Source organism: Allobranchiibius huperziae, from assembly GCF_013410455.1.
GTDB lineage: Bacteria > Actinomycetota > Actinomycetes > Actinomycetales > Dermatophilaceae > Allobranchiibius > Allobranchiibius huperziae.
In genome coordinates, this window is the sequence record NZ_JACCFW010000001.1 from 680,886 (window position 1) to 907,238 (window position 226,353).

206 protein-coding genes, 3 tRNA genes and 3 rRNA genes (2 of these 212 running past the window's edge) are annotated in these 226,353 nt (G+C 70.5%); 139 read left to right on the forward strand and 73 right to left on the reverse strand.

Going from position 1 to position 226,353, the window contains the following annotated elements; all coding sequences use genetic code 11:
* Positions 1-84: the start of a MarR family winged helix-turn-helix transcriptional regulator gene (locus HNR15_RS03265; protein ID WP_179479086.1), read on the reverse strand. It extends 459 nt beyond the left edge of the window; only the first 84 of its 543 coding nucleotides appear in the window; the start codon lies at positions 82-84; its stop codon lies beyond the left edge, outside the window.
* A gap of 89 nt (positions 85-173) precedes the next feature.
* Here HNR15_RS03265 and HNR15_RS03270 point away from each other — a divergent pair, with 89 nt between their 5' ends.
* Positions 174-974: a methyltransferase domain-containing protein gene (locus tag HNR15_RS03270; RefSeq protein ID WP_179479087.1), complete on the forward strand. Its 801-nt coding sequence runs from the start codon at positions 174-176 to the stop codon at positions 972-974.
* Entirely contained in the window at positions 971-1,330 is a 360-nt protein-coding gene (locus HNR15_RS03275) for a VOC family protein (RefSeq protein WP_179479088.1), read from the forward strand. The genes HNR15_RS03270 and HNR15_RS03275 overlap by 4 nt, the downstream gene beginning before the upstream one ends.
* Positions 1,331-1,731: 401 nt before the next feature.
* Here HNR15_RS03275 and HNR15_RS03280 read toward each other — a convergent pair whose 3' ends face one another.
* Positions 1,732-2,382 carry a TetR/AcrR family transcriptional regulator gene (locus HNR15_RS03280; RefSeq protein ID WP_246305881.1) on the reverse strand — a complete coding sequence of 217 codons (651 nt, stop codon included), beginning with the start codon at positions 2,380-2,382 and terminating at the stop codon, positions 1,732-1,734.
* A gap of 104 nt (positions 2,383-2,486) precedes the next feature.
* Between HNR15_RS03280 and HNR15_RS03290 the strand changes: the two genes are divergently transcribed.
* From HNR15_RS03290 to HNR15_RS03300, 3 genes are all read left to right on the forward strand, one after another.
* A tRNA-Gln gene (locus HNR15_RS03290) sits at positions 2,487-2,565 on the forward strand.
* A 97-nt stretch (positions 2,566-2,662) separates the two neighbouring features.
* Positions 2,663-4,132, forward strand: a complete 1,470-nt coding sequence (glmU, locus tag HNR15_RS03295) for a bifunctional UDP-N-acetylglucosamine diphosphorylase/glucosamine-1-phosphate N-acetyltransferase GlmU (protein WP_179479089.1) — start codon at positions 2,663-2,665, stop codon at positions 4,130-4,132.
* Positions 4,129-5,109, forward strand: a complete 981-nt coding sequence (locus HNR15_RS03300; protein ID WP_179479090.1) for a ribose-phosphate diphosphokinase — start codon at positions 4,129-4,131, stop codon at positions 5,107-5,109. Before glmU ends, HNR15_RS03300 begins: the two co-directional genes overlap by 4 nt.
* A gap of 103 nt (positions 5,110-5,212) precedes the next feature.
* Here HNR15_RS03300 and HNR15_RS03305 read toward each other — a convergent pair whose 3' ends face one another.
* Entirely contained in the window at positions 5,213-5,398 is a 186-nt protein-coding gene (locus HNR15_RS03305; RefSeq protein WP_179479091.1) for a hypothetical protein, read from the reverse strand.
* Between HNR15_RS03305 and HNR15_RS03310 the strand changes: the two genes are divergently transcribed.
* Together HNR15_RS03310 and pth are read left to right on the forward strand one after the other, a co-directional pair.
* Entirely contained in the window at positions 5,397-6,083 is a 687-nt protein-coding gene (locus HNR15_RS03310) for a 50S ribosomal protein L25/general stress protein Ctc (RefSeq protein ID WP_179479093.1), read from the forward strand. The genes HNR15_RS03305 and HNR15_RS03310 overlap by 2 nt on opposite strands.
* 137 nt (positions 6,084-6,220) lie before the next feature.
* Complete coding sequence (pth, locus tag HNR15_RS03315) at positions 6,221-6,811, forward strand: aminoacyl-tRNA hydrolase (RefSeq protein WP_425484504.1); 591 nt, start codon at positions 6,221-6,223, stop codon at positions 6,809-6,811.
* A gap of 73 nt (positions 6,812-6,884) precedes the next feature.
* Here pth and HNR15_RS03320 read toward each other — a convergent pair whose 3' ends face one another.
* A complete protein-coding gene (locus HNR15_RS03320) occupies positions 6,885-7,394 on the reverse strand; it encodes an SRPBCC family protein (RefSeq protein ID WP_179479095.1) in 510 nt (169 codons plus the stop codon).
* A gap of 165 nt (positions 7,395-7,559) precedes the next feature.
* On the opposite strand from HNR15_RS03320, the gene mfd reads away from it, so the two are divergent.
* From mfd to HNR15_RS03360, 8 genes are all read left to right on the forward strand, one after another.
* Positions 7,560-11,147: a transcription-repair coupling factor gene (mfd, locus tag HNR15_RS03325; protein ID WP_343048401.1), complete on the forward strand. Its 3,588-nt coding sequence runs from the start codon at positions 7,560-7,562 to the stop codon at positions 11,145-11,147.
* A 49-nt stretch (positions 11,148-11,196) separates the two neighbouring features.
* The gene (locus HNR15_RS03330) at positions 11,197-11,727 is read left to right on the forward strand and encodes a hypothetical protein (RefSeq protein ID WP_179479097.1); all 531 of its coding nucleotides are present in this window, start codon (positions 11,197-11,199) and stop codon (positions 11,725-11,727) included.
* Complete coding sequence (locus tag HNR15_RS03335; protein ID WP_343048402.1) at positions 11,694-12,710, forward strand: MazG family protein; 1,017 nt, start codon at positions 11,694-11,696, stop codon at positions 12,708-12,710. Before HNR15_RS03330 ends, HNR15_RS03335 begins: the two co-directional genes overlap by 34 nt.
* 152 nt (positions 12,711-12,862) lie before the next feature.
* A complete protein-coding gene (gene eno, locus HNR15_RS03340; RefSeq protein WP_179479101.1) occupies positions 12,863-14,143 on the forward strand; it encodes a phosphopyruvate hydratase in 1,281 nt (426 codons plus the stop codon).
* A gap of 183 nt (positions 14,144-14,326) precedes the next feature.
* Positions 14,327-14,698 (forward strand): FtsB family cell division protein, encoded by a 372-nt coding sequence (locus HNR15_RS03345; protein ID WP_179479103.1) that lies wholly within the window; start codon positions 14,327-14,329, stop codon positions 14,696-14,698.
* Between the two features lie 8 nt (positions 14,699-14,706).
* Positions 14,707-15,210, forward strand: a complete 504-nt coding sequence (locus tag HNR15_RS03350; protein WP_179479105.1) for a DUF501 domain-containing protein — start codon at positions 14,707-14,709, stop codon at positions 15,208-15,210.
* The gene (locus HNR15_RS03355) at positions 15,207-16,157 is read left to right on the forward strand and encodes a Ppx/GppA phosphatase family protein (RefSeq protein WP_179479107.1); all 951 of its coding nucleotides are present in this window, start codon (positions 15,207-15,209) and stop codon (positions 16,155-16,157) included. Before HNR15_RS03350 ends, HNR15_RS03355 begins: the two co-directional genes overlap by 4 nt.
* Before the next feature lie 64 nt (positions 16,158-16,221).
* A tRNA-Leu gene (locus HNR15_RS03360) sits at positions 16,222-16,295 on the forward strand.
* 90 nt (positions 16,296-16,385) lie between these two features.
* Here the strand turns inward: HNR15_RS03360 and HNR15_RS03365 are convergent.
* Positions 16,386-17,195: an ABC transporter permease gene (locus HNR15_RS03365; RefSeq protein WP_179479109.1), complete on the reverse strand. Its 810-nt coding sequence runs from the start codon at positions 17,193-17,195 to the stop codon at positions 16,386-16,388.
* Positions 17,192-18,088, reverse strand: coding sequence for an ATP-binding cassette domain-containing protein (locus tag HNR15_RS03370; protein WP_179479111.1), 897 nt, complete (start codon positions 18,086-18,088; stop codon positions 17,192-17,194). Before HNR15_RS03370 ends, HNR15_RS03365 begins: the two co-directional genes overlap by 4 nt.
* Positions 18,089-18,236: 148 nt before the next feature.
* Here HNR15_RS03370 and HNR15_RS18570 point away from each other — a divergent pair, with 148 nt between their 5' ends.
* The 4 genes from HNR15_RS18570 to HNR15_RS03390 all read left to right on the forward strand — a co-directional run bounded on the left by HNR15_RS18570 (position 18,237) and on the right by HNR15_RS03390 (position 21,852).
* Complete coding sequence (locus tag HNR15_RS18570) at positions 18,237-19,436, forward strand: histidine kinase (RefSeq protein WP_179479113.1); 1,200 nt, start codon at positions 18,237-18,239, stop codon at positions 19,434-19,436.
* Positions 19,429-20,106, forward strand: coding sequence for a response regulator transcription factor (locus HNR15_RS03380; protein WP_179479115.1), 678 nt, complete (start codon positions 19,429-19,431; stop codon positions 20,104-20,106). Before HNR15_RS18570 ends, HNR15_RS03380 begins: the two co-directional genes overlap by 8 nt.
* A gap of 120 nt (positions 20,107-20,226) precedes the next feature.
* Positions 20,227-21,141 carry a Bax inhibitor-1/YccA family protein gene (locus tag HNR15_RS03385; RefSeq protein ID WP_179479117.1) on the forward strand — a complete coding sequence of 305 codons (915 nt, stop codon included), beginning with the start codon at positions 20,227-20,229 and terminating at the stop codon, positions 21,139-21,141.
* 99 nt (positions 21,142-21,240) lie between these two features.
* Positions 21,241-21,852, forward strand: a complete 612-nt coding sequence (locus tag HNR15_RS03390; RefSeq protein WP_179479119.1) for a DUF1684 domain-containing protein — start codon at positions 21,241-21,243, stop codon at positions 21,850-21,852.
* A gap of 12 nt (positions 21,853-21,864) precedes the next feature.
* Here the strand turns inward: HNR15_RS03390 and HNR15_RS03395 are convergent, their stop codons facing one another.
* The 3 genes from HNR15_RS03395 to HNR15_RS03405 all read right to left on the reverse strand — a co-directional run bounded on the left by HNR15_RS03395 (position 21,865) and on the right by HNR15_RS03405 (position 24,658).
* The gene (locus HNR15_RS03395; protein WP_179479121.1) at positions 21,865-22,164 is read right to left on the reverse strand and encodes a hypothetical protein; all 300 of its coding nucleotides are present in this window, start codon (positions 22,162-22,164) and stop codon (positions 21,865-21,867) included.
* 32 nt (positions 22,165-22,196) lie between these two features.
* Complete coding sequence (locus HNR15_RS03400) at positions 22,197-23,420, reverse strand: acetyl-CoA C-acetyltransferase (protein WP_179479123.1); 1,224 nt, start codon at positions 23,418-23,420, stop codon at positions 22,197-22,199.
* 146 nt (positions 23,421-23,566) lie between these two features.
* Positions 23,567-24,658, reverse strand: coding sequence for an SGNH/GDSL hydrolase family protein (locus HNR15_RS03405; protein ID WP_179479125.1), 1,092 nt, complete (start codon positions 24,656-24,658; stop codon positions 23,567-23,569).
* 119 nt (positions 24,659-24,777) lie between these two features.
* Here HNR15_RS03405 and HNR15_RS03410 point away from each other — a divergent pair, with 119 nt between their 5' ends.
* The 6 genes from HNR15_RS03410 to HNR15_RS03435 all read left to right on the forward strand — a co-directional run bounded on the left by HNR15_RS03410 (position 24,778) and on the right by HNR15_RS03435 (position 36,279).
* Positions 24,778-26,154: a cystathionine beta-synthase gene (locus HNR15_RS03410; RefSeq protein ID WP_179479127.1), complete on the forward strand. Its 1,377-nt coding sequence runs from the start codon at positions 24,778-24,780 to the stop codon at positions 26,152-26,154.
* A gap of 386 nt (positions 26,155-26,540) precedes the next feature.
* Positions 26,541-28,075: ribosomal RNA gene (locus HNR15_RS03415) — 16S ribosomal RNA — on the forward strand.
* 328 nt (positions 28,076-28,403) lie between these two features.
* Positions 28,404-31,545 (forward strand): 23S ribosomal RNA (locus tag HNR15_RS03420).
* Between the two features lie 123 nt (positions 31,546-31,668).
* Positions 31,669-31,786 (forward strand): 5S ribosomal RNA (rrf, locus tag HNR15_RS03425).
* Together the 16S, 23S and 5S rRNA genes form the textbook arrangement of a ribosomal RNA operon.
* 125 nt (positions 31,787-31,911) lie before the next feature.
* Positions 31,912-35,361, forward strand: coding sequence for a bifunctional lysylphosphatidylglycerol synthetase/lysine--tRNA ligase LysX (gene lysX / locus HNR15_RS03430; RefSeq protein ID WP_179479129.1), 3,450 nt, complete (start codon positions 31,912-31,914; stop codon positions 35,359-35,361).
* A 24-nt stretch (positions 35,362-35,385) separates the two neighbouring features.
* Positions 35,386-36,279 (forward strand): amidohydrolase family protein, encoded by an 894-nt coding sequence (locus HNR15_RS03435; protein ID WP_179479131.1) that lies wholly within the window; start codon positions 35,386-35,388, stop codon positions 36,277-36,279.
* Here HNR15_RS03435 and HNR15_RS03440 read toward each other — a convergent pair.
* Positions 36,262-38,280 (reverse strand): thioredoxin domain-containing protein, encoded by a 2,019-nt coding sequence (locus tag HNR15_RS03440; protein WP_179479132.1) that lies wholly within the window; start codon positions 38,278-38,280, stop codon positions 36,262-36,264. The genes HNR15_RS03435 and HNR15_RS03440 overlap by 18 nt on opposite strands.
* Positions 38,281-38,365: 85 nt before the next feature.
* Here HNR15_RS03440 and HNR15_RS03445 point away from each other — a divergent pair, with 85 nt between their 5' ends.
* The 3 genes from HNR15_RS03445 (at position 38,366) to HNR15_RS03455 (ending at position 43,817) form a co-directional block, all read left to right on the forward strand.
* Positions 38,366-39,790: a 3' terminal RNA ribose 2'-O-methyltransferase Hen1 gene (locus tag HNR15_RS03445; RefSeq protein WP_218883534.1), complete on the forward strand. Its 1,425-nt coding sequence runs from the start codon at positions 38,366-38,368 to the stop codon at positions 39,788-39,790.
* Positions 39,787-42,342, forward strand: coding sequence for a polynucleotide kinase-phosphatase (locus HNR15_RS03450; protein ID WP_179479136.1), 2,556 nt, complete (start codon positions 39,787-39,789; stop codon positions 42,340-42,342). Before HNR15_RS03445 ends, HNR15_RS03450 begins: the two co-directional genes overlap by 4 nt.
* Before the next feature lie 122 nt (positions 42,343-42,464).
* Complete coding sequence (locus tag HNR15_RS03455) at positions 42,465-43,817, forward strand: FAD-binding oxidoreductase (protein ID WP_179479138.1); 1,353 nt, start codon at positions 42,465-42,467, stop codon at positions 43,815-43,817.
* Positions 43,818-43,833: 16 nt separating this feature from the next.
* Here HNR15_RS03455 and HNR15_RS03460 read toward each other — a convergent pair whose 3' ends face one another.
* Complete coding sequence (locus tag HNR15_RS03460; RefSeq protein WP_179479141.1) at positions 43,834-45,390, reverse strand: amino acid permease; 1,557 nt, start codon at positions 45,388-45,390, stop codon at positions 43,834-43,836.
* Positions 45,391-45,521: 131 nt separating this feature from the next.
* On the opposite strand from HNR15_RS03460, the gene HNR15_RS03465 reads away from it, so the two are divergent.
* From HNR15_RS03465 to HNR15_RS03485, 5 genes are read left to right on the forward strand one after another with little or no spacing between them, the layout of a single operon-like run.
* On the forward strand, positions 45,522-46,250 hold the full coding sequence (locus HNR15_RS03465; RefSeq protein WP_343048404.1) for a FadR/GntR family transcriptional regulator: 729 nt from the start codon (positions 45,522-45,524) through the stop codon (positions 46,248-46,250).
* 39 nt (positions 46,251-46,289) lie between these two features.
* Complete coding sequence (locus HNR15_RS03470) at positions 46,290-47,654, forward strand: glutamine synthetase family protein (RefSeq protein ID WP_179479143.1); 1,365 nt, start codon at positions 46,290-46,292, stop codon at positions 47,652-47,654.
* Positions 47,651-49,030: an aldehyde dehydrogenase family protein gene (locus tag HNR15_RS03475; RefSeq protein ID WP_179479145.1), complete on the forward strand. Its 1,380-nt coding sequence runs from the start codon at positions 47,651-47,653 to the stop codon at positions 49,028-49,030. Before HNR15_RS03470 ends, HNR15_RS03475 begins: the two co-directional genes overlap by 4 nt.
* A gap of 21 nt (positions 49,031-49,051) precedes the next feature.
* A complete protein-coding gene (locus tag HNR15_RS03480; protein ID WP_179479146.1) occupies positions 49,052-49,819 on the forward strand; it encodes a 3-oxoacyl-ACP reductase in 768 nt (255 codons plus the stop codon).
* Positions 49,816-50,520 (forward strand): gamma-glutamyl-gamma-aminobutyrate hydrolase family protein, encoded by a 705-nt coding sequence (locus tag HNR15_RS03485; protein WP_179479147.1) that lies wholly within the window; start codon positions 49,816-49,818, stop codon positions 50,518-50,520. The genes HNR15_RS03480 and HNR15_RS03485 overlap by 4 nt, the downstream gene beginning before the upstream one ends.
* 50 nt (positions 50,521-50,570) lie before the next feature.
* Here the strand turns inward: HNR15_RS03485 and HNR15_RS03490 are convergent, their stop codons facing one another.
* The 3 genes from HNR15_RS03490 to HNR15_RS03500 are packed head-to-tail and all read right to left on the reverse strand — an operon-like array spanning position 50,571 to position 56,277.
* Positions 50,571-53,993 (reverse strand): error-prone DNA polymerase, encoded by a 3,423-nt coding sequence (locus HNR15_RS03490; protein ID WP_179479148.1) that lies wholly within the window; start codon positions 53,991-53,993, stop codon positions 50,571-50,573.
* A gap of 14 nt (positions 53,994-54,007) precedes the next feature.
* Complete coding sequence (locus HNR15_RS03495; RefSeq protein ID WP_179479149.1) at positions 54,008-55,588, reverse strand: DNA polymerase Y family protein; 1,581 nt, start codon at positions 55,586-55,588, stop codon at positions 54,008-54,010.
* Positions 55,585-56,277, reverse strand: coding sequence for a hypothetical protein (locus HNR15_RS03500; RefSeq protein WP_179479150.1), 693 nt, complete (start codon positions 56,275-56,277; stop codon positions 55,585-55,587). Before HNR15_RS03500 ends, HNR15_RS03495 begins: the two co-directional genes overlap by 4 nt.
* Before the next feature lie 61 nt (positions 56,278-56,338).
* Between HNR15_RS03500 and HNR15_RS03505 the strand changes: the two genes are divergently transcribed.
* A complete protein-coding gene (locus HNR15_RS03505) occupies positions 56,339-56,887 on the forward strand; it encodes a dihydrofolate reductase family protein (protein WP_179479151.1) in 549 nt (182 codons plus the stop codon).
* Between the two features lie 5 nt (positions 56,888-56,892).
* On the opposite strand, the gene HNR15_RS03510 is transcribed toward HNR15_RS03505, so the two are convergent.
* Entirely contained in the window at positions 56,893-57,405 is a 513-nt protein-coding gene (locus HNR15_RS03510) for a ferritin (protein ID WP_179479153.1), read from the reverse strand.
* Between the two features lie 72 nt (positions 57,406-57,477).
* Positions 57,478-58,878, reverse strand: a complete 1,401-nt coding sequence (locus HNR15_RS03515) for an MFS transporter (protein WP_179479155.1) — start codon at positions 58,876-58,878, stop codon at positions 57,478-57,480.
* 114 nt (positions 58,879-58,992) lie between these two features.
* Here HNR15_RS03515 and HNR15_RS03520 point away from each other — a divergent pair, with 114 nt between their 5' ends.
* Positions 58,993-59,883 (forward strand): aminoglycoside phosphotransferase family protein, encoded by an 891-nt coding sequence (locus HNR15_RS03520; RefSeq protein ID WP_246306040.1) that lies wholly within the window; start codon positions 58,993-58,995, stop codon positions 59,881-59,883.
* Between the two features lie 75 nt (positions 59,884-59,958).
* Here the strand turns inward: HNR15_RS03520 and msrA are convergent, their stop codons facing one another.
* Positions 59,959-60,627: a peptide-methionine (S)-S-oxide reductase MsrA gene (gene msrA, locus HNR15_RS03525; protein WP_179479157.1), complete on the reverse strand. Its 669-nt coding sequence runs from the start codon at positions 60,625-60,627 to the stop codon at positions 59,959-59,961.
* 195 nt (positions 60,628-60,822) lie between these two features.
* Here msrA and HNR15_RS03530 point away from each other — a divergent pair, with 195 nt between their 5' ends.
* The 5 genes from HNR15_RS03530 to HNR15_RS03550 all read left to right on the forward strand — a co-directional run bounded on the left by HNR15_RS03530 (position 60,823) and on the right by HNR15_RS03550 (position 67,460).
* Positions 60,823-63,846 carry a glycine--tRNA ligase gene (locus HNR15_RS03530; protein WP_179479158.1) on the forward strand — a complete coding sequence of 1,008 codons (3,024 nt, stop codon included), beginning with the start codon at positions 60,823-60,825 and terminating at the stop codon, positions 63,844-63,846.
* A gap of 53 nt (positions 63,847-63,899) precedes the next feature.
* Positions 63,900-64,280, forward strand: a complete 381-nt coding sequence (locus tag HNR15_RS03535) for a VOC family protein (protein ID WP_179479159.1) — start codon at positions 63,900-63,902, stop codon at positions 64,278-64,280.
* Positions 64,281-64,316: 36 nt separating this feature from the next.
* Positions 64,317-65,489: a cystathionine gamma-synthase gene (locus HNR15_RS03540; RefSeq protein ID WP_179479160.1), complete on the forward strand. Its 1,173-nt coding sequence runs from the start codon at positions 64,317-64,319 to the stop codon at positions 65,487-65,489.
* 145 nt (positions 65,490-65,634) lie between these two features.
* On the forward strand, positions 65,635-66,636 hold the full coding sequence (locus tag HNR15_RS03545) for an ATP-binding cassette domain-containing protein (protein ID WP_179479161.1): 1,002 nt from the start codon (positions 65,635-65,637) through the stop codon (positions 66,634-66,636).
* Positions 66,633-67,460: an ABC transporter permease gene (locus HNR15_RS03550; protein ID WP_179479164.1), complete on the forward strand. Its 828-nt coding sequence runs from the start codon at positions 66,633-66,635 to the stop codon at positions 67,458-67,460. The genes HNR15_RS03545 and HNR15_RS03550 overlap by 4 nt, the downstream gene beginning before the upstream one ends.
* A gap of 78 nt (positions 67,461-67,538) precedes the next feature.
* On the opposite strand, the gene greA is transcribed toward HNR15_RS03550, so the two are convergent.
* On the reverse strand, positions 67,539-68,027 hold the full coding sequence (gene greA / locus HNR15_RS03555; protein ID WP_208053765.1) for a transcription elongation factor GreA: 489 nt from the start codon (positions 68,025-68,027) through the stop codon (positions 67,539-67,541).
* 237 nt (positions 68,028-68,264) lie between these two features.
* Complete coding sequence (locus tag HNR15_RS03560) at positions 68,265-68,627, reverse strand: DUF4307 domain-containing protein (protein ID WP_179479168.1); 363 nt, start codon at positions 68,625-68,627, stop codon at positions 68,265-68,267.
* Between the two features lie 59 nt (positions 68,628-68,686).
* Here HNR15_RS03560 and mca point away from each other — a divergent pair, with 59 nt between their 5' ends.
* Both mca and HNR15_RS03570 read left to right on the forward strand, forming a co-directional pair.
* Positions 68,687-69,643, forward strand: a complete 957-nt coding sequence (gene mca, locus HNR15_RS03565; RefSeq protein ID WP_179479171.1) for a mycothiol conjugate amidase Mca — start codon at positions 68,687-68,689, stop codon at positions 69,641-69,643.
* Positions 69,636-69,863 carry a hypothetical protein gene (locus tag HNR15_RS03570; protein WP_179479173.1) on the forward strand — a complete coding sequence of 76 codons (228 nt, stop codon included), beginning with the start codon at positions 69,636-69,638 and terminating at the stop codon, positions 69,861-69,863. The genes mca and HNR15_RS03570 overlap by 8 nt, the downstream gene beginning before the upstream one ends.
* A 5-nt stretch (positions 69,864-69,868) precedes the next feature.
* Here HNR15_RS03570 and trhA read toward each other — a convergent pair whose 3' ends face one another.
* Positions 69,869-70,585: a PAQR family membrane homeostasis protein TrhA gene (gene trhA / locus HNR15_RS03575; protein WP_179479176.1), complete on the reverse strand. Its 717-nt coding sequence runs from the start codon at positions 70,583-70,585 to the stop codon at positions 69,869-69,871.
* A gap of 193 nt (positions 70,586-70,778) precedes the next feature.
* On the opposite strand from trhA, the gene HNR15_RS03580 reads away from it, so the two are divergent.
* From HNR15_RS03580 to HNR15_RS03600, 5 genes are all read left to right on the forward strand, one after another.
* On the forward strand, positions 70,779-71,543 hold the full coding sequence (locus HNR15_RS03580; RefSeq protein WP_179479178.1) for an isoprenyl transferase: 765 nt from the start codon (positions 70,779-70,781) through the stop codon (positions 71,541-71,543).
* Positions 71,544-71,872: 329 nt separating this feature from the next.
* Positions 71,873-73,180: an RNA 5'-3' helicase PhoH2 gene (gene phoH2, locus HNR15_RS03585; RefSeq protein ID WP_179479181.1), complete on the forward strand. Its 1,308-nt coding sequence runs from the start codon at positions 71,873-71,875 to the stop codon at positions 73,178-73,180.
* 297 nt (positions 73,181-73,477) lie between these two features.
* Positions 73,478-74,254 carry an aggregation-promoting factor C-terminal-like domain-containing protein gene (locus tag HNR15_RS03590; RefSeq protein WP_179479183.1) on the forward strand — a complete coding sequence of 259 codons (777 nt, stop codon included), beginning with the start codon at positions 73,478-73,480 and terminating at the stop codon, positions 74,252-74,254.
* 97 nt (positions 74,255-74,351) lie between these two features.
* On the forward strand, positions 74,352-75,755 hold the full coding sequence (locus HNR15_RS03595; protein ID WP_179479185.1) for a GntP family permease: 1,404 nt from the start codon (positions 74,352-74,354) through the stop codon (positions 75,753-75,755).
* A 34-nt stretch (positions 75,756-75,789) separates the two neighbouring features.
* Complete coding sequence (locus tag HNR15_RS03600; RefSeq protein ID WP_179479187.1) at positions 75,790-76,224, forward strand: hypothetical protein; 435 nt, start codon at positions 75,790-75,792, stop codon at positions 76,222-76,224.
* 364 nt (positions 76,225-76,588) lie between these two features.
* Here HNR15_RS03600 and coaA read toward each other — a convergent pair whose 3' ends face one another.
* Positions 76,589-77,539, reverse strand: coding sequence for a type I pantothenate kinase (coaA, locus tag HNR15_RS03605; RefSeq protein WP_233763398.1), 951 nt, complete (start codon positions 77,537-77,539; stop codon positions 76,589-76,591).
* 121 nt (positions 77,540-77,660) lie between these two features.
* On the opposite strand from coaA, the gene glmS reads away from it, so the two are divergent.
* The 4 genes from glmS to HNR15_RS03625 are packed head-to-tail and all read left to right on the forward strand — an operon-like array spanning position 77,661 to position 82,855.
* Positions 77,661-79,526, forward strand: a complete 1,866-nt coding sequence (gene glmS / locus HNR15_RS03610; protein ID WP_179479191.1) for a glutamine--fructose-6-phosphate transaminase (isomerizing) — start codon at positions 77,661-77,663, stop codon at positions 79,524-79,526.
* A 10-nt stretch (positions 79,527-79,536) separates the two neighbouring features.
* Positions 79,537-79,887 (forward strand): holo-ACP synthase, encoded by a 351-nt coding sequence (locus tag HNR15_RS03615; protein ID WP_179479194.1) that lies wholly within the window; start codon positions 79,537-79,539, stop codon positions 79,885-79,887.
* An 11-nt stretch (positions 79,888-79,898) separates the two neighbouring features.
* Complete coding sequence (locus tag HNR15_RS03620; RefSeq protein WP_179479196.1) at positions 79,899-81,410, forward strand: bifunctional ADP-dependent NAD(P)H-hydrate dehydratase/NAD(P)H-hydrate epimerase; 1,512 nt, start codon at positions 79,899-79,901, stop codon at positions 81,408-81,410.
* Positions 81,407-82,855 carry a hypothetical protein gene (locus HNR15_RS03625; RefSeq protein WP_179479198.1) on the forward strand — a complete coding sequence of 483 codons (1,449 nt, stop codon included), beginning with the start codon at positions 81,407-81,409 and terminating at the stop codon, positions 82,853-82,855. Before HNR15_RS03620 ends, HNR15_RS03625 begins: the two co-directional genes overlap by 4 nt.
* Before the next feature lie 159 nt (positions 82,856-83,014).
* Here the strand turns inward: HNR15_RS03625 and HNR15_RS03630 are convergent, their stop codons facing one another.
* Complete coding sequence (locus HNR15_RS03630) at positions 83,015-83,806, reverse strand: COG4705 family protein (RefSeq protein WP_179479200.1); 792 nt, start codon at positions 83,804-83,806, stop codon at positions 83,015-83,017.
* 110 nt (positions 83,807-83,916) lie between these two features.
* Here HNR15_RS03630 and alr point away from each other — a divergent pair, with 110 nt between their 5' ends.
* Genes alr through tsaD form a run of 6 tightly spaced genes read left to right on the forward strand, consistent with a single transcriptional unit; the run spans position 83,917 to position 88,860 of the window.
* Positions 83,917-85,068 (forward strand): alanine racemase, encoded by a 1,152-nt coding sequence (gene alr / locus HNR15_RS03635; RefSeq protein ID WP_179479202.1) that lies wholly within the window; start codon positions 83,917-83,919, stop codon positions 85,066-85,068.
* Positions 85,065-86,222 carry an alpha/beta fold hydrolase gene (locus tag HNR15_RS03640; RefSeq protein ID WP_179479204.1) on the forward strand — a complete coding sequence of 386 codons (1,158 nt, stop codon included), beginning with the start codon at positions 85,065-85,067 and terminating at the stop codon, positions 86,220-86,222. The genes alr and HNR15_RS03640 overlap by 4 nt, the downstream gene beginning before the upstream one ends.
* Complete coding sequence (gene tsaE / locus HNR15_RS03645; RefSeq protein WP_179479206.1) at positions 86,219-86,671, forward strand: tRNA (adenosine(37)-N6)-threonylcarbamoyltransferase complex ATPase subunit type 1 TsaE; 453 nt, start codon at positions 86,219-86,221, stop codon at positions 86,669-86,671. The genes HNR15_RS03640 and tsaE overlap by 4 nt, the downstream gene beginning before the upstream one ends.
* Before the next feature lie 5 nt (positions 86,672-86,676).
* Positions 86,677-87,351, forward strand: coding sequence for a tRNA (adenosine(37)-N6)-threonylcarbamoyltransferase complex dimerization subunit type 1 TsaB (tsaB, locus tag HNR15_RS03650; protein WP_343048406.1), 675 nt, complete (start codon positions 86,677-86,679; stop codon positions 87,349-87,351).
* A gap of 17 nt (positions 87,352-87,368) precedes the next feature.
* Positions 87,369-87,818: a ribosomal protein S18-alanine N-acetyltransferase gene (gene rimI / locus HNR15_RS03655; RefSeq protein WP_179479209.1), complete on the forward strand. Its 450-nt coding sequence runs from the start codon at positions 87,369-87,371 to the stop codon at positions 87,816-87,818.
* Entirely contained in the window at positions 87,808-88,860 is a 1,053-nt protein-coding gene (gene tsaD / locus HNR15_RS03660; RefSeq protein WP_179479211.1) for a tRNA (adenosine(37)-N6)-threonylcarbamoyltransferase complex transferase subunit TsaD, read from the forward strand. Before rimI ends, tsaD begins: the two co-directional genes overlap by 11 nt.
* 21 nt (positions 88,861-88,881) lie before the next feature.
* Here the strand turns inward: tsaD and HNR15_RS03665 are convergent, their stop codons facing one another.
* The gene (locus HNR15_RS03665; RefSeq protein WP_179479213.1) at positions 88,882-89,892 is read right to left on the reverse strand and encodes a glycoside hydrolase family 3 protein; all 1,011 of its coding nucleotides are present in this window, start codon (positions 89,890-89,892) and stop codon (positions 88,882-88,884) included.
* A 19-nt stretch (positions 89,893-89,911) separates the two neighbouring features.
* Between HNR15_RS03665 and HNR15_RS03670 the strand changes: the two genes are divergently transcribed.
* A complete protein-coding gene (locus HNR15_RS03670) occupies positions 89,912-90,061 on the forward strand; it encodes a hypothetical protein (protein ID WP_179479215.1) in 150 nt (49 codons plus the stop codon).
* A 136-nt stretch (positions 90,062-90,197) separates the two neighbouring features.
* Here HNR15_RS03670 and HNR15_RS03675 read toward each other — a convergent pair whose 3' ends face one another.
* Positions 90,198-91,421 (reverse strand): class I SAM-dependent methyltransferase, encoded by a 1,224-nt coding sequence (locus tag HNR15_RS03675; protein ID WP_179479217.1) that lies wholly within the window; start codon positions 91,419-91,421, stop codon positions 90,198-90,200.
* A gap of 247 nt (positions 91,422-91,668) precedes the next feature.
* Here HNR15_RS03675 and groES point away from each other — a divergent pair, with 247 nt between their 5' ends.
* Positions 91,669-91,962, forward strand: coding sequence for a co-chaperone GroES (gene groES, locus HNR15_RS03680; protein WP_179479219.1), 294 nt, complete (start codon positions 91,669-91,671; stop codon positions 91,960-91,962).
* Positions 91,963-92,111: 149 nt separating this feature from the next.
* Positions 92,112-93,731 (forward strand): chaperonin GroEL, encoded by a 1,620-nt coding sequence (gene groL / locus HNR15_RS03685; protein WP_179479221.1) that lies wholly within the window; start codon positions 92,112-92,114, stop codon positions 93,729-93,731.
* A gap of 83 nt (positions 93,732-93,814) precedes the next feature.
* On the opposite strand, the gene HNR15_RS03690 is transcribed toward groL, so the two are convergent.
* Complete coding sequence (locus HNR15_RS03690; protein ID WP_218883536.1) at positions 93,815-94,039, reverse strand: RNA-binding S4 domain-containing protein; 225 nt, start codon at positions 94,037-94,039, stop codon at positions 93,815-93,817.
* Positions 94,040-94,254: 215 nt separating this feature from the next.
* Between HNR15_RS03690 and shbA the strand changes: the two genes are divergently transcribed.
* The 5 genes from shbA to HNR15_RS03715 all read left to right on the forward strand — a co-directional run bounded on the left by shbA (position 94,255) and on the right by HNR15_RS03715 (position 100,259).
* On the forward strand, positions 94,255-94,833 hold the full coding sequence (shbA, locus tag HNR15_RS03695) for an RNA polymerase sigma factor ShbA (protein ID WP_179483568.1): 579 nt from the start codon (positions 94,255-94,257) through the stop codon (positions 94,831-94,833).
* Complete coding sequence (locus HNR15_RS03700) at positions 94,830-95,678, forward strand: hypothetical protein (RefSeq protein ID WP_179479225.1); 849 nt, start codon at positions 94,830-94,832, stop codon at positions 95,676-95,678. Before shbA ends, HNR15_RS03700 begins: the two co-directional genes overlap by 4 nt.
* Before the next feature lie 48 nt (positions 95,679-95,726).
* Positions 95,727-97,253: an IMP dehydrogenase gene (guaB, locus tag HNR15_RS03705; protein ID WP_179479227.1), complete on the forward strand. Its 1,527-nt coding sequence runs from the start codon at positions 95,727-95,729 to the stop codon at positions 97,251-97,253.
* Positions 97,254-97,310: 57 nt separating this feature from the next.
* Positions 97,311-98,432: a GuaB3 family IMP dehydrogenase-related protein gene (locus tag HNR15_RS03710; RefSeq protein WP_179479229.1), complete on the forward strand. Its 1,122-nt coding sequence runs from the start codon at positions 97,311-97,313 to the stop codon at positions 98,430-98,432.
* Positions 98,433-98,534: 102 nt separating this feature from the next.
* Positions 98,535-100,259, forward strand: coding sequence for a GMC oxidoreductase (locus HNR15_RS03715; RefSeq protein WP_179483569.1), 1,725 nt, complete (start codon positions 98,535-98,537; stop codon positions 100,257-100,259).
* Between the two features lie 12 nt (positions 100,260-100,271).
* Here the strand turns inward: HNR15_RS03715 and HNR15_RS03720 are convergent, their stop codons facing one another.
* Both HNR15_RS03720 and HNR15_RS03725 read right to left on the reverse strand, forming a co-directional pair.
* On the reverse strand, positions 100,272-102,038 hold the full coding sequence (locus HNR15_RS03720; protein ID WP_179479231.1) for an ABC transporter ATP-binding protein: 1,767 nt from the start codon (positions 102,036-102,038) through the stop codon (positions 100,272-100,274).
* Positions 102,019-103,752 carry an ABC transporter transmembrane domain-containing protein gene (locus HNR15_RS03725; protein WP_179479233.1) on the reverse strand — a complete coding sequence of 578 codons (1,734 nt, stop codon included), beginning with the start codon at positions 103,750-103,752 and terminating at the stop codon, positions 102,019-102,021. The genes HNR15_RS03720 and HNR15_RS03725 overlap by 20 nt, the downstream gene beginning before the upstream one ends.
* 102 nt (positions 103,753-103,854) lie before the next feature.
* Here HNR15_RS03725 and HNR15_RS03730 point away from each other — a divergent pair, with 102 nt between their 5' ends.
* The 7 genes from HNR15_RS03730 to HNR15_RS03760 all read left to right on the forward strand — a co-directional run bounded on the left by HNR15_RS03730 (position 103,855) and on the right by HNR15_RS03760 (position 111,200).
* Positions 103,855-104,685 (forward strand): SURF1 family protein, encoded by an 831-nt coding sequence (locus tag HNR15_RS03730; protein WP_179479235.1) that lies wholly within the window; start codon positions 103,855-103,857, stop codon positions 104,683-104,685.
* Positions 104,682-105,068 carry a DUF3817 domain-containing protein gene (locus HNR15_RS03735; RefSeq protein ID WP_343048408.1) on the forward strand — a complete coding sequence of 129 codons (387 nt, stop codon included), beginning with the start codon at positions 104,682-104,684 and terminating at the stop codon, positions 105,066-105,068. Before HNR15_RS03730 ends, HNR15_RS03735 begins: the two co-directional genes overlap by 4 nt.
* A gap of 43 nt (positions 105,069-105,111) precedes the next feature.
* Positions 105,112-106,689: a glutamine-hydrolyzing GMP synthase gene (guaA, locus tag HNR15_RS03740; RefSeq protein WP_179479237.1), complete on the forward strand. Its 1,578-nt coding sequence runs from the start codon at positions 105,112-105,114 to the stop codon at positions 106,687-106,689.
* A gap of 75 nt (positions 106,690-106,764) precedes the next feature.
* Positions 106,765-107,556: an SDR family NAD(P)-dependent oxidoreductase gene (locus HNR15_RS03745; protein ID WP_179479239.1), complete on the forward strand. Its 792-nt coding sequence runs from the start codon at positions 106,765-106,767 to the stop codon at positions 107,554-107,556.
* Positions 107,553-108,467 carry a DMT family transporter gene (locus tag HNR15_RS03750; RefSeq protein WP_179479241.1) on the forward strand — a complete coding sequence of 305 codons (915 nt, stop codon included), beginning with the start codon at positions 107,553-107,555 and terminating at the stop codon, positions 108,465-108,467. Before HNR15_RS03745 ends, HNR15_RS03750 begins: the two co-directional genes overlap by 4 nt.
* Before the next feature lies 1 nt (position 108,468).
* Positions 108,469-109,143 carry a DUF3159 domain-containing protein gene (locus tag HNR15_RS03755; RefSeq protein WP_179479243.1) on the forward strand — a complete coding sequence of 225 codons (675 nt, stop codon included), beginning with the start codon at positions 108,469-108,471 and terminating at the stop codon, positions 109,141-109,143.
* A gap of 44 nt (positions 109,144-109,187) precedes the next feature.
* Complete coding sequence (locus tag HNR15_RS03760) at positions 109,188-111,200, forward strand: phosphatase PAP2 family protein (protein ID WP_179479245.1); 2,013 nt, start codon at positions 109,188-109,190, stop codon at positions 111,198-111,200.
* Here HNR15_RS03760 and HNR15_RS03765 read toward each other — a convergent pair.
* Positions 111,132-112,349 carry a PucR family transcriptional regulator gene (locus tag HNR15_RS03765; RefSeq protein WP_179479247.1) on the reverse strand — a complete coding sequence of 406 codons (1,218 nt, stop codon included), beginning with the start codon at positions 112,347-112,349 and terminating at the stop codon, positions 111,132-111,134. The genes HNR15_RS03760 and HNR15_RS03765 overlap by 69 nt on opposite strands.
* A 112-nt stretch (positions 112,350-112,461) precedes the next feature.
* On the opposite strand from HNR15_RS03765, the gene hpnC reads away from it, so the two are divergent.
* Genes hpnC through HNR15_RS03810 form a run of 9 tightly spaced genes read left to right on the forward strand, consistent with a single transcriptional unit; the run spans position 112,462 to position 123,716 of the window.
* Complete coding sequence (gene hpnC / locus HNR15_RS03770) at positions 112,462-113,328, forward strand: squalene synthase HpnC (protein ID WP_179479249.1); 867 nt, start codon at positions 112,462-112,464, stop codon at positions 113,326-113,328.
* Positions 113,325-114,191 (forward strand): presqualene diphosphate synthase HpnD, encoded by an 867-nt coding sequence (hpnD, locus tag HNR15_RS03775; protein ID WP_179479252.1) that lies wholly within the window; start codon positions 113,325-113,327, stop codon positions 114,189-114,191. Before hpnC ends, hpnD begins: the two co-directional genes overlap by 4 nt.
* Positions 114,188-115,537 carry a hydroxysqualene dehydroxylase HpnE gene (gene hpnE, locus HNR15_RS03780; protein ID WP_179479254.1) on the forward strand — a complete coding sequence of 450 codons (1,350 nt, stop codon included), beginning with the start codon at positions 114,188-114,190 and terminating at the stop codon, positions 115,535-115,537. The genes hpnD and hpnE overlap by 4 nt, the downstream gene beginning before the upstream one ends.
* Positions 115,537-116,559 (forward strand): polyprenyl synthetase family protein, encoded by a 1,023-nt coding sequence (locus tag HNR15_RS03785; RefSeq protein ID WP_179483571.1) that lies wholly within the window; start codon positions 115,537-115,539, stop codon positions 116,557-116,559. Before hpnE ends, HNR15_RS03785 begins: the two co-directional genes overlap by 1 nt.
* 4 nt (positions 116,560-116,563) lie before the next feature.
* Complete coding sequence (gene shc, locus HNR15_RS03790) at positions 116,564-118,501, forward strand: squalene--hopene cyclase (RefSeq protein ID WP_179479255.1); 1,938 nt, start codon at positions 116,564-116,566, stop codon at positions 118,499-118,501.
* Entirely contained in the window at positions 118,498-119,967 is a 1,470-nt protein-coding gene (gene ispH, locus HNR15_RS03795; protein WP_179479256.1) for a 4-hydroxy-3-methylbut-2-enyl diphosphate reductase, read from the forward strand. Before shc ends, ispH begins: the two co-directional genes overlap by 4 nt.
* Positions 119,967-120,971: an adenosyl-hopene transferase HpnH gene (gene hpnH, locus HNR15_RS03800; RefSeq protein ID WP_179479257.1), complete on the forward strand. Its 1,005-nt coding sequence runs from the start codon at positions 119,967-119,969 to the stop codon at positions 120,969-120,971. Before ispH ends, hpnH begins: the two co-directional genes overlap by 1 nt.
* Positions 120,971-122,782, forward strand: coding sequence for a 1-deoxy-D-xylulose-5-phosphate synthase (locus HNR15_RS03805; RefSeq protein ID WP_179479258.1), 1,812 nt, complete (start codon positions 120,971-120,973; stop codon positions 122,780-122,782). The genes hpnH and HNR15_RS03805 overlap by 1 nt, the downstream gene beginning before the upstream one ends.
* 52 nt (positions 122,783-122,834) lie before the next feature.
* On the forward strand, positions 122,835-123,716 hold the full coding sequence (locus HNR15_RS03810; protein WP_179479259.1) for a phosphatase PAP2 family protein: 882 nt from the start codon (positions 122,835-122,837) through the stop codon (positions 123,714-123,716).
* A gap of 4 nt (positions 123,717-123,720) precedes the next feature.
* On the opposite strand, the gene HNR15_RS03815 is transcribed toward HNR15_RS03810, so the two are convergent.
* The 3 genes from HNR15_RS03815 to HNR15_RS03825 all read right to left on the reverse strand — a co-directional run bounded on the left by HNR15_RS03815 (position 123,721) and on the right by HNR15_RS03825 (position 127,119).
* Positions 123,721-124,821: a lysylphosphatidylglycerol synthase transmembrane domain-containing protein gene (locus HNR15_RS03815; protein ID WP_233763357.1), complete on the reverse strand. Its 1,101-nt coding sequence runs from the start codon at positions 124,819-124,821 to the stop codon at positions 123,721-123,723.
* The gene (locus tag HNR15_RS03820; RefSeq protein WP_179479261.1) at positions 124,818-125,645 is read right to left on the reverse strand and encodes a PIG-L deacetylase family protein; all 828 of its coding nucleotides are present in this window, start codon (positions 125,643-125,645) and stop codon (positions 124,818-124,820) included. Before HNR15_RS03820 ends, HNR15_RS03815 begins: the two co-directional genes overlap by 4 nt.
* A gap of 64 nt (positions 125,646-125,709) precedes the next feature.
* A complete protein-coding gene (locus HNR15_RS03825; protein ID WP_179479263.1) occupies positions 125,710-127,119 on the reverse strand; it encodes an HNH endonuclease signature motif containing protein in 1,410 nt (469 codons plus the stop codon).
* 250 nt (positions 127,120-127,369) lie between these two features.
* On the opposite strand from HNR15_RS03825, the gene HNR15_RS03830 reads away from it, so the two are divergent.
* Positions 127,370-128,518 carry a glycosyltransferase family 4 protein gene (locus tag HNR15_RS03830; RefSeq protein WP_343048409.1) on the forward strand — a complete coding sequence of 383 codons (1,149 nt, stop codon included), beginning with the start codon at positions 127,370-127,372 and terminating at the stop codon, positions 128,516-128,518.
* Between the two features lie 121 nt (positions 128,519-128,639).
* On the opposite strand, the gene HNR15_RS03835 is transcribed toward HNR15_RS03830, so the two are convergent.
* Complete coding sequence (locus tag HNR15_RS03835) at positions 128,640-128,900, reverse strand: hypothetical protein (RefSeq protein WP_179479267.1); 261 nt, start codon at positions 128,898-128,900, stop codon at positions 128,640-128,642.
* Here HNR15_RS03835 and HNR15_RS03840 point away from each other — a divergent pair.
* Positions 128,890-129,228: a hypothetical protein gene (locus tag HNR15_RS03840; RefSeq protein WP_179479270.1), complete on the forward strand. Its 339-nt coding sequence runs from the start codon at positions 128,890-128,892 to the stop codon at positions 129,226-129,228. The two genes, HNR15_RS03835 and HNR15_RS03840, sit on opposite strands and share 11 nt — an antisense overlap.
* Position 129,229: 1 nt before the next feature.
* Here the strand turns inward: HNR15_RS03840 and HNR15_RS03845 are convergent, their stop codons facing one another.
* Positions 129,230-129,907, reverse strand: a complete 678-nt coding sequence (locus tag HNR15_RS03845) for a 4a-hydroxytetrahydrobiopterin dehydratase (protein ID WP_218883537.1) — start codon at positions 129,905-129,907, stop codon at positions 129,230-129,232.
* Between the two features lie 461 nt (positions 129,908-130,368).
* Here HNR15_RS03845 and HNR15_RS03850 point away from each other — a divergent pair, with 461 nt between their 5' ends.
* A complete protein-coding gene (locus HNR15_RS03850; RefSeq protein WP_179479271.1) occupies positions 130,369-132,249 on the forward strand; it encodes a hypothetical protein in 1,881 nt (626 codons plus the stop codon).
* Positions 132,250-132,271: 22 nt separating this feature from the next.
* Here the strand turns inward: HNR15_RS03850 and HNR15_RS03855 are convergent, their stop codons facing one another.
* Genes HNR15_RS03855 through HNR15_RS03880 form a run of 6 tightly spaced genes read right to left on the reverse strand, consistent with a single transcriptional unit; the run spans position 132,272 to position 137,315 of the window.
* Positions 132,272-132,721: an 8-oxo-dGTP diphosphatase gene (locus tag HNR15_RS03855; protein ID WP_246305882.1), complete on the reverse strand. Its 450-nt coding sequence runs from the start codon at positions 132,719-132,721 to the stop codon at positions 132,272-132,274.
* 28 nt (positions 132,722-132,749) lie between these two features.
* Positions 132,750-133,385 carry a VTT domain-containing protein gene (locus HNR15_RS03860; RefSeq protein ID WP_179479272.1) on the reverse strand — a complete coding sequence of 212 codons (636 nt, stop codon included), beginning with the start codon at positions 133,383-133,385 and terminating at the stop codon, positions 132,750-132,752.
* 9 nt (positions 133,386-133,394) lie between these two features.
* A complete protein-coding gene (locus HNR15_RS03865; RefSeq protein ID WP_218883538.1) occupies positions 133,395-134,768 on the reverse strand; it encodes a serine hydrolase in 1,374 nt (457 codons plus the stop codon).
* Positions 134,765-135,289: a GNAT family N-acetyltransferase gene (locus HNR15_RS03870; protein ID WP_179479273.1), complete on the reverse strand. Its 525-nt coding sequence runs from the start codon at positions 135,287-135,289 to the stop codon at positions 134,765-134,767. The genes HNR15_RS03865 and HNR15_RS03870 overlap by 4 nt, the downstream gene beginning before the upstream one ends.
* Positions 135,286-136,044 carry a cysteate racemase gene (cuyB, locus tag HNR15_RS03875; RefSeq protein WP_179479274.1) on the reverse strand — a complete coding sequence of 253 codons (759 nt, stop codon included), beginning with the start codon at positions 136,042-136,044 and terminating at the stop codon, positions 135,286-135,288. Before cuyB ends, HNR15_RS03870 begins: the two co-directional genes overlap by 4 nt.
* On the reverse strand, positions 136,041-137,315 hold the full coding sequence (locus HNR15_RS03880) for a carboxylate--amine ligase (protein WP_179479275.1): 1,275 nt from the start codon (positions 137,313-137,315) through the stop codon (positions 136,041-136,043). Before HNR15_RS03880 ends, cuyB begins: the two co-directional genes overlap by 4 nt.
* A 63-nt stretch (positions 137,316-137,378) precedes the next feature.
* On the opposite strand from HNR15_RS03880, the gene pcrA reads away from it, so the two are divergent.
* Positions 137,379-139,793, forward strand: coding sequence for a DNA helicase PcrA (gene pcrA / locus HNR15_RS03885; RefSeq protein WP_179479276.1), 2,415 nt, complete (start codon positions 137,379-137,381; stop codon positions 139,791-139,793).
* On the opposite strand, the gene HNR15_RS03890 is transcribed toward pcrA, so the two are convergent.
* Positions 139,794-140,501 (reverse strand): peptidoglycan DD-metalloendopeptidase family protein, encoded by a 708-nt coding sequence (locus tag HNR15_RS03890; protein ID WP_179479278.1) that lies wholly within the window; start codon positions 140,499-140,501, stop codon positions 139,794-139,796. It abuts the gene before it with no gap.
* A gap of 330 nt (positions 140,502-140,831) precedes the next feature.
* On the opposite strand from HNR15_RS03890, the gene icmB reads away from it, so the two are divergent.
* The 3 genes from icmB (at position 140,832) to sucD (ending at position 143,415) form a co-directional block, all read left to right on the forward strand.
* Positions 140,832-141,242 carry a coenzyme B12-dependent isobutyryl CoA mutase small subunit gene (gene icmB / locus HNR15_RS03895; protein WP_179479280.1) on the forward strand — a complete coding sequence of 137 codons (411 nt, stop codon included), beginning with the start codon at positions 140,832-140,834 and terminating at the stop codon, positions 141,240-141,242.
* 68 nt (positions 141,243-141,310) lie between these two features.
* Positions 141,311-142,495 carry an ADP-forming succinate--CoA ligase subunit beta gene (gene sucC, locus HNR15_RS03900; RefSeq protein WP_179479282.1) on the forward strand — a complete coding sequence of 395 codons (1,185 nt, stop codon included), beginning with the start codon at positions 141,311-141,313 and terminating at the stop codon, positions 142,493-142,495.
* A gap of 26 nt (positions 142,496-142,521) precedes the next feature.
* Complete coding sequence (gene sucD, locus HNR15_RS03905) at positions 142,522-143,415, forward strand: succinate--CoA ligase subunit alpha (protein ID WP_179479284.1); 894 nt, start codon at positions 142,522-142,524, stop codon at positions 143,413-143,415.
* A gap of 276 nt (positions 143,416-143,691) precedes the next feature.
* Here sucD and HNR15_RS03910 read toward each other — a convergent pair whose 3' ends face one another.
* Positions 143,692-144,711, reverse strand: a complete 1,020-nt coding sequence (locus tag HNR15_RS03910) for a hypothetical protein (RefSeq protein ID WP_179479287.1) — start codon at positions 144,709-144,711, stop codon at positions 143,692-143,694.
* Between the two features lie 19 nt (positions 144,712-144,730).
* A complete protein-coding gene (gene dapD, locus HNR15_RS03915) occupies positions 144,731-145,660 on the reverse strand; it encodes a 2,3,4,5-tetrahydropyridine-2,6-dicarboxylate N-succinyltransferase (RefSeq protein WP_179479288.1) in 930 nt (309 codons plus the stop codon).
* Between the two features lie 112 nt (positions 145,661-145,772).
* Between dapD and HNR15_RS03920 the strand changes: the two genes are divergently transcribed.
* From HNR15_RS03920 to HNR15_RS03955, 8 genes are read left to right on the forward strand one after another with little or no spacing between them, the layout of a single operon-like run.
* On the forward strand, positions 145,773-146,744 hold the full coding sequence (locus tag HNR15_RS03920) for an aldo/keto reductase (RefSeq protein ID WP_179479289.1): 972 nt from the start codon (positions 145,773-145,775) through the stop codon (positions 146,742-146,744).
* A gap of 18 nt (positions 146,745-146,762) precedes the next feature.
* Positions 146,763-147,935: a hypothetical protein gene (locus tag HNR15_RS03925; RefSeq protein WP_179479290.1), complete on the forward strand. Its 1,173-nt coding sequence runs from the start codon at positions 146,763-146,765 to the stop codon at positions 147,933-147,935.
* Between the two features lie 22 nt (positions 147,936-147,957).
* Positions 147,958-149,028 carry a succinyl-diaminopimelate desuccinylase gene (gene dapE / locus HNR15_RS03930; RefSeq protein ID WP_179479291.1) on the forward strand — a complete coding sequence of 357 codons (1,071 nt, stop codon included), beginning with the start codon at positions 147,958-147,960 and terminating at the stop codon, positions 149,026-149,028.
* A gap of 35 nt (positions 149,029-149,063) precedes the next feature.
* Positions 149,064-149,777, forward strand: a complete 714-nt coding sequence (locus HNR15_RS03935; RefSeq protein ID WP_179479292.1) for an LOG family protein — start codon at positions 149,064-149,066, stop codon at positions 149,775-149,777.
* Between the two features lie 45 nt (positions 149,778-149,822).
* Complete coding sequence (locus HNR15_RS03940) at positions 149,823-150,125, forward strand: DivIVA domain-containing protein (protein ID WP_218883539.1); 303 nt, start codon at positions 149,823-149,825, stop codon at positions 150,123-150,125.
* Positions 150,126-150,130: 5 nt separating this feature from the next.
* On the forward strand, positions 150,131-150,580 hold the full coding sequence (locus tag HNR15_RS03945) for an SRPBCC family protein (protein WP_179479293.1): 450 nt from the start codon (positions 150,131-150,133) through the stop codon (positions 150,578-150,580).
* Positions 150,577-151,161 carry a DNA-3-methyladenine glycosylase I gene (locus tag HNR15_RS03950; protein WP_179479295.1) on the forward strand — a complete coding sequence of 195 codons (585 nt, stop codon included), beginning with the start codon at positions 150,577-150,579 and terminating at the stop codon, positions 151,159-151,161. Before HNR15_RS03945 ends, HNR15_RS03950 begins: the two co-directional genes overlap by 4 nt.
* A complete protein-coding gene (locus HNR15_RS03955; protein WP_179479297.1) occupies positions 151,158-152,402 on the forward strand; it encodes a hypothetical protein in 1,245 nt (414 codons plus the stop codon). Before HNR15_RS03950 ends, HNR15_RS03955 begins: the two co-directional genes overlap by 4 nt.
* Before the next feature lie 3 nt (positions 152,403-152,405).
* On the opposite strand, the gene HNR15_RS03960 is transcribed toward HNR15_RS03955, so the two are convergent.
* Entirely contained in the window at positions 152,406-153,212 is an 807-nt protein-coding gene (locus HNR15_RS03960) for an enoyl-CoA hydratase/isomerase family protein (protein ID WP_179479299.1), read from the reverse strand.
* A gap of 167 nt (positions 153,213-153,379) precedes the next feature.
* Between HNR15_RS03960 and HNR15_RS03965 the strand changes: the two genes are divergently transcribed.
* The gene (locus tag HNR15_RS03965) at positions 153,380-153,547 is read left to right on the forward strand and encodes a DUF3117 domain-containing protein (RefSeq protein ID WP_083450321.1); all 168 of its coding nucleotides are present in this window, start codon (positions 153,380-153,382) and stop codon (positions 153,545-153,547) included.
* 67 nt (positions 153,548-153,614) lie between these two features.
* Here HNR15_RS03965 and HNR15_RS03970 read toward each other — a convergent pair whose 3' ends face one another.
* Positions 153,615-154,241 carry an O-methyltransferase gene (locus tag HNR15_RS03970; RefSeq protein WP_179483577.1) on the reverse strand — a complete coding sequence of 209 codons (627 nt, stop codon included), beginning with the start codon at positions 154,239-154,241 and terminating at the stop codon, positions 153,615-153,617.
* Between the two features lie 172 nt (positions 154,242-154,413).
* Here HNR15_RS03970 and sigE point away from each other — a divergent pair, with 172 nt between their 5' ends.
* Genes sigE through HNR15_RS03990 form a run of 4 tightly spaced genes read left to right on the forward strand, consistent with a single transcriptional unit; the run spans position 154,414 to position 157,161 of the window.
* Positions 154,414-155,058 carry an RNA polymerase sigma factor SigE gene (sigE, locus tag HNR15_RS03975; RefSeq protein ID WP_179479301.1) on the forward strand — a complete coding sequence of 215 codons (645 nt, stop codon included), beginning with the start codon at positions 154,414-154,416 and terminating at the stop codon, positions 155,056-155,058.
* A 23-nt stretch (positions 155,059-155,081) separates the two neighbouring features.
* Positions 155,082-155,597 carry an anti-sigma factor family protein gene (locus HNR15_RS03980; RefSeq protein ID WP_179479303.1) on the forward strand — a complete coding sequence of 172 codons (516 nt, stop codon included), beginning with the start codon at positions 155,082-155,084 and terminating at the stop codon, positions 155,595-155,597.
* Between the two features lie 27 nt (positions 155,598-155,624).
* Positions 155,625-156,764 carry a S1C family serine protease gene (locus tag HNR15_RS03985; protein ID WP_179479305.1) on the forward strand — a complete coding sequence of 380 codons (1,140 nt, stop codon included), beginning with the start codon at positions 155,625-155,627 and terminating at the stop codon, positions 156,762-156,764.
* Positions 156,765-156,786: 22 nt separating this feature from the next.
* Positions 156,787-157,161 carry a twin-arginine translocase TatA/TatE family subunit gene (locus HNR15_RS03990; RefSeq protein ID WP_179479307.1) on the forward strand — a complete coding sequence of 125 codons (375 nt, stop codon included), beginning with the start codon at positions 156,787-156,789 and terminating at the stop codon, positions 157,159-157,161.
* 4 nt (positions 157,162-157,165) lie between these two features.
* Here HNR15_RS03990 and gndA read toward each other — a convergent pair whose 3' ends face one another.
* Both gndA and HNR15_RS04000 read right to left on the reverse strand, forming a co-directional pair.
* On the reverse strand, positions 157,166-158,623 hold the full coding sequence (gene gndA, locus HNR15_RS03995; RefSeq protein WP_179479308.1) for an NADP-dependent phosphogluconate dehydrogenase: 1,458 nt from the start codon (positions 158,621-158,623) through the stop codon (positions 157,166-157,168).
* Positions 158,624-158,684: 61 nt separating this feature from the next.
* The gene (locus HNR15_RS04000) at positions 158,685-160,238 is read right to left on the reverse strand and encodes an MFS transporter (protein ID WP_179479309.1); all 1,554 of its coding nucleotides are present in this window, start codon (positions 160,236-160,238) and stop codon (positions 158,685-158,687) included.
* An 86-nt stretch (positions 160,239-160,324) separates the two neighbouring features.
* Between HNR15_RS04000 and HNR15_RS04005 the strand changes: the two genes are divergently transcribed.
* Positions 160,325-160,897 carry a TetR family transcriptional regulator gene (locus tag HNR15_RS04005; RefSeq protein ID WP_218883540.1) on the forward strand — a complete coding sequence of 191 codons (573 nt, stop codon included), beginning with the start codon at positions 160,325-160,327 and terminating at the stop codon, positions 160,895-160,897.
* Here the strand turns inward: HNR15_RS04005 and HNR15_RS04010 are convergent, their stop codons facing one another.
* The 4 genes from HNR15_RS04010 to HNR15_RS04025 are packed head-to-tail and all read right to left on the reverse strand — an operon-like array spanning position 160,898 to position 164,501.
* Complete coding sequence (locus tag HNR15_RS04010; RefSeq protein WP_179479311.1) at positions 160,898-162,031, reverse strand: Mrp/NBP35 family ATP-binding protein; 1,134 nt, start codon at positions 162,029-162,031, stop codon at positions 160,898-160,900.
* Positions 162,032-162,059: 28 nt separating this feature from the next.
* The gene (locus tag HNR15_RS04015) at positions 162,060-162,662 is read right to left on the reverse strand and encodes a DUF1003 domain-containing protein (protein WP_179479312.1); all 603 of its coding nucleotides are present in this window, start codon (positions 162,660-162,662) and stop codon (positions 162,060-162,062) included.
* Positions 162,659-163,981 (reverse strand): magnesium transporter MgtE N-terminal domain-containing protein, encoded by a 1,323-nt coding sequence (locus HNR15_RS04020; RefSeq protein ID WP_179479313.1) that lies wholly within the window; start codon positions 163,979-163,981, stop codon positions 162,659-162,661. The genes HNR15_RS04015 and HNR15_RS04020 overlap by 4 nt, the downstream gene beginning before the upstream one ends.
* 10 nt (positions 163,982-163,991) lie before the next feature.
* Positions 163,992-164,501 (reverse strand): hypothetical protein, encoded by a 510-nt coding sequence (locus tag HNR15_RS04025; protein WP_179479315.1) that lies wholly within the window; start codon positions 164,499-164,501, stop codon positions 163,992-163,994.
* Positions 164,502-164,551: 50 nt separating this feature from the next.
* On the opposite strand from HNR15_RS04025, the gene HNR15_RS04030 reads away from it, so the two are divergent.
* Entirely contained in the window at positions 164,552-164,749 is a 198-nt protein-coding gene (locus tag HNR15_RS04030; protein ID WP_179479317.1) for a hypothetical protein, read from the forward strand.
* A 4-nt stretch (positions 164,750-164,753) separates the two neighbouring features.
* On the opposite strand, the gene HNR15_RS04035 is transcribed toward HNR15_RS04030, so the two are convergent.
* From HNR15_RS04035 to HNR15_RS04045, 3 genes are read right to left on the reverse strand one after another with little or no spacing between them, the layout of a single operon-like run.
* A complete protein-coding gene (locus tag HNR15_RS04035) occupies positions 164,754-166,274 on the reverse strand; it encodes an aminopeptidase P family protein (protein WP_179479319.1) in 1,521 nt (506 codons plus the stop codon).
* 19 nt (positions 166,275-166,293) lie between these two features.
* Positions 166,294-166,905, reverse strand: coding sequence for a DcrB-related protein (locus HNR15_RS04040; RefSeq protein WP_179479321.1), 612 nt, complete (start codon positions 166,903-166,905; stop codon positions 166,294-166,296).
* A gap of 5 nt (positions 166,906-166,910) precedes the next feature.
* Positions 166,911-167,447 carry a hypothetical protein gene (locus HNR15_RS04045; protein WP_179479324.1) on the reverse strand — a complete coding sequence of 179 codons (537 nt, stop codon included), beginning with the start codon at positions 167,445-167,447 and terminating at the stop codon, positions 166,911-166,913.
* Between the two features lie 79 nt (positions 167,448-167,526).
* Between HNR15_RS04045 and HNR15_RS04050 the strand changes: the two genes are divergently transcribed.
* The 3 genes from HNR15_RS04050 to HNR15_RS04060 are packed head-to-tail and all read left to right on the forward strand — an operon-like array spanning position 167,527 to position 170,325.
* Positions 167,527-168,375 (forward strand): PHP domain-containing protein, encoded by an 849-nt coding sequence (locus HNR15_RS04050; protein ID WP_179479326.1) that lies wholly within the window; start codon positions 167,527-167,529, stop codon positions 168,373-168,375.
* Entirely contained in the window at positions 168,372-169,226 is an 855-nt protein-coding gene (locus HNR15_RS04055) for a RecB family exonuclease (RefSeq protein ID WP_179479328.1), read from the forward strand. The genes HNR15_RS04050 and HNR15_RS04055 overlap by 4 nt, the downstream gene beginning before the upstream one ends.
* Positions 169,227-169,278: 52 nt before the next feature.
* Positions 169,279-170,325 (forward strand): NAD(P)-dependent alcohol dehydrogenase, encoded by a 1,047-nt coding sequence (locus HNR15_RS04060; RefSeq protein ID WP_179479330.1) that lies wholly within the window; start codon positions 169,279-169,281, stop codon positions 170,323-170,325.
* A gap of 80 nt (positions 170,326-170,405) precedes the next feature.
* Here HNR15_RS04060 and HNR15_RS04065 read toward each other — a convergent pair whose 3' ends face one another.
* Together HNR15_RS04065 and HNR15_RS04070 are read right to left on the reverse strand one after the other, a co-directional pair.
* On the reverse strand, positions 170,406-171,353 hold the full coding sequence (locus HNR15_RS04065; RefSeq protein WP_179479332.1) for an SDR family NAD(P)-dependent oxidoreductase: 948 nt from the start codon (positions 171,351-171,353) through the stop codon (positions 170,406-170,408).
* A 34-nt stretch (positions 171,354-171,387) separates the two neighbouring features.
* Positions 171,388-172,944, reverse strand: coding sequence for a DEAD/DEAH box helicase (locus HNR15_RS04070; RefSeq protein WP_179479334.1), 1,557 nt, complete (start codon positions 172,942-172,944; stop codon positions 171,388-171,390).
* Positions 172,945-173,153: 209 nt separating this feature from the next.
* Here HNR15_RS04070 and HNR15_RS04075 point away from each other — a divergent pair, with 209 nt between their 5' ends.
* The gene (locus tag HNR15_RS04075) at positions 173,154-173,870 is read left to right on the forward strand and encodes a ferritin-like fold-containing protein (RefSeq protein WP_179479335.1); all 717 of its coding nucleotides are present in this window, start codon (positions 173,154-173,156) and stop codon (positions 173,868-173,870) included.
* On the opposite strand, the gene HNR15_RS04080 is transcribed toward HNR15_RS04075, so the two are convergent.
* The 3 genes from HNR15_RS04080 to HNR15_RS04090 form a co-directional block, all read right to left on the reverse strand.
* A complete protein-coding gene (locus HNR15_RS04080; RefSeq protein ID WP_179479336.1) occupies positions 173,860-175,161 on the reverse strand; it encodes an HNH endonuclease signature motif containing protein in 1,302 nt (433 codons plus the stop codon). The two genes, HNR15_RS04075 and HNR15_RS04080, sit on opposite strands and share 11 nt — an antisense overlap.
* 378 nt (positions 175,162-175,539) lie before the next feature.
* Entirely contained in the window at positions 175,540-175,761 is a 222-nt protein-coding gene (locus HNR15_RS04085) for a DUF3107 domain-containing protein (RefSeq protein WP_179479337.1), read from the reverse strand.
* 120 nt (positions 175,762-175,881) lie between these two features.
* Positions 175,882-176,511, reverse strand: coding sequence for a TetR/AcrR family transcriptional regulator (locus HNR15_RS04090; protein WP_179479338.1), 630 nt, complete (start codon positions 176,509-176,511; stop codon positions 175,882-175,884).
* A gap of 111 nt (positions 176,512-176,622) precedes the next feature.
* On the opposite strand from HNR15_RS04090, the gene moeB reads away from it, so the two are divergent.
* The 3 genes from moeB to HNR15_RS04105 all read left to right on the forward strand — a co-directional run bounded on the left by moeB (position 176,623) and on the right by HNR15_RS04105 (position 184,294).
* On the forward strand, positions 176,623-177,762 hold the full coding sequence (gene moeB, locus HNR15_RS04095) for a molybdopterin-synthase adenylyltransferase MoeB (RefSeq protein ID WP_343048411.1): 1,140 nt from the start codon (positions 176,623-176,625) through the stop codon (positions 177,760-177,762).
* Between the two features lie 65 nt (positions 177,763-177,827).
* Complete coding sequence (locus HNR15_RS04100) at positions 177,828-180,974, forward strand: ATP-dependent helicase (RefSeq protein WP_179479339.1); 3,147 nt, start codon at positions 177,828-177,830, stop codon at positions 180,972-180,974.
* Positions 180,971-184,294 carry a UvrD-helicase domain-containing protein gene (locus HNR15_RS04105; RefSeq protein WP_179479340.1) on the forward strand — a complete coding sequence of 1,108 codons (3,324 nt, stop codon included), beginning with the start codon at positions 180,971-180,973 and terminating at the stop codon, positions 184,292-184,294. Before HNR15_RS04100 ends, HNR15_RS04105 begins: the two co-directional genes overlap by 4 nt.
* Before the next feature lie 21 nt (positions 184,295-184,315).
* Here HNR15_RS04105 and HNR15_RS04110 read toward each other — a convergent pair whose 3' ends face one another.
* Positions 184,316-185,488 (reverse strand): phosphotransferase, encoded by a 1,173-nt coding sequence (locus HNR15_RS04110; protein ID WP_179479342.1) that lies wholly within the window; start codon positions 185,486-185,488, stop codon positions 184,316-184,318.
* 41 nt (positions 185,489-185,529) lie between these two features.
* On the opposite strand from HNR15_RS04110, the gene nudC reads away from it, so the two are divergent.
* From nudC to HNR15_RS04135, 5 genes are all read left to right on the forward strand, one after another.
* Positions 185,530-186,444, forward strand: a complete 915-nt coding sequence (nudC, locus tag HNR15_RS04115) for an NAD(+) diphosphatase (RefSeq protein ID WP_179479344.1) — start codon at positions 185,530-185,532, stop codon at positions 186,442-186,444.
* A gap of 16 nt (positions 186,445-186,460) precedes the next feature.
* Positions 186,461-188,584 carry an ATP-dependent DNA helicase UvrD2 gene (locus HNR15_RS04120; RefSeq protein ID WP_281373827.1) on the forward strand — a complete coding sequence of 708 codons (2,124 nt, stop codon included), beginning with the start codon at positions 186,461-186,463 and terminating at the stop codon, positions 188,582-188,584.
* Positions 188,585-188,712: 128 nt separating this feature from the next.
* On the forward strand, positions 188,713-188,925 hold the full coding sequence (locus tag HNR15_RS04125; RefSeq protein WP_179479346.1) for a hypothetical protein: 213 nt from the start codon (positions 188,713-188,715) through the stop codon (positions 188,923-188,925).
* Between the two features lie 165 nt (positions 188,926-189,090).
* Positions 189,091-189,378 (forward strand): WhiB family transcriptional regulator, encoded by a 288-nt coding sequence (locus tag HNR15_RS04130; protein WP_179479348.1) that lies wholly within the window; start codon positions 189,091-189,093, stop codon positions 189,376-189,378.
* 275 nt (positions 189,379-189,653) lie between these two features.
* Positions 189,654-190,487: a VOC family protein gene (locus HNR15_RS04135; RefSeq protein ID WP_179479350.1), complete on the forward strand. Its 834-nt coding sequence runs from the start codon at positions 189,654-189,656 to the stop codon at positions 190,485-190,487.
* Here the strand turns inward: HNR15_RS04135 and HNR15_RS04140 are convergent, their stop codons facing one another.
* Both HNR15_RS04140 and HNR15_RS04145 read right to left on the reverse strand, forming a co-directional pair.
* Positions 190,488-191,810, reverse strand: coding sequence for an ABC1 kinase family protein (locus HNR15_RS04140; RefSeq protein ID WP_179479352.1), 1,323 nt, complete (start codon positions 191,808-191,810; stop codon positions 190,488-190,490). It lies immediately after the preceding gene.
* A gap of 18 nt (positions 191,811-191,828) precedes the next feature.
* A complete protein-coding gene (locus HNR15_RS04145) occupies positions 191,829-192,638 on the reverse strand; it encodes a hypothetical protein (protein WP_179479354.1) in 810 nt (269 codons plus the stop codon).
* Between the two features lie 122 nt (positions 192,639-192,760).
* On the opposite strand from HNR15_RS04145, the gene HNR15_RS04150 reads away from it, so the two are divergent.
* On the forward strand, positions 192,761-193,351 hold the full coding sequence (locus HNR15_RS04150) for a M48 metallopeptidase family protein (protein ID WP_179479356.1): 591 nt from the start codon (positions 192,761-192,763) through the stop codon (positions 193,349-193,351).
* On the opposite strand, the gene HNR15_RS04155 is transcribed toward HNR15_RS04150, so the two are convergent.
* Both HNR15_RS04155 and HNR15_RS04160 read right to left on the reverse strand, forming a co-directional pair.
* Positions 193,344-193,904 carry an NUDIX domain-containing protein gene (locus HNR15_RS04155; protein ID WP_218883542.1) on the reverse strand — a complete coding sequence of 187 codons (561 nt, stop codon included), beginning with the start codon at positions 193,902-193,904 and terminating at the stop codon, positions 193,344-193,346. The two genes, HNR15_RS04150 and HNR15_RS04155, sit on opposite strands and share 8 nt — an antisense overlap.
* Complete coding sequence (locus HNR15_RS04160; RefSeq protein WP_343048413.1) at positions 193,901-195,394, reverse strand: zinc-dependent metalloprotease; 1,494 nt, start codon at positions 195,392-195,394, stop codon at positions 193,901-193,903. Before HNR15_RS04160 ends, HNR15_RS04155 begins: the two co-directional genes overlap by 4 nt.
* Before the next feature lie 69 nt (positions 195,395-195,463).
* Here HNR15_RS04160 and HNR15_RS18100 point away from each other — a divergent pair, with 69 nt between their 5' ends.
* The 3 genes from HNR15_RS18100 to HNR15_RS18760 are packed head-to-tail and all read left to right on the forward strand — an operon-like array spanning position 195,464 to position 198,037.
* Complete coding sequence (locus tag HNR15_RS18100) at positions 195,464-196,507, forward strand: NAD-dependent epimerase/dehydratase family protein (RefSeq protein ID WP_243757532.1); 1,044 nt, start codon at positions 195,464-195,466, stop codon at positions 196,505-196,507.
* A gap of 4 nt (positions 196,508-196,511) precedes the next feature.
* A complete protein-coding gene (locus HNR15_RS04165) occupies positions 196,512-196,937 on the forward strand; it encodes a molybdenum cofactor biosynthesis protein MoaE (RefSeq protein WP_343048414.1) in 426 nt (141 codons plus the stop codon).
* Positions 196,934-198,037 carry a PDZ domain-containing protein gene (locus tag HNR15_RS18760; RefSeq protein WP_179479362.1) on the forward strand — a complete coding sequence of 368 codons (1,104 nt, stop codon included), beginning with the start codon at positions 196,934-196,936 and terminating at the stop codon, positions 198,035-198,037. Before HNR15_RS04165 ends, HNR15_RS18760 begins: the two co-directional genes overlap by 4 nt.
* A 12-nt stretch (positions 198,038-198,049) precedes the next feature.
* On the opposite strand, the gene HNR15_RS04175 is transcribed toward HNR15_RS18760, so the two are convergent.
* Positions 198,050-198,580: a PPA1309 family protein gene (locus HNR15_RS04175; RefSeq protein WP_179479364.1), complete on the reverse strand. Its 531-nt coding sequence runs from the start codon at positions 198,578-198,580 to the stop codon at positions 198,050-198,052.
* A gap of 77 nt (positions 198,581-198,657) precedes the next feature.
* On the opposite strand from HNR15_RS04175, the gene HNR15_RS04180 reads away from it, so the two are divergent.
* A complete protein-coding gene (locus tag HNR15_RS04180; protein WP_179479366.1) occupies positions 198,658-201,264 on the forward strand; it encodes a UPF0182 family protein in 2,607 nt (868 codons plus the stop codon).
* A gap of 51 nt (positions 201,265-201,315) precedes the next feature.
* Positions 201,316-201,392: transfer RNA gene (locus HNR15_RS04185), tRNA-Met, on the forward strand.
* Positions 201,393-201,485: 93 nt separating this feature from the next.
* Here the strand turns inward: HNR15_RS04185 and HNR15_RS04190 are convergent.
* Together HNR15_RS04190 and HNR15_RS04195 are read right to left on the reverse strand one after the other, a co-directional pair.
* Complete coding sequence (locus tag HNR15_RS04190; protein ID WP_218883543.1) at positions 201,486-201,773, reverse strand: hypothetical protein; 288 nt, start codon at positions 201,771-201,773, stop codon at positions 201,486-201,488.
* Positions 201,770-202,297 (reverse strand): hypothetical protein, encoded by a 528-nt coding sequence (locus HNR15_RS04195; RefSeq protein WP_179479368.1) that lies wholly within the window; start codon positions 202,295-202,297, stop codon positions 201,770-201,772. Before HNR15_RS04195 ends, HNR15_RS04190 begins: the two co-directional genes overlap by 4 nt.
* A gap of 69 nt (positions 202,298-202,366) precedes the next feature.
* Here HNR15_RS04195 and HNR15_RS04200 point away from each other — a divergent pair, with 69 nt between their 5' ends.
* Together HNR15_RS04200 and HNR15_RS04205 are read left to right on the forward strand one after the other, a co-directional pair.
* Entirely contained in the window at positions 202,367-202,861 is a 495-nt protein-coding gene (locus HNR15_RS04200) for a MarR family winged helix-turn-helix transcriptional regulator (protein ID WP_179479370.1), read from the forward strand.
* A gap of 255 nt (positions 202,862-203,116) precedes the next feature.
* Positions 203,117-203,725 carry a dihydrofolate reductase family protein gene (locus tag HNR15_RS04205; protein WP_179479372.1) on the forward strand — a complete coding sequence of 203 codons (609 nt, stop codon included), beginning with the start codon at positions 203,117-203,119 and terminating at the stop codon, positions 203,723-203,725.
* A 6-nt stretch (positions 203,726-203,731) separates the two neighbouring features.
* On the opposite strand, the gene HNR15_RS04210 is transcribed toward HNR15_RS04205, so the two are convergent.
* Complete coding sequence (locus tag HNR15_RS04210) at positions 203,732-204,748, reverse strand: LLM class flavin-dependent oxidoreductase (protein ID WP_179479374.1); 1,017 nt, start codon at positions 204,746-204,748, stop codon at positions 203,732-203,734.
* Positions 204,749-204,902: 154 nt separating this feature from the next.
* Between HNR15_RS04210 and HNR15_RS04215 the strand changes: the two genes are divergently transcribed.
* Complete coding sequence (locus tag HNR15_RS04215) at positions 204,903-205,514, forward strand: TMEM175 family protein (protein WP_179479376.1); 612 nt, start codon at positions 204,903-204,905, stop codon at positions 205,512-205,514.
* Here the strand turns inward: HNR15_RS04215 and HNR15_RS04220 are convergent, their stop codons facing one another.
* On the reverse strand, positions 205,515-205,856 hold the full coding sequence (locus tag HNR15_RS04220; protein ID WP_179479378.1) for a TraR/DksA family transcriptional regulator: 342 nt from the start codon (positions 205,854-205,856) through the stop codon (positions 205,515-205,517).
* A 138-nt stretch (positions 205,857-205,994) separates the two neighbouring features.
* Here HNR15_RS04220 and HNR15_RS04225 point away from each other — a divergent pair, with 138 nt between their 5' ends.
* Positions 205,995-206,471, forward strand: coding sequence for an SRPBCC family protein (locus HNR15_RS04225; protein WP_179479380.1), 477 nt, complete (start codon positions 205,995-205,997; stop codon positions 206,469-206,471).
* A gap of 5 nt (positions 206,472-206,476) precedes the next feature.
* Here the strand turns inward: HNR15_RS04225 and HNR15_RS04230 are convergent, their stop codons facing one another.
* A complete protein-coding gene (locus HNR15_RS04230; protein ID WP_179479382.1) occupies positions 206,477-210,595 on the reverse strand; it encodes a type VII secretion EssC family protein in 4,119 nt (1,372 codons plus the stop codon).
* Positions 210,596-210,849: 254 nt separating this feature from the next.
* On the opposite strand from HNR15_RS04230, the gene HNR15_RS04235 reads away from it, so the two are divergent.
* From HNR15_RS04235 to prfB, 8 genes are read left to right on the forward strand one after another with little or no spacing between them, the layout of a single operon-like run.
* Positions 210,850-212,076, forward strand: coding sequence for a TadA family conjugal transfer-associated ATPase (locus HNR15_RS04235; RefSeq protein WP_179479384.1), 1,227 nt, complete (start codon positions 210,850-210,852; stop codon positions 212,074-212,076).
* Positions 212,073-212,936 (forward strand): type II secretion system F family protein, encoded by an 864-nt coding sequence (locus tag HNR15_RS04240; protein WP_179479386.1) that lies wholly within the window; start codon positions 212,073-212,075, stop codon positions 212,934-212,936. Before HNR15_RS04235 ends, HNR15_RS04240 begins: the two co-directional genes overlap by 4 nt.
* Positions 212,933-213,859 carry a type II secretion system F family protein gene (locus tag HNR15_RS04245; RefSeq protein WP_179479388.1) on the forward strand — a complete coding sequence of 309 codons (927 nt, stop codon included), beginning with the start codon at positions 212,933-212,935 and terminating at the stop codon, positions 213,857-213,859. The genes HNR15_RS04240 and HNR15_RS04245 overlap by 4 nt, the downstream gene beginning before the upstream one ends.
* Positions 213,860-213,889: 30 nt before the next feature.
* A complete protein-coding gene (locus HNR15_RS04250) occupies positions 213,890-214,099 on the forward strand; it encodes a hypothetical protein (RefSeq protein ID WP_179478012.1) in 210 nt (69 codons plus the stop codon).
* Entirely contained in the window at positions 214,099-214,512 is a 414-nt protein-coding gene (locus HNR15_RS04255) for a TadE/TadG family type IV pilus assembly protein (RefSeq protein ID WP_179479390.1), read from the forward strand. The genes HNR15_RS04250 and HNR15_RS04255 overlap by 1 nt, the downstream gene beginning before the upstream one ends.
* Positions 214,509-214,985, forward strand: a complete 477-nt coding sequence (locus HNR15_RS04260) for a pilus assembly protein (protein ID WP_179479392.1) — start codon at positions 214,509-214,511, stop codon at positions 214,983-214,985. The genes HNR15_RS04255 and HNR15_RS04260 overlap by 4 nt, the downstream gene beginning before the upstream one ends.
* Positions 214,982-215,467 (forward strand): pilus assembly protein TadG-related protein, encoded by a 486-nt coding sequence (locus tag HNR15_RS04265; RefSeq protein ID WP_179479394.1) that lies wholly within the window; start codon positions 214,982-214,984, stop codon positions 215,465-215,467. The genes HNR15_RS04260 and HNR15_RS04265 overlap by 4 nt, the downstream gene beginning before the upstream one ends.
* A 57-nt stretch (positions 215,468-215,524) precedes the next feature.
* Positions 215,525-216,652 carry a peptide chain release factor 2 gene (gene prfB / locus HNR15_RS04270; RefSeq protein WP_179479396.1) on the forward strand — a complete coding sequence of 376 codons (1,128 nt, stop codon included), beginning with the start codon at positions 215,525-215,527 and terminating at the stop codon, positions 216,650-216,652.
* 3 nt (positions 216,653-216,655) lie between these two features.
* Here prfB and HNR15_RS04275 read toward each other — a convergent pair whose 3' ends face one another.
* Both HNR15_RS04275 and HNR15_RS04280 read right to left on the reverse strand, forming a co-directional pair.
* Positions 216,656-217,186, reverse strand: a complete 531-nt coding sequence (locus tag HNR15_RS04275; protein ID WP_179479398.1) for a GNAT family N-acetyltransferase — start codon at positions 217,184-217,186, stop codon at positions 216,656-216,658.
* Positions 217,176-217,484: a thiamine-binding protein gene (locus HNR15_RS04280; RefSeq protein ID WP_179479400.1), complete on the reverse strand. Its 309-nt coding sequence runs from the start codon at positions 217,482-217,484 to the stop codon at positions 217,176-217,178. The genes HNR15_RS04275 and HNR15_RS04280 overlap by 11 nt, the downstream gene beginning before the upstream one ends.
* Positions 217,485-217,627: 143 nt before the next feature.
* Between HNR15_RS04280 and ftsE the strand changes: the two genes are divergently transcribed.
* The 4 genes from ftsE to smpB are packed head-to-tail and all read left to right on the forward strand — an operon-like array spanning position 217,628 to position 221,166.
* On the forward strand, positions 217,628-218,431 hold the full coding sequence (gene ftsE / locus HNR15_RS04285) for a cell division ATP-binding protein FtsE (protein WP_179479402.1): 804 nt from the start codon (positions 217,628-217,630) through the stop codon (positions 218,429-218,431).
* 11 nt (positions 218,432-218,442) lie between these two features.
* Positions 218,443-219,363 carry a permease-like cell division protein FtsX gene (ftsX, locus tag HNR15_RS04290; RefSeq protein ID WP_179479404.1) on the forward strand — a complete coding sequence of 307 codons (921 nt, stop codon included), beginning with the start codon at positions 218,443-218,445 and terminating at the stop codon, positions 219,361-219,363.
* 9 nt (positions 219,364-219,372) lie between these two features.
* Positions 219,373-220,665, forward strand: a complete 1,293-nt coding sequence (locus HNR15_RS04295) for a M23 family metallopeptidase (protein ID WP_179479406.1) — start codon at positions 219,373-219,375, stop codon at positions 220,663-220,665.
* Between the two features lie 30 nt (positions 220,666-220,695).
* A complete protein-coding gene (gene smpB / locus HNR15_RS04300; RefSeq protein ID WP_179479408.1) occupies positions 220,696-221,166 on the forward strand; it encodes an SsrA-binding protein SmpB in 471 nt (156 codons plus the stop codon).
* A 3-nt stretch (positions 221,167-221,169) separates the two neighbouring features.
* On the opposite strand, the gene HNR15_RS04305 is transcribed toward smpB, so the two are convergent.
* Together HNR15_RS04305 and HNR15_RS04310 are read right to left on the reverse strand one after the other, a co-directional pair.
* Positions 221,170-223,677: an ATP-binding cassette domain-containing protein gene (locus HNR15_RS04305; protein WP_179479410.1), complete on the reverse strand. Its 2,508-nt coding sequence runs from the start codon at positions 223,675-223,677 to the stop codon at positions 221,170-221,172.
* Positions 223,678-223,689: 12 nt separating this feature from the next.
* Positions 223,690-224,460 (reverse strand): FHA domain-containing protein, encoded by a 771-nt coding sequence (locus HNR15_RS04310; protein WP_179479412.1) that lies wholly within the window; start codon positions 224,458-224,460, stop codon positions 223,690-223,692.
* Positions 224,461-224,583: 123 nt separating this feature from the next.
* On the opposite strand from HNR15_RS04310, the gene HNR15_RS04315 reads away from it, so the two are divergent.
* Together HNR15_RS04315 and HNR15_RS04320 are read left to right on the forward strand one after the other, a co-directional pair.
* Positions 224,584-226,011, forward strand: coding sequence for an NAD(P)/FAD-dependent oxidoreductase (locus HNR15_RS04315; protein ID WP_179479414.1), 1,428 nt, complete (start codon positions 224,584-224,586; stop codon positions 226,009-226,011).
* A gap of 36 nt (positions 226,012-226,047) precedes the next feature.
* Positions 226,048-226,353 carry the start of a M16 family metallopeptidase gene (locus HNR15_RS04320; protein WP_179479416.1) on the forward strand. 981 nt of this gene lie beyond the right edge of the window, so the window shows 306 of its 1,287 coding nt (coding positions 1-306); the start codon lies at positions 226,048-226,050; the stop codon falls past the right edge of the window.

The following is a 226,353-nucleotide window of genomic DNA, read 5'->3' on the forward strand; positions in this document are numbered from 1 at the left end:
GTCGACGATGGCATCGACGTCGTCCTGCGGAGCTGGCCGATCGGGTCGATCGGGTCGATCGGGTCGATCGGGTCGATCAAGCATGGACCGACTATAGCCAGCATCAAGCTTCTTGACATCAAGACATCGCGGAGTATCTTGATATCAAGATACTTCTACGTGGGAGGCGACGCATGGCGACCTGGGATCCGATGCAGTACGAGCGCTACGCCGACCTGCGCACCCGACCGTTCCTCGACCTGCTGGCGCGCGTCCCGCACCACGATCCGAAGGTCGTCCTCGACCTGGGCTGCGGCAACGGGATCGCCACGCTGATCGCCGCCGAACGCTGGCCCGACGCGACGGTGGTCGGCGTCGACGACTCGGTCGACATGCTGCGCAAGGCCGCCGACCGCGACACTGCCGGGCGGGTGCGCTGGGTGGAGGCCGACGTCGCGACCGTCGACGTCGGCGCGTACGGCCGGCCCGACGTGATCCTGACGAACGCGACGCTGCAGTGGGTGCCCGGCCACCTCGACCTGATTCCGCGCTGGCTCGAATCGCTCGCCGAGTCAGGTGTCTTCGCCATGCAGGTGCCGGGCAACTTCGACGCGCCCTCGCACCGGATCATCCGGGAGACGGCGCGCGAGCAGCCGAGGGGGGCGGAGCTGGTGGGGCTCCTGCGCGCGGACCCGGTCTCCGAGCCGCGGGGGTACGCCGACGTCCTGGCCGCTGCCGGCGCGCGCCTCGACGTGTGGGAGACCACCTACCTGCAGGTGCTCGACGCCGCGGGGGAGCAGGACCATCCGGTGCTGGAATGGGTGAAGGGCACCGCGCTGCGGCCGCTGCTCGACGTACTGGATCCGGCTGAGACCCGGGCGTTCCTCGCCGATCTTGCGACCCGGCTCGACGCCGCCTACCCCCGCGCGGCGTATGGCGTCCCGTTCCCCTTCCGGCGGATCTTCGCGGTCGGTGTTCTCGAGGCGCGACCGTGACGGCGCTCGGGCTGCACCACGTGCAACTCACCTGCCCGTCCGGGTCGGAGGAGGCGTTGCGAGGCTTCTACTCCGGTGTCCTCGGGCTGGCGGAGATCGAGAAGCCGGAGAGGTTGCGCACGCGGGGAGGGTGCTGGTTCCAGGTCGGACCGCAGGAGTTGCACCTCGGCGTCCAGGAGATGTTCACCCCGGCGAAGAAGGCCCACCCCTGCGTGCTGGTGGACGACCTGGATGCGGTCGCGGCCGCCGTGCGAGCGGCAGGCGGCGAGGTCAGGCCGAGTGACGACATCCCGGGTGTCCGCCGCTTCCACACCGACGACCCGGTCGGCAACCGCGTGGAGATCCAGCAGGCCTGAGAGCGGGGTGCCGTCCGCAATCGTGGGGCCCCGCTCGGCCCGGAACGAGCGGTCAGCGCGCGATGCGCAGTCAGTCGGCAGGTGTCGGGGGCGCCGCGCGGGACGGCAGGACCGGGTTCTTCTTCAGATCGTGCAGCCCGTTCCACATCAGGTTGATGATGTGCGCGGCGACGAACTCCTTGCCCGGCCGGTCCTGGCGGCGGTCGTTGTGGCCCGCTCGGTCCGAAACGTGCGCACGAGCGGCTCCGCGGCCGCCGTTGTGGCCCGCTCGGTCCGAAACGAGCGGAAAGGTGGCCCTGCGGCGCTCGTTGTGGCCCGCTCGGTCCGAAACGAGCGGAAAGGTGGCCCTGCGGCGCTCGTTCTGGCCCGCTCGGTCTCAAACCAGCGGGGGGAACGCCGGGTCAGTCGGCAGGTGTCGGGGGCGCCGCGCGGGACGGCAGGACCGGGTTCTTCTGCAGGTCGTGCAGCCCGTTCCACATCAGGTTGATGATGTGCGCGGCGACGAACTCCTTGTCCGGCCGGTCCTCGTGGTGGATCCACCACACACCGGTGAGCGCGATGCTCCCGATCAGCGTCTGTGCGTAGACCGGCGCGGGGGTGGGGTCGAAACCGTGACTCTCGAACGTCGCCTCGAAGAGCTCCTCGACCCGTACGGCGATCGCGGACATCAGGCTCGCGGCCGACCCGTCGCCGTGCCAGGAGGGCGAACTGCGCACCAGCACCTCGAACGACGAGGGCGAGGATTCCATGAAGTCCAGCAGTGCCAGGACCGCCCGCTCGAGCAGGACGCGGATTCCCGCCGGCTCGGAGAGGGCGTCGGTGATGGCGGTGAGGATGTCCTGGATCGCCCGGTCGACGACGACCGCGTAGAGGCCTTCCTTGCCGCCGAAGTGCTCGTACACGACCGGCTTGGTGACGCCGGCGCGGGTCGCGATCTCCTCGACGGTGGCGCCCTGCACACCGTCGGAGGCGAAGATGTCGCGGCCGACGACGATGAGCTGCTCCCGTCGCTGGGTGGCGGTCATACGGGTGCGCGGCTGAGGTGGGGCCATCCGCCCATTGTGGGGTAGGCCCGCGTCGTTGCGGTCCAGGCACGCGCGCGACGTCCTCTACCCTTGTCGGCGTTCGGCGTCTCTCGAGGGAGACGGCCGGGCGTTCCCCGGTTGCTCTGCTGGTAGGGGCCGCCTGACTTTGAATCAGGATTAGCGACGTTGGTTCGATTCCAACCCGGGGAGCCGCCGGCCCCGAGCCTGCGTCCGGGTCCGACCGGTAGCATCGCGTCCGAAACCGGCCGCCTAACTGCGCTGTCCGCAGCCTCGAGGAGCCCTACGAGTGAGCCCCACCCCCGCCGCCGTGATCGTCCTGTCTGCTGGGGACGGCACGCGGATGCGATCGTCGATCAACAAGGCGCTGCATCGGATCGGCGGCCGTCCCCTCGTCGCTCATGCGCTGTACGCGGCAACCGGCACCGGAGCCGCGCACGTCTCGGTCGTCGTACGCGCCCAACGTGACGCCGTCGCCGAGGCGGCGCGAGCGGTCGACCCGGACGTCCTGATCGCCGACCAGGACGAGGTCTACGGCACCGGTCGCGCTGTCGAGTGCGCGCTGGCCGTGCTGCCGAGCGACCTGCAGGGCACCGTGCTCGTCATCACCGGCGACACCCCGCTGCTCACGGCGCAGACGCTCTCGGACCTCACGCGGCACCACGAGTCGACCGACGCCGTCGCCACCGTCGTGACCGGGATCGTGCCGGACGCGGCCGGCTACGGGCGCATCGTCCGCGGTGCCGACGGCACCGTGCAGGCCATCGTCGAGCACAAGCACGCCACTCCCGAGCAGCGCGAGATCGGTGAGTTCAACTCCGGTCTCTTCGCCTTCGACGCCGGCCACCTGCGCGACACGATCGGCCAGATCGAGGTGCACGGCGAGGGCGGCGAGAAGTACCTGACCGACGTCGTCGGGGCCGTCGTGGGGCAGGGGCACAGCGTCTCGGCCTACGTCCTGGACGACCTGTGGCAGACCGAGGGCGTCAACGACAAGGCGCAGCTCGCGCGGCTCGGCAAGGAGCTCAACCGGCGCATCGTGGACCGGCTGATGACGGAGAGCGGCGCCGTCGTGATCGACCCCGACACCACCTGGGTCGACATGGACGTCAGCGTCGGACGCGACACCGTGATCGAGCCGGGCACCCAGCTGCGCGGCGCCACGACCATCGGCGCCGACTGCACGATCGGACCTGACTCGACCTTGACCGACATGGAGATCGGCGACGGCGCGAAGGTCGTCCGCACGCACGCCGAGCTCTCGGTCGTCGGGCCCGGCGCGTCCGTCGGCCCGTTCGCCTACCTGCGCCCGGGCACCGAGCTCGGTGCGGACTCCAAGATCGGCACCTTCGTGGAGGCCAAGAACTCCACTATTGGCAAGGGCAGCAAGGTGCCGCACCTCTCGTACGTCGGCGACGCCACCATCGGCGAACGCAGCAACATCGGTGCCGCCAGCGTCTTCGTGAACTACGACGGGGTGACCAAGCACCGCTCCTACGTCGGCAACGACTGCCGGATGGGCAGCGACAACATGTACGTCGCCCCGGTCACCGTCGGCGACGGCGCGGGATCGGGTGCGGGCGCGGTGATCCGCAAGGACGTGCCGCCGGGCGCGCTCGCGATCTCGGTCGCCGCCCAGCGCAACATCGAGGGCTGGGCCCTGCAGAAACGACCGGGCACCGCGCAGGCCGAGGCCGCAGAAGCGGCGCTGCGAGATCGCGGCGACGCCGCCCCTGCGACCAAGGACGAGGCACTGTGAGCGGCCTGACCAAGACCACCGAGAAGAAGCTCATCATCGTCAGCGGCCGGGCCCACCCGGACCTGGCCGAGCAGGTCGCCGCCGGGATCGGCACCTCGCTGGTGCCCACCGCGGCGTACGACTTCGCCAACAGCGAGATCTACGTGCGCTACGAGGAGTCGGTGCGCGGCTGCGACGCCTTCGTGATCCAGAGTCACACTGCCTCGGTCAACAACTGGATCATGGAGCAGCTGATCATGGTCGACGCGCTCAAACGCGCCTCGGCCAAGCGGATCACCGTGGTCACGCCGTTCTACGGCTACGCCCGCCAGGACAAGAAGTCCCGCGGCCGCGAGCCCATCAGCGCCCGCCTGATGGCCGACCTGTTCAAGACCGCCGGCGCCGACCGACTGATGGCGCTGGACCTGCACACCGATCAGATCCAGGGCTTCTTCGACGGCCCCGTGGACCACCTGCAGGCGCTGCCGATCCTGGCCGACTACGTGTCGGGCAAGTACGGCGACCGCGAGCTGGCCGTGGTCTCACCGGACGCCGGCCGGATCAAGGTCGCCGAGTCCTGGTCCAAGCGCCTCGGCGGGGTGCCGCTGGCCTTCATCCACAAGACGCGCGACGTCACACAGCCCAACAAGAGCGTCGCGAACCGGGTCATCGGCCAGGTGCGCGGGCGCTTGTGCATCCTCGTCGACGACATGATCGACAGCGGCGGCACCATCTGCAACGCCGCCGACGCCCTCATGAACGACGGCGCCGCAGGCGTGGTCATCGCGGCGACCCACCCGATCTTTTCCGGGCCGGCCATCGAGCGGATGCGCGACTCCGTCGCCTCCGAGGTGATCGTCACCGACACCTTGCCGGTGCCTGCCGACAAGCAGTTCGACAAGCTCACCGTGCTGTCGATCGCACCGCTGCTCAGCCAGGCCATCCGCGAGGTCTTCGAGGACGGCTCGGTCACCAGCATGTTCGACGGTCAGTCCTGACCTTTCCGGCGACGATGAGGTCGCTGCGCGCTCCATAGGGCGCGCGGCGACCCCACCACCGGCCGGCGCTCGATTTGGGCGTCGGCGCGCGCTCGGCATACGATCAGCGACGTTGCCTCGGCGAGGGACGGTGCGCGAACGCACCGGTGATCCGTGATCGACGATGCTCCGCCCGCGAGGCGTTCTCCTCGTGGTGGTGCGCGTCGAGCATGAGCTCCGCGATCTTCACGCCCTGTCCCGCGTCGAGGCCCATCTTCTGAACACCCTGCTGATCAAAGGATTTCGTCATGGCCACGACCGAGAACAAGCTTCACGCCGAGTCGCGCACCGAGTTCGGTAAGGGCGCGGCCCGCCGCATCCGCCGCGCGCACAAGATCCCCGCGGTGCTCTACGGGCACGGCAGCGACCCTGTCCACATGACCCTGCCGGGCCACGAGACCATGCTGCTGCTGAAGAACGCGAACGCGATCCTCACCATCGACCTGGAGGGCACCGAGCACCTGGCCCTGGCCAAGGACGTGCAGCGCGACGCGATCAAGCCGGTCATCGAGCACATCGACCTGGTCATCGTCCGCCGCGGCGAGAAGGTCGTCGTCGACGTCCCCGTGCACATCGAGGGCGAGGCCGGCATCGAGACCGTCGTCACCGTCGAGAACAGCACGCTGTCCGTGCTGGCCGACGCCTTCAAGATCCCCGAGTCGGTCACCGTCTCCGTCGAGGGCCTCGAGGCCGGCAGCCAGATCCTGGCCAAGGACGTCACGCTGCCCGCCGGCGCCGAGCTGGAGGCCGACGAGGAGCTGCTCATCGTCAACATCGTGCAGCAGCAGTCGGTCGAGGAGCTGGAGAGCGAGCTCGCCGAGGCCGAGGCCGAGGCCGGCATCGAGCGCGAGGAGTCCGACGAGGACGAGGCCGCCGAGGCCGAGGCTGCCGAGGGCGAGTCCGACGACGCCGAGAAGGGCGACGACTCCGAGTAAGCATCTCCCTGAGACGTCGAGTGCGCGTTTCGCCCCCGGAAGCTGTCGGTCCGGGCGTGCGAAGCGCGCATTCGGCGTTGATGGGGGTGATCGGCCGTTGCGCGGCGGCCGTGTCCGTCCGGGCATACTGACTGCCCGTGGACCCTTGGCTGATCGTCGGACTCGGCAACCCGGGCACGTCGTACGCCGGCAACCGGCACAACGTGGGTGCGATGGTGGCCGAGCTGCTGGCCGACCGCGCGGAGGCGACCCTGAAGGCCCACAAGGCGCGTGCCCGCGGGGCGCAGATCCGCCTCGGTACCGCCGGGGGAGGGCTCCCGGGCCCGTCGGCGGTGGTTGCGGTGCCATCCACCTACATGAACGAGTCGGGCGGCCCGGTCGCCGCGCTGATGAGCTTCTTCAAGATCCCGCCCGAGCGGTTGATCGTGGTGCACGACGAACTCGACATCGACTTCGGCGCGGTCCGGCTCAAGCGCGGTGGCGGCGAGGGCGGCCACAACGGGCTGCGCTCGATCACCAAGTCACTGGGCACCAAGGACTACCTGCGGGTGCGGGTGGGCATCGGGCGCCCGCCGGGCCGGATGGACGCGGCGTCGTACGTGCTGAAGGACTTCAACGCCACGGAGCGCAAGGAGCTGGACTTCCTCCTGCCGTCGGCGGTCGACGCGATCGACCTGCTGGTGCAGAAGGACCTTCCTGACGCCCAGAACGTCGTCCACGCCTGGTGACGGCCCCCCGGTTGTCAGCGGATTCGTGACGCCGGCGCCACAGAACCGCTGACAACCGGCGAGTTCCGGGGCGTCAGGCCGAGGTGCGCTCGAGGTCCTTCTTGAGGTTGGCCAGGGTGCGGGCGATGTTGCCGCGCTGCCAGTCGGCGAACGTCGACCCGCGGGTCACGACCTTGTCGAAACCCTTCGCCGCGAACGCCGGCCACCCGCTGCGTCCGTCGGTCCACACCTCGGTGACGCTCGTGCCGTCGGTCGACGGCTCCAGGCGGTACTCCCAGGTGGCGATGCGGGCCTTGAGGCCGGGCTTGCGCAGACCGATCGCCTTGACGTCGAACGCGAACCGGCGGCCCGGGTCCGAGGCGGTCACGACGCATCGTGTGTGCCACTTCGCGCCGAACCGGCTGTTGGCGCCGACGAACGACGTGCCGACCGGAGCGGGCCCGCCGGCGGTCTCGATGACGGCGCCGGTGTTCTCCGGGCTCCACCGCCCCATCCGGGACGGGTCGCTGATGGCCTCGAAGACCTCCTGCGGGCTGACGCCGGCGATGGTGACGGTGTCCTGGACGCTCATCTCACGGGGCATCACTCGATCGTAGGTGCCCGGCCGTCGACGTTTGTCCGCCGCGAGGGACCGGGCGATGCCGTTGCGCGGGCCCGTGAGGGCTGTCTCAGCCCGCGCCTACACTGGAAACACCACCCCGGGATCTCGTGATCCGGGGCTTTTGTGCTGCCGACCGGAAGAAATCCCGTGCGCCTCGACCCGTTGCTCGATCTGCTGTCCGGTGACCCCGCCGTACGCCGTGTCCTGGACCTCCGCAGCTCCCCGGACGTCGTCGACGTGGCTGCCTCGCCCGGCGCTCGGGCGCCGCTGCTGTCCCTGCTGACGCGCCCCGGCGACGGGGCGCGGGTGCCGATCCTGGCCGTGACCGCCACCGGACGCGAGGCCGGCGACTTGTCCGAGGCGCTGCGCAGCCTGCTGCCCGAGCACGCCGTCGCGGAATTCCCCAGCTGGGAGACGTTGCCGCACGAGCGGCTGAGCCCGCGCAGCGACACCGTCGGCCGTCGACTCGCCCTGCTGCGGCGCCTCGCGCACCCCGACCACGCCGAGCATGCGGAGCACGGCCCGATCGACGTCGTCGTGGCGAGCGTGCGCGCTGTCCTGCAGCCCATCGCCCATGGTCTCGGCGACCTGCAGCCGGTCGAGCTGCGGCCCGGCACCGACGCGCGACTCGAGGACGTCGTCGAGGCTCTCGCCGACGCGGCGTACGCCCGGGTCGACATGGTCGAACGCCGGGGCGAGTTCGCCGTTCGCGGAGGCATCCTCGACGTCTTCCCGCCGACCGAGGAGCACCCGCAGCGGGTGGAGTTCTGGGGCGACACCGTCGAGGAGGTGCGCTGGTTCAAGGTCGCCGACCAGCGCTCGCTGGAGATCGCCGAGGGCGGACTGTGGGCGCCGCCGTGCCGCGAGCTGCTGCTCACCACCGCGGTCCGCGACCGCGCCAGGGAGCTCGCGCCGCAGCTCGCCGGTGTCAGCGACATGCTGGAGAAGGTCGCCGAGGGCATCGCGGTCGAGGGCATGGAGTCCTTGTCACCGATCCTGCTCGGCGACGCGATGCAGCCGCTGCTCGACGTGCTGCTGCCCGGCACCCACGTCGTGCTCTGCGATCCCGAACGCGTGCGCACCCGCGCCGCCGACCTGGTGACCACCAGCGAGGAGTTCCTCGACGCGAGCTGGGCCAACGCGGCCGCCGGCAACGTCGTACCGGTCGACCTGCGGGGCGCGCTCGGCACCGCGTCGTACTGGAGCCTGTCCCAGCTGCGCGACCACGCGCTGGCCACCGGCCGGCCGTGGTGGTCGATGTCGTCGTTCTCCTCCGACGAGGAGCTGGTCGAGTTCGCCGAGGACGAGCTGCCGGGGGAGCGGATCACCCTGCACACGCAGGAGATCCCGGCCTACCGCAGCAACACCGAGCACGCCGTCGACGACCTGCGCAAATGGGCCGCCGAGGGGCAGCGGGTGCTCGTGGTCACCGAGGGCCCCGGCCTGGCCAAGCGGGTCACCGAGGTGCTCTCGGAGAACGACGTCACCACCCGCGCGCTCGGCCCCCTCGACCCCGGCATGGTCGAGGTCAGCACCGGCTGTCTGGGGCGTGGCTTCGCCCTGCCGTCCAGCGACCTGGTCGTCGTGACCGAGGCCGACCTGACCGGCAGCCGCGGCACGAGCGGCAGCACCAAGGACATGCGCCGGATGCCCGCGCGCCGCCGCAACGTCGTCGACCCGCTGCAGCTGCGCCCCGGTGACTACGTCGTGCACGAGCAGCACGGTGTCGGCCGCTTCGTGGAGATGATGCAGCGCTCCGTGGGCGGCGCGACCCGCGAATACCTGGTGCTGGAGTACGCCGCGTCCAAGCGCGGGCAGCCCGGCGACCGGCTCTTCGTGCCGACCGATCAGCTCGACCAGGTCACCCGCTACGTCGGCGGCGAGATGCCCACGCTCAACAAGATGGGCGGTTCGGACTGGCAGACCACCAAGTCGCGCGCCAAGCGGCACGTGCGCCAGATCGCCGGCGAGCTCATCCGGCTCTACTCGGCGCGGATGGCCACCGAGGGGCACGCGTTCGCGCCCGACAGCCCGTGGCAGCACGAGCTGGAGGACGCCTTCGCCTACATCGAGACGCCCGATCAGCTCTCCAGCATCGACGAGGTCAAGGCCGACATGGAGAAGTCGGTGCCGATGGACCGGCTCATCTGCGGCGACGTCGGGTACGGCAAGACCGAGATCGCGGTGCGGGCGGCGTTCAAGGCCATCCAGGACGGCAAGCAGGTCGCCGTGCTCTGCCCGACCACCCTGCTGGTGAAGCAGCACGTGCAGACCTTCACCGAGCGCTACGCCGGCTTCCCCGTCGTGGTGAAGGCGCTGTCGCGCTTCCAGTCCGACCGCGAGGCACGCGAGGTGATCGAGGGGCTCAAGGGCGGCGGCGTCGATCTGGTCATCGGCACCCATCGACTGCTGTCGAAGGAGGTCCAGTACAAGGACCTCGGCCTCGTCGTGGTCGATGAGGAGCAGCGGTTCGGTGTCGAGCACAAGGAGCAGCTGAAGCAGATGCGCACCGCGGTCGACGTGCTCGCGATGTCCGCGACGCCGATCCCGCGCACCCTGGAGATGGCGGTCACCGGCATCCGCGAGATGTCCACTCTCGCAACGCCGCCCGAGGAGCGTCACCCCGTCCTGACCTTCGTCGGCGGCTGGGACGAGAAGCAGATCGGCGCCGCCGTGCGCCGCGAGCTCATGCGCGAGGGTCAGGTCTTCTTCATCCACAACAAGGTGGCGACGATCGAGAAGGCGGCGACGCGGCTGCGCGAACTCGTGCCCGAGGCGAGGGTGGTGACGGCGCACGGCAAGATGCCCGAGCAGCGCCTCGAGGACGTCGTCGTCGACTTCTGGGAACGCCGCGCCGACGTGCTGGTGTGCACCACGATCGTCGAGACGGGCCTGGACATCTCCAACGCCAACACACTGATCGTCGAGCGGGCCGACCTGATGGGCCTGTCGCAGCTGCACCAGCTGCGCGGCCGCGTCGGTCGAGGGCGCGAACGCGCGTACGCCTACTTCCTCTTCCCGCCCGAGAAGCCGCTGACCGAGACGGCGCACGACCGGCTGCAGACCATCGCCAGCCACACCGACCTCGGCGCCGGCATGCAGGTCGCCATGAAGGACCTGGAGATCCGTGGCGCGGGCAACCTGCTCGGCGGCGAGCAGTCCGGGCACATCGCCGGCGTGGGCTTCGACCTGTACGTGCGGATGGTGGGCGAAGCCGTGGCCGACTTCCGCGGGGAGAACGACACCACCCCGAACGAGGTCAAGATCGAGCTGCCGGTCGACGCGCACCTGCCGCACGAGTACGTGCCGGGGGAGCGGTTGCGGCTCGAGGCGTACAAGAAGCTGGCGGTCGTGGAGGACGAGAACGGCCTCACCGAGATCGAGGCGGAGCTGCAAGACCGCTACGGCACACCGCCGCAGCCGGTCCGCAACCTGTTCGAGGTGGCGCGGCTGCGGATCATCGCCCGTCAGGGTGGGGTGGGGGACATCAGCTCCCAGGGCCGCTACATCCGGTTCGGCCCGCTGGAGCTGCGTGAGAGCCAGTCGCTGCGCCTGCAGCGGCTCTTCCCCGGCACGCTGGTGAAGCCGACGCACGCCCTGGTGCCGACGCCGAAGACGGCACCGGTCGGCGGCCAGCCGCTGCGCGACCTGGAGGTGCTGCGCTGGGCGACGGCCCTGGTGAAGGCGGTGCTGCTGGACGACATCGCGGCGGCCGCCGGAGCCGCGGGCGCGTGAGCCGGAGCGTGCTGGCATGATGACCGCTGTCGTTCGAGGAGGTCCACAAGTGAGTACGTCGCGCCGTGCCGTCGGCATCGCCGCCCTAGCCGTCACCGTCGTCGGGGTCAGCGGGTGCGGTAGCAGCCAGCTGTTCCACAACAGCACCACCGCTGCGTCCTACGACGGCACCCGCGTCAGCGTCGATCAGGTGCAGGACGCGGTCACCCAGATCAAGCAGGCGTTCGGCTCCGGCGCCGCGGACTTCAACTCCCGCTCCGCCATCACCTATCTGGTGTTCGCCGACGACTTCCAGCGCGTCGCCGCGGAGCAGGGCGGCGCGTTCTCCGCGGCGCAGGCCCGCCAGGAGTTCGCGCAGCGCAACGTCGCCAACCCCTCGACCGCCGCCATCGACGCGCTGCGCAGCAACGTCGCGGTCACCAACATCAGCAACTCCCAGGCCGGCGTCGCCGAGATCACCAAGATCGTCAACGCCGCCAAGGTCGAGATCAACCCGCGGTTCGGCCGATGGGGCGGCGCCAACGGGGTGCTCGCGACCTCGGAGCCGTGGATCGTCAGCAAGAGCTCGAGCAAGGGCTGACCATCGCCGACGTCGCGCGCGAGGCGTCGCTCGCGATCCTCGTCACTTCCCCCCGGGTGCCCGCCGGCCTGCTCAGCAGGTCCGCCTGGCAGGTGCTCGAGGCGGCCGACGTCGTCTACGCCGCGGATCCGGACGAGCCGGTGCCGGACGCGGTCCGCACCAGCGGCGTCGAGGTGCGGGCGACCCGATACGACGACCGCCGCGAGCTGGCGCGGGCACTCGCCCAGCACGACGGCCGGGTGGTCTGGATCGGCTCCGCGGACGGCGATCCCGGCCTGACCGATGCACTCGCCGGTGAGTTGACCCGGCTGGAGACCCCGCCGTCGGTGGAGATCGTCGTCGGCTCCTGGGATCTGCCGGGAGCCCGGCTGCTGGACGCGGTCGCCGTGATGGACACGCTGCGGTCGCCCGGCGGCTGTCCGTGGGACGCCGAGCAGACCCACGACAGCCTGGCGAAGTACCTGATCGAAGAGACCTACGAGACGCTCGAGGCCATCGAACGACGCGATCGCGCCCACCTCGCCGAGGAGCTCGGCGACGTCCTGCTTCAGGTGCTCTTCCACGCGCGTCTCGCGGCCGAGGACCAGCAGGAGCCGTTCGATATCGACGATGTCGCGGGCGGCCTCGTCGCCAAGCTGATCCGGCGCCACCCGCATGTCTTCGGCGACGGTGACGCCACCACCGCCGGTGAGGTCGAGGCCTCGTGGGAGCAGATCAAGGCCACCGAGAAGCCCGACCGGGACGCAGGCGACCTGTTGGCCGGCATCCCCAAGGGACTGCCCACCCTGCTCGTCGCGGAGAAGCTGCTGTCCCGTGCCGCCCGGCGGGGCGTCGACCTCGCGTACGACGAGTCGGCCGGTTCGCAGTTGCTGCGTCAGGTCGCCGAGGCCCGCGAGCGCGGGGAGTCCGCCGAAGCGTTGCTGGCCCGAGAGGTGCAGGCGGTGGCCGAGCGGTCACGGCCGCTGTCCCGTCCCGAGGAGTGACCGTGGCACAGGGAGGACCGAGAGCCACAGGCCGACCTGTGGCTTGGGGCCCTACCTGAGTCACGGTGGTTCTGCGCGCCGCGCGCGCCTGCCCTGCCGACGCCGTTAGGCTCGTGGATCAGTACGCCGTCCACCGACCTTGGGAGCCTGAAGTGGCCAGCATCGATGCAATCCTCGCCCGCGAGATCCTGGACTCGCGCGGCAACCCGACGGTCGAGGTCGAGGTCGCACTGGACGACGGCGTCGTCGGTCGCGCGGCTGTTCCCTCCGGCGCGTCCACCGGCCAGTTCGAGGCGGTCGAGCGTCGCGACAACGACAAGAAGCGCTACCTCGGCAAGGGCGTGCAGGACGCGGTCGACGCGATCGGCGAGGAGCTGGCCCCGCACCTGCTCGGCTTCGACGCCAGTGAGCAGCGCCTGGTCGACGCCGAGATGATCGGCATCGACGGCACCCCGAACAAGAGCAAGATCGGCGCCAACGCGATCCTGGGCGTCTCACTCGCCGTCGCGAAGGCGGCCGCCGAGTCGGCCGACCTGCCGCTCTTCCGCTACGTCGGCGGCCCCAACGCCCACGTGCTGCCGGTGCCGATGATGAACATCCTGAACGGCGGGTCGCACGCCGACTCCAATGTCGACATCCAGGAGTTCATGATCGCCCCGATCGGCGCGGAGTCCTTCCGCGAGGCACTGCGCTGGGGCGCGGAGATCTACCACAGCCTGAAGTCGGTGCTGAAGAAGCAGGGCCTGTCGACCGGCCTCGGCGACGAGGGCGGTTTCGCACCGAACCTGGAGAGCAACCGCGCGGCGCTCGACCTGATCCTGACCGCGATCGAGAAGGCCGGCTACACCCCCGGGAAGGAGATCGGTCTGGCCGTCGACGTCGCGGCCAGCGAGTTCTTCGACAAGGGCGGCTACCAGTTCGAGGCCACGAAGAAGTCGGCCGAGCAGATGTCCGCCTACTACGCACAGCTGGTGGCGGACTATCCGCTCGTCTCGCTCGAGGACCCGCTGCACGAGGACGACTGGGACGGCTGGAAGACCCTGACCGACCAGATCGGCCACCAGGTGCAGATCGTCGGCGACGACCTCTTCGTCACCAACCCCGAGCGACTGCAGCGCGGCATCGACACCGGCACGGCCAACTCGCTGCTGGTGAAGGTCAACCAGATCGGCTCGCTGACCGAGACCCTCGACGCGGTCACCCTGGCTCAGAGCAACGGCTTCCGCTGCATGATGAGCCACCGCTCCGGCGAGACCGAGGACACCACGATCGCCGACCTCGCGGTCGCCACCAACTGCGGTCAGATCAAGACCGGCGCGCCCGCCCGCTCGGACCGCGTCGCGAAGTACAACCAGCTGTTGCGCATCGAGGAGGAACTGGACGACGCGGCGACGTATGCCGGCGCCTCGGCGTTCCCGCGTTTCACCGCCTGAGCAGGGAGAGACACCGTCATGCCGCGCGACCCGCGCTCGACCCGGCCCGCGCAACCGCGTGGGAGCAGTTCGCGACCCGCAGCGAGTCGCCCCGCCGGGTCGCGGTCGACCCGTACACCGCGGGCTTCGTCGACGTCGGGCGGCGCCGCCCGGGCTGCACGCCCGCGTCGTACGCCGCGCTCGATGCGCCGGCTCACGGTGCTCGGCGCGCTCGTGGTCTTCCTCGCGGTGCTCATCACCCCCACGCTGCGCAGCTACCTGCGGGCCCAGGGCGACATCAACGGCATGCGCAGTCAGGTGGCCTCCCAGCAGGCCGACATCCGCTCCCTGCAGGCGCAGCAGAAGGAGTGGAACGACCCGGCGTACGTGAAGGCGCAGGCCGCCAAGCGCCTGGGTTTCGTGGCACCGGGCGGGACGCTCACGATCGTGGTCGACAAGCAGGGCACGACGCACCCCGTGACCAAGTCGGGCGTGGTGGCGGCGACCACGGCGTCCAGCACCCACCCGTGGTACGGGCAGCTGTGGCAGTCGCTGGTGCGCACCCCGCCCCGGTGACGAGTCCGATGACGACGAGCTCCATCGGTGAGGCCGACCTCGCGGCGATCGAACAGCAGCTCGGCCGGGTGCCGCGCGGCGCGATCGACGTGGCGGCCCGGTGCCCGTGCGGCTGCCCGGCCGTGGTCCGCACGCTGCCGCGGCTGCCGGACGGCACGCCGTTCCCCACGACGTACTACGCGACCTGCCCGCGCCTGACCGGCGCCATCAGCACCCTGGAGTCCCAGGGCATGATGCGCGAGATGACCGAACGGCTGGAGCACGACCCCGACCTGGCCGCACGCTACCGATCCGCGCACGAGGACTATCTGCGGCACCGCGCCGAGCTCGGCGATGTGCCCGAGATCGCCGGGATCTCCGCCGGCGGGATGCCGACCCGCGTCAAGTGCCTGCATGTGCTCGTCGCTCACTCGATGGCCGTCGGCCCCGGTGTGAACCCGCTCGGTGACGAGGCGCTGGCCGCGCTACCCGCGTGGTGGACCGGCGGTTGCTGCTCCCCGGAGGCCGAGTGACCCGGGTCGCGGCGGTCGACTGCGGCACCAACACCATCCGACTGCTGATCGCCGACAGTGACGGCGCTCGCCCGCCCGTCGACGTGGTGCGCCGGATGGAGTTCGTCCGGCTCGGACAGGGCATCGACGCCACCGGCCGGATCGCGCCGGAGGCCATGGACCGTACCCTGGCCACGGCTCGCGAGTACGCCGCCCAGTGCACCGAAAACGCGGTCACCGCAGTGCGATTCGTCGCCACCTCGGCGTCCCGCGATGCGTCGAACGCCGAGGAGTTCGTGGCCGGCGTACGCCAGGCCTTCGCCGCGTACGACGTCTCACCCGAGGTCGTCACCGGCGACGAGGAGGCGCGGCTCAGCTTCCGGGGAGCCACCGGCGACCTGATCGCGACCGGTGTGCCCGGCCCCTACCTGGTCGTAGATCTGGGTGGTGGCTCCACCGAGTTCGTTCGTGGCGGACGCACCGTGGACGCGGCGCTGTCCACCGACATCGGCTGCGTACGGATGACCGAGCGGCACCTGCGCTCCGACCCGCCGACCGCTGTGCAGATCGATGCGGCCACCCGCGACATCGACGCCGCCGTCGACCGGGCGCAGGCACAGGTCGGCTTCGACGGGGTCGCGACCCTCGTCGGGCTCGCCGGGTCGGTCACGACCATCACCGCGCACGCGCTGCAGCTGCGCGCGTACGACCCCGCCGTCATCCACGGCGCCAGCCTCCCGGTGGAGCAGATCCTCGCGTCCTGCCGGGCGATCCTGGCGGCGGACCGGGCCGAGCGGGCTGCCATGCCGTTCATGCACCAGGGGCGGGTCGACGTCATCGGCGCGGGTGCCCTCATCTGGAGCCGCATCGTGACCCGGTTGGCGCAGACCGCCGGGATGGAGCAGGTACGCGCGAGCGAGGCCGACATCCTCGACGGCATCGCGCTCTCACTGCTGCACACCGACTGAGGGACGTGTCGACTGGGGACGTGGCGTCGCACGCCCGCCCGCCCCGTCTGGCTAGCCTGTCTCTGCCCTCGTAGCCCAATCGGCAGAGGCAGGCGACTTAAAATCGCTCGAGTGCGGGTTCGAGTCCCGTCGGGGGCACTGGTCACGGACATCTCGAGACAGCGCGCCACACGGCCCGGTGGGTCCCCTGATCGCCCACCGGGCCGTGCTGTCGTCATGCGGCGCGGGTCATTTGACATCGCTGCGCCGCAGACGGACGACGCCTGCGATGAGTGGTAGGACCACCCACACGAGCCCTGCCACCCCCAGCTGTGCCCAGTTCTCGGCGGTCATCGAGGCATCGACCAGCGGACTGGTCGCCGAATTGAGGTCCAGCCAGGGCTGCACACCGTGCAGACCGTGCACGAGGTCGCCCACGATCGTCCATGCCTGGGGGAGCACGAGATAGGAGACGATCGCCGCGGGCGTGTTCTGCAGCACCAGGCCGAACGCGACCCCCTGCACGACGGCGAGCAGCTGGGCGAGCACCACGCCGCCGATCGTCAGGGCGTCCAACGACCAGGTCGGGTGGCCGCCGCGGAGCACCTCGCACAGCCCGGTCGCCACGACGGCGAGGAGGACGGCTGTCGCGAGGACGAGCAGACCGAGCAACGCAGCGGAGGCGAGCTTGGACCGGCCGACCCTCGTGCGATCCGGCTCGAGCGCGAACGTGACCAGACCCGTTCGCTGAGTCCACTCGGACGTCACGGTGATGATGCCGAGCAGCGGCAGCAGGATCGACTGCGGGATGACGGTCGCGGTCAGGAAGTCGCTCAGATCCTTGTGAGCGTCGGCAGACCCGGTGAAGATGACGATGCCGACGACGATGGCCGTGACCGCAGTGATGCCGATGAGCAGCCATCGGCCCGCGCGGGTGTCCAGGGTCTTGCGGAGTTCGACGTGCACCAGCCGGGTGAAGGGCACCGCGCGATCGTCGGGGGCCGGCAGGCGGGCCGGCAGCCGTGGTGCGGTGACCCGGGAGGTCTCTACGGTGGTCATGCTGGCACTTCCTCTCGTGCGTCAGCGGCGGTCAGCCGCAGGAACATGTCTTCCAGGCCCGCGGATCCCGCCGGTGCCAGAAGGGTCAGGACCACGCCGTGCCGGGCGGCGAGTGCGCCGATCTCAGCCGGGTCCGCGCTGACCCGCAGGCCGTCACCGTCGGTGACGGACTGCAGACCGGCGTCCGCCAGCACGCGTTCGAACGCCGGGTCGTCGGTCGAGCGCACCGTCGTGCCGGTGGCCTGCATCAGTTCGTTCTTGGGACCGCGGGCGACGATCTTCCCGCGGCCGATGACGAGCAGCTCGTCCGCGACGACCTCGATCTCGTGCAGCAGGTGGGAGGACAGCAGTACGGTGCCGCCCTGGTCGGCGTATCCGCGCAGCAGCGTGCGCATCCATCGGATGCCGGCGGGGTCCAGACCGTTGGCGGGTTCGTCCAGGATGAGCACCTCGGGGTCGCCGAGCAGGGCGTGGGCGATTCCGAGGCGTTGGCGCATCCCGAGCGAGTAGTTCCCGATGCGGCGCCCGGCCTCGGCGTCGGTCAGCCCCACCAGATCGAGCAGCTCCTCCACCCGGGTGCGCGCCAGCCCCATCGTGACGGCCCCGAGGGTGAGCACCTCGCGGCCCGTGCGACCCGCGTGCTGCGCGGACGCGTCCAGCAGTACGCCGACGTGGCGACCGGGGTTCGGCAGGGCGGCGTACGGGCGATCGAGCACGGTCGCCCGCCCGGAGGTCGCGGGCGTGAGCCCGCAGACGATCCGCATGCAGGTGGACTTGCCCGCGCCGTTCGGGCCGAGGAAGCCGGTGACGGCCCCCGGGCGCACGGTGAAGGACACGTCGTCGACGGCGGTGTACCCGCCGTAGCGTTTGGTCAGGTTCTCGACTGTGATCATGACGACCACGCTGCCGAAAGCCGCAGGGGTCGCACATCGGCCGTGCGCATACGGCGTGTGCGACTTCGGTAGGGGGTCGCCGGTCCGTCGGGATGGGATGCTGCGCCACGGAGGGCCCGGGCCCGTGATCCGCCCTAGGGTCGGCAGGGTGACGAGCGATGTCCGGATCCGGATGCCCCGGTGGTGGAGCGAGACGTGGCGTCTGCTCGCGTCCGCCGTGGTCGGCGCGTTGCTCTGGCTGGCGACGGTGGCCGACGGCACGACGGCTCACTACCACTTCCACGACTGGTGGCCCTACGTCGATCTCCTCGCGGGAGCGCTGCTCCTGCCGTTGTTGTTGCTGCGCCGCCGCCGGCCGCTCGCAGTCACGCTCGTCCTCATCGCGTCCACGGCGGTGGTGGCCAGCACGGTCGCCGCGGCCGGGATCGCGCTCATCTCCCTCTGTACGCATCGCGTGCGACGAGACATCGTCCTCGCCGGGACCGCCTGGATCGTCACCGGAGTGGTGTTCAGCGCGGTGCACCCCGCGGACACGGGGCTGGGCGAGCGGGTCACGAATCTCACGACCAGCGTGCTGTCGCTCGCGTTCGCCGTGGCGGTCGGACTGTTCATCGGAGCCCGGCGGGAGCTGGTCGCTCAACTGCACGAACGCGCCGAGACCGCCGAGCGGGAACGGGACCTGCGCGTCGCGCAGGCGCGGGCCGGAGAGCGGGCCCGGATCGCCCGCGAGATGCACGACGTCCTCGCGCACCGGATCTCGCTGGTCGCGATGCACTCCGGCGCCCTGGCCTACCGCGCGGACCTGCCCCCCGACCAGGTCCGCGAGACCGCGACCCTCATCCAGGAGAACTCCCACCTGGCACTGACCGAGTTGAGGGAGGTGCTGGGGGTGCTGCGCGATCCGGATCTGGACCAGAGTCAGGTGGCGGCTCCACTGCCCACCCTGGCGCAGTTGCCCGCGCTCATCGACCACGAACGTGAGGCCGGAGCGTCCATCGAGGCCGACACCGAGGGCGATCTGAGGTCGGTGCCGGAGCCGTTGTCCCGCAACGCTTTTCGTATTGTGCAGGAGTGTCTGACGAACGCTCGCAAACACTCCCCGACCTCGCAGGTCGCCGTCAGGATCGAGGTGGACAACGGCGCCGGCGTGCACATCGAGGTCAGCAACGCGATGGCGACGCCGTCGTCGGGCCGCGGCGCGGATGCGCCGACGCGCTCGGGCCTTGGCCTCATCGGTCTCACCGAGCGCGCGGTGCTGGCCGGCGGCGAGCTCACCTACGAGGTCGACCGGGCGCACCGTTTCCTGGTCCGCGCGTCGCTGCCGTGGGAGCGTGCCGGCCATGGTTGAGCAGGATGTGGGCGGCGTCGAGGTGGTCCTGGTCGACGACGAGGCGCTGGTACGCGCCGGATTGCGGATGATCCTGGGCGGCGCGCCGGACATCACCGTCCTGGCCGAGGCCGGCGACGGCCTCGAGGCACTCGACGTGGTCGCCCGGCATCGACCGGACGTCGTCCTCATGGACATCCGGATGCCGCGGCTGGACGGGATCAGCGCGTGCGATCAGATGGTGCGGCGCTACGCCGACGACGTCCGGGTCATCGTCCTCACCACGTTCGACACCGACGACCTGATCCTGCGTGCGCTGCGGGTGGGAGCCAGCGGGTTCCTGTTGAAGGACACGCCACCGGACCGCCTGGTGCAGGCCGTGCGGGCCGTCGCGGACGGCGAGCCGATGCTGTCGCCGACCATCACGGCGAGCCTGATGAGCAGGGTCGCCTCCAGCGGCGACGACGACCGCGGGGCCGCGGCACGCCACCGGCTCGATCGGCTCACCGACCGCGAACGGGAGGTGGCGATCGGGGTGGGGGAGGGTCTGTCCAACGCCCAGATCGGCCGGCAGCTCTATCTGAGCGTGCCTACGGTCAAGGCGCACGTCTCGCGGGTGCTCACCAAGTTGGAGGCGGCCAACCGCGTCCAGGTCGCGATCACCGTCCACGACGCGCGACAGAGCCGCTGAAACCGCGCGGTTCCGGTGCTCGCCGGGGTTCGCGGGGAACCGGCGGGCCCCCTCGATCGTCATAGGATGTGACGCAGGTGTGCGCCGATGGGGCGCACCGTCTCGGCTTCGGAGGAAGCAATGCCCACGAACCCCGTCTTCTCGCGTTTCAACCGCGAGCTGTCGCAGGGGAAGTACGCCGGGATCGGCCAGCCGCAGTTCGGTCAGCGCGGCCAGGCGACTCCTTACAACCCGCCGCCCCGCGACCCGTACGGCCCGCCTCCGGGCGGCTACGGCCAGCAGGCGCCGCAGGGATACGCCCCGCAGCCGACCTTCGACAAGCCGGAGCAGGGGTACGGCTTCCCGCCGGTGACCACCGGCCAGGGTCGTGCGATGACTCTCGACGACGTCTTCGTGCGCACGCTGACGCTCTTCGGTCTCCTGGTCGTCTCGGCCGCGGTCTCCTGGTTCATCTCACGGGGCGACCAGTCCGTGGGGCTCGCCATCTGGATCGGTGGCATGTTCGTCGGGCTCGGAATCGGGCTGGCCATCGCCTTCATGAAGAAGGTCTCGGTGCCGCTGATCCTCACCTACGCCGTGGTGGAGGGGCTCTTCGTCGGAGCGTGCAGCCAGTACTTCAACACGATCTGGCCCGGCGTGGTCGCCCAGGCCGTGCTCGGCACGGCCTGCGTCTTCGTGGCGATGTTCGCCGGCTGGAAGTTCGGCCTCATCAAGGTAACCGAGCGCAGCCGGAAGATCTTCTTCATGGCGCTTGTGGGCTACATGCTCTTCGGGTTGATCAACCTGGTGCTGCAGTTCACCGGTGTGCTCGGCGGCTTCGGGTTCTTCGGGATGGGCGGCATCGGCATCGCGCTGTGCCTGATCGGCATCGCGCTCGCCGCGTACTCCCTCGCCATCGACTTCGACTCCATCACCCGCGCCGTGCAGGCCGGGCTCCCCGAGAAGTACTCCTGGCTGATGGCGCACGGTCTGATCGTCACGATCGTCTGGCTCTACCTGGAGCTGCTGCGGCTGCTCGCGCGGATGCGCAACTGACGCCACCCGCACCACGCACAGGGCCGCCGCCCGGGGGATGTCCCGGGCGGCGGCCCTGCGTCGTACGTCGGTCGGTGACCCGTCCGTAGTCTCGCGGGCATGGACTCGCGCACCGCACTGCAACTGTCGGCCTGGCGTCGCGAGGTGGCCCAGCTCTACGCGCAGGTGCGCGTGAGCGTCGACCCGGCCGAGGGTCACGCACGTTGGCGCGCGGGAAGGGAGTCGTTGTTCCTGCACCACCCGCAGAGTCCGTTGGCCGCCGGAGACCCTCTGCGCCGCAGCGGGATCCCGGTGTGGCCCTACGACCCGGCTCTGCGGTGGACGCTCCCGCTGGAGCCCGCGGGCGCGCCGCACCAGCTCGCCATCGACTCGGGCGCCGACGGATCGACCAGCCTGAGCCTGGCCGGGTGGATCACCCTGCCGGACCCGTTCGATGCGCGCGTCGCCGTCTGGTGGCTGGACCAGTACGCCGGCGGCCTTTTCCTGCCGCTACGCGACGGCACCGCGGGCAGCACGTCGTACGGCGGCGGACGCTATCTGCTCGACACGGCCAAGGGCGCGGACCTGGGAGGCGCCGGGCAGGAGATGGTCGTGGACCTGAACTTCCTCTACCACCCGTCGTGTCGCTACGACGACCGCTGGGTGTGTCCGCTGGCGCCGGCCCAGAACATCATCGAGCAGTCCGTCGAGGCCGGCGAGCGGATGCCGTGAGGACGCGCGTCCTCAGGCCAACTGCGCGAGCAACTCGCCGAGCCGTTCGCTGAGGTGGGCGGAGCGGCCGCTCGCGCACGCGTCGAAGACCGCGACCGACAGCTGGTCGACCGCGGTCGCCGGACCGAGCTCCGGGATGTCCGCCGGGTCCAGTTCCGCGCACCGGGCGGCGAAAGTACGCACCGTGGCGGACAGTGCGTCCGCCCGGTCGACCGGCAGCTGACGCCACCGGAGGGTCACCCGCTGCAGGGCGCGCCGGACGTCGTCCGGACGCGGATCCTGCAGCAGGGCGACACCGCCGGTGCCGGCCATCGCGACGATCGAGCTGACCGAGATGTCCGAGGTCAGGACAGTCGCTCGTAGATGACGGCCATGCCCTGGCCGCCGCCGACGCACATGGTCTCCAGGCCGAACGTGCCGTCGACCTCGCGCAGCCCGTTGAGCAGGGTGGTGGTGATCCGGGCTCCGGTCGACCCGAACGGGTGGCCGAGCGCGATCGCCCCGCCGTGCACGTTGAGCTTGTCGAAGTCCATCTTCAGGTCGTCCGCGGACGGCAGCACCTGAGCGGCGAAGGCCTCGTTGATCTCGTAGAGGTCCATATCGGCGATGGTCAGGCCGGCGCGGTCCAGCGCCTGCCGTGACGCCTCGACCGGTCCGAGACCCATGATCTCGGGCGACAGCGCCGAGACGCCGGTGGACACGACGCGGGCCAGCGGGGTCAGGCCGAGCTCCTTGGCCTTGACGTCGCTCATCACGACGACCGCCGCGGCGCCGTCGTTCAGCGGGCAGCAGTTGCCGGCGGTGACGGTGCCGTTCTCGCGGAAGACCGGCTGCAGTGCCTCCACCTTCTCCAGGGTGACGCCGGCGCGGGGGCCGTCGTCACGGGAGACGACGGTGCCGTCGGGAAGCGTGACGGGCGTGATCTCGCGCTCGAAGAAGCCGGAGGCGATCGCGGCCTCGGCACGGTTCTGGCTGCTGACGCCCCACTCGTCCTGACGGCGGCGGCTGATGCCCCGGGAGCTGGCGACGTTCTCGGCCGTCTGGCCCATCGCGATGTAGATGTCGGGCAGCTGGCCGTCCTCGCGCGGGTCGTGCCAGGACGCGCCGGTCTTGGCGGTCTGCTCGGTGCGGGCGATCGCGTCGGCGAACTTCGGGTTCTGCCAGTCGGCGGAGGTGCCGCCGGCGCCGGAGAACGACGCGTAGCGCGACACGCACTCCACGCCGCCGGAGATGAAGACGTCGCCCTCACCGGCGCGGATGGCGTGCGCTGCCATCCGGGTGGTCTGCACGGAGGAGGCGCAGAAGCGGTTCACTGTGGAGGCGGGGACGTGGTCCAGGCCGGCGAGGACGGCGACGACGCGGGCCATGTTGGCACCGTGCTCGCCCCAGGGCTCGGCGCAGCCGAGGTAGAAGTCCTCCACCAGCGCGCGGTCCAGGCCGGGCACCTTGTCGAGCGCGGCCAGCACGGCCTGGGTCGCCAGGTCGTCCGGGCGGATGTCCTTCAGCGATCCCTTGAACGCACGACCGATCGGCGTACGGGCGGTGGAGACGATGACGGCCTCGGGCATTGCGGCACTCCTGGATCACTGGGGGATAGCTGGGGATTGCTCTCATCTGCCCGGCATGACATCGCTCGGACTGAGGGCGATCCTATGCGAGCGGTAACGGTCGACGAATGGCCCCGGTGGCGTGCTCGCCACGGGCCCAGGACCGCTTAGACGTCTGCGGTGTCGACGCTGGACTCGTCCCGCAGGTCGCCGTCCGCGGATCCCGCGTCGGGACCGTCGGCGGGCGCTCGCGGCTCGTCCTGCGTGTCGGGCAGCGGGGTCCGGTGCCGCCGCAACAGGACCGCCCAGCGGCCCTGCCGACTGCGGGTGTCGCCGCTGACCTCGGTGCCGGCGACCTCGGTGCCGGGGTCGCGCACGGCGTACGTGGCGGCGACGGAGACCGGGCTGATGCCCTCTCCGCGGCGTACGTCGGGGGTGCGATCGGTGTCCGCCGACGCGAAGCCGAGGGAGTCCAGGACGCTGGGCAGCAGTGCGGAAGCGGCCCGGGCGTAGCCGGCGGCCGACGGGTGGAAGCGGTCCTTGCTGAACATGACCTGCGGGGTGCTGCGGAACTCGTGCCCGAGCAGGTCGCCGAGGGAGACCGTGCGGCCGCCGTGCTCGACGACCCCCACGGTCTGGGCCGCGGCGAGATCGCGGGACCACCGCTGCGCCAGCAGTCGTAGCGGCTGGGGCACCGGCTCGATGACGCCGAGGTCGGGGCAGGTGCCCACCACCACCTGGCACCCCGCCTCGCGAAGCGCGACGACGGTCGAGGACAGGTGGCGGACCGAGGTGGAGCGCGCCATCCGCTGGGTGACGTCGTTGGCGCCGACCATGATGATGCAGACGTCGGGGTGCGGCAGCAGGGCCAGCGCCTGCTCGACCTGGCGGTCCAGGTCGGTGGACACGGCACCCACGACGGCGAAGTTGGTCAGTCGGACGGGGCGACCGGCGATAGCGGCCAGGGCGGTGGCGTTGATCGCGCCGACGGTCTGGTGCGGTAGGTCCGCGCCGAGGCCCTTCGCCGTGGAGTCGCCGAGCACCAGCAGGTCCAGCGGCACACCGGGCGCGGAGCCGTAGGTGCCCTGATCATCGGGTGCGCCGTCGAACGGATGCCCGACGATCCGGCGGGCCATCGCCGCCTCGCCCTTCAGCACCGCCCACCCCGTGACTCCGACGAGTCCCGCGCCGACGGCTCCGATGCCGCCGCCGTACGCCGCGCGCGCCGCGATCTTGCGTGCCCGTCGTGCTCTACCCATGTCGGTGCTGACCTCCTCTCGCGCGAACCGCGGACAGGTGCCCCTGCCCTGACCTGATCGTCTCATCCAGGGCGGGGACTGGGACGTCGTGGGCTGAATACGCCTGCGACCATGGAGGCATGAAATACGCCGAGCACATCGCCGACCTCGTAGGGGAGACCCCCCTGGTCAAGTTGAACCGTGTCACCGAGGGCATCGCCGCCACGGTGCTCGCCAAGGTGGAGTACCTGAACCCGGGGGGATCGGTGAAGGACCGGATCGCCTTGCGGATGGTCGAGGCGGCGGAGGCGTCGGGCGCACTGCTCCCCGGCGGGACGATCGTGGAGCCGACGTCCGGCAACACCGGGGTCGGCCTGGCGCTGGTGGCACAGCGCAATGGGTACCAGTGCATCTTCGTGTGCCCGGACAAGGTCGGTGAGGACAAGCGTGCGGTGCTGCGCGCGTACGGCGCGAAGGTCGTCGTGACGCCCACCTCGGTCCCGCCGGACCACGCGGACAGCTACTACTCGGTCTCGGACCGGATCGCGGCAGAGACCCCGGGCGGCTGGAAGCCGGACCAGTACTCCAACCCCGAGGGACCCAACTCGCACTACAGGTCCACTGGTCCGGAGATCTGGAGGGACACCGACGGTGCGTTGACGTCGTTCGTCACCGGCATCGGCACCGGCGGGACGATCACCGGCACCGGTCGCTACCTGCGCGAGGTCTCCGCGGACCGGGACGGCGGACGGGTGCGGATCATCGGCGCGGACCCCGAGGGGTCGGTCTACTCCGGAGGCACCGGCCGCCCCTACCTGGTGGAGGGCGTGGGTGAGGACATGTGGCCCGCGGCGTACGACCCGAGCGTGGTCGATGAGGTCATCCCGGTCTCCGACGCGGAGTCGTTCGCGATGACCCGTCGGCTGGCCCGCGAGGAGGGGCTGCTCGTGGGTGGCTCGTGCGGCATGGCCGTGGTCGCCGCGCTGCGGCACGCGGCGACGCTGCCGGCGGAGGCGACCGTCGTGGTGCTCCTGCCGGACTCCGGACGCGGCTACATGGGCAAGATCTTCGACGACGAATGGATGGCGTCGTACGGCTTCCTGCGCGAGCACACCGAGCGCACGGCCGGGGAGCTGCTGAAGCGCAAGGCGGGGGACATGCCGGCGCTGGTGCACACCCACCCCAGCGAGACGGTCCGCGACGCGATCTCGATCCTGCAGGAGTTCGGCGTCTCCCAGATGCCCGTGGTGAACGCGGAGCCGCCGGTGATGGCCGGCGAGGTGGCGGGCTCGGTGAGCGAGCGCTCCCTGCTCGACGCCCTCTACGCGGGGAAGGCGAGCCTGACCGATTCCGTGGGCAGCCACATGGACGAGCCGCTGCCGCTGATCGGCGCCGGGGAGCCGGTTTCGGAGGTCCGTGCGGCCCTCAGCGGCACCGACGCGGTGATGATCGTGCGGAACGGCAAACCGACCGGCGTCCTGACGCGGGCGGACCTGCTCGGCGAGTTCGCTGAATGAGCCCAATTCCCTGTGCTCGCAGGGAATTTGGGTCGGCGCGGGGCTCGATTTGCACACCGCGCGGAACGTGCCGTACTGTTCCTCAGGTCAGCGCGAAACGGGCTGGCGGATCCGGTTGGACGGGGCCACGCAGGCCCTGCTAACCTGGACCTTGTTCGGAGCCAAGTGCGCGAGGACCTCGGTCTGACGCCCAAGAGCCGAACAGAACCTGAGGATGACAGTTCCGGTCGATCGTCGCATTGCCGGCGGCTGACCGGATGCCTGATCGTTTCTTGATAACTCAACAGCGTGTCGAGTGATTGATGCCAGATTTTTTGTTTGGTTGATGTTGACGAAGTTTTATCTTCTGTTGATTTCAGCTGGGATTGGATTTTGCAGAATAGTTTTTTTTGGAGAGTTTGATCCTGGCTCAGGACGAACGCTGGCGGCGTGCTTAACACATGCAAGTCGAACGATGATGCTCGCAGCTTGCTGTGGGTGGATTAGTGGCGAACGGGTGAGTAACACGTGAGTAACCTGCCTTTCACTCTGGGATAAGCCTTGGAAACGAGGTCTAATACTGGATATGACTCTTGGCCGCATGGTTGGGGGTGGAAAGCCTTTTTGGTGGTGGATGATGGACTCGCGGACTATCAGCTTGTTGGTGGGGTTGTGGCCTACCAAGGCGATGACGGTTAGCCGGCCTGAGAGGGTGACCGGCCACATTGGGACTGAGACACGGCCCAGACTCCTACGGGAGGCAGCAGTGGGGAATATTGCACAATGGGCGAAAGCCTGATGCAGCGACGCCGCGTGGGGGATGACGGCCTTCGGGTTGTAAACTCCTTTCGCTCGTGACGAAGCCTTTCGGGGTGACGGTAGCGGGAGAAGAAGCACCGGCTAACTACGTGCCAGCAGCCGCGGTAATACGTAGGGTGCGAGCGTTGTCCGGAATTATTGGGCGTAAAGAGCTTGTAGGCGGTTTGTCGCGTCTGCTGTGAAAGCCCGGGGCTTAACTCCGGGTCTGCAGTGGGTACGGGCAGGCTAGAGTGTGGTAGGGGAGACTGGAATTCCTGGTGTAGCGGTGAAATGCGCAGATATCAGGAGGAACACCGATGGCGAAGGCAGGTCTCTGGGCCATTACTGACGCTGAGAAGCGAAAGCATGGGGAGCAAACAGGATTAGATACCCTGGTAGTCCATGCCGTAAACGTTGGGCGCTAGGTGTGGGCCTCATTCCACGAGGTCTGTGCCGTAGCTAACGCATTAAGCGCCCCGCCTGGGGAGTACGGCCGCAAGGCTAAAACTCAAAGGAATTGACGGGGGCCCGCACAAGCGGCGGAGCATGCGGATTAATTCGATGCAACGCGAAGAACCTTACCAAGGCTTGACATACACCAGATCGCAGCAGAGATGTTGTTTCCTTTTGGTTGGTGTACAGGTGGTGCATGGTTGTCGTCAGCTCGTGTCGTGAGATGTTGGGTTAAGTCCCGCAACGAGCGCAACCCTCGTTCCATGTTGCCAGCACGTAATGGTGGGGACTCATGGGAGACTGCCGGGGTCAACTCGGAGGAAGGTGGGGATGAGGTCAAATCATCATGCCCCTTATGTCTTGGGCTTCACGCATGCTACAATGGCTAGTACAGAGGGTTGCGATGCCGCGAGGCGGAGCGAATCCCTTAAAGCTGGTCTCAGTTCGGATTGGGGTCTGCAACTCGACCCCATGAAGTCGGAGTCGCTAGTAATCGCAGATCAGCAACGCTGCGGTGAATACGTTCCCGGGCCTTGTACACACCGCCCGTCAAGTCACGAAAGTTGGTAACACCCGAAGCCCACGGCCTAACCACCTTGTGTGGAGGGAGTGGTCGAAGGTGGGATTGGCGATTGGGACTAAGTCGTAACAAGGTAGCCGTACCGGAAGGTGCGGCTGGATCACCTCCTTTCTAAGGAGCGATACACCTGCGGTCGCCGAATGTGTGGCCGGGTGTGCTCATGGGTGGAATCATCAATCATGGTGCTGTTGTTCTGGTGCTGTTTGTGTCGTAGTACTACCGGGTTGGTTCCTTTGCGGGGCTGGCCGTGGTGTGGAGGCGTGCGGGTGGTGGCAGGCGGGAGTGTCGACACGCTGTTGGGGTTATGAGGAAACGATCGTTGTTTTCTCTTGTTGGGTGGCACCTTCAGGTCCTGGTCCCGCGTGTGTGGGGTTGGTGATCGGTTGGGTGTGTGTTGTTTGAGAATTACACAGTGGACGCGAGCATCTTTGTTTTTGTGGCTCAAGTTTTTAAGGGCGCACGGTGGATGCCTTGGCACCAGGAACCGATGAAGGACGTAGGAATCTGCGATAAGCCTCGGGGAGCCGATAACCAGGCTGTGATCCGAGGGTTTCCGAATGGGGGAACCCACCACGAGATATGTCGTGGTACCCACATCTGAACTCATAGGGTGTGTGGAGGGAACGTGGGGAAGTGAAACATCTCAGTACCCACAGGAAGAGAAAACAACATGTGATTCCGTGAGTAGTGGCGAGCGAAAGCGGAAGAGGCTAAACCGTAGTTGTGTGATACCTGTCAGGGGTTGCAGCTGCGGTGTTGTGGGGCCGGTCTTTTTCATCTCTGACAGGATGGAGGACAGTAAAAAATCGCGCGTGTAGGTGAAGCATCTTGAATGGTGCGGCGTAGAGGGTGTGACTCCCGTAACCGAAACATGTGTGACTGTCTGGACTGGTACCCGAGTAGCACGGGGCCCGTGAAATCTCGTGTGAATCTGGCAGGACCACCTGCTAAGCCTAAATATTCCCTGGTGACCGATAGCGGACAAGTACCGTGAGGGAAAGGTGAAAAGTACCCCGGGAGGGGAGTGAAATAGTACCTGAAACCGTGTGCTTACAATCCGTCAAAGCCGACATGTGCGGTGATGGCGTGCCTTTTGAAGAATGAGCCTGCGAGTTAGTGCTCAGTGGCGAGGTTAACCCGTGTGGGGTAGCCGTAGCGAAAGCGAGTCCGAAGAGGGCGTATGAGTCGCTGGGTCTAGACCCGAAGCGGAGTGATCTACCCATGGCCAGGTTGAAGCGCCGGTAAGACGGCGTGGAGGACCGAACCCACTTAGGTTGAAAACTGAGGGGATGAGCTGTGGGTAGGGGTGAAAGGCCAATCAAACTCCGTGATAGCTGGTTCTCCCCGAAATGCATTTAGGTGCAGCGTCACGTGTTTCTTACCGGAGGTAGAGCTACTGGATGGCTGATGGGCCTCACCAGGTTACTGGCGTCAACCAAACTCCGAATGCCGGTAAGTCAGAGCGTGGCAGTGAGACGGCGGGGGATAAGCTTCGTCGTCGAGAGGGAAACAGCCCAGATCACCAGCTAAGGTCCCTAAGCGTGTGCTAAGTGGAAAAGGATGTGGAGTTGCTGTGACAACCAGGAGGTTGGCTTAGAAGCAGCCACCCTTTAAAGAGTGCGTAATAGCTCACTGGTCAAGTGATTCCGCGCCGACAATGTAGCGGGGCTCAAGCACACCACCGAAGCTGTGGCATTCACACAGTCCCCTAGGTACCAGGCTTGTCCTGGTGGTTCAGGGGTGTGGATGGGTAGGGGAGCGTCGTGTGGGCAGTGAAGCGCCGGGGTGACCCAGGCGTGGAGGCCACACGAGTGAGAATGCAGGCATGAGTAGCGCATGACGGGTGAGAAACCCGTCCGCCGAATAACCAAGGGTTCCAGGGTCAAGCTAATCTGCCCTGGGTAAGTCGGGACCTAAGGCGAGGCCGACAGGCGTAGTCGATGGACATCCGGTTGATATTCCGGAACCGGCGAAGAACCGCCCATATCGAATCAGGGGATGCTAACCATCCGAACCCACCGTTTCGCGTGCGTCACCTTTCGGGGTGGTGTACGTGTTGTGTGGGGGAGCGTGGGACCCGATCTTGTAGTAGGTAAGCGATGGAGTGACGCAGGAAGGTAGCCTCCGCGTGGCGATGGTTGTCCACGTCTAAAACTGTAGGGAGTGGTGTAGGCAAATCCGCACCACACATATCCTGAGAGTTGATAGTGACCACGAATGTGGGAAGTAGGGTGATCCTATGCTGCCAAGAAAAACTTCTAGCGAGGTTCGAGCCGCCCGTACCCTAAACCGACTCAGGTGGTTAGGTAGAGAATACCAAGGCGATCGAGTGAATCGTGGTTAAGGAATTCGGCAAAATACCCCCGTAACTTCGGGAGAAGGGGGGCCCAATCCTTGAAACCCCATGCGGGTTAGGGGTGAGGGTCGCAGAGACCAGGGAGAAGCGACTGTTTACTAAAAACACAGGTCCGTGCGAAGAAGTAATTCGATGTATACGGACTGACGCCTGCCCGGTGCTGGAACGTTAAGGGGACCGGTCAGTCACTTCGGTGGCGAAGCTGAGAACTTAAGCGCCAGTAAACGGCGGTGGTAACTATAACCATCCTAAGGTAGCGAAATTCCTTGTCGGGTAAGTTCCGACCTGCACGAATGGCGTAACGACTTCTCCACTGTCTCAACCACGAACTCGGCGAAATTGCAGTACGAGTAAAGATGCTCGTTACGCGCAGCAGGACGGAAAGACCCCGGGACCTTTACTATAGCTTGGTATTGGTGTTTGGTACGGTTTGTGCAGGATAGGTGGGAGACTATGAAGCGGGCACGCCAGTGTTCGTGGAGTCATCGTTGAAATACCACTCTGGTCGTTCTGAGCACCTAACTTCGGTCCGTGATCCGGATCAGGGACAGTGCCTGGTGGGTAGTTTAACTGGGGCGGTTGCCTCCTAAAGAGTAACGGAGGCGCCCAAAGGTTCCCTCAGCCTGGTTGGCAATCAGGTTTCGAGTGTAAGTGCACAAGGGAGCTTGACTGTGAGACAGACACGTCGAGCAGAGACGAAAGTCGGGACTAGTGACCCGACGGTGGCTTGTGGAAGCGCCGTCGCTCAACGGATAAAAGGTACCCCGGGGATAACAGGCTGATCTTGCCCAAGAGCTCATATCGACGGCATGGTTTGGCACCTCGATGTCGGCTCGTCGCATCCTGGGGCTGGAGTAGGTCCCAAGGGTTGGGCTGTTCGCCCATTAAAGCGGTACGCGAGCTGGGTTTAGAACGTCGTGAGACAGTTCGGTCCCTATCCGCTGCGCGCGCAGGAAACTTGAGAAGACCTGTCCCTAGTACGAGAGGACCGGGATGGACGAACCTCTGGTATGTCAGTTGTCACGCCAGTGGCACGGCTGATTCGCTACGTTCGGAAGTGATAACCGCTGAAAGCATCTAAGCGGGAAGCACGCTTCAAGATGAGGTTTCCATCACCCCTTGGGGTGTGAAGGCACCCAGCTAGACTACTGGGTTGATAGGCCGGATGTGGACACACCGTAAGGTGCGTAGCTGACCGGTACTAATCTGCCGACAACTTGACACCACAACCAAAACTTTAAGAGCTTGCTCGCGTCCACTGTGTGATTCTGGAACAACACACCCACCCCACCACCACCCCGAACACGGGGTTGCGTGGTGGCCGGCAGGTCGAATAGTTCCATAGTGTTACGGCGGTCATAGCGAAGCGGGAAACGCCCGGTCCCATACCGAACCCGGAAGCTAAGCCCTTCAGCGCCGATGGTACTGCACACGGGAGTGTGTGGGAGAGTAGGACACCGCCGAACTACCTTTATGAGAAGGCCCGGTAACGCAACTGCGTTGCCGGGCCTTCTTTTTTTCGTTGGGCTCATTCTCCAGCTCTGTTCAGGTGGCTGGGATATCGTCGCGTCACCATGACATGGGGGTACGAATGACCCAGGGCGCGACGGCGCGGCTCTTCAAGGGCTCCTTCAACGCGTACGGCGGAGCGAGCGCGAGCCGCGAGACTCCGCGGCCGCCGTGGCGCGAGCGCGTCGCGAGCTGGGTGGGCCGGCTGCTGCTGATCAGCGCGTTCTTCTCCCTCCTGGCGATCCTGTTCCCCGACGGCCTGTTCATCCGAGCGGTCTCCGATGCCCTCGGCCTGCTCAACATGCCGGTCGAGCCGAGCATCTTCCTCATCTGCCTGCTGTTCGCGCTGGCGGGAGCCGCGCGGCGCCGCCTGCGCGCGGCACACACCGTGGTCGTCGTCGTCATGGTGCTCAATGTCTTCTACAGCGCCGTGGTGGTCATCGCCGGCAAGGTCGACGAAGGGCGGGCAGTCCTTCACGGGCCGCTCTCCGGGCTTGGTCGCCGCCCGGCGTTCGGTGTGAGCGAGCGGGAGTACATCGAATTCACGACGTCCCGCTACGTCACGGTCCCGGCGCTGATCATCGGCATCGCCGTCCTGGTCCTGGTCGTGGCGAGCCGGCGCGGCTTCCCGGCGAAGCTCGCGCCCCGGTCCCGGCGCTCCGCCTTCGCGGTCCTGGCGGTCGGTCTGTTGACCTCGTTCGTCATCACCGCCGCGCTGACCGCGGCCGCACCCGGGTCCCTGGTCGGTATGCGGGAGCGCGGCCGTTGGGCACTGCGCTCGACCTTCGGCGTCAGCAGCCCGGCGGGGACGTTCGGGTTGGACAACCACGTCGGACCGCCCTGGATCTTCGGGCTGGCCGGGTTGATGTCCGGTATCGCCCTGCTGTTGTCGATCCTGGTCTTCTGGCGCTCCGGCCACGGCAAACCGATGCAGTCGGCCGACGAGGAGCTGGCCGTTCGCAGGCTGCTGCTGGAACACGGCGAGGACGACTCCCTCGGCTACTTCGCCACCCGACGCGACAAGAGCGTCATCTTCTCCACAGACGGGCGGGCGGCGCTGACCTACCGCACCGAGGGCACGACCTGTGTCGCGAGCGCGGACCCGGTGGGCGACCGCGCCGCGTGGCCCGATGTGATCACCCGCTGGTTGCAGGAGTGCCGCGAGAACGGGTGGTACGCCGCCGTCCTCTCCAGCAGCGAGACCGGGACCACTCATTACGTCGAGGCCGGCCTGCGCGCGTTCGCGCTCGGCGACGAGGCGATCCTCGACACCGACACCTTCAGCCTGCGGGGCCGGTCGATGCGCCCGGTGCGCCAGGCGGTCACCCGCATCTCCCGGGCCGGGTACACGACACGGGTACGCCGGCACAGCGAGCTGAGCGCGGACGAGCTCGTCGAGATCGAACGCCTCGCCGAGCGGTGGCGCGGTGATGAGACCGAACGCGGTTTCTCGATGGCGTTGAACCGGCTGGGCGACCCGGCCGACGGGCGGTGCGTGATCATCACCGCGCACGACGCACAGGGGCAGATCCGTGGCTTCCTGTCCTTCGTGCCGTGGGGCGTGCGCGGGGTCTCACTGGACCTGATGCGCCGCGACCGGGACGCCGAGAACGGTTTGAACGAGTTCCTCGTCGCCAAGCTCGTCGAAGAGGGCCCCGAGTACGGGATTCGGCGGATCTCCCTGAACTTCGCGGTGTTCCGCAGCGTCTTCGACAACGCCGACCAGGTCGGCGCGGGCCCGGTCACCAAGGTGACCGACGCCGCCCTGTCGTTCGCGTCGCGCTTCTACCAGCTCGAGACTCTCTACCGTTCCAACGACAAGTACCACCCGACCTGGGTGCCCCGGCTGCTCTGCTACGACCCGGCGCTCACGGTGCCCCGCGCAGGCTTGGCCATGGGGATCGCCGAGGGGTTCGTCCCGATGGTGGGCCCCCGACTGCTGACCGGGCCGCGACCCTCCGACGTGCAGCCGCCGCGCCCGGAGCCCGACTTCGTCGAGCGGGTGTGCGAGCAGGAGCGTCGGTTGCTGGTCCCGGCGCCGCCCACCGCGGTGCTGACCCAGCAGCAGCGGGTGCGTCGTACGAAGCTGCAGGCCTTGGAGGACGCGGGGATGCCGGGCTACCCGGTGCAGGTCCCTCGCACCCACCGGGTCCGCGAGATCCGCGACCGGTACGCCGACCTGGCACCGGACACGGTGACGGAGGACGTGGTGTCGGTCTGCGGGCGGATCCGCGCCGTGCGCGACCTCGGCGGTGTGACGTTCGCGGTGCTGGACGACGAGAACGCGCGAGTGCAGGTCATGGTGACCGCCGCGCACACGCCGGATCCGGCGCGGGCGCTGTGGCGAGAGAGCGTCGATCTCGGTGACCTGGTGAGCGTGACGGGGCCCGTCGCGACGTCACGCAACGGTGAACTGTCCGTGCTGCTCGACCACTGGCAGATGGCGGCCAAGTGTCTGCGGCCGCTGCCCACCCTGGGGTCGTCGCTCAGTGACGACGTCCGCAGCCGGCAGCGGTCCCTGGATCTGCTCGTGAGCCCCGACTCCCTCGATCTGCTGCGACGCCGTTCGATCGGCGTGCGCGCACTGCGCGAGGCGTTCCAGGCGCGCGACTTTTGCGAGGTCGAGACGCCGATGCTGCAGGCGGTGCACGGCGGCGCCACTGCGCGCCCGTTCAAGACCTACATCAACGCGTACGGGATGGATCTCTATCTGCGGATCGCCCCGGAGCTCTACCTGAAGCGACTTGCCGTCGGCGGGATGCAGCGGGTCTTCGAGCTGAACCGCAACTTCCGCAACGAGGGCGTCGACGCCACCCACAATCCTGAGTTCACCTCGCTGGAGGCCTATGAGGCGTACGGCGACTACAACACCATGCGGGTGCTCACCCGTGAGGTGCTGCTGCGGGTCGCGGTGGCGGTCAACGGCCGGCCGGTCGCGCAGCGCACGGACGCCGATGGCACGACGTACGAGGTCGACCTGAGCGGCGAGTGGCCGGTCAAGACCGTCCACGCCGCCGTGTCCGAGGCAGTGGGGGAGCAGCTGACGACGGCCACCTCACGCGACCAGATCGAAGCGGTCTGCGCCCGGCACGGGGTGGCCGCTCCGGCACAGTCGAGCGTCGGCATGCTGGTCGTCGCGCTCTACGACGCGCTGGTGGAGAAGCAGACACAGTTCCCGACGTTCTACACCGACTTCCCGCTGGAGACCTCGCCGCTGACCCGCACCCACCGCACCGACCCGGCGCTCTCGGAACGCTGGGATCTGGTGGCGTTCGGCGCCGAGATCGGCACTGCCTACAGCGAGCTGGTCGATCCGGTCGACCAGCGCCAGCGCCTGACCGCGCAGTCCATCGCGGCCGCGGCGGGAGACCTGGAGGCCATGCAGATCGACGAGGCCTTCCTGTCGGCGCTCGAGCTCGCGATGCCCCCGACCGGCGGCCTCGGACTCGGGGTGGACCGTGTCGTGATGATGCTGACGGGCGCGAGCATCCGGGCGACACTGGCGTTCCCGTTCGTGCGACCGCAGGGCTGAGGCGCGCTCCTCTATCGTCGGGCCATGCCCACGACGCCCGGTCCGGTCGACGACGCGGGGATCCCGGCGTACGTGCAGGCGCTCGGCATTCCCGGGCTGGCCGACATCCACGTGCACTTCCTGCCCGAGCCGATGCTGCGCAAGGTGTGGGCCTACTTCGATGCTGCCGAAGAGAACTACGGCCGGCCGTGGCCGATCCAGTACCGCTTCGACGAGGCGACCCGGCTGCGCATCGTGCGGTCCTTCGGGGTGTCGCCGATACCGGCGCTGACCTATCCGCACAGACCGGGCATGGCGCGCTGGTTGAACGACTGGAGCGCGGACCTCGCGCGGCGGGTGCCCGACGTGATCCACTGCGCGACGCTCTACCCCGAGCCGGACGTGGGGGACTACGTGGGGGACGCGCTGACCCAGGGCGCACGACTCTTCAAGGTGCACGTGCAGGTGGGCCGGTTCGCGCCGGACGATCCGCTGCTCGACCCTGCATGGGCGCTGCTGGAGGAGGCCGGCGTCCCGATCGTGATCCATGCCGGGTCGGCGCCGCTGCCCGGCGAATTCACCGGGGTCGAGGGCATCTCCAGGGTACTCAGAAGGTACCCGCGGCTCGCGTTCGTGATCGCCCACCTGGGCATGCCGGAGTACGACGAGTTCGCCGACCTCGCCCTGCAGTACGAGCGGGTGCATCTGGACACGACCATGGCGTTCACCGACTTCACGGAGGAGCAGGCGCCGACGTCACCGTCCTACCGGTCGAGGTTGCCGCAGCTTCAGGACAAGATCATCCTGGGTTCGGACTTCCCCAACATCCCCTACTCGTACGCGCACCAGCTGACCGCGCTGACGCGACTGGATCTGGGGGACGACTGGATGCGGGACGTGCTGTGGCACAACGGAGCCCGGCTACTCGGCGGCTCCTGACGTCGGCACCGGTCGGCCGAGCGCCTCGCGCAGCGCGTCGACCGTCGTGACGGGCGCGTCGCACACGAAGCGGCGGCAGACATAGGCCGCCGCGAGGCCGTCGACCGCGGGCCGGTCGACCAACAGCGGCTGGGCCGGATCGTCGGGCCGACCGCTGACGGTAACGCGGCCCGGCGCGGTCGAGCGCCAGGACGCCGCGACCAGTTCGGCCGTCCCGTCGTCCCGCTCGCCGCTGACGACCGCGACCTGCACCGGGCCGTGCAACAGCGCGACCCCGACGCCGAGCGCGTGGCCCACCATGACCGGATCGCGGCCGGCCAGGTGCGCGACGGCGCCGACCGCCGCTGCTGCCTCCGCGAACGGGGCGGGGTCGCCGGTGAGTGCGCCGTACGACAACAGCGCCCCCGCGAGTGCGGATCCGCCCGACGGCTCCGCGCCGTCGACCGGGCTGCGGGGCCGGACGATGAGTTGCTCGGCATCGTCGGCCGCATCGTAGAAGCCTCCGATGTCGTCACGGTGGTGGACCCGCGCGGTATCCAACAGGGTGCCGGCCAGGTCCAGCCAGCCGGCGGTCGGCTCGACCTGGTGCAGAGTCAGCAGCCCGTCCGCGAGGTCGCCCAGATCGTCCGCGGCCGCCGGCGTGGTGCCGACCCGGCCGTCGCGCGACGTACGACGCAGCCGACCTTCGACCAGGTGCACGTCGCACACCGCGCGGGCACACCGCGACGCGGCGTCGATCCAGTCCCGTCGGCCGAAGACCGCGCCGGCCTCCGCCAGCGCGCCGATCGCGAGCCCGTTCCACGCCGCGACCACCTTGTCGTCACGGCCCGGCTGCGGACGCTCGCCCCGCGCTTCGAGCAGGAGCGACCGCGTCCGCTCCCACCACGCAGCATCGTCAGTGTCCACGTCAGCGTCCTCGGCGAGCTGCAGCGTGGAGGCGCCGTGCTCGTAGGTGCCCGCCTGGGTCACCGACAACAGTCGAGCGGCGCGGGCGCCGTCGTCCTCGCCGAGTACGTCGGTCAACTGCGCGGGCGTCCAGACGTACGTGAGTCCCTCGACACCTTCCGTGTCGGCGTCCAGAGATGAGGCGAAGGCCCCTGTCCGCGTGAGTAACTCACGGAGCATGAAGGCGATGGTCTCGCCGACGACCCGCTCGAAGAGCGGATCGCCGGTGGCGCACCAGGCATGGGTGTAGACGCGGACCAGTTGCGCGTTGTCGTAGAGCATCTTCTCGAAGTGCGGCACCACCCAGCGGGCATCGACGCTGTAGCGCGCGAACCCGCCGCCCAGTTGGTCGTAGATGCCACCGCGCGCCATCCGCTCCAGGGTCTGGGCGGCCATCGCGCGAGGGTGCTCGTCGCCGGTCAGCGCGGCGGCGCGCAGCAGGAACTCCAGGCTGGAGGTCGTGGGGAACTTCGGTGCACCGCCGAAGCCGCCGTTGACCGTGTCGAACCGGCGGGCCATCGCGTCCACGCTGCGGCGCACGAGCGCGTGGTCCACCGGCTGCGACTCGGCGGTGACGACCTCGCGCAGCTTGCCGGAGATGGTGGCGCCGGACTGCACGACGTCGTCACGGCGGTCGGTCCAGGCCTGCGTCGCGGCGTCGAGCAGGCGCAGGAACTGCTCACGCGGCAGGTACGTGCCGGCGAAGAACGGATCCCCGGCGGGGGTGAGCAGACAGGTCATCGGCCATCCACCGCTGCCGGTGAGCGCCATCGTGACGTCCATGTAGACCGCGTCGATGTCGGGGCGTTCCTCCCGGTCCACCTTGATCGCCACGAAGCCCGCGTTCGCGATCTGCGCGACACCCGCGTCCTCGAACGTCTCGTGCGCCATCACGTGACACCAGTGGCACGCGGCGTACCCGACCGACAGGAGGATCGGCACGTCGCGCCGGCGCGCCTCGTCGAGCGCGTCGGTGGACCACTCCTGCCAGTCGATCGGGTTGTCGGCGTGCTGCAGCAGGTAGGGACTGGTCGCGGAGGCGAGCCGGTTCGTCATACCCCCACGGTAGGTCGCGGACCCGCCTTGGTCAGACAGGGCGGAAGAGCCCGCCAGACCTCACCCGGGCTGCCTTTCGTGGACAATGGCGCCGGTGTACCTCACGCTGACCTCCTCGGGCGAGGATGCGACCGCGCTGGGCTACCTGCTGCACAAACACCCGGACCGCGCTCAGCAGTTCTCGGTGTCGGCCGGGGTGGCCCACGTGTTCTATCCGGAGGCGAGTGACGAGCGCTGCACCGTGGCCCTGATGCTCGAGGTCGACCCGGTCGCGCTGGTGCGCGGCCGGAGGTACGGCGGGGACGCCTTCGCGCTGAGCCAGTACGTCAACGACCGTCCCTACGCCGGCTCCTCGATGCTCGCGGTGGCGCTGGGAAAGGTCTTCCGCACAGCGATGGCAGGTCGATGCGACGCCCGGCCGGACCTGCTCGGCCAGAGCCGTGATCTGGAGATACGCGTGCCGGTGCTGCCCGCGTCAGGCGGCGCCGAGATGGTCCGCGCGCTCTTCGAACCGCTGGGCTGGGAGGTGACGGCGCAGGCCCTGCCGCTCGACGAGGAAATGCCCGCCTGGGGCGATTCGCACTACGTCGACCTTCGCCTGCGCGGCACGCAGGTATTGGCCGAGGCGCTGTCCCATCTGTACGTGCTGTTACCGGTGCTGGACTCCTCCAAGCACTACTGGGTCTCGCAGGACGAGGTCGAGAAGCTGGTCCGCGCCGCCGGCGACTGGTTGCCGGCCCACCCGGCCCGCGAACTGATCACCCGCCGCTACCTGGCCCACCAGCCGGACCTCGTCGCGACCGCCGTCTCCCGCCTGGCCGAAGTCGATGACCTGCGGACCGAGTCCGTCGAGGAGGCACCGAGTGAGGAGACACCCGTTCGTCGTCCCCTCGTCGCACAACGGAAGGAAGCGGTGCTCTCCTCGCTCCGTGCCGCGGGGGCCGCACGTGTCGTCGACCTCGGCTGCGGCGAAGGAGCCTTGCTCCGCGAACTGATCCGGGACCCCCGTTTCAGCGAGGTCGTCGGCGTCGATGTCTCCGGCCGCGCCCTGGGACTGGCCGAACGGCGCTTGCACCTGGATCGGATGCCCGACAGCCAGCGCGCCCGACTGCGACTGCTCCAGTCCTCGATGACCTACACGGACGACCGGCTGAACGGCTACGACGCGATCGTGCTGATGGAGGTCATCGAGCACCTCGACACCGATCGCCTGCCCGCCCTCGAGAGCACTGTCTTCGGGCACGCCCGGCCGCGCACCGTCATCGTGACGACTCCCAACGTCGAGCACAACGTGCGCTACGAGCGGCTCGCCGCGGGCACGATGCGGCACAGGGATCACCGCTTCGAGTGGACCCGGGCCGAGTTCTCCGACTGGGTCACCGGGGTTAGCCGACGCACCGGGTACGCCCCCACCCTGCTTCCCGTGGGCGAGGACGACCCGACCGTGGGCCCGCCGACCCAGATGGCGGTCTTCGCCCGCAGCGATCAGCCCGCTCAGGAGGTGTCATGACGCAGCTCGCGGTCCCCGAGCTCAGCCTCGTGGTCCTCATCGGTGCATCAGGCTCGGGCAAGTCCACCTTCGCCCGCGAGCACTTCGGTGCCTTCGAGGTGCTCTCCAGCGACTACTGCCGCGGCCTGGTCGCGGACGACGAGAACGACCAGTCCGCCTCCGGCGACGCCTTCGACGTCCTGCACTTCATCGCCGGCAAGCGCCTGGCCGCCGGTCGTCTCACGGTCGTGGATGCGACCAATGTGCAGCGCGAGGCCAGGCGGCAGTTGATCGAGTTGGCCAAGGCCCACGACGTACTGCCGGTCGCGATCGTGCTCGACCTCCCCGAGCAGGTCTGCGTCGCACGCAACGCGGAGCGACCCGACCGTGACTTCGGCGCGCGGGTCGTACGCCGCCACCGCGACCAGCTGCGCCGGTCCCTGCGAGGGCTGTCGCGGGAGGGGTTCCGCACGGTTCATGTCCTCTCCAGCGTCGAGGAGGTCGCCGCGGCGACGATCACCCGCGAGAAGCTGCTGAACGACCTGCGTGACCAACACGGCCCGTTCGATGTCATCGGCGACGTCCATGGCTGCCGCTCGGAGCTGGAGACGCTGCTGGAGCAGCTCGGTTACGCGCTCGTCCGCGACGACCAGGCGCGCCCGGTCGACGCCACGCACCCGGCCGGGCGGCGGGCGGTCTTCGTCGGCGACCTCGTCGACCGCGGCCCGGACAGCCCTGGCGTGCTGCGGCTGGTGATGGGCATGGTCGGCAACGGCCATGCGCTGTGCGTACCCGGAAACCACGAGAACAAGTTGGTGCGTGCGCTCGGCGGGCGCGCCGTGCAGGTCAGCCACGGCCTGGAGAAGACCCTCGCCCAGCTCGCCGATGAGACCCCCGAGTTCCGGACGGAGGTGGCCGAGTTCTGCTACGCCCTCGTGTCGCACCTCGTTCTCGACGACGGCAGGCTCGTCGTCGCCCACGCCGGGCTGAAGGAGGCCTATCACGGTCGCGCGTCCGGCCGGGTGCGCAGCTTCGCGCTGTACGGCGACTCCACCGGCGAGACCGACGAGTTCGGCCTGCCCGTCCGCTACCCCTGGGCCGAGGACTACCGCGGCTCCGCGATGGTGCTCTACGGGCACACCCCGACGCCCGAGCTGGAATGGGTCAACAACACCCTCTGCCTCGACACCGGCTGCGTCTTCGGCGGACGGCTGACCGCGCTGCGGTACCCGGAGAAGGAATCGGTCCAGGTCACGGCCGAGCGGGTCTGGTACGAACCCGCCAAGCCGTTCCCGGTCGCTGAGGAGACGCCGGTGCCCGGTCAACGGGACCGCGACCAACTCGACATCCGCGACGTCCTCGGCAAGCGCATCGTGCAGACCGCCCATCACGGCCGGGTGACCGTCCGGGAGGAGAACGCCGCCGGCGCACTCGAGGTGATGAGCCGGTTCGCGCTGCACCCTCGCTGGTTGCCCTACCTGCCGCCCACGATGGCTCCGCCGCCGACCTCCGCCCGCGACGCACTGCTCGAGCACCCCGACGAGGCGTTCTCCGCGTACGCCTCGGTCGGAGTCACCGAGCTGCTGTGCGAGGAGAAGCACATGGGGTCGCGGGCGGTCGTCCTGGTCTGTCGCGACGAGAAGGTCGCGGTGCGCTGGTTCGGCGCGACGGACGGCGAGTCTGGAGCGGCGTACACCCGCACCGGGCGCTCCTTCTTCGACCGCCCCACCACCGAGAACCTCCTCACCGGCGTACGGGATGCCGTCACCTCGGCGGGCCTCTGGGAGGAGCTGGACAGCGACTGGCTCCTGCTCGACACGGAGATCGTGCCCTGGTCGGCCAAGGCGGGCGACCTGCTGCGCGACCAGTACGCCGCGGTCGGCGCGGCGGCGCGGCACGTCCTTCCCGCGGCGGCAGAGGGCCTGCGGGCTGCCCAGGCTCGGGGGGTCGAGGTCGGCGACCTGCTGGATCGCACCTGCGTGCGCGCCGACAACGCCCAGGCGTTCACCGAGGCCTATCGGCGCTACTGCTGGCCCACCGACGGGCTCGACGGTGTCGCCGTGGCGCCGTTCCAGGTCCTCGCAACGCAGGGCCGCACTCACCACGACCGTGACCACCTGTGGCACCTGGACCTCGCCGATCGCCTCGTGGGTGCTGCGCCCCATCTGATGCGCACGACGCGTCGCCAACGCGTCGACACCAACGACGACGCCTCGGTCGCCGCCGGGGTCGAGTGGTGGGAGTCGCTGACCGCCGCTGGCGGCGAGGGCATGGTCGTGAAGCCGTTCGCCAACCTCGCCCGTGCTCGACGTGGCCTCGCGCAGCCGGGCATCAAGGTCCGCGGCAGGGAGTACCTCCGGATCATCTACGGCCCCGACTACACCGACCCCGCCAACCTCACCCGCCTGCGCGACCGCAACCTCGGCCACAAGCGCTCCCTGGCGCTGCGCGAATACGCACTGGGACTCGAGTCGCTCGAGCGCCTGGCTCGGGGTGAGCCGTTATGGCGCGTCCACGAAGCCGTCTTCGCCGTCCTCGCGCTGGAATCGGAGCCGGTGGACCCTCGTCTCTGACGGGCGGGATCGCGCAAGACCTCACGGAGGTGCAGGTCGGGTGGATAGCCTCGAGATCTCGGGTCGCGCGGGACGCCGACCCGACGTCCTGCGAAGGATCGATCGGAACAGCGGGTGGTGCGATGACCACGGAACAGATCGTCGATGACCTCGACCGGGCCGTCGGTTCTGCGTTACGGCGTCCGGGCGACGACGAATACGACACCGCGACACAGCCGCGCAACGCGACCGCGGATCAGCATCCGGTCGCGGTCGTCGCCGCCACCTCCGCCGACGACGTACGCAGGGCAGTTCGCGCGGCGGCGGATGCCGGACTCGGCGTGGCCGTGCAGGCGACGGGGCACGGTGCTGCGGGCACCGTCGGCGATGACGTGCTGCTGATCGACACCCGCCGGATGAACGGCGTCTCGGTGGACCCTTCGGCCCGCACCGCGCGGGTCGGGGCCGGCGCGACCTGGGCGGAGGTGAATGCCGAGGCCGCGACCCACGGGCTGCTCGGTCTGGCCGGGACCGCGCCGGACGTCGGCGTCGTCGGCTACACCCTGTCCGGTGGGATCGGGTGGCTGACCCGCGCGCACGGAATGGCCAGTGCATCGCTGCGACGCGTCGAGTTCGTGGACGGCGACGGCGAGCCGCAGGTCGCCGACGAGCAGGAGAACCCCGAGGCGCTGTGGGCCTTCCGGGGCGCCGGAGGGGTCGGCATCGTCACAGCGGTCGAGATCGACCTGGTCGCGGTGCCGGACCTGTGGGCCGGGTACCGGCTGTGGCCGATCACCGAGGCCGAATCCGTCGTCGCTGCGTGGACCGATGCGTTGGGGCAGATCGACGAGACGCTGACCAGCGCGATCGGTTTCCTCAAGGCACCTGACGCGCCCGTGGTGCCGGAGGCGCTGCGGGGCCACCGGGTCGTGCACCTGTCGGCGGCCTCGGTGAGCGGCGAGGCTGGTTTCGAGCCGCTGGAACGCGCGTTGCGCGCGGCACCGGAGCCGGCGATCGACACGACGGGGCCGTGCGACGAGAAGCGCCTGGCGGTCATCCACCTCGATCCGCCCGACACCGTGCCGGCGATCGGCGACGGGGGTTGGCTGACCGCGTCGACTCCTGCCCATGCGTTGGCCATCCTCAGCGCGCTGGGCGTGGGCGACGACGCACCGTTGGCCGAGATGGAGATCCGGCACGTCGCGACGACGGTCGCCGCGCACGCCGACGGAGCGATGACGAGCCCACCCGGTCCGTTCCTGTTGCACGTGGTCGGACCGGCGCCGACCGTCGACGACCGCCGCACCGTCGAGCAGGCGATCGACGTCGTACGGGCTGCCGTGCAGCCGGTCGAAACGGGACGGGCGGCGGCATCCTTCCGTGACGGCCAGACCACCGTGCCCGGCGCGTTCGCGGACGACGAGGAGGAACGACTGCGGAGCGTGCGGCAACGCTACGACCCGCACCGCCGGATCCGCCGGCCCCGATCCGTGTGACCCGGCGGGGCGCCGGCTAGCTCTCGAACGCCTCGGTGACCGCCTCGTCGATGGTGTGCTTCGGGCCGGTGAACCAATGCCGAGCCGACGCGAACCACCAGATCGCGAGGATCACCAGGCTGCCGATCGTGAGGACGGGCGCGTAGTTGACGTACTTGAACGAGAAGCCCTTGTTGCCGGGGATGGCCGTCGGCGTGAACGGCAGGATGAAGTAGACGCAGATGACGGCGATCTCCGCCACCGCCACGATGTTCATCCACTTGTACTTCGATCCGAGCGTCCAGGAACCGGGCTCGAAGCCGTCGCGCATCCGCCAGCGCAGGAAGATCGGGATCGCGAACGCGAGGTAGAGCCCGATGACGGCTACCGACGTGACCGCATAGAACGCCACCGGCACGGGGGCGCCGTTCACGTCGACTTCCACGAGCGCCGGCAGGGTGATGAGGATCCCGATGACGGTGACGAAGGTGACCGCGTTGGCGGGGATGCGGGTGCGCGGATTGACGTTGGAGAGCAGTCTCGACCCGGGGATGCCGCGGTCCCGGCTGAAGGCGAACGTCATCCGCGACGCACTCGTGAGGCAGGCGGTGGCGCAGAAGAGCTGGCCGGCCGTGGAGATGAGCAGGATCAGGACGTGCCACTTCTGCGGCAGGGCCTGTCCGAAGATGAGGTCGACGGCGCCACCGCCTTTGGTCACCGCCTTCGGATCCTGCACGGCGAAGACGAACGCCAGCAGGAGCACGTACCCGCCGATCGCCGAGTAGAAGATGGAGCGCCAGATCCCCTGGGCGGCCCCCTTCGCGGCACCCTGCGTCTCCTCCGACAGGTGCGCGGAGGCGTCGAATCCGGTGATCGTGTACTGGGTGAGCAGGAGCCCCAGCGGCATGACGAGGAACCAGTACTTGTTGTCCGCATAGCCGGAGTTGTTGATCCGGTCGGTGAAGACGAAGCTCGCGCTCTGGTGCTTGTCGGGGATGATGATCAGCACCGCGATGATGATGGCCGCGCCCGCCACGTGCCACCAGACCGAGATGTTGTTGAGCACCGCGAGCAGGTGACCGCTGAAGATGTTGGCCAGCGCCGCGAGCACCATGATCACCACGAAGATGGCGAAGACCGTCTTCAGACCGGAGTGCTTGGCCCACGAGGCGCTCAAGGTGTCCAGGGTCAGGTCCAGGAAGGTGGCTGCGCCGTACCCGACGGACGCGGTCACGGCGAGCAGCCCGATCAGGTTGAGCCAGCCGGTGAAGAAGCCCGCGCCGGGGCCGCCCATCTTCGAGGCCCACCAGTAGATGCCGCCGGAGGTCGGGTACGCCGAGACGAGTTCGCTCATCGTCAGGCCGATGATGAGGATAAACGCGGAGATGATCGGCCAGCCCCACGAGATCGCGACCGGCCCGCCGTTGTTCCACGCCTGCCCGAAGGTGGTGAAGCAACCGGCCAGGATCGAGATGATCGAGAAGGAGATCGCGAAGTTGGAGAAGCTGGACCAGCTGCGGCTCAACTCCTGTTTGTAGCCGAGCGTGGCGAGGAGCGCGTCGTCGTCGGACAGGGGTGCGGCGTCATCGGCCATGGGGGCTCCTGGTGCGAGAGTCGTTCTGCGCGAGGCTAGTGGCGCCGATCGGCCCCGGTCCATGGATCTGAGGAAAAAAGGTCCATTTCCAAACCATTGACGGCGGGCGCCGCGGTGGTGAGACTGGCCGCGTGTCAGCCGTGCCGCACCTCGCGCCCTACCGGGATCTGCAGGAGTTCACCCTGCAGCCGGCGGTCGGGAACGTCTTCGAGGCCGTCGTCGGGCAACTCGCGACGGCGATCCGACTGGGCGTCTTCGCCGACGGCGAGCAGTTGCCGCCCGAGCGCGAACTGTCCGAACGGCTCGGTGTCAGCCGGATGACGCTGCGGGACGCGATCGCGGCGCTGCGCGACGCCGGTCTGGTCCGGACCACCCGCGGTCGCGGTGGCGGCACGGTCGTGACCTACGACGGCACGCACGCGCCCGGCGTACGACCGGCAGGGGAGTACGACGTGGCCGACGTATTGCGTTTCCGGCGGCTCGTCGAGGCCGGCGCGGTGGAGGCTGCCGCAGAGCGGACCCTCGACGACGAACAGCGGGCATGGCTGTCACGGTGCCTCGCCGATGCCGCGAACACCGTTGGCACCAGCGAGCATCGGATCGCCGACTCCCGCCTGCACCTGGCGCTCGCGACTGTGTCCGGCAGCGCGTTGCTGGCCGAGTCGGTGACTCGGGCGCAGGCCGCCCTCGGTGATCTGCTCGCCGCGATCCCGGTGCTGCCGCGCAATATCGAGCATTCGCAGTCTCAGCATGCCCGGATCGTCGACGCGGTCCTGCGCGCCGACGCGGTGGAGGCGGGGGACGCCATGCGGCAGCACTGCGACGCGACCGCCGAACTGCTCATCGGGCTGATCGGATGAGCCGTTGACGAGACACCCGAGCCGGAGAGAAGGGCCGCGATGACCGCACCCACACTGACGCTGGAGGAGCTGCGCGCCCAGATCGAGGCGGGCACGATCGACACCGTCATCGTCGCCTTCACCGACATGCAGGGCCGACTGCAGGGCAAACGGCTGCACGCCCACTACTTCCTGGAGCATGCGCTCGCCGACGGCACCGAGGGCTGCAACTATCTGCTCGCAGTCGACGTCGACATGAACACCGTTGCCGGCTATGCGATCTCGTCCTGGGAGAGGGGATACGGAGACTTTCTCTTCGAGTTGGACCTGACGACGTTGCGGCGCACGCCGGGAGAACCGACCAGCGCGACCATCCAGTGCGATCTGGCCTGGCTGGACGACCGCGGACCGGTGCGTGAGGCACCCCGGTCGGTGCTGCGTGCGCAGGTGGAGCGGGCTGCTCGGGCCGGGTGGTCGGCGTACGCCGGCACCGAGCTTGAGTTCATCGTCTTCGAGCAGACCTACGAGCAGGCCTGGGATGCGCAGTACGTCGGGCTCACCTCGGCCAACCGCTACAACATCGACTACTCGATCGTGGGCGGCAGTCGGGTGGAGCCGCTGCTGCGCGATATCCGCAATCAGATGTGGTCCGCGGGCATGGTCGTCGAGAGCGCGAAGGGCGAGTGCAACCCCGGGCAGCACGAGATCGGCTTCCTCTACGACGAGGTGCTGCGCACCTGCGACAACCACGTCGTCTACAAGACCGGCGCCAAGCAGATCGCCGCGCAGCACGGGCGGTCGCTGACCTTCATGGCCAAGTACGACGAGCATGAGGGGAACAGCTGCCATATCCACCTCTCGCTGCGCGGGGCCGACGGCGCCATGGTGTTCGCCGACGACGTGCGCGACGGGGGCCACAGCAGGCTCTTCGACCACTTCCTGGCCGGGCTGCTCGCGACAGCGCGTGAGTTCACCTGCTTCTACGCGCCGAACATCAACTCCTACAAACGATTCGCCGACGGTTCGTTCGCGCCGACCGCCGTCGCGTGGGGCCGCGACAACCGCACCTGCGCTCTGCGTGTGGTCGGCCACGGCCCGTCGCTGCGGGTGGAGAACAGACTGCCCGGAGGCGACGTCAACCCCTACCTGGCGACGGCGGCGATGCTCGCCGGTGGCCTGTACGGCATCGAGAACGAACTCGAGCTCGAGCCGGCGTTCGAGGGGAACGCGTACACCAGCGATGCGCCGAAGGTGCCGACGACGCTGGACGAGGCACGACGACTGCTACTCGAATCCGACGTGGCACGAGCGGCATTCGGCGACGACGTCGTCGAGCACTACGCCCACGCGGCCGAGGTCGAGATCGCCGCCTTCGGCGCCGCGGTCACCGACTGGGAGCGCAAGCGGGGGTTCGAGCGACTGTGAGCACGCCGTACGACGTTATCAACCCCTCGACCGGCCGGACGATCCGGGCGGTGCACCATGCGAGCCTGGAGGAGACGGACGCGGTCATCGCCCGTGCGCACGCCGCGGCACCGGCCTGGGCCCGCGTCGACCCCGCCGACCGTGGACGCCTGCTGCGGCGGTTCGCGGACGTCGTCGACGCCCATCTGGCCGAGCTGGCCGAGCTGGAGATCGAGAACGCCGGCCACACCCGCGGCAACGCGATGTGGGAGGCGGGCAACGTGCGCGACGTTCTGCACTATTACGCCGCCGCCCCGGAACGACTGTGCGGCAGGCAGATTCCGGTTGCCGGTGGGATCGATCTGACCTTCCAGGAGCCACTGGGCGTGGTCGGCGTCATCGTGCCCTGGAACTTCCCGATGCCCATCTTCGGCTGGGCCGTCGGGCCGGCACTGGCCGCGGGCAACACGGTCGTGGTGAAACCTGCCGAACTGACTCCGTTCACCGCGCTGCGGCTGGCCGAGCTCGCCCTCGAAGCCGGGTTGCCGGAGGGGGTGCTCAACGTCGTACCGGGTGAGGGACCGGTCGTGGGTCAGCGGTTCGTCACCCACCCGCACGTGCGCAAGGTCTGCTTCACCGGGTCGACGGCGGTCGGCAAGAGACTGATGGCCCTGGCGGCCGACGATCTGACACGGGTGACGCTCGAGCTCGGCGGCAAGAGCGCCAACATCGTCTTCGCGGACTGCGACGTCGACGCCGCGGCGGCTGCCGCACCCGGTGCGGTCTTCGACAATGCCGGGCAGGACTGCTGCGCGCGGAGCCGGATCCTCGTGCAGCGCAGCGTCTTCGACCGCTTCATGGAGTCCATGGAGCCGGCGGTGCATGCGGTCCGGGTGCAGGACCCGTCGTTGAACGGCGATGCCGACATGGGGCCGCTCATCAGCGACACCCAACGGCAGCGGGTGCGCGGCTTCGTCGAGGACGCCGACTCAGCGGTGCAGATCGCATTCCGCGGTGACGCGCCCGACGGTGCCGGCTGGTGGTACCCGCCGACCGTGGTCGTGCCGACCGGCACCGGTGACCCGCTGTGGCAGGAGGAGATCTTCGGTCCGGTGGTCTCGGTGCTGCCGTTCGAGGACGAGGCGGATGCGATCGCGATGGCCAACGACACGGCGTACGGTCTGGCGGGCTCGATCTGGACCGACAACCTCGGTCGCGGACTGCGCGTCGCGCGGGGCGTGCGCGCGGGCAATCTGTCGGTCAATTCCCATTCGGCGGTGCGCTACTCGACGCCGTTCGGCGGCTTCAAGTCCTCCGGCCTCGGTCGTGAGCTCGGACCGGACGCTCTCGACGCGTTCACCGAGACCAAGAACGTCTTCATCTCCACCGCCCACTGACCCCGAAAGAAGGGACATTCGATGCCTGGAAGGCTGCAGGACAAGGTCGCCGTCGTCACCGGAGGATGCTCCGGCATCGGGCTGGCCACCGTCCGCCGGTTCGCGGAGGAGGGCGCGTCCGTGATCATCGCCGACATCGACGAGCAGACCGGCGAGCGGGTCGCTGACGAGGTGCACGGGCGATTCGTGCGCACCGACGTGACCGATGCCGAGCAGGTCGAGGCGCTGTTCGCGACCGCCAAGTCGGCGTACGGCAGCGTCGATGTCGCGTTCAACAACGCCGGTATCTCACCACCCGACGACGACTCGATCCTCACCACCGGGATCGAGGCGTGGCAGCGCGTGCAGCACGTGAACCTGACCAGCGTCTACCTGTGCTGTAAGGCCGTGCTGCCGTACATGATCGAGCAGAAGCGCGGATCCATCATCAACACAGCGTCATTCGTCGCGATCATGGGAGCTGCCACCTCGCAGATCTCCTACACGGCGAGCAAGGGCGGGGTCCTCGCGATGTCGCGTGAGCTGGGGGTGCAGTTCGCACGCGACGGGGTGCGGGTCAACGCCCTGTGCCCCGGGCCGGTCAACACTCCGCTGCTCAAGGAGCTCTTCGCCGCCGATCCGGAGCGTGCCGCACGCCGGCTGGTGCACGTGCCGGTCGGCCGGTTCGGCGAACCGGAGGAGATCGCGAACGCCGTACTCTTCCTGGCCTCCGACGAGTCCAGTTTCATCACCGCCACCGACTTCCTGGTCGACGGCGGCATCTCCGGCGCGTACGTCACGCCGCTGTGAGCAGGCCTGTCATCGGCATCACGCCGTACCTGGAACCCGTCGACCGGGACGTCTGGCGCGCCCAGCTGAGCGTGACGCTGCCGGCGACCTATGCCGAGAAGGTGATCGAGGCCGGCGGCATCCCGTTGGTGGTGCCACCGCTGCCCGACGCCGACGAGGAATGGGCCGCACGGGTGCTGGGACGGGTCGACGGTCTGATCCTCTCCGGCGGCGCCGACGTCGAGGCGGCCCGGTACGGCGCGCAGCCGCACCCCGCCGCTCAGGAGGCTCGGCCTGATCGCGACGTCAGCGAGCTGCTGCTGGCGCAGGTCGGGCGGGAACTCGACGTGCCGACGCTCGGGATCTGCCGGGGGATGCAGGTGATGGCGGTGGCGGCCGGCGGCACACTCAATCAGCATCTGCCGGATGACGTGGGCCACGAGAGGCATTCGCCGTCACCGGGGGAGTGGTCCTCCCACCGGGTGCTGGTGGGGCAGGGCACTCCGCTCGCCGCGCTGCTCGGCGCCGAGGTGACGTGCCCGACGTACCACCATCAGGGCGTCGCGTCCTGTCCCGGGTACGACGTGGTGGCCCGCGCCGAGGACGGGGTGGTAGAGGCCATCCACGACCCGTCGGCACGGTGGCGGCTCGGGGTGCAGTGGCACCCCGAGCAGGGCGACGACCTGCGGCTCTTCGAAGCACTCGTCGCGGCCTGTTCCTGACATGGGAGTACGTGCGCGCCCGATCGAGCGCGTATCCACTCCCACGATCGTCAGCGGAAGTCGCGGGAGGTCAGCTCCACGGCGATCGGCAGCTTCTCCAACCGGTCGGCGACCACGTTGACGATGTTCTCCGGTGACCGTTCGAGCACGCCGCGGATGATCATGGCGGGTGCGGACCGGGCTATGACGCGGTAGCGGTGCCAGACGCCCCGGCTGCAGATGATGTTGATCAGGCCTGTCTCGTCCTCGAGGTTGAGGAACGTGATGCCGCTCGCGGTCGCGGGCCGCTGCCGGTGGGTCACCACCCCGGCCACCTCGATGCGCCGACCGGACTCGACCGTGAGCAGGTCACTCGTGCGCAGGACGCCCCGCTCGCGCATCACCGTGCGGGCGTGCCGCATCGGGTGGTCCGCGGGGCTGATGCCGGTGGCCTGCAGATCGTGGATCAACAGCTCACCCAGGGTGAGCTCCGGCAGCAGCGGGGGCTGGTAGGGCACGTTGATGTCGAGCTGGCCCTGCTTGATCGCCGTGGCATCGGCCGCCTGCCACAACGCGCCGCGGCGCGAGCCGGACAGGTCATCGAGCGCTCCGGACAGCGAAAGCGCCTCCATCTGCTCGGTGTCCAGCTCGGCACGCCTGGCGAGGTCGCTCAGGTCGGCGAATCTGCCGTCCCGTTCCCGGCACGCGACGATCCGCTCGGCGACCTCCTGGCCGAGCGCCGAGACGTCGTCCAGGCCGAGGCGCACACTGTGCTGCCCGTCGCGGCGGTGCCGTTCGGTGTCCGGAGGTCGTGTCGCGTCGAACTCGCCGATCTCGTCCTGCTGGTAGTCCCGCAGGCAGGACTCCATGCCGCCGCCCATGCCGTGAGTGGCACCGTCCTCAGCCTCCAGGTCGGCATAGACGTTCGAACGATGGATGTCTGGTTGTAACACGATGACGCCATGTCTTCGGGCGTCACCGACCAAGGTCTGCGATGAGTAGAAACCCATCGGCTGGGCACGTAGCAACGACGCCAGGAACGCCGCGGGGTAGTGCAGTTTCAGCCACGAGCTCGCATAGACCAGCACCGCGAAGCTGAGCGAATGCGACTCCGCGAAGCCGAAGTTCGCGAATGCCTCGATCTTGTTGTAGATCTCGTCAGCCGTCTCCGGCGCGATCCCGTTGGCGGCCATCCCGTCGTACAACTTGGCCTTGAGCGTCTCGATCTTCTCGACACCCCGCTTGGATCCCATCGCGCGGCGCAGCAGGTCGGCGTCGGCGGTGCTGCAGTTGCCGACGGTGGTGGCCATCTGCATCAGCTGCTCCTGGAAGAGCGGGATGCCGAGCGTGCGCTCCAGGACGTCCTCCAGCAGGGGGTGCGGGTAGGTGACCGCCTCCTCGCCGGTACGACGCCGGATGTACGGGTGCACCGCACCGCCCTGGATGGGACCCGGGCGGATCAGCCCGATCTCGACCGTGAGGTCGTAGAAGCAGCGCGGCTTCAGGCGGGGAAGGGTGCCGATCTGCGCGCGGCTCTCCACCTGGAAGACACCGATCGAGTCGGCCCGGCACAGCATGTCGTAGACACCGGGCTCGTTGCGGGGGATCGTCTCCATCCGCCACACCTGCCCGAAGTGGGTGCGCACCAGGTCGAAGGTGTGCTGGACGGCTGCCAGCATCCCGAGGCCCAGCAGGTCGAACTTGACCAGCCCCATCCACGCGCAGTCGTCCTTGTCCCATTGCAGGACAGTGCGATCGGTCATCCGGGCCGGCTCGATGGGGCAGACGTTGCCGACCGGTTCGTCGGTCAGCACCATGCCGCCGGAGTGGATGCCCAGGTGCCGGGGGAAGGTGAGCACCTGGCTGGCCAGCTCCACGACGGCCGGAGCGATGTCGTGGTCGGCGCTGTCGATCTGCCCGCCCCACCGCTCGACCTGCTTGGACCAGGCGTCCTGCTGGCCCTGACTGTGTCCGAGCGCCTTGGCCATGTCGCGCACGGCGTTCTTGGGGCGGTAGGTGATGACGTTGGCGACCTGGGCGGCGTTGCGGCGGCCGTACTTCGCGTAGACGTGCTGGATGACCTCCTCCCGGCGTCCGGCATCGAAGTCGACGTCGATGTCGGGCGCCTCCTCGCGCAGCTCGGACAGGAACCGCTCGAAGGGCAGGCCGTAGAAGATCGGGTCGATGACCGTGATGCCGAGGGCGTAGCAGACGGCCGACGCGGCAGCGGATCCCCTTCCCTGACAGAGGATCCCCTGCTCGTGCGCGAAGCTGACGATCTCGTGCACGATGAGGAAGTAGCCCGGGAAGTCCTTGGCCTCGATCACCCGCAGCTCGTGCTCGAGTCGCTCCCGGTGGGCCGGGGTCAGCTCCTTCCACGCCTGCGCGGCGCCCTGCCAGGTGAGTTCGCGCAGCCAGCTCATCGGCGTGTGCCCGTCGGGCACCTCCTGGCGAGGCAGTCGCGGGCTGGCGGAGCGCAGCCGGAAACCCAGGTCGGCGGCGATGTCGGCGGTGCGCTCGACCGCGCCGGGGAACCGGGCGAAGCGTGCCCGCATCTCGGCGCCGCTGCGGATGTGCGCCTGGTCGCTGCTCGGCAGCCACCCGTCGAGATCCTCCAGACTGCGACGGGCCCGAACCGCGGACAACGCACTCGCCAGCCGGAACCGGTCGGGAGCGGCATAGTGCACCGCGTTGGTCGCCACCGTGTCGACGCCGGCGCGGCGGGCGATCTCGGCCAGTCGGTCGATGCGCAGACTGTCTGCAGGGTCGCCGTGATCGGTGAGCTCGACGAGCACGTTGGCGGCACCGAAGAGGTCCTGCAACCGGCGTACCTCAGCGAGTGCCGCGTCGTCACCGGAGCGTTCCAGCGCCTGCCGGACCATCCCCTTGCGGCAGCCGGTGAGCACCGTCCAGTGACCGTCGGCGGTGCCGGCCAGCGACGCCAGGTCGTAGATCGGCCGTCCCTTCTCCGACCCGGGCGCCAGATGCCCGTCGGTGAGCGCCCCGGCCAGCCGGTGGTAGCCCTCCTGGCCGCGTGCCAGCACCAGCAGGTGGCTGCCCTCGGGGTCGGGCATGCCGTTCTGAGGCGCGGTCAGGTCGAGCGACAGCTCGGCGCCGAAGACGGTGTCGATGTCGCCGAACGCCTCGGCCGCCTCGGCCATCCGCACCACGCCGTAGAGGCCGTCGTGATCGGTCAGCGCGATGCCACGCAGCCGTCGCCGGACCGCCTCGGTGACCAGTTCCTCCGGCGAAGAGGCGCCGTCCAGGAAGCTGTAGTGGGAGTGCGCGTGCAGCTCGGCGTAGGGCACCACCGGCCCGTCGTCGACGTCGTCGTCCGGTGGCAGCGTCGGTGCTTCGAACGCGGTGCGCTTGCGCGAGAACGCCGGTCCGTCACCGCCGTCGGCGGGGTACGCCGGTCGCTGGGCGGGCCTGGTGCCCTCCGACAGCAGCCGCTCCAGGTCCGACCACGGGATCGGCGGGTTACTGAATCCCACGGTCGCGGGTCTCCTCAGTCATAGCGCGCCTCGGTCCACCAGTGTTCGCCGCCGGCCAGCAGCAGCCACGCTTCGTTGTGGTCGTCGATCATCTGGAATCTGTTGACGTTCAACGGGTTGCGCCACCATCTCTGCTGGATCGGCCACGGGCCGGCCCAGGCGGTGACCCGGCGCGCCGGGCCGTCGCCGAGGCGCAGGGTGGCCGGTGGCATCGACAGGCCGCCACGCCGGTCGACGCGTACGACGGCCCCCTCGGCATCGAGCACCACCGCGGGGCGGGCCTGCGCGAAGACCGTCGACGGCGCCGGGCCGGGCAGCGACCCCGGCCACGGCTGGTCGGTACGACGCTGCGCGGACGTCGGGATCGCCTCACCCCACGGCCGCAGCACCCGGCGTTCGTCGAGCAACCGGCCGCCGCCGACGCTGACCGACAGCACCGCGTCGTGACCGAGGCGCGCCTGTAGTTGGGTCACGGTGCGCACCACGTGCTCGTCCGGCCGGTCGCCCCACAGCCCCTCGGCGTGGTGGGAGGCGCTCTCCAGCGATTCCGGCGCCATCGTCACCAGGGTGACGGCGTCGTACCGCTCGCTGGTCTCGGCGGAGAACTCATCGAGCTGCCACCGCACCCGGTCCAGCAGCTCCGCCCCGGTGAACTGCCACGGGTGACGCCAGAGTCGCTCGTGCACCAGGCCGGCCTCGGTGTGCAGGGTGAGCCGGATCTGGTTGCAGACCAGGGCATGCTCCATCAGTGCGGTGATGAGCCGGTCGACGGCCGGGGTGCACTGCGCGACCAGCTGCTCGACGTCGCCCACCGGCGGATCGCAGACGACCCGCAGGTCGAGGTCGAGCGGCACCGATCGGGGTGAGATGGCCGGTGCGTCCTCACCGCAGGCCAGCTGGTGGGCGCGCAGACCGGTGGCCCCGAAGCGCGCGTGCACGTCACCTCGGGGAAGGGCGGCGAATTCTCCGAGATGGCGGATTCCCATGCGGCGCAGCATGTTCGGCATACGGGCGTCGTCCACCGCTGCGCTGAGCACGGTCACCGGCAGACCGGCCAGGAAGGAGGTGGACCCGCCGGGCGGCACCTGCAGCCAGGGCACCTCGCCGGTGGTGGCGTAGGCGGACTGCTCGGCGGTGAAGAGCCCGTCGGCCACGGCAAGCCGTACGTCGTGGTCGAACTCCTCCTGCACGGCGGCGGCGAGCGCATCGGCCGCTGCCGCCTCGCTGCCGTAGAACCGGGCGATCCCGACGGCACGCACCGCGGCCAGTCCCGGCCGGATCACCTGCACCAGGGGAGCGCGCTGCTCGATGACGCGCAGGACTGGCTCGAAGGCGCGCTGCTCGACCTCCGGGTCGTGGAGCAGGACCTGCAGATCCGGGCACCTGGCCTGGGCGTGCCGGATGCGCAGGCCCTCGGTGACGCCCTCGGCGGCGGCCGCCGCCGAACAGGCCAGCACGATCCCCTTGGCCACGACCGCCAACGGCGCGTCGGCCGGCGCGCCGGCCGCCTCCTGCGCGGCGATCAGCGACCAGCCCGGCCACCAGAGGGCCAGCACCCGCACCGGCGTCGAGGTCGCCGGGAGCATCCTGCTCATGCCGGCCATGCCTGTACTGCCTGTGCTGCCTGTACTGGCCAGCCGAGGTCGGCGGTGCGCTCCCGATGCCGCTCGGTGACGGTGATCCTCAGCCGCTGACGCATCAGCGCGCCGTACCCCTGGCCGAGGCCGTCCCAGCCGGTCGTCACGGCCTCGATGTGCGCGGCTGCCCGGGGCCAGGCGCCGGCCACGATCATCGTCGTACGCCGGATGCGCAGCCGGGCGTGCAACCGCTCGACCTCACCCGGCGTCACGTGCGGCGGGCGGGAGGTGAGGATCAGATCGGCGATCTCGGTCAGGGCGGCGACCACGCTCACCCAGTCCTGCGACGGGGGGTGCGGCACCAGGACCAGTCGGGTCAGGTCGGCGCCCCAGGCGGCCGCCGACTCGACCCCGAAGTGCGGCAGTCCTACTGCGGCACACCAGGATCCGGTCCTGGTCGGCTCGGCCAGCAGACCCATGGCCACGGTGGTCGAGCCGGAGAGGGTGTAGACGCTGCCGAGCCGCAGCCCGGTGGGGAAGCTGTCGCGCAGGTCGGGATGCACCGGTACGCCGGGCAGAGCGAACACAGCTGAGCTCTGCCGGACCTGTCCCGCCTGCCTCTTCTGCCCGCCGGTCTCGCGACGCAGCAGGTCGTGCAGGTGGGCGACCGTCTCGTCACGTGAGGTCACCGGTGGGGGAGGCAGCATCCCTCCATGATCGAACACGCGTTCGAAAGACGCAAGTGCCCCGTCCGACTAGCGTGACGCCATGCTGCTCTACTCCATCGGCGCCTCGATGGATGGTTTCATCGCCGACCGACAGGGCGCCTTCGACTGGTCGGCGCCGAGCGATGAGCTGTTCGCCTTCCACCTGGAGCGCGTGCGGGAACTCGGCGCCCACCTGTGCGGGCGCAAGCTCTACCAGACCATGCTGGTGTGGGAGACCGACCCGTCGCTGCGCGAGACCGAGCTCTACGCGGCGTTCGCCGACGTGTGGAGCGCCCTGCCGAAGGTCGTCTTCAGCCGCACGCTCGAGCGCGTCCAGGGGAATGCCCGGCTCGCCGAGGGATCGGTCGCCGAGGAGATTGCAGCTCTCGCCGCCACCGGCCGGGACGTCGAGATCGGTGGTGCCGACCTGGCCGCCCAGGCGATCGAGCTCGACCTCGTCGATGAGTTCCGGATCTTCCGCTACCCGATCGTCGTCGGCGGAGGCACACCGTTGCTGCCACCGGTCACCACGGATCTGCGACTCGATCTGATCGAGACCAGGACGTTCGGGCCGGTGGTCTACGAGCGCTACGCGCGGGCCCGCGGCTGACGCGGTCAGGCTCCCGCGGACACGTTGCCGCGCCGCGACAGTTCCTCGTCCAGATGCAGCAGGCCCGGCCCGTCGTCGTCGATCCGCTTCAGACGGCCGATGATCGCGTCGACGGTCGATTCCTCCTCGATCTGCTCCGCCAGGAACCAGTCGAGCAGCGGCCGGGAGTCCAGATCGCCCTCGGACTCCGCGGTCCGGTAGAGCTCGCGGATGGAGGCGGAGACCTTCTGCTCGTGCTGCAGGGCGAGCTCGAAGCAGCGCAGCACTGAGGAGACGGGCTCGGCGTCCGGGCCGTCGATGGTCCCGATGACCGGGCGGTTGTCGCGGTCGCTCGCGTGGTCGATGAACTTGTTGGCGTGCACGATCTCCTCGTCCGCCTGATGGCGCAACCACGCGGAGACCCCCGGCAGATCCAGCTTGCCCATGTCGATCGCCAGCTGTCGGTAGACGATCGACGCGCGCAGCTCCAGGGTGATCTGTGCGCTGAATGCCGTCTCGAGGGCGTCGCTCATCTTCATCTCATCGACCTTAGGCACCCGACACACCCCTGACCAGGCAGCGGAGGCGGGCCGCGCAAGCCCCGGCGGCGTCTACCTGACGGCCGCGACCTCGGCCACCCGCTCGTTGACGTCCTCCAGGCTGCGTCCGGTGGTGCGCGGTCCGAAGAGCCCGATGTCCACGCAGAGGACGGCCATGATGACCGCCGACCCCGCGAAGACGCCGCCCGCGTGGAAGTGGTCGAGCGCGCTGACCGCGATGAACGGCAGCACCGCCGAGGTCAGCCGGGAGAGCGAGTAGCAGCTGCCGACCGCGCTCGATCGCACGGTCGTGGGGAAGATCTCCGCCTGGTAGACGTGGTAGGCGTTGGAGAAGACGTTGCTCGACACGGTCAGCAGGAAGCCCGCGGACACGATCACCGCGGTGTTCGTGGCGACCCCGAAGGTGATGCCGAACAGCGCCATCAGCACGGCCGCCACGATGATCAGGAACTTGCGCTCGACACGCTCCACGATCGGCACCGCGACCAGCGCGCCGATCGGATACCCCAGGAACGACAGCGCCGCGAAGCCGAGCGAGTCGGTGACGTTGTAGCCCTTGCTCTTCAGCACCAGGGGAGCAAGGGTCCCGAATCCGTAATAACCCACGGTCTGCAGGACGTTGAACACCGCGAGCATCACCGTGCGCCGGCGGTACTCCACCCCGAGGAGCACACGCAGAGGGACACGGCGCGCCTCGACCGGCGCGTCGGCGGGCTGGGTGTGCGGCTGCTCGGTGCGGGCGGCGGGGACCGCGCCGCTGCGGCGTTCGATGTCGGACACGATGGCGTCCGCCTCGGCGTAGCGCCCACGCGACTCCAGCCAGCGCGGCGACTCCGGCAGCAGGGTGCGCGCGGCGAAGACGAAGACCGCCCCGAGGCCGCCGGCGATCAGCAGCCAGCGCCAGCCGTCGAGACCGAGGATCTGGTGCTTCGCCACGACCCGCGCGCCGATCAGCGCCGCGAGTGGCACCCCGAGGAAGCCCACGACGTACGCCCACGAGATGTACCGACCGCGCACCCGGCCCGGTAGGAACTCGGCAAGGTAGGTGTCGACCAGCACGAGTTCGGAGCCGATCCCGACTCCGCACAGGAAGCGCAGGATCACGAACACGGTCAGGTTCGGGGAGAAGCCGGCCGCGATCGACAGCACCGAGTACGACGCGAGGTTGAGCATGAACACCTTGCGGCGCCCGATCCGGTCGGCGAGGCTCGACATCGCGAGTGCACCGACGAACATCCCGGCGAACGCCGCCGCGATGACCATGGCCTTGCCCGTGGTGCCGAGACCCCACTGCTCCGCGAGCACCGTCGCCAGCACGCCGCCGAGGAACACCTCGTAGAGGTCGAAGAACGACCCGATCCCCACGATCGCGGTCATCCGTCGATGCCAGCCGGAGACCGGCAGCGCATCGAGCCGTTCGGCAGAGTCGGAGTACGTCGTGGTCGCCGTCATCGCATTCCTTCGCATCGTCGCCTGCCCATGCTAGGTGCATTCATCACCTATGCAGAGGAGGCGCGGAAAAGCGTTCGCGGCGCCGCGGACCGGCACGACAGGATGGCGCGCGTGATGCACGAAGGGGAGACGCGCATCGATCCGGCGCTCGTCGCCGACCTGGTGGCCCGCCAGTTCCCGGCGTACGCCGAGCTGCCGATCCGGCAGGTCCGCTCCGGCGGCACCGAGAACGCCGTGTTCCGACTGGGCGAGCGGCACGCCGCTCGGTTCCCTCTGCACGACGGGTCGGTGCCGAGCCTGGTGAAGGAGATCCGCTGGGGTCCGGCGTTCTCGGCGAGGGCCTCGCTGCGGACGCCGATCGTCGAGGCGGTCGGTGCGGCGGGACCGGGCTACCCCTACCCGTGGGCGATCGTGCGCTGGCTGGACGGGCGTGACGCGCAGGAGGTCGCCGTCGGAGACAGCGAGCAGGCAGCCACCGCCCTGGGCGGCTGCGTGCGCTCGCTGTGGTTGCAGTCGCAGGACGCGCCGCGTGCGGGCGTGCTCGGGGGATCGCGCGGCGGCCCGATCGGCATACGTGACAGCGACTTTCGCGAGGCACTGTCCCGATGCGCCGGGCTGACCGACACCGCACGCGTGGGCGAGATCTGGGAGGCGGCGCTCGCGACACCGACGTGGGACGGACGCCCGGTGTGGCTGCACGCCGACCTGATTCCGGGCAACCTGCTCGTCCGTGAGGGGCGTCTCGTCGGGCTGCTCGACCTCGGCGCGATCGCGACGGGCGATCCCGCGTACGACGTCACGGCCGCGTGGTTCGTCTTCGACGGCCCGCGCCGGGCGACCTACCTGCGCGCGCTCGGCGTCGCTGTCGGGGGGCCGGTCTGGCTGCGCGCCCGCGGCCTGGCCGTGTCGCAGGCCGTGATCGCCCTGCCGTACTACCTGCACACCAACCCCACGATGGTCGCCATGGCGCGGCGGTGCCTGACGGAGGTGCTCGCCGAGCCCTAGAGCGGTGTCCAGATGTCGGTTCGGGAGGGTCGCGGCGACGCGCAACCCTCCCGACGTGACTTCTCGACCGCTGGATCAGGTGGTCGGCGGCAGCACCGACTGCTGGCTGGGCACCTCGTCCTGACGCAGCAGACCGATCGGGCAGGTCAGCCCGTTGGGGCCGTGGTTGCAGTAGCCGCCGGGGTTCTTGTGCAGGTACTGCTGGTGGTAGGCCTCGGCGTAGTAGAACTCACCGGCCGGGGCGAGCTCGGTGCTGATCTCGCCGTGGCCGTGCTCGGTGAGCACCTGCTGGAACGCCTCGCGGGTGGCCTTGGCGGCCGCCTCCTGCTCGGGCGTGGTCCAGTAGATCGCCGAGCGGTACTGGGTGCCGACGTCGTTGCCCTGGCGGTACTTGGTCGTGGAGTCGTGGTTCTCCCAGAAGATCTTGAGCAGGTGCTCCGCGTCCGTCTGCTTCGGGTCGTACGCGATGAGCACCGCCTCGGTGTGCCCCGTCCGCCCGGTGCAGGTCTCCTCGTACGTCGGGTTGGGGGTGATGCCGCCGATGTACCCGACGGCAGTGGTCACCACGCCCGGCGCCTGCCAGAAGAACCGCTCTGCGCCCCAGAAGCAGCCCATCGCGACGTACAGCACCTGGGTGCCGTCGGGCCACGGGCCCTTCAGCGGCGTGCCGAGGACCGCGTGTGTCGCGGGCACGTGCTCCATGGGCGTCGAGCGCCCGGGGAGTGCCTCGTCGGGGGAGACCATGGTGCCAACTCGTCCGAAACCGAAGATCATGTCTGTGCAACGACCGGGGCCGCGTAATCCTTCCGCGCCCGGCAGGGCGCGACGTGGCCGGTTTGCGTCCGTGGCCAGGGCTGCAGCACTGGCCAACGACGCAGAACCCCCACGTCGCCGTAAACCGATTCGGTGGCGTCGCCACCCGTCGATAGCCTTGCCCACGTGCTGACCGTGCAAGACGCCCTGCTCACCCTGCAGAAGTTCTGGACCGACCGTGGCTGCATGGTGGTCCAGCCCTTCAACACCGAGGTGGGTGCGGGCACCATGAACCCCGCCACCCTGCTGCGAGTGCTCGGACCGGAGCCGTGGCGGGTCGGGTACGTCGAGCCGAGCGTGCGCCCGGACGACAGCCGGTACGGCGAGAACCCCAACCGCCTGCAGCAGCACACCCAGTTCCAGGTGATCCTCAAGCCCGACCCGGGCAACCCGCAGGAGCTCTACCTGGAGTCATTGGCGGCCCTCGGCATCGACCTGCACGCGCACGACGTGCGGTTCGTCGAGGACAACTGGGCCCAGCCGGCGATCGGCGCGTGGGGTCTCGGCTGGGAGGTGTGGCTGGACGGCATGGAGGTCACCCAGTTCACCTACTTCCAGCAGGTCGGCGGTCAGAACCTCGACCCGGTGAGCGTGGAGCTGACCTACGGCATCGAGCGGATCATGATGGCCCAGCAGGGCGTCAGCCACTTCAAGGACATGGTCTACGCGCCGGGCATCACCTACGGCGAGGCGTTCGGCCAGCAGGAGTACGAGATGTCGAGGTACTACCTCGACGACGCCGACGTGCCGACGAATCGCGAGCTCTTCGAACGCTACACGGCCGAGGCGCGCCGCTTGGTCGAGGCCCGTCTCCCGGTGCCGGCGCACACCTACGTACTGAAGAGCAGCCACGCGTTCAACGTGCTGGACTCCCGCGGCGCCATCTCCACGACCGAGCGCGCCCAGGCGTTCTCGACGATGCGGGCGCTCGCACGCGACGTCGCGGCCCTGTGGGTCGAGCGCCGCGCTGAGCTGGACTACCCGCTGCTGAAGTCCGACGCCGCCCCGGTCCTGGCCGGTGCGGCGGTCATGCCGCCTCACGAGGGGGAGGAGCCGGAGGCCGCGGTCGCGGCCGGCGCGGCACCCGAGGACTTCGCGTTCGAGATCGGCGTCGAGGAGCTTCCCCCGCACGTCGTCGGGCAGGCGGTGGAGCAGGTACGCAGCCTGCTGACCGACGGTCTCGCCGCCGGCCGGCTCACCCACGGCGAGGTGTCGGTGCTCGGCACCCCGCGCCGGATCGTCGCCCACGTGCAGGACGTCTCCGCGCACGAGCCGGACGCACAGACGATGCGCAAGGGCCCCAAGGTCGGCGCCGCGTACGACGACGAGGGCAACCCCACCAAGGCCGCCCAGGGCTTCGCCCGCGGTCAGAAGGTCGACGTCGCCGACCTGGTCCGCGCCGAGTTCGACGGCGCCGAGCACGTGGCGGTGCGCATCGACCAGCCGGGCCGCGACGCCCTGAGCGTCCTCGGCGACCTCGTCGCGACCACGGTCGGCGAGCTGCGCGCCGACCGCAACATGCGCTGGTCCGATCCCGAACTGACCTACAGCCGTCCCATCCGGTGGGTCGTCGCGCTGTGGGGTGCGCTGGTCGTGCCGGCTCAGGTGTCGCAGCTGCGCACCGGCCGCACCACCTACACCCAGCGCGGTGATGCCGACCCCCTCGTGCGGGTCGACAACGCACAGACCCTGGCGCCGGTCCTGGCCGAGCGCGGCATCGTGCTCGACGCCGCGGAGCGCCGCAGCTCGGTCGTGGCGCAGACCACCGCACTCGCCGCGACCGTCGGCGGCGTCGTGGACTTCGAGGACGAGGCCGCCCTGGTCGACGAGATCACCAACCTGGTCGAGCAGCCCCGCGGCATCCTCGGCAGCTTCGAGGAGCGCTACCTGAAGCTGCCTGAGCAGATCCTCACCACCGTGATGCGCAAGCACCAGCGCTACCTGCCGGTGCGGGACGCCGACGGATCGCTGCGCCCCTACTTCGTCACCATGGCGAACGGCGTGTGCGACGACGACGTGGTGCGCGAGGGCAACGAGAAGGTGCTGCGCGCGCGGTACGAGGACGCGGCGTTCTTCTACGACGCGGACCTGCAGACACCGCTCGCCGACCTGCGGTCAGGCATCGGCAAGCTCACCTTCGAGAACCGGCTGGGTTCGGTGGCGCAGCGCGCCGACCGGATCGCCGACGTGGCGTCCGCGCTGGCCGGAGACCTCGAGCTGGACTCCGATGACCGGTCGACGCTCACCCGCGCGGGCGAGCTGGCCAAGTTCGACCTGGCCTCGCAGATGGTCATCGAGCTGTCGTCACTGGCCGGCACCATGGCCCGCGAGTACGCGCTGCGCGCGGGTGAGAGCCCGGCCGTCGCCGACGCGCTGGCCGAGATGGAGCAGCCGCGCAGCGCCGGCGGAGTGATCCCGCGCACCGTGCCCGGTGCGGTGCTCGCGCTCGCCGACCGCTTCGACCTGCTGGCCGCCATGTTCGCCCTCGGCGCCAAGCCCACCGGGTCGTCCGACCCGTTCGCCCTGCGCCGGGCAGCCCTCGGAGTCATCAGCATCCTGCGCGAGCACGAGGCGCTCTCCCTGGTCACGGTCGATTCCGGACTTGACGCGGCTGCGAAGCGGTTGCGAGAGCAGGGGATCGAGGTCGGCGACGAAGCCGTCTCCGCCGCCCGGGCGTTCACCGTCGGCCGACTGATCCAGCAGCTGCGCGACGAGGGCGTGGATGCCAGACTCGCCGATGCCGTGGCTCCCCTCTCCGCATCGCCGGGCAAGGCCCAGGCGGCTCTGGGAGACATCGAGAGGACCCGCACCGACCTGAGGCTGGCCACGCTGGTCGAGGCGGTCCAGCGGATCACCCGCATCGTGCCTGCGGGCACGGCTGCGGCGTACGACGCGAGCGTCCTGGTCGACCCGGCCGAGGTCGGCCTGGAGCGCCTCGTCGCCGCCCTGCCCGACCACCGCGCCGACGCCATCCCCGGATGGCTGCCCGACGCGTCCGTGCTCGTGGGGCCGCTGACCCGGTTCTTCGACGAGGTCCTGGTGATGGCGCCGGACGAGCGACTGCGCGCGGCCCGCCTGGGTCTGCTGCAGACCATCGTCGACCGTGCACCGGACGGCATCGACTGGCAGGCGCTGAACTCGGCCCTGTGAGGGCGGCGAAGTAACCCGTTGTCCTGACGGCCCTCGGCTGGCAGCCTGCTCGGATGGCATCCCGCGCATCCAACTTCTGCATCGACGCCGCCGACCCCTACACCCAGACCCGGTGGTGGGCGCAGGTGCTGGACGACTTCGTCATCGACCCCGAGTACGACGCCGATCCGGGTGCCGAAGAGGACGGGCTGCGCGGTCCGGACGACCGTTTCCTGCTCTTCCTGAAGGTCCCCGAGCCCAAGACGGTCAAGAACCGGATGCACCTGTGCCTGCGTCCGACCGACCGGAGCCGTGACGAGGAGGTCGACCGGATCCTCGCGCTGGGGGCGACGATCGTCGACGACCGCCGCAACGGTGACAAGGGCTGGGCCGTGCTCGCCGACCCCGAGGGCAACGAGTTCTGTGTGCTCGGTCCCTACCGGCCGGGCAGCTGACACCGGGCCGACAGGGACGGTCGTAGCCTTGCCGGCATGAGCTCTTCGAATCACGGTTTCTCGACCCGCGCCATCCATGCCGGCCAGGAACCCGATCCCCGCACCGGCGCCGTCGTACCGGCCATCTACCAGACGTCGACCTACAAGCAGGACGGCGTCGGCGGGCTGCGAGAGGGTTACGAGTACTCCCGCTCGGCCAACCCGACGCGCACCGCGCTGGAGCAGTGCATCGCCGAGCTGGAAGGCGGGGCGCGAGGATTCGCCTTCGCCTCGGGTCTGGCCGCCGAGGACGCGATCCTGCGGGGGCTGCTGCGCCCGGGCGATCACATGATCATCCCGACCGACGCGTACGGCGGCACGTTCCGGCTCGTCGACAAGATCGTCAAGCCGTGGGGCGTCGACTACAGCCTCGCCAAGGTCGCCCACGCGGACGCCATCCGCGGCGAGATCCGCCCTGGCGTCACCAAGCTCGTGTGGGTCGAGACGCCGACCAATCCGCTGCTCGGCATCGCCGACATCGCCGCCATCGCCGCCATCGCCCACGAGGCCGGTGCGCTGCTGGTCGTCGACAACACGTTCGCCTCCTCCTACCTGCAGCAGCCGCTCAGCCTCGGCGCGGACATCGTGATCCACTCGACCACCAAGTACGCCGGAGGTCACAGTGACGTCGTCGGTGGCGCCGTCGTGGTGGCGGAGCACGTCGCGGTCCCGGCGTTCGAGGACGCCGCCGAGCGGATCGCTTTCCACCAGAACGGTCTCGGTGCAGTCTCCGGCCCGATGGACTCGTGGCTGGTGCTGCGGGGACTGAAGACCCTGTCGTTGCGGATGGAACGACACTGTGACAACGCCGAGCGCATCGTGCAGGTGCTGCAGTCGCGCCGGGACGTCACCAACATCTACTACCCCGGCCTCGACTCCCACCCCGGGCACGACATCGCGGCCCGTCAGATGAAGCGCTTCGGCGGGATGGTCAGCTTCCAGCTGGCCGGCGGCGAACAGCACGCCGTCGACGCGATCGGGCGCACCGAGCTGTGGACCCTCGGGGAGTCCCTCGGCGGGGTCGAGTCGCTCATCGAGCACCCCGGGCGGATGACCCATGCCAGCGTCGCCGGCACCGAGCTGGAGGTCCCGGGCGACCTGATCCGGTTGTCCGTCGGGATCGAGGATGCCGAGGACCTGGTGGCGGATCTGGAGCAGGCACTCGGGTGAGCCCGGATACTGCGAAGGATCGATCGGCGCGCGATCCGCTGGGTTGTCACCGCGACCTGGCACCATGGCCGCACGTGACGGTCCCCCGAGGGTTCGTGGGCAGTCTCCGGCCGCGCCGGACGTCACGCCAAGAGGAGGTCTGAGCATGGGGGACGCCGTCTTCGCCGAAGGTCTGGTGAAGCACTACAAGGCGGTCAAGGCTGTCGACGGGGTGTCGTTGAACGTGCCGGAGGGGACGGTGCTGGGGGTGCTGGGGCCGAACGGCGCCGGCAAGACCACGACAGTGCGGATGCTGACCACCTTGATCCGGCCGGACGCGGGGCACGCGACCGTCGCCGGGCAGGACGTGATCAAGGATCCGGCGGCCGTGCGCCGCTGCATCGGGGTGTCCGGTCAGTCGGCCGCGGTCGACGAGTACCTCACGGGCTACGAGAACCTGGAGATGATCGGCCGGCTCTACCACCTGTCCAAGAGGGATGCCCGCGCGCGCTCCCGGGAGCTGCTGCAGGACTTCCGGCTGGACGAGGCGGCCGACCGCCCGGCCAAGACCTACTCCGGGGGCATGCGCCGGCGGCTCGACCTGGCGGGGGCACTCGTGGCGCGTCCACCGGTGATCTTCCTGGACGAGCCCACCACCGGGCTGGACCCGCGCAGCCGCGGTGACATGTGGGACGTCATCACCACGCTGGTCCGCGCGGGCACGTCGGTGCTGCTGACCACGCAGTACCTGGAGGAGGCCGACCGCCTCGCCGACAACATCGTGGTGGTCGACCGCGGTGTGGTCATCGCCGAGGGCACGTCCGATGAGCTGAAGGTGCAGGCCGGCGGCGAGCGTCTCGAGGTGACGGTCCTCGACCCCGCACGGGTGGGCGAGACCGCCGGGCTGCTCGCGGCGATCGCCGGGGGAGACGCCACCTCCGATGACCACAGCCGGCGCGTCACCGTGGGGGTGTCCGGCGGCACGCGCGACCTGCTGGTCGCCGTACGACGGCTCGATGATGCGGGCATCGAGGTGCAGGACATCGGCATCCGGCGTCCCACGCTCGACGACGCCTTCCTGGCGATGACGGGCCACGCGGCAGAGGAGGCCGCGGACGACGACGGGTCGGCCGCCACCAGCAAGAACACCCAGGGGGCATCGCGATGACCACGTTCTTCAGTGACGGGCTGACCGTCGCCCGGCGCAATCTGATCAAGATCAAGCGGGTCCCCGACCTGCTGGTCTTCACCACGCTGCAGCCGATCATGTTCGTGCTGCTCTTCGGCTACATCTTCGGCAGCCTCGCCGGCCCGGGCAACGCCGGCGGCTACCGGGAGTTCCTCATCGCGGGGATCTTCACCCAGACGCTGGTCTTCGGCGCGACCATCACCGGGTTCGGGATGGCCGAGGACATGCAGAAGGGCGTCATCGACCGGTTCCGCACGTTGCCCATGCACCCCGGCGCGGTCCTGTTCGGGCGCACCCTGTCCGACGTGCTCAACAACGTCATCGTGCTGATCGTGATGTCGGTGACGGGGTTGATCATCGGCTGGCGGATCCGCACCGGGGTCCTGGACGCCGTCTGGGGCTTCGCGCTCCTGCTGCTGTTCGCCTACGCGGTCAGCTGGCTGTTCGCCTACGTCGGGCTGAAGGTGCGCACCCCGGAGATCGTCAACAACGCCTCGTTCATGGTGATCTTCCCGTTGACCTTCATCGCCAACACGTTCACCAGTGCGCAGGCGCTGCCGGGTCCGCTGAAGTCGATCGCCGGGTGGAACCCGGTCTCGACCATCACCTACTCGGCCCGGGACCATTTCGGCAACCTGTTCGCGCTGAAGGTGGCCGGCACCCACCAGCAGCAGCTGGACGCGATCCGCTACACCTGGGCGCTGCGGCACGCCGACCTCTACACGGTGATCTGGGTGGCGGCGATCCTGGTGATCTTCGTGCCGCTGGCCACGACGACCTACAAGAAGGCCGTCGCCAAGTAGCCCGGCCGCCACAGCGACAGGCCCGCTCTCCCGTCACCGGGGGAGCGGGCCTGTCGTCGTCGGGTCAGGCGCGGACGCTCACTTATAGGGCGTGGCCTGCGTGATCTTGACCTCGATGCTCTTGCCGTTGGGCGCCTCGTACGACGTGGTCTCGCCGACCGACTTGCCGTTGATCGCCGAACCCAGCGGGGACTTCTCGCTGTAGACGTCGAGGTCGGTGGAGTCGCCGACGATCTCGCGGCTGCCGAGCAGGAAGTGCTCGGTCTCACCGAACATCTCCACGGTCACCACCATGCCGGGGGCCACCGTGCCCTCCTTGACGGAGGGGCCACCCACCACGGCGTCGCGCAGCAAGGCGTCGAGCTGGCGGATGCGCAGCTCCATCTTGCCCTGCTCCTCGCGCGCGGCGTGGTAGCCGCCGTTCTCCTTGAGGTCACCCTCTTCGCGGGCCTCCTCGATCTGGCGGGAGATCTCGGTGCGTCCTGCGCCGGTGAGGTGGTCGTACTCAGCCTTGAGCCGGTCGTAGGCCTCCTGGGTCAGGAAGCTGGCGTCAGTGGTGCTCGTCACGGACCTTCTCCTTGCTGTGCGACAGATGATGTGGTGCGGGTGTCTGGGCCGGGGCGCGGCCCGCGGGCAGGCCGTTTTCGTCACGTGCCCTGTCCGCCCAGGTAATGAAGCGGTCCGGACCCGGATCGCCCGAGATGTCTCGTGGCGCGCCGGGGGCCGGACCCAGATGCGATCTACCAGTTTAGCTCGCATATGCCGGATGTCACGTTCGTTCCGGGTTGCGACCTGGTGTCGAGATCAGCGGTAGTGACAGCTGTCCACGGTGCCGGTGACCGCCCGCGTGACGGTGCGGACGGTCCGGATGTAGCGCACGACGTCCTTGCGGGTAGCGGGCAGATCGACCGTGGTCACCCCCACCTGGGAGTGCTCGTTGTCCTGCGCCTCGATGGTGCAGCTGACCGGCTTGCCGTTCTGGTTGATGACATCGAAGGTGACCTGCACCCTGGTGTCGCTCACGATGTCGTGGCCGGCGTCGGACCACTGCACGCCACGAGTGGCGGCGATCCCGAACCAGATGGCGAAGGCGCTCATGACCAGCACCCCCAGGGTGCCGATGAGCCACCACTTGCCCTGTCCGGGCGCGGGTCGAGGGATCGGCATGGGATGCAAGACTAGGCGCTGTTCTTAAGTGTTCATGAACGTGTGTCGATGAGGTGACGATGACCGGCAGCCTGCGCCTGATGGCAGTGCATGCGCATCCCGACGACGAGTCCAGCAAGGGCTCGGCGACCATGGCCCGTTACGTCGCCGAGGGGCATGACGTGATGGTCGTGTCCTGCACCGGCGGCGAGCGTGGCGACATCCTCAATCCCCGGCTGAAGGACGATGCCGAGATCCTGCGGGACATGCCGGAGGTGCGCCGCCGCGAGATGGCGGCGGCCCAGGCGATCCTCGGGGTGCAGCACACCTGGCTCGGCTTCGTCGACTCCGGTCTGCCGGAGGGCGACCCGTTGCCCGACCTGCCCGCGGGCTGCTTCGCCCTGGAGCCTCTCGAGGTGACCACGGAGGCGCTGGTGCGGGTGGTGCGCGCGTTCCGCCCGCACGTCATGACGACGTACGACGAGAACGGCGGCTATCCCCACCCCGACCACATCATGTGCCACAACGTCTCCGTCGCCGCCTTCCGCGCGGCTGGCGACCCGTCGGCGTACCCGGGCGCCGGGCCGGCCTGGCAGCCGCTGAAGCTCTACTACGACCGGGGCTTCTCCCGGGGCAAGATGCTCGCCATGCACGAGGCGTTGCTCGCCGCGGGCAAGGAATCGCCGTTCGGTGAGTGGATGAAGCGTTGGGAGGACCGGCCGGAGGGTCGCGTCACCACCCGGATCCAGTGCGCTGACTACTTCCCCGTCCGCGAGCGCGCGCTGCTCGCCCATGCCACGCAGATCGATCCGGACGGGTCGTTCTTCGCGATCCCGGCCAAGGAGCAGGGCGCCATCTGGCCCACCGAGGAATGGGATCTGGCGATGTCCTACGTGCCTGTGCCGGACGACGAGGACGACCTGTTCGCCGGGCTCGGCACCGAGGCGGACGCCGACGCGCTCGCGTCGGGCGGCCCCCACAATCTCGTGATCGACGACGTCGCCGCACGCGTCGTCCCGGAGCCCGCCCGTGGGTGAGGAAGAGGCCACCAACGTCACGGCGGGAATCTGGGGGTTCCTGATCCTCTTCGCGCTGGCGATGGCCTGCTGGTTCCTCTACCGCAGCATGAACCGGCATCTGCGCAACGTGCGGATGCAGCACGAGGCGGACCTCAAGGCACAGCAGGACCGGGCACCTGCCGGCGGGCAGGCGTCGGCCGAGGCCGGCGGGAAACGTCCGGAGGATCTGCCCGGCTGAACGCCTCAGGCGACCCCGGGGTGGGTGTAGATCGCCAGTGATGCCGCGGTGTAGTGCGCCGCGAACGCCAGCACGGTGAAGGCGTGGAAGACCTCGTGGAACCCGAACCAGCGAGGTGAGGGATTCGGGCGCTTGATGCCGTAGACGAGCGCTCCGACGGTGTAGAGCAGGCCGCCGGCCGCGATCAGCGTCACCACCACCACGCCGCCCGAGTGCATCATCGGGACGAAGTAGAAGACGGCCACCCAGCCGAGCGCGACGTAGATCGGGGTGTAGAGCCATCGGGGGGCGCCCACCCACAGGGTGCGGAACAGCACTCCGCCGATGGCGCCGGACCAGACGATCACGAGCAACGTGGTGGCCTGCGCACGGGGCAGGAGCATCAGCGCGAACGGCGTGTAGGTGCCCGCGATGATCAGGAAGATGTTCGAGTGGTCCGCCCGCTTGAGCAGGCCTCCGGCGCGCGGACCCCACGTGCCGCGGTGGTAGATCGCGGAGGTGGTGAAGAGCAGCAGGGCCGTGACCCCGAAGACGATGGCGCCGATGCGCGGTTTGCCGCTCGGCGCGAGCACGATCATCACGATGGCCGCCGCCAGGGTGAGCGGAACCATCCCGAGGTGCAGCCAGCCCCGCAACCGGGGCTTGACCAGGCGCACCAGTTCGGCGGCCTCCTGCTGCACCGTCTCGACGGCGTTGCTGATGGGTTGAATCACCTTCGTCATGCTAGGGCGTGCGCCTGTGCATTCGCGGTGACGACAGCTACACCATCCGGCGACGGATTGGTGAACTCCACCCACGACCGGCCCGCACCGAGCACCGGACGCCAGCTGACCCCCTCGCCACGAAGAGGCGGACTACCCTGGGCACGCGACGGGCCGAACGCCCGGACCGGGCAGCGACGAGGGAGAGCTAGCGATGCGGGGTGTCCGCGATCTGGCGTACGGGCTCTACGAACGTCGACTCGCCCGGTCGCTGCCGACGGCCAATCTGCCGCGGCACGTCGGGGTGATCCTGGACGGCAACCGGCGGTGGGCAAAGCTCCGCGGTGGCGACGCGGCCCACGGGACGCAGGCGGGTGCGGACAACATCGAGCCCCTGCTCACGTGGTGCGAGGAGGTCGGGGTCGAGGTCGTCACGCTGTGGCTGCTGTCCACCGACAACCTGACGGCGCGCGGATCCGAACTGGACTCCTTGCTGGCCATCATCGAGGGAGTGGTCGCCGACCTCGCCGATCGCGGGCGGTGGCGACTCAACCCCATGGGTGCGCTCGATCTGCTGCCGGATCACACCCGGAAGGTGCTGAAGGAAGCGGGGGAACTGACCAGGGAGACCTCCGGCCTCATCGTCAACATCGCGGTCGGCTACGGCGGGCGGCAGGAGATCGCGGACGCCGTCCGGTCGATGCTGCACGAGCACGCGGCCCAGGGCGTCTCGATCGAGGAGCTCGCCCAGATCCTGGACGTCGAGCACATCTCGGCTCACCTCTACACCAAGGGCCAGCCCGACCCGGACCTGGTGATCCGCACGTCCGGCGAGCAACGGCTGGGCGGTTTCCTGCTCTGGCAGAGCGCGCACTCGGAGTTCTACTTCTGCGAGGCCTACTGGCCCGACTTCCGGCGGGTGGACTTCCTGCGGGCACTGCGCTCCTACGCCGAGCGCGAGCGCCGCTTCGGCGCCTGAGCACCGTCTACGAACCCGGCACCGAGCGGTCGGCCCGCGCGCCCAAACGCCATGGAATGTGACGGGTGGGGCGGGTGTGACGACGGCGTGTTAACGCCGGATGAATCCGGGTCACGACACGGCACCGGTTGCATCGTTCTCAGGGTTCGGCGGCTTAGCGTCGTACTCGACACGAGGGCACGACGCCCCCGCGTTCGGGAGGCCCACCAGATGCAGCGAACCCGCTGCGGATCGGGGGCCGGCACCGGCACCCGCAAGGGCCCGGTCCCGGCCACGTTCCGCGAGTTGCCGGTCACGGACACCGTGCCGCGCCGGCGAAGGAGTCGGTCATGACGTCTGCAGCTGTGCCCTCCCGCCGCACCTATGTCCTGGACACCTCGGTGCTGCTCTCCGATCCACGCGCGATGAACCGCTTCCACGAGCACGAGGTCGTGCTCCCCGTCGTCGTCGTGACCGAGCTGGAGGGCAAGCGTCACCACCCGGAACTGGGCTACTTCGCGCGCAGCGCCCTGCGGATGCTGGACGACCTGCGGGTCGAGCACGGGCGCCTGGACGCCCCGGTGCCGATCGGGGAGGGCGGCAGCCTGCGGGTGGAGCTCAACCACACGGACCCGCAGTCGCTGCCCGCCGGCTTCCGCCTCGGTGACAACGACACCCGGATCCTCGCGGTCGCGCGCAACCTGGCCAACGAGGGCGCGGACGTCACGGTCGTCAGCAAGGACCTGCCGATGCGGGTCAAGGCATCCGCCGTCGGACTGCCCGCGGAGGAGTACCGCGCCGAGCTGGCCGTGGAGAGCGGCTGGACCGGCATCGCCGAGGTCGAGCTGGCCGCCGAGGAGATGGACGCGCTCTACGACGCGGGCCAGGTCGAGTCGGCGCAGGCCGCCGAACTTCCCACGAACACCGGTGTGGTGCTGCTCGGCCCGCGCGGCAGCGCGCTCGGCCGGGTCATGTCGGACAAGAGCGTGCGCCTCGTGCGGGGCGACCGTGACGCGTTCGGTCTGCACGGCCGGTCGGCGGAGCAGCGGATCGCGCTGGACCTTCTGATGGATCCCGACATCGGCATCATGAGCATGGGTGGCCGCGCGGGCACCGGTAAGTCCGCGCTCGCCCTCTGCGCGGGCCTCGAGGCCGTGATGGAACGCCGCCAGCACCGCAAGGTGATCGTCTTCCGCCCGTTGTACGCCGTCGGCGGCCAGGATCTGGGCTACCTGCCCGGCAGTGAGAACGAGAAGATGGGCCCGTGGGCCCAGGCGGTCTTCGACACGCTGAGCGCCGTCGTCTCCCGCGAGGTGGTCGAGGAGGTGCTCGACCGCGAACTGCTCGAGGTGCTTCCGCTGACCCACATCCGGGGCCGGTCGCTGCACGACGCGTTCGTGATCGTGGACGAGGCACAGTCCCTGGAACGCAACGTGCTGCTCACGGTGCTGTCCCGGATCGGGCAGAACTCCCGGGTCGTGCTCACCCACGACGTCGCCCAGCGGGACAACCTGCGCGTCGGGCGTCACGACGGGGTCGCGGCGATCATCGAGAAGCTGAAGGGCAACCCCCTCTTCGGTCACGTCACGCTGCACCGGTCCGAGCGCAGCCCGATCGCGGCTCTGGTCACCGACCTGCTGGAAGGCCCCGACGCCTGAGAATTCTCCATTCCTGAGCGATGTAGCCCGGGTGCGGCCGATGGCCGCACCCGGGCTCTTCCATGCGCTGAGTGTGCGTACTTCCGTGGTGCCGATGAGGGCCATGGGGCGGGTGGTGGTGACCCTGCTCACGAGGGGTGGGGCTCGATTGGACAAGCGTGAAGTAGTCAGGCAGGGTGATTGTTGGTCTCGATTCGATAACGCCGTTGAAGCGGCAAGAATCGGTTCCCGTGAGCGGCTGCGACCCGGCCGCTTTTCTATGCCGAGTGTCGCCCATCGAAAGGCTGTTCCATCTCCATGTCACGCAACGTAGGCCGTCACCGCACGTCCCGGCGGGGCGGCGCTCAGCTGCTGCGTCGTCCTGCGGTCCTCACCTCCGCCGCGATCGCGACCGTTTCGATGAGTGCCACCGCGTATGCCTCGACCAGTGGCACGATCGGCGCGTCGAACACCGACGCGCTGACGCGCTCCGAGCAGGCGACGGTGCCCGCCACCGCGAACTCCGCCGCCGACACGGCCGCGAAGGCCGCATTGATGAAGCGCGCCGCCGCAGCACGCGGCAGCGTCACGTCCCGGTCGCTGGCCCGGCAGGCCACCCTCGCCGCCGCTGCTCGCGCCAACCAGGCTGCCGCGCAGAAGTCGAGCACCGCCGCCAAGAAGGCCGCCGCCGCCAAGAAGGCTGCCGCGGCGAAGAAGGCCGCGGCCGCCCGCCAGGCCGCCGCCTCCAAGAAGGCGTCGACCCCCCGCAGCAATCCCGCGCCCGTGATCTCCGGTGGCAACCCGCAGGCGATCGCCGCGAGCATGCTGTCCAGCTACGGCTGGAACTCAGGCCAGATGAGCTGCCTCGTCAGCCTGTGGAACAAGGAGTCCGGCTGGAACCCCAGCGCGGACAACGCCTCCTCCGGCGCGTACGGCATTCCGCAGTCGCTGCCCGGCAGCAAGATGGCGAGCGCCGGTGCCGACTGGCGCACCAACCCGGCCACCCAGATCAAGTGGGGCCTCGGCTACATCAAGGGCTCCTACGGTTCGCCCTGCGGCGCCTGGGCGCACTCGCAGGCCACCAACTGGTACTGATCCACACCGATCGGGGCGCGCCGCTGCCCCGACGTACGTTGAAGGCCGCACTCCCGACCGCAGGGGTGCGGCCTTCGTCATCGATAGCGTGGCGTCCATGCCAGCCGCCGTCCTCGCCGCCGACGCCCCCATCTCCTCCGCAGGCCACCTGCAGCTGATCCTGGCCGCCCTCGCGGGTATCGCCACGGTCGTGCTGCTCGTGGCGGCCGTGCGGCTGCATCCGTTCCTGGCACTGCTCTGCGGGTCGGCGGTGCTGGCTCTGGTGGCCTGGATCCCCGGCGCGGACGCCATCACGAGTTTCACCGACGGTTTCGGCACGACCTCCGGCGCGGTCGGTCTGCTGATCGCGCTCGGCGCGATGCTCGGCCGCCTGCTCTCGGTCTCCGGCGGCGCCGATCGGGTGGTGGAATCGGTCGTCGGACGGATGTCGGCCCGGGCGCTGCCGTGGGGCATGGCGCTCATCGCCGCGCTGGTCGGGTTGCCGATGTTCTTCGAGATCGGCGTCGTGATCCTGGTGCCGATCGTCGTACTGGTCGCCCAGCGCACCAAGACGCCGCTGATGCTGGTGGGGATCCCCGCCCTCGCCGGGCTGTCCATCCTGCACGGGCTGGTGCCTCCGCACCCCGGGCCGGAGACGGCCATCAGCGCCCTGCACGCGGATCAGGGATACACCCTGCTCTTCGGGCTGCTCGTCGCCGTGCCGACGCTGGTCATCTCCGGCCCGCTGCTCGCTCGCGTGATCAACCGGATGGTGCCGGTGGACGCCGCCGGGTTGGCGGCGCGCGGCACGGGCGGTGCACGTGCCACGGATGACGCCGAGAACTCCACCGCGCGTACGCCGCGGACGGGCGCGGCGCTCGCCGTCGTGCTCACCCCCGTGGTGCTGATGCTGCCCGCGGCGGTCGGCAATCTGGTGCTGGCGGACGGCAACACCGTCCGCTCGGTGCTCGACGTCATCGGCACGCCGAGCGTGGCGTTGTTCGTGGCGGTCGCGTTCGCGTACGTCGTCCTCGGCCGGGGCAGCGGCATGACCCGGCAGCGCACCAGCGACACGCTCGGCGACGGTCTGGCCGGCGTCGCCGGGATCATGCTGATCGTCGCCGCGGGAGGCGGTTTCAAGCAGCTGCTGGTCGACTCCGGAATTGCCAAGGTCATCGCCGACTGGGCGACCGACGCGCACTTGTCGGTGCTGGTGCTCGGCTGGCTGGTCGCGGTCGCCATCCGGCTGGCGACCGGCTCGGCGACCGTGGCGACGGTCACCGCGGCCGGCATCGTCGGCGGCCTGGCCGCCACGCTCAGCACCACCCATGTCTCCCTGCTGGTGCTCGCGATCGGCTGTGGGTCGCTCTTCTTCAGTCACGTGAACGACGCCGGCTTCTGGCTGGTCAAGGAGTACTTCGGCCTCAGCGTGGGTCAGACGCTGCGCTCCTGGTCGCTCATGGAGACGGTGATCTCGGTGGTCGGCTTCGCCTTCGTCCTGTTGCTCAGTGTGTTCGTGTGAGTGAGCGGTCGACCGCTGCCGTAGCGTGGACCAGGTGATTCTGGGAAGACGCTGGGCCGCTGGTGCCTACTGGGCCGTCGCCGTGGTCCTCGCAGTGCTCGCAGCCGTCGGGGGAGCGCAGTGGGGGCTGTCGCAGGCGCCGAGCTTCCACGGTGACGACAACAACGGCGCCCCCGCGACGTCCGCGTCGCACGTCATCTACAGCGTATTCGGGGCGCTCATCTGCGGGCTCGCCGTGCTGGCACTGGCGTCGGGCGTGTTCTTCGTCCTGTGGGCTCGAGAGCGTCGCCGTCGTACCGACGACGAGCATGACGACGACGTCCGCGAGGACGACATGGACATCGACGAGGTCGAGGGCATGTTCGCCGCCGACGACGAGGCCACCGACGATGCGCCCGAACCGCGCAGCGAACCTGCTGCCGACGGTGACCGCGACGCAGAGGGTCACGCGACGGCTCGACGCGACTGAGTTCTTCGCCGCTCGCCGCTCGCCGCTCGCCGCTTGTCGAAGGAGTGGGCTGCGCTGTCGGGTCTCGTCTTCAGGCGCCTGGACGGGATCCGCGCGGGCCGGCGCGCGCTCCCGGCTCACCTCCAGAGTCGGAAAGTGACCGCCCCGCCGACAACCCGCCTGGCCACGCCGCGCGGGCGCGGGAAAGTGACCGTGGTGCCGAAAACCTGCACCCGGGCGCGCGAGCCCGGCGTTGCGCTCGTCGTTCAGGCCGCCTGAGAACCCACATCCCACGGAACGGCACCGCGTGGGCACTTGTGGGCGCTGCACCGCCGTATGTGCTGCCGGGAGGGCGCCGCGTGGGCCCCTGTGGGGTGCCGGCCGGCTAGAGCTTGCGCAGCCGGACGCGGCGTACGCCGTGATCCGCGCCCTTGGTGAGTACGAGGGAGGCCCGGCTGCGGGTCGGCAGGACGTTCTCGGCCAGGTTGGGGCCGTTGATGTCGGCCCAGATCTGCCGCGCCCGCGCCGTGGCCTCCTCGTCGCTGAGCGCGGCGTACCGGTGGAAGTACGACGCGGGGTCGGCGAACGCCGTGGCGCGCAGCGCGAGGAAGCGATCGACGTACCAGGTGCGGATGTCCTCCTCGCGCGCGTCGACGTAGACCGAGAAGTCGAAGAAGTCCGACAGGGCCAGGCTGTTGCCGCGGCCGGCCTGCGGGTCCGGCGCGGCGAGGACGTTGAGGCCCTCGATGATCAGCACGTCGGGCCGGTGCACCGTGATGTGCTCGCCGGGGACGATGTCGTAGGTGAGGTGGGAGTAGACCGGCGCGGTGACCTCACCCGCACCCGACTTCACGTCCGCGACGAAGCGCACCAGTGACCGGCGGTCGTACGACTCGGGGAAACCCTTGCGCGCCAGCAGTCCTCGCCGTTCGAGCTCGGCGTTGGGGAAGAGGAACCCGTCGGTGGTGACCAGGTCCACGCGGGGCGTGCCGGGCCATCGGGCGAGCAGCTCGCGCAGCACCCGTGCGGTGGTCGACTTGCCCACCGCGACCGATCCGCCGACCCCGATCACGAACGGCACCTTCGCCTGCTGCTCGCCGAGGAAGCGACCGGTCACCCGGTGCAGGCCCTTGGTGGCGTCCACATAGAAGTTGAGCAGCCGCGAGAGGGGCAGATAGACCTCCTCGACCTCCTGCAGGTCGATCCGGTCGCCGGTGCCGCGCAGCCGGCGCAGGTCCGAGGCGTCCAGGCTCATGGGGGAGGCGTCCCGCAGGTGGGACCACGCGGCGCGGTCCAGCTCGACGTACGGGGTGAAGACCTCAGAGCTGCGCGGCACGGCGTCATTCTTACCGGTCTGCGGGGCGGGCGGCGTAGGCGGCCGCACGGGGACACGCCGGAGCGCATCCCGAGGAGGCCTCTACCGGGGCCGCGGGGGCACGGGCCATAGGCTGGCGGCCATGTGTGGAATCGTCGGATATGTCGGCAGGTCCGACGACGCAAGGGCCCTCGACGTGGTCATGGAGGGCCTCGGGCGCCTGGAGTACCGCGGTTACGACTCGGCCGGTGTGGCGCTCGTCGACGGCGACGGCGCGGGTGCCCGCGTCGACGTCCGGAAGAAGTCGGGCAAGCTCGCCAACCTCACCGAGCTGATCGCGCGGGAGCCGCTGCCGCCGTCCCGGACCGCCATCGGGCACACCCGCTGGGCCACCCACGGCGGGCCCACCGACGAGAACGCCCACCCGCACCGCGGCGGGTCCGCGGGCAAGCTCGCGCTGATCCACAACGGCATCATCGAGAACTTCCACCCGCTCAAGACGCGGCTGCAGGACCAGGGCGTGCAGTTCGGCAGCGAGACCGACACCGAGGTCGTCGCGCAGCTGATGGACGCGTCGTACGACGGCGACCTCACCTCGACGATGCGCCACGTGGTGCAGAAGCTCGAGGGCGCGTTCACCCTCCTGGCGGTGCACGCCGACCACCCCGGCGTCGTCGTCGGAGCACGGCGCAACAGCCCGCTCGTCGTGGGCATCGGCGAGGGCGAGAACTTCCTCGGGTCCGACGTCGCGGCGTTCATCGGGCACACCCGCGAGGCACTGGAGCTGGAGCAGGACCAGATCGTCACGATCACCCCCGACTCGGTGTCGGTCATCGGCTTCGACGGGAAGGCCGCGGAGGGCAAGGCCTTCCATGTCTCCTGGGACGCCGCGGCCGCCGAGAAGGGCGGGTACGACACCTTCATGGAGAAGGAGATCCACGACCAGCCGCACGCCGTCGCGGACACGCTGCTCGGCCGCACCGACGAGTCCGGACGACTGGTGCTCGACGAGCTGCGGATCCCGGAGGAGAAGCTGCGCGACATCGATCGCGTCACGATCGTGGCCTGCGGCACGGCGGCGTACGCGGGGATGGTCGCCAAGTACGCCATCGAGCACTGGTCCCGGATCCCCGTCGAGGTGGCTCTCGCGCACGAGTTCCGCTACTGCGACCCGATCGTCAGCGAGCGCACGCTGGTCGTCTCGATCAGCCAGTCGGGCGAGACGATGGACACCGCGATGGCGGTCAAGCACGCCCGCGACCTCGGCGCCCTCACCATCTCCATCTGCAACACGCACGGCTCGACGATCCCGCGGGAGTCCGACGCCGTCCTCTATACGCACGCGGGTCCGGAGATCGCGGTCGCCTCGACCAAGGCGTTCCTCGCGCAGATCACCGCCTGCTACGTGCTGGGTCTCTACCTGGCGCAGCTGAAGGGCGACACCTACGCCGACAGCGCTCGCGACGTGCTCGCGGAGCTGCAGGAGGTGCCCGCCAAGATCGAGGAGCTGCTCGGGCGGCTGGGTCGGGTGCGAGAGATCGCCTACTTCATGGCCGACACCCGCTCGGTGCTCTTCCTCGGCCGGCAGGTCGGCTTCCCGGTGGCCATGGAGGGCGCGCTGAAGCTGAAGGAGCTGGCCTACATCCACGCCGAGGGGTTCGCGGCCGGAGAGCTCAAGCACGGGCCGATCGCGCTCATCGAGCCGGGCCAGCCCGTCTTCGTGATCGTGCCCGGCCCGGACACGCCGTACGGCCTGCACGGCAAGGTCGTCTCCAACATCCAGGAGATCCGCGCGCGCGGCGCTCGCACGCTGGTCATCGCCCAGGACGGCGACGAGGCGGTCGTGCCGTTCGCCGACGAGGTCATCCGGGTGCCGCGCACCAGCCCGATGCTGCAGCCGCTGCTGACGGTCGTGCCGCTGCAGGTCTTCGCGCTGGAGCTGTCGACCGCGAAGGGGCTGGACGTCGACCAGCCGCGCAACCTCGCGAAGTCCGTCACCGTCGAGTGAGCGCGACCGCGTGATCGTCGGCGTCGGGGTGGACGTGGTGGAGATCGCCCGGTTCGCCCGCGCCGTGGAGTCGACGCCCGCGCTGCTGACCCGGCTGTTCGCACCGTCGGAGCGCGACCTGCCGATGCACTCGCTAGCCGGCCGGTTCGCCGCGAAAGAGGCGCTGGCCAAGGCATTGGGTGCGCCCGGGTGGTTGCGCTGGGTCGACGCGGTGGTCATCGTGGACGACGCCGGCGCACCGTCGTGGGTGCTCACCGGCACCCTGCAGCAGCGGGCCGACGAGCTCGGCGTGCGCGCCACGCACCTGTCCATCTCCCACGACGGCGGCCTCGCCACCGCCATGGTCGTTGCCGAGAAGTAAGGAAGGGCACCATGATCCGCGCCTACTCCGTGCATGACGTACGCGCCGCCGAGGACGCCGTCCGGCAGCGTCTCGCCGACGGTGCTCTGATGTCCCGAGCCGCCGAGGGTCTGGTGCAGGTGGCCGAGATCCGGCTCGGCGACGGGGTGCGGGTCGTGGTGCTCGCGGGCGCGGGCGACAACGGCGGCGACGCGCTCTACGCCGCCGCGCATCTGGCGGGGCTCGGCCACAACGTGGCGCTCGTGCAGACCGCAGACAAGGTGCACGAAGGCGGCTTGCGGGCAGCTGTCGCGGCGGGCGCCGTCGCGATGGAGTGGCGTGAGGGCGAGATCCCCGATCCGGTCCGGGACGCACTCGCCGACGCCGACCTGGTCATCGACGGGATCCTCGGGATCGGCGGCCGACCCGGCCTGCCCGATCATCTGACCCGACTGCAGGAGCGCATCGGGGACGGCTCGTACGTGCTGGCCGTCGATCTGCCGTCCGGGTGCGACCCCGCGGGAATGGTCGGCTCCGATCGGCTCACCGCCGACGAGACCGTCACCTTCAGCCTCCTCAAACCGGTGCACCTGCTGCCCGCGACGCAGGCCGCGTGCGGGCTGCTCACCGTGATCGACATCGGTGTCACCGAGCCGGACGCACCGACCGCCGAGCGACTCACCTACCAGGACGCCGGGCTGCTGTGGCCCGTGCCCGGCCCGGATGACGACAAGTACTCCCGCGGCGTGCTCGGCAGCATCGCGGGAGGCGAGCACTACACCGGCGCCGCCGTGATGTCGGTGACAGCCGCGGTCACTGCGGGTGCCGGGATGGTGCGGTACGTCGGACCGGACGCGCCCACGGCGCTGTTGCGTCAGGTGGTGCCCGAGACCGTCTTCGGCGTCGGGCGCGTGCAGGCGTGGGCGATCGGATCGGGCATGGACCTCTCCGACGCCTCGGCGGAGCAGCTGTCGGCAGCCCGTGAGGCGCTCGACTCCGACCTGCCCCTGCTGCTGGACGCAGGCGGCCTGGATCTGCTGGAGGCTCCCCGGGATGCGCCGACGCTGCTCACCCCGCACGCCGGAGAGCTGCTGCGCCTGGCCCGGCGGTTGCACCTGACCGTCGAGGGGCACACCGGCGACGACGGCGAGCTGGCCGACGACGCCGTACGCCGGGCACCGGTGCAGGTCGCGCGGGCCGTCGCGGACCACCTGCACGTCACCGTGCTGCTCAAGGGCAGCGTCACGGTGGTCGTGCCGCCGAGCGCCTCCGGGCTGCCGATCCGCAGCCAGGCCGACGGTCCGAACTGGCTCGCCACCGCCGGGTCCGGCGATGTGCTCGGCGGCCTCGCCGGCGCTCTGCTCGCTGCCGGTCTGTCGCCGCTGGACGCCGGAAGCCTGGCCGCGTTGGTGCACGGTGTCGCGGCCGACCGGGCCAACCCGGGCGGCCCGGTGCGTGCCCTCGACGTCGCCCACGAGCTGGGCCGCACGGTCGCCTACCTGCTGCGCACCGCCGCCACCGACGACAACGAGGACGAGCGATGAGCGACGGGACGGGGATCCTCGTTCCCGAGGTCGACGGCACGCGCGGCACCTCCGTCTTCGGGCGGGCGGTCGTCGGTGACGCGCTGCGCGGCGCCGACCCGGTCGGCGCGACCGCCGTGGCCCGCGAGACCAACTGGCGCCGCGGTTACCTGACCCACTTCCACCGCCTCGTCGAAGCCGGCATCCCCGACGCCGACACAGCCGTCGGTATGGCCCGTGACGGCCTGGTGTCGGTGCAACGCCGGATGCGAGCGACCACCGACGACGGCGAGGTGGCGCTCGTCGACCTGTTGGGCAGCGTCCGCCCGGCCCTGCCGCTGCGCTCGCAGACCGTCGAGGGAGGCGCGGAGCCGGAGACCGAACTCACGCTGCCGTACGACGGTCGCCGGCTGCGGGGCGAGGAACTGCGCGACCGGTTGCACACGTGGACCGCCGCCGGCGTCCTCGAGCCGGGCGCCGAGCAGGCGGTGGTCAAGGTCATGGACCACCCGGAGTGGCTCTCGATGCCGGGCCGGACCCTGGTCACCCTGGGTGCCGCCTCCGAGATGGGGCCGCTGCACTCGATCCTGCGCTGGGGCGGGCACGTGGCCGCGCTCGATCTGCCACGTCCGGAGTTGTGGCGTGAGGTGCTCACGCTGGCGTCGGACTCCGCCGGGAAGCTCACCTACCCGGTCGCCGACACTGCCGCCGGCGAGGTCGCGGGCGCAGATCTGCTGCACGACCTGCCGCAGGTGACCGACTGGATCGCCCGTCAGCCCGGTCATCTCGTGCTCGGCAACTATCTCTACGCCGACGGCGCGGTCAACCTGCGGCTGGCCGCTGCGGCCGACGCACTCACCTCGCATCTGCAACGCACCCGAGGTGACCTGTCGATGGCGTGGCTCGCGACCCCGACCGACATCTTCGTGGTGCCGCGGGAGGCGGTCGAGGCCTCCACGGCGGCGTACGAACGCCGCACTCCGTTGCGTCGGTTGCGACCGGTCGGCCGCGCCGTGTCCGGCGGGCGGCTGCTGCAGCGCAACTACGCGCCCGACGAGGACCCCGGCATCAATGACAGTGTCGTACCGCAGCAGGGGCCGAACTACCTTCTCGCCAAACGCATTCACCGTTGGCGGGCGATCGCCGCGCGGGCCGAGGGGGTGCGGGTCTCGATGAACGTCGCGCCGCCGACCCGCACCCGCTCGGTGTTGAAGAACCGGTTGCTCGCCTCGGCGTACGCCGGGTCGCACCGTTTCGGCGTGACCGTCTTCGCGCCCGCGACCAGCGCGACCCTGATGGCTGCTCTGCTGGTGCACGACCTCTACGCCGACCCGGCGCCGCAGCCGTCCCCCTGGCAGGAGGAGGCGGTGCGGGCCGTGCACGGCGGGCTGTGGCGCACCGGTTACGACCCGCGCAGCGCCCTCGGGATCGCGGTCGTGCTGGGCCTCGGGAGCGGCAGAGGCTGACGCATTCCGTCGTTGTCCGTGCTCATCGGCGTGTCGGTGGGTGGCTTATCGGCCCTACGGGCACTTTCCCGCGGTGGTGCCGCCTACGCGGGTGGGTTGCCGGCCGAACGGTCACTTCCCTGCACCCGCGCACCCCAGCATCCCGCTCGGGGCCCGCGGTCAGGCGGCGTCCAGAGCGGATCCCGAGGTGCGGTCGACCTTCGAGACGGTGAGGTAGGCGACGGTCGCGCCGATCGCGGCGAGGAAGACCGCGCTGGTGACCAGGGTGCCCAGACCGAGCCCTCCGTCGGCGGAGCCGGAGGCCAGATAGTCCCCGATGTTGGCGCCCAGCGGCCGGGTCAGGATGTACGCGAGCCAGAAGCACAGCACCGGGCCGGCACCGAAGCGCCATGCAGCGATCACGGCGACGATCAGTGCCACGGGCAGGAGGACGGCGGCACCGGGGCCCCAACCGGTCAGATCCAGGGTCCAGTCGCCGGCGGCGGTGCCGAGCGCGAAGGTGACGAGGACGGTGAGCCAGTAGAAGCCCTCACGGGAGGGGGTGACGATGGTGTGGATCGACAGCGTCCGCTCCCGGGCCCACCAGATGCCGAAGACGACGGCCAACGCCACCGCGAAGACGACGGTGCTGATCCACAGGGGGACGCCCCGTCCATCGGTGAGGTTGTCGGTGAGCAGGGTGCCGACCACGCTGATCAGCACCACGGCAAGCCAGTAGACGACCGGGATGTACCTCCTCGCCCGGAACTGCACGACCAGGACCACGACCAGGGCTGCGGAGAAGGCCAGGGTGGTGTTGCCCAGGCCGAACCCGAGCGTGGCATTGACGTAGTCGGCGAAGCTCTCGCCGACGGTGGTGCACAGGATCTTGATGACCCAGAAGAAGACGGTGATCTCCGGGACTTTGTTGGCGGTGCGCGTCAGTGCTCGGGGCCGGGTGGCGGTGTCCATGGCCGGAAGCGTGGTGAACCGCAGGTGAGAGGACCCTGAGACGGCACGAGCGCCCCGGCCCGCCCCGCCTCGGCCACTTCCGAGGGCTGCAATGCGAGACTGTGCGCGTCATGACCGATCCGTTGCCTGCCTGCGAGCCCGCACGACTCACGATCGATCTGGGCGCGATCCGCGACAACGTCGCCCGCCTCAAGGAGCTGTCCGGCAACGCGCAGGTGATGGCCGTGGTCAAGGGCGACGCCTACGGACACGGACTGGTGCCGAGCGCCCGCGCCGCCCTGCGCGGGGGCGCCACCTGGCTCGGCGTGGCCCAACTGGCCGAGGCCGTCGCTCTGCGCGACGCGGGGATCGAGGCCCCCGTCCTGTCCTGGCTGCACGTGCCCGGCCTCGACTTCGACCCGGCGGTGCAGCGCGGGATCGACGTCGGCGTCTCCGCGCCGTGGGCGCTGCAGGCCATCGCCGACGCCGCTCGCCGGCTCGGCCGCCCCGCACGGGTCCAGCTCAAGGTCGACACGGGGTTGGCGCGCAACGGTGCCTACGGCGCCGACTGGACCGAGCTCGTACGCGCCGCGGGGCCGCTCGCCGCCGAGGGAGCGCTCGACGTGGTCGGCGTCTTCACCCACTTCGCGTTCGCCGACGCCCCCGAGCACCCCACCGTGCGCGCCCAGCAGGAGAAATTCGCCGACGCCGTGCGCGACGTGGAGCGGGCCGGGTTCGCCATCGAGGTGCGGCACATGTCCAACTCGGCCGCGACCCTCACCCAGCCGTCCGCGGCCTGGGACATGGTCCGCCCCGGCCTCGCCGTCTACGGGCTGAGCCCCGTGCCGCACCTGGGTGACCCGGCCTCGTTCGGCCTGCGTCCGGCCATGTCGGCGACAGCGAATGCGGCACTGGTCAAGAGGATTCCGGCAGGCCAGGGCGTCAGCTACGGCCACACCTACGCACCGGAGCGGGACACGACGGTCGTCGACGTGCCGATGGGGTACGCCGACGGCGTGCCGCGCGCCGGGTCGAACGTCGGGCCGGTGCAGGTCGCCGGCAAGCGCTACACGATTGCCGGCCGCGTGTGCATGGACCAGTTCGTCGTGGACGTCGGCGACGCCGCGGTCCGGGCGGGCGACCCCGTCGTGCTCTTCGGCGCGGGCGAGGACGGCGCACCCACCGCGCAGGACTGGGCGGAGGCCACCGGCACGATCTCCTACGAGATCGTGACGCGGATGAGCAACCGGTTGCCGCGCGTCCACCTGGGGGAGCAGCAGTGAGCCCCAGTCGCTCGGTCCTCGGCATCGGCGCGGGACTCGCCGGTGCGGCGGTGGCGGCAGCCGCCGGGGTCGCCGCCGACCGCCTCTGGCGCGCGCGGCGTACGGCGATCTCGCTCGGCGTCGCCGGCGACTACGTCGAGGTGCCCGACGAGGAGCGCGTCGTCATCGCCGAGGACGGCGTGCCGCTGCACGTCGAGATCGATGAGCCGGAGGGACACGAGAGTCGCCCGACGGTGATCCTGTCGCACGGCTACACCCACAACCTCACGGTCTGGGTCTTCCAGCGCCGGATGCTGCGGGCCGCCGGCTACCGCGTGGTGCTCTGGGACGTGCGAGGTCACGGCCGCAGCGAGGAGGCCGAGGACTCGACGTACACCGTGCGGCAGCTCGGGCGCGACCTGGGCGCGGTCATCGCGCAGACCACTCCGACGGGGCCGATCGTGCTGGTCGGTCACTCGATGGGCGGGATGACGATGATGTCGTTCGCCTCGGCCTACCCGGATGTGTTGCGGGAGAGGGTCATCGGCGCGGCCTTCATCTCCAGCAGTGCCGGCGACCTGGCGAGCGTCAACTACGGCCTGGGCCGACAGCTGGGCACGATCGTGCACCGGCTCGGACCGGCCGCGATGCTGCGGCTGTCGGACCAGGAGGCGCTGGTCACTAGCACCCGGCACGCCGGCAAGGACCTCGAGGGCTACCTGGTGCACCGGTGGTCCTTCGCCTCGCCGGTGCCGATGTCGATCGTGCGGCTGGTGGCGGACATGATCTTCGCGACGAAGATGTCCACCACCTCGGCCTACCTTTCGTCCCTGATGCTGCACGACGAGCGCGACGCCCTGCGCGAGTTCATCGGCATCGAGACCCTGGTCATGCACGGCGACCACGACCGGATCACCCCGGACGCGCACTCCGAGGCGATCGTCGACGCGATCCCCGGCGCCGAGTACGTGCTGGTGCGCAACGCCGGGCATGTGCTGCCGCTGGAGTATCCCGAGATCGTCGACGAGCACCTGATCGACATGATCGACCGCGCCTGCCGCGCCCTGGCCGGACAGGCGCGCCCGAAGAAGCGCCCGCGTCGCGTCGTCCAACGGGTGCCGGCGCCCGGCCGGCCCGGCCCGGCCACGAAGGCCCGGGGCAACCCGGCGTCATGAGCACGTGGACCTTCGCCACGGCCGACGCGCTGCAGGAGTGGGGGGCCGGCCTCGGCACGTTGCTGCGCGCCGGCGACCTGGTGATCCTCACCGGCGGGCTCGGAGCGGGCAAGACGACGCTCACCCAGGGGATCGCCCGCGGGATGGGGGTACGCGGACCGATCACCTCGCCGACGTTCGTCATCTCACGCACCCACCCCTCGCTGGTGGGCGGACCGCCCCTGGTGCACGTGGACGCCTACCGTCTGAGCGGCCCGGCCGAGCTGGACGACGTCGATCTGGACACCGATCTCGAGGATGCCGTGACCGTCGTGGAGTGGGGCGGCGGCATCGCCGAGAGCCTGTCGTCGCAGCGACTCGAGCTGGAGTTGACCGGGGACCTCGACCGCCGCGTGGGCGCCCGCGCGGTCGGTCCCCGGTTCGAGCAGCTTCTCGCCGCGTTACCGTGAGCCACGTGCTGCTGGCCATCGACACCGCGACGTCCGCCGTCACCGCCGCCGTCCACGACGGGACACGGACGCTCGCGAGCGAATCGGTACCGGACGCTCGTCGTCACGCCGAAACCCTTACTCCCACCATCGATTCGGTGATGGCGCATGCGGGTCTGACTCCCCAGGACCTGGACGCGGTGGCCGTGGGCGTCGGTCCCGGACCGTTCACCGGCCTGCGGGTCGGAATCGTCACGGCCACGACCCTCGGGCTGGCGCTCGGCATCCCGGTGCACGCGGTCTGCAGCCTCGATGCGATCGCCCACCAGATCGCCACGCAAGCCGGGTACGGCGAACATGGCGAGTTTCTGGTGGCCACCGACGCCCGGCGCAAGGAGGTCTACTGGGCGCGCTACACGGTCCGGTCGGGTGCCGTCGTGCGCCACGGCGAGCCCGCGGTCAGCGTGCCGGCCGAGCTGGACCCCGCCGTACGCGCCCTGCCCGCCGCCGGACGTGGACCTCTGCTCTATCCGGCCGAGTTCGGCCCCGTCGTCCCAGTGGCCGACGTCGACGCCGGTGCGCTCGCCGGCCTCGTGGTGCACCGGCTCGAGCACGGCGGCGAACTGCTGCCCCCCACACCGCTCTACCTGCGGCAGCCGGATGCCCAGCCGTCGGCCAGGCAGAAGTCGGTGCTGCCGTGACGCCGCGGCTGCGCCCGATGAGCTGGACCGACATCGACACCCTCGTCGAGTTGGAGCAGCGCCTCTTCGTCGACGACGCATGGTCCGCACGCACCTGGTGGAGCGAGCTCGCCGGGCGCCCGCAACGCGTCTACCTGGTGGCGCAGGACGACGACCGCGTCGTCGGGTACGCCGGGCTGTCGGTGGCCGGCGACGTCGCCGACGTGATGACCATCGCCGTGGCTCCCGGCGCGCAGGGCACCGGCGTCGGGCGGCTGCTGCTGGAGGAGCTGGTCGCGCAGGCGAGCGCCGCTGCGGTGTCGGCAGTGCTGCTGGAGGTGCGGTCCGACAACGACCCTGCCCGGAAACTTTACGAGCGCAACGGTTTCGAGCAGATCGGCGTACGCCGGCGCTACTACCAGCCGGGCGACATCGACGCGCTGGTCATGCGGCGCCATCTGCGCGGGGAGGAGACACGTGTCGACTGAGGGACCCCTGGTGCTCGGCATCGAGAGCTCGTGCGACGAGACCGGCGTCGCGTTCGTACGCGGCACCACGCTGCTCGCCGACGCCGTCGCGAGCAGCGTGCAGGAGCACGCCCGCTTCGGTGGCGTGGTGCCCGAAGTGGCGAGCCGGGCGCACCTGGAGGCGATGATCCCGACCATCGAGCGCGCGTGTGCCGAGGCCGGGTCGCGCCTCGCGGACGTCGACGCGGTGGCGGTCACCTCGGGTCCGGGTCTCGCCGGTGCCCTCATGGTGGGCGTCGCGGCCGCGAAGGCCGTGGCGTGGGCCCTCGGCAAGCCGCTCTACGGCGTGAACCACCTGTGCGCCCACGTCTGCGCCGACGTGCTCGACCACGGCCCGCTGCCGGAGCCCACGGTCGCGCTGCTGGTCTCCGGAGGCCACACGAATCTGCTGCTGGTGCGCGACATCGCCGACGACGTGCAGTCGCTGGGCGCGACCGTCGACGACGCGGCAGGGGAGGCGTTCGACAAGGTCGCGCGGCTCCTCGGGCTGCCCTACCCCGGCGGGCCGAGCATCGATCAGGCTGCGGCGCAAGGAGATCCGCGGGCTATCGCGTTCCCCCGCGGGTTGACCGCGCGTAAGGACCTGGAGCGGCACCGATTCGACTTCTCCTTCTCGGGGCTGAAGACGGCGGTCGTGCGGTGGGTGCAGGAGCGCGAGCGGGCGGGGGAGCCGATCCCGGTCGCCGACGTGGCCGCCAGCTTCAACGAGGCGGTGGCCGACGTGCTGACCCGCAAGGCCATCGACGCCTGCCTGGAGTACGGCATCCACGACCTGCAGATCGGCGGCGGAGTGACGGCCAACAGCCGGCTGCGCGCGCTCGCCGAGCAGCGGTGCGCCGATGCCGGGATCAGCCTGCGGGTGCCGCGGGTGCGGTTGTGCACCGACAACGGCGCGATGGTCGCGGCACTCGGCGCGCAGGTCGTCTCTCGCGGACACGCGCCCAGTTCGTTCGCGCTGCCCGCCGACTCCTCGATGCCGGTGGAGATGGTTCAGGCGCTCTAGACCCACCGCCCGGAGATCTCCTCAGCGGCAGCGGATCAGGCCCAGGCCGGCTTTCGTGGCGAGCACCCGTCGTACGGCGGTCTCCACGACGCCCGAGAACGCCCGGTCCGCCGTCATCCGCGTCAGCAGTCCGCGCGTGAGCCCGGGGGCGAGGTCGGGCGCCGCGGTCAACAACACGTCGCCGCCGGCCTGCACGAACCGCACGGCCCGCTCGCCCACCGGGGTGGCCGCGAGGGCAGGCGTGTCGACGTCGTCGGTGATGACCAGCCCGGCGAAACCCAGCCTGCCGCGTAGAAGCCCGGTCACCACCGCGCGCGAGAACACGGCCGGCTGTTGGGCGTCCAGGCGCGGGTAGCGCGCCGAGGAGACCATCACCGCCTGGGCGCCCGCGCTGATGCCCGCGGCGAACGGCCCGAGGTAGGGGTCGGTGGTGCTCGCGACCGGGTCGGTGATGCCGGTCGAGCTGGTGTCGGTGTTGTTGGTGATCCGGCCGAGGCCCGGGAAGTGCTTGAGCGTGGCGGCCACCTGCGAGGACCGCATCCCGCGCACCACGTCACCGACGGCCCCCGCGACGACCCCGGGGTCGCTGCCGTACTCGCGGTGGAACGCGCCGATCGGTGCGTTCCGGGTGCCGATCGCCGCGGGCACGGTGTCGGCCACGGGTGCCAGGTCGAGATTGAGACCCGCGGCATGCAGGGACCGGGCGAACGACGCGGCGTACGCCGTACGCGCAGCCGGGGACATCCGGGCCTGGGCCGTGGCCGACTCGATGGCCGGGAATCCGCTGCCGCGCAGCTCCTGCACCTGCCCGCCCTCCTGATCGGCGGCGACGAGCAGGCCGGGGGAGCCGGTGCTGCTCGCCTGCGCCTGCACGGCCGCCGACGCGGCGCTCACCGCCGCGGACCCCTGCCAGCCGCCGGCGTAGTAGACCGAACCGACGTGCGATACGGCGATCGCGCGCCGCACGGCGCCGGCACCGCCGGTCGTCATCCCCACCATCACCAGTTGACCGGCACGTTGCGCGGGAGTCATCCGGTCCACGATCGAGTCGATGCAGGTGGCCGGTTTCGACGGCGCGCCCGCGCGCCTCGACGGTGTCGAGGTGCGGGTGGGTGTGCGCGTCGGGGTGCCGGACGACGACCCGTGGGCGCGGGACGTCGACGGTGCCGCCGAGGTCGTGGAGGTCGACGGTGTCGGCTGAGCCGACGGGGTCGCGCTCGTCGTGCGGACCTGGGCGGCCGAGTCGCGCGCCGACGATGCCGAGTCGCCGCCACCGGAACACGCGGCGAGCGTGAGCGCCACGGGCAGTGCGAGCGGCGCGAGACGGCGGCGGCCGGTCACAGCGGCGTCACGACCAGCACGACCTGCGCGCCGCCGACCCGGGTGATGACGATGGTGGTCGTCCGATCGCCCTGCAGGCGCAGTTGTCGGCGCAGCTGGTCGGCGTCCAAGGAGACCCCGCGCTTCTTGATGGTGAGGGTGCCGGTGTCCCGGTCGCGCAACAACGCGCGAAGCCCCTTGAGGTTGTAGGGCATGGCGTCGGTGATGGCGTAGCGGCGCGCCCAGGGCAGCTGGACGTCGGCGAGCCCGGTGACGTACCCGACGCCCGGTGACAGCTCCCGGCCGTCGGCCGCGTTGACGAGGGCTCCCACGAGACCCGCCCGGATCACGGCGCGGTCCGGCTCGTAGAGGTAGGGGCCGAGGCGGGCGAGCTCCGCGGGCAGCGGCTGGGCGCCCAGTGCGTCGCGTTCGGTCACGAGCGCGGTGACATGCTCGCGCACGACGCAGGCGGTGCGCCCGGGCGTCCGCACGGTGGCGCCGGCCCAGAGCGCGCACTCCAGCACCTCCCCGTCGTACGACGTCCACTGCGCCTCGACCCCGGCCGGCACGGCCGCGTGCGGGAAGGACGGGCTGAGCTTGGCCCCGGCGGCGGGGGTGCGGGTGAGGTAGCCGCGGACGTCGTCCCACGATGGACTGATGTCCTCCAGCCGGAAGAGCCGGCGGGTGCGGCCCTGGGCGTCGGCCACCCCGGGCGTCCGTCGCGCAGGGTCGAGCCAGATGCCACAGCCGCGGGCGTCCTCACCGCTCGGGATCGCGACGTCGTGCGCGGCCGTGTGCTGCACCTGGGCCCGCGGCCAGTGGCGCAGGTTGACGGCGGCGATGGCCGCGGTCGCCTCGTCGGTGTCGACGGCTGTGAGGGCGATCCCGGCCTTCGCGAGCGCGATGGCGTCGGCCCCGATGCCGCAGCCCAGGTCGTAGACGTGGCGTACCCCGGCCTCGACGAACCGGGTCGCGTGGTGGGCGGCGATCCGTGTCCGGGTGGCCTGCTCCAGGCCGTCGCGGGTGAAGAGCATCTCGCGGGCCGCCGCACCGAACTTGGGCACGGCCCGGGCGCGCAGGTCGGACTGGGTGAGCGCCGCGGAGACCAGCTCGGCGTCGAAACCCTCGCCCCTCAACCTGGTGGCCAGGGACATCGCCTCGGACGCGTCGTACGGTGGCAGCGACTGCAGCAGACCCCACCCCTCGCCCGACGCGAGCCGGTGCACCAGGGCGGGATCCATGGCGGACATTCTGACGTACGACGCGCCCGTGACGACCGCTGCCGCGGCCCTTCGTGCGGGTTTGGCACTCGAGTTGCACGAGTGCTAACGCCCGGCATAGATTCAGGGCTGGCACTCCCCCTGGGACAGTGCCAGTGCAGGCACCGAGGCCGACCCCGCGACGGCGTCCTCGATCGGCCTTCACCGGCGAGGGCCCAGGGACCACCAACTCCCTGCCATCGGCAGGCCACCAAGGAAGGTCCCCACCGTGTCGGTCAACATCACGCCGCTCGAAGACCGCGTCGTCGTCAAGTCCGTCGAGGCCGAGCAGACCACCGCCTCCGGCCTGGTCATCCCGGACACCGCCAAGGAGAAGCCCCAAGAGGGCGAGGTCCTGGCCGTCGGCCCGGGTCGCATCGACGACCACGGCAACCGTGTCCCCCTGGACGTCGCCGTCGGCGACAAGGTCATCTACAGCAAGTACGGCGGCACCGAGGTGAAGTACTCCGGCGAGGAGCTGCTCATCCTCTCCGCCCGCGACATCCTCGCGGTCGTCAAGTAATTCCCGTCGTCACGTAGCTGACGACATCTCGTACGTCGCACGCCCCGGCTGTGGGCCCGTCATCAACACTGCCGGGCCCGCCGCCGGGGCGTCGTCGTACCAGCCGCCTGCCTCCCCGCACGCACCCACGAAACACTTAAGGACCACACATGGCTAAGACGCTGGAGTTCAACGACTCCGCCCGCAAGTCCCTCGAGCGCGGTGTCGACGCACTCGCGAACGCCGTCAAGGTGACGCTCGGCCCCAAGGGCCGCAACGTCGTCATCGACAAGAAGTGGGGCGCCCCCACGATCACCAACGACGGGGTGACCATCGCCCGCGAGGTCGAGCTGGACGACCCGTACGAGAACCTCGGCGCGCAGCTCGCCAAGGAGGTCGCCACCAAGACCAACGACGTCGCCGGTGACGGCACCACCACCGCCACGGTGCTCGCCCAGGCCATGGTCAAGGAAGGCCTGCGCAACGTCGCGGCCGGCGCCGCCCCGTCCGCGCTGAAGCGCGGCATCGACAAGGCCGTCGAGGCCATCAACGACCGCCTCCTCGCGACCGCGCGTGAGCTGGAGGGCAAGGACGAGATCGCCCAGGTCGCCACCCTGTCCGCGCAGGACAGCACGGTCGGCTCGCTCATCGCCGAGGCGTTCGACAAGGTCGGCAAGGACGGCGTCATCACGGTCGAGGAGTCCTCCACCGCGATCACCGAGCTGGACTTCACCGAGGGCATGCAGTTCGACAAGGGCTACATCAGCCCGTACTTCGTCTCCGACCCCGAGCGGATGGAGGCCGTCCTGGAGGACGCCTACGTCCTGATCAACCAGGGCAAGATCTCCGCCGTCGCCGACGTCCTTCCGCTGCTGGAGAAGGTCGTGCAGGCCGGCAAGCCGCTGCTGATCATCGCCGAGGACATCGACGGTGAAGCCCTGTCGACCCTGGTGGTCAACAAGATCCGCGGCACGTTCAACGTCGTCGCGGTCAAGGCGCCCGGGTTCGGCGACCGCCGCAAGGCCATGCTGCAGGACATCGCCATCCTCACCGGCGGCCAGGTCGTCGCCGAGGAGATCGGTCTGAAGCTGGACCAGGTCGGCCTCGAGGTACTGGGTCAGGCCCGTCGCACCGTCGTGACCAAGGACAACACCACGGTCATCGAGGGCCAGGGCGACTCCGCGGACGTCGACGGCCGCGTCAAGGAGCTCAAGGCCGAGATCGAGCGCACCGACTCCGACTGGGACCGCGAGAAGCTGCAGGAGCGGCTCGCGAAGCTGGCCGGCGGCGTCTGCGTCATCAAGGTCGGCGCGCACACCGAGGTGGAGCTCAAGGAGAAGAAGCACCGCATCGAGGACGCCATCTCCGCGACCCGGGCAGCCATCGAAGAGGGCATCGTCGCCGGTGGCGGCTCCGCTCTGGTGCACGCCTCGGCCGCGCTGCAGAACCTCGCGCTCGAGGGCGACGAGGCCACCGGTGCCGCACTGATCGGCAAGGCCGTGGTCGAGCCGCTGCGCTGGATCGCCGAGAACGCCGGCCTCGAGGGCTATGTCGCGGTCTCCAAGGTCCGCGACCTGGAGCCGGGCAACGGCCTGAACGCCGCCACCGGCGAGTACGGCGACCTGATCAAGTCCGGTGTCATCGACCCGGTTAAGGTCACCCGGTCGGCGCTGCGCAACGCCGCCTCGATCGCGTCGATGGTGCTCACCACCGACACGCTCGTGGTGGAGAAGAAGGAAGAGGACGATTCAGACGCCGGGCACAACCACAGCCACGGCCACTCGCACTGAGCCGAGCTGATCCGAGCTGAATCGCACGAACGACGGGCTCCCAGCCATCCGGCTGGGAGCCCGTCGTCCCGTGTGAGGGGGCCTCATCCGGCGACGACGTGCACCTCGACGTCGTCCAGACGTACGACGGCGCCCACCGGCACCGCCCGCGCGCGCCGGGTCTCGACCTGCCCGTCCACGAGCACCTCGCCGCCCTGGATCAGCGCGCGCGCCTGCGCACCGTCCTGCACGACCCCGGCCAGTTTGAGCAGCTGGCCGAGGCGGATCGATGCGTCGCGGATGGGCACCTGCAGGGGAGCTGTCGTCATGCCGGACATGGTGTCAGGCGCCCGACACGCCACCCCCGCGATTGACGGCGCGTATGCGGGGCTGGTTACGGTGGACTGCTATCGCGCGTCGACCAAGGACCCGGTGGGTCCGAAGGAGCCAGATGAGTCTCGGCGGTTCGCAGCCGACGCCCCACGAGACGTGGGGCCCTGCGGCGACCCTCGGCGACGACGTAACGAAATCGATTCGACCCACGATGGAACCGGCGGACGCGCAGATTCCGCTGTGCGACCTGGTGGCAGAAGCCTGCGATGGGGATGCGGCGGCCACCGACCAGCTGATGGCAGCTGTGCACCAGATCGCCCTCCGGTATGCACGCGGGCGACTCGGACGGCACTCGGCTGCCACCCATGCGGCCGCGGATGCCGCGCAGGAGGTGTGTGTGGCCGTCTTGACCGCACTTCCGCGCTATGTCGACCGCGGGCTGCCCTTCGAGGCGTTCGTCTACCGGATCGCCGCCAACAAGGTGGCCGATGTGCAGCGCGCCGTGATGCGCGGCCCGCAGCCCACCGACGAGGTGCCCGAATCGGTCGACACCGCACCCGGACCCGAGGCCGCCGCCGTCGCCGGCGAGCAGGCGGACCGGATCTGGAAGCTGCTGCACAAGCTCTCGCCGCAGCACCGCGAGATCCTCACCCTGCGGGTCGCCGTCGGCATGAGCGCCGACGAGACGGCCGCCGCGCTGGGGATGACGGCCGGTGCCGTCAGGGTCGCTCAGCACCGTGCACTGACGCGGTTGCGCTCGCTGCTCCCCACCGGGGGTGAGGCGCTGTGACACCCCCCTCCATCCACCGCATCCAGAGCGACGACGAGCTGCTGGACCGGATCGGCTCGCGCGCCACGGCCCGCGACGGCGTACCCGACGACGATCTGACCGACCTGCTCATCGGCTGGGTCGCCCACGTGGACGACGCGCCCGCGGCAGCGTCGGACAAGACGCCCGGACGCTATGCCCGCACCCGGCGCGGCGGCGTGCGCGCCGGCGTCGCCGCCGCGGTGCTCGTCGGCACGCTGTCGGTGAGCGGTATGGCCGCCGCGGTGACCAGCACCACCGTGCCGGTGCTGCAACAGCTGGGTCAGGTGACCAGGGGACTGGTCTTCGTGCCGCCCGATGCCGCCACCCAGCACCAGACGCCGTCGCCGGGCGCGCCGATCGCCGACGGCACGGCCACCACGTTCCTCACCGCGCCCCCGCCGCCCGGCACGCCGCAGGATCGCTACACGAGCTCGGCGTCAGCGTTGTCGCCGTCCTCGATCTTTCGCCGCCCGGCTCCTGGGTCGACGTCCTCCCGGCGACCGACGTCCTCCCGGACCGCGCCCACCTCGACACCGCCGCTCACGTCGAAGCCCACGACGACCGCGCCCACGACGCCTCCGAGGACCACGGCGCCCACCACAGCGCCGACGTTCACCGTGACCCCGACCACGCCTCCGACGTCGACCGGTTCGCCCACCGGCACCTCGGGGCCGACCCGCACCGTGCGGCCGACCATGCCGACGAGCCCGGGCGCGAGTTCGCCGACCACGACGGTCCCGACGAGCCCGACGCCGCGGCTGTCCACGTCGACGTCCTCCTCGCCGCCGGCGCCGTCCTCGACCCCCGCGGGCAGCGCCGGCTGACGCGGGCCACCGGAAATCAGCCGCGCCGCAGCCGCCTATAATCGGGTGATGGCGCAGGACAGGTCCGACGACACTTCTCTCCCCGCGATATTCGGACCGCTCGGGCTGACGTACGACGATGTGCTGCTCCTCCCGAACGAGACCGACGTCATCCCGAGCGAGGTCGACACCACCAGTGCGCTCACCCGTGAGATCAGCCTGAAGGTACCGTTGATCTCGGCCGCGATGGACACCGTCACCGAGTCGCGGATGGCCATAGCGATGGCCCGCCAGGGCGGCATCGGCGTCCTGCACCGCAATCTGTCCATCACCGACCAGGCCGACCAGGTCGACATGGTCAAGCGCACCCAGACCGGCATCATCGACCGTCCGGTCACGATCGGGCCGGACGCAACCCTGGAGCAGCTGGACGAGATCTGCGGTCGCTACCGCGTGTCCGGCCTGCCGGTCGTGGACCCCGACGACCGGCTGATCGGCATCATCACCAACCGCGACCTGCGCTTCACTCCTGTCGCGGAGTGGGCCACCACCAAGGTCGACGAGGTGATGACCCACCCGCCGCTGGTCACCGGCCCGGCCGACATCAGCCGCGAGGCCGCCACCACCCTTCTGCGCCAGCACAAGCGCGAACGGCTGCCGCTGGTGGATGCGGACGGGCGCCTCGCCGGTCTGATCACCGTCAAGGACTTCGTGAAGTCCGAGCAGTTCCCGCTGGCGTCCAACGACGAGCACGGTCGGCTGCTGGTGGCGGCCGCGATCGGCTACTTCGGCGACGCGTGGGAGCGAGCCACGACGCTCGTCGAGGCGGGCGTGGACGTGCTGGTGCCCGACGTCGCCAACGGGCACGCCCGGCTGATGCTCGACATGATCCGCAAGCTCAAGTCCGACCCCGCGACCCGCCACGTGCAGATCATCGGCGGCAACGTCGCGACCTATGACGGTGCCAAGGCGCTCGTCGAGGCCGGCGTCGACGCGGTCAAGGTCGGGGTGGGACCGGGCTCCATCTGCACCACGCGCGTGGTCGCCGGCGTGGGTGTGCCGCAGGTGACCGCGGTGTACGACGCGGCACGGGCCGCCCGCCCGGCCGGCGTACCCGTGATCGCCGACGGTGGGCTGCAGTACTCCGGCGACATCGCCAAAGCCCTGGTGGCAGGGGCGAGTTCGGTGATGGTCGGGTCGCTGCTGGCGGGGTGCGAGGAGTCGCCCGGTGAGCTGATCCTGATCAACGGCAAGCAGTTCAAGGCCTACCGCGGGATGGGCTCGCTCGGGGCCATGGCCTCGCGCGGCAAGAAGTCGTTCTCCAAGGACCGCTACTTCCAGGCCGACGTCGCCAGTGACGACGAGATCGTGCCGGAGGGCATCGAGGGCCGGGTCGCCTACCGCGGTCCGCTCGGCGCGGTCACCCGGCAGCTGGTCGGCGGGCTGCACCAGTCGATGTTCTACGTCGGGGCGCGCACCGTGCCGCAGCTGCAGGAGCGCGGCCGCTTCGTGCGGATCACCTCCGCGGGGCTCAAGGAGTCCCACCCGCACGACGTGCAGGGCATCGTCGAGGCGCCCAACTACTCAGGTCGCTGACCCGCGCCCCAGCGGCGCGTTTCGGGCCGCAGCGGGTGCGACCGCTAACCTGACGCGGTGAGTGAGATCGAGATCGGCCGCGGCAAACGAGGACGTCGGGCGTATTCGTTCGACGACGTGGCGGTTGTGCCGTCGCGACGCACCCGGGATCCCGAGGAGGTGTCGGTCTCCTGGCAGATCGACGCCTACCACTTCGAGCTGCCGGTGATGGCCGCGCCGATGGACTCGGTGATGTCGCCGGCCTCCGCGATCGCGCTCGGCCAGCTCGGCGGACTGCCGGTGCTCGACCTCGAGGGCCTCTGGACCCGCTACGAGTCGCCCGAGCCGCTGCTGGCCGAGATCGCCTCCCTGGATCCGGCCAACGCGACCGCGCGGATGCGCGAGCTCTACGACAAGCCGATCCGGCCCGACCTGATCGAGTTGCGGCTGAAGGAGATTCGCGGATCCGGGTGCACGGTCGCCGGCGCGTTGTCGCCGCAGCGCACCCAGGAGCACTGGCGCACGGTGGTCGACGCCGGTGTCGACCTCTTCGTCATCCGGGGCACCACGGTGTCGGCGGAGCACGTCTCGGGCCGCGCCGAGCCGCTGAACCTCAAGCGCTTCATCTACGAGCTCGACGTGCCGGTCATCGTCGGCGGCGTGGCGACGTACACCGCCGCGCTGCACCTGATGCGCACCGGCGCCGCCGGCGTCCTGGTCGGCTTCGGCGGGGGAGCGGCGCACACCACGCGGCGTACCCTCGGCATCCACGCACCCCTCGCGTCGGCGGTCGCCGACATCGCGGCCGCGCGCCGTGACTACATGGACGAGACCGGCGGGCGCTACGTGCACGTCATCGCCGACGGTGGCCTCGGCACCAGCGGCGACGTGGTCAAGGCCGTCGCCTGCGGCGCCGACGCGGTTATGCTCGGCGCGGCACTGGCCCGCTCGACCGAGGCACCGGGGCGTGGCTTCCACTGGGGCTCCGAGGCGCACCACCACGACCTGCCGCGCGGCGAACGGGTCGAGGTCGGCACCGTCGGCACCCTGGAGCAGATCCTGACCGGCCCCGGGCAGTCCGCCGACGGCTCCACCAACATGGTCGGGGCGCTGCGCCGCGCCATGGCCACCACCGGATACTCCGATCTGAAGGAGTTCCAGCGGGTCGAGGTCGTCGTCGCCCCGTACCAGCGCAGCTGACAATTCGGCGCGCCGATCGGCTTCCCTCAGTGACCGCGGTCACCTACTGTGCAGTAACTACTGCTGAGTAGCCGGCCGCGACGAGGGAAGCGATGGATGGCGATGACGACGTACGACCATGACGTAGTGGTGATCGGCTCCGGGTTCGGTGGTTCCGTGGCGGCGCTGCGGGCGGCGGAGAAGGGCTACGACGTCCTGGTCTACGAAGCCGGACGCCGTTTCGAGGACTCCGACTTCGCGAAGACCTCCTGGGACGTGCGCAAGTACCTGTGGGCGCCGGCGTTCAAGTGCTTCGGCGTGCAGCGCTACCACCGGCTTCCCGACGTGATGGTCCTGGCCGGCGCCGGTGTGGGCGGGGGATCGCTCAACTACGCGAACACGCTCTACAAGCCGCCGACCCCGTTCTTCCAGGACCCGCAGTGGGCGGGCATCACCGATTGGGAGGACGAGCTCACCCCGCACTACGACGTAGCGCGCAGGATGCTCGGCGTGGTCGAGGACAACCCGTGCTGGGGCGCCGCCGAGGAGATCATGCAGAACGCGGCCGCACAGCTCGGCGCGTCCAACACCTTCCGCAAGACGCCCGTCGGGGTGTTCTTCGGTGAGGCCGGCAAGACCGTGCCGGACCCGTATTTCGGCGGCGAGGGCCCGGAGCGCACCGGTTGCACCGAGTGCGGCAACTGCATGGTCGGCTGCCGGGTCGGGGCGAAGAACACGCTGATGAAGAACTACCTGGCGCTCGCCGAGCGCAAGGGCGTGCGGATCGAGCCGATGCGCACGGTGGTGCGCCTGGAGTCGCTGGGCGGCGACGAGGGGTTCCGCGTCACCACCCGGTCCACGGGAGCGTGGGTGCGCGCCGATCGGCGTACCGTCACCGCCCGGCGTGTGGTGCTCGCGGCAGGCACCTGGGGCACCCAGCAGTTGCTGCACCGGATGAAGGCCGACGGGTCGCTGCCGCGGCTGTCCGACCGGCTCGGTGTGCTCACCCGCACCAACTCCGAGGAGCTGGGCGGGGCCGCCGCCGTACGAGTCCCCGCCGACCCCGCTGTCGACCTCACCAAGGGCGTTGCGATCACCACCTCGTTCCACCTCGACGGCGACACCCACGTGGAGAACTGCCGCTACGCCAAGGGCTCGAACCTGATGGGGCTGCTGTCGACCCTGCTGATCAACGGCGACAAGTCCCTGCCCGGCAGGACCGGGGAGCTGCTCACCGCGTTCGCGAAGCAGCCGATCCGGCTCAGCCGTGCCCTCGGCCCGAAGTGGAGCGAGCGCACCATCATCGCGCTGGTCATGCAGTCGCTGGACAACTCGATCACGGTCGGCGCAAAGCGACGGCTGGGCCGGGTCCGCCTGACCAGCACGCAGGGTCACGGTGAACCCAACCCGAGCTGGATCCCGACCGGACACAAGGCGATCCGCGCGATCAGCGATCAGCTGAGCAAGCTCGGCGACGTCGACGTGGTGCCCGGCGCGTGCTGGCCGGAGTTCCTGGGGATGCCGATGACCGCGCACTTCCTCGGCGGCGTCACCATCTCCGACTCGCCGCGGACCGGCGTCATCGACCCGTATCAGCGGGTCTGGGGCTACCCGGCCTTGTCGGTGGTCGACGGCGCGGCGGTCTCGGCCAACCTGGGCGTCAACCCCTCGCTCACCATCACCGCTCAGGCTGAGCGTGCCCTCGCGATGTGGCCCGCCAAGGGCGCGGACGACGGACGACCCACTCAGGGTGCGGCGTACGAACGAGTGCCCGCTCCGGCGGCGCGGGTGCCGGGCACGCCGCTCGGCATCCCGCAGGTGCCGGCGAAGGTGCCGACCGCGGTCTGACAGCGTCCAGGGTCACTCGTCGCGCCAGGAGTGCCACAGCGCGGCGTACGCGCCGTCGGCGGCGACCAGCTCGGCGTGCGGGCCGATCTCGGTGATCCGGCCGTCCTCGACCACGGCCACCCGGTCGGCGTCGTGCGCGGTGTGCAGGCGGTGGGCGATCGCGACCACGGTGCGTCCCTCGACGACGGCGTTGAGGGAGCGCTCCAGGTGGCGCGCGGCGCGCGGATCCAGCAGCGACGTCGCCTCGTCCAGCACCAGGGTGTGCGGATCGGTGAGCACCAGCCGCGCCAGTGAGAGCTGCTGCGCGGCGGCATCGGTCAGCGTCCGGCCGCCCTGCCCGATGCGGGTGTCGAGGCCGTCCGGCAACGCGGACGCCCACGGCAGGGCGTCCACCGAGCGCAGCGCCGCCCAGAGCGTCTCGTCGTCGGACGCGGGCCGGGCGAGGAGGAGGTTGTCGCGCAGCGTCCCGACGAAGACGTGGTGCTCCTGGGTGACCAGGGCGACCTCGCCGCGCAGGTCGTCCAGCGGGAGTTCGACCAACGGCACCCCGCCGACGGCGACCGAGCCGCTGCCGGGGCCGTCGATGCCGGCGAGCAGCCGGCCGAGGGTGGACTTGCCCGCGCCGGAGGGCCCGACGATCGCCAGCCGTTCGCCGGGGGCCAGATCGAGGTCGATGCCGTGCAGCACCTCGCGTCCGGCGCGGTAGGAGTAGCGCACGTCGCGTGCGGCCAGCCGGGAGTCGCTCGGGCGCGCGTCACCCGCCTGGCGGTCGGGCGGCAGGTCCTCGATGCCGATGATCCGGGCAAGGGCGCTGGCACCGACCTGGATCTCGTCGAGCCAGGACAGCAGCTCGTCGATGGGGTCGCCGATGGCCAGCGCGTAGAGCACGATCGTCACGACCTGACCGAGGTTCGCGTGGCCGTGCGCGACCAGGAAACCGCCCCACAGCAGCGCCACGCCGACGGGCAGCATGGCGCCGAGGTCCACGGTCGGGAACCACCACATCCGCAGTCGCAACGTGTAGAGCTCGGCGTCCCACATCCCGCGGATCGCGCTGTGCAGCCGGGAGCGCCGCACACCCTGCAACGACAGTGCGTCGATCGTGCGGGCGCCCTCGATGCTCTCGCTCACCACGCCGTTCGTGACGGCGTACGACGCCCGCTCCCGTGCGTAGCCGGGCCCGGCGAAGCGCAGGTAGCGCTTGGTCGACAGGGACAGCAGCGGCAGGGTGATGAGCAGCGACAGGGCGACCAGCGGGTTGACCAGGAAGGCGGCCCCCAGGGTCAGCAGCGAGGTGACTGCCGCGACCAGGGTGGCCGGCACCCCGAACCGCACCGCGTAGGAGAGCGCATCGACGTCGTTGGTGGTCCTCGAGACCAGCTCGCCGGTGCCCGCGCGCTCGACGGTCGAGAGCGGCAGCTCCAGCACCCGGTCGATGAATCGCTCGCGCAGTCCGGCGAAGACGGTCTCGCCCAGCACGTACGCCGAGCGGCGGGCCGTCCAGGTCAGGGCGGTCTGCGCGAGCACCACCACGAGCAGCGCGACGCCGAACCGGTCGATGGTCGCGTTGTCGATGCCGTGCGAGAGCCGCTCGATGAGCTCGCCGAACAGCCGCGGTGCGCACAGGGCGGCGACGGCCGCGAGCGCGTGCAACCCCACCGTCACGATCAGCGCGCGGCGATGCCGACGCATCAGCATCCGGGCGTGCCGGCGCACGGCGGCGCCGTCGGCGACCGGCAGGACGGTGGGCTTCGCGACCTCAGGCGTGAGCGGGCTCATCGATGTCCTCCTCTCCGCGCAGGACGACGCGTCGGTAGGCCGGCGAGGTCCTCGACAGGTCCGCGTGGGTGCCCTCGGCGACGATGCCGCCGTCCTGCAGCAGCAGCACCCGGTCGGCCTGGTCGAGCAGCAGGGGGCTGGCGGCCATCACGACGGTCGTGCGACCGCGGCGCGCGGCGGCCAGCCGGGCCGCGATCCGCGCCTCGGTGTGCGCGTCGACGGCGCTCGTCGGCTCCACGAGCACCAGGGTCTCGGCGCGGGTGAGCAGGGCGCGTACGAGGGCGAGCCGCTGACGCTGCCCGCCCGAGAAGGACCGGCCGCGCTCCTCGACCTGCGACTGCAGCCCGTCTTCCAGGGCCAGCAGCACGTCGTGCGCGTCGGCGGCGTCCAAGGCGGCGGCGATCTGATCGGAGGTGCTCCGGCCCGCGGGGTCGAGCTGATCGAGCAGCGTCCCGGCGAAGAGCCGCGGGTCGACCTCGGACACGACGACTCGCGAGCGGGCCTCTCGCACAGCGACATCCGCAAGACCTACGCTGCCGAACGTCACGTCGGTGCCCCCCTGCCCGAACCGGCCCAGCCGGTCCGCCAACGCGGACGCCTGCGCGGGTACGTCGCAGACCACGGCCGTCAGCAGGCCGGGCGCGAAGACCGCGCCGGTGGAGGGGTCGACCAGTTCCTGCGGACCGTCGGGCAGATGCGCGGTCGGGACCTCACCGGTGTGGTCGCCGGGGATCTGCAGGACCTTGATGATGCGGCCTGCCGCGACGCGGGTCGCGAGGAACTTGCCGGTCATCTCCGTCGCGGTCGACAGCGGCATCACCAGGAAGGTGGAGTACCCGTAGAACGCCACCAGCTCGCCGGGCGTGATCGCGCCGGAGTGCACCGACCGGGCGCCGAGCCAGGTGACCACCAGCATGAAGATGCCGGGCAGCAGCACCTGCGCGGAGTCCAGCGTGGACTGCGGGGTCGCGACCCGCACCCCTTCGAGGCGTACGCGTTCGGACTGCTCGGCATAGCGGCGACGGAAGGTGTGCTCGCCGCCGATGCCGCGCAGCACGCGCAGTCCGGTGACGGTGTCGGCGCCCAGCTCCGAGAGCCGGCCGGACTGTTCGCGCTGCGCCTGCTGGCGTCGTTGCAGGGGCTTGATCACCGCGGCCAGGGCGGTCAGCAGGACCGGCACCCCCAGCAGCACCACCAGACCGAGCGGGAGTGAGCTGCGCAGCAGGATGATCGCGACCACCAGGTAGGCGACGATCGCTCCGACGAACCGGGCGAACGCGTCGTAGGACTCCGCGAAGCGGGTGGCGTCGGTGGCCGCACTGGCCACGACCTGGCCGGTCGGCATCGCCCGGGGCAGCGCCTCACCGGAGTCGGTGGCGTGCTCGCCGACCAGTTGCATGCAGCGGAACGCCGCCTGCAGCCAGTTGAGCACCGCGAAGCGGTGCCGCAGCACCCCGGCGCCTGCGGCGACCGCGGCGAGCACGATCAGCGTGAGTGACCACAGCACCAGCGCGCCCATGTCGTGCCCGCGGATGCCGTCGTCGGTGCCCCGGCTGATCGCGGCGGGCATCATCGCGAGACACAGCATCCAGACGATCGCGCAGCAGACCCCGCCCAGCACCGTGCGCCACTGCAGGCGTGCGGTCCATGCCATGAACCGCACCGGCGACCGCAGATCGGGTGTCCCGGGGTCGTCGTACGGCAGGGGTCTCATGGCGTGCTTCAGCCTAGGTCGGGCGGGGACGCGGACGCGATCGGTTTTCTGCGCGGGAGGGCTGGGCGTCGGCGCACAGCCGCCGGACGCACAATGGAGACCATGCTCCGGGCCGCTCTCACACCGCGCCTCATGGGCCTGTTCGTGCTCATGGTCGTGCTCGTCGTGGCGTTCGTACTGCTCGGCATCTGGCAGCTGGACGTCGCCCGCAGTGCCGGGCACGCCACCGCGAACCACCAGATGCAGGACCGGCCGGTCACCGCGATCACCTCCGTGATGCAGCCCGCCGAGAGCTTCCCCTCCAACGGGTCGCTGCGGCCGGTGCGGGCGACCGGGCACTACGACGGCGCCCTGCAGGAGCTGGTCGCCGGGCGGACACTGGACGGACACAACGGTTTCTGGGTGCTGACCCCGCTGGTGGTGGACGGCAACGGGGCACGACTACCGGTCGTCCGCGGCTTCGTCGCCGACCCGACGCACGTGCCGGCGCCCCTGACCGGAAGCCGCCAGGTCACCGTGACCGGTGCGCTCGCCCCGGGGGAGTCGCCCGCGACCGGCAGCTACCCGAGCGGCCAGATCGGCGCGATCAACCTGGCGGTGCTCGCGAACACCTGGGGTGGCACGGTCTACAACGCGTTCGTCTTCGCCACGGACGAGTCACCCAGCGCGACCGCCGCACCCGTGGCGACGTTCCCGCCGCCGCAGCCGGGAGGCGGCGGCTTCCACCTGCTCAACGCCGGATACGCCGTGCAGTGGTGGGCATTCGCGTGTTTCGCGGTCTACGTGTGGGTGCGGATGGTGCGTGACGAGTACGCCGCGGAGGAGGCCGGGCGGGCCGCCGAGCTCCCGTCCGGGCCGGTCGCGGACAATGGCGAAGGCACGGACGGCGAGCAGACCGCCGCGGCATCAGTCGAGACGAAGGACCGGCAGTGAGCGAGCAGACCCAGAAGGCGGCGCGACCCTCCGGGCGCACCCTGATCGACCCGGCCAAGGCGCGTAAGGGGCTGACCTTCTTCAAGGTGATGGCGGTCATCGTCGGGATCGGCCTGCTGCTGCTGACCGCCCAGGTGATCCTCAAGTACGCCTTCGACAACGGTGCGCTCGACTGGTGGCCGCAGCCGCACGGCCTGGTCTACATCGTCTACATCGCCGCCACCGTCAACCTCGCGTTCAGGATGCGCTGGGGGCTGCTCAAGATGGTGGGCGTCATCCTCGCCGGCTGCGTGCCCTTCCTGTCGTTCTACATCGAGCGCAAGGTGAGCGCCAACGTCGAGGGCGACCTCGCGGCGCTGCAGGCGGACACCCCACGCGGCTGAGCGGCGTCCTCGGGGCCCGTCGCTGCTGGATAGAATCCAGCAGGTGACCGCCCCCCTGCAGGAGCACCCCGTCCTCGTCGTCGACTTCGGCGCGCAGTACGCCCAACTCATCGCCCGCCGCGTGCGCGAGGCCTCGCTCTACAGCGAGGTGGTTCCGCACACCACCCCGGTGCAGGAGATCCTCGACCGCGAGCCCGCCGCCATCGTGCTCTCCGGCGGCCCGTCCTCGGTCTACGCCGACGACGCCCCCGGCCTGGACCCGGCCCTGCTCGAGGCGGGCGTGCCGGTCTTCGGCATCTGCTACGGCTTCCAGGCGATGGTCAAGAGCCTCGGTGGCAACGTCGAGCACACCGGCCTGCGCGAGTATGGCGCCACGATGGCGCAGATCGTGGACACCGACTCCACCCTCTTCAACGGTCAGCCCGACGAGCAGTCCGTCTGGATGAGCCATGGCGACGCGGCCTCCGAGGCGCCCCCCGGTCTGCGGGTCACCGCCACGACGCCGGGTGCGTCGGTCGCGGCGATCGAGGACGACGAGCGTCAGCTGTACGGCGTGCAGTGGCACCCCGAGGTCATGCACTCCACCTTCGGCCAGCGGGTGCTGGAGAACTTCCTGGTCCGCGGCGCGAAGCTGTCGCCGGACTGGACGCCCGAGGCGATGGCCGACCAGCTGGTCGAGCAGGTGCGCGAGCAGGTCGGCTCCGCACGGGCCATCTGCGGGCTGTCCGGCGGCGTCGACTCCTCGGTGGCGGCCGCACTCGTCCAGCGAGCCATCGGCGATCAGCTCACCTGTGTCTTCGTCGACCACGGGCTGTTGCGCGAGGGCGAGGCCGAGCAGGTCGAGAAGGACTTCGTCGACGCGACCGGCGTCGACCTGGTCGTCGTCGACGCGACCGACCAGTTCCTGAACGCCCTTGCGGGAGCGACCGACCCAGAGGAGAAGCGCAAGATCATTGGCCGGGAGTTCATCCGCTCGTTCGAGAAGGCCGCCCGCGACATCGTCGGCTCCCAGCAGGACGACGAGCACCCGGTGAAGTTCCTGGTGCAGGGCACGCTCTACCCGGACGTGGTGGAGTCCGGCGGCGGCACCGGTGCGGCCAACATCAAGTCCCACCACAACGTCGGCGGTCTGCCCGACGACCTGCAGTTCTCCCTCATCGAGCCGCTGCGCACCCTGTTCAAGGATGAGGTGCGCCAGGTCGGGCTGGAGCTCGGGGTGCCCGAGGGCATCGTGTGGCGCCAGCCGTTCCCCGGCCCCGGCCTCGGCATCCGGATCATCGGCGAGGTGACCCGCGACAACCTGGCGATCCTGCGCCGCGCCGACGCCATCGCCCGTGAGGAACTCACCGCTGCGGGCCTGGACCGGGACATCTGGCAGTGCCCGGTGGTGCTGCTCGCGAATGTCCGCTCGGTCGGCGTCCAGGGTGACGGCCGCACGTACGGTCACCCGATCGTGCTGCGTCCGGTGTCCTCCGAGGACGCCATGACCGCGGACTGGACCCGCCTGCCGTACGACGTCCTGGCCAGGATCTCCGGCCGCATCACCAACGAGGTGAGCGAGGTCAACCGGGTCACCCTCGACGTGACCAGCAAGCCGCCGGGCACCATCGAGTGGGAGTGATCCGCCCGGTCCGACCTGCGGTGACCGGCCGCTAGAGTCGGTCGGTCGCATAGATCGTCTATCGAGGAGACGGTGGTGGACCTGCACGATCGCGTCGCCCTGGTGACCGGCAGTTCGTCGGGCCTCGGCACCGCGCTCGCGCACCGTCTCGCCGCACGGGGCGCCGTCCCGATCGTCCACGGACGCGACGGCGGGCGGACCGCAGCCGTCGCGGGCGATCTTGGTGCGGCATCCGTCGTGGGCGACCTCGCGGAGCGGGCCCCCCGCGAACGGGTCGTCGCCGAGGCACTCGCCGCGCACGGCCGCATCGACCTGCTCGTGGCGAACGCGGGCATCGGCTGGGCCGGGACGCTGACCGCCATGCCGACGGAGACGGTCGACGCCCTCGTCGCCACCAATCTGACCGCCACGATGCAGCTGACCCGGTCGGTGCTGCCGGGCATGCTCGAGCGCGGCACGGGCGGCTTGTGCTTCGTCACCAGCATCGCCGGTCGGGTCGGCGTGGCCGGTGAGTCCGTCTACGCCGCGACGAAATCCGGCGTGGACGCGTTCGCCGAATCGCTGCGTCTGGAGCTACGCGGCACCGGGATCGGCGTCACCGTGGCGGTGCCAGGCGTCGTCGAGACGCCCTTCTTCGAGCGTCGCGGCGCCGCGTACGACCGCAGCAGCCCGCGTCCGCTGTCGGCCGACGTCGTCGCGGCCCGCATCGTGCGCGCCATCGAGCGCGACGCCGGTGAGGTCTGGACGCCCCGCTGGCTGCGGTCCGCCGCGGTCGTACGCGCGGTGGCGCCCTCGGCGTACAGCGGCCTGGCCGCGCGATTCGGTCGCCCGATCCGACCCGGGCGGGCGACGGAGCGCACGCCATGATGCTGCTGGTGATCGCGCTCGCCCTCGCGGCCGCGTTCACGTTCGCCCTGTCGGCCATGATCGAGCAGCAGGAGGCCCACGCCCAGCGGGCCACCGGGCAGCACGAGATCGCGACGGTCCGGGGTTTCGCCGGGTTCATCCGGCATCTGCTCACCCGTCGGCGCTGGCTCTTCGGGTGGCTCATCAACATGTCCGGTTTCGGGATCCAGGCGGCCGCCCTGCAGCTGGGCACCGTCGCCATCGTGCAGCCCATCATGACGATGCAGATCTTCTTCGCGCTGCTCCTGTCCACCGGGGGCTCGCGCGACCAGCCGAGGCGGCGCGATTTCGCGTTCGGGCTCTCGATCTGCGCCGGTCTGGTCGTGCTGCTCACCGTCGGGCGCGCCGCGCCGCTGCGCGGATCGCCCGACCGCGACCGTGTCGCGCTGATCCTGGTCCTCATCGCGGCCACGGTCGTCCTCCTGGTGGTGGTGGCCCGTCGCACCGGCGGGATGCTCGCGAGCTTCCTGCTCGCGACCGGCGCGGGGATGTGTTTCGCGGCATCGGCCGTGCTGATGAAGCTCACCAGCGCGTCCCTGTTCGGTCCCGGTGTCCTCGCGACGGCGAAGGACTGGCCGGGCTACACCCTCGCGCTGTCGACGCTCGGCGGCCTGCTGCTGGAGCAGGCGGCGTTCTCGCAGGGTTCGCTGCCCTGGCCGTTCGCGGCGATGAGCATCACCAACCCGATCGTCAGTTATTGCGCCGGAATCTTCGGATTCCACGTCGAAGTGCCGCATTCACCCCCGGATCTTCTCGCGGTGGCACTCACCGGCACGCTTCTCATCATCGGCATCACCGGGCTGTCGCACTCTCCGCTGGTACGACACGCCGACTCCTCAGCCCATCCCAAGGAATCGATGTCACCATCATGAGATGACGGATGCGCCGAGCGCGATTCCAGCCGCCCCCGAGAGCGGCCGCCTGGTGATCGACCGAGCACTCGTGCGCTCGTCGGTACGCCGCGGCGCTCGTCTCATCACCGAGACCGTCCTGGTCCCGTCACTGCTGCTCTACGTCAGCATCTTCACGATCGGCCAGGTGGGAGGCCTGATCGCCGTCCTCGTGTGGTGCGCGCTCACCCTCGCCATCCGGTGGCGCCAGGGGCACCACGTCCCGCGCACCCTGCTGCTCGCCGTCGCGATGCTGGTGGGCCGCACGAGCATCGCGCTCGCCCTGTCCAGCGTCTACGTCTTCCTGTTGCAGCCGATCGCCGGATCCGCCCTGATGGCGACGATCTTCCTGGTCAGCGCCGCCGTCGGTCGACCGATCACCCTGCACCTCGCGCGCGATTTCATCACCCTGCCTCAGTTCTTCCTCGACGACCGCCGGGCCCGCCGGATGTTCACCCAGGTCTGCGTCATCTGGGGCGTCTCGCGCCTGATCGACGTCGCGATGAGCGTCGGCGCGCTGCACCTCGGCATGAGCACCGGCGTGCTCTCGCGCGGCCTGCTCAGCACCTCGCTGACCGTGCTGTCGGTCGTGATCTGCACCGCCTGGGGCTGGAGCCGGATCGCCCGGATGCCGAATTTCAGCATCGCCACCGCCTGAGCGATCCGGGTGGCCGGCACACGGCGATGTGCTAGGACGAATCCGTGAGCGTCCGCACCACGTCGCACTCGCCGAGACCGCCCGCCTGGAGTGAACTGGTCATCGGTCTGGCCCTTTTCGCCGTCTACCTGGGCGTCGATCATCTCGGTGGCGCCGGCCGTCGCGCTGCGGCGGAGCGTCACGCGCGTGGCCTGATCGACCTCGAGCGGTGGCTGCACCTGGACGTCGAGCGGAGCTGGAACGCCTGGCTCGCCTCGCGGCACACGTTGATGGTCGCGGCGAACTACGAGTACGCGACGACCTACATCCTGAGCGCCGCCCTGTTGCTGCTGCTGACCTACTGGCGGATGCCCGGCGTCTACCGCATGGCACGCGACTCCTTCGTCGTACTCAACCTGCTCGCCTTCACCTGCTTCGCCCTCCTTCCGGTCATGCCGCCGCGTCTCCTGTCGGGCACCGGGTACGTCGACACCGTCACGACCGGGTCGACGATCGGCTCCTGGGGGTCGCCCCTGGTCGCCGACGCCAACCAGCTGGCCGCCGTGCCGTCACTGCACATCGCGTGGGCCCTGTGGGTGAGCGTCATGCTCGCCCGGATCTCCCAACGGCGCTGGCTGCAGGCGCTGAGCGCCGTGCACGTGGCGCTGACCTTCGTCGTAGTGGTGGCGACGGCCAACCACTTCGTCCTCGATGCCGTCCCCGCGGCGATCTTCGTGCTGGCGTCGGTCTTCGTCGTCGAGCGCTGGCAGACCCGCTCCGAGCGTGGCCTGCTCGCGACCTCGGACGAGTTCTTCCTGGACGTCGAGCACGACGGGAATGCCCAGAACGTCGGCGGCTACGTGCTGCTCGGCGGTCCCGGCGCGACACCCCCGACCGTGGAGCAGGTTCGTGAGCTCATCCGCTCCGAGCTGGGTTCGTTCCCGCGCTTCACCTCCCGGCTCGCACCAGGTCGCGGGGCGGCACGCTGGGAGCCGGCCGGCGAGCCGGACTGGTCCAGCCACGTGACCGGACAGTCACTGCCCACGGGCACCGGGCTCGACGGGATGGATCAGGTGGTGGCGCGGTTCTGCGCGCAGGAGCTGCCACGTGACCGCCCGCTCTGGCGGGCGGTGCTCGTCGACGGGCTGCCGGGGGAGCGGTCCGCCTTCGTGATCGTCATGCACCACTGCATGGCCGACGGCATCGGTGCGGTGGTGCAGCTGCTCGGCCTGCTGCGCCCGCGGTTCGAGCTGCCCATCCCCGCGGCGAACGCGCCGTCCGCGGCCCGCCGCGCAGGCGCCGTGGTCGTGGGCCTGGGACAGCTGGCCACCGACGGACGACCGTCCGCCCTGCTGCCGACCGGCTCGAGCCGCCGCAGCTACAGCTCGATGCAGCTGCCGCTGGAGCAGGTCCGCTCGATCGCCCGCGCCCACGACGCCCGGGTCACCGAGGTCCTGCTCGCCCTGGTCGGTGCGGGGACGGCCGCGGCGTACCCCGATCTGGCCCGGACCTGCGAGGGGCGGCTGCGGGTGTCGGTGCCGATGATGCTGCGGGCGCCGGGCAGCGGTGCCGACGGGAATGTCACGGCCGCCGTCATCGTGGACGTGCCGCTGCGGGATCAGCCCCTGGCCGATCAGTTGCGCACCCTGCGGACCTCGGCCGCCGCCTTGCGCTCGCCGGCCAGGGCTTTGGCGTCGCGGTGGGTGATGGCGACGGCCCTGCGCTGCGTGCCACGACCGGTGCGGCGCAGCTTCGCCCGGTCGGTCTACGGGCGGCGCTACTTCCACGCGATCGTCTCCAACATGCCGGGGCCGGACCGCGATTTCACGCTCAGGGGGGCGCCTGTGACACGGGTGATGCCACTGCTGCCGCCCGCACCGGGGGCACCCCTGGCGGTGGGTGCACTGAGCTGGGGCGGTCTGCTCGACGTCAGCATCGTGACCGACGCCGCGAGGTTGGACGCCGTCCTCCTGCGCGAGGCGCTCGATGAGCGGTTCGCCGCTGCCGCCTCAGTCGGCGTCGAGGACGGGTTCGCCCCAGATGAGCGCCAGATAGAGCCGGGCCCGCTCGGCCGGTGAGTCCAGCGCGGGGCCGAACGCCTCGCGCAGCTGCTCGACGCGGTAGCGCACCGTCTGAGGATGGATGTGCAGCTCCTCGGCGATCTCCACACGGGAGCCCATGTGCCGAAGCCACGAGGTGAGTGTCTCGATCAGTCTCTCGCGCGTCGCCTGCGGCAGGTCGTCCAGCGGTGCCAGCACCTGCGACCGGAGCGCTGCGACGCGCTGCGGCCGTTGGTGCACGATGAGGGTGTCGAGATGATCGCCGACGAATGCGACCGACTCGGTGATGAGCCCGGATCGCTGCAGTGACAACGCACTTCGTGCGAGGGTGAGGCTGGTGCGGGCCTGGTCGATCGGCATCGGCGGGCCGACCATCGCTCCCTCGGACGCCAGCGCGCGGATCAGGCGCTCACGGGTGCCCCGTGCCCACGGCGCGATCAGGCCGACGACCCCGTCGACCCGGACGAAGAGCCACTCCGGGTCGGTCTGCACCGACTGCAGCGGAGTCTCGTCCTTGTCGAGGCGCAGGATGACGAAGACCACCTCGTCCGGCAGACGCCAGAGCGCCCGGTCCGCGGCACGCCGCAGCGCGATGAGGTCGGTGAAGGGCGACATGATCTGACCGGTCAGCTCGGCGCGCGCCCGCTGGGCCGCCATCCCCGAGTCGGACTGTTCGCTGACGAAGCCCTGCGATGTGCAGGCCGACAGGTCGTGCACGATCGTGAAGAGTGTCTGGGCCAGGCGGGCGATGTCGGTCGGGCCGATGCCGGCCGTGATGGCCGCCTGCGAGATGAACTCCCAGGACACGCGGGCGCCGCTCTGGTAGGCCGTGAGCAGGCTGGTCAGGTCCTGCCCGTGCAGGTAGTGCACGCGGCCGATCTGCTCGAACACGTTCGCGATCGCCGGGTCGAGGGTGTCGCCGTGACCGGGTCTCCCGGCCGGATCACTGACCGTGGCGAGCAGTTGCGGGATCACGACCTCGGACGCCAGCGCGAGCTGATCGCGATGCTCCTCCATGTACGCCGTGTAGGTGGGCCACATGGTGGCGAGCTCGTCACCGACCACGCGCAGCAGGTCGGGGAAGGTCTGCGTCAGTGACTCCCGCAGCACCTCGACGTGTGAATCCGGTTGCGATGGAAGTGCTTCCGCATTCAACCGTTGCGCCATCCCGCAGATCCCCGCTTCCTGATCGATTTGTCATCGAATGACAAACGTCGGCCCAGAAACTCACTCATTCGGGTCGAGACCGACGGTGACGAGTGGACCCAGACTACGAGTCATGACGGTCGCGCAGCCCTCGAACGACACGACTTCGCGCCTGCCGATGTACGACGCACGGGACCGCAGCGAGAACTTTCCGGTGGCTCTGCGCGTGCTTCCGGCGGCGATCCGGGACCATCTGCGCCGGGTCTACTCCGTGGCACGGCACATCGACGAGCTGGGCGACTCGGGCACCGGCGACCGCACGACCGCCCTCAGGGCCTACCGCTCCCAGGTGCACGCGCTCTGGGCCGGTGAGCGGCTGAGTGAGCCGACCCTGATGCGGTTGGCGCCCACGGTGACGGCATGCGGACTGTCCGAGAAGCCCTTCCAGGACCTGGTGGCGGCCAACCTGCAGGACCAGTCTGTGACCGAGTACGCAGATTTCGCCGCCCTTCTCGAATACTGCGCGCTGTCGGCCGACCCCGTCGGCCGCCTCGTGCTGGAGATCTTCGCCAGGTCCTCGCCGGAGCGGATCGCCCTGTCGGACCGGATCTGCTCCGCATTGCAGGTGTTGGAGCACTGCCAGGACGTCGTCGAGGACTCGCGGGCCGGGCGGGTCTATCTGCCGCAGGACGACCTGGGTGGTGCCGGGTTGTCGACCGCGACGTTGCTCGACCCCGGCCATCGAGAGGACCTCTGCGCCGTGGTCTCCCTGCAGGTGCTGCGGGCGCGGCAGCTGCTGGATGCGGGACCACCGCTGCTGCGCCGCCTGGACGGCTGGGCGAAGGTCTCGGTCGCAGGCTTCGTCGCCGGTGGCCTGGCCACCGCGGACGCGATCGACCGCGCGCGGGGTGACGTCGTCACTGCCGTCCCGCGACCACGACGGGTCGACGTGCTTCGTCACATCGCCGCACTGCTGCTGCGCTCCGGAGGTGCTGGATGACGACGGCCACCCTTCCCGATGCCTTCGCCGCGTGCGAGACCATCACCCGGGACGAGGCACGCAACTTCTACTACGGCATCCGTCTGCTTCCTCCACAGAAGCGCGCCGCGCTGTGCTCCCTCTACGCCCTGGCCCGCCGCATCGACGACATCGGCGACGAGGATCGGCCGCGCGAGGACAAGATCCGCGCCCTGGCCGCCCTGCGGCAGGACCTGCAACGGATCGACGCTTCCACCGACCCCGTCCTGCTCGCGGTGGCCGCGACCGCACGCGACTTCCAGGTGCCGCTGGAGGCGTTCCTGGAGCTGATCGACGGCGTCGAGATGGACCTGGCCGACGTGACGTACGAGACCTTCGAGGACCTCACCGTCTACTGCCGTCGGGTGGCCGGGTCCATCGGCCGGTTGTGCCTGTCCGTCTTCGGCGCCGGCACCGACCCGAGGGCGCCGATGTACGCCGACCAGCTGGGTATCGCGCTGCAGCAGACCAACATCCTGCGCGACATCCGCGAGGACCTGCTCATCGGCCGCGTCTACCTGCCCCAGCAGGAGCTCAAGGAGCACGGCATCACCCTCGAACTCGATGCACAGGGCTCGCTCTGCGATCCCGAGGCGAGGCTCGCCGCCTACATCGGTTTCGCGGCTGCCCGGGCCGAGAACTGGTACGCGCTGGGTGGCCGGCTGCTGCCTGAGCTGGACTCCCGCAGCAGCGCCTGCTGTGCCGCCATGTCGGGCATCTACCACCGGCTGCTGACCCGGATCCGTAAGAACCCCAGTGATGTCTATGGCTCGCGCCTGTCCCTTCCCGGGTGGGAGAAGGGTGCCGTCGCGGTCTCCGCCCTCGCTCGCGGAGGGCTGAGATGACGCGGGCGGCCGTGATCGGAGGCGGCCTCGCCGGAATCACTGCCGCGATCGGACTCGCCGACGCCGGGTGCGACGTGACCCTCCTGGAGCGGCAGGCGCACCTGGGCGGCCTGACCCACAGCTTCGAGCGCGACGGCATGTGGGTGGACAACGGGCAGCACGTCTTCCTGCGCTGCTGCACCGCCTATCGCAGTCTGTTGCAGCGCCTCGCTGTCGCACACCTGGTGACGATGCAGGACCGCCTGGACATCCCGATGCGCAGCGGGCGGCGCGCCACGACGGGCCATCTGCGCCGCAACGGGCTGCCCGCCCCGATGCACCTGGCCGGCTCGCTCGCCCGTCATCCGTGGTTGCCGGTGCCGGACCGGGTCCGCGCCGGCCGAATCGCTCTGGCGCTGGCCGCGGTCGACACCGCGTCGGCTGCCAGCGACGAGACCAGCTTCGGCGACTGGCTGGACGCACACCACTGTTCGAGGCGGCTGCGCGAGAACCTGTGGGACGTCGTCGGACTCGCGACTCTCAACGTGCATGCCGACGAGTGCTCGCTCGCTCTCGCCGCGACCGTCTTCCAGCTCGGCCTGCTCACCGACCGAACGGCAGGTGACATCGGCTGGTCAGACGTCCCATTGTCACAGCTACACGGCGACGCTGCCGTGCGCGCGTTGGGTGCGGCAGGCGCGGAGGTGCGGGTGCGTGCCAAGGTCGAACGCGTGACGCCCGCGTCGGGCCGGTGGGTCGTGCGCGCCGACGGCGTCGACACGGAGTACGACCAGGCCGTGCTGGCCGTGCCCCCGGACGTTACCGAGCGGCTCGCGCCCTGGGCCGACCTGGGCGCCGGCCCGGGGTACGCCGCACGTCTCGGCAGCTCTCCGATCGTCAACCTGCACGTGCTGCTCGACCGGGTCGTCCTCGACACGCCGTTCGTGGTCGCGCTCGACAGCCCGCTGCAGTGGGTCTTCGATCGCACCGGCCAGTCCGGTGTGCGACGCGGGCAGTACCTCGCGGTCTCGCTGTCCGGCGCCGACGAGGACCTGCCTCGCACCGCCGCGCAGCTCCGCGAGATCTACCTGCCGGAGCTGCGGAGGCTTCTCCCCATGATGGATTCGGCGCACGTGCTGGACTTCTTCGTCACCCGTGAGCCGCGGGCGACGTTCCGCGCGACGCCCGGCACCGCGGCGTACCGGCCGACGCAACGGACCGGACATGTCGGGCTCGCCGTCGCCGGTGCGTGGACCGCGACCGGCTGGCCCGCGACGATGGAGGGCGCGGTACGCAGCGGTAGGGACGCTGCGGCCGCGCTGCTGCAGGAGACCCGGAGATCCCCACGGGACGAGGTGGCGGCGTGATGAACGACATCGGGCGCGCACCCGCGCAGACCCTGGACGAGACCCGTTCGTTGGTGCTGCCCGCGCTGCACAAGGCGGTCGACCGGCTCGACGATCTGGAGCGCCTCACGACCTCCTACCACCTGGGCTGGGTGGACGCCGGCGGCAACCCTGTCTCCGGAGCGGGAGGCAAGGCCGTCCGCCCCGCCCTGGCGGTCCTCGGCGCCCGCGCCGTCGGCGCGGAACCGGCCGTCGCCGTCCCGGGCGCCGTCGCGGTCGAGCTGGTGCACAACTTCTCGCTCGTGCACGACGACATCATGGATCGCGACCGTACGCGCCGGCACCGTCCGACGGTGTGGTCCGTGTGGGACGAGGCGACCGCGATCCTCACCGGGGACGCGATGCTGTCCCTCGCACACGAGGTGCTGCTGGAGGAGGGTGGCCTCCAGGCCGCCGCGGCCTCGTGGCACCTGGCGCGGTGCACCCGTGCACTGATCAACGGTCAGGTGCTCGACATGACCTTCGAGCAGCGTGCCGAGGTGAGCCTGCACGAATGCCGCCGGATGGCGCAGGGCAAGACCGCCGCGCTCATCGCCACCAGCACGGTCATCGGTGCCGTGCTCGCCGGTGGCGACGCCGACGCGCTGGACGCGCTCACCACGTACGGCCTGCGGATCGGTCTGGCCTTCCAGCTGGTCGATGACCTGCTCGGCGTGTGGGGTGATCCGCAGGTCACGGGCAAGTCCAACTTCTCGGACCTGCAGGCCAAGAAGAAGACCCTCCCGGTCTGCTGGGCGCTCGGCCAGGACGGCGCCCGGGCCGCCCGGTTGAGGGCCTGGTTCACGGACGGGCCCACCGATCCGGCCGCCCTCGCACGGGCCGCCGGACTGCTGGAGGAGGCCGGCGCACGCGACTGGGCGGAAGGTGAGGCGCGCCGCCTGGTGGCGAGCGCGCAGGCAGCCCTGCGCGGCGCGGCGCTGACACCGTCCGCCACGGCCGACCTGCACGCCATGGCCGACTTCATCGCCGGCAGGAAGGCCTGAACCGATGACCCCCGTGCTCGCGTCCGGCTCCGTGGCAGGTGACGTCGACGCTACCTCGGACCCGCGGTCGGCCGCGCGCGCCGCTCTGGACGCGGCGATCGCCCATCTGAGCAGCCTTCAGCACGAACAGGGTTGGTGGAAGGGCGATCTGGCGACCAACGTCACCATGGACGCCGAGGACATGATGCTGCGCGAATTCCTCGGGATCGCGACGGCCGAGACCCGCGACCAGAGCGCACGGTGGATCCGGTCCCAGCAGCGCGAGGACGGCACCTGGGCGACCTTCTTCGGAGGGCCCGGTAATCTCGACACCACCGTCGAGGCATGGGTCGCCCTGCGGATCGCGGGCGACCAGGCGACCGCCCCGCACATGCTGCGCGCACAGCAGTTCGTCCGCGCCCAGGGCGGCGTCGAGCGTTCCCGGGTCTTCACCCGCATCTGGCTCGCCCTCTTCGGGCTGTGGGACTGGCGCGACCTGCCGAACCTGCCCCCGGAGCTCATCCACCTGCCCCGGTGGTTCCCGCTGAACGTCTACGACTGGGGTTGCTGGGCCCGACAGACGATCGTGCCGCTCACCGTCGTCTGCACGCTGCGGCCGCGGCGCCCGCTGCCCTTCGCCATCGACGAGCTCCGCACCGGTGCGGAGCTGGAGGCGTTCGCCCCGTGGAGCACCGTCGGGGGCGCGTTCCAACGCGCCGACGTCCTCCTGCACGCGTACGCCAAGCGGCCGCTGCGGCAGCTGCGCACCGGGGCGATGCGCAGAGCGGCGGAGTGGATCATCGCGCGCCAGGAGGCCGACGGGGGATGGGGTGGCATCCAGCCGCCGTGGGTCTACTCGATCCTCGCGCTGCATCTGCTCGGCTACCCGCTGGAGCATCCCGTGCTGCGGGCCGCGGTCGACGGGCTGGAGGGCTTCGTCATCACGGAGGACACCGACGAGGGACCGATCCGCCGGGTCGAGGCGTGCCAGTCGCCGGTCTGGGACACCGCGCTCGCGGTCAACGCGCTGCTGGACTCCGGTATCAGCGGCGACGACGCGCGGGTCCGACGTGCCGCGGACTGGCTGGCCCGTGAGCAGATCACCGGTGACGGGGACTGGCAGGTACGCCGGCCCGGGATCCCGTCCGGCGGTTGGGCTTTCGAGTTCGCCAACGACGTCTACCCGGATGTCGACGACGGCGCCGAGGTGGTGATGGCGCTGCGCCGGGTCGGCAGCAACCGGCCCACCCTGCTGCGGCGCGGGGTGGACAGGGGTATCGCGTGGACGGCCGGGATGCAGTCGAAGGACGGCGGCTGGGGCGCCTTCGACGCCGACAACACCCGCACGCTGGCCACCCACCTGCCGTTCTGTGACTTCGGTGCCGTGATCGACTCGCCGTCGGCGGACGTGACGGCCCACGTCGTGGAGATGCTCGCCGCCGAGGGACGCGCCCGGGGGGAGCGCTGCCGCCGCGGCGTGGCCTGGTTGCTGGAGCACCAGGAGCCCGACGGTTCGTGGTTCGGGCGCTGGGGTGCGAACCACGTGTACGGCACGGGCGCCGTCGTACCGGCATTGGTCGCCGCAGGTATCCCCGCCGATCACAACGCCATTCGCGCGAGTGTGCGCTGGCTGGGGGAGCACCAGAACGCCGACGGCGGGTGGGGCGAGGACCTGCGGTCCTACCGCGATCCGGACTGGATCGGACACGGTGCCTCCACCGCCTCCCAGACCGCGTGGGCGCTGATGGCGCTGGTCGCCGCCGGTGAGGCGGACGACGGTGGGGGTGTGGTCGAGCGCGGCATCGCCTACCTGGCCGGCACCCAACGCGCCGACGGCACCTGGGACGAAGACCTGTACACCGGCACCGGTTTCCCGGGCGACTTCTACATCAACTACGGCCTCTACCGGCTCATCTTCCCGATCTGGGCCCTGGGTCGGTACGTCGGGGGTGGGCCGGCATGACGGCCGGCATCGCCACCGCGTTGCGGATCGAACGGGTCGCCCTGGGCGCCCGGGTCGGACGGCCGACCCACGTCGCGGGTCGCGGGCCCCGGGTCGCGCCGACGTCGCCCGACGGCCCGACACTCCTCGCCGGGGTGGCCGGCGGTCTCGTCCCCGGTGTCCGCGCCGGTCACGTCGTGGTGGCCGACCGGGTGCTGCTCGACGGAGACGGATACGACTGTCCCGCAGCCCCTCTGGTGGCCGGTGCGCTGCGCCGACGGGGGCTCACCGTGCACGTCGGGCCCATCGCCTCCGTCGATCACGTCGTCGACGGACCCGACCGCGCCGCGCTCGCCGCGCGCACCGGCGCCCTGGCCGTCGACACGGAGTCCGGTTACCTCGCGCGGCAGCTCGGCGCGCGCCCCCTGACGGTGGTGCGCGCGATCGTCGACGGGACCGAGCAGCCGCTGCGCCACCCGGGCACGGCACTGCGAGGCGTCGCCGCGCTGCGGGCCCTGCGCGAGGCCGCGCCGGTGCTGCGCGAGTGGTACGACGCCGCCCTCGACCGCGACGTCCTGCTCGCCGGGCCGCGGTCGTTCTGCGCCGGTGTGGAGCGGGCGATCGAGATCGTCGGCCGGGCGCTGCAGTCCCACGGTGCGCCGGTCTACGTGCGCCGGCAGATCGTGCACAACGCCCACGTGGTGCAGGACCTGCAGCGCAAGGGCGCGATCTTCGTGCAGGAGGTGGAGGAGATACCGCGCGGCGCGGTGACCGTGCTGGCCGCCCACGGGGTGGCGCCGTCCGTGCGGCAGCAGGCCCGCGAGCGCGATCTCGTGGTGATCGACGCGACCTGCCCCCTGGTGGCCAAGGTGCACACCGAGGTTCGCCGGTTCGCCGCTCCCGGCAGCACCGTCTTCCTGATCGGGCACGCCGACCACGAGGAGGTCGTCGGAACCCGCGGGGAAGCGCCGGAGAACGTCGTCGTCGTGGACAACCCGGACGAGGCAGCCCGGGTGCAGGCGGTCCGACCCGACCGGGTCTCGTACGTCACGCAGACCACGCTGGCCGTCGAGGAGGCGCAGGAGTCGGCGCGGGTGCTGCGCGACCGCTTCCCCACGCTGCGGGCGCCGGCCCGGGACGACATCTGTTACGCGACCAGCAACCGTCAGCAGGCGGTGCGGGCCGTCGCCGCCGACACCGAGCTGGTGCTGGTGGTCGGCTCGCAGAACTCCTCCAACTCCCGCCGGCTCGTGGAGGTCGCCGAGGCGGCGGGCACGCCCGCGCACCTGGTCGAGGACGCCACCGAGGTCGATCTGGCCTGGCTCCGCGGCGTTCGCCGGGTCGGCATCACGGCCGGCGCCTCCGCGCCCCCGTCGCTGGTCGATGAGTTGGTGCACGCACTGTCCGGGCTGGGCGCGGTCGAGGCGGCGGAGTCCTCCGTCGTCGACGAACACGTGCAGTTCACCCTTCCACGAGAGGTCAGCTGATGCCTTCCATGCCCCTGCGCCAGTCGCTACGTCTCGGGCGCTACCTCGCCGAGCAGAAGCTGCGCGGACGAGAGAAGTTCCCGCTGCTCGTCGAGCTCGAACCGCTCTTCGCCTGCAACCTCAAGTGCACCGGCTGCGGCAAGATCCAGGAGCCGGCCGCGCTGCTCAAACAGCGGATGCCGGTCGAGCAGGCCGTCGCCGCGATCGAGGAGAGCGGCGCCCCGATGGTCTCCATCGCCGGGGGAGAGCCACTCATGCACCCGCAGATCCACGAGATCGTCCAGCAGCTGCTGGACCGCAAGAAGATCGTCTTCCTGTGCACCAATGCGCTGCTGATGGCCCGGCACATCGACAAGTTCACCCCGCACCCGGACTTCTCCTGGATGGTGCACGTCGACGGCATGAAGGAGCGGCACGACGCGTCGGTCAGCAAGGAGGGCGGCTTCGAGGCGGCCATCGACGCCATCAAGCTCGTGCAGTCGCGCGGCTTCCGGGTGATGACGAACACGACTGTCTTCAACAGCGATTCACCGCAGGACGTGATCGACGTCCTCGACTATCTCAATGACGAGATCAAGGTCGACAACATGCAGATCGCTCCGGGATACGCCTACTGGAAGGCGCCGGACCAGAACGGCTTCCTCGGCGTCGAGGAGACCCGGGCGCTGTTCGCGAAGGCCTTCGGCGAGGGGCGGCGCAAGAAGTGGCGCCTCAACCACTCGCCGCTCTTCCTGGACTTCCTGGAGGGCAAGGTCGACTTCGAGTGCACCCCGTGGGCGATCCCTTCCTACTCGCTCAAGGGATGGCAACGGCCCTGCTACCTGCTCGACGACGGCTACGTCTCGACGTACAAGGAGCTGATCGAGGACACCGACTGGGAGGCGTTCGGCCGTGGCAAGGACGAGCGGTGTGCGAACTGCATGGCGCACTGCGGCTACGAGCCGACGGCGGTCGTCGCGACGATGGGTTCGCTGCGCCAGACCCTGCGCGCCGCGGTGGCGTGATGCCAGCGCGCGGCTCCGGACTGCTCGACCGGGTCATCTCGCCTGCCGACGTACGGGCGCTCGACGCGCGGTCACTGCCGGCGCTCGCCGCGGAGGTGCGCGAGCGGCTGGTCGACGTGGTCACCCGCACGGGAGGGCATCTCGGTCCCAATCTCGGCGTCGTCGAGGTCACCATCGCCCTGCACCGGGCGTTCGACTCGCCGCGGGAGCCGATCGTCTGGGACACCGGGCACCAGGCCTACGTGCACAAGATGCTGACCGGGCGGGCTGCCGATCTGGAGTCCTTGCGGGTCGCTGGCGGCCTGAGCGGATACCCGTCCCGCCGCGAGAGCGAGCACGACATCGTCGAGAACTCCCACGCCTCCACCTCGCTGTCGTACGCCGACGGTCTGGCCAAGGCGCACGAGCTCACCGGCTGCCGGCGCTGGGTCGTGGCGGTGATCGGCGACGGCGCGATGACCGGCGGAATGGCCTGGGAGGCCCTGAACAACATCGGCGGGTCCGGCCGCAACGTGCTGGTCGTGCTCAACGACAACGGCAGGTCCTACGAGCCGACGGTCGGCGCGCTCGCCCGCCACCTGGCGGCGCTGCGGGAGGGTTCGGCGAGGTCGAATCTCTTCGAGACTCTGGGACTGCGCTACATCGGCCCGGTGGACGGTCACGACATCACGGCGCTCGAGCGGAGCCTGCGGGCCGTACGCCGCCGTCCCGGCCCCACCGTGCTGCACGTCGTGACCCGCAAGGGCGCCGGCTACGACGCGGCCGAGCAGGACGAGGCGGACTGTCTGCACACGGTGTCGCCGGCCCCACCGCCGGCGCTGACGGCGGCCGTGCGGCCGCGTGGAACCCGTTGGACCGATGCGTTCGCCACAGAGCTCGTCGCCATCGGCGAGGACCGGGCAGACGTCGTCGCGGTGACCGCGGCCATGCGTCGCCCGACCGGTCTGCTGCCGTTCGGCACGCGCTTCCCGCACCGCACCTTCGATGTCGGCATCGCCGAGCAGCACGCGGTCACCTCGGCCGCCGGTCTCGCGACGGGCGGACTGCACCCCGTGGTCGCCATCTACTCCACCTTCCTCAACCGGGCGTTCGACCAGGTCCTCATGGACGTCGCCCTGCATCGGCTGCCGGTGACCTTCGTGCTGGACCGGGCGGGCATCACCGGGCCGGACGGCGCCTCGCACCACGGCATCTGGGACGTGTCGATGCTGGGTCTCGTGCCGGGCATCCGGGTCGCGGCGCCCCGTGACGCCCTGCGGTTGCGCGACCTGTTGCGCGAGGCGGTCGCCGAGGACGGCGGCCCGAGCGTGGTGCGGTTCCCCAAGGGTGAGGCGCCCGCGCCGGTGGGTGCGATCTGCCGGTTCGGCCCGGTCGACGTGCTGCGCCGTCGCGCCGGGGACGGCGACGTCCTGCTCGTCAGCACCGGGCCCCTGGCGGCCGTCGCCCTGGATGCCGCCGACCGGCTGGAGGCGACGGGCGTCGCGGTCACGGTCGTCGACCCGAGGTGGGTCCATCCGCTCGCCCCCGAACTCGTCACGATGGCCGCCGAGCACCAGCTGGTGGTGACCCTGGAGGACAACGCGGTCCCGGCCGGTCCGGGCTCCGCACTGCGCGACCGGTTGCAACAGATGAGCTGCAGCACCAAGGTGCTCACGGTCGGACACGAGGCCCGGTTCATCGGCGTCGGAGAGCGCGAGGACCTGCTCCGTGAGCGGGGCATCGACGTCGCGCACGTCGTCCGGCTGGTGCAGTCCTCCTGCTGGCCCGGCCTGCGGTCGGACGCGGTCCGCCTGCGCGCCCTGCAGGCGTGACCATCTGGTGGCATCACAGGTGCCGGCCAGGCGCGGTCGGCATACTGAATGGATGAGCGCATCCACCATGCGCCCTACGGGGCAGCAGACGCCGCCCCGACCTCGCACGTCGCCCTGGCGTCCCGCCGCTGCGATGGTGGGCGTCGCGGTCGTCGCGATCGTCGTGCTGGTGATGCTGCTGGTGCGCAACCGCACGGGCGCTAAATTCGACTACAAGATGGAGTTCGCCCTCGGCGGACCGCCGTGGCTCTTCTACAACATCGAGGACCGGCTGCAGCAGGTCTCCGTCACGAGCGTCGCCCTCGTGGGCATCCTGGTCGCGGCCGTGGCGTTGAGCCGACGCAGGATCGGGCTCGCCGTCGGCGCGATCGTGCTCATCGGCGGCGCGACCGTGACGACCCAGCTGCTCAAGGCACACGTCATCCACGAGCTGCCCGGCGACGTCGCCAACAGCATGCCGAGCGGTCATGCCACCGTGGGCATCTCCATCTCGCTGGCCGTGCTCATGGTGTTGCCGGTCGCGTGGCAGTGGTGCGTCCTGCCGGTGTGCGCGGCCACGGGATTCTTCTTCGGGGCGGGCACGGTGGTCGGCCACTGGCACCACCCCGGTGACGTGCTCGCCGCGCTCGCCGTCTGCCTGGCCTGGGCGGGCGTGGCGCTCGCCGTGGCGCACACCGTCGACCACGGTCGGCTGGGGCGCGCACCGCGTACGCCGAGCCGTCCGGTCCGCTCGATCGGGCCCGGTCTGGCCATCTGGTTGGTGATCGGCGGGATCGCGATGGTCAGTTGCCTCTTCCTGGCGTGGGGCGCTCAACCGACGGTGCACGGGCTGCGTGACCTCGTGCTGGGCATGACCGCGGTGGCTCTGGTCGCCGCGGGGACCGTGGTGGTCTACGGCTGGGTCTCCCAGGTCGCCCGGCGCTACCTGGTGTGAGGCGTCACCGCAGCTGATCGGGCAGGGCATCGCGCTCGTCGGCAACGTCCTGCGGCGGGTCGACCTTCGGCATCGACCACCACGCCGCCCAGCCGATCGCCCCCAGCGGCACCTCCAGCAGGTGGGAGAAGATCGCGAAGACCAGCACCCCTGCGGCCGCGGCCGGCTTGTCGGCGCCCCACGCGACGAGCACCGCGAGTGTCCCGGCCTCGCTGATGCCGAGGCCCCCCGGGGTGACTCCGACCGCGGTGAGCAGCCGGCCGAGCGCGTACGCCGCGAACAGGTCGGCGACCGGCAGGTCGACCCCGACCGCGGACATGGTGCGCCAGAAGAGCACGAAGTAGATGCCCAGGAAGGCGACCACGCCGAACGTCATCGGGAACCAGCCGGTCGTGGTGACCACGGCGAGCCTCGTGCGCTGATCACCGAGCAGAGCGGTCAGGTTCGGGCGCACGCCGCGCTGCTCACCACGACGCAGGCGGGCGATGCGGGCTGCCGCGTGCGCGTCGAGGAACCGGCCGAGGCGCAGGGTGAGGACGGGACTGATGAGCACCACGATGAAGCCGAGCAGCAGCACGAGCCCGATGACCCCGCCGTACAACGCGGCGGTGCGCACCGGCCCGGGCAGCGCGTTCTGCGACGTGGAGACCACCGCGAGACCGATGAGCGGCATGGCGAGCCGGGCGAGCACGTTCCAGACCGCGCTGACGATGATCGAGGTGGAGATGTTGCGGCGGGTGAAGCCCCAGCTGCGCGCGATGAAGTACGTCGCGGCCATCCCGACCGCTCCGCCACCTGGAAGCAGGTTGGACACCGACGACCCGCAGACGTTGATGATCAATGCCTTGGGATGGCTGAGGCCGGGCAGCGAGCCGGTGAGGGTGAAGGTGTAACACCAGAGGCCGAGCACCACGAGGCCGAAGAGCTCCAGGGCGCCCAGGGCACCCAGGTGCGACAGGTGGATCCCGATCTGATGCCAGCCCGTCTGCGCGACCAGCGGCAGCCCGAAGCCGAGCAGCAGCCCGGCCATCGTCATCCCGAGGACGCCGTTCAGCACCTGGTTCCGGGTGACCGTCGGGCGATGGGAATCGGGAGTCGTGCTCACCGGGGCAGCCCCTCGAAGATGTCGTGGGAGACCTGCCCGAGTCCGCCGCGTCGCGCCGGGTCGACGTACCACTCCCAGCCGAAGACCAGGTCGTAGAGCGGGCGGGGGACGCGCAGGAAGAGCCCGAGCGTGCGGTCGCCGTCGTCCGCGGTCGCCTGCGAGGCGTGGGCCCGCATCGATGCACGCTTCGCGGCGATCTGGCGGTGCACGCGGATCCGGTGGGTGATCGCGGAGCGGGGGGAGTAGGCCCGCTCGTACGAGGCGATGTCGAAGTCCGCGGGGAAGCGGTGCAGGCGCGACACCAGGCGGATACCGAGGACGAGCAGGTCGCGGGGGACGGTGGCCTGCAGAACCCGTGCGGTGTGGGCCATCTCGGCTGCGCGCGCGCCCACGTGGTGCACCTGGACGTGGTCGCGGTGGCCGTAGCCGCCGGCGGCGTCGTAGGTCAGGAGCACGTCCGCGTGCTCCTCGCGCAGGATGTCCGCCAGCCTGCCCGCGGCCTCCTCGACGTCGGCCCGCGCGAACCGTGTGGCACCCGGCGGATCGTCGTACAGCAGCGGCCCGCTGCCGGAGTCGGCGTACCCGAGGTGCACGGTCCGCGCCACACCGAGCGCCCGCGCCGACTCCTGCAACTCCCGCATCCGGACGCCGCCGAGCTGTCTCCCGTCAGAGCGGTAGGACGAGGCGGCGAGCCCCAGGTCGCCGTCGGTGGCCACGACGAGGACGACGCGGTGACCCGCGGCCGCCGCCTTCGCCATCGTCCCCGAGGTCAGCAGCGCCTCGTCGTCCGGATGGGCGTGGAAGACCACGAGAGTGTGCGACATCGCCGACCATCCTGTCGCATGCGGTTCCGTGCGGCCTGCAGGCGGCCCGGGAGGAAGCTGCGCCTCAGGTGATGTGGGCGTGTCCGCCGCGGGTGGCTGCTGGTTCACGGCCGGGTCGGGTGGGCATGAGTCCTGGGGTGAGGTTCCAGGTGACGCCGGTGGGTGTGGCGGTGGCGATGAGCAGATCGCGGTGCACGATGGTGTGGTGGCGGGCGCAGAGCAGTGCTGCGTTGGTGAGTCTCGTTTCGCCGCCGGCCCACCAGGGCCTCACATGATGTGCATCGCACCAGTCCGGTGGTCGGTCGCAACCGGGAAAGGTGCAGTGCTGATCCCGATGGATGATCGCCGTTCTGAGCCCACCGGTGAAGAGGCGTTTGGCCCGTCCGACGTCCAAGGGTTCGGACTCACCACCCAGAAAGACTGGAATCAGGTCGGCGTCGCAGGCGAGTCGGCGCAGAGTGCCGGCGTCGAGGTGCTCGCCGTCGGTGGTGCGTCCGATGCCTGGCAGGTACGTCGGCGCCGATCTGGTTTCTTGCGAACCGTTTTCGCTGAGATCGTCGAGCCGGCCTGCGTTGCGAAGGCCCTCGTAGAGGGTGTTGTAGTCCAGGGTGACCAGGATCTTCGCGGTGCCGCCGAACTCCCCGACCGGCCGCGGGCTGGTGCCGTCCAGCACACCGGCGGCGGTGTCGACCAGTCGCACCAGGGCATCCGCACGCCGTTTGGCCGGACTACGAAGATCGCGCTCCTGCGCATCATTATCGGTCACCGTTGGTGCGGGCGCAGAGAGCGCGCCTAGGGCGTGTTTGACCATGGCGGCGTGCCCGCTCGAGAGTTCGGCGACGAACCGGGTCAGCCCACTGGGCAGGTCGGCCCAGAAGACCGATTCGCAGTCCTGCTGGCGTTCTTCATCGCGGACCAGGCGTTCGGGGGCGTATTCGCCCAGGATCCGGGTGCTGAGCTGCCGCAATGTGCGAGACCCGTGGTCGGACAACGACAGGTAGCGACCGAGCAGGTCATCGCGGTCGGCGGTCGGGAGCTGCGGCAGGATCCGGGGCACTTCCCGCAACGCGACCGCCGCCGTGAGCACACTGGCCGACCCATCGGCCAGCGCCTCGGCGACCACCTTGTTGCGCGGGTCCGCACAATCGACTCCCACCATCCCGACCCGACGTACGACGGTCGGTTCGACACCGGCTGCTTGCCGAGCCACCCACGCGGGAGCGCCGGTGGCGGTGGAGTTGGCGACGGTCCCACGACCGAGGGCGTCGGCGGTGGCCAGGGCGGCGACGTTCTCCGCGCGGGAGCCGATCCGCAGCATGCCCCCGACGACCTCACCCAGGGCTGCTTCATCCAACTGCCACAACGCGCCAGGCCACTCATCCAACGCGCTGTTGAAGTCGCCGAGCAGGGCCATCAACCGGGCACCAGCACCCGGCCCAGCGGGACGATGCGTATCGGTCGTCGACTGCGCCATGTCCCCTCCTGGGCTGATGACGGCACCCTTGCCATCTACCCTGAATCATACGCGTGTTCGACACCGTTAGCAAGAGTGAATATGGCGAATCTGCCTGCAGATGTTGATTATTCGAGCATCGGACATCCACATCTCCCTCCGCCGTGGTGGGGTTTCCGGGTTCATCCACACCCCGCCGCACACCGGTTGAAACGCGACTTGAGGATCGGTGTCAGCGGGCACCCCCCGGGCGCATGGGATCGTGGGCGGCGTGAAGGTGGCTCTCCTGTCGGACTGTTATCTGCCCCGGCTCGGGGGGATCGAGGTCCAGGTGCACGACCTGGCGCGCCATCTGCAGGCGGCCGGGCACGAGGTGGAAGTCTTCACCGCGACCATCGGCCCAGCGCACCTGCGCATCGGCACCGACCGGCTCGACGGGATCCCCGTGCACCGGCTCGCGATCACGCTGCCGAAGGACTTCCCGATCAACCCGTTCGCGCCGCGCACCCTGCGGCACATGCTGCAGGCGGGCCGTTTCGACGTCGGGCACGCGCACATGGGCGTCGTCAGTCCGTTCGCCATGGACTGTGTGCGGGTGACGCAGGGTCTCGGACTGCCGACCGCGGTCACCTGGCACTCGGTGCACGGCCGCTCCGCGGACTGGATCGGGCTCACCGGATACGTCCGTCGGTGGGGCGCGCGAGGCGCGGCGCTTTCTGCAGTGTCCACCGTCGCGGCGGCGCCGATTCAGCGGATGGCGGGCCCGGGGTACCCGGTGCACCTGTTGCCCAACGGCATCGAGGGATCCGACTGGGCGCCCGGCACTCGTGAGGACGACGGGGTGATCCGAATGATCTCGGCCATGCGCCTGTCACGTCGTAAGCGACCGCTGGCCCTGCTGGAACTGGTGGACGAGGTACGCCGGCGGGTGCCGGAGCGCGACGTACGCCTGGAGATCCTGGGCGACGGCGAGCTGCGGCCCCGGTTGGAGCGGCGGGCCGCCGAACTCGATGCGGGGGAGTGGTTCAACGCTCCGGGTCGGATGACTCGCAAGCAGCTGCGCGAGCGATACCTCGCCTCGGACGTCTACATCTCGCCAGCCACCTTCGAGGCGTTCGGGATTGCCGCCCTGGAGGCGCGTACGACGGGGCTGCCGGTCGTGGCACCGCGTCGCAGTGGGGTCTCGACGTTCATCGCACACGGCGTCAACGGGTTGCTCGCGGGCAACGACCTGGGGATGGTCGAGGCGCTGGTCCGCCTGGTGAGTGACGACCGGCTGCGGCGACGGATCACCGAGCACAACACGGCGCAGCAGCCGCTCGAGTCCTGGCCGTCGGTGGTCGAACTGGTCACCGCGGAGTACCAACGAGCACAACGGCTGGAGCGCCGGCGCCGCGATCTGCAGATCGCCACCCGCTGACCGCCGAAGACGGCATCGACGTATCCAGGTCTCGTTTGCGCATCGCTCACAACCGATCGTCACTGTCGGGCGTCTTCCTACGTGAGTCTCCGACGAGATCGCAGACACACTCACCAGGGCGTTATCTCATGTACAGCACTCGCCAACGTTTCTTGGTCGCCGCACTCGGAGGCGTCACCGCCGCCGCGGGCGGAATTGTCGTGGCCAGCACCAGCCAGGCCTCGACATCGACCCCGTCGCCCACGACAGTGTCGCCGACTTCGTCACCGTCGCCCGTTTCGTCGTCGTCTTCGCGGGTGACAGTGCCGATGACTGCGGCTGCAGCGTCGTGCACCTCGACCAACATCCGACTGCGGCAGCACACCAGCTGGGTGACCATCACCGCCCCCGAGGGTGTCGGCACCCGCACCTATCAGCTCGCCGTGTCTGCCGCGCAGGACAGCCCCGCCACCATCGCCGAGCCGAGCGTCCGGCTCGATGCCGGTCGGACGAAGACGGTCCGGGTGAGTTGGCCCGCCGACTTCGGCTGGCTGGTCATCACCGTCAACGGAGGCACCCTGCACGGCGCGCTCCTGAGCAACGCGATCTACCAAGAGGGCCCGGACAGCGCACCCGACCCGAAGCTCTACACCGACTGTTCGTCAGCCGCGAACCCCGGCCAGCCGCCCGCGCCCTCACCGGTGACCACCGCACTGGGCGTCACCGGCTGACCTACTCGCGGCCCTGCCAGGTGGTGAGGCACGCGCGGTTGCCCTGCGGGTCGGCGAGCACCCAGAACGCCGGCGCCGCGGTGTCGTCGACCAGCTCGCCGCCCGCCTCGATGGCGGCGGCGATCCGGTCGTGCACCACCTCAGGGGGGATGCGGAGGTCGAGGTGCCAGCGCTGGCGCGGCACGTCGTGGGCTTCGGTGGGCTGGAACCAGATCGACGCGCGACGCCCGGTGGCGTCGTGCAGCTGGATCTCGCCCCAGGCCTGCACCGTGTCGTAGTCGAGCAGGGCCGCCCAGAACGGCCTGATCTCGGCCTCGTCGGCCGAATCCAGGGCGAGTTCGAGCACGCTGGTGCGCTCCGGGTGCGGGATGGCTCCCGCGGCCCGGGCCGATTCGCTGATGGCCCGGGCCAATGCCACATCGCGCGAGGTCACCCCGTCGACGTCGTGACTGATGAGCCGGACGTCGAGCCGGCCGTAGGCCAGGTCGAGGTCGGGATGGTGGTCCATCTCCTCGGCGACCCGTCCGATGGCGTTCACAAGCCCGACCGCGGTGACGAAGTCGCCCGTGTCGAAGCTGGCATGCAGCCGGTCGATCAGCATCCGCCAGTCGGGCAGGCCTTCACGCTCCACCTCCCCTTCCGTCAGCGTGCGCTTCGGGTCAGGAGTGGTCGCACTCACGGGCCGTCACCTTCTGTCGATCGAGTGATGGTGCGGGGCTCCCCAGCAGGTGCCGTCGCGCTCGCGATTGTGGCACCGGCCTCCGACTGCCCGCGGGCATGCATGTCAGAAAGTGACCACCGCAGTTACTGCGTCAATTCCAGCAGCGCCTTGTACCCTCCGGCGAGGCCACACGAAGAGGGGGCCGTCGGGGCTGATATTTCGGGGGTAGTCAAGTAAGCCGCATAGTGCGTTGGGCACTGAGTTCGATGACCGTTGTGGCACTGACGGTGCTGGGGGCGGTTCCCGCCCAGGCATCGCCCGCGGCCAGGGGTCGATCGATGGGGCCGGGAGCGGCGTCGTCGGCGACATCGGCGCCCAGGTTCGTGCCCCTCACGCCTGCCCGGATCCTGGACACCAGGTCCGGGAGGGAGCCGGCGGCCGGGTCGACCACTACGGTGTCGGTGACGGGACGTGGTGGGGTGCCAGCATCCGGTGTGGCGGCGGTCATGGTGAACGTGACCGCGGTCGGCCCCGCCCGGAGCGGATTCCTCACGACGTTCACGTTCGGGACGTCTCGGCCATCCACGTCGACGCTGAACTACGTGAAGGGCCAGACGATCGCGAACCAGGCGATCGTGAAGCCGTCCTCGGCCGGGGGATTGTCGTTGTTCACCTCGGCGAGCACGCACCTGCTGGTGGACGTCACCGGCTACTACCCGACAGGAGCGGCGTACAACGCAGTGACCCCCACGCGGTTGCTCGACACCAGGTCGCAGGGTGAGTCGGGAGCCGACTCAGATGCCACGGTGTCGGTGGCAGGACATGGAGGGGTGCCTTCCTCTGGTGTGGCGGAGGTCGTCGTCAACGTGACCGCAGTCGGCCCCTCCCGCAGCGGGTACGTGTCAGCATTCTCAGCAGGGTCCCTGTCGACGGGCACGTCGATCTTGGACTACTCGGCGGGGCAGACCGTCGCAGGTATGGCGATCGTGGAGGTCGACTCGGGGGCCGCCTACCAACTGAGGGTGTACTCCTCGGCGAGTGCGTACCTGCTGGTCGACGTGCTCGGCTGGATACCCACGACCAGCGACTACGCGCCGCTGTCGCCTACGCGGATCGTCGACACGCGCTCGGGCCTCGGTGCGCCCAGGGCGCGGGTGCCCGCAGGTAAGACGGTGACCTTGCAGGTCACCGGACGCGGTGGAGTGCCCGTCACCGGAGCGACCGCGGTCGAGGTGACCCTCGCCGCCGTATCGCCCTCTGCTCGCGGATATCTCAGCGCCTACCCCGCGGGCTCCGACGTCCCGTCCACCTCCACGGTCAACTACTCCGCCGGGGGGACGATGGCCAACTCCGCCACTCTCGGACTCTCCAGCACAGGGCAGTTGACCGTCCACTCGTCCGCGTCGACCGACCTACTTCTCGACATCGTCGGGTACTTCTCCGCTCCCACCGACACACCTCGAGCGGCCCTGACCTGGAGCGCCACCGCCACCGTCGATCCCCTCGACCCGCGCATGTACAACATGCGCTCGGTGTCCTGCCCGACCAGCACGTTCTGTGCCGCCGTCGACGACGACGGCAATGCGCTGACGTACGACGGAACCACGTGGACCGCCCCCACCCGTGTAGACCCCGACGGCGGTTTGATGTCGGTGTCCTGCCCCACCCCCACGTTCTGTGCCGCCGTCAGCTTCCGCGGGCACGCGGTCACCTACAACGGGAGCACCTGGTCAGCACCCGCGACCATCGATACGGACACCAACGACAACCTGGAGTCGGTGTCCTGCCCCACTACAACGTTCTGCATCGCGGTCGATCAGTACGACAACACCGTCACGTACAACGGAACCACGTGGACGGCGCCGAAGCGCACGTCGAGTCCCGAGGGCGCCGGACTGCTGTCGGTGTCGTGCCCGATCAGGACGTTCTGCGTCGCGCTCGACGAGACAGACCACGTGGTCGCCTTCAACGGGAGCACTTGGACCGCCAGGCGACTCATCGACGTCAACGGCGGCAACCTCAGGTCGGTGTCCTGCCCCACCACCAGATTCTGTGCGGCGGTCGACTTCTTCGGGAGCGTGTTCACCTTCGACGGGACCAGCTGGTCAGCGCCGACGAGCATCGACCCCCACCCCAGCAACCCCAGCCTCGAAGGGATGCGCTCGGTGTCCTGCCCCAGCAGCACGTTCTGCGCCGCTGTCGACTCCACCGGGCACGTCTTGACCTTCGACGGGACCAGCTGGTCAGCACCCACGAGCATCGACCCCGGCGGCGGAGACCTCTGGTCCGTGTCCTGCGCGAGGGCTGCCTTTTGCGCCGCGGTCGACAGCACCGGGCAGGTGATCTTCGGCCGAGCCTGACCGCCGGCTCGGGAGTCTGTGCTCAGGCGGGATCGAGGGGCTGCAGGTCGGCGTGTTGCACGGTCTCGTTGTCGGGTGCGTAGACGAACCTGCCCTGCAGACGTTCACCGTCCAGGACGCGCGCCAGCCAGTAGCGGTCGTCGTCCCACATCCGGTCCAGCGGCAGATCCCGCACGGGGCACCACCACGGAGCCAGCTCCGAGCTGGGAGTGAGCGCGCCGGTGTGCGTCGTGCTGGTGAAGACCTCCAACCGCAGATCCCATGCGGGTCGGGCGGGGAAGGTGAATTCGAGGCGGGCACACAGCGTGGCGTCGTGGACGGCGAGTCCGGTCTCCTCGTGCGTCTCGCGCACGGCGGCGGCCAGGGGCGACTCGCCGGGCTCCACGTGACCGCCCGGTGCGACGACCCGGCCCGCACCGAAACCGGTCAGCTTCTCGCCGAGCAGCAGATCCTCTCCTCGCCGCAGCAGCATCAGGCACATCTCGATCACGGCGAGGGCGTCAGTCGGCGGCGCGGCGCAGCTCGGCGTACTCCTGCACGTTGCGTTCCAGGCGGCGGCGCAGGAGCGTCGAGGCGATGATGCCGAGGAAGATGGCGACGGCCAGGCCGGCGTAGGAGAAGTTCTTCAGGTAGGTCTCGGCCGCCGCCCCCAGGTAGTAGACGAGGTACGCCGTCCCGCCCGCCCAGCAGATCGCGCCCAGCACGTTGGCGGGCAGGAAGCGCGTGTAGTGCATCCTCAGCGACCCGGACAACGGGCCCGCGAAGATGCGCAGCAGCGCCACGAACCGGCCGAAGAAGACCGCGACCACGCCGTACCGCTGGAAGACGTGCTCGGCGTAGGCCAGCACGTCGGCGTTGACGTGTTTGGGGAAGCGGCGTTCCAGCCAGCCGAAGAGCCGGTCGCCGTAGCGGTGCCCCAGGCCGTAGCCGATGGAGTCGCCGATGGCAGCACCCAGCACGGCGGCGAGCGCGATCGCGAACGGTCCGGCGGAGATCTTGTGCTGGGAGGCCGCCAGCGCGGCGGCGACCAGCACGATCTCGCCGGGGAACGGCACACCGATGCTCTCGACGAAGACCACGAGTCCCACCAGCAGCAGCACCACGAGGGGCGGGATGGTGGTCAGCCAGTGCTGCACGCGCGCCCCTCAGTGCCAACCGGCGGGGTCGGTGCCGCCGGGGATGTCACAGTCCGGATCGTACGGGGCGCGGGTGAAGCGGAAGGTGCCGAGGTCGAGGTACGGCGCGTGCGAGGGTCCCGCGTCTCGGCGGAGCACCCGCAGCCGCTCGCCGGCGAAGTACTCGTCCAGCCCGGTCCAGGTGTCGGGGGCGCTGGGCACGAACCGGGACCCGCGCCCACCGCCTTCCGGTGCCAGCTCGAGTTCGCCACCCGGGAGGGCACGCAGGCGGTAGGGACGCGGACCCCAGTACCAGCGACCCTCGATGTCCCCGGCGACCGTGCCGGTGTCTGCCGGGACTGTCGGAGCCGCCGCCGCTCGCGTCGACGGCACCTGGTCGGCCACGTCGAGCAACGAGGTCGCCAGCGTGTCGCCGAAGCCGGCCGTGGAGTTGCAGAGGACGGCGACGCCGACGCCCCGTCGGGCATCCACCCGTACGGCGCCTACGAACCCGGGCATGGACCCGCCGTGCCCGACGTACCGCACAGCACCCCGGGCGATCACGTCGAGGCCGAAACCGTAGGCACGCGACCACGATCGGCCCGGCACGTCGTCGACCAGCGCGGGCACCTGCATGCGGCGGCGCAGGGTGTCGTCCAGCACGTCGGCGTGACCGTCGGCGAGGAAGATCCCGAGCCGCGCGAGGTCGCCGACCGTGGACCACAGCTGACCCGCCGGCGCCATGGCTGCGCTGTCGTGGGCGGGCTCGGCGTGCAGCAGATCGGCGTCGGGATGCACGGCGAGACCCGGCGCGGAGCCCGGCCCGGCGTCGTACGTCGTGCGGTCCATGCCCAGCGGCAGGAGGATGTCGTCGCGCACCAGGTCCCACCACAACCGACCGTCCAGCCGCGCTGTCAATTCGCCGAGGATCGCGAAACCGCTGTTGGAGTAGTGGAATCGGCCGATCAGATCGTCGTTGCGTCGCAGTTGGGGGACCAGTTGCTCCCACCTGCGACCCGGGCTGCGTTCCCACCAGGGACCCACGGGCTCGGCGAGCAGGCCTGAGCCGTGGGTGAGGAGTGCTCGCACGGTGACGGAGCCGATCTCGGGCGGCAGCTCGGTCAGCACTCGACCGACCGGGTCGTCCAGGGAGACACGTCCGGCCGCCACCTGCTGCAGCACTCCGATGGCCGTCAGGGTCTTGGTGATCGAGCCGATCCGGTACGCCGTGTCGGGCGTCGCGAGCGCACCGCCCGAGCGCCCGGTGACCCGGCCGCAGGCCCCCGACCAGACGACGTCGCCCTGTCGGAAGAGCGCCGCCGCGATCGACGGGCACCGCGACGATCCCTGTGCGGCAACGAGTTCGGCGTCCAGCAGGTCGCGGACGGTGTCGGGCAGGCTCACGTCGCGATCCAGTAGCGGCGGCGGACGCCGGCCATCCGCTCGAAGACGCCCCCGCAGCCCTCGATGGTGCGCCGCGAGGCGATGTTGTCCTCGTCGCAGGTCAGCAGGACCCGCGCGATGCCGAGCGCGGCGGCCCGGAGCAGTGCTGCGCGCAGGGCAGCGGACGCGACGCCGGTGCCCCGGGCGGACGGACGCACTCCGTAGCCGATGTGGCCGCCGTACTCGCGCAGGAAGTCCGTCTCGATGTGATGCCGCAGCGCGAGCGACCCGAGGACGATGTCGGGTGCGGAGTCGTCGACGATCCAGTACGTCGTGCACGGCACCCAACCGTCGGGCAGCCCGACACCGCTTTCCGCGTCCGTGAAGTACCGCACGATCTCGGAATCGGTTGTGCGTGAAAGGAACTCGTCGCGGTCGGACGGCAGCCCGTAACCGTGCAGAACGGCACCAGCCGGGAAGTCGCTCGCGCTCGCCCGCCACGCTTCGGCGAGCTCGACGGTCGGCCGGACGAGCTCGATCACCGGCGCGGCGTACGGCCCGCGCGCAGCACCGTCGCGCGAGCCAGCGTCTCGACCGAGTCCACGATGTCGGCGCGCTCGCGCCACCCCTGGTCGTCGTAGACCACCGACAGCTCGGTGCAGCCCATCACCACGACACCGGCACCGTCGGCGCGCAGTTGCTCGACCACACCGAGCAACCCCTCGACGTCCACCGGGCCGCCTGCCTTCACCCCGTCGTAGATGACGGACATGACCAGCTTCTGCTGCTCGTCCGACGGCAGCACGACGTCGGCGCCGAGCCGCTCCAGCGCCCGCTGGTAGACCCCGGCAGCGCGGGTGCCGTCGGTGGCGAGCACGGCGACGCCGGCCCCACCCGCGGCCCCGGCGGCGGCACGGGCGGTCTCCTCGACCACGTCGACCACCGGCAGGCCGCTCGCGGCGGTGATCTCGTCGACGAAATGGTGCGCGGTGTTGCACGGGATCGACACGAATGCCGCTCCGAGAGCGGCCAATCGGGTCGCGTCGCGCGCCAGGCCGGGACCGGGATCGGTGGCGTGGTCCGGGTCGAGGATGTATGCCGTCCGGTCCGCTGTCGTGCTGTGGTCGAGCACCACCAGATCGAGGTGGTCCTGATCGCGAACGGCCGGGGTGAGGTCGACCACCAGCTTCAGGAAGAGCGCGGTGGCGGCCGGTCCGAGTCCGCCGATCACGCCCACCACCGGCTGCGACCACGCCGGATCGGCGTCGACGCGCAGATCGGGCGGGAGCGCCGTCATATCAGGGCCTTCGGCTCGGGGTAGTGCTCGCGGTACTTGCGCACGTAGTTGGCCTGGTTGGCCGCGATCCATGCCCAGCGCCGCGGATGGCGCTCGGCCTTGTAGAACCACGGGTTGGTCACCTCACCGGCCTTCACGGCCCGGTCGAAGGAGGGGCGCACCGCAGGGTCGGTCACGTAGCGCTGCAGCAGCCGCAGCGGGATCGCGGTGAAGACGTGCTCGTGGCTCGCCTCGAGCATCGGTCGGTCGGACAGGTCCTGCCCGCGCACCCATTCGTCGACGTAGAGCTGCACGGTGTTGAAACCGGCCGCGGTGATGTAGAACGACGTCCCGCCGAGCCGCGGGTTGAGCTCGAAGAAGACCGTCCTCCCCGTGCGCGGGTCGAACTTCATGTCGAAGTTGGCGTAACCGCGCCAGCCCACGTGCTCCAGCAGCCGGGTCGCGTGCGCCACGGCCTCGTGGTCGGTGCCGGTGAGGATCGCCGCGGGGATGCCGAGCGTCTCGGGGGAGTGCTCCTCCAGCAGCACCCGGCCGTACGCCGCGAACTTCACCTGACCCTGCTTTTCGACGTAGCAGGTGAGCAGCCGCATGCCCTGGTCGTCGCCGGGGATGACGTCCTGCAGGATGAACTTGTCGCGGTAGCCGGCGCCGTGCAGCGCGTCGATCAGCGCCCGCAACTCGGCGGCGTCGGCGGCCGAGTGCACCTTCTTCTTGCCCGGGAAGGTGACTGCGGCGTACGCCTCGGCGTTGGAGGGCTTGGCGATCACCGGGAAGGTGAGGGCCGCCATCGCCCGCGTGAGGTCGGGGCGCTCGCCGACGTCGTAGACCACGGTCTGCGGGTGCGGGATGTCCAGCTCGGCGCACAGGTCCGCGAAGTTCTCCTTGCGGCTCAGGCGGTCGATCAGCTCCGGCTCGGCGTACGGGATGACGTAGAGATCCTCCAGCCGGTGCTTGATGCGCGCCAGCACGCTCACCACGTGGTCGGTCGTCGCGAGCAGCAGCTTCTTCTCCGGCCCGATCCGGGTCGCGAGCGCGCGCAACTCGGTGACCAGCCCCTCCGGGTCCTGCAGGCTCGGCACGATGTGGTGATCGATGAGGGAGCTGTGGGCGACCGGTCCGCCGAGCATCGTGGAGACCACGAGCGTGCGGTAGCCGTAGCCGAGGTCGAAGGACCGCGCCAGGCTGTAGCCGAGCCGGTCACCACCGAGGACGACGGGTGCGAACTCCTGACCGGCGAGCAGCCGGTCGGCCGCGCTAGGGGTTTTCGGCATGGGCGGCAGCCTAACCGCGGGCGAAGGGGGCGGTCGGTGGCGGCACGTATCCTGAACGGCGAGATGAGCAGCCTGTTCGACGACCTCCCCCTGCCCGGAATGTCCCCGTCGCAAGCGGGCGCCACGACACCCGTCACGACCGTCCACGAGCGCTCGCGCGACGTCGACGAACGCGGTGTGCCCACCTGGGCGAGCCTGTCGCCGACCGGCTCGGGCACGAACGCCGGGCCGGGCCGCCTGAGCGGCGAACAACTGCTCGAAGGACTCAACCCGCAGCAGCGCGAGGCTGTCCTGCACCACGGGCCGCCGCTGCTGATCGTGGCGGGCGCCGGATCGGGCAAGACCCGGGTGCTGGCCCACCGGATCGGCTACCTGCTGGCCGAGCGCGGCGCCCAGCCCGGGCAGATCCTCGCGATCACCTTCACCAACAAGGCCGCCGCCGAGATGCGCGAGCGCGTCGAGACCCTCGTCGGCCCGGCCGCCCGGGCGATGTGGGTCTCGACCTTCCACTCCGCGTGCGTGCGCATCCTGCGCCGGGAGGCCACCAAGGTCGGGCTGAAGTCGACGTTCTCCATCTACGACGCCGCCGACAGCCAGCGGCTGATGGCGCTCGTGCTGCGCGACCTCGACCTGGACATCAAGCGCTACCCGCCGCGCTCCTTCACCCACCAGGTCAGCAACCTCAAGAACGAACTGGTCGACGAGGAGACCTACGCCGCGCGCGTCGCGGAGGGCAGCCACCAGGACCGGATGGTGGCCGAGGCGTACGCGTCCTACCAGCGCCGCCTGCGGCAGGCCAATGCCCTGGACTTCGACGACATCATCATGATGACCGTCAACATCCTGCAGGCGTTCCCGGACGTCGCCGAGCACTACCGGCGTCGCTTCCGGCACGTGCTGGTCGATGAGTACCAGGACACCAACCACGCGCAGTACACCCTGGTGAAAGAGCTGGTGGGACACGAGGTCCTCGACGATGCCGTGGGCGCGGTGCCGCCCGCGCAGCTGTGCGTCGTCGGTGACGCCGACCAGTCGATCTACGCCTTCCGCGGCGCGACGATCCGCAACATCGTGGAGTTCGAGCAGGACTACCCCGACGCGCGGACGATCCTGCTGGAGCAGAACTACCGCTCCACCCAGAACATCCTGGCGGCCGCCAACTCGGTGATCGCCAAGAACCCCGACCGCCGGCCGAAGAACCTGTGGACCAGCACAGGCGACGGCGCCGCGATCGTCGGGTACGTCGCGGACTCCGAGCACGACGAGGCCGCGTTCGTCGCGCGCCAGATCGACGTGCTCGGCGACGAACAGGGCGTCAAGCCCAAGGACGTCGCGGTGTTCTACCGCACCAACGCCCAGTCCAGAGCGATCGAGGAGGTGTTCGTCCGCGTCGGGCTGCCCTACAAGATCGTCGGCGGCACCCGCTTCTACGAACGCCGCGAGGTCAAGGACGCGCTCGCCTACCTGCGAGTGGTGTCCAACCCGCTCGACACGGTCAATCTGCGCCGGATCCTCAACGTGCCCAAGCGGGGGATCGGCGACCGTGCCGAGGCGTGCGTGAGCGCGCTCGCCGAGCGTGAGCGCATCCCGTTCGTCGCCGCGCTGGGACAGGCCGCGGACGCGCCCGGGATCGCCACGCGGTCGGTCACCGCGATCCAGGCGTTCACCACTCTGCTGGAGGGCCTGCAGACCACCCACCAGTCGGCCGGCGGCGTCGGCGAGCTGCTCGAGGCGATCCTCGACCGCTCGGGCTACCTCGCCGAGTTGCGCGCCAGCCACGACCCGCAGGACGAGACCCGCGTCGAGAACCTGGCCGAACTCGTCGCCGTCGGAAGGGAGTTCGACGACAACTACCCGGAAGGCTCTCTGGAGGACTTCCTCGAGCAGGTCTCGCTGGTCGCCGACAGCGACGAGATCCCCGACGACGTCGAGGACCAGGGCGTCATCACGCTGATGACCCTGCACACTGCCAAGGGTCTGGAGTTCCCGGTCGTCTTCCTGACCGGCATGGAGGACGGCACCTTCCCGCACCTGCGCGCGCTCGGCGATCCGCAGGAGTTGGAGGAGGAGCGCCGTCTGGCGTACGTCGGCATCACCCGGGCGCGCGAGCGACTGCACCTGTCGCGGGCCGAGGTGCGCTCGGCCTGGGGTGCGCCGCAGTACAACCCGCCGTCGCGCTTCCTGGACGAGATCCCCGGCCACCTCATCGAGTGGGCGCGGGTCCAGACGACGTCGACCAGGCCGTCCTCGACGCCGGCGGTGGCGCGTCTGGCCGCACGGCCGGGCGTACGAAGCCCCGGCAACCGGCCGGTCATCTCACTGGACGCCGGCGACCGGGTCACCCACGACTCGTTCGGGCTCGGCACGGTCATCCGTGTCGAGGGGCAGGGCGAGCGCTCGATGGCGCACATCGACTTCGGCGGGGACACCGGGGTCAAGCGGCTCCTGCTGCGTTACGCGCCCGTGACGAAGTTGTGACTAGAAGATGTGGTGCGCCTTCAGCCACGGCGCCGGGTCGACCGGCGTGCCGTTCAGGTGTATCTCCAGGTGCAGGTGCGGACCGGTGGAGTGACCGGTGTCGCCGGACCGGCCGACCACGTCGCCCATCGAGAGGCGCTCGCCGACGGTGACGGCGATGTAGGACATGTGCGCGTAGACGGCGTGGACACCGTCACCGAGGTCGAGCTCGACCCGGTTGCCCATCCCCCCGTAGGGGCCCACCGCGACCACGGTGGCGTCGTGCAGTGCGTGCAGCGGGGTGCCGACCGGGGTGGCGAAGTCGTCGCCCAGGTGCTGCGTGCCCCAGCGGCCGCCGAAGGGCGAGGTGAACCTGCCACCGCAGCCGGCGATCGGGCAGGTCCACGGGCTGAGCACGGGCTGGGCCTTGGCGGCCGGCTTCGCGGCGCGCTTCGCAGCGAGCCTGGAGGGAGCGGCCGTGCGCCGAGGCGTCGGCTTCGTCGACTTCGCAGCGGCCTTGCCGCTGGGCGTGCTCGACGGCGCAGGGGTGCTGCGGACGGTGGAGCGCGACACCGGTCGCGCACCGCGCAGCAGATCGGCGTGATCCGGTCCGGGCTGTGAGGCCGTGGCTCGTGAGGTGGCCGCCGCGACGGCGACGCGGTCACCCAGCGACATCGCGGGCGCCGTGCCCGAGTCGATCGTCGAGGCGCCGGCGGCGCCGGCCGCCACCACGGTGACCGTGATGGCAGCAGCGGACGGAAGGGTGACCCGGCTGACCAACCGCGACGAGGCGTGGCGGTGCGCTCCGGTCCGTGGGGAGGGGGCAGCGGTCGAGGGGGCACCTGCACGATGCCGGCCGACAGGACGACTCACGTTGTTCTACTTCCGCATTCGACGGCCCGGGGCTGCACTCCAGTCGGGCGTGCGCCGCAGGACATCGTCCGGCCAAGACGCTACTTGACCGTATCGTGACCTTTCCGTGACCTGAAATCGAGGCTGTGGATAACGGTGGTGAGATGCGTCTCACTCCCCGCGCGGGCGCGCCGCTACGCTGCGCGGATGACCACCACAAGTGATCGCCCACTGCGGATCGTCGTCGCCAAACCCGGGCTCGACGGACACGACCGCGGAGCCAAAGTCGTCGCCCGGGCCCTGCGGGACGCCGGTATGGAAGTCATCTACACCGGGCTGCACCAGACCCCGGAGCAGATCGTGGAGGCCGCGATCCAGGAGGACGCGGACGCCGTGGGTCTGTCCGTGCTCTCCGGCGCGCACATGACGCTCTTCGCGAAGGTGACGGCCCTGCTGAAGGACCGCGACGCGCAGGACATCGTGGTGTTCGGCGGCGGGATCATCCCCGAGGAGGACATCCCGCAGCTGGCGGAGCTCGGGGTCGCCACCGTCTTCACGCCCGGCGCCACCACCGGCGAGATCGTCGGCTGGGTGCGCGCGCACGTCGGGGTCGCCTGAGCACCACCCCTGCGCGGGGATACAGTCCGAGGCGGCATATTTTCTAGGACGTTGAGGACGGCTCAGACGTGGATCTGTTCGAATTCCAGGCGCGCGACATGTTCGAGGCACACGGCGTGCCGGTGCTCGCGGGCAAAACCATCACCGACGCGGCGCAGGCCGAGCAGGTCGCCCAGGAGATCGGTGGCGGTGGAGTCACCGTCGTCAAGGCGCAGGTCAAGACCGGCGGGCGCGGCAAGGCCGGCGGCGTGAAGGTCGCCAAGACGCCGGCCGAGGCCACGACGTACGCCGAGCAGATCCTCGGCATGGACATCAAGGGCCACACCGTGGGCACCGTGATGATCGCTCAAGGCGCCCAGATCGAGCACGAGTACTACTTCTCCGTGCTGTTGGACCGCTCCAACCGCACCTACCTGGCGATGTGCTCGGTCGAGGGCGGCATGGAGATCGAGCAGCTCGCCGTCGAGCGGCCCGACGCACTCGCGCGAATCGCCGTCGACCCCATCGTGGGCATCGACGAGGCCAAGGCACGCGAGATCGTCCAGGCCGCCCGGTTCGACGAGGAGACCGGCGCCAAGGTCGCGCCCGTGCTCCAGAAGCTGTGGGAGGTCTACCGCGACGAGGACGCGACGCTGGTCGAGGTCAACCCGCTCGTGCAGACCGCCGACGGCGCGATCGTCGCCCTCGACGGCAAGGTGACCCTCGACGACAACGCCGACTTCCGTCACCCGGACCACCAGGCGCTGCAGGACCGGTCGGCTGCCGACCCGCTCGAGGCGCAGGCGCACGAGAAGGGCCTCAACTACGTCAAGCTCGACGGCGACGTCGGCATCATCGGCAACGGCGCGGGCCTGGTCATGTCGACCCTGGACGTCGTGGCGTACGCCGGCGAGAAGGTCACCAACCCCGCCGGCGCGCACCCCAAGCCCGCGAACTTCCTGGACATCGGTGGCGGTGCGTCGGCCGAGGTGATGGCCAACGGCCTCGGCATCATCCTGGGCGACCCGCAGGTCAAGAGCGTCTTCGTGAACGTCTTCGGCGGCATCACGGCGTGCGACGCGGTCGCCAACGGCATCGTCGGCGCGCTCGACACCCTCGGTGACGGCGCCACCAAGCCGCTCGTCGTACGCCTCGACGGCAACAACGTGGTGGAGGGTCGGCGCATCCTGGCCGACCGCAACCACCCGCTGGTGACCATCGAAGAGACCATGGACGGCGCCGCGGCCAAGGCCGCCGAGCTCGCCGCACGCTGACTGACGTAGAGGACGGAACACTCGTAATGGCAATCTTTTTGAACGCCGACTCCAAGGTCGTCGTGCAGGGCATGACCGGCTCCGAGGGTATGAAGCACACCACCCGGATGCTGGCCTCGGGCACCTCGATCGTCGGCGGCGTCAACCCGCGCAAGGCGGGTCAGCAGGTCGAGTTCGACGGTGGCAAGAGCGTGCCGGTCTTCGGCACGGTCGCCGAGGCGATGAAGGAGACGGGCGCCGACGTGTCGGTCGTCTTCGTGCCGCCGGCCTTCGCGCGCGCCGCCGTCGTGGAGGCCATCGACGCCGCCATGCCGCTGGTCGTCGTCATCACCGAGGGCATCGCGGTCAAGGACACCGCGGAGTTCTACGCGCACGCCGTGGCGTCGGGCACCACCCGCATCGTCGGGCCGAACTGCCCCGGTCTCATCAGCCCCGGGAAGTCCAACGCCGGCATCATCCCCGCGGACATCGCGGGGGCGGGTCGCATCGGTCTGGTGTCCAAGTCGGGCACGCTGACCTACCAGATGATGTACGAGCTGCGGGAGTTCGGCTTCTCCAGCGCGGTCGGCATCGGCGGCGACCCGATCATCGGCACCACCCACATCGACTGTCTCGAGGCGTTCGAGAAGGACGACGAGACCGACGCCATCGTGATGATCGGCGAGATCGGCGGCGACGCCGAGGAGCGCGCCGCGGCGTACATCAAGGACCACGTCAGCAAGCCGGTCGTCGGCTACGTGGCCGGGTTCACCGCACCGGAGGGCAAGACGATGGGCCATGCCGGCGCCATCGTCTCCGGATCGTCCGGCACCGCGGCCGCCAAGCAGGAGGCCCTCGAGGCAGCGGGCGTCAAGGTCGGCAAGACGCCGTCCGCGACCGCCGACCTGATGCGCGAGATCATGAAGGGCCTTGCCAAGTAAGGCGACTCACGCACTGTGAGGATGCAGTCGGCCGGTCACCCGCGGGGGTGACCGGCCGTCGTGCATCTGGGCTTGCGTCGTTCGGGGCCGAGCGGCCCGGAAGGAGGGCCGGCGCGGGGGATCGGTGCTCGTCTGGGGCCGAGCGGGCCAAGACGCGGGCTCGGGAGGGTGAGGACGCGTCGTTCGGGGCTGAGCGGGCCGAAACGAGCGGTGGGCGTGGGGGATCGCCGCGTCGTTCGGGGCCGAGCGGGCCGGAAGGAGGGCCGGCGCGGGGGATCAGCGGCCGGCGAGCGTGATCCGCACGCTGGTCGCCGACCCGGCCGACCTGCTCGCGCCGATCCACTTCGCGCCGTCACGGCCACGATGGCGCTTCCACTCCCGATCGCCGACGGTGACGCTGGTGATGCCCTCGGCGTCGGCGTGGGTGACCGCCCACGCGGCGACAGCCCAGGCGCGGTCGGTGCTGCGGGCGCGGAAGGTGACGTCCGAGGTGCCCGCATTTGCCTGCAGACCCGTCTGATTCGCGATCTTCGACACCACCGCCGCGGGGGTGGAGGAGGTCTTGGCCGGGTCGAGACGGCAGGTCACCTTCTCCGGTGCGCCGCCGTCGAGGGAGGCGGTCAGCACCTGACCGGCCGACACGTGGTCCGCGTACGCCGTGGGAACCCCCGAGCGCTGCACCTCCTGAGCCGCGACCTCGACGGCCTGCGCCTGCCAGCCGTCGATGCTGGTCAGCCGGTTGTAGAAGGCGGTGCTGGACTGCACCGGATCGAGGATCTCGGCCTGGGTGCCCCAACCCTGGCTGGGCCGCTGCTGGAAGAGCCCGAGGGAGTCCCGGTCGCCGTAGGTGAGGTTGCGCAGTTTGGACTCGGTGATCGAGGTCGCGACGGCGACCTGCGCGGCGCGTGGCTCCAGGCCCAGCTTCATCGTGCCGACGTCGACGATGGTCGCGGCGTTCGCGGCCTGTTCGGGGGAGTAGTCGAAGCTGCCGTTCGCGGTGAACTGGCACGTGGGTGAGCCGAAGTTGTCCAGCAGATGCTGGTAGCCGTAGTACGCGCCACCGGCCACCGCCGCCACGAGCACGATCGGCACCAGGCAGCCGGCGGTCCACCCGCAGCCGCGCCGTCGGCGGGGTGCGTCGTGGAAGTCGAAGTGCGCCACGGGATCGTGGGGATCCACGTCGTGGTCCCAACCGTGCGCGTCATCGGGCTCGTGTGAGGCGTCGAGGTGATCGTCGTACAACCCGTCGAACTCGCGGTCGTGGGCGTGCGGATCCTTCTTCTTGCGGAATGGCATGTGGGGGACGGTGGCTCTTTCAGTTCTGGTGCAGTACGTCGTTGAGGGCGATGCCGTGACCCTGGCGACCCCGGCATCGGACGACGCCGGTGGTGGAGTCGCGCAGGAAGAGCATCGAGGAGCGCCCGGACAGATCGCGGGCCTTGACGACCGAGTCGTCGTCGAGAGTGACCTTGGTGCCCGCGGTGACGTAGAGCCCCGCTTCGACCACGCAGTCGTCGCCGAGGGAGATACCGACCCCGGCCTGTGCTCCGATGAGACAACGCTCGCCGATGGACACCCGTTCCTTGCCGCCGCCCGACAGCGTGCCCATGATCGAGGCGCCCCCACCGATGTCACTGCCGTCGCCGACCACCACGCCCTGCACGATGCGGCCCTCCACCATCGAGGTGCCCAGCGTGCCGGCGTTGAAGTTGCAGAAACCCTCGTGCATGACCGTCGTGCCCGGCGCCAGGTGCGCACCCAGCCGGACCCGGTCGGCGTCGGCGATCCGGACGCCCGACGGCACGACGTAGTCGGTCATCCGCGGAAACTTGTCGACGCCGTAGACATGCACGGGCCCGTCGATCTTCAACCGCATCCGGGTCTCCTCGAACCCCTCGACGGGGCAGGGACCCGCGCTGGTCCAGACCACGTTGGACAGCACCCCGAAGAGCCCGTCCAGGTTGATCGAGTTCGGCCGCGCGAGCCGGTGGGACAGCAGGTGCAGGCGCAGGTACGCGTCGGGCACGTCGGCGGGCGGCGCGTCCAGGTCGACCTGGGTCGAGACCGTCGCGGTCTTGACCCTGCGCGCGATGTCGTCGCCTGCCAGCGCGGCGAGGCGGGCCGGCGTGGAGTACGGGTCGTCCGCGGGCGCGTCACCGAGCTGGGGGGTGGGGTACCAGGTGTCGAGGACGGTGCCGTCGTACGTCGTGGTCGTGAGGCCATGACCCCAGGCGCTGCGCGTCATGGCCCCAGGGTAGGTGAGCGACCTGTCGTATCAGCCCGTCCCGGACGCGGGGCCGGTGCGTGTCGGCGTACGGTCGCATAGAAAAGCGAACCGACGGCGAGGAGCGACAGTCATGAAGTACACCCGACTGGGTACGACGGGCCTGCAGGTTTCCCGGATCGCGCTGGGCTGCATGAGCTACGGTGAGCCGCAACGTGGAGCGCACCCCTGGAGCCTGGACGAGGAGACCAGCCGGCCGTTCTTCCGGCAGGCGATCGAGGCCGGAGTCACCTTCTTCGACACCGCCAACGTCTACTCCGCCGGGTCCAGCGAGGAGATCACCGGTCGCGCGCTGAAGGACTTCGCCCGCCGCGAGGAGGTCGTCATCGCGACCAAGCTCAACGGCCGGATGGGCCCGGGACCGAACGGCGCGGGCCTCTCCCGCGGAGCGGTGATGACCCAGATCGACGAGAGCCTGCGACGACTCGGCACCGACTACGTCGACCTCTACCAGATCCACCGCTGGGACCCCGAGACGCCGATCGAGGAGACGGTCGAGGCGCTGCACGACGTCGTGCAGTCGGGGAAGGCGCGCTACGTCGGCGCCTCCTCGATGTGGGCGTGGCAGTTCGCCAAGGCGCTGCACGTCGCCGATGCCAACGGCTGGACCCGTTTCGTGACCATGCAGGACCACTACAACCTGCTCCAGCGCGAGGAGGAGCGGGAGATGTTCCCGCTGCTCGCCGACGAGGGCGTCGGGTCCATCCCCTGGAGCCCGCTGGCCCGCGGCAAGCTCACCCGCGACTGGGACGCCACCAGCACGCGTAGTGAGACCGACGAGTTCGGCAAGTCGCTCTACCGCGACGAGGACCGCACGATCGTCGACGAGGTGGCCAAGGTCGCGGACGAGCGCGGGGTCACCCGCGCGCAGGTCGCGCTCGCGTGGGTGCTGCGCAACCCCGTGGTGAGCTCGCCGATCGTCGGAGCCACCAAGGCCGCCCACCTCGACGACGCGATCGCGGCGGTCGACCTGGAGCTCACCGACGCCGAGTGCGATCGTCTCGAGGCGTCGTACACGGTGCGGGAGCCCGCCGGCTCTAGCTGATCTGCGACCCTGGCGCACGTGTCCGTCCGTCAGGTGCTGCGCACCCACCCGGTGCTCACCGCATGCGTCGGGTACGTCGTGCTGCGCGCGATCTCGGCGCTGGTCATCATCTGGGTCGGCCAGCACGCCTACCACCACCCGTCGCGCGACTACTTCGGTGTCGCCACCCAGTGGGATGGCCAGTGGTACCGCCGGATCGTCGATCACGGCTACCCGGCCACGCTGCCGCATCGCCCGGACGGGTCGGTGGCCGAGAACGAGTACGCGTTCCTGCCGCTCTACCCCGGGCTGATCCGCGCCCTGATGTGGGCGACCGGCGGATCGTTCGAGGTCGTCGCCACGACCCTCAGCCTGGTGCTGGGCGTCGCGGCGACAGGGATGCTGGTGGTCCTGCTGCGGCGGTTCGTCGGACCGGCGGCCGCAGCGGTCGCGGCCATCCTGTGGGCCGCGAGCCCGGCGTCGCCGACCCTGCAGATGGCCTACACCGAGTCGCTGGCGATGCTGCTGCTCGGCGCCTTGCTATGGGCACTCACGCGCGAGAAATGGCTCATAGCAACGGTTCTGGCGCCTGTGGTGGGTCTGGCGCGGCCACTCGGGCCGCCGTTGATCGTCGCCGCACTGGTCGCGGCGTGGCTGCGGTGGCGCGCCCGCGCGGACCGTCCACTCCTGCGCGGCGAGCGCATCCGGATCGTGGCGATGGTGGTGGTCACGGCGCTCGCAGGGTGGATCTGGGCGGCGTACGTCGGGTGGCGCACCGGCGTGCGCAACGGCTACGTCCTCACCGAGCTCGCCTGGCAGTTCACCGACAAGGCGCACCCGTTCGGCTCGCTGCTCAGCCAGCTGAACCGGGTCGTGCCCACCCCCGTCAGCGTCGCGATCGCCGTGGCCGTCGGTCTCGGCATCCTTGCGCTGGCGCTCGGACCCTGGGCGCAGCGTCTGGGCTGGGTCCTGCGCATCTGGGTGGTCGCCTACCTCGGGTACATCGCGGCGGCCGCTCTGGTCAACGCCAGCGTCGTGCGCTACCTGCTGCCCGCCTTCCCCCTGGCGGTCGTCCTCATCGGCGCCGGCCGCGCCCGACCCAGCAGGCGCCAGGGGGCGCGCGCGATCGGATGGTGTCTGGCATTCGTGATCCTGCAGGTCGTCTGGGCCTGGGGGGTGTTGCGTGGGCCGGGCTTCGGCGGCGCACCGTGACCGATGGGACAGGATGAGGCCCATGCCGATCCACACGCTCGACCTGACCCGGGACGTGGTCACCCTCACCGCCGATCTGTGCGACATCGCTTCGGTCAGCACTCAGGAGCGTGCGATCGCCGATGCGGTCGAGGCCGCGCTGCTGTCGCTGCCGCACCTGGACGTCGTGCGCGACGGCAACGTGGTCGTCGCCCGCACCGAACTCGGCCGTGACGAGCGGGTGGTGCTGGCGGGTCACCTGGACACAGTCCCGCTGACCGATCCGCCCAACATCCCCGTACGACGCGTCGACGGGATGCTGGTGGGTCGCGGCACCACCGACATGAAGGGTGGCGTCGCGGTGCAGCTCGCGCTGGCGGCGCGGGTGCCCGATCCGTCGCGGGACGTCACCTTCATCTTCTACGACTGCGAGGAGATCGAGGAGGAGTTCAACGGCCTCAAGCGCATCGGCGAGCAGCAGCCCGACCTGCTCGACGCCGAGTTCGCAGTGCTGCTCGAACCGACCAACGGCGGCATCGAAGGCGGCTGCAAGGGCACCCTGCGGGTCGACGTCGTGACGAAGGGGATCTCGGCGCACTCCGCGCGACCGTGGAACGGGCACAACGCGATCCACGACGCGGGCGACGTGCTGGCGCGGCTCACGGCGTACGAGCCGGCGACCGTGCAGGTCGACGGCCTCGACTACCACGAGGCGCTCAACGCCGTGGGCATCAGCGGCGGCATCGCCGGCAACGTGATCCCCGACGTGTGCACCGTCAGCGTCAACTACCGCTTCGCCCCCGACAAGTCCGCGGAGGAGGCGCTGGCCCATGTGCAGCAGGTGTTCAGCGGGTACGACGTGACGCTGGGTGACTGCGCGATCGGCGCCCGACCCGGACTGGACCAGCCCGCCGCCCAGGCGTTCGTCGACGCGCTGGGGCTACCCGTCGTGGCCAAGGAGGGCTGGACCGACGTGGCCCGGTTCGCGGCGCTGGACATCCCGGCGGTGAACTTCGGTCCCGGTGATCCGAACCTCGCGCACACCGACGACGAACGGTGTCCCGAGCAGCAGATCGAGGACGCGTTGGCAGCGCTGACCCGGTGGCTGGCGTGAGCGGGCGGCGTACGCACCGCAAAGGTGCGAGCACGATGCGGGGCAAGTACCTGCCCGCGACGACGACCGACCAGCGTCTGCTCGACAAGGACCAGGACACCGACTGGGTGCACACCGACCCGTGGCGGGTCATGCGCATCCAGGCGGAGTTCGTCGAGGGCTTCGGCACCCTCGCCGAGCTGGGCCCGGCGATCAGCGTCTTCGGCTCGGCCCGGCTGAAACACGGCTCGGACCTCTACGCCATGGGCGAGGAGGTCGCGCGGCTGCTCGTCGACGCGGGCTACGCGGTGATCACCGGCGGTGGACCCGGCGCGATGGAGGCGGCCAACAAGGGCGCGCACGAAGCGGGCGGCACCAGCGTCGGGCTCGGCATCGAGCTGCCCTTCGAGTCCGGCCTCAACGACTACGTCGACCTGGGCGTGAACTTCCGCTACTTCTTCGTGCGCAAGACGATGTTCGTGAAGTACGCGCAGGGGTACGTCGTGCTGCCCGGCGGTTTCGGCACGCTCGACGAGCTGTTCGAGGCCCTCACCCTGGCCCAGACCCAGAAGGTGACCAGCTTCCCGGTCGTCCTCATCGGGCGGTCGTTCTGGGAGCCGATGATCGAGTGGCTCGGCACCACCGTGCTGGAGCACGGGATGATCGCCGCCAGCGACGTCGCACGCCTGCAGGTCGTCGACACCGCGGCCGAAGCGGTGCAGGCGATCGTGAAGGAGAACGCGGTCATCGCCGCGAGCCGCCCGGAGTAGCCGCGGCGGGGAGTCGGCGCCGGGTCCGCCGGATAGTCTGGCGCGGTGACGATCTTCCTGCTGGTGCTCCTCGTGCTGCTGGTGGGTGCCGTGCTCGCAGGCATCGCCGGCTGGTTCGGCGGCCATATGGACGAGCCGACCGCGACGACGCCCTACATTGGTCTGCCCGAGGGCCGACTCGCCGTCGAGGACGTGGAGTCGGTGCGCTTCGACCAGACCCTGCGCGGCTATCGGATGGGTCAGGTGGACGACGTGCTCGACCGACTGGTCGCGGCGCTGGGGGAGCGGGACGACGAGATCGCCCGGCTGCGCGCCGAGGCCTCCGCGCCACGCCAGCGGCGGGACTGAGACCGATGGCCGTCATCCGCATGACGCGCGACACGACCGCCTCCGCCGACGCCGTGTGGGCGGTTGCCTCGGACTGGTCGCGGCACGGGGACTACTTCCCGCTGACCCGGATGTCGGTCGGCGACGAGCCGGCCGGGGTGGGGCAGCACTTCACCGCGACCAGCCGGCTCGGTCCGCTGGCGATGCCCGACCCGATGGTGGTCACCGAGTGGGATCCGCCGCGGGACGGTGGGCCAGGATCGTTCGCCATCCGCAAACTGGGCAAGGTCCTCGCCGGCACGGTGTCCTTCACGGTGACGCCCACGCCGACCGGGTCGCAGCTGACCTGGGTGACCGACGTCCGGCCGGCGCCCGCGCCGCTCGCCGCGGTCAGCAGACCGGTCAGCCGCCCGATCAGCCGTGCCCTCTACGCCGGAGTGCTGAAGAAGATCGTCGCGGCCGCGGAGGCGCAGTGACATCCGACGGGGTGATCGTCGGGGACGACGGGTTGGCGCGCTGCGCCTGGGGATCCATCCCGGACTACCTCACCTACCACGACACCGAATGGGGTGTCCCGGTGCACGGCGAGCGCGCTCTGCTGGAGCGGATCACCCTCGAGGCGTTCCAGTCCGGGCTGTCGTGGCTCACGATCCTGCGCAAGCGGGAGGGATTCCGCGCCGCGTTCGCCGGTTTCGACCCGCAGGTCGTGGCGGCGTACGACGACGCGGACGTCGAGCGGCTGCTGCAGGACACCGCGATCGTGCGCAACCGCCGCAAGATCGAGGCGGCCCGCGCGAACGCCCGTGCCACCCTGGCGCTGCGCGAGCGCGGCGGTCTCGATGAGCTCTTCTGGTCGCACTCGCCCGCCACGCATACCCCACCGGCCCGGCTCGCCGACGTCCGCGCGACTTCCCCGGAGTCGGTGTCGCTGGCGAAGGAGCTGAAGAAGGCGGGCTTCGCGCACGTCGGGCCCACCACGATGTACGCCGCCATGCAGGCCTGCGGTGTGGTCGATGACCACCTGCGTGACTGTCACCGAGCCGCGGCGAGCGCATGACCGCACTGCTGGCACCCCGCGCCGTCGCACGCGCGCGCGCCGACTGGCGGATCCTGGCCGACCGTCGCCTGGTGCCGCTGGTGGTGCTCGGGTACCTGGTCTGCCGGGCGTTCTCGACCGTCCTGATGATCTGGCTGGCCCGTCATCAGCCGCCCGCCGGCGTGCCGGGCGGCGTCTCCGGCGGCCACGCGACGTACTGGGACGAGACCCGGATGTGGGACGGGCGGTGGTACCAGGAGATCGCCGCGCACGGGTATCCGCATCACCTGCCGGTCGGTCAGGACGGCAAGATCGCGCAGAACGCCTGGGCGTTCCTGCCGCTCTACCCGCTCGCCGTGAAGTGTCTGATGCTCGTGACCGGAGCCTCGTTCGCGGTGGCCGGTTCCCTGCTGTCACTGGTGCTCGGCGGCGCCGCGGTAGCGGTGATGGCCGTGCTGCTGCGCGACCGGATCGGCGCGCCGGCCGCGATCGCCAGTGCGGTGGTCTTCAGCGCGCTGCCGCCGGCGATCACCCTGCAGATGACCTACACCGAGTCGCTGGCCCTGCTGGTGCTGATGGGCTTCCTGCTGGCGCTCGAGCGTGAGCAATGGGCCGTTGCCGCCGTCCTCGCGCTCACCATGGGCCTGACCCGTCCCATCGCCGCGCCGATGGTGCTGGTCGTCCTGGCCGTAGCCGTCTCAAGGTGGCGCGAGCGGCGCATCCGGCCGGTGCGGGGCAGCGACTGGGTCGGTATGTCGGCGGTGGCAGCTGCGGGCGTGGTGGGGGCGCTGTTGTGGGCGCAGATCGCCGGTCGGGTGACCGGCGTCCGGTCGGCGTACTTCGACACCCAGGGCGCCTGGCGCGCCGACGGGGTCGTCTTCTTCGTGCCCTGGGTGCGCAACTTCGAGTTGCTCTTCGGCCAGGTCGGGGCGGTCATCGTCCTCGTGGCGCTGCTCGCGACGTTCGTGGTGATGGTCACCGGGTCATGGGCGCGCGCGCTCGGACCGGTGCTGCTGGGCTGGACCGTGGCGTACGCGGCGTACCTGGTCGCGACCGTCGACGTGTGGACCAGCACCTACCGCTACGCGATGTTCCTCTTCCCGCTGGTGCCCGTCACGCTCGGCGTCGGATGGATGCGCCGCGAACGCCGCGTCCTCGTCCCGCTGCGGTGCGCGGTCTTCCTGCTGCTCTCGCTCGGCTGGCAGGTCTGGTGGGCCTGGACGCTGCTGCGTTTCGTTCCGCCCGTCGGCAACCCGATCTGAACCTCAGCGTCCCTCGAAGCGAGCCGGGGTCTTGGACAGGAACGCCTCGACGGCGGCCGCGTGGTCCTGCGAGGACCCCGTCCGCGCCATGAGTTCCGCCTCGTGCGCCAGGGATGCCTCCAGGTCGTGACCGGCCGAGTAGGCCAGGGCCTGCCGGATCGAGGCGTACGCCAGCGTCGGCCCGGCCGCCAGCTGCGCCGCGAACTGGGCGACGGTCTGCTCCAGCTCGACCGCCGGTACGAGGCGGGTCACCAACCCCAGCTGCTGCGCCTCCTGCGCCGGGACGGTCCGGGGGAACATCAGCAGCTCGCGCGCCGCCGGGTAGCCGATCAACCGCGGCAACGTCCAGGACGACCCGGTGTCACTGGAGAGCCCGATGGCCGCGAACGAGGTGTTGAAGCCGGCGGTGTCCGCGACGATCCGCGCGTCGGCCGCGAACGCCATCGACGCACCCGCACCGGCGGCGATGCCGTTGACGGCGGCGATCACCGGCTTGTCCATGGTGAGCAGCAGGGTGGCGATCGGGTTGTAGTGCGACTCCACCGTCGAGGACAGCGGCTCGCCGCTGCGCAACTGCGTGACGTGCTCCTTGAGGTCCTGCCCGACGCAGAACGCCTTGCCGGTGCCGGTGAGCACGACCGCGCGCACCTGGGTGTCCGCCGCCAGCTCCTGCAGGTTGGACAGCAGCGACTCCTTGGTCGCGAGGTCCAGGGCGTTCATGGCCTCGGGCCGGTTCAGCCGGACGGTCGCGACGCCCTCGGTGTTCGTGACTACGACGGGGTGTTCGGCCTGCTCGGCGGCGGACGTCATCGGGGTCTCCTCGGGGAACGGGCGGGTGTGCGGGGCGCGGCGGATTTCCGCAACGCACCCGGTTCGGCGATAATAAGGCTCAATTGCGAGGCCGTTCCGGCCAGCAGATCGTTCGGAAAGCTGCGTGGCGGGTGGCGCGAAGGCGTCACGCCACCGAAGGGAGCACCATGGCGGCGATGAAGCCGCGGACCGGAGACGGCCCGCTCGAGGTCACCAAAGAGGGCCGCAGCATCCTGCTGCGCATGCCGCTCGAAGGCGGTGGCCGGCTGGTGGTGGAGATGAACGCCGAGGAGGCCGCCGCGCTCGGTGATGCGATCAAGGGCTGTATCGGCTGAGGCGACCCTCATCCGCGACGAAGACCTCACCCGTCCGGGTGGGGTCTTCGTTCTTGTGCGGGCCCGGTCAGTCGGGGGTGACGGCGGTCAGGAGGCCGTCGCCGACCGGCAGCAGCGCGACCCGCAACGTCGGGTCGTCGCGCAGCGACTTGCCGAGGTCGCGCACGATCGTGGTGGCCTCGTCGCGCGCCACCGGGTCGGCGACCTTGTCGTGCCACAGCATGTTGTCGATCGCCAGCACGCCGCCGGGGCGCAGCAGTCGCAGGGCCTGCTCGACGTACACGGGGTAGTCGGGCTTGTGACCGTCGACCAGCACCATGTCGTACGCCGAGTCGGTCAGCCGGGGGAGCACCGTGAGGGCGTTGCCGCAGATGATGCGCAGCCGGTGCGGCGCGATGCCCGCCTCGGCGTAGGCCTCGCGGGCCGCGCTCTGGTGTTCGGCGCTGACGTCGATGGTCGTGAGGACCCCCCGTGCCGGCATCCCGGAGAGCAGCCAGAGGCCGGAGACTCCCGCTCCCGTGCCCACCTCGACGACCGACGTGGCACGCGCCGCGGCGGCCAGGGTCTGCAACGCGGCTCCGGTGCCCGTGCCGATCGGGGTCGCGCCGAGCTTCTCTCCCCGCTCGCGGGCGCGCGCGACGGCCTCGGGCTCGGTGATGAAGTCCTCGGCGTAGCTCCAGCTCGACGCGCGCATCTGCATGGGTGCAGTCTGCCGGGCCGCGGCGGCACATACCAATACGGCACCGATCTGCTCGCCCGCCGGGAGAACATTCCGGACCCGTCGTACGTTGAAGCGATATGCACCGCATCGAGGATGCCAAGCAACCGCACAGCCCACGCACAGCGGACCTGGCGAGGCTGAGGTCATGACGACCCAGCATGCCCCGTCGACGACCCGCACGATCGTGCCCGACGAGGCGCCACCGGGCTGGGTGCCCCCCACGTGGGAGGAGATCGTCACCGAGCACTCCGCGCGCGTCTACCGGCTGTCCTACCGGCTGACCGGGAACGTGCACGATGCCGAGGACCTCACGCACGACGTGTTCCTGCGCGTGTTCCGCTCACTCGGCTCCTACCGTCCCGGCACGTTCGAGGGCTGGCTGCACCGCATCACCACCAACGTCTTCCTGGACAAGATGCGCCGCAAGCAGCGCATCCGCTTCGACGCCCTCTCCGACGAGTCCGCAGCAAGGCTCCCGAGCCGTGAGGGCAGTCCGGAGCAGACCTACGTCGACGCGCACTTCGACGACGACATCCAGCGGGCCCTGGACGCCCTCGCACCGGACTTCCGCGCGGCCGTGGTGCTGTGTGACATCGAGGGCCTGTCGTACGAGGAGATCGCCGCGACCCTGGACGTGAAGCTCGGCACGGTGCGATCGCGGATCCACCGCGGGCGTGCGCAGCTGCGCGAGGCGCTGGCCCACCGGGCGCCCCGTCCGCAGACCACGTCCACGGCGCCTGCCACCCGCCCGGGTCTGAGCATGCCGGTGATGCCGGCGGGTTCCCTATGATCCGCGTGCGCGACGGGCACGACATGCACGATCAGGACGTCCTGTCCGACTACGTCGACGGGATGCTGGACCCTGAGCGGACCTGCGGCGTCGAGCGGCACCTGTCGGTCTGCCTGCACTGCCGCGCCTTCGTGCAGGAGCAGCGCGAGGTCATCGCGCGGATGCGCAGCTTCACCCTGGGTCATCAGGGCCAGCACGACCTCGCGGCCGGGCTGATGCACATGGCGCGGGAGGTGCACCGGGAGTGCGCACCCATCCGGCCGCAGGGGCCGGCCACCCTGGCGACCTCTGCGCCCGCGCAGTACGCGTCGGCACGGCGTTCCGTCGCGTGCGCCGTGTTCGCCGTGGCGGGATGCGTCGGCGCCGCGCTCGTCGCGGTCCAGGTGCCGGTGGGCACCACCGGCGGGACGCCGGGTCAGATGCAACGAGGAGGGTCCTCGGTCGTACGGCAGCTGCCCCGGGCGTCGAGCGGCTCCGGCACCGAGCCGGTGGCCGATCCTGTCGTGCGCGCGGCGATGGTGCGGTCCGGCGGCCACTGACCCGTGTCGTAGGCGACAATCGCCGGTATGACGCCGTCCGACCCGCCTGGGCCTCAGCCGCCGTTCCTTGTGCCCGGGCCGCCGCCTGTCCCGCAGCCGACGCCGCCCCGCAAGGGCCGCGCGGGACTGCTCGCCGGGGGCGCGCTGGTGCTCGCGCTGATCGCCGGTGCGGTCGGTGGCGTCGGCGGCTCGCTCATCACCCACCACTACGACCGCACGGACACCGCGGACGTGGCGGGCGGTGACCAGGTCAGCGCCATCGCCAAGCGGTCGCTGCCGAGCGTGGTCACCATCCAGATCGCCGACTCCACCGGCAAACCCGTCGGCACCGGGTCCGGTTTCGTGATCCGCTCCGACGGCTACATCGTCACCAACAACCACGTCGCGGAGGGCGCCGGCTCGACCGGCCGGCTGACGGTGCAGTTCTCCGACAACTCCACGGCGAGCGCCCGCATCATCGGTGCCGACGCGTCGTACGACCTGGCGGTCATCAAGGTCTCCCACGGCACCCTGCCCACCCTGCGGTACGGCGACTCCGACGCGCTCATCGTGGGGCAGTCGGTCATCGCGGTGGGCGCGCCCCTCGGGCTGACCGGCTCGGTCACCACCGGCATCGTGAGCGCGCTGAACAGGCCGGTCACCACCGGACAGTCGATGTCGGACGTGTCCTACCTCAACGCGGTGCAGACCGATGCCGCGATCAACCCCGGCAACTCCGGCGGCCCGCTGCTGGACATGCACGGGCGGGTCGTGGGCGTGAACTCGGCGATCGCCAGCACGGGGGGCAGCAGCGCGTCGGACGGCCAGCAGAGCGGCAACATCGGGGTGGGGTTCGCGATCCCGTCGGCACAGGTGCAGCGCACGGTGGACCAGCTGATCAGGACCGGCAAGGCGGAGCACCCCAGCATCGGGATCCAGGTCGACACGGACTACGACGGGACGGGCGTGCGCGTCGGTGGCGTGGATGCGGGCGGCCCGGCGCAGCGTGCCGGGGTGGCCACCGGCGACGTCATCACCGCGGTCGACGGGGTCAAGGTGGCCGGTCCGACCGCGTTCATCGTGGCTCTGCGTTCCAAGCCGATCGGCGCCACGGTGACCTTGACGATCGCGAGCAACGGCGGCAGCCGTAGTGTCGCGGTGCAGACCAGCGCATCGACGAACAACTGAGGCTCGCAGGGAGGATGGTGACATGTTCGGGATCACGTCGTGGAAACTGCTGATCCTGCTCGTCGCCGCCATGGTCCTGATCGGGCCTGAGCGGATGCCGGAGTACCTGGAGAAGCTGCGCACGTTCATCCGGCAGGCCCGTGACATGGCGAACGGCGCCAAGGGCAACCTGAAGGACCAGCTCGGGCCGGACTTCGAGGACATCGACTGGCGCCAGTACGACCCTCGCCAGTACGACCCGCGCAAGATCATCCGCCAGGCGCTCTACGACGACGAGGACTCCGGCGAGCCGACCGAGGAGGCGCCCTACCTCGGCCACGACGGGATCGCCGCGCACGAGGACCACCGCCGGTGGGATCCGGACCGCGCCACGCCGTACGACGTCGACGCCACCTGAGGGGTCAGTGCGTCGAGGGCTCCGTCTCGATCTCGGTGCGGTCACCGGACCACAACGTGTGGAACGTGCCCTTCTTGTCCACCCGCTGGTAGGTGTGCGCGCCGAAGAAGTCGCGCAGCCCCTGCACGAGTGCGGCCGGCAGCCGGTCGGAGGACAGCGCGTCGTAGTAGGCGAGCGCCGAGGAGAAGCCCGGCGCCGGGATGCCCGAGGCGGCAGCGATGCCGACGATGCGCCGCCACGCCGCGTCACCCTCGGCGACCGCGTTCGCGAAGTAGGGGTCCTCGAGCAGAGTCTCCAGATCGGGGTTCTTCTCGTACGCCTCGACGATCCGGTTGAGGAACTGCGCGCGGATGATGCAGCCGCCGCGCCAGATCCTCGCCATGTCGCCGAGGTCGATGTCCCAGTCGTACTCGCTGGCCCCGGCGATGATCAGGTCGAAACCCTGCGCGTAGGCGACCACCTTCGAGGCGTAGAGCGCGGCGCGCACGTCGTCCTCGAAGCCCTCGCCGACCTCCTGAACCTGCGGGCGTGATGCCGCGGTCTTACGCACGGCCGCCCGCTGGGTGGGCTTGGAGGAGACCGCGCGGGCGAAGACCGCCTCGCCGATACCGGACACCGGGATGCCGAGGCCGACGGCGTTCTGCACGGTCCACACGCCGGTGCCCTTGGAGCCGGCCTGGTCCTCGATGACGTCGACCAGTGGCTTGCCGGTGTCGGCGTCGGTCTGCTTCAGGACCTCCGCGGTGATCTCGATCAGGTAGGACTCCAGATCGCCGTCGTTCCACTCGGTGAAGATCTGCGCGACCTCGCTCGTGGAGTGCCTGCCGACGCGCCGGAGCAGGTCGTACGCCTCGGCGATGAGCTGCATATCGGCGTACTCGATGCCGTTGTGCACCATCTTCACGAAGTGCCCGGCGCCGTCGGTGCCGACGTGGGTCACGCACGGCTCGCCCTCGGCGACGGCGGCGATGGAGCGCAGGATCGGCCCGAGGGTCTCCCACGCCTCGGCGGAGCCGCCCGGCATGATCGACGGGCCGTGCAAGGCGCCCTCCTCGCCGCCGGAGATGCCGGTGCCGACGAAGTTCAGGCCGCGTTCGCGCAGCTGCTTCTCGCGCCGGATGGTGTCGTGGAAGTTGGCGTTGCCGCCGTCCACGATGATGTCGCCCTCCTCGAAGAGGTCGGCGAGCTGGTCGATCACGGCGTCCGTGCCCGCGCCGGCCTGCACCATGATGATCGCCGTACGCGGCTTGGCCAGGGAGGCCGCGAAGTCCTCGATGGTCTCCGACGCCACGAAACCGGCGTCGGCGTGCTCGCGCACGAGATCGTCGGTGCGTGCCTGGGTGCGGTTGAAGACCGCGACGGTGTTGCCCTCCCGGGACGCGAGGTTGCGCGCCAGGTTCGATCCCATCACCGCGAGGCCGACGACCCCGATGTTGGCCTGCTGCTGGTGGTCGTCGCTCATGGCCGTTCCTCTCGAGTGCTGCGCTGCGTCCTCTGCGCCCCGGTCGGGGTAGGAATCACTATCAGTGCGAACCCGGCCGGGAGGTCAAGCATTCCGGGGGATGGGCGGGTGCCTCGCCGGGGGTGACCGTGGGGCGGCGATGTCCGGACCGCAAGGTTCGACGCCTGGCCCAGGACATCTCGACGACCACGAGCGCCCCCGTGAAGAGGGCGACGACGGCCACGGTGCGCAGGGCAGTCCCTGCGGCCGCGGTGTACGCCGCTACGACCGGACCGTGCGGTTGTGGTCGGCTCGCCAGCGCCGCGGCGAGGGAGTGCCCCGACGTACCCGCGGTGGCTGACGCACGGTGCGCAAAGCCTGTATCGAGGAGGGTCCCGATGACCGCGACCCCCAGCGCGCTTCCGAACTCGCGGGTCGTGGACTGCAGGCCGCCCGCGACACCCGCCTGCTCTCGTGGCAACGCTGCCGAGATGGCGATCGTCAGGGTCGGGAGGGCCAGAGTGAGACCGACGCCCATGACGACGAGCCAGCCGGCATAGACCGCATAACTGCGGTGAAGCGCGCTCGACGCGCCCAGCAGCCCCGTGGCGACGATGAGGAAGGCCGCAGCCATCACGGTGCGGGCGCTCACCCCGTCCAGGAGCCGTGGCACGAAGCGCGCGGCCACGAGGAGCGGGATGGTCATGGGAACGATCCCTACCCCGGCCTGCAGCACCGTCCACCCTCGGCTGTACTGCAGCAGGGATGCGTTGAGGAAGAAGAAGCCGAACATCGCGAAGAACACCACGAGCATGCCCAGGCACGCTGCCCGCAGTGCCGGGATGCGGAACAGCCGCGGGTCGATGAGCGGCTGGGGTGCCCGCAGCTCCGTCACCGTCCAGCCCGTGAAGAGCACGACGCTTCCGAGGAACGACGCGATGACGAGAGGGCTGCTCCATCCCTGGTCCGGGCCCTGGACGATGCCCACCAGAAGGGTCAGCGTAGCCAAGGTCAACAGACCGGCCGACCGGACGTCGACCGGTCGGTTGTGATGCCCGCTGCGCGGCGCGATGTGCGCGACCCATGCCGCGCACAGCAGAGCCAGCGGCACCACGGCCCCGAACAGCCACCGCCACGTCGCGATCTGGAGCAGGGCCCCGCCGCCGACGTTGCCGACCACACCTCCGGCCCCGGACATCGCTGCCCACACGGCGACGGCGCGCGGCCGATCCTCGGGCTCGGTCGCATGCACGAGCACGGCGAGTCCGTTCGGAAGCACCGCTGCGGCACCGATGCCGCAGATCACGCGACCGACCAGCATGGTCGCCACGTCCGGTGCGACGACGGAGACGGCGGCGCCTGCCCCGAAGGTCACCAGGCCTGCGATGAGCACACCTTTGCGTCCGAGACGATCTCCGAGCGCGCCGGCGGGGATCACCAGGCACGCGAACAGGACGACGTAGGCGTCGACGATCCACACCAGCTGCGAGGAGGACGGGTGCAGGCTGCTCGCAGCCAGGTCGGGGACGGCCAGGTTGATCGAGGCGACGAAACCGACCACCAGGACGGTGCAGGCGCTCACGGCGGCCAGCACGGGCCCGCCTCCGGTCGCGGCCGATCCACTCGTGCGGCGCATGCTGGTCTCCCTCTTCGTAACGAGACACCGTGCCTCGTTACGAACCACCCTAATACAAGACACGCTGTATCGCTATAATGGGATGCGTGACCACACAAGCCGCGCGAGTGGGCCGTCCTCGCAGCGAGGAGGCGCGGACCGCGGTGCTGCACGCCGTGGACGACCTGCTCGTGGAGGTCGGTTATGCGGCGATGACGATGAAGGGCATCGCCGAACGCGCCGGCGTGGGTCGCCAGACCGTCTACCGGTGGTGGTCGACCAAGGCCGAGATCCTTCTCGAGGCGGCCGCGGCCGACGCGCGAGAGGAACTGGCGGTCACGATCAGCGGCGACCTCCGGACCGACCTGCGCCGATACCTCGACCAGCTGATGCGGTTCCTGACCACCTCTGTGGCGGGGGCCGCGTATCGCGCCCTGCTGGGCGAGGCGCAGCACGATCGTGCGGTGGCCGAGCTGGTCGCCGCCGATGACGTCCTGTTCGAGACTGCGTGCACCGTGTTGCGCTCGGCACCGTCGAGCCGCGCGAGCAGGTCTGAGGAGCGCGCCGCCGCGGCCATCCTGACGGGGCCGGTGGTGCTGTGGGTGCTCACCGGCCAGGACCCCGATGAATTGACGCTGCTCGACGTCGTCGATGCCCTGACCTCACTCACAGGTGCGTGACTACCGCCCGGCGGGAGTGAGACCGAGGGAGCGTCCGGCGAGACCGCGCGAGCGACTGCCGAGTCCCGCCGCGATGCCGCGCAGAGCGACGGCCGCCGCGCTGTCGGGGTTGCGCAGCACGACCGGCAGACCCTCGTCGGCGCCCTCGCGCAGGTTGGTGTCCAGGGGCACCTGGCCGAGCAGCTCGACCGGCGCACCGATCGCGCGGCTGAGCGAGGCGGCGACCGCGGCGCCGCCACCGCTGCCGAAGATCTCCTGACGGCTGCCGTCGGGCAGTTCCAGCCAGGACATGTTCTCGATGACGCCGGCGACGCGCTGGTGGGTCTGCAGCGCGATCGCCCCGGCCCGCTCGGCCACCTCGGCAGCCGCCTGCTGGGGGGTGGTGACCACGAGGATCTCGGAGTTGGGGATGAGCTGGGCGACCGAGATGGCGATGTCGCCGGTGCCCGGCGGAAGGTCGAGCAGCAGGATGTCCAGGTCGCCCCAGAAGACGTCGGCCAGGAACTGCTGCAGCGCCCGGTGCAGCATCGGGCCGCGCCACACCACGGGCTGGTTGCCCGGCACGAACATCCCGATCGAGATGACCTTCACGTCGTGGCTGTCCGGGGGCAGGATCATGTCGTCGACCTGGGTGGGCTTGCGCTCCACGCCCATCATCCGCGGCACCGAGAAGCCGTAGATGTCGGCGTCGACCACGGCCACCCGCAGGCCCTGCTTCGCGAGCGAGGCCGCCAAGTTGGTGGTGACGGAGGACTTGCCGACGCCGCCCTTACCGGATGCCACGGCGTACACGCGGGTCAGGGATCCGGGCTTGGCGAACGGGATCTCCCGCTCCTGGGCGCCCCCGCGCAGGTGGTCCTTGAGCGCGCCTCGCTGCTCGTCGTTCATCACGCCGAGGCGTACGTCGACGCCGGTCACACCCTCGACCGTCTGCACCGCCTGTGTGGTGTCGGTGGTGAGCTTGGCCTTCAGCGGGCAGCCGGAGATCGTGAGCAGGATGGTGACGGTGACGTGGCCGCTGTCGCTGACGTCGACGCTCTCGACCATGCCGAGCTCGGTGATGGGTCGGTGAATCTCCGGGTCCTGGACACGGGAGAGGGCATCACGAACGGCGTCGACCGTGGGGGTGGGCATGCCACAAGTGTAGAACCGCCCGATCGGGTCAGCCCTTGCCGGTCGGGGAGGCGGACGTCGACGGCCCTGCCTCGTCGGCGGAGCGCAGATGGCCGCGCTCCTCCATCTCCTCCAGCAGCGAGCGCAGCTCGGACCGCACGAAGTCGCGGGTGGCCGTCTCGCGCATCGCGACCCGCAACGAGGCCACCTCACGGGTGAGGAACTCGGTGTCGGCGAGGCTGCGCGCGTTCTGGTTGCGGTCCTGCTCCAGCGCGACCCGGTCACGGTCGTCCTGGCGGTTCTGCGCCAGCAGGATCAGCGGTGCGGCGTACGACGCCTGCAGGCTGAGGATCAGCGTGAGCAGGGTGTAGTTGAGCTTGCGCGGGTCGAACTGGAGCGAGTGGGGCAGGAAGGTGTTCCAGGCCAGCCAGATGATGACGAACAGGCTCATCCAGATCAGGAACGTCGCGGTGCCCATGAACCGCGCGAACTGCTCGCTCAGGACCCCGAACCGGTCACCGTCGGGCCGGAACCGCGGCAGGAACCCCCGGCGGATCTCCTGGGGCTGGTCGATGCGGTCGCGCTCGCGCCGATCGTGGGTCGCGCGGGAACGTCCGCCGCGACGTTTGCGGCCGGTGTCGACGTCGGTCATGAGGCGCTCGCCGCGTCGGAACCGGATGCCTGCGTGTAGCGGCGGCCCTCGTGCCGGGCCTCCCGCCAGTCCTCGGGGAGGATGTGGTCGAGCACGTCGTCGACGGTGACGGCGCCGAGCAGCCGGCCCGCGTCGTCGACCACCGGCAGGCTCACCAGGTTGTACGTCGCGAGCGTGCGGGTCACGTGACCGAGAGGCGCGTCGTCGGCGACCGGCTCGACGGTCTTGTCGATGATCATCCCGACCGCGGACGCCGGCGGCTCGCGCAGCAGCCGCTGGGTGTGCACGACGCCGATGAACCGTCCGGTGGGGGTCTCCAGCGGCGGGCGGCACACGAAGATCGAGGACGCCAGCGCGGGCGCGACCTCCTCGCGGCGCACGAGTGCCAGGGCCTCGGCGATGGTGGCCTCCGGGCCGAGGACCACCGGGTCGGTGGTCATCAGACCGCCGGCGGTGTTCTCGTCGTACTCCATCAGGCGGCGCAGCGGCTCGGCCTCGTCGGGCGCCATCCGCTGCAGCAACTGCTCGGCCTGCGCGGGCGGCAGGTCGGCGAGCAGGTCGGCGGCGTCGTCGGGCTCCATCGCCTCCAGCACGTCGGCGGCCCGCTCGACGTCCAGGCCGGTCATGATCTCGACCTGGTCGTCCTCGGGCAGCTCCTGCATGATGTCGGCGAGCTTGTCGTCGTCCAGCGCGGCGGCGACCTCGCCGCGGCGCTTGGGGGTGAGGTCGTGGATGACCTCGGCCAGGTCGGCGACGCGCAGGTCCTCGTAGGTCTCCAGCAACCGCTCGGCGCTCTGCGCCTCGGGCTGACGGCGCAGGCCGGTGACGTCGCTGACGGGCACCAGCACCGTGGTGCCGCTGCGTCGCCGGGTGAGCCGGCACATCGCCTTCGAGGCTGCCGAGACGGGGATGGAGCGGCGCACGAAGACCTTGGTGGCCATCCAGTCGCGGCGGGCGTTCTGCTCGATCTCCAGGTCCTCCACCAGACCGGTGAAGACCTCGTCCTCGTCGCGCACGTTGACCTCGCGGTCGAGCAGCTCCGCGAGTACGAGGGTCTCGTTCGTGCGCTGCTCGAAGCGGCGCATGTTGACCAGGCCCGTGGTGATGACGGCGCCCGCGTCGATGCTCGTGACCCGGGTCATGGGCACGAAGACCCGCCGCTTGCCGGGCACCTCGATGACCATGCCGATGGCGCGCAGGGCGCCCGTCGAGGCGAAGACGACGACCACGTCGCGCACGCGGCCGACCTGATCCCCGAGGGGATCGAGGACCGTCAGGCCGGAGATGCGCGCGATGAACACGCGAGTCAGTGAACTCACGGTGGACAGGTTAGCCCTCGCGTCGCCGACGCTTTCCGAGGTGACCGGGCATCCGTCCGCGGGTGGTCGCAGTGGTCGGTGCGGGTTCGCGGGCGCCACTCGGTGCGTCGCGCGCGACCGGCGCGGGCGCGTCGAAATCCGGTCGCAGCGCCCAGACCGCGCCGTCCCGCGACCAGCGTGCGGCCGGATCGGTGTCGGGAGAGTTCAGCCGGGCCGGCCGCAGCGCCCCGACGGCCTCGTCCCACTCCTCGTCGCCGGGGTGGAGCCGGGTCGCTGACGCGGTGAATCTGCCGGCGTACTCACGGGTGTCCTTGGCACGCACCGTGATCGACACGCTCGCCGGAAGGTCGGGCAGATCCTGCTCACCCGGACCCGACACGACGTACGCGACGTCGCCCACCGGCGCGTACCAGACCGGCCAGTCCCGGCCGTCGACCTGCACCCAGCAGATGGCGGACTTGCCGAAGGCGGCGGGCGCGGCGGCCGCGGCGGGCGCGGCGGGCGTGACGGGCACGGTCATGCCGGGAGCGTAACGGTGCGACGTCGGCGGCTGCTGTTAGCGTCGAACGCATGAGCGACACCGACGAGCCGACCACCGAAGACCCGACCACCGACACCCAGCAGCCCGTCACCGAGGAGCCTGGCACCGCCGGCGGCGACCCGCTCGCCGGCGTGCGCATCAGTGAGGAAGACGCGAAGGACGCCGTGCCCGGCGACACCGGGCCGGAGCTGCCCGGTGAGCCGGGCAACAACGCCGGTCACGCCTGAGCGACTAGGAGCGCTCGGCCCAGACGCGCGCGATCCAGTCCTCCACCTCGGCGCTCGTGCGGGGCATGGCCGCCGACAGGTTCTCGTGGCCGGTGGCGGTGACGAGCACGTCGTCCTCGATGCGCACGCCGATGCCGCGCAGCTCCGGCGGGATGAGCTCGTCGTCGGCCTTGAAGTACAGGCCCGGCTCGACCGTCACGATCATGCCGGGGGTCAGCGTGCCCTGCATGTAGTCCTCGTCGCGGGCCCGCGCGCAGTCGTGCACGTCCAGACCGAGGTGATGACTGGTGCCGTGCACCATCCAGCGGCGGTGGTACTGGCCGTGCTCCTTGTCCAGGGTCGCCTCCACGTCGACGCCGTCCGGCAGCAGACCCCAGTCGAAGAGCGTCTGGGCGATGACCCGGATCGCCGCCGCGTGGATGTCGGCGAACGTGGCTCCGGGGCGTACGGCGGCCAGCCCCGCCTCCTGCGCGGCGTAGACCGCGTCGTAGACCTTGCGCTGGGCATCGGAGAAGTGGCCGGTCACAGGGAAGGTGCGGGTGATGTCGGCGGTGTAGAGCGCGTCGACCTCGACGCCGGCATCCAGCAGCAGCAGGTCGCCCTCCTTGATCTCACCGGTGTTGCGGATCCAGTGCAGGGTCGTCGCGTGGTCGCCGGCGGCGCAGATCGAGTCGTACCCCACGCCGTTGCCCTCGTGACGCGCGGTGAGCCCGAAGACACCCTCCACCCAGCGCTCGCCGCGCCCACGGCGTACGGCGTCCGGAAGGTCGGCGATCACGGACTCGAAACCGCGCGCGGTCGCGCTGACGGCGGCGCGCATCTGGTCGATCTCGAAGTCGTCCTTGACCAGCCGCTGGGTGGACAGCACCCGGGCCAGTTCGTCGTCCAGCTCGTGCCGGTCGCGGTCGTCGTCGTCGCCGGCCTGCTGCTGGGTCTGCGCGGTCTGCGCACGGATCTCGTCGATCAGCGCGGTGACCTCCGCGTCGGCGTCGCGCACCACCCGCACGGTCACCTCGCCGGCGTCCTTGGACACCGCGTCCTTGAGCTCGTCGATGTGCCGTGCGCCGATGCCGAGCTCGGACTCCACGTCCTCCAGTCGCGGGCGGGCACCCACCCAGAACTCGCCGTAGCGGGAGTCGCCGAAGAACTCCTCGGTGTCGCGGCCGGCGAGCGGGCGGAAGTAGATCGTCGCCTCGTGGCCGCCGTCCTCGGTCGGCTCCAGCACGAGCACCGCGTCGGGCTCGCGGTCGCCGCCGAGGCCGGTCTGGTGCGCGAACGCGGTGTGTGGCCGGAAGACGTAGTCGCAGTCGTTGCTGCGGACCTTCAGCCCTCCGGCGGGAATGACGAGTCGCTCGCCGGGGAACCGGGCTCCGAGTGCGTCGCGGCGCGCACCGGTGTGGTCGGCCACGGGCTCGCGCGGGGTGGGTTGATCCGGGCGCGGTGCCCACCCGGAGGCCACGAACGAACGGAACTGCGCGCTCGTGGGTTTGCTGCGATGTTCGGCCGCCGGCTGCTTCTCACTCATACCGGCATCGTCGCACCGGCTAGGAACGACTCCAAGCCCAGCTACCGAAGATGCCCGTCTGCGCGGCGGTCGCGGCGGCCGCATCGGGCGCCGAGGAGGTCATCGTGGTGATGTAGATCGCCGACCCGTGCTGGACGAAGTACTGCCGTTCGCTGACCTGCTTGTCCTGCACCGTCCGGGTGGCGGTCAGCCCCTGGCCCTTGATGCCGCCGACCGTCGTGGGGGAGGCGGCCGTCACGGCGTACCCGCCCTGCTGCAGGCTCGCCTGGCTCTGTGCGACGACGTCGGCCAGAGCCACCCCGGGCGGCGCCTGCTGGCGCAGCACGCTGAAGTTGGTGTGCACCCCGTGCGTGGCGGTGGGCGCCTGCACGAAGATCACCACGCCGGACGCGGAGCTCTTGACCGGCTTCCACCCGATCGGGAGCACGACCGAGAAGGACTTGTCCGCGCTGACGGTGCTGCCGGCGTACGCGCTGGTGCTGGAGGAGGCGGTCGTGCCCCCGAGGGGGACCGAGGAGGTCGGGTAGGACGGGGTCTGCGGCGTCGTGCTTCCGCTGGAGCCGCAGGCCGCGACGGAGCAGGTGGCAAGAAGGATGAGGAGGGGCGCCAGGCGCGCACGAGCGGTCGGCATGGCGGTCACCCTAGATCTCGCGCCGGTGGCTCGAAGTGGGCGGCACTGCGCCTGCTCCACATGAGGACCGTCACCGCCACGGCCACCGCGAGCTGCGCCAGGTCCACCAGCACCCCGAGCACGGGGGTGCCGCCCTGGGTGAGCGTGCCGTAGACCTTGAGGACGCACAGCACCGCCAGCACCGTGCCGAAGAGGCGGGCCCTGCGTGAGCCGTGCCGGATGCCCCAGGCCAACGCCAGCCACAGGATCGCGCTGAGGATCGCGGCGCAGACCATGAACGAGACGGTGAAACCGGCGGCGTCGCTGATGTCGTGGGCGCCGAGTCGGCGGCCTCCGGTGTGCGCGTTGTGCCGCTCGAGGGAGGCGCGGATGTCGCCGCGCGCGTGCAGCTCCACCAACGCGGCGAGCACGCTGAGGACGGCTCCGGCGTACATCAGACGCACGGTCTGGTGCACGCTCGGCGGCGTGACCTGGCGGCGGATGGGGATCGTGACCTCGGACCCGGCGGGCGCGCCGGGGGTGGGTGCAGGCGGTGAGGTCATCGCTCCAGTCTGACAAAGACGGGCAACTGCTCTGTGCATGACCGAAGGCGTGTCGGCGGGTCTCGATAGGGTCGAGGGTGTGCGCATCGACCTCCACACCCACTCCACCGAGAGCGACGGCACGGAGGCGCCGCAGCAGGTGATGGCCGCGGCCGCGGTCGCCGGGTTGGACGTCGTCGCGCTCACCGACCACGACACCACCAGTGGCTGGCAGCAGGCGGCGTCAGCGGTGCATGAGCAGGGGGTGGCCCTGGTCCGCGGTATCGAGATCTCCTGCTCGGTCGGCGGCATCAGCGTGCATCTGCTGGGCTACCTGATCGATCCGAGCAGTGAGCCGCTCACGCGTGAGCTGGACCACGCCCGCGACTCCCGGGAGCACCGCGCCCGCCGGATGGTCGACCTGCTCACCCCGGACACCGGTCTCACCTGGGAGCAGGTGCGAGCCCAGGCCGCGCCCGGCGCGACGCTGGGGCGCCCGCACATCGCCGACGCCATGGTCGTCGCCGGTGTGGTCGCCGACCGCAACGAGGCCTTCGCGACCTACCTGGCGTCGAGTGGGAAGTATCACGTCTCGCACTACGCGCCGCACCCCGCCCGCGCGGTCGAGCTCGTGCGCGCAGCCGGTGGTGTGCCTGTGATGGCCCATCCGCTGGCACATCAGCGCGGCCGGGTGGTGGACGAGAGCGTCATCCGCGAGATGGCCGACGCCGGCCTGGGCGGCATCGAGGTCTTCCACCGCGATCATGACGACGCCTCGCGCCGTCGCGCGGGGGAGTTGGCGAGCGAGCTGGGGCTCTTCGTCACCGGCTCCAGCGACTACCACGGCACCGGCAAGGACAACCGGCTCGGCGAGAACACCACGACGCCGCGCGTGCTCGAGACGATCGCGGCACAGGCGACGTCCCCGACCGGGATCCTGTGGCCATGAGCGGATCCGAGACGGAGACGCAGACCGAGATCCCCGGCCTTCCCGCACGGCTCTACTCCGCGAGCCCGAGCAAGCTGTCGATGTGGCTGGACTGCCCGCGCGCCTACCGGATGCGCTATCTGGACCGGCCCTCCCCGCCCGGTCGCGCACAGCGTGCGCACACCTCGGTCGGCCTGGTCGTGCACAACGTGCTGCGGGACTTCTGGGACCTGCCCGAGCACGCCCGCACCCCGGACGCCGTGCGGGAACTGGTGCGCACCAGCTGGATCGACGTGGGGTTCCGCGACGCCGAGCAGTCGGCGCGCTGGCGTGCGCGGATCACGGACGAGGTGCTGGACTACCTGCGCGAGAGCGATCGCAGCACCCAGCCCGCGGGGATCGAGCGCACGGTGGGGCTGAAGACCGCCACCCTGGCGCTCACCGGTCGGATCGACCGGCTCGACGACCGTGACGGCGAGCTGGTGGTCGTCGACTACAAGACTTCCCGGCGGCCGCTCGGGCGCGACGACGCGCGGACGTCGTTGGCGCTGGCGTTCTACGCGCAGGCCGTCGCGCGGCTCTTCCGACGCGCGTGCACCCGCGTCGAACTGCACCATGTGCCGACTGGCGAGGTCGTGGCTCACGAGCACACGCCGGAGTCGCTGGAACGCAAGGCCGCCGAGGCGGAGTCCATCGGGCGCGACCTGCGCGCGGCCGACGCGTCGTACGCCGAGCTGGGCGTCGAATCGCCCGTGTTCGCGCCCCGCCCGTCAGCGCTGTGCCGGTGGTGCGACTACCGCCAGCACTGCCCGGAGGGGCAGCTGATGGGTCCGGAACAACAGTCGTGGGCCGCGCTCGAACCGCAGGAGTGACGAGGCTCACCGGATTGGCGTGAGACCCCCGCGCGGTCGTAACGTCGGTGATATGACAACAACTCCTGCCCTGTCCGTCGCGTCGCCCAGCGGCTCGTTCGAGGCCGGCCCCGTCGAGCTTCGCGCGCTGCGCGACGACGACGTCCGCATCGACGTGAAGTTCGCCGGCATCTGCCACAGCGACATCCACCAGGTCCGTGAGGAGTGGGGCACCGCCATCTTCCCGATGGTGCCCGGCCACGAGATCGCGGGCGTCGTCGCCGAGGTCGGTGACGCCGTGACCCGCGTCAAGGTCGGCGACCACGTCGGTGTCGGCTGCATGGTCGACTCCTGCGGCGAATGCGAGTTCTGCAAGGAGGGCTACGAGCAGCACTGCGTCAAGGGCGCCGTGATGACCTACAACGGCACCGGCTACGACGGTGAGAAGACCAAGGGCGGCTACGCCCAGGGTGTTGTCGTCTCCGAGCGCTTCGTCCTCACCATCCCCGAGGGCCTGGGACTGGACGTCGCCGCGCCGCTGCTGTGCGCCGGCATCACGACGTACTCCCCGCTGCGCCGCTGGGGCGCCGCCCCCGGCACCAAGGTCGCCGTCATCGGCATGGGCGGCCTCGGCCACATGGGCGTCAAGATCGCGGCCGCCATGGGCGCCGAGGTGACCGTGCTGTCGCGCACCACCGACAAGGCCGACGACTCGGTCAAGCTCGGTGCGACCAAGCACCTCGCCACCAAGGACGGGAAGGTCTTCGAGGACCTCAAGGGCTACTTCGACATCATCCTCAACACGGTGAGCGCCGATCTGCCCATGGAGGACTACGTCGGGCTGCTGAAGGCCCGTGGCGTGCTCGTCTCGGTGGGCCTGCCGCCCAAGAAGTACGAGATCGCACCGGGTCTGCTGATCGGCAGCAGCAAGGTGGTCGCCGGGTCCAACATCGGCGGCATCCCCGAGACCCAGGAGATGCTCGACTTCTGCGCCAAGCACGACTTCGGCGCGACGGTGGAGGTCATCGGTGCCGACGAGGTCGACGCGGCCTACGACAAGGTCGTGGACGGCAAGGTGCGCTACCGCTACGTGATCGACACCAGCACCATCTCCGCCTGATTCTGCTCAGGCTCTGACACGAACAGGGTCGCGGCGCGCTCCATCGAGCGCGCCGCGACCCTGTCCTCGTGGGTGCGGGCTCAGGCGAAGGCGTTGACCCCGGTCAGCTCTGCCGACAGCTGCCACAGGCGCTGCGCCTGCTCCGGGTCGTGCGCCCACGGCTTGACGCCCACGCGCTGGTCACCGTCGGCCATCGGCGCGATGTCGCAGTCCTCGCAGTAGACGCCGCCATGGTCGGCGAGCTTGGCTGACGTGGCGGCCCAGATCTGAGTGGCTGCGCCCTGCTCGGTCGTCTTGAAGACGTCGCTCGGCGTCCCGTACTCATCGATCCAGCCCATCGCGATCTGCTCCTGCTTCGGCAGGTGCCGCTGCAGCGGCGTGAGGATCCCGCCCGGGTGCAATGAGTACGCGTGGATCCCGCGGTCCGCGCCGAGACGGTCCAGCTCGAGGGCGAAGAGCGCGTTCGCGGTCTTGGACTGCCCGTAGGCGTCCCACTTGTCGTAACCGCCCGCGAACCACATGTCGTCCCAACGGATCCCGCTGCGGTGGTGGCCGACCGAGGACACGCTGACCACGCGGGCGCCATCGGCCAGGTGCGGCCACAGTCGGTTCACCAGGGCGAAGTGACCGAGGTGGTTGGTCGCGAACTGGCTCTCCCAGCCGTCACCGACCAGTTGGTAGGGCGATGCCATCACGCCCGCTCCGGCGATCACGATGTCGAACGGATCGCCTTGCGCAGCAAGACCTTCGGCCGCCGCGCGCACGCTCTGCAGATCACTGAGATCGAGCGGCACGACCTGTACGTCGGGGACGTCGGCCAGCGCTTCGCGCGCCTCGTCCACCCGTCGGGCGGGCACGACCACCTGTGCCCCGGCGGCGTCGAGCGCGCGGACGCCCTCGATGCCGATGCCGGAGTAACCGCCGGTCACGAGGGCGCGCCGACCGTGCAGGTCGACGCCCTCGAGGACCTGAGCCGCCGTCGAGTCTGCGCCGAATCCGCTGCCGAGTGGGGTCTGTGTCGAGGTCATGCCCCGACGCTACGCCGGTCCGGCGGCACCGGGCTCAGGAGCCTTGCGGCGACCCGCCACGGGTACGACGGCGGTTGCGCGAACGTGCCGGACGGTCACCCGAGGCGGCCGGTGCGCTGCCCTGACCTCCGCCGGTGCGGTCTCCACCGCGCTGGCCGTCGCGTCCGCCGCGGTCGCCGCGTGAGCGGTCGTTGCCGCCGCGGGACGGTGCCCGGTGCGCCTTGCCGGTCTCGCCGAGGTCCTCGAGGACCTCGGCGTCCAGCCCGGCGCGGGTGCGCTCGGAGCGGGGCAGCCTGCCGGTAGCCGTGGTGGGGATGTCGAGGTCGGAGAAGAGCTCCGGGGAGGAGGAGTAGGTCTCCGCGGGGTCGGGGATGCCCAGGTCGAGAGCCTTGTTGATCAGGCCCCAGCGCGGGAGGTCGTCCCAGTCCACGAAGGTGACCGCGACGCCGGTGTTGCCCGCACGACCGGTGCGGCCGGTGCGGTGCAGGTAGGTCTTCTCGTCCTCGGGGCACTGGTAGTTGACGACGTGGGTCACGTTCTCGACGTCGATGCCGCGGGCCGCGACGTCGGTCGCCACCAGGATGTCGATCTTGCCGGCGCGGAACGCGCGCAGCGCCTGCTCGCGGGCACCCTGTCCCAGGTCGCCGTGCAGCGACGCCGAGGCGAAACCGCGCTCGCGCAGGTCATCGGCCACCTTGGCGGCGGTGCGCTTGGTGCGGCTGAAGACGATGGTCAGGCCGCGCTCGCGGGCCTGCAGGATGCGCGCCAGCATCTCCACCTTGTCCATGGCGTGCGCGCGGTAGACGAACTGCTCGATCGCGGCGACGGTGTGCCCGGAGTCGCCCTCTTCGTTGATCGCGCGGATGTGGGTGGGCTGGGTCATGTAGCGACGCGCGAGGGCCACGACTGCTCCGGGCATGGTCGCGGAGAAGAGCATCGTCTGGCGCGACGCGGGGGTCATCGCCAGAAGCTTCTCCACGTCGGGCAGGAACCCCAGGTCGAGCATCTCGTCGGCCTCGTCGAGGACGACGGTCTGCACGTAGGACAGGTCGAGGTGGCCCTGGCCGGCCAGGTCGATGAGACGGCCGGGGGTGCCCACGACGACCTCGACACCGGCGCGCAACGCCTCGAGCTGCGGCTCGAACGCACGGCCACCGTAGATCGCGGTCACGCGGATGCCCCGCAGTGAGGCAGCGGTCTTGATGTCGCCCATCACCTGATTGGCGAGCTCACGTGTCGGCGCGACGACGAGGGCCTGGGGCTTGCCCGGCGCCGGGCGGTCGTCGTACCCGGGGTCGGTGGGGGAGACGATGCGGTGCAGCAGCGGCACCCCGAACCCGAGGGTCTTGCCGGTGCCGGTCTTGGCCTGGCCGATGATGTCGTGGCCGCCGAGAGCAACCGGCAGGGTCATGGCCTGGATCGGGAACGGTGCGTGGATCCCTGAGTCGGCTAGCGCCTGCACGATCAGCGGGTGCACCCCGAAGTCGGAGAAGCTGGGCGGGGTCACGGGACCGGCGGCCTCGGGCACGTAGGTGCCCACGTCGTCGCCGTCGTCGTCGGGCAGGGTGATGTGGTCGGGCTGGGTCGTCATGATGACGCGATTTCCTTATCGAACGGCCCCACGCGTGCGGACGCAGGGTCGCGCCACGGTGAGTGGTTGGGGGAGCCGATCGGGGGATGTCGCTGCCGGCGCGCGTGCGCTGGCGAAGTTGATGTCGAACGTGTCGTATGCCGACCGGGCACCTCTTGACAACCTGCAGTCTACCGGTAGTTCCCCATCCGCCCCGCTAGCATCGCGTGATGACCGACTCGCCCACGCAGACTTCCGACGAACGACCCACCGACGCGGACCTGCAGGACCCGGTCTTCCGGTCAGGTGTGACGGCGTTGCTGGGGGTGCTCGCCTACGGCGAACTGAAGAGTTTCTTCGCCACTGTCGAGGATGCCGGGATGGCGCCCGGAGTCGGGCGTAAGGAAGCCATGGCGGCGTTCGCGGTGCGCGAATTCGAGCACTATCAGGCGTTGTCGGAGCGACTGCGGCAGTTGGGCGCCGACCCGCAGCGGGCAATGGAGCCGGTGGTCGATGCGGTCGACGAGTGGCACCGCCGTACGAAGCCGAAGAACTGGACCGAGGGCCTGATGAAGGCGTACGCCGGGCAGTCGATCGCCACCGACTTCTACCGCGAGTGCGCCCAGTGGGTCGACCCGGAGAGCCGGACCCTGATGTTGGAGGTGCTGGGCGACAACGAGCAGGCCGACTACGTCGAGGCGCAGCTGCGCGACGCCATCGCCGCGGACAGCCGGGTCGCGAGCACGCTCGCCCTGTGGGGACGGCGCCTGGTCGGCGAAGCCATCACTCAGGCGCAGCTGACGATCGCGGAGAACGACCAGCTGGAGAAGTTCCTCGTGGCCGACGGCTCGGGCAGCGGGATGTCCCTGGAGGAGCTGTCGGAGCTGTTCACCCGGCTCACCGATGCCCACAAGGCGCGGATGGAGACCCTCGGCCTTACTGCCTGAGGCGCTCACTCCGTCGGCGGAATCTGACCTGGTCCAGGTGCAGGATCTCGTTGGTGGGTCCGGGGTAGCGCGGTGGTGCTGGCTGAACCGGGGGTGGTGTTGTGCCGGGTGGGGCGGTGGCGGCGGCGGGTTCGATCGGGTGGCCGTGGCGGGTGGCGAATCGGAACCGTCCGGGGCGACCGCCGCTTGGTCGGATGGTGAAGTCGCCTGCGTGATGGCGGTCGTGGTGGTGAGGGCACAGGCTGATCAGGTTGTCGATGTTGGTGGGTCCGCCGTCGGCCCAGTGAGTGATGTGGTGGCATTCCAGGTGGTGGATGGCTGCGCAGCCGGGGTAGGCGCAGCCGCGGTCGCGGTCTTCGACCAGGCGCCGGGTGCGGCGGGGCACGATGCGGTGGGCGCGTCCGACGTTCACGGGGGTGCCGCCGGTTTCCCAGACGGGTTGGAGCACCCCGTCGCAGGTCCACTTCCTCAGGAGGTGCGGTGGTAGGGCGCCGCGTGTGGTGAGCCAGCCTTGGCCGGTGGTGTCCAGGTGCAGGTAGATCCGGAATTTGTCGGCCCGCCCGGCAATCCCGGTGGTACCAGCCTGCAGGGATCGGGTCGCCAGTTGGGCCATCGCGTCCGCGAGACGCACCCGCCGCCCCTGTTCTTTGGTGTCGGTCGCGAGGAAGAGGGCGTCTTTGGCCTCCGCCAGGGCTTGTTGGACCAGGGCGCCGATGTCGGCGGGTGCGGAGTAGCTCAGGTGGAACCGGTCGTGGTCGAACCACATCGACAGTTCCGCCGGTTGCGCCGCGACCGAGAACGGTTCCGGTGGTGGGGTGGGGCTGTCGGCGTCGGCGTCGTTGGTGGTGGCGAAGTCGTATTTGACCAGGGCCCGGCGCAGTTGGGGCACGGTGGCGTGCACAGCCAGGTCCACTACGGCCTGGTCGTACCCGGTCGGGGTGTGCGCGGCGACCACGGCGGCCTGACCCAGCGACAGCCGACCGGAGTGCACCTCCCGGGACAGGGCGGGTAGCTCGGCGGACCGGGTGGCGATCCGGACCAGGTCGCGAGCGGTGGCGGGGGAGACTCCGGCGAAACAGGTCAACCAGTGCTCGGGGGAGCGGATCCCACCGATCGCCCACGACTCCTCGCGCACCAGGTCGGTGACCAGGTCGATCAGGTCGGCGTGTGCGGCGTTCAACCGCCCGCAGATCGCCCCGACCTCGTCCAACGGGTCCACGGCCGAAAGAGCAGCAGCCACAGCACCGCCCGCGCTGTCACTGACAGCTGCGAGACCCGGTGTCGAACTCATGTATGAATTCAATCACCGCCCACCGACAGCCCACATCGAGCGCGGCGGAAGGTCGCTTGCCGAGCGGACGTCGTCACCGAGTCGGCGACACCCGAGGACCTCGATGAGGTCCTCGCCTTGTACCGCTCGGTTGGCTTATGTAGAAGACCCCGAGGTGCTCCGAGCTGCCCTAGCCAGCTCGACCACCGTCGTGGTCGGCCGCCGTCTCGTCGAGACCGCGCTTCAACCCTTCGGCTCGGTGCGCCAGAAGGTCCTGCTCACCGACGACGAGCCCGGTCAACGAGCCTTCTACGAATCACTCGGTTACCGCGAGCCCCGTGACTTCGGCCGCGGCACGCTGGGCGTTAGTCAGGTTCTATGGCTGAAGCCACAGTTCGGTCAGCTGCCGAAACCGACCCGTCGTACCTGCTCCGAGGCGACGTCGACGTACGCGAGCGCGGACGCCGACACCGTCACGGTGTGGCCGCGCTCGTCGGCGAGCACCAGCGGCTCGCCGGATTTGAGCGAGGCGGCGACCAGGTCGCGCACCTCGTCCGGGGTCTGCTCTGACTCCAGCACAACTTCGCGTGCCACGTGCTGCACGCCGATCCTGACCTCCATCGGGGGTCCTTCCGGGTAGTCGGGGCCGGCGTACGCCGACCGTCGCAGGTTGATCTCCTACCCACCGTAAGCGCGTGCGGCCCCAGAAGATTCCACGGGGCTGCGTCCGGGCCGGGTGGGCTATTCGGCGGTCTTCGGGAATCCGGCGAGCCCGCGCCACCCCAGGGCGATGACGAGACGCTCGGCCTCCGCACGTGACATGCGGGTGGCCGCCTCCTGGTGCAGCCAATCGCGGGCGACCACCTGTGCCATCCCGACCAGCGACACGCCGAGCAGTTGGGCCTGTTGCGGCGTCAGATCGGTGTCCTCGGCGATGACGGCGGCGACCGACGCCGCGCACGCTGCGTCCATCTGGCGCACCCGCTGACGGACCGCGGGCTCGTCGATGAGGTCGGACTCGAAGACCAGCCGGAAGGCACCGTCCTCGCGCTCGACGAACTCGAAGAACGCGCTCATCGCCGCCGCGACGCGCGTGGCGTTGTCGTGGGTTGCGGCGAGCGCCTCCTGGACGAGCCGGGGCACCTCGGTGGTGTGCCGGTCGATCAATGCCAGATAGAGGTCCAGCTTGCCCGGGAAATGCTGGTAGAGCACGGGTTTGCTGACACTGGCGCGGATCGCTATCTCGTCCATCGACGCAGCGTGGTACCCGGAATCGGCGAACACGGCCTGCGCCGCCTCGAGCAGCTGCGCGCGGCGCGCCGATCGCGGAAGTCGCCCACCCCGGGCGTACACATCGGTCTGGCTTCCCACTCTGACTCCATCCTCCGGCCGGACCGACCGTCCCGGCGCGGATTGCGCGCGAGTCGGCCCCCTACCGGCGAGTTAGGTCGGCATCCTATTCCCACGACTACCGTTGCCGATGTGACGCGCCGACCTCTGACCACCCCCGGACCGCCGTTGGAACAAGGCCAGGTACAGCGCTATTCCCGGCATCTGCTGCTCGAGGAGATGGGCGACACGGGTCAACGACGGCTCGCGACCGCCCGCGTGCTCGTGGTCGGTGCGGGGGGCCTCGCCGCCCCCGTGGTGTCCTATCTGGCCGCCGCCGGCGTCGGTCGGCTGACCGTGGTCGACGACGACGTCGTGGAGCTGTCCAACCTGCAGCGGCAGGTGCTTTTCACCCCGGGTGACGTTGGTGCTCTCAAAGCGCAGGTGGCCAGAACCGTTGTCGCGCGAGCGAACCCGGACGTGGAGTTCGAGGCGGTCGCGCAGCGGTTCGAGCCCGGGAACGCGATGGATCTGGCCGCGGACCACGACCTGGTGGTCGACGCGACCGACAACTTCGAGACCCGCTACCTGCTCAACGACACCTGCGTGCTGCTGGGTCTGCCGTTGGTGTGGGCGTCCGTGGAGCGCTTCGCGGGGCGCGCCGCCGTGTGGTCGGTGGGCGAAGGGCCCTGCTACCGCTGCGTCTTCCCTCACCAGCCCCCGGCCGGCGCCATCCCGTCGTGCGCCGAGGCGGGCGTGCTCGGCGCCGTACCCGGCGTGATGGGCGCGATCCAGGCGGCCGAGGTCGTCAAGCTCATCCTCGGGGTCGGAGAGCCGCTCATCGGCCGACTGCTGGTGCACGACGCGCTCGCTCAGAGCTGGGACACGCTGCCGGTCGCGGCCGATCCGGGGTGCCCCGTGTGCGGCGAAGCGCCCACCATCACCTCGTTGCCGCGGCCGGTCACCGAGTCGCCCGTGCCGGAGGTCTCACCCGCTGCGCTGCGCGAGCTGTTGGCGAGCGATGGCGCCCGCGTCATCGACGTACGCACCCCGGCCGAGCGCGACATCGTGTCGCTGCCGTTCGCCGAGCACCTGGACGCCGTCGACGTCGGGGTACGCCGGGTCGGCCAGCCGGACGGGCGCACTCTCGTGCTGCACTGCAAGTCCGGTGCCCGATCCGCGGCTGCCGTCCGCGCCCTGCTGAACGAGGGGTACGACGGGCCGGTCGCCTCCCTGCGCGGCGGCATCCTCGCCTGGGTCGACGAGGTCGACCCCGCTTTGCCGCGCTACTGAAATCCTCCCGGTGCCGGGAGGATGAAGGTGTCGGTGGCCCGTGATGGGATGCGGGCGTGGTGAGGATGCGACGCGCTGCCGTGTCCGCGGCGGACTGGCCCGCGCTGGACGACGTCCAGGAGCAGGTGGTGAGGGGGACCGAGCGATCCCTCGTGGTGCTCGGGGCGCCCGGCACCGGCAAGTCCACCGTCGCGATCGAGACGGTCGTGGCCGCCGTCGAGGGCGGGCTCGCACCCGACGAGTGCCTGCTGCTCGCCCCCACCCGGGTGCAGGCGGCCGCGCTGCGCGACCGGCTGACCGCGCGACTGCAGGCCACCTCGACCGAGCCGGTCGCTCGCACCCACCAGTCGCTGGCCTTCGGGATGCTGCGCGAGGCGGCGGCGCTGCACGGCGAGCCAGCACCACGCCTGCTGTCCGGGCCCGAGCAGGACGTCGTGCTGCGCGAGCTGCTGGCCGGGCACGCGGCGGGTGAGGGCGACGCACCGCAGTGGCCGGACTTCGTCCGGGAAGCGTTGCCCACCAGAGGTTTCCGGGCCGAGCTGCGCGATCTGCTCATGCGAGCCGTCGAGTGGGGCCTGGACGGTGAGGCGCTGCGCGAGCTCGGGGTGCGGCACGAGCGGCCGGCATGGGTCGCCGCGGCGCAAATGCTCGACGAGTACGACCGGGTCACGGCCCTGTCCCGCCCCGGCGCGTACGACCCGTCGTGGATCCTGGGCGCGGCCGCCACGCTGCTCGACACGGACGCCGAAGCTGCCGCGAGACTGCGCCGGCGCACCCGCCTCGTGGTCGTCGACGACGCACAGGAGCTCACGCACGCGTCGGCGACCCTGCTCGACGCGATCGCGCACCCCGGCGCCCGCCTGGTGCTGCTGGGCGACCCCGACTCCACGGTGCAGGGTTTCCGCGGCGCCGATCCGCGCTACCTGCGGATGCTGGCCGAACGACGCGGCGCCCCGGATCCGGTCGTGCTGCCCCGGTCCTACCGCGTCGGGCCCCGCATCGGTGCTGCGACCGGACGGGTCGCCGAGCGGATCGGCACGGTCGACGCGGGGCTGCAGCGCGCCGCGGCGCCGGTCCAGCGCGTCGACCACGTCGAGGTCGCCCTGCTGCGCGCGACGTCCCAGGAGGCGGCCTACGTCGCAGCGCGGTTGCGCGAGTGCCACCTGATGGAGGGCGTGCCGTGGTCGCAGATGGCGGTGATCGTGCGCGGGCAGGCCCGCGCAGTCGCCTTGCGGCGCGCGTTCGCCGGGTCCGGCGTGCCGGTCGCGGTGCCCGCCACCACGCTGCCGGTGCGTGACGAACCTGCGGTGCGCCCGTTCCTGCTGCTGCTCGAGACGGCGATCGCGCTGGTCGACGGGCAGCCGCACCCGATCACCCCGGAGGCCGCGGTCGACCTGCTGACCTCGCCGCTCGGCGGGGCCGACGCGATCGAGCTGCGCCGGATGCGCCGGGTGATGCGCGCGACCGAGCTCGACGACGGCGGCAGCAGGTCCAGCGACGAGCTGCTCGCCGCCGCGGTGGTGTCCTCCGGGCCGCTGGACGAGCCGGAGCTGGCGCCCGCGGCCCGGATCGCGCGGGTCCTGCGCGCGGGCCTGACCGCCGGGGAGCAGCCAGCCGCCAGCGCCGAGACGGTGCTGTGGGCCATGTGGTCGGCGAGCGGCCTGGCCGACCAGTGGCGCGACACCGCGCTCGCGGGCGGGGCGCCCGGCACGCGGGCCGACCGCGACCTCGACGCGATGATGGCGCTCTTCGCGGCGGCCGCGGCGTACGACGACCGGCTCCCCGGTTCGGCTCCCGCCGGTTTCTTGGAGCACATCCGCGGTCAGGACGTGCCCGGCGACCGCATCGTGCCCGCAGCGCCCGAGGACGGCTCGGTGGCCCTGATCACCCCCGCGGCCGCCGCGGGCCGGCAGTGGCGGGTGGTGGCGGTGTGCGGCGTGCAGGAGGGCGTGTGGCCCGACCTGCGGCTGCGCGGTTCCTTGCTGGGCTCCGAGGCCCTCGTCGACGTCATGCGGGGCCGGGAGGCGCGGCTGGAGTCCGCAGAGCTGCTGCGTGCGGCGCAGGCGGCGGTCCGCTACGACGAGACGCGCCAGTTCCACGTCGCGGTGAGCCGGGCGAGCGAACGCCTGCTGGTGACGGCGGTGCGCAGCGACGACGAGCAGCCGTCGGCGTACCTGGATCTGATCGATCCGCCGCAGCAGGACGGTGACGGCACGGCCTCCGAGGCGCGCCAACCGGTCGGCGTCCCGGTCGCGCTCACCCTCACCGGCACGGTGGCGGCCCTGCGCCGGGAGATCGTGACCGGGTCGCCCGCAGCAGCCGACCGGGCGGCCGACGAGCTGGCCTACCTGGCAGCGCAGCACGTCCCCGGCGCCGACCCGGCCCAGTGGTGGGCTCTCACGCAGCTGTCCGACGACCGCCCGGTGCGTGCAGCGGATGCCGAGGTGCCGGTGTCGCCGTCCCGGGTCGAGTCGTTCGGCACCTGCGGGCTGAACTGGCTGCTCACCAGCGCGGGCGGTGACGGGCCCGATCTCGGCACCCGCAACCTCGGCACGCTGGTGCACGAGATCGCTGCCGAGTTCCCCGACGCCGATCTCGACACGATGACCGCCGAGCTCGACGAACGCTGGGCCCGGCTGGGCTACGGCGACACCTGGATGAGCGAACGCGACCGGGTCCGGGCCCACCGGATGCTCGCCTACCTGCACGACTACTTCGAGAAGGCCGCGGCCCAGGGGTGGAAGCAGGCCGGCGTCGAGGTGCGCATGGACGTCGTCGTCGGGCGAGCCCGTTTGCGCGGATCGGCGGACCGTCTGGAGTCGCAGGAGGGCGACGCGGGGATCCGGATCGTCGACTTCAAGACCGGGTCGTCCAAACCCAAGAACCCCGACGTGGAGGAGAACCCCCAGCTCGGCGTCTACCAGGTGGCCGTGATCGAGGGAGGTTTCAACGCGGGCGACCGGACGGCGGGGGCCCAGCTCGTGCACCTCGGCACGGCCGCGGGCAGGAAGAGCTTCCTGCCGCAGCCGCAGTCGCCGTTGGACACCGCCGAGAGGCGGTCGTGGGCCTACGACCTGCTCGCCCGGACCGCCGAGGGCATGTCGGCGGCGCACGTGACCGCCACCCTCAACGACCGTTGCCGCACCTGCCCCGTGCGTGGCTGTTGCCCGCTCCAGGAAGAGGGCCGCCGGCTCGGGGGTGACCAGGCGTGACACCGCGACTGGGGGCAGCCCACCTCGCCGACCAGCTGGGGCTGCCGGCACCCACCGCCGAACAGACGGCGGTCATCGAGGCGGCGCCCGACGAGCCGCTGCTCGTGGTCGCCGGCGCCGGATCCGGCAAGACCGAGACGATGGCCTCCCGGGTCGTGTGGCTCGTGGCCAACCGGTTCGTCCAGCCCGCCGAGGTGCTGGGCCTGACCTTCACCCGCAAGGCCGCCGGCGAGCTCGCCGAACGCGTCGGGCGCCGGCTGCGCCAGCTCACCGCGGTGGGTCTGTGGGAGCCGCCCGTCGATGCCGACGGCACCCGCAGCCTCGCCGACATCCCGACCGTGCAGACCTATCACTCCTACGCGGGCCGGATCGTCTCCGAGCACGGCCTGCGCCTCGGGATCGAGCCCGACTCCCGCCTGCTGTCCGAGGCGGCGGCCTGGCAGCTGGCCGCCGAGGTGGTGAGCGCGTACGACGGGCCGATGGAGCGGGTCGACAAGATGGAGTCCACCGTCGTCGCCGCGGTGGTTGACCTCGCCGGTGAGCTCGCCGAGCACCTGCGCAGCACCGACGAGGCGCGCGACTACCTCGAGGAGGTCGTGCGGCACATCGAGGGCCTGCCGGCGACCGGCCGCATCAAGGCGCTGTCCCAGGCCGACCGCCTGCTGCCTGCTGCCCTGCAGGCGCGTATCGACCTGCTGCCGATCATCGATCGCTACCAGGCCGCCAAGCGGGCGCGCACCAGTCTCGACTTCGCCGACCAGGTCGCCGTGGCGGCCCGTCTCGCGCGGTCCTTCCCTGACGTCGGCGCCGCCGAACGGGCGCGCTACCGGGCGGTGCTGCTGGATGAGTTCCAGGACACCAGCGAGGCCCAGCTCGTGCTGTTGCGCTCGCTGCTCGTGGCGCCGGGTGAGCCCGTGCCCGTCACGGCGGTGGGCGACCCGCACCAGTCGATCTACGGCTGGCGCGGTGCGAGCGCGACCAGCCTGTCGTCGTACGCCAGGGAGTTCGGCGGCGAGCACGGCACCCGCCAGTTGCCGCTCGCGACGAGCTGGCGCAACGACGTGGCGGTGCTCGACGTCGCCGATCGCACGGCGCAGCCGCTGCGCGAGGAGGGACTGCCGGTCGAGCCGCTGCGCCCTCGACCGGGCGCCCAGACCGGCGCCGTCGACGCGGCACGGTGCGAGACCTCCGACGACGAGGCGCAGCAGGTGGCGGGGTGGGTCGCGCAGCGGTGGTTCGACGACCGTGGGCGGCACACCGGCGCGACCGCCGCGGTGCTGTGCCGCAAGCGGTCCCTCTTCCGGTCGGTCGTCGAGCATCTGGAGCGTGCCGGACTGCCGGTCGAGGTCGTCGGCGTCGGCGGGTTGCTGACGACGCCGGAGGTCGGCGACGTGGTGAGTCTTCTGTGGGCCGTGCAGGATCCGACGCGCGGCGACCGGTTGATGCGATTGCTGACCGGGCCCGCGATGCGCCTGGGGGCGGCCGACCTGGCCGGGCTCTACGCGCGGGCGCGCGAGCTCAGCTTCCAGGAGAGCGGGACCCGGCGAGCGGGCGATCTCGAACAGGACTCCCGGGAGCAGCCGAGCATCGTGGAGACCCTCGAGCGACTGCCGAACGCGCAGTGGCGCGGCCGGGAGGACGAGCGGATCGGGGAGGTCGCGCTGCACCGGCTGCACTGGCTGGCGGGCCTGATCCGGCGGGTGCGGTCGATGACGGCACTGCCGCTGCCCGAGCTGGTCGGGGAGGCCGAGCGGCTCCTCGGCGTCGACCTCGAGGTGCTCTCCCGCGCCGAGCACACGCCGGGGTCCGCCCGCGTGCATCTCGACGCGTTCGCGGACGTCGCGGCCCAGTTCACCGCGCAGGCCGAGCGGCCCACGCTGAGCGGTTTCCTGTCGTGGCTGGACGCCGCGCTGCGCGAGGAACGCGGGCTGGAGACGACGTTCCTGGAGACCAATACCGCCGCCGTGCAGGTCCTCACCGTGCACGCGGCCAAGGGCCTGGAGTGGGACTACGTCGCGGTGCCCGGCCTGGTGGAGGGCACCTTCCCCGCTCATTCCAACCCGCCCACCTGGAAGAAGCAGCACGACGGCTGGGCCATCGGCGCCTCGGGCGAGCCGGACCTGCACCACACCTGGGCGACCACCGACACCGGTTGGACCGGCGGACTGTCCGGCCTGCCATACGACCTGCGCGGCGACGTCGACGGCCTACCGGAGTTCGAGTGGGCAGCCGACGACATCGCCGGTTTCCGCGAGGCCGTGACCGACTTCAAGGGGCGCGGCGGCGCGCACGCGATCGCCGAGGAACGGCGGCTGGCCTACGTCGCGTTCACCCGGGCCCGGCACGGGATGCTGCTGACCGGCGCGGTGTGGGGGGCCGGCAAGAAGCCGCGCCTGACCTCGCGCTTCCTGCTCGAGCTGGTCGACGCAGGTCTCGTGCGCCGCGGCGAATGGGTCGACCTGCCGGCCGACCCCGAGGCCGTCAACCCCGCCGACGACGACGACCGCACGGCGACCTGGCCCGGTGACCCCATGGCGTCCCGGCGCGCGACGCTCCACGACGGTGTCGAGCGGGTGCGCGCGGCCCTGGAACGCGCGACCGTGGACGGACCGGTCGCCCTGCCCGACGACGGGCGCACCCACCGCCTGCGGGTTCTGCTCGCCGAGCGTGAGGCGCAGCGTGCCCGCCGCGAACAGCACGTCGTCCTGCCGGGCCACCTGTCCACCTCCGCCCTGGTCGCCCTGGCACAGGACCCCGAGCAGTTCGCGCTCGATGTCCGCCGACCGATGCCCGCGGCGCCTGCGCTCGCAGCCCGACGCGGCACCGCGTTCCACGCGTGGGTCGAGCAGCACTTCCAGCGCGCCGCCCTGCTCGACATCTCCTCGCTGCCCGGCTCCGGTGACGACGACGCCGACCTCGACGCGGACCTGGAGGCGATGAAGGCCCGGTTCCTCGCCTCGGAGTGGGTCGACCGCACTCCGGTCGACGTCGAGGTGGCACTCGAGACGTGGATCGACGGGATCAGCGTGCGCGGCCGGGTCGACGCCGTCTTCCCGTCCGCCGACGGCACGGGTTTCGTGATCGTGGACTGGAAGACCGGTCGTCGTCCGACCGGCGAGCTGGCAGCCACCCGGGCGTTGCAGCTGGCGGCGTACCGGATCGCGTACGCCCGGTTGCACGGCATCGACCCCGAATCGGTGCAGGGCGCGTTCTACTACGCGGCGACGGGGGAGACGGTGCGTCCGCCCCTGCCGAGCGTGCAGGAGATCGCCGCGGTCGTGGGCTCCATCCCCGCCGAGCACGAACCCGACCGCACCTGACGCCGCCCGTTCGCGGGCAGCTCAGCCCTGGCTGGAGCCTTTGCTCTCTTCCTGCCCGTCGTGCGAGTCGTCATCGGCACCGTCGGCGTCCTGCTCACCGTCGGTGAGCGAGGGCGGCGCGACGGTTGCGCCGCCGGCACCACTCGGGCGAACGCTCGTCGTGATCGGGATCTCGACGGTCTCGTCGTCACCGGACAGGTCGTCCAGTGCCTCGACGTCGGCCGGGTCGACCGGCTCGACCGGGACCGCCGCGGGCGGTCGCTGCCGTATGAAAGGCGACGGCATCAGACGGTCATCGTCGGCGGAGGTCTCGGCGAACCGCCGCAGCGCGGCCGCCCGTCGGTCGACCAGCCGCTCGTCGTCCGCGGCGACGGCGTCGAGCAGGGCGGTCACCCGGTGCAGCTCGGCGCTGAGCCGGATGCGGCGTTCCAGGTGCACGTCCGGGCGCTCGCGCCGGGCACCCGCGTAGGCCTCGAGCACGGTGTCGAATGCGTCGGGGGATGCCAACACGAGCAGCGCCGCGAAGTCCTCGGCGGGGTCGGCGACGCCCGCGCCCTCCCAGACGTCGATGGCGGTGACGGTGCCGTCCGCGAGGACGTGTGCTCTTTCGAGGGTGCCGTGGGTGACGCAGGTCGCGAACTTCCACAGCGTCACCTCCTCCAGCGCGCGCTCCCAGCGGGTGAGCAGTGCCGGGGGCACGTGCCCGGTGCTCGCCGCGCGGTCGAGGGCCGCGAGGCGGCGCGCGCGGTAGGCGTCGGCGTCGTACGTCGGTAGGCCGGCCTCCTCGACCACCCGCGGGTCGGTGTCGTGCAGGGCGGCGACGGCAGCTCCGACGGAGCGCGCCAGGTCCGACCCGGAGACCAGCTCACGCCACACCATCGGTGCACCAGGCAGCACGGGGTGGACGACGACGGTGGTGCCGTCGTCGCCGGTCGCGGTCCCGGCGACGTCCGGCACCGCGAACGGCATCCGGGTGCGCAACAGCCGAAGCAGCCCGACCGATGCCTCGAGGGCGGCGCCGGCAGCCGGGTCGAGAGCGGCGCGCACGGTCCACGGCGTTCCGGCGGCATCGGTCACCAGCACGCTCTGGTACTGCGCACCGGGGGCCGTCGGCAGCTCCTGGACGCTCACGGGCCGCAGGGTCGGGGTCGCGGCGTGGGCCAGGGCGGCGAGGGTGAGGATGGGGCGGAGCACGTGCTCAACGGTAAACGCAGGGCGGGCCGTAGCCTGGGAACGTGCCTGCGACACCCACGAGCCTGTCCGATCTGGTGCTGTCCCGCACGACGCTGGACCGCGCCGCCCACCGACGCCACGATCCCGGGCTGCTGGGGCGGCTCCTGACCAGTCCGCAGACCCGCGTCCTCGATCTGTACGGCGATCGCGCACGAGTGCGGGACGGAGGGCTGGTCCTGCGCGCGCCGGAGGCCGGCGACCTCGATCGGCCAGCCGTCTTCCTCGGGGTGGCCGACGGCGCCGAGGTGGTCGCGGTCGACCGGATCGACGACGAGGCGCCGCAGGACGCGGCCACCATGCGCAGCGTCGGGCTCGACCTGGACACCCATGACGTCGGCATCCTCACCACGGGTCTCGGCATCGTGAACTGGCAGCGCACGCAAGGCTTCTGCCCGCGCTGCGGCGCTCGCGCCGAGGTGTCCGAGTCCGGATGGGGCCGGCGCTGCACCCGCGAGGGCACCGAGCAGTACCCCCGGACCGACGCTGCCGTGATCATGTCCGTCATCGATGACGACGACCGGCTGCTGCTGGCGCGCGGCACCCGCTTCGGCGGCACCACCAACCGGATGTCGGTGCTGGCTGGTTTCGTGGAGCCCGGTGAGTCGCTGGAGCACGCGGTCGCCCGTGAGGTCGAGGAGGAGGTGGGTGTGAGCGTGTCGCAGGTCGACTTCCGCGGTGACCAGCCGTGGCCGTTCCCCGCGTCCCTGATGGTGGGGTTCGCGGCGCGCGCGACGTCCACCGAGCTGGTGCTGCAGGACGAGGAGATCGCCGAGGCGCGCTGGTTCAGTCGCGTGGAGCTCGCCGCCGCGCTCGGCGACGGATCGCTCGGCGTACCCCCTTCGCTCTCGATCGCCCGGCACCTCATCGAGGACTGGTACGGCGGCCCGTTGCCGGAGCAGGCCGGCGAACGATGGTGACGTCGGTGGGCCGCTGATGGCCAGCGCCGACGAGGTGCTGGCGGGCCTGGATCCGGAGCAGCGTCAGGTCGCCTCACAACCGCTCGGTCCGATGTGCGTGCTCGCGGGTGCGGGCACCGGCAAGACCCGGGCGATCACCCACCGGATCGCGTACGGCGTGCTGTCCGGCGCCTACCAGCCCGGCCGCGTGCTCGCGGTGACCTTCACCGCACGCGCGGCCGGTGAGATGCGCACCCGGTTGCGCGAGCTCGGCCTGCCGGGCGTGCAGGCCCGCACCTTCCACTCCGCAGCGTTGCGTCAGCTGCACTTCTTCTGGCCGCAGACCATCGGCGGTCCCGCGCCGGAGGTGCTGAAGCACAAGGCGCCGGTCGTCGCCGAGGCCGGTTCGCGGCTGCGGCTGCGACTTGACCGGGTCGTCATCCGCGACCTCGCGGCCGAGATCGAATGGGCCAAGGTCGCGATGGTGACCCCCGCGGGCTACGCCGTCGCGGCGCGGGCCGCCGGGCGCACGCCGCCGGAGCTCGACCTGACCGCGATGGCGCGGCTCTTCGAGACCTACGAGGAGGTCAAGACCGCGCGCGGAGTCATCGACTTCGAGGACGTGCTGCTGCTGATGACCGGCATCCTTGCCGAGCACGAGGACGTCTCGCGGGCCGTGCGCGCGCAGTACCGGCACTTCGTGGTCGATGAGTACCAGGACGTCAACACCGTCCAGCAGGCGCTCCTCGATCAGTGGGTGGGGGACCGCGCCGACCTGTGCGTGGTCGGCGACCCCGCGCAGACGATCTACTCCTTCACAGGTGCCAGTCCTCGGCACCTGACCGACTTCTCCCAGCGCGCCGGCGTCGCAGTCACCAGGCTGGTGCGCAACTACCGCTCGACCCCGCAGGTCGTGCAGCTGGCCAACCTCGTCCTGCAGGCCGGCGCCCGCGAGAGCGAGGGGGTGCAGCTGCAGGCGCAGTCCGACGCGGGACCCGTCCCGCAGCTGGTGCAGCTGCCCGACGACCAGGCCGAGGCCGACGAGGTCGCCCGCCGGATCAAGGCACTGATTGCCGACGGCGTAGCACCGTCCCAGATCGCGGTGCTCTACCGGATCAACGCCCAGTCCGAGGTGCTGGAGCAGGCGCTGTCCGCGGTCGACGTGCCCTATCTCGTGCGGGGCGGAGAGCGGTTCTTCGAGCGCGCCGAGGTGCGGTCGGCGGTGGTGCTCCTGCGGGGGGCCGTGCGCTCGGACGACGGCGCCGACCCCCTCGGCAAGGTGGTGCGCGACGTCATCACGGCGGCCGGGTGGTCACCCCGCCGGCCCGGCGGGGGCGCCGTTCTCGAACGCTGGCAGTCCCTCGACGCGCTCGCGACCCTGGCCGACGACTTCGCCGACATGACCGGGCTGCGGATGCGGGAGTTCGTGGCGGAGCTGGACCGCCGGGCCAGCGAGCAGCACGCCCCGACCGTCGAGGGCATCACGCTCGCCTCCCTGCACGCGGCCAAGGGCCTGGAGTGGGACGCGGTCTTCCTCATCGGCTGCTCGGAGGGACTGCTGCCCTTCTCGATGGCGGAGGGTCCGGCGCAGGTCGCGGAGGAGCGCCGACTGCTCTACGTCGGCCTCACCCGCGCCCGCCGACACCTCACCCTCACCTGGGCGGCGTCACGCAACCCCGGAGGTCGCGCGTCGCGCAAGCCCTCCCGTTTCCTGTCGTCCGCGACGGCGGTCCTCGGCGAGGGTGCCCGCGGCCCGGCCCGCACGGCCGGACCCGCCCGCAGTTCGCGGGTGCGCACCGCCAAGGTGAGCAACTGCCGGGTCTGCGGCAAAGTGCTGCACGCCGCAGCCGAGCGCAAGATCGGCCGGTGCGGGGAATGCCCTCCCGGTTACGACGAGGCGCAGTTCGAGGCGTTGCGTGCCTGGCGGCTGGCCGTCGCCACCGCCACGAAGGTGCCCGCGTTCGTGGTCTTCACCGACGCCACGCTGGTCGCCATCGCCGAGCAGCGGCCGACCGATGTGGCCGGCCTGTCGGTCATCTCCGGGGTGGGGGCCCGCAAACTGGCGACGTACGGGGAGTCCGTGCTCGGCGTACTCGCGGGTGACGACCCGCAATCTGCTGCCGAAAAGTGTTGTGCTGCAATGAAATCCGAATCAAAATGACAATGGTGGAAGATTTCCCGGAAAATCAGTTGCCCCGTCTTGTAGGGCACCCGTAACCTCGAACACGTTCAGCCCAGCCGCTTCGGTAGCGGTGTGGGGACCATGACAGCGAAAGGAGGGTCGGCCTGATGGAGAACATCACCGCCACGATCGAGCGCTCGCAGCGCGCGGCGATGACGTCTGCCCAGATCACGATGCCGACCCTCGCGGAGTTCGCACGTTGGTCCCAGGGGAGCATTGTCGCTACCGCCGCCCGGCGCCCGAAGTTCGCGCCGTACGGCACCGATGTCGTCGGCGACAACACCCCGTCCCGTTCCGCAGCTTGTGGACCACCTGGCTGAGATCAGCAGAGGAGTCTCACCTCCAGGCCGCGGAACCCACCACAGGGTCCGCGGCCTTTTTGTATGTCGCGGCCTTCGCACCGGAAGCGAAAACCCATGCAGACCAGCACGACCCGCCAACACAAAGCCCCCACAAGGGGCGCGACAACCAAGGAGGTGCCGGAGATGATGCTGACCGATCTGATCGATCACACCCAGCAGCAGGAGGACGCCGGGGCACGACTGCCGTGCCGGGTGAACGAAGCCGAACTGTGGTTCGCCGAGAGGCCGCAGGACGTCGAGTTCGCCAAGGCCCTGTGCGGCGACTGCCCACTGCGGGAGGCCTGCCTCGCCGGCGCCCTGGAGCGGTCCGAGCCGTGGGGCGTCTGGGGTGGGGAGCTGTTCGTCGGCGGCGTGACCGTCGCCAAGAAGCGGCCCCGTGGTCGCCCGAGGAAGCACCCGGTCGCTGCGTGATCAACGACTGACTCATGAATCGTCATATTCCACAAGGAGTTTCACCATGTACAGCATGCGGTATGTACAGGCCGCCACCCGACCACCCGGTCGGACGGAGAAGCGAGGGATCCCGCGACCCGCTCACCAGATCACGAGCGAGGTACGCCGGATCGAACGGCGTCGCTACCGGAAGTAGCAACACCGGCACCACGGGCCGGGTGGCCCACCACGGGCGCCCGGCCCGTTCGTCGTATCCGGGGTGATGTGCAGGTGTGCGGTGGGAGCCTGGACCCATGGGTGAGACGAAGCAGCGGACCTACCCCGAGGGCGTGACCTGCTGGGTGGACACCGACCAGCCGGACGTCGACGCGGCGCGGGAGTTCTACGGCGGTCTTCTCGGATGGAGCTTCACCGAGGCGATGCCGCCCGGGGCACCGAGCAGGTACGTCATCGCCCAGCGCGACGGCCGGGACGCGGCCGCGATCGCCGGTCCGACCGACGGCGTCGCGCGCTGGAACACCTACATCGCGGTCGACGACGTGGATGGCGCCACGGCACGCCTGGCGGGTCTCGGAGCGCAGGTGATCAGCCCGCCCGCGGACGCCGGCCCGGGAGGCCGTAACGCCACGCTCGCCGACCCCGAGGGCGTCCAGCTGCGGCTGTGGCAGGCGCGTCGGCGCCTGGGTGCGCAGATAGCGAACCAACCCGGTGCATGGAACTTCTCGGACCTGCACACGGCCGACCCGGACGCGGCCGGGCGTTTCTACTCCGGGGCGTTCGGCTGGCAGATCGCCGACGAGGGTGGGGCGACCTTCATCCGGGTGCAGGGGTACGGCGATCACCTGGAGGCCACGGTGGACCCGGATATCCGCACCCGGAACGCGAAGACCCCCGAAGGATTCATCGACGTGATCGGCGGCATGCGACAGGTCGAGCAGGGTGAACGACCGCACTGGCACGTGACCTTCAGCATCGCCGAGCGCGACGAGTCCGCTGCGCTCGCACAGCGCCTCGGCGGCACCGTATTGGGCACCACCGACACAGCCTGGGCTCGTGTCGCGATGATCCAGGATCCGCAGGGCGCGGTGCTCACCCTCAGTCAGTTCGCGCCGCCCGCGGACTGGTGATCAGTCCAGCGGGGGGAAGTCCGCGCCGGGCACGGCGCGATTGACGATCTCACGCGCCGGCACGGTGCCCTCGATCTGGCTGAGCACCGCGATCCCGCCGAGCCAGGCACGGTGGATGAGCAGGTAGCTCGGCGGCAGGTTGAGCTTCAGTCCGGTGGCGAACTGTGCGCTGCGCGGGTCGTTGACGTAGGCGAAGATGCTGCGCATCCACGCCCGGCTGAACTCGAACTCGGCGGTGTGCAGCGGCTCGAGGAAGACGCTGAGGTAGGCCAGCACCGCTTCGTCGTCCACGCGTACGCCGCGGCGGATGAAGCCCTCGGCGCGCAGTCCGTCGAGCAGTGCCGTCGCGTCACCGTCGACGGCGGCGTTGAGCAACTCGCCCAGCGCCGGCGGCAACCCGTCGGGCAGCCGGTTGATCGCACCGAAGTCGAGGACACCGAGACGGCCGTCGTCCATCAGGCGGAAGTTGCCGGGATGCGGGTCGGCGTGCAGCAGCCCGGCCCGGCCCGGACCGGCCACCAGGAACTCCAGGTAGTGGGCCGCCGCGGTGTCGCGCTGCTCCTGCGTGCCTGAGGCGATGATCGCCGACAGCGGTGTGCCGTCGATCCATTCGCTGACGATGGCGCCCGCACTGCTGGTCACGACGTGCGGGATCAGGTAGTCCGGATCGTCGTCGTAGGCCGTCGCGAACTGCTCCTGCATGGTGGCTTCGAGGGGATAGTCGGTCTCCTCGGCCATCCGGCCCTTGAGCTCGTCCAGGATCGGGCCGACGTCCAGGCCCGGCACCCAGCTGGTCGTCAGACGCATCACCCGGGAGACCTGCTGCAGGTCCGACATGAGTGCCTCGCCGGCACCGGGGTACTGCAACTTGACCGCCACCTGGCGTCCGTCCTTCCAGACGGCGCGGTGCACCTGGCCGATCGAGGCCGCGGCGATGGGCTTCTCGTCGAAGGACTCGAACTTGCCGCGCCACCGGGTGCCGAACTCCTCGCGCATGATCCGGCGCACCGAAGCGACGGGCATGGCCGGTGCGGAGTCCTGCAGCTTGGTCAGCGTCGCCCGGTAGGGACCGGCGATCTCGTCCGGAAGTGCGGCCTCGAACATCGACATCGACTGCCCGAACTTCATGGCGCCGCCCTTGAGGGAGCCGAGCACCCGGAAGAGCTGCGCCGCCGTCTGTGCCTGCAACTCCGCGGCGACCGCCTCGGCCGGCTTGCCACCGACCCGCTTCCCCAACCCGATCGCCGTGCGCGCTCCGAACCCCAGAGGAAGACTGGCGAGTTTGGCCGCGCGTACGACGCCCTTGCGGGGCAGGTCTGTCATGACATCGAGTATCACGCATCAACCGTCGGCGTCCGGGCAGCACCGGGGGTGTGCACGCCACAGCCGGTGCTGCACCCGGGGGCTCGGGGTGGTCACGGTGACCGAGACGCCGACCGGCAGCGGCTGCCCGCTCAGATGGCCCCGGGCCACGAGCCCGACCAGCCCGGACACGACCGCGCGCAGGTCGGCGGGGGCCGACACCGGGCCGAGCATGCCGAGCACGCCGGGAGCATCGACGCCGATGGCGGCGACGTCGTCCCACGGGCCACCGGCCGCGATGGCGGCCCACCCCGGGTCGCGGACGGCACGGTGGTGGTCCAGGCACCCCAGGCACGGACCGACGCCCGGCCGGATCAGCGGTCCGATCACGGCCCGGCCGGCGCCCAACACGACCGGCAGGTGGGGCACCCCGTCACGGCGCCAGCGTTCGGCGGCTCTCGCGGGGACGTGTTCCGCGGCGATCAGCACCGCCAGCGTGGTGTGGTCCGGGTCGGCCCGGGCGCCCATCCCGGTCAGCACGTCGCGGATCGCGTCCGGCACGCTGCCGACACCCGCGACGGTCACCGAACCGGAGACGGCGTCGGGGCCGGTCAACCGGGAGGCGGCGTCGCCGAGCAGGCGCACCACGTCCGGCCATCGGGTCGACGGCGGCCGGACGAGGTGCGCGCTGCCCCACTGGCGAGCGGTCATCGGTCCCAACCCGATGACCGCCCGTGTCTCGGCGTCACTCAGCCCACTCAGCACCAGAGCGCGCTCAGCCCCGAGACCCAGTGCCACCTCGCCGGGATCCCGCAGGTGGGCACGGAGCGGGACGGCGGCTGTGCTCACGGCGGGACTCCTCGTCGGCGGGAAGTCCACACCCTGGCAGTGGGCACCGACAGGCGCAGAAGTTGTCCACAGGCCACTCGTGGCGCCGTGGTGTTGACGGTGGTCGGACCTACATTTGGCCCATGAGCTCCTCCTCCGTCGCGGTCGACCCCGACGCGCCCGAGCCCGAGGTGGAGATCCGGCGGTCCACGCGGCGGCGTCGCACCGTCTCGGCGTACCGCGAGGGCGACCGGATCATCGTGCTGGTGCCCGCTCGGCTCTCCGCGCGGGAGGAGGCCCGCCTGGTTGCCGACATGGTCGCCCGGGTGCAGCGATCGACCGCCCGCCGCAAGAGCCCGGGAGACGTCGAGCTCGGCGCGGACGCCGAGCGCCTCTCGCGGCGCTATCTCGGTGGTCTCGCCCGGCCGACCTCGGTGCGGTGGGTGGACAACCAGCGCACCCGGTGGGGTTCGTGCACCCCGACCCGCGGCACCATTCGGCTCTCGTCGCGGCTGGCCGGGATGCCGGCGTACGTCGTCGACTACGTGCTGCTGCACGAGCTGGCCCACCTGCTGCGCCCGGACCACAGCCCGGCGTTCTGGGAGCTGCTGGGCGGTTACCCGCGATTGGAGGAGGCCAAGGCCTACCTCGACGGCGTGGCCTTCGGCGCCGGCTTCCCCGCGGCCGACGACGACGCGAGCGATGTCGACGACGCGGAGGAGCCGGCTAGCTGAGCCCGGCGAGCCCAGGCACGACGACGCGTAGCTCGGGATCGGTATCCACGGGCAGGTCGCGCACGGGCCACCAGCGCACGTCGTCCGACTCGTCGGAGACGGCCGGTGTCGCGCCCGGCGGTGCCGTCGCGACGAACCGCAGGTCGCGGTGTGACCGACACCGACCGAAGCGCGTGCTCAACTCGTGATGGCTCAGGTGCGCCAGACCCGGCCGGACGCGAAGGCCCGCCAGACCGGTCTCCTCGGTCGCCTCGCGCAGGGCCGCTTCGGCCACCGACCCGTCGCCCGGCTCGAGGTGGCCGCCGGGCTGCAGCCACAGCCGGGCCTTCTTGTGGAGTACGAGGCACACGTGTTCGCGGCTCGCGTCATAGACGAACATGCTCGCGGTGAAGTGGTCCGGCGGCCCGCCGCGCCACATCGCCTCCGGGCCGACCGCGAGGGCCCGCACGAAATCGTCCCTCAGCCGCACCTGCGCGGGGTCGGGTGAAGCATGGTCCGCCAGCAGGATCCTCGCGTCGCTCGCCAGCACGTCGTACGACGGGTCGAGACTCACCCGCGCGGAGTGTCCGGTCCGTCGGGACCGTTCTCGGGGCCATCCGAGCCATCCGAGCCATCGGAGCCTTGCTCACCCTCGAACTCGGCCTCACCCTGCGCGAGCAGCGCGTCCAGCGCCGCGTCGACGTCGTCCCGCGGAGGCTGCACCTGCTCGCCGGTGCGGCGCGCGACGTAGGCCTGCGGGTCGTCCAGATCGGCGGCGGTGGGCGCGAAGTCCGGGTGCTGCCAGGACTCGTCACGCGCGTCGGCTCCGGCGGCCTCCTCGAGTGCACCGAAGAGTGCTGCGGCGTCGCGCAAGCGGCGCGGACGCAGGTCCAGGCCCACGAGCGAGGAGAAGACGCGCTCGGCGGGTCCGCCGGAGGCGCGGCGGCGGCGTACGGCCTCCGACAAGGCGGCGGCGTGCGGCAGGTGACCGTCGGCCGCGCGGTCGCTGACCACGTCGACCCAGCCCTCGACGAGCGCGAGAAGGGTCTCCAGGTGCGCGAGCGCCCGGCGCTGCGCCTCGCTCGGCTCGGGGGTGAACAGCGAGCCCTGCAGCGCGCTCTGCATCGCCTGGGGGTCGGTCGGGTCGATGTCGCGCAGCGACCGCTCGATGCCCTCGGTGTCGATGCTGATGTCCCCGGCGTAGCTCTGCACGGCCGCGATCAGAGCGGGGGAGAGCCACGGCACCGCGTGGAAGAGCCGCATGCGGGCCGCCTCCCGGGTCGCGACGTAGAGGTGCACCTCGCCGGCGTCGACGCTCTGCCCCTCGGCGAACGCCGCGACATTGGTCGGCAGCAGCACGACCTGGTCGCCGTCGAGCAGCGGGATGCCGATCTCGGCGCCGCTCACCAGGTCACCGGCGAGCGCGCCCACCGCCTGGCCGACCTGCATCGCAAACATCGCGTTGCTCATCCGCGCCATCATCGGCTCGATCTGGCCCATCATGGCCGCGGGATCGGTGCCGGCGGGCAGCCCTAGCTGCTCCGCGGCGCCGTCCCCCAGCTGACCGAGCTGCTCCCGCATCGCGTGCTGGATCGCGTTGCCCACGCCCGCCGCGACCGGCTCGACCAGCCGACGCCACATCGGCATGGTGTGCTCGACCCACTCCGCGCGACTCCACGCCAGGCCGGGGCCGACCGCCGCGAAGGTGGTGACGTCGTCCAGCCAGAGGTTGGCGACCTGCACGACCTGATCGGTGTCGCCCTTGGTGCGCGCGGAGACCGACTGGTCACCGTCGGTCGCCACCTGCTTGCGGGCGATGTCGGTGGCCATCTCGATGTTGAACCCGCCATCGGCAGGGCCGGACATCATGGCCTGCATCTGCGCCTGCAGCATGCCCATGGTCGCCGGGTCGAGGCGGTCGATCCCCATGTTCCTCAGAGCCTCGGCGAACTCCGGGTGCTCGGCCAGCCCCTCACCGGAGAGCAACGAACGAAGCAGCTCGCCCAGGTCCGGCTGATCGGGGTCGTTCGGGTCGCCGGGCCTACCGGTCGGGTAATCGCTCACGGTGAACTCCTCGGTCGGCAGGGTCGGTGAGAGGATGCGTACGTTCCAGATAACCACGACGGGCGGTCCATGAGTTCCACAGGTCGACGTGTTCGCGCAGGGCGCAGCGTGGAGACCCTCGCGGTGACCCGCCCGTCCGGGCCGATCGCCGCCGCCGTCGAGGCGCGGTGGACCGATCGTGGCGGCCTCGTGGCGCAGCTGGAGGACAACCTCACCAGCCCGTTGATCGGCCAGGGGCTGCGGGGCGTGAGCGCACTGGTGCACGTGGTCACCCCGACCGATCTGCTGCAGGACCAGGCCGAGGACCCGGTCGAACGCCGCGACCGGCTGGTCCGCGAGGTGCGCACCCTGGTGCTCGCCTGCGCCGCCAGCGCGGTGCGCCAACTCGTCGTCGTCACCGCCGCCCAGGTGTACGGCGCCCTGCCGGACAACCCGATCCCCCTTCCGGTCGACGCACCGCTGCGCGCCCGCGGTCAGGTGGGCCTCTTCGCCGACCTGGTCGCCGTCGAGGAGGCGCTCGCCGAGGCGGCCCCGGCGTACCCGGGGTTGCGCATCGCGGTGCTGCGCCCGGCCTCCGTCGTGGGCGGCGTCGACACGCTGACCACCCGGCACTTCGCGGCCCCGCGGCTGCTGCGGGTCGCCGGTGCCAACCCGACGTGGCAGTTCTGCCATGTCGACGACCTGGCCACGGCGGTCGAGGTCACGCTCGATCGGCGGCTGGCCGGCGGGCTGCCGGTCGCCTCACCGGGGTACCTCACCCAGGAGGAGGTCGAGCAGCGCAGCGGCATGCGGGCCGTCGAGGTCGGTGCCAGCACCGCCGGCGCGATCGCGGCGCGGTTGCACCGGCTCGGCACCCTGAAGTCACCGGAGTCCGATCTGGACTTCGTGATGCACCCGCTCGTGGTCGACTCGGTGACCCTGAGCGCAGCGGGGTGGACCCCCGCGTACGACAATGACCTCTGCCTCGCGGTCCTGCTGGAGGATGTCGCCGCGCAGACCCGTGGCGCGCCACGTTTCGGAGCCAGGGACGCGGCCGCGCTGGGCGCTGCCAGTGCGGCGGTCGCCGTCGGGGCCACGGCCGCGATCATGCGGCGTCGACGACGGAAGGGTTGAGCCGGTGGATCACGACGCACGGGTGCGTCTCGCGCACCTGCGGGACGCGCCGCTGTCGGTCGACGAGGTGCTCCGGGCCGTGCAGGATCCGGAGGCCGGCGGGGTCGGCCTCTTCGTCGGGCAGGTGCGCGCTCACGACCACGCCCAGCCCGTCGTACGGCTGGACTACACCGCGCACCCGACCGCTGAGCAGACCCTGCACGACGTCGTCCGCAGCGTGCTCACCGACGAGATCACCGCCGCCGCGGCCGTGCATCGCACCGGCGAGCTCGTCGTGGGCGACCTCGCGGTGGTGGTGGCCGTGAGCGCCGCGCACCGGCAGGCGGCGCTGCGGGTGTGCGCCGAGTTGATCGACGTCCTCAAGACCACGGTCCCGATCTGGAAGCATCAGGTCTTCGCCGACGGCACGGATGAATGGGTGGGTTTGTGACGACTTCCTATGACGCTCGCGATGCGGGACGTGCAGGCAACGCGCGTCTGGGCGGACTGCGCCCCCGCACCGTGGTGTGGCTGGTGTTCGCTGTCGTGGTGGTGCTCGCGGTGGCGGCTCTCAACCTGATCCACGTGCCGGTCGCGATCCTGCGGCCGGGCCCGGCGCAGAACACCCTCGGCGCCGTCGACGGCAAGCCGGTGATCTCCATCTCGGGGCATCCGACCTACCCGACGTCCGGCTCGCTGGACTTCACCACCGTGTCGCTGGCCGGCGGCCCGCAGTACCCCGTCAGCGTGTGGGAGTGGGCGACCGCGCACCTCAACAGCAACGCGCAGATCGTGCCCGCCGACGAGTACTTCCCCAAGAACGTCACGAGCAAGCAGGTGGAGCAGCAGGACACCACCGACATGGCCGACTCCCAGCAGACCGCACAGGTGGTGGCGCTGCGCCAGGCCGGTATCGAGGTGCCCGAGACCGTGTCGGTCGGCATGGTGAGCCCGGGCTCGCCGGCGGCGAAGTACCTCAAGGTGAGCGACGTCGTACGCAGCATCAACGGCACCGCGCTCGTCCGTCTGACGACCGCGCGTGCGGTCCTGGACAAGATCAGCCCGGGCAGCACGGTCACCCTGCAGGTCACCCGCGCGGGCAAGCCGCTCACCCTGCGGATCAAGACCGAGAAGAACACCCAGGGGTCGGGGTCGCTGCTGGGGTTCTACCCGGTGCCCGACTACACGCTGCCCTTCAAGGTCGACGTCAACGCCGGCGACGTCGGCGGACCGTCGGCGGGCAACATGTTCACCCTCGCGATCTACGACAAGCTCACGCCCGGGTCCCTCACCGGAGGCAAGAGATTCGCCGGCACCGGCACCATCTCCGAGGACGGCAGCGTCGGACCGATCGGCGGCATCCGGCAGAAGATGGTGGGCGCCCACGACTCGGGAGCGAAGTACTTCCTCGCGCCGGCCTCGGACTGCAACGAGGCCCACGGGCACATCCCGTCGGGTCTGACCGTCATCAGGATCTCGAGCTTCGCGCAGGCTGTCGCAGCGGTGGAGAAGGTCGCGTCCGGGCAGGGCGCGGGCCTGCCGTCCTGCTGAAGTAGGGCAGCGTCAGGCCGTGAGCGTGGCCCGCAGCGCCTCGACCAGCCCGGGGGCGATGTCCTGACCGATGGCGACCTTGTCGTCGGCGTCGTGCGCCCGCTGCCGCAGCAGGCAGACCGAGGCACCGTCGCGCAGCACCGCCACGAGCAGTCGGACGTCCTGGCGGTCCGGGTGCGCGGCCAGGGCCTCGGCTGCCTTCTCCGCATCGGTGGGCAGGTCGTTCTCCGCGTCGGGCGGCACCACGAGGCGCTCCACGGCGAGGGCGACCCCGTCGACCTCCGGCGGCCACGCGAGCCGGCCGAGCATCGACTCCAGGGACGACGTCGGCGCCAGGCCCTCCTGCTCGATGGTGCTGAGGCCGTCCGCGGCGGCGGCACCGAGCTGCGCGGCGAGCGCCGGCTCCCGGGCCAGCAGCCCGGCGTTGCGCGCGATCGCGAAGAGGCGCGGCGCCTGGTCCCAGCCGGCGGCGGCGACATGGCGTTCGGTGTCGACCGCGCACTCGACGAGGGGAGGCAGGATCGTCTCGGGAGTGCTCGGCATACCTGCCATCGTGCCGTACCGCTCGCGCCCGCTAGGTTGAGGGCGTCGTTGCCCGGTGCGTGGGACGGAAGACCCCGATGAGTGCTGCGGACGGTTCCGGGCGCTCCGGAGGCGCCGGATCCTCGGACGTGCGCGCCCTGCCGCGGCTGGATCGCCGCCGCCACTCCCTGCTGCGCCTCACCCTCACCGTCGTCGTCGTGCTCGTCGGCGGCAACCTCGCGGCGAATCTGTGGACCCGGCACCTGTGGTTCGAGAACCTGCAGTACGCCGGGGTGTACGGCGTGGAGCTGCGCACCCGGGCGGCGCTCTTCGCGATCGCGTTCCTGGTGGTGGAGCTGCTCTGCCACGGCAGCGTCTGGCTGGCCTACCGCTACCGGCCGATCCGGGTGCCGGACGCCGCGGGCGAGGCGATGCACCGCTACCGGGTGGCGATCGAGCCCTTCCGGCGTGCGGCGTTCGCGGTCGTGCCGCTGCTGATAGCGCTCATCACCGCGGCCAGCGCCTCGAGCCAGTGGCGCACACCGCTGCTGTGGTGGGCGCGGCAGAGCTTCGGTCAGACCGACCCGCAGTTCCACCGCGACATCGGCTTCTACGTCTTCACGATGCCCTTCATCGAGATGCTGATCGGCTTCGGCACGGTCATCCTGATCCTGGCGCTGGTCCTCGCCACGCTGACCCACTACATCTACGGCGGCATCACCGTCGCCGAAGGCAGGCTCACCTTCACCCGGGTGGCCCGACGCCACCTGTGCCTGCTCGCCGTCGCGCTGCTGCTGGTGCGCGCCGCGGCGTGGTGGTGGGGCCGCTACGCGCTGGTCTACCGCACCGGGCGCACCCTGACCGGTGTCGACGACACCGACGTGCGCTCGACGCTGCCGGTGCACGCGATCCTCGCCTGCGCCGCCGTCCTCACCGCGCTGACGTTCCTGGTCACGATGCGCACCCGCAGCTGGCGGTGGCCGGCCGCCGCGGTGTCGATGCTGATGGCGACCGCCGTGGCGTTCGGCGGCATCTACCCCGAGATCCTGTCCGCCGTCCGCGGCAACACCGCGCGCTCGTCGAACGAGGCGACCTACCTGCAACGGGAGATCGACGCCACCCGCGCGGCGTACGGCGTCTCGGACGTGACGGTGCGCGACTACCCGTCCGGTGCGACCCCGACCGCGGGCCTGACGTCCGCCGCGGCGGGCGTGCCGGTCTTGGACCCGATGGTCGTGACCGGCGCGTTCCAGCAGCTGCAGGGGCTCACGCCGCCGGCCGCGTTCGCCGCGGGCCTCGACGTCGGCCGCACGGGTGCCGGTGCCTCGGCCGCCCCGACGGTCGTGGGCGCCCGCGGCATCGACCTGTCGGGTCTGCCTGCGAGCAGACGCGACTGGGTCGGCCAGCACCTCGTCTACACCCACGGCACCGGCGTGGTGAGCGCCCGCGCCGACACCACGACGGCGAGCGGCGCGCCGTCCTTCCTGACCGACCCCGCCGCGGCCGGCAGCCGCATCTACTTCGGTGGCGGGCTGCCGTCGTACTCGGTCGTGGGCGGCAAGCCGATCGAGGCGGACGGCACGGCGAGCACGGGCTTCCGGTACGACGGCAGGGGAGGGGTCGCGCTGGGCGGCATCATGCGCCGGCTCGCCTACGCCGCGAAGTTCCGCTCGTGGGACCTGCTCACGTCGCGTTCCGTCAGCACCACCTCCCGGGTGATCTACGACCGCGACCCCGTCGACCGGGTGCGGCAGGTCGCGCCGTGGCTGTCGGTGGACGAGGGGGCCTATCCGGTGCAGTCGGGAAGCCGCACCCTGTGGGTCGTCGACGGTTACACCACCTCCGACCGTTATCCCTATGCCGAGCACCAGCCCCTGACCACCGGGTCGGACACGCTCGGGCGGTCGATCAACTACCTGCGCGGCTCGGTCAAGGCCACGGTCGACGCGTACGACGGAACGGTGCGGCTCTACGCCTGGGACAGCGACGAACCGGTCCTGCGGGCCTGGGAGAAGGTCTTCCCGGGCACGGTGCGTCCGCGCTCGCAGATGCCCGCCGCGGTGCTCTCGCAGGTGCGCTACCCGCAGGGTCAGTTCGAGATGCAGCGCACGATCCTGGGGGCCTACCACGTGACCGACCGTGCGACCTTCGCCGACGGCGGGCAGCGCTGGTCCGTGCCGGTCGACCCGACGACCGGTGCCGGTGTGCTCCAGCCGTCCTACTACCAACCCGTCACCCTCCCGGGCGCCGCCGGTCGCGGCTACGCGCTCACCTCGTCGTACGTCGGCGCGGGCGGCACGGGCGCGGTCACCGGCTACCTCGCGGCCGGATCGGACGCCGGGACGACGCCCGGGCAGGTCGGCGCGGGGTACGGGAAGCTCACGCTGCTCCGGGTGACCGGCTCGGCGCGGGGTCCTGGCCAGTTCCAGAACGACCTGAACTCTTCCGCCGAGCGCTCTTCGAGCATGCCCGGCACGCTCAGTCAGTTCTTCATCACCGAGGCGCGCGCCAAGGCGAGCGTGAGCAAGGGCAACCTCCTGACGCTGCCGGCAGCCGGCGGGATGCTGCAGGTCGAGCCGCTCTACGTACGGCCCAAGGGCGCTTCCTACCCGGTGCTCAAGGCGGTCGTGGTCGGCTTCGGCGGGCGGCTGCGGTGGGGAGCGACGCTGCAGGACGCGCTCGCGGACCTGTCCACCGCCCGCTAGCGCTGCTCGATTTTGCGGCGCGGCAGCCCTCCCGTAAGCTGGTGTTACCGACGCGGGGTGGAGCAGCTCGGTAGCTCGCCGGGCTCATAACCCGGAGGTCGCAGGTTCAAATCCTGCCCCCGCTACCAACGCGTCAACGAGAGATCCCCGGGCCACACGGCCCGGGGATTCTTGCTTTCTGCTGGTCGGACCGGTCGATCCGTTCGTCCGGTGACGGGCGATCAGGGTTGCTCGGACGGTCTGTCCTCGGGACTGTCCATCGACAGCCGGTGCGCCAACAACGCGCCGATACCGGGGATGAAGGTGAGCAGTCGGGCCCGCGAGGAGAAGGGGCCGCTGAAGGAGAGCGCGATGGCGATCAGGTAGGCGCTGCCGTGGATCGGACCGACGATGCCCGCGAGTCCGGAAGAACGCGCCGTCGCCAGATTGATCAGCAGAGCCGCCAGGGAGACGGTCTCCACCACCGCCACGATGCCGAAGGCTCGCCGGGACGGGGGCGCGGGGGTCACCGGTTGACTCCCGTGGTGGAGCCGGGCCGGATGATCATGAGCACCACTACGATGGCCCAGGTCAGCGAGAAGAGCCCGGTCATCATCCCCAGCCGCGACAAGGTGGCCGGTGCCACGCGTGGCGTGTTCGGAGCCGGAATGTCGGGCTCGGACGCCCGGCCCGGGTCGAGAGCGGTGAGCACCTGGCGCTGACCCGGCACGATCCGCAGGATCAGCAGCGCGGCCGCCACGGCGGTGAGAAGCATCGAGATCTGCAACCAGACCTGCCCGAGCGCGTGCATGCGCACCGCGGTCGCGATGCCGAACACCGGCACCACCAGAGCCGGCGCGGCATAGCTGCGGCAGATGCGGTGCATGGCCTGCGCGACCGCGACAGGGCCCGCGGGATCGCCGCTGTGCCCCGCGCCCGGCCGACCGCCCGCCGCAGCGCGCGCGTACCGCGGGAAGACACTGGCCGCGACCGTCATCGGCCCGATCAGCACGATCGCCGCCAGCACATGGATGGACAGCAGCAACGCCGTCATAGGACTGTCTCCTTCTGTTGCGATGCCAGGTTGAAGTTCGACCGGACGTTGGTGTGAAAGGTTGAGGAGATGAGGGACGAGGTCGATGAGGGCGCAGCCGCACGACCGACAGGGCCGACATGGTCAGCGGGGGAGGGCGGGGTCACCCCGAACGCCGCGTTCCTGCTGATCGCGATCGGGCGTATGACACGCGAGCGCGCCGAGCGCGAACTCGAGAGTCTCGGTCTGGCCCTGCGGTACGTCTCCGCTCTGGGGCACCTCGCCCGCGAACCGGGGCTGTCCTACAGCGAATTGGCGCGTCGCGCCGGGATCACGACGCAGAGCATGCAGACGACCTTGCATCATCTCGAGCAGCGGGCGGCGATCGAGCGCCGCACCCCACCCGGACGCGGCCGCCGCGCCGAGTTGCAACTGACCAGCAACGGACAGGCCCTCCTCGCGCAGGCACGAGCCGTTATGGAAGCCATCGATCACGACTTTGGCGAGGTGCTCGGCGAGGGATCGCATGCCACGCTGACCGCCCTGCTCGCCCAGATCGCCCAGGTCTCCCGGCCCGGCGCCTGAGTCATCGGGGACGATCCCGATGACTCACCGTGGGGGAGGGCTCGGGCCCGGCCCCACCCGTGCTGCGTCGGCGCCGCCGTCAGTTGGAACGTCATGACTTCTCCTCGGCTAGTTACAGTCTGACTGTAACTAGCCGAGCGGCACTTGTCACCGGGAGGGGGCGAGGCTCGTACCGCACAGCAGGTCTTCTCCCCGGCCCGTGAGTGCCCTAGCGTGCAGCGAGCAGCTACTGGCGGGCGCGGACCGGGAGTGACCATGGGCAAGGCAGTCGCCGACATCTCGATCTCGCTGGACGGATACGTCACGGCCCCAGGCGTGGATCTGTCGCACGGTCTCGGCATCGACGGTGAGCCGGTGCACGCGTGGGTCCTCGAGGAGCCGCGTTCGGACGTCGACGAACAGGTCGTCGCGCGCAGCTTCGAGCAGACCGGGGCGGTCGTGATGGGACGGCGCCTCTTCGACATCGTCGACGGGCCGCACGGCTGGAGCGACGAGGTCGGCTACGGGCACGACCAGGACCAGGCGCTGAGCCCGCCCTGCTTCGTGCTCACCCACGAACCGCCCGCGCATGTACGGCTCACCGAGAGGTTCCGTTTCGTGACCGAGGGCATGGCGGCCGCCGTCGAGCAGGCCGCGGCGGCGGCCGGGGACAAGGACGTCGTGGTGATGGGCGGCGCCGACGTCATCGACCAGGCGCTCGCGGCCGGGGTGGTGCAGGAGTTGCGCATCCATCTGTCGCCCGTGCTCTTCGGCGGCGGGACGCGACTCTTCGAGCTGACCGGCCGAATGGCTCTGGTGCAGCGCGAGGTCACCGTGTCACCGAGGGCGACGCACCTCACCTACGACGTGGTGCGGGCGGGCTGAGCGGACTCAGCGCCAGCCGAGCGCCGGGGCCAGATGGCGCAGCACGCTGTCCAACACGTGCACGTTGTAGTCGACGCCCAGCTGGTTGGGCACCGTCAGCAGCAGGGTGTCAGCGGCGGCGATGGCTTCGTCGTCGGCCAGCTCCTTGACGAGCTGCTCCGGCTCGCCGGCGTACGACTTGCCGAATCGCGCGAGACCGCCGTCCAAGTGACCCACCTGGTCCGTGCTGTGCGTGTCCCGCCAGAAGTACGCGCGGTCCGTCTCGTTGACGATCGGGAAGATGCTGCGGCTGACCGAGACCCGCGGCTCACCGGGGTGCCCGGCGGACTTCCAGGCGTCCCGGAAGCGTTGGATCTGCTCGGCCTGCAGCTGGTGGAACGGCACGCCGGTGTCCTCGGTGAGGAGCGTGGAACTCATCAGGTTCATGCCCTGCTCACCGGCCCACTCCGCCGTCGCGCGCGACCCCGCGCCCCACCAGATGCGCTCGCGCAGTCCGGGGGAGTGCGGCTCGATCGGCAGCAGACCGGGCGGGTTGGGGAACATCGGGCGCGGGTTGGGCTGCGCGAACCCCTTGCCCTGGATGACCTGCAGGAAGGTGCTGGTGTGCTCGCGCGCCATCGCGGCGTGGTCGCCGTCCTCCGGCTGGTAGCCGAAGTAGCCGTAGCCCTCGATGACCTGCTCGGGCGATCCCCGGCTGATGCCGAGCTGCAGTCGGCCCCCCGAGATGAGGTCGGCGGTGGCCGCGTCCTCGGCCATGTAGAGCGGGTTCTCATAGCGCATGTCGATCACGCCGGTGCCGATCTCGATGCGGCTGGTCCGCGCCCCGACCGCCGCGAGCAGCGGAAACGGAGCCGACAGCTGTCGCGCGAAGTGGTGCACCCGGAAGTACGCACCGTCCGCGCCGATCTCCTCGGCGGCGACCGCCAGGTCGATCGACTGCGTGAGCACGTCCGCGGCCGAGCGCGTCTGCGACTGTGGCGACGGCGTCCAGTGGCCGAAGGACAAGAAACCGATCTTCTTCATGACGGGTAGAACGACGATGCCGGGGTGGGGATTCCTGCACGGTGTCGGTCGTCGATCACCGTTCGCGCATCCGACCGGCATGCTGAGATGGGCGCTCGACTGCGACCGCCGATGACCGACGACCCCGCGAACCCACCGGCGCAGGAGGAACTCGATGGACAAGACCAGGCTGGAGGCGTTCTCCGACGGTGTCATCGCCGTCGCCATCACGTTGCTGGTGATCGACCTGCGGGTGCCCGAACCCGCTCATGACGCCTCTCTCGCGCACCGACTCGGTGAGCAGTGGCCCAACTTCGCGGCGTACGTCGTCTCGTTCCTCACCATCGGGGTGATCTGGGTCAATCACCACGCCACGCTGCGCCGGCTGCGCGCCGTGGACCGCTCGATCCTCTTCCTCAACCTCGCCCTGCTGATGACCATCGTCCTGCTGCCCTTCACCACCGCGCTGATGGCGCGCTACCTGCTGGAGGACTCAGGGCGCACCCTCGCCGCGGCAATCTACGGAGGCTCCCTGCTGCTGATGTCCGCCGTGTTCCTCACGATGAACTGGCATCTGCTGCGGAATCGGACCCACCTGCTCCATGCCGACATCTCACCGGCGTATCGGCGGACTGTGCTGTCCCGCAACCTGATCGGTGTAGCGCCCTACCTGCTGGCCACTGCGGCCGCATTCGTGAGCCCCTACCTGACGCTGGCCATCTCCGCCGCGGTCGCCGTCTACTTCGTGCTCCCGGGCACCACACCGGACACACCCGGCGAGGCGTGATCAGGAATCCTGCGCGGATTCCTCCACCGTGAGCTCAGCGGTGGGCATCACTTCGAGGCGCTCGTCCGGGATCGGCGTGCCGCTGCGTACGGAGAGGCCGAAGGTGCCGTCCGCCAGGCGCTTCTCGGCGCGCTCGATGGCGGCCAGGCGGTCGCGCAGGCTCGCGGCGGTGGCGTCATCGACCTCGTCAGCGGCCAGGGGCTGTGCCGAGTCCACGTCGTCGCCGGCGTCGCCGCGTCCGGTCTCGCGGTCCTGGTCGAGGTTGGAGTCCAGGTGGGTCAGCAGGCTCTGGACCTCGGCCCGTTCTTCCTCGAGCAGGGTTCGCGCGCGGTCTGCGTCCATCGGTGCACCTCCGGTGCGTCGTCGTGCTCCATGCCGCCGAGCCTCACTGCCGCCCGGCGCCGCAGTGCGCCAGACTAGCCCGCTCGCGTGGGCGCGATCGCGGCCCGTGCGCAGCCGCCGCTGCGTAGGCTCGCAGCCATGCCGTCGCCGCTGATCGTCTCCGCCAGTCGCGCCATCCCGGTGCCGGTCGAGGACGCGTTCGAGCGCACCCTGACCACGCCGCTCCCGCAGATCTTCTCCCGCCGATACGGCGTGCTGCCGGCGGTGAGGGAGACCACCGGTTTCACCCCGCCGTGGGGGAGCGCCACAGGCCAGACGCGCACCGTGCGCACCACCGACGGCGGCTCGATGCGGGAGACGCTGCTCGCGATCGACCGGCCGCGATCCTTCGCCTACCAGTTGAACGGCATCACCGGCCCGATGGTCGTGCTGGCCGCGTCGGTGGAGGGGGAGTGGGCCTTCGCCTCTGTCGGCACCGGCACCCGGGTCACCTGGTCCTGGACCGTCCGTGGCGCGAACGCCGTTGGATCGCTGGCGCTTCCGGCGTTCGGGCGGATGTGGCAGGGCTATGCGCGCCAGGCTCTCGAGGAGTTGGAGCGGGTGCTGCTCGCCTGACGCCTTCAGGGGGTCGCGACCTGGATCTCTTGTACGTCGCCCCGTACGACGAGCAGCCCGCGGCCCTGCCGCGGACGATCCATCGGCCCGATCCGGATGCCGAAGAGGTCACCGTCGTGCCGGCCGGGTTGCAGCAGCAGCCCCGTCTGACGGCGGCGCAGCTCGGGCGCGAGGCCCCGGTACGACGTGGCGAGGTCGGACGCGACACCGCTGGCGCAGACGATGCCGCCGGTCGTCCGGTGGCGTGCCAGATGCTCCAGGACGTCCGGCTCCGCGGCCATCCCCGTCAGCTGATCGGCGTCGTCGACCAGGACGGCGCCGTCGGGGTACTCCGCGCACCATGCGCGGACCGCACCCAGATCGTCGTATGGCAGCCGGGTGACCGCGGTCGCCAGACCCCCGACCGGAGCGCCCGGCCCGATCCACCCGACCGCCCGGGAGCGACCGAGCACCTCGGCCAGCACCGCGAGGGTCGTCGTACGTCCGCTGCGTGGTGGACCGCACACCAGCCAGCCGGCCCCGCCACGCTCGTCGATGGCAAAGCCGGCAGGACCGTCGACGGTGCACCCCAGAGTCACCACGCCGGGATCGGTCGCGACGAGCGTCGCGAGCTCGACCCGATCCGGCAGCGCCGCGACTCGGTGTGGCCGACCGTTCGGTGCTGCAACGAGATTCGTCCGCGCGTCACCCGGCAACGCGAACTGCAGTTCTTCGCCGCCTGGCAGCAGCAGTCCTCGACCGGGCGGCATCTCAGCGGGGATCTGTGCGGCGCGTAATCCCGCCATCAGCAGATCCGACGGATCGGCCATCCGGGTCGCGACGGTGCTCGTGAAGAGCGCACTCACCCGTCCCGACAGCAGCGCCCGACCGCCGGTGGCCACGACGCTGACGCCCACGGAGACACCATCGCGCAGGACCTGGGTGATCCGATCCTCCAGGTCGCCGACGGTGTGCTCGTTGCTGATCTCCTGGAAGACCTCCCAGCCGTCGATGACCAGCAGGATGCGTGGGTCGGGGCCGGACGTGGCGAATCCTGCTCCGCTGTAACGCAATTGACGCTCGCGGATTACGTTCGTCAGCCATTGCACGAGGCGCAGCGTGCGCGAAAGCTCATCGCGCAGCACGACCGCGCCACAGTGCGGCAACGACCCGATGCCGCCCAGGCCGCCGCTGCCGTCGAGCACGTAGACGTGCAGCCGATCGCTGGTCCAGGCTGTCGCGGCCGCACCGATGAGCGCGTGCGCAGCCGTGGTGCGACCGCTGCGCGGCCCACCCACGATCGCCAGGTGGCCGTCGGCATCGAGGTCCCAGCCGATGGTCAGCTGCTGTTGTTCGCCCGGGAGGTCCACCAGGCCGAGGGGAACGGCCGACCGAGCAGCGTCCCGAAGGCCCATGTCACGCAGCGGTTTGGCGGTCAGGTCGGATTTTCCTACCCGTGAGGGAAGGGGCGGCAGCCAGGGTGACGGAGGTCGACGTACCCGCCCGTTCGCCGCACTGACACACACCGCGTCGGTCAGGGATCGCAGACCGGTCCGCGCGTTGGCGCCCGTGTCATCCGGCGGCCAGAGCGGAGCTCCAGACTCGGGATCGACGCGCGCAATGCGGACTGGCTCGTCGCCGCCGCGCAACGTCGCCCCCGTCCATGCCGTCTGCAACGCGCGCGGCGCGCCACCTCCGGTCCGCAGGATCGCGCGCCCTGGGAGGGACGCCGGGATCGCCGCCGCGGCGTCGGTCTCGATGACGTTCTGGGAGTCGGCGGCATCGCGGACGCGGAGGGCAATCCGCAGGTTGAGGTTGGCTCGCATGTCGGCGGAGACCACGCCTGCGGGTCGCTGGGTCGCGAGGACCAGATGGATTCCCAGTGATCGGCCGACTGCCGCGATGCGCACCAGTCCGTTGATGAAGTCGGGCAGTTCCTCTGACAGCACCCGGAATTCGTCGATGACGATGCACAAGCGAGCGAGCGGCTCACGATGCGCAGAGCGTTCGTAGTCACCCAGGTCGGACGCGCCCGCCGCCGCCAGGAGGCGCTCACGACGTCGTACCTCGGCCTCCAGGGACCGCAACGCGCGCGAGGTCAGGTGTGTATCGAGGTCGGTGACCAGCCCGAGCGTGTGGGGCAACCGGGCGCAGTCCTGGAACGCCGCCCCGCCCTTGTAGTCGATCAGCACGAAGGTCAGCCTGTCCGGCGGGCTCGCGAGGGCGAGGGATGCGATCAGAGTCTGCAGCAGCTCGGACTTGCCGGCACCCGTCGTACCGGCGACCAGCGCGTGCGGTCCGTCGACCGCCAGGTCGACCCAGAGAGCACCGTCGGCGCCGACCCCGAGCAGTGCACGAGGCGTGCTGGACGGCGTCCCCCACAGCCGTTGCACGGCCACGGGATCGGAGAGGTCGACACCGAGTTCGGCGCGTACCAGCGCGGCGTGAGCCACCTGCTCGGGCACCTGCTGTGCCGGATCGTCCGGTCCCGCGTCGGTCAACGCGCCGAGCGCGCGCGCCGTGGCGGTGACCAGTGACGGCACGGGCAGATCCGGCCGAAAGTCGGTGTCGCCGACCCTGCCGTGATCACGCCGATCGACGCGCACCGTCGTGGTGCACGCCGCGGGCAGCTGCGTGTGATCCTCGTCGAGGGCCAGCACCGCCATCCCGTACGCCGCCGCCCTGCGCACCACGTCCGCGGCGGACGGTGTGGTCGCGCACCCATCCAGCACGACGAGGGTCCGAGGAGGTGCGGTGTCGTCGAGTTCGATCAGCTGCGAAGACCATTCGGCGAATCGCGGGTCGTCGGGGTCGGCCACCATCACCCGAGGCTGCGACGCGGGGTGTGGCAGCACCTGCGGCAGCGTCGTCATCCCACGCCATCGCTCGCGCGCGTCCTGGTCCGCGCACAGGATCACCATGCCAAGGTCGCGCGGCGACTGCCAGGCGGCCAGCTGGATGATGCCTCCCATCACCAGCTGGTACCGCAGGCATCCGCTCACCCCCACCACCCGGTGCTGCGACAAAGACACGGTGATCGGCACCTCGTGCACCGGTAAGGGGCGGGTCGCGCGGTTCCCGCCCGCGACCCGCACCCGGCTGCGCACCGTCCCGACCCCGACGCGGAAGGCGAGGTGGTCCTCGTGCGTCGCGGCCCGGTGCCACACCGCGGAGCTGCGCGAAGCAGCATCGTGCGCGGCGCGGGTGATCGGTGGCGCCATCTGCCGGCGCAGCGCCTGCTCGACGCGCACGGCGGACGCGCAATCCTCCTCGAACCTCACTCGCGCCAGGGTGTGCGCCCGCGCATCCTCGCGAAGACGTCGGCGGGACGTGCCGCGGTCGCCGGCGTACTGGGCGACCACCATGATCGGGCTGAGCAGCGCGAACATCGCGAAGAGCGGATTGCGGAGCACGACGACCATGGCGGCCGCGAGCACCAGGGGCACGATCGCGGAGACCCACGGGAAGCCCCGACGAGTCGCCAGCTCCGGCGGTAGGGGCGCGGTGAGCTCGACCTCGTCCAGCCGCAACGTCTTTCGCGGCGATCGATGGATGAGATAGCGGCCCGTCCCGTCGGTCGGCGGGTGCTGGGACGCCCGTGGTGCGCGTTCGATGGCGAGCGTCGTCCCACCGACGCGCAACCGCTGCCCGACGCGCAGGTCGACGAAGTCGGGGCCGATCCGACTGCCGTCGATCCAGGTGCCGTTGGTGGAGCACAGGTCGCGAACGACCGCGCGCCCCTGCTCGACCCGCAGCTCGCAGTGGTGCCGGGACAGATCGTCGTCCTGCAGTACCAGGTGGTTCTCCGACGCGCGGCCGACGACCACGCACGCGCCGGTCATGACTGCACGTGCGCCCACGCACGGTCCCTCTGTGGCAACCAGTTCGAGCAGGTGTGGCGGCTCGAGAGGCACCCCGACATCGCAGACGACCGCCTCGTTCACCAGCGGTGGGACGCCGACCACAGCCTCCGCGTCGAGCTGCACCGACCCGACGTACGCCGGGTCGGGCGCTTGGAGGTCGCCGGCGACCTGCGTCCAACTCGTGCCGGCGGGCACGCGGACGCACCATTCGCGCAGCAGCCCGTCGGCCGATCGCACGACGCGCAGGCGCAGCGTGACGGTCGACGCGAGCGGTCCTTGCATCCGGGGAGTATCGGCGGGTTCGCGATCGGAGGCCGTAGTACCTGTGGACAACTTTCGCCCCGACGGTCGGGCTTCGGTCTGACGCCCAAACTGGGGCCGACGGGGCCGATGGGACATGCGTGGTGGGAGGTGCGGGCAGATCCGAAGAGAGCTGATGGATTTCTGTGGATAACCCGATCGGCACCTGCAGAACTGCTTGCATGAAGACCTTGTCTGCATCGGACAGATCAGACGGTCACCGGCAGGGGGTCGGCATGAACGGCATCCAGGTCGTCGAGGGGGAGGTCCGCGAACTCATCCGGCGGCAGCGGCTCGACCCCACCACCGAGGCCGTCCAGTTGCGGGGCCTCGTCGGGGATGTCATCAAGGACTACGAGCAACGCAGCCTGCACGGCGGGATGGCACCGCTGGGGGACGTCGAGCACGCCACGCGCGCGATCCTCGACGCGGTCGTCGGCTACGGACCGCTGCAGCCCTACCTCGATGACCCCGGCGTGGAGGAGATCTGGATCAACGATCCAGCCAGGGTGTTCGTCGCCCGGTCCGGCGTCGCGGAGCTGACGTCGACGATCCTCACCCAGGACCAGGTGAAGAACCTGGTGGAGCGGATGCTCAAGCCCTCCGGTCGCCGCATCGACCTGTCCTCGCCGTTCGTGGACGCGTCCCTCCCGGACGGATCCCGGCTGCACGTAGCCATCCCCGACGTCACCAGGAGCCACTGGTACGTCAACATCCGCAAGTTCGTCACCCGCGCCCACCAACTCGACGACCTCGTACGCCTCGGCACTCTGACCCACCAGGCCGCACGCTTCCTTGCGGCGGCCGTCGTGTCCGGGCTGAACATCCTGGTGGCCGGAGGCACGCAGGCAGGCAAGACGACGACCTTGAACTGCCTGGCCGCCGCGATTCCGAGCAACGAGCGTGTCGTCTCGTGTGAGGAGGTCTTCGAGCTGCGTCTGGGAATCCGCGACTGGGCGGCCATGCAGTGTCGTCAGCCGAGCCTGGAGGGCACCGGGGAGATTCCGCTGCGCCGCCTCGTCAAGGAGGCGCTGCGCATGCGGCCCTCGCGGATCATCGTCGGCGAGGTGCGCCAGGAGGAGTCGCTGGATCTGCTGATCGCTCTCAACTCCGGCCTGCCCGGCATGGCGACCCTGCACGCCAACTCTGCGCGCGAGGCGATCGTGAAGATGTGCACGCTCCCGTTGCTGGCCGGTCCCAATGTCAGCTCCTCCTTCGTGGTCCCAACCGTGGCCAGCTCCATCGACCTGGTCGTGCACCTCGGGCTCGAGCGCGACGGCAGCCGCCGCGTACGTGAGATCGCGGCCGTCCCGGGCCGTGCCGAGAACGAGGTCATCGAGATCGCCGAGCTGTTCGTGCAGCGGGACGGCGAGCTCATTCGCGGTGACGGATTCCCGCCTCATCAGGAACGATTCGCCCGTGCCGGGTACGACGTCGCCCACCTGCTGGGCGACCGACCATGACACTCCTGCCCCCACTCCTGCTCGCTCTCGGACTCTTCTGCATCTGGTGGTCGTTCTGGCCACGCGAGGAGCGCGTCGTGAAGCCGAGCACTCCCACCTGGCGCGACAAGCTCTCCGACGCCATCGCGCAGAGCGGCCTGGGGTCGATCAGCACCAACCAGCTCCTCGCGGTCTCTCTCGGCCTCGGCGTGCTGGTCTTCCTGCTGGCGATGGCCTCCACGTCGGTGGTGCCGATCTCGTTCGCGTTCGCCCTCATCAGCGGATACGCGCCGATCGCCTTCGTGCGGGGCCGGGCGCGGCGACGGCGTACCCAGATGCGCGAGCTGTGGCCCGACGTGGTCGACCACATCGCGTCCGCGGTCCGCGCCGGCATGGCGCTGCCCGAGTCGCTCTCACAGCTGTCGGTGCGCGGGCCGGAGGAGCTGCGGCCCGCGTTCCTGGAGTTCGCACACGACTACCGCGCCACGGGGAACTTCCAGAGCTCACTCGACGCCCTCAAGCTGCGCCTCAGCGACCCGGTGGCCGACCGGCTCATCGAGTCCCTGCGCATCGCGCGGGAGGTCGGCGGCACCGACCTCGGGCGTCTCTTGCGCACTCTGTCGTCGTTCCTGCGTGACGACGGACGCACCCGTTCCGAGCTGGAGGCACGGCAGAGCTGGACCGTGAACGCGGCGCGTCTCGCCCTGGCCGCGCCGTGGATCGTGTTGGCGATGCTGGCGACTCGCGGCACGTCGCTGCAGGCATACCAGAAGCCGACAGGCGTCGTCGTGCTCATCGTGGGTGCCGCCGTGTCGATGGTGGCCTATCGGATCATGCGGCAGATCGGCCGACTGCCGGACGAGGCGCGGGTGATGCGATGACGTCCTCCGCCTCCTGGGCCGGCGCGCTCGTCGGGCTCATCCTCGCGGCCGGGCTGGCGCTGATGTGGCTCGGCCTGCCCGTTCGCCGCCGTCCCGGACTGGAAGCGCGGATCGCGCCTTACGTCGACGACACGCCGCGGCCGTCCCGCCTCCTGCTCAGCTCCGACGAGCACCTGGAGGTGGGTCAGATCTTCGCTCCGCTGCTCCATCGGCTGGGCGCCGTCGTCGAGCGGGTGCTCGGCGGCGCAACCTCCGTCCGACGGCGGTTGGAGCGCGCCGGCCTGCCGCCCGACGTCGAGGGCTTCCGGGCGCAGCAGGCGCTGTGGGGCGTGGCCGCCGGGTTCGCCGGGACGCTGTGGGTGACCATGCAGATCCTGGGCGGTGGCACCTCGGTGGTGAGTGCGGTCGGCATCATCGTGATCAGCGTGGCCGCCGGAGTGGTCGCACGCGATCAGATGTTGACCCGGTCCGCCGAACGGCGCGAGGCGCAGATCCTGGCCGAGTTCCCGGCCATCGCGGAGATGCTCGCACTCGCCATCACCGCTGGTGAGGGGGCCGCAGCGGCGTTGGAGCGGGTGACGAAGCTGTCCTCGGGTCAGCTGTCCGGCGAGCTCGCGCGGTGCCTGGGAGATGCCCGTTCCGGCTATACCCTGCCCGCCGCGCTGGAGGGCCTGGCCGACCGCACCGGCATCCCCGGGCTGGCCCGCTTCGTGGACGGGGTCGTGGTGGCCGTCGAGCGGGGAACCCCGCTCGCCGACGTCATGCGGGCCCAGGCGCAGGACGCCCGTGATGCCAGCAAACAGGCGCTCATCGAGCTGGGAGGGCGACGCGAGATCACCATGATGATCCCCGTGGTCTTCCTGGTGCTGCCGGTGACCGTGGCCTTCGCCATCTATCCCGGTCTGAGCAGCCTCAATCTGTGAACCGCACGTCACCGATGAAAGGGAAGTCCCATGAGATCACTGTCCAACCTGTCCGATCGCCTGACCCGCCGACTGATCGAGGCGCCGTACCGGATGCGTGACGAGCGCGAGCGCGGCGACGTCCCCGGATGGGTGCTGATCACGCTGATGACAGCGGGGCTCGTCACGGCCCTGTGGAAGTTCGCGCAGCCGCAGTTGACCTCCCTCTTCGGCAACGCCATCAACTCCGTCAAGGGCTGATGACGCCGGTCGCGGCGCTCCGCGACCGGTTTCGCGCGCTGGGCACCACCCGGGGATCGGCGGTGGCCGAGTTCGCGATGGTCGGATCGCTGGTCGTGCTGCTCTTCCTCGCCGCCTTCCAGGTGGGGTTCTCGCTCTTCGTGCGCAATACCTTGATCGGTGACGCGGCCGAGGGGGCCCGCTACGGCGCACGCGCGGACGAGTCGCCGCAGGCGGGCGCCCAGCGCGCCCGGGACCTGATCGGCTCCTCGGTCTCGACCCGCTACGCGCGGCACGTGACGGCTTCGACGGAGCAACGCGATGGGGTGACGGTGATCGTCGTCCGGGTCCAGGCGCCGCTGCCGGTCGTCGGCCCGTTCGGTCCTTCGCAGACCCTAAACATCAGCGCGCACGCCTACGAGGAGCGGCAATGATGCTGGCGCGGCTGCGAGTCCGCCTGCGTACGCGCCTCGGTCACGGCGATCGTGGCAGTGCGGTGATCGAGTTCGTGGTGGTCGGGATCCTGATCACGATGCCGGTCTTCTACCTGGTCATCGCGCTGGCGCGGCTGCAGGCGGGCGCGTACGCCGTCACGCAGGCCGCGCGAGAGTCGACCCGTGCCTACGTCACCGCGTCGTCGGACGGTGTCGGAATGGGCCGCGCTCGCGCGGCCGCCCGGTTGGCGTTCGACGACCAGGGCTTCACCGGCCGCGGGGACGTCTCGATGAAGTGCTCGGCGCAGCCCTGCCTCACCCGTGGCGCTTCGGTGGGGGCGTCCGCTGACCTCGGGGTCGATCTGCCGTTCATCCCCAACTTCCTGCGGTCGGCGGTGCCGAGCACCGTCCACCTGCACGCACGGCACGTCGAACCTGTCGACCGCTTCGGCGCACAGGGCGGTCCGCCGTGAGACGCCCGAGTGCTGCGCTGCTCCACCGGTTGGGGGAGGAGCGCGCCGACCGAGGGCGGATCATCATCCTGTGCGCGGGGCTCTTCGCGCTTCTGGGGCTGCTGATCATGGGCGGGGTCGACGTCACGAGCATCCAACTGGCGCGGGTGCACATGCTGGATGCCGCCGACGCTGCGGCGCTCGACGCGGCGAACGCCGCAGACAAGGGGGCGATCTATCGCGGGGGAGTGGGCAGCACCGTCGCCCTGTCGAGTGATTCGGTGCAGGTGGACGCGCGACGCGAGTTGGCTGCGCAGGAACTGCCCGCGCACGTGGCCGGCTGGGCGGTCGTCGGCGGCACGGGCACCCCGGACGGGCGCACCGCGGTCGTCCGGGTGAGCGGCACAGTGCACCCGCCGCTCTTCGGTGGCCTCCTCAGAGCCGTCGGCGCTGACGTGACGATCACCGTGCAGGCCAAGGCTCGCTCCGACGTCGATCAGTGACGCTGCCGGGATCGGTCTGGAAACGGCTGCCGACCTCAGCACGTAGGCTGACCTGTTGTGGCTGTCGATTTTCCCGCTGAGTTGAAGGAACTGCGTACGACGATGGGGTCGGTGCGCGAGGTCAGCGACCTCGACAGCCTCCGCGCGCAGATCAAGGACCTGGAAGCGCAGTCCGGTGCCCCCGACCTGTGGGACGACCCCGAGCATGCCCAGGCCGTCACCTCCCGCCTGTCGCGCGCCAACTCCGAGCTCGAGCGCATCGAGACCATGGACCAGCGCATCGACGACCTGGAGATCCTGGTGCAGCTCGCCATGGAGGAGAGCGACGAGGACGCCGTGCAGGAGACCGAGCGCGAGCTGCGGTCGCTGCAGAAGGCCGTCAGCGAGCTCGAGGTCAAGACGCTGCTGTCGGGGGAGTACGACCAGCGCGCCGCCGTCGTGACCATCCGCTCCGGTGCGGGCGGCGTGGACGCGGCCGACTTCGCCGAGATGCTGCTGCGCATGTATCTGCGCTGGGCCGAGCGGCACGGCTACTCCACGAAGGTGATGGACACGTCGTACGCCGAGGAGGCCGGGCTGAAGTCGGCGACCTTCGAGGTCAACGAGCCCTACGCGTACGGCAATCTGTCTGTCGAGGCCGGCACCCACCGGCTCGTGCGGATCAGCCCCTTCGACAACCAGGGCCGCCGGCAGACCTCGTTCGCCGCGGTCGAGGTGGTGCCGCTCATCGAGCAGACCGACGCCATCGAGATCCCCGACAACGACCTGAAGGTCGACGTCTTCCGCAGCTCGGGCCCCGGCGGTCAGTCGGTCAACACCACCGACTCCGCGGTCCGGATGACCCACATCCCGACCGGCACGGTCGTCTCCATGCAGAACGAGAAGTCGCAGATCCAGAACCGCGCCGCCGCGCTGCGGGTCATGCAGTCCCGCCTGCTGGTGCTGCGCCGGGCCGAGGAGGCCGCGGAGAAGAAGGAACTGGCCGGCGACATCAAGGCCAGCTGGGGTGACCAGATGCGCTCCTACGTGCTGCACCCCTACCAGATGGTCAAGGACCTGCGCACCGACCATGAGGTCGGCAATACCGCGGGCGTCTTCGACGGCGACATCGACGGCTTCATGGAGGCCGGGATCCGCTGGAAGCGCACCGGTGAGCGCGAGGCCGAGAACGCCGACAAGGCCTGACCCTCAGGCGCGCACCATCCGCAGGTCGACGCAGTCGAGGCGCTCGTCGTACAGCGTCGCGCCGTCCAGCTCGAACCCGAGCTTGCGATAGAACGCGATCGCCCGCTCGTTGCCGGTCAGCACCCACAAATACGCCGGTCGGTCGCCGACCGTGGCGGCGACCAGGCGCTGCGCGACTCCTGAGCCGTGATGCGCGGCCAGCACGTTCAAGGCCATGAGCTGGTACGGCTGCGGCGGGTCCTCATCGCGAGCCGGGCCTGACTGACAGAAGCCCGCGATCGATCCTGTCGTGGTCTGCCGGGCGATCCGCAACGCGTGGCCGCCGGCTTCGAGCGACCCGTCGGCGAACGCATCGATCCGGGCGCGCCAGACCTTCTCGCGGCGGCCGGCCGGGTCCATCGCGTCGAGGTAGTCCTGCGACAGCAGCCCGCGGTAGGCCTCCTGCCATACCCGCACGTGCAGGCGCGCCAGCTCCGCAGCGTCGACAACGGAGGGCAGGCGCAGGTCATACGCCGCACCGGCGTCAGTCGGCATCGGTCAGGCGCGACTCGATCCGGGCGACCTTGGCGTCGAGCTGACCGTCGTACCCGGGGCGCAGGTCGGCCTTGACCACGAGGCTCACGCGCGGACTGTGCTGGGCGACCGCGTCGCAGGCGGCCTTGATGACCGGCATGCACTCGTCCCAGTCGCCCTCGAGAGTCGTGAACATGGAGTCGAGGCGGTGCGGCAGGCCGGACTCGCGGACGACGCGGATCGCGTCGGCGACCGCGGCGCTGACCGAGCCGTCCGGGTCGTCGGTGGTGGACGGGGCGACGGAGAAGGCGAAGAGCATGAGCCCACGGTAGGCGGCCGGCGTACGACCGACGCGCGCACTCGGCGTGCCTGCTCGGCGTGGCGCGGCCGGCGGCATAACCTCGACCGCGGAGTGGCGCCACTCCCTCGCAGCCGAGCACCGAAGGACCACAACCCCCGCGCATGATCCGCTTCGAGAACGTCACCATGAAGTACGGCGCCAACGACGCGCCGGCTCTCGACGACGTCTCCCTGGACATCGGCCGGGGAGAGTTCGTGTTCCTGGTCGGGGCGTCCGGCTCCGGGAAGTCGACCCTGATCCAGCTGACCACCCGCGAGCTGTCCGCCACCCGCGGCAAGATCCTGGTCGCCGGGAAGGACCTGCGGGTCCTGCCCGATCGACGGGTCCCCCTGCTGCGACGCGAGATCGGCGTGGTCTTCCAGGATTTCCGACTCCTGGACGGCAAGACCGTCTACCAGAACGTCGCGTTCGTCCTGAAGGTGCTCGGAGCCAAGCGGCACGTCATCAAGCAGCTCGTGCCGGAGACCCTGGAGCTGGTCGGCCTGGAGGGCAAGGCCCGTCGCATGCCGCACGAACTGTCCGGTGGCGAGCAGCAGCGGGTCGCCATCGCGCGGGCCGTGGTCAAGAAGCCGCCGATCCTGCTGGCGGACGAACCGACCGGAAACCTCGACCCCGAGATCAGCGAGGACATCGTCAAGGTGCTCGACCGCATCAACAAGACCGACACCACCGTGGTCGTCGCGACCCACGATCAGGGCATCGTCGACCGCTTCGGCAAGCGTGTCATCGAGCTGCGCGGCGGCACGATCATCCGCGACGAGCAGAACGGGCGGTACACCGAGATGCTCGCGCCGACGGCGGCGCGCCCCACCCGCCCCGCCGGGAGCCCCGGACGCCCCGCGCGTGCGGGACGCACGCCGGCCGAAGACCCGACGATCACCGGCAACGCGCCGGTCGAACGCTGAGCGGCGCCGACATGCGACTGCAGTTCATGCTCGGCGAGATCGCCAGCGGGATCCGCCGCAACGCCTCGATGATGGCGTCGGTGGTGCTGGTCTCGATGATCTCGCTCTTCTTCATCGGCACCGGTCTGCTGGCGCAGCGCGAGGTCGATCTGGCCAAGGGCTACTGGTACGACAAGGTCCAGGTCTCGGTGTTCCTGTGCACCTCCCAGAGCAGCGACGTGCCCTCCTGCTCCGACGGCGCGGCGTCCCCGGCGCAGACGGCGTCGATCAAGCGTGAGCTGCTGGCCCAGCAGCCGCTCGTGGAGCAGGTCTACTACGAGTCCTCGACGCAGGCGTACAGCCGTTTCAAGACCCAGTTCGCGGCCAGTCCCTACCTGTCGCAGATCAGCCCGCAGTCGATGCCGGCCGCGTTCCGGGTCAAGCTCAGCGACCCCAAGAGGTACGGCGACGTCGCGAGCCTGGTGAGCGGCGCGAACGGCGTCGAGGCGGTGAGCGACCAGGGCAAGGTGCTCGACACCTTCTTCAAGATCCTCAACCTGTTGAGCATCGGCGCCGTCATCCTGGCCGGCCTGATGGCGGTGTGCGCGGTGCTGCTGATGACCACGACGATCCGGCAGGTGGCCTTCTCACGCCGGCGCCAGGTCGGCATCATGCGGGTCGTCGGCGCCTCGAACGCGGTGATCTACCTGCCGTTCGTGATCGAGACCCTGGTGGCGACCCTGCTCGGTGCGGTGCTGGCGATCGCCGGTCTGTGGGCGCTGATCCACTTCGGCATCAACCATCTGTTCAACCACGTCGGCAGCGGCGGCGACCTCGTGAGCCTGATCGGCACCGACGATCTGTGGGCCATCACGCCCTGGATGTTCGTCGGCACGGTGATTCTTGCGTTGTTCACGGCCTGGTTGACCCTCCGACGCCACGTCCGGGTGTAGATATTCGCTATGTCGATCCCGGTGCGTATCGTGCGCGTCCTCGCAGGCGCCCTCGTGGCGATCAGCGCGACCACGGTGTCGGTGCGGGCGTATGCCGACGACCCCGGCACGGCGAAGAAGAAGACCGACGCCCGGATCAAGACCACGGAGGCCGATCTCGACGACATCGGTGTGGCGCTGGTGGCTGCGCAAGCCAAGTTGGACAGCACCACGAAGGCCGTCGCCGGCGCCCGTCGGCAGGTGAGCGCCAAGCAGTCGGCCCTGACCGGAGCACAGAACCACAGCACGATCGTCGCCGGCGAGCTGAGCGCCGCGCAGGCGACCGAGGGTAAGAACACCGCCGCCATCAAGGTCACGGCGGCCGCCCAGGCGCACACCACCATCCTGGTCGGCGGCATCGCCCGGCGCAGCTATGAGGCCGGCGGTCTCGGCAACTTCGCGTTGACCCTGCAGATCCTCGGCTCCAACGGCGCGAACGGCTCGGATGTCGCCGACGAGGCGTCGATCGCCGACCTGCTGCTGCGCCAGCAGAACGGCATCCTCACCAAGTTGTCCAGCCAGCGTGCGACGCAGAAGGCACAGGGGCTGACCCTCGCGGCCACCCGTCGCCGGGTCGCCGGTCTGAAGATCCAGGCCGACAACGCCGTCATCGCCGCGACGACGGCTCGCAACGAGGCGCAGACCGCTCAGACCCGGCTCGTCGCCCTCCAGCGCACTCAGACCCTGGCCCGCAACAGCCTGTCAAAGCAGAAGACGGTCGAGCTGGCGAACCTGAAGACGCAGAAGGCCGAGTCGGCTCGGCTGGGCGGCATCCTGCGGTTGAGGGCGATCGCCCTGGCCAAACTGCAGCACCGCTCCTCATCCACCGCGACGGCCCGCCCCGCGACGTCCGCGCCTCGCGGCAACGGTTACTTCACCCCGCCGATGCCGCTGTCCAGCATCGTGTCGGTCTTCGGCATGCGGGTGAATCCGGTGTTGCACGTGCTGATGCTGCACGCCGGTGACGACTTCCCCTATGCCTGCGGCACCCCGGTGCATGCGGCGGCTCCCGGCACCGTGATCGAGGCGGCCACCGACAGCATCGCCGGCGGCCATATCGTGATCGATCACGGGTTCGTGGACGGCCAGAACCTCGCGAGCGAGTACGAGCACCTCAGCCGTTTCGTGGTCACGAGCGGACCGGTCACGCGCGGCCAGCTGATCGGCTACTCCGGTACGACGGGCCGCTCCACCGGCTGCCACCTGCACTTCGCGGTGCTCGACAACGGCACCTACGTCAACCCGATGATCTGGTTGCAGTAACCGGTTTGCCCCGCTCCGTACCATTGACGGGTGCCCAGAGAATCCGGCAAGAAGATCATTGCCAACAACAAGAAGGCGCGTCACGACTACCTCATCGAGGACACGGTCGAGGCGGGCCTCGTCCTCATGGGCACCGAGGTCAAGAGCCTGCGGATGGGCCGCGCCTCCCTCGGTGACGGCTACGCCAGCGAGCGTGACGGCGAGCTGTGGCTGGAGAACGTGCACATCCCGGAGTACCTGCAGGGCACCTGGACCAACCACTCCGCGCGCCGTCGCCGCAAGCTGCTCATGCACCGCGAGGAGATCGAGAAGCTGCTGATCAAGTCCCGCGAGAGCGGGCACACCCTGATCCCGCTGTCGCTCTACTTCGTCGACGGCAAGGTCAAGGTCGAGATCGCGCTGGCGCGAGGCAAGAAGCTCTACGACAAGCGGCAGGCGCTGCGCGAGCGGCAGGACGACCGCGAGGCGCAACGCGCGATGTCGCTGCGCCGCAAGCTGTAACGGCTACTCGCTGGTCTTGAGGGTGAGGCGCCACAAGGTCAGCCCTGCGAAGAGCACTGTCAGCACCAGGAGCATCGAGGCGGCGAGCGTGCCGTTGCTCAGCGTGTGCTCCCACAGCGGGTCCTTGTCGTTCAAGGTGAACCGGTCGAGGTCGACGGTCACCGCTGCCAGGCTGAATCCCCATCGGGCCGGCGCGAGCCAGGACACCTGCTCGAGCACGATCCGTCCCGTAACGGGGAAGAGACCGCCGCACAGCACCAGCTGCGCCATGATCGAGACCACCAGCAGCGGCATGACCTGCTCGGAGGTGCGTACGACGCTCGACATCAGCAGCCCCAGCGCCATCGCCGACAAGGCGGTGAGCCAGCACGCGATGATCAGCTCCAGGGTGGGCGAGCCCAGCAGGACGGCACTGCTCGGGGGCGCCTTGCGCGTCTCGACCAGCAGCACCAGCACGACAGCCTGCAGCAGGGTCAGCAGTCCGAAGATCAGCAGTTTCGCCAGGACGTAACCGGTGCTGGACAGTCCGACGGCCCTCTCCCGCTTGAAGATCGCCCGCTCTCCGACCAGCTCCCGCACGCTCACCGCCGTACCCATGAAGACCGATCCGAGGATCAGGATCACCAGGATCTGACTGGCCTCGATGCCGGACCGGGGGATCGGCTGACCGCCCTCCAGGAACGTCGTGAACGACAGGCCGTACCTGCCGGGCACCACCATCGTCAGCAGCGCCAACACGATCGGGAGCAGCACCATGAACGCCGCGTAGCCGCGGTCGGCCAGGATCACCCGGACGTGCCGCCGGGCCAGCGTGGACAGCTGCGAGGTGATGCTCTGCTGGCGCGGTGGCCGCTCCTGGGGTCCGCCGTCGCCGCGCGGCGCACGCAACGGACCGGCCACCTGCTCGTCCTGCAGGGGCGAGGTGCGGAACCGGTGCTGGACGCCGGCCGGGTCTGCCGTGACCGCGTTGAAGACGTCGGCGTGGTCGCGGGCGCCGAAGAACGGCAGCAGCTGGTCCGGCGGACCGAAGTAGGCGACCCTGCCGCCCGGTGCGAGCAGCAGCACCTTGTCGCAGACGTGCAGGTTGGCGACGCTGTGGGTGATCACCGCGACCGTCCGACCGCCGTCGGCGAGATCCCGCAGGGTCTGCATGACCTGCTTGTCCAGGCCGGGGTCCAGCCCGGACGTCGGCTCGTCCAGGAAGAGCAGGGACGGCCGGGTCAGCAGCTCCAACGCGACCGAGGTGCGCTTGCGCTGTCCGCCGGAGAGGCGGTCGACCCGGGTGTCGGCGTGCTCGGACAGCCCGAGCTCGGCCATCACCTCCTCGACGCGCTGCATCCGCAGGTGCGCGTCCAGGTCGTCGGGGAAGCGCAGCTCCGCGGCGAAGCGCAGCGCCTGACGGACGGTGAGCTGGCGGTGCACCACGTCGTCCTGCGGGACCACGCCGATGCGGTGCCGTAGGTCCTGGAAGTTCTGGTAGAGGTCGCGGCTGTCGTAGTAGACCTCGCCGCTGGTCGCGGGCTGCGAGCCGGTCAGCGCCTTCAGCATCGTGGACTTGCCGGCGCCCGACGGGCCGATGATCGCCAGCAGGCTCGACCCGGGCAGCGCGAACGACACGTCGTCGAGCAGCAGCTTGCCGTCCGACAGCGCGTACGACAGGTGGTTGGCGATGAATGCGACGTCGCCCTGGTCGACGCTGGCGACCAGCTGTCCGTGGCGCACCGTGAAGCGGGAGTGCCCGACCGCGAGCAGGTCGCCCTCGCCGAGCCGGCCCACCTCGACACGCTGCCCGTTGACGTAGGTGCCGTTGCGGCTGCCGAGGTCGTGCACCTCGAACCCGCCGTCCTGCGGCACCAGCTCGGTGTGCCGCCGCGAGACCAGCAGGTCATCGAGCACGATCTGGTTCTCCAGACCGCGCCCGATGCCGAGCACCATCGGACCCGACGGCTGCCATCCGCCGCGGTCCGGTCTGAACTGGTCGGGCGCCGGGATGACCTGCGGCACAGAGGAACTCACGGCGGCATACCCGCCTGGTTCGGGTCTGCGTTCGGGCATCGGACCGCTCGGCAGCTGGTAGCGGTCGAAGACGACGCCGGTGTTACTGGGTGCCAGGGCGGGCGCCGGGGCAGCGGTGGGGCGGCTGCGGGGCAGCTGCCCGGCGGGGACACCGGTCGGCTGGGGAGCCGGCGCCGGGACGAACCGGACCTGCAACGTCGGTCCCTGCGCGCCGCCGAGCCGGATGACGCCCCCGGCCGGTACGACGGTCGGTCCGGTGATCCGCCGACCGTCGATCCAGGTGCCGTTCGCGCTGCCGAGATCGCTGGCGACGACGGTGGCACCCTGGCGGGTCAGCCCGACGTGCCGTCGCGAGGCGCCGGCCTCGGGGATGCTGAGTTCGCAGTCGCGCGAACGTCCCACGGTGATCGACTCCCCGGGCGCGAGCGGGCGCACCCCGCCGGGGAAGGCCAGCGTGAGATCGCCCGCGTGGCCGCGGTCGTCGTATCCGTCCATGGAGGGTGCGGCTCAGACGCTCACGAGCCAGCCGTCGCGCACCTCGAACGTCGTGGCGCCGATGCCCAACCGGTCTCCCTCGTGCAGCGCTGTGCGCTCCACGCGGTGGCCGTTGACGTAGGTGCCGTTGCGGCTGCCGAGATCCTGCAGGACCAGCCCGTCGTCGTCGGCGGTGATCCGCACATGGTGGCGCGAGACCAGCATGTCGTCCAGCACGATGGAGTTGCCGCGGCCGCGACCGATCGTGAGCGCCTCCTCGTCGTCGGAGGCGTCCGCCGGCTCGGGGTCGCGCTGTGCGGAGGGCTGCTGCGCGGGCACGGGTGCGGGGACCGGTTCGGGGAAGGCGACCGGAGCAGGCGGCTCCTGACGCACCGGCGCGGGGGCCGGTGCAGGTTCGGGCGCGGCCTGCTTCTCCGGCGACGGGGCGGGCGCCGCGGCCGGGGCCGCCACCGGCGGGTGGATCGAGGACTCGGTCACGGGCGCGGGCGGCACGAAGACCTCACGCGGCTGCGGCGCGTCGAACGGGTGCGGTCCGGACCACCCGCGCGGCGCGGACGGGGAGGTCGTGCGATACCACACGATGGGTGCGGGCTGCGCCGGACCTGTCGGCCGGCCGGTGTCGCCCTGCTCGCCGTAGTGCTGGCGGGCGGGGGAGTCGCCACCTCGGGCCTGTGGGTCGCCGTACGGCGGCCGCTCGCCTCCTGCGTGCTCGCCGAAGTCCTGCCGGGCGGCACCGGTGCCGCCGTTCTCCGGCGGCCGGTAGGGGTCGTGCGGGTGGCTCATGGCGTCTCCACGTTTCGAAAAAGGCTCGGTGTCAGGCGTCAGGTGCTGCGAGGCTGGTCACATCGGGCCCCACACTAATGCTGCACGATGCGTGATCACGGCACTCCGGACTACCTTGGAGGAATGCAGGCTTCGCTGGCACCCCAGGCAACCCGGCGACACCGCGTCGTCATCATCGGTTCGGGCTTCGGTGGTCTCTTCGCCGCACGGGCCCTCAAGCGTGCCGACGTCGACGTCACGTTGATCTCCGGGACAACGCACCACCTCTTCCAGCCGCTGCTCTACCAGGTCGCGACCGGGATCCTGTCCGAGGGCCTGATCGCCCCCTCGACCCGCGAGGTGCTGGCCCGGCAGAAGAACGCGCAGGTGTTCTTCGGTCACGTCACCGGCATCGACGTCGACAAGCACCAGGTGGTCACCGACGCGCTCGACCAGCGGCACGTCTACGAGTACGACAGCCTCATCGTCGCGGCGGGTGCCGGTCAGTCCTACTTCGGCAACGACCACTTCGCACGGTTCGCCCCGGGCATGAAGAGCATTGACGATGCCCTGGAGTTGCGCGGGCGGATCTTCGGCTCCTTCGAACTGGCGGAGATGGCCGCGGCGTCCGGTCGCACCGACGACGTGACCCGGCTGATGACGTTCGTGGTGGTCGGCGCCGGGGCCACCGGGGTCGAGATGGCCGGCCAGATCGCCGAGCTGTCCAAGCGGACCCTGTCGCACGACTTCCGGGCCATCAAGTCCCAGCACGCGCACATCGTGCTGCTCGACGCGATGGACAAGGTGCTCCCGCCGTACGGCGACCGCCTCGGCGGGAAGGCCAAGCGCCGCCTCGAGAAGCTCGGGGTCACCGTCACGCTGGGCGCGAAGGTCGTCGACGTCGACGCCGAGGGCATCGAGTACGAGTCGCACGACGGCACCCGGCACCGCATCGAGGCGCTGTGCAAGGTCTGGGCAGCGGGGGTGTCCGCCAGCCCGCTCGGCCGGATGCTCGCGGAGAAGACCGGCGCACAGGTCGACCGCAACGGGCGGGTGCACGTCGAGAAGGACCTGACGCTGCCCGGCCACCCGGAGATCTTCCTGGTCGGCGACATGATCGCGCTGGACAATTTGCCCGGTGTCGCACAGGTCGCGATCCAGGGCGGCAAGTACGCGGCGAAGCGGATCAAGGCGCGGCTCGCGGGTACCCCTGACGACAAGCCGTTCCACTACTTCGACAAGGGTTCGATGGCGACCGTCTCGCGGTTCAGCGCGGTGGCCAAGATCGGCAAGATCGAGGTCTCCGGTTTCGTGGCCTGGGTCATGTGGCTGGGGGTGCACCTCGTCTACATCATCGGATTCAAGAGTCAGATCGGCACGTTCTTCCATTGGGTGGTGTCCTTCCTCGGCCGGGGCCGCGGTGAGCGCACCTCGACCGAGCAGCAGATCTACGCCCGGGTCGCCATTCAGAGGCTGGGCGAAGACTTCACCCCGTCCATCACCAACAGCGACGGCGATCTGGATCGCACGCGCGCGGTCGCCATCGACCGACTGGCCGGGGAGACCGGCTGACGGGAGCGGCGCACCCGCCTCCCTAGGGTGGGGTGCATGCCGCTGGACTATCAGGTCGAGACCTGCACGCTGCCCAACGGGTTGCGGGTGGTCGTCGCGCCGGACCACAACGTGCCCACCGTCGCGGTCAACCTGTGGGTCGCCGTCGGGTCACGCCACGAGGCGGTCGGCCGTACCGGGTTCGCGCACCTCTTCGAGCACCTGATGTTCCAGGGGTCGCGCAACGTCGCCGAGGGCGAGCACTTCTCCCGGCTGCAGGCCGCGGGTGCCCGACTCAACGCGACCACCTGGTTCGACCGCACCAATTACTTCGAGGTGGTGCCGACCGGCGCGCTCGACCTC

What these genes read in the sequence shown, in the direction of transcription:
- HNR15_RS03270 (WP_179479087.1), top strand. Translation starts at nt 174, where the DNA reads ATGGCGACCTGGGATCCGATGCAGTACGAGCGCTACGCCGACCTGCGC.
- HNR15_RS03280 (WP_246305881.1), bottom strand. Translation starts at nt 2,382, where the DNA reads ATGGCCCCACCTCAGCCGCGCACCCGTATGACCGCCACCCAGCGACGG.
- HNR15_RS03310 (WP_179479093.1), top strand. Translation starts at nt 5,397, where the DNA reads ATGGCCACGACCGAGAACAAGCTTCACGCCGAGTCGCGCACCGAGTTC.
- HNR15_RS03305 (WP_179479091.1), bottom strand. Translation starts at nt 5,398, where the DNA reads ATGACGAAATCCTTTGATCAGCAGGGTGTTCAGAAGATGGGCCTCGAC.
- HNR15_RS03320 (WP_179479095.1), bottom strand. Translation starts at nt 7,394, where the DNA reads ATGCCCCGTGAGATGAGCGTCCAGGACACCGTCACCATCGCCGGCGTC.
- HNR15_RS03345 (WP_179479103.1), top strand. Translation starts at nt 14,327, where the DNA reads ATGCGCCGGCTCACGGTGCTCGGCGCGCTCGTGGTCTTCCTCGCGGTG.
- HNR15_RS03350 (WP_179479105.1), top strand. Translation starts at nt 14,707, where the DNA reads ATGACGACGAGCTCCATCGGTGAGGCCGACCTCGCGGCGATCGAACAG.
- HNR15_RS03365 (WP_179479109.1), bottom strand. Translation starts at nt 17,195, where the DNA reads ATGACCACCGTAGAGACCTCCCGGGTCACCGCACCACGGCTGCCGGCC.
- HNR15_RS03370 (WP_179479111.1), bottom strand. Translation starts at nt 18,088, where the DNA reads ATGATCACAGTCGAGAACCTGACCAAACGCTACGGCGGGTACACCGCC.
- HNR15_RS03380 (WP_179479115.1), top strand. Translation starts at nt 19,429, where the DNA reads ATGGTTGAGCAGGATGTGGGCGGCGTCGAGGTGGTCCTGGTCGACGAC.
- HNR15_RS03385 (WP_179479117.1), top strand. Translation starts at nt 20,227, where the DNA reads ATGCCCACGAACCCCGTCTTCTCGCGTTTCAACCGCGAGCTGTCGCAG.
- HNR15_RS03390 (WP_179479119.1), top strand. Translation starts at nt 21,241, where the DNA reads ATGGACTCGCGCACCGCACTGCAACTGTCGGCCTGGCGTCGCGAGGTG.
- HNR15_RS03395 (WP_179479121.1), bottom strand. Translation starts at nt 22,164, where the DNA reads ATGGCCGGCACCGGCGGTGTCGCCCTGCTGCAGGATCCGCGTCCGGAC.
- HNR15_RS03400 (WP_179479123.1), bottom strand. Translation starts at nt 23,420, where the DNA reads ATGCCCGAGGCCGTCATCGTCTCCACCGCCCGTACGCCGATCGGTCGT.
- HNR15_RS03405 (WP_179479125.1), bottom strand. Translation starts at nt 24,658, where the DNA reads ATGGGTAGAGCACGACGGGCACGCAAGATCGCGGCGCGCGCGGCGTAC.
- HNR15_RS03410 (WP_179479127.1), top strand. Translation starts at nt 24,778, where the DNA reads ATGAAATACGCCGAGCACATCGCCGACCTCGTAGGGGAGACCCCCCTG.
- lysX (WP_179479129.1), top strand. Translation starts at nt 31,912, where the DNA reads ATGACCCAGGGCGCGACGGCGCGGCTCTTCAAGGGCTCCTTCAACGCG.
- HNR15_RS03435 (WP_179479131.1), top strand. Translation starts at nt 35,386, where the DNA reads ATGCCCACGACGCCCGGTCCGGTCGACGACGCGGGGATCCCGGCGTAC.
- HNR15_RS03440 (WP_179479132.1), bottom strand. Translation starts at nt 38,280, where the DNA reads ATGACGAACCGGCTCGCCTCCGCGACCAGTCCCTACCTGCTGCAGCAC.
- HNR15_RS03445 (WP_218883534.1), top strand. Translation starts at nt 38,366, where the DNA reads ATGGCGCCGGTGTACCTCACGCTGACCTCCTCGGGCGAGGATGCGACC.
- HNR15_RS03450 (WP_179479136.1), top strand. Translation starts at nt 39,787, where the DNA reads ATGACGCAGCTCGCGGTCCCCGAGCTCAGCCTCGTGGTCCTCATCGGT.
- HNR15_RS03455 (WP_179479138.1), top strand. Translation starts at nt 42,465, where the DNA reads ATGACCACGGAACAGATCGTCGATGACCTCGACCGGGCCGTCGGTTCT.
- HNR15_RS03460 (WP_179479141.1), bottom strand. Translation starts at nt 45,390, where the DNA reads ATGGCCGATGACGCCGCACCCCTGTCCGACGACGACGCGCTCCTCGCC.
- HNR15_RS03470 (WP_179479143.1), top strand. Translation starts at nt 46,290, where the DNA reads ATGACCGCACCCACACTGACGCTGGAGGAGCTGCGCGCCCAGATCGAG.
- HNR15_RS03480 (WP_179479146.1), top strand. Translation starts at nt 49,052, where the DNA reads ATGCCTGGAAGGCTGCAGGACAAGGTCGCCGTCGTCACCGGAGGATGC.
- HNR15_RS03495 (WP_179479149.1), bottom strand. Translation starts at nt 55,588, where the DNA reads ATGAGCAGGATGCTCCCGGCGACCTCGACGCCGGTGCGGGTGCTGGCC.
- HNR15_RS03500 (WP_179479150.1), bottom strand. Translation starts at nt 56,277, where the DNA reads ATGCTGCCTCCCCCACCGGTGACCTCACGTGACGAGACGGTCGCCCAC.
- HNR15_RS03505 (WP_179479151.1), top strand. Translation starts at nt 56,339, where the DNA reads ATGCTGCTCTACTCCATCGGCGCCTCGATGGATGGTTTCATCGCCGAC.
- HNR15_RS03510 (WP_179479153.1), bottom strand. Translation starts at nt 57,405, where the DNA reads ATGAAGATGAGCGACGCCCTCGAGACGGCATTCAGCGCACAGATCACC.
- HNR15_RS03515 (WP_179479155.1), bottom strand. Translation starts at nt 58,878, where the DNA reads ATGACGGCGACCACGACGTACTCCGACTCTGCCGAACGGCTCGATGCG.
- HNR15_RS03520 (WP_246306040.1), top strand. Translation starts at nt 58,993, where the DNA reads ATGCACGAAGGGGAGACGCGCATCGATCCGGCGCTCGTCGCCGACCTG.
- msrA (WP_179479157.1), bottom strand. Translation starts at nt 60,627, where the DNA reads ATGGTCTCCCCCGACGAGGCACTCCCCGGGCGCTCGACGCCCATGGAG.
- HNR15_RS03535 (WP_179479159.1), top strand. Translation starts at nt 63,900, where the DNA reads ATGGCATCCCGCGCATCCAACTTCTGCATCGACGCCGCCGACCCCTAC.
- HNR15_RS03540 (WP_179479160.1), top strand. Translation starts at nt 64,317, where the DNA reads ATGAGCTCTTCGAATCACGGTTTCTCGACCCGCGCCATCCATGCCGGC.
- HNR15_RS03545 (WP_179479161.1), top strand. Translation starts at nt 65,635, where the DNA reads ATGGGGGACGCCGTCTTCGCCGAAGGTCTGGTGAAGCACTACAAGGCG.
- HNR15_RS03550 (WP_179479164.1), top strand. Translation starts at nt 66,633, where the DNA reads ATGACCACGTTCTTCAGTGACGGGCTGACCGTCGCCCGGCGCAATCTG.
- HNR15_RS03560 (WP_179479168.1), bottom strand. Translation starts at nt 68,627, where the DNA reads ATGCCGATCCCTCGACCCGCGCCCGGACAGGGCAAGTGGTGGCTCATC.
- mca (WP_179479171.1), top strand. Translation starts at nt 68,687, where the DNA reads ATGACCGGCAGCCTGCGCCTGATGGCAGTGCATGCGCATCCCGACGAC.
- trhA (WP_179479176.1), bottom strand. Translation starts at nt 70,585, where the DNA reads ATGACGAAGGTGATTCAACCCATCAGCAACGCCGTCGAGACGGTGCAG.
- HNR15_RS03580 (WP_179479178.1), top strand. Translation starts at nt 70,779, where the DNA reads ATGCGGGGTGTCCGCGATCTGGCGTACGGGCTCTACGAACGTCGACTC.
- phoH2 (WP_179479181.1), top strand. Translation starts at nt 71,873, where the DNA reads ATGACGTCTGCAGCTGTGCCCTCCCGCCGCACCTATGTCCTGGACACC.
- HNR15_RS03590 (WP_179479183.1), top strand. Translation starts at nt 73,478, where the DNA reads ATGTCACGCAACGTAGGCCGTCACCGCACGTCCCGGCGGGGCGGCGCT.
- HNR15_RS03595 (WP_179479185.1), top strand. Translation starts at nt 74,352, where the DNA reads ATGCCAGCCGCCGTCCTCGCCGCCGACGCCCCCATCTCCTCCGCAGGC.
- glmS (WP_179479191.1), top strand. Translation starts at nt 77,661, where the DNA reads ATGTGTGGAATCGTCGGATATGTCGGCAGGTCCGACGACGCAAGGGCC.
- HNR15_RS03620 (WP_179479196.1), top strand. Translation starts at nt 79,899, where the DNA reads ATGATCCGCGCCTACTCCGTGCATGACGTACGCGCCGCCGAGGACGCC.
- HNR15_RS03625 (WP_179479198.1), top strand. Translation starts at nt 81,407, where the DNA reads ATGAGCGACGGGACGGGGATCCTCGTTCCCGAGGTCGACGGCACGCGC.
- HNR15_RS03630 (WP_179479200.1), bottom strand. Translation starts at nt 83,806, where the DNA reads ATGGACACCGCCACCCGGCCCCGAGCACTGACGCGCACCGCCAACAAA.
- alr (WP_179479202.1), top strand. Translation starts at nt 83,917, where the DNA reads ATGACCGATCCGTTGCCTGCCTGCGAGCCCGCACGACTCACGATCGAT.
- tsaE (WP_179479206.1), top strand. Translation starts at nt 86,219, where the DNA reads ATGAGCACGTGGACCTTCGCCACGGCCGACGCGCTGCAGGAGTGGGGG.
- rimI (WP_179479209.1), top strand. Translation starts at nt 87,369, where the DNA reads ATGAGCTGGACCGACATCGACACCCTCGTCGAGTTGGAGCAGCGCCTC.
- HNR15_RS03665 (WP_179479213.1), bottom strand. Translation starts at nt 89,892, where the DNA reads ATGACTCCCGCGCAACGTGCCGGTCAACTGGTGATGGTGGGGATGACG.
- HNR15_RS03670 (WP_179479215.1), top strand. Translation starts at nt 89,912, where the DNA reads ATGCAGGTGGCCGGTTTCGACGGCGCGCCCGCGCGCCTCGACGGTGTC.
- HNR15_RS03675 (WP_179479217.1), bottom strand. Translation starts at nt 91,421, where the DNA reads ATGGATCCCGCCCTGGTGCACCGGCTCGCGTCGGGCGAGGGGTGGGGT.
- groL (WP_179479221.1), top strand. Translation starts at nt 92,112, where the DNA reads ATGGCTAAGACGCTGGAGTTCAACGACTCCGCCCGCAAGTCCCTCGAG.
- HNR15_RS03690 (WP_218883536.1), bottom strand. Translation starts at nt 94,039, where the DNA reads ATGACGACAGCTCCCCTGCAGGTGCCCATCCGCGACGCATCGATCCGC.
- shbA (WP_179483568.1), top strand. Translation starts at nt 94,255, where the DNA reads ATGGAACCGGCGGACGCGCAGATTCCGCTGTGCGACCTGGTGGCAGAA.
- guaB (WP_179479227.1), top strand. Translation starts at nt 95,727, where the DNA reads ATGGCGCAGGACAGGTCCGACGACACTTCTCTCCCCGCGATATTCGGA.
- HNR15_RS03715 (WP_179483569.1), top strand. Translation starts at nt 98,535, where the DNA reads ATGACGACGTACGACCATGACGTAGTGGTGATCGGCTCCGGGTTCGGT.
- HNR15_RS03720 (WP_179479231.1), bottom strand. Translation starts at nt 102,038, where the DNA reads ATGAGCCCGCTCACGCCTGAGGTCGCGAAGCCCACCGTCCTGCCGGTC.
- HNR15_RS03725 (WP_179479233.1), bottom strand. Translation starts at nt 103,752, where the DNA reads ATGAGACCCCTGCCGTACGACGACCCCGGGACACCCGATCTGCGGTCG.
- HNR15_RS03730 (WP_179479235.1), top strand. Translation starts at nt 103,855, where the DNA reads ATGCTCCGGGCCGCTCTCACACCGCGCCTCATGGGCCTGTTCGTGCTC.
- HNR15_RS03750 (WP_179479241.1), top strand. Translation starts at nt 107,553, where the DNA reads ATGATGCTGCTGGTGATCGCGCTCGCCCTCGCGGCCGCGTTCACGTTC.
- HNR15_RS03755 (WP_179479243.1), top strand. Translation starts at nt 108,469, where the DNA reads ATGACGGATGCGCCGAGCGCGATTCCAGCCGCCCCCGAGAGCGGCCGC.
- HNR15_RS03765 (WP_179479247.1), bottom strand. Translation starts at nt 112,349, where the DNA reads ATGGCGCAACGGTTGAATGCGGAAGCACTTCCATCGCAACCGGATTCA.
- hpnC (WP_179479249.1), top strand. Translation starts at nt 112,462, where the DNA reads ATGACGGTCGCGCAGCCCTCGAACGACACGACTTCGCGCCTGCCGATG.
- hpnD (WP_179479252.1), top strand. Translation starts at nt 113,325, where the DNA reads ATGACGACGGCCACCCTTCCCGATGCCTTCGCCGCGTGCGAGACCATC.
- hpnE (WP_179479254.1), top strand. Translation starts at nt 114,188, where the DNA reads ATGACGCGGGCGGCCGTGATCGGAGGCGGCCTCGCCGGAATCACTGCC.
- HNR15_RS03785 (WP_179483571.1), top strand. Translation starts at nt 115,537, where the DNA reads ATGAACGACATCGGGCGCGCACCCGCGCAGACCCTGGACGAGACCCGT.
- shc (WP_179479255.1), top strand. Translation starts at nt 116,564, where the DNA reads ATGACCCCCGTGCTCGCGTCCGGCTCCGTGGCAGGTGACGTCGACGCT.
- ispH (WP_179479256.1), top strand. Translation starts at nt 118,498, where the DNA reads ATGACGGCCGGCATCGCCACCGCGTTGCGGATCGAACGGGTCGCCCTG.
- hpnH (WP_179479257.1), top strand. Translation starts at nt 119,967, where the DNA reads ATGCCTTCCATGCCCCTGCGCCAGTCGCTACGTCTCGGGCGCTACCTC.
- HNR15_RS03805 (WP_179479258.1), top strand. Translation starts at nt 120,971, where the DNA reads ATGCCAGCGCGCGGCTCCGGACTGCTCGACCGGGTCATCTCGCCTGCC.
- HNR15_RS03810 (WP_179479259.1), top strand. Translation starts at nt 122,835, where the DNA reads ATGAGCGCATCCACCATGCGCCCTACGGGGCAGCAGACGCCGCCCCGA.
- HNR15_RS03820 (WP_179479261.1), bottom strand. Translation starts at nt 125,645, where the DNA reads ATGTCGCACACTCTCGTGGTCTTCCACGCCCATCCGGACGACGAGGCG.
- HNR15_RS03825 (WP_179479263.1), bottom strand. Translation starts at nt 127,119, where the DNA reads ATGGCGCAGTCGACGACCGATACGCATCGTCCCGCTGGGCCGGGTGCT.
- HNR15_RS03855 (WP_246305882.1), bottom strand. Translation starts at nt 132,721, where the DNA reads ATGCTGCTGCGGCGAGGAGAGGATCTGCTGCTCGGCGAGAAGCTGACC.
- cuyB (WP_179479274.1), bottom strand. Translation starts at nt 136,044, where the DNA reads ATGACGGCGCTCCCGCCCGATCTGCGCGTCGACGCCGATCCGGCGTGG.
- HNR15_RS03880 (WP_179479275.1), bottom strand. Translation starts at nt 137,315, where the DNA reads ATGCCGAAAACCCCTAGCGCGGCCGACCGGCTGCTCGCCGGTCAGGAG.
- pcrA (WP_179479276.1), top strand. Translation starts at nt 137,379, where the DNA reads ATGAGCAGCCTGTTCGACGACCTCCCCCTGCCCGGAATGTCCCCGTCG.
- icmB (WP_179479280.1), top strand. Translation starts at nt 140,832, where the DNA reads ATGACCACCACAAGTGATCGCCCACTGCGGATCGTCGTCGCCAAACCC.
- sucD (WP_179479284.1), top strand. Translation starts at nt 142,522, where the DNA reads ATGGCAATCTTTTTGAACGCCGACTCCAAGGTCGTCGTGCAGGGCATG.
- HNR15_RS03910 (WP_179479287.1), bottom strand. Translation starts at nt 144,711, where the DNA reads ATGCCATTCCGCAAGAAGAAGGATCCGCACGCCCACGACCGCGAGTTC.
- dapD (WP_179479288.1), bottom strand. Translation starts at nt 145,660, where the DNA reads ATGACGCGCAGCGCCTGGGGTCATGGCCTCACGACCACGACGTACGAC.
- HNR15_RS03920 (WP_179479289.1), top strand. Translation starts at nt 145,773, where the DNA reads ATGAAGTACACCCGACTGGGTACGACGGGCCTGCAGGTTTCCCGGATC.
- dapE (WP_179479291.1), top strand. Translation starts at nt 147,958, where the DNA reads ATGCCGATCCACACGCTCGACCTGACCCGGGACGTGGTCACCCTCACC.
- HNR15_RS03935 (WP_179479292.1), top strand. Translation starts at nt 149,064, where the DNA reads ATGCGGGGCAAGTACCTGCCCGCGACGACGACCGACCAGCGTCTGCTC.
- HNR15_RS03945 (WP_179479293.1), top strand. Translation starts at nt 150,131, where the DNA reads ATGGCCGTCATCCGCATGACGCGCGACACGACCGCCTCCGCCGACGCC.
- HNR15_RS03955 (WP_179479297.1), top strand. Translation starts at nt 151,158, where the DNA reads ATGACCGCACTGCTGGCACCCCGCGCCGTCGCACGCGCGCGCGCCGAC.
- HNR15_RS03960 (WP_179479299.1), bottom strand. Translation starts at nt 153,212, where the DNA reads ATGACGTCCGCCGCCGAGCAGGCCGAACACCCCGTCGTAGTCACGAAC.
- HNR15_RS03965 (WP_083450321.1), top strand. Translation starts at nt 153,380, where the DNA reads ATGGCGGCGATGAAGCCGCGGACCGGAGACGGCCCGCTCGAGGTCACC.
- HNR15_RS03970 (WP_179483577.1), bottom strand. Translation starts at nt 154,241, where the DNA reads ATGCGCGCGTCGAGCTGGAGCTACGCCGAGGACTTCATCACCGAGCCC.
- sigE (WP_179479301.1), top strand. Translation starts at nt 154,414, where the DNA reads ATGACGACCCAGCATGCCCCGTCGACGACCCGCACGATCGTGCCCGAC.
- HNR15_RS03980 (WP_179479303.1), top strand. Translation starts at nt 155,082, where the DNA reads ATGCACGATCAGGACGTCCTGTCCGACTACGTCGACGGGATGCTGGAC.
- HNR15_RS03985 (WP_179479305.1), top strand. Translation starts at nt 155,625, where the DNA reads ATGACGCCGTCCGACCCGCCTGGGCCTCAGCCGCCGTTCCTTGTGCCC.
- HNR15_RS03990 (WP_179479307.1), top strand. Translation starts at nt 156,787, where the DNA reads ATGTTCGGGATCACGTCGTGGAAACTGCTGATCCTGCTCGTCGCCGCC.
- gndA (WP_179479308.1), bottom strand. Translation starts at nt 158,623, where the DNA reads ATGAGCGACGACCACCAGCAGCAGGCCAACATCGGGGTCGTCGGCCTC.
- HNR15_RS04000 (WP_179479309.1), bottom strand. Translation starts at nt 160,238, where the DNA reads ATGCGCCGCACGAGTGGATCGGCCGCGACCGGAGGCGGGCCCGTGCTG.
- HNR15_RS04010 (WP_179479311.1), bottom strand. Translation starts at nt 162,031, where the DNA reads ATGCCCACCCCCACGGTCGACGCCGTTCGTGATGCCCTCTCCCGTGTC.
- HNR15_RS04015 (WP_179479312.1), bottom strand. Translation starts at nt 162,662, where the DNA reads ATGACCGACGTCGACACCGGCCGCAAACGTCGCGGCGGACGTTCCCGC.
- HNR15_RS04025 (WP_179479315.1), bottom strand. Translation starts at nt 164,501, where the DNA reads ATGACCGTGCCCGTCACGCCCGCCGCGCCCGCCGCGGCCGCCGCGCCC.
- HNR15_RS04030 (WP_179479317.1), top strand. Translation starts at nt 164,552, where the DNA reads ATGAGCGACACCGACGAGCCGACCACCGAAGACCCGACCACCGACACC.
- HNR15_RS04035 (WP_179479319.1), bottom strand. Translation starts at nt 166,274, where the DNA reads ATGAGTGAGAAGCAGCCGGCGGCCGAACATCGCAGCAAACCCACGAGC.
- HNR15_RS04040 (WP_179479321.1), bottom strand. Translation starts at nt 166,905, where the DNA reads ATGCCGACCGCTCGTGCGCGCCTGGCGCCCCTCCTCATCCTTCTTGCC.
- HNR15_RS04045 (WP_179479324.1), bottom strand. Translation starts at nt 167,447, where the DNA reads ATGACCTCACCGCCTGCACCCACCCCCGGCGCGCCCGCCGGGTCCGAG.
- HNR15_RS04055 (WP_179479328.1), top strand. Translation starts at nt 168,372, where the DNA reads ATGAGCGGATCCGAGACGGAGACGCAGACCGAGATCCCCGGCCTTCCC.
- HNR15_RS04060 (WP_179479330.1), top strand. Translation starts at nt 169,279, where the DNA reads ATGACAACAACTCCTGCCCTGTCCGTCGCGTCGCCCAGCGGCTCGTTC.
- HNR15_RS04065 (WP_179479332.1), bottom strand. Translation starts at nt 171,353, where the DNA reads ATGACCTCGACACAGACCCCACTCGGCAGCGGATTCGGCGCAGACTCG.
- HNR15_RS04070 (WP_179479334.1), bottom strand. Translation starts at nt 172,944, where the DNA reads ATGACGACCCAGCCCGACCACATCACCCTGCCCGACGACGACGGCGAC.
- HNR15_RS04075 (WP_179479335.1), top strand. Translation starts at nt 173,154, where the DNA reads ATGACCGACTCGCCCACGCAGACTTCCGACGAACGACCCACCGACGCG.
- HNR15_RS04080 (WP_179479336.1), bottom strand. Translation starts at nt 175,161, where the DNA reads ATGAGTTCGACACCGGGTCTCGCAGCTGTCAGTGACAGCGCGGGCGGT.
- HNR15_RS04085 (WP_179479337.1), bottom strand. Translation starts at nt 175,761, where the DNA reads ATGGAGGTCAGGATCGGCGTGCAGCACGTGGCACGCGAAGTTGTGCTG.
- HNR15_RS04100 (WP_179479339.1), top strand. Translation starts at nt 177,828, where the DNA reads ATGCGACGCGCTGCCGTGTCCGCGGCGGACTGGCCCGCGCTGGACGAC.
- HNR15_RS04120 (WP_281373827.1), top strand. Translation starts at nt 186,461, where the DNA reads ATGGCCAGCGCCGACGAGGTGCTGGCGGGCCTGGATCCGGAGCAGCGT.
- HNR15_RS04125 (WP_179479346.1), top strand. Translation starts at nt 188,713, where the DNA reads ATGGAGAACATCACCGCCACGATCGAGCGCTCGCAGCGCGCGGCGATG.
- HNR15_RS04130 (WP_179479348.1), top strand. Translation starts at nt 189,091, where the DNA reads ATGATGCTGACCGATCTGATCGATCACACCCAGCAGCAGGAGGACGCC.
- HNR15_RS04135 (WP_179479350.1), top strand. Translation starts at nt 189,654, where the DNA reads ATGGGTGAGACGAAGCAGCGGACCTACCCCGAGGGCGTGACCTGCTGG.
- HNR15_RS04140 (WP_179479352.1), bottom strand. Translation starts at nt 191,810, where the DNA reads ATGACAGACCTGCCCCGCAAGGGCGTCGTACGCGCGGCCAAACTCGCC.
- HNR15_RS04150 (WP_179479356.1), top strand. Translation starts at nt 192,761, where the DNA reads ATGAGCTCCTCCTCCGTCGCGGTCGACCCCGACGCGCCCGAGCCCGAG.
- HNR15_RS18100 (WP_243757532.1), top strand. Translation starts at nt 195,464, where the DNA reads ATGAGTTCCACAGGTCGACGTGTTCGCGCAGGGCGCAGCGTGGAGACC.
- HNR15_RS04175 (WP_179479364.1), bottom strand. Translation starts at nt 198,580, where the DNA reads ATGCCGAGCACTCCCGAGACGATCCTGCCTCCCCTCGTCGAGTGCGCG.
- HNR15_RS04180 (WP_179479366.1), top strand. Translation starts at nt 198,658, where the DNA reads ATGAGTGCTGCGGACGGTTCCGGGCGCTCCGGAGGCGCCGGATCCTCG.
- HNR15_RS04195 (WP_179479368.1), bottom strand. Translation starts at nt 202,297, where the DNA reads ATGACGGCGTTGCTGCTGTCCATCCATGTGCTGGCGGCGATCGTGCTG.
- HNR15_RS04200 (WP_179479370.1), top strand. Translation starts at nt 202,367, where the DNA reads ATGAGGGACGAGGTCGATGAGGGCGCAGCCGCACGACCGACAGGGCCG.
- HNR15_RS04205 (WP_179479372.1), top strand. Translation starts at nt 203,117, where the DNA reads ATGGGCAAGGCAGTCGCCGACATCTCGATCTCGCTGGACGGATACGTC.
- HNR15_RS04210 (WP_179479374.1), bottom strand. Translation starts at nt 204,748, where the DNA reads ATGAAGAAGATCGGTTTCTTGTCCTTCGGCCACTGGACGCCGTCGCCA.
- HNR15_RS04215 (WP_179479376.1), top strand. Translation starts at nt 204,903, where the DNA reads ATGGACAAGACCAGGCTGGAGGCGTTCTCCGACGGTGTCATCGCCGTC.
- HNR15_RS04220 (WP_179479378.1), bottom strand. Translation starts at nt 205,856, where the DNA reads ATGGACGCAGACCGCGCGCGAACCCTGCTCGAGGAAGAACGGGCCGAG.
- HNR15_RS04225 (WP_179479380.1), top strand. Translation starts at nt 205,995, where the DNA reads ATGCCGTCGCCGCTGATCGTCTCCGCCAGTCGCGCCATCCCGGTGCCG.
- HNR15_RS04230 (WP_179479382.1), bottom strand. Translation starts at nt 210,595, where the DNA reads ATGCAAGGACCGCTCGCGTCGACCGTCACGCTGCGCCTGCGCGTCGTG.
- HNR15_RS04235 (WP_179479384.1), top strand. Translation starts at nt 210,850, where the DNA reads ATGAACGGCATCCAGGTCGTCGAGGGGGAGGTCCGCGAACTCATCCGG.
- HNR15_RS04240 (WP_179479386.1), top strand. Translation starts at nt 212,073, where the DNA reads ATGACACTCCTGCCCCCACTCCTGCTCGCTCTCGGACTCTTCTGCATC.
- HNR15_RS04245 (WP_179479388.1), top strand. Translation starts at nt 212,933, where the DNA reads ATGACGTCCTCCGCCTCCTGGGCCGGCGCGCTCGTCGGGCTCATCCTC.
- HNR15_RS04250 (WP_179478012.1), top strand. Translation starts at nt 213,890, where the DNA reads ATGAGATCACTGTCCAACCTGTCCGATCGCCTGACCCGCCGACTGATC.
- HNR15_RS04255 (WP_179479390.1), top strand. Translation starts at nt 214,099, where the DNA reads ATGACGCCGGTCGCGGCGCTCCGCGACCGGTTTCGCGCGCTGGGCACC.
- HNR15_RS04260 (WP_179479392.1), top strand. Translation starts at nt 214,509, where the DNA reads ATGATGCTGGCGCGGCTGCGAGTCCGCCTGCGTACGCGCCTCGGTCAC.
- HNR15_RS04275 (WP_179479398.1), bottom strand. Translation starts at nt 217,186, where the DNA reads ATGCCGACTGACGCCGGTGCGGCGTATGACCTGCGCCTGCCCTCCGTT.
- HNR15_RS04280 (WP_179479400.1), bottom strand. Translation starts at nt 217,484, where the DNA reads ATGCTCTTCGCCTTCTCCGTCGCCCCGTCCACCACCGACGACCCGGAC.
- ftsE (WP_179479402.1), top strand. Translation starts at nt 217,628, where the DNA reads ATGATCCGCTTCGAGAACGTCACCATGAAGTACGGCGCCAACGACGCG.
- ftsX (WP_179479404.1), top strand. Translation starts at nt 218,443, where the DNA reads ATGCGACTGCAGTTCATGCTCGGCGAGATCGCCAGCGGGATCCGCCGC.
- HNR15_RS04295 (WP_179479406.1), top strand. Translation starts at nt 219,373, where the DNA reads ATGTCGATCCCGGTGCGTATCGTGCGCGTCCTCGCAGGCGCCCTCGTG.
- HNR15_RS04305 (WP_179479410.1), bottom strand. Translation starts at nt 223,677, where the DNA reads ATGGACGGATACGACGACCGCGGCCACGCGGGCGATCTCACGCTGGCC.
- HNR15_RS04310 (WP_179479412.1), bottom strand. Translation starts at nt 224,460, where the DNA reads ATGAGCCACCCGCACGACCCCTACCGGCCGCCGGAGAACGGCGGCACC.
- HNR15_RS04315 (WP_179479414.1), top strand. Translation starts at nt 224,584, where the DNA reads ATGCAGGCTTCGCTGGCACCCCAGGCAACCCGGCGACACCGCGTCGTC.